The following is a 228,992-nucleotide window of genomic DNA, read 5'->3' as shown; positions in this document are numbered from 1 at the left end:
GCTCAGCTCGCCTGGACCCAGTCCGTCTCCCCGGCCCGCTGGCTCGCCGCCAAGCTGGCGGTCCCGGCCGCCCTGCTCACCGCGGGCACCATCCTCCTCACCCTCCTGCACCGCCTGGTGTGGAACGCGCACACCGGTCTGCACGCGTTGGGCTCCTGGGAGTGGCACGAGAACCGCGTCTACGTCGCGAACGGCACCCTCGCCACCGCGTACGCCCTCCTCGGCCTGGCCGTCGGCGCCCTGACGGGCCTGCTCGTACGACGGTCGCTGGCCGCCCTCGGCAGCACCTTCCTCGCCTTCCTGACCCTCCAGTACGTGATCACGTCACAGCGTCCGCGCCTGTGGCCGGCCAGGACCGTCACCAGCACCGAGGACTACCCGGACGACATCGGCATGCTCGTCGAGCAGGGCCGCATGACCTCCACCGGGCAGCGGGTCGACGTCATCGACTGCTACGCGCAGTGCGTGAACCACTACCGCGACTACCACCCCTCGTCCCACTTCTGGCCCCTCCAGCTCATGGAGACCGGCATCGTCCTCGCCCTCGTCGCCGCCGCGACGGCCGCCGCCTTCTGGCTGCTGCGCCGCCGCACGGCCTGAGGGCGCCCGGGACCTGTCCGCGTATGCCCCTTCCACCGGGGAGAAGGGGCATACGCGCACCCCGCCGGTGCGGGTGATCACCCCTGCGAGCCGCCCCCCGATATCCCGCACGTCATGTCCTCGTAACCAGTGATTCAGCCAGGCTTGCGACGCTCACCCAATGACGCCCGCCGTGCCTGAGCATTCACCGCCCGCAGAGGGCACCCACGGGACCGGAGCGGCCCAGCCGGTACCGGCCGCGCTCCCGCCCGCGCGTTCCGACGCGCCCGTCCCGGCCCAGGCACGGAACAATGGGGGCATGAGCCAGCCAAACGCCCAGTCGCAGGTACAGCACGCGCAGCCGTCCGTCGGTTCCCTGACCTCCCACCGCCCGCACACGGTGTCGGCCGTGGTCTCCGACCTGGAGCCGGACATCGACGCCGACCTCGACGAGTACGAGGAGGCGCCCTACGACGGCGAGCTGCTGCCGCAGGGCCGCTTCCTCGACCGGGAGCGCAGCTGGCTCGCGTTCAACGAGCGGGTGCTCGAACTGGCCGAGGATCCCCATACGCCCCTCCTCGAACGGGCTAATTTTCTCGCGATCTTCGCGAGCAACCTGGACGAGTTCTTCATGGTCCGGGTGGCCGGCCTCAAGCGCCGCATAGCCACCGGCGTCGCCACCCGCTCCGCCTCCGGCCTCCAGCCCCGCGAGGTCCTGGAGATGATCTGGGCCCGCTCCCGCGAGCTGATGGCCCGGCACGCCGCCTGCTACCAGGAGGACGTCGCCCCGGCGCTCGCCGAGGAGGGCGTGCACCTGGTCCGCTGGGCCGAGCTGACGGAGAAGGAGCAGGCCCGCCTGTTCACCCTCTTCCGCCACCAGATCTTCCCGGTCCTCACCCCGCTGGCCGTCGACCCCGCGCACCCCTTCCCGTACATCTCGGGTCTCTCCCTGAACCTCGCGGTCGTCGTACGGAACCCGGTGAGCGGACACCGCCACTTCGCGCGCGTCAAGGTGCCGCCGCTGCTGTCCCGCTTCCTGGAGGCCTCGCCGAGCCGGTACGTGCCCATCGAGGACGTCATCGGCGCGCACCTCGAAGAGCTGTTCCCCGGCATGGAGGTCCTGGAGCACCACGCCTTCCGCCTCACCCGCAACGAGGACCTGGAGGTCGAGGAGGACGACGCCGAGAACCTCCTCCAGGCCCTGGAGAAGGAACTGATGCGGCGCCGCTTCGGCCCGCCGGTGCGCCTGGAGGTCGAGGAGTCCATCGACCGGTATGTACTCGACCTGCTGGTACGGGAGTTGAAGATCACGGAGGCGGAGGTGTACCCGCTGCCGGGTCCCCTCGACCTCACCGGCCTCTTCGGCATCTCCTCCCTCGACCGGCCCGAGCTGAAGTACCCCAAGTTCATCGCCGGCACCCACCGCGACCTGGCCGAGGTCGAGTCGTCGTCCGCGCCCGACATCTTCGCCGCCCTGCGCGAACGGGACGTCCTGCTCCACCACCCGTACGACAGCTTCTCCACCTCCGTCCAGGCGTTCCTGGAGCAGGCGGCCGGCGACGACGACGTCCTCGCCATCAAGCAGACCCTGTACCGGACCTCGGGCGACTCCCCGATCGTCGACGCCCTGATCGAGGCCGCCGAGGCGGGCAAGCAGGTCCTCGTCCTCGTCGAGATCAAGGCCCGCTTCGACGAGCAGGCCAACATCAAGTGGGCGCGCAAGCTGGAGGAGTCCGGCTGCCACGTCGTCTACGGCCTCGTCGGCCTGAAGACCCACTGCAAGCTGTCCCTGGTGGTCCGTCAGGAGGGCGACACACTGCGCCGCTACTCCCACGTCGGCACCGGCAACTACCACCCCAAGACGGCCCGCCTGTACGAGGACCTGGGCCTCCTGACGGCGGACCAGCAGGTCGGCGCGGACCTCTCGGACCTGTTCAACCGCCTGTCCGGCTACTCCCGCCGAGAGACGTACCGACGACTCCTCGTCGCCCCCAAGTCCCTTCGCGACGGCCTGATCGCGCGGATCAACAAGGAGGTCCAGCACCATCGTGCCGGGCGTCCCGCGTATGTCCGCATCAAGGTCAACTCGATGGTGGACGAGGCGATCATCGACGCGCTGTACCGCGCCTCCCAGGCGGGCGTCCCGTGCGACATCTGGGTCCGCGGCATCTGCGCCGTACGGCCGGGGGTCCCGGGCCTCTCCGAGAACATACGGGTCCGTTCCGTCCTCGGCCGCTTCCTCGAACACTCACGGATCTTCTCCTTCGGCAACGGCGGCGAGCCCGAAGTGTGGTTCGGCAGCGCCGACATGATGCACCGCAACCTCGACCGCCGCATCGAGGCACTCGTCAGGGTCACGGACCCGGCCCACCGGGCCTCGCTCGGCCGGATGCTCGAAACCGGTATGTCCGACACCACACAGTCCTGGCACCTGGGCCCGGACGGCGAGTGGACCCGGCACGCGACGGACCCCGAGGGCCACCCCCTGCGGAACGTCCAGGAGATGCTCATAGACGCCCGGAGGCGCAGGCGTGGCACAGCAACACCTTGAACCGACCGACCCCACGACGGCCGGACCCGTGACCGCCGACGCCCTGGCGGACTACCTGAGGGCGCAGGCGACGGAGTTCCTCCGCGCCCTGCGCCTGCACAGGGAGACAGGCACGGCCTCCTCCGCCCCCTCGGCGGAGGAACCCGTGGACGCGGCCCGCGCGCTGCGCCACGCGGCCCGCCGCATCACGGGCACCCTCCACACCTTCCGCCCCCTCCTCGACCCCACCTGGTCGGAGACGATGCACCCCGAACTGGCGTGGCTGTCAGGCACGTTGGCGAGGGAGCACGCATACGCGGCCCGCTTGGAACGCCTGCTGCTGGCACTGCAGCGCCTGTCGGGGGCGGTGCCACTCCCGGCCCAGGCAGGCGTAGCTGTGGGCAGTCGTTCCGCCAGGGCGGAACGGGTGGGCACAGCGGAACCCGGCACCGCCGGCCCCCCGACCCACCCCGCAACCCCGGACCGCAGCAACCTGACAGTTGGCGCCGCAAAAGCAGGCGCCCTACTAGAACGCCAGCTAACCCTCGCCCGCACCCGAGCCCACTCGGCAGCCCTACAAGCCCTGGGCTCAAGCCGCTTCCACGCGGTAGCGGACAACGTCGCGGTACTGGCCAGCGAGGTCCCCCTCACCCCCGCCGCGACAACAACCCCCACCGATCTACGCCCCCTCGCCGCCGCAGCGGACGAACGCCTCTGCGACGCGGTCAACGCCCTCCCCCTCCTCACCGCCGGCCACCCCTACAACGCCGAGGCCCTCGTCCACGGCCTCTCCCCCGACCCGGCCCCCCACCCCCAGGACGCCCCCTGGCACCACGTACGCCTCCTCCTGCGCCTGCGCCGCTACGCCCACGAGGTCCTGGACGGCGACGAGGCCCGCGTGGACGTACGCATGCTGACGGCCGGCACGGCACTCAACCGCCACCGCGACGCCTCCGAGGCCGCCGCGGCGGCAGCAGCCGCGGCCCGCACCCCCCGCATCGCCCCGGCGACGGCGTACGCCCTCGGCGTGCTCCACGCCGACCAGCGCCACGAGGTCGAGGCGGCCCGGTTCGCGTTCCAGCAGTCCTGGGAGAAGAAGGCGATGAGCACGAGGTGACGTCCGCCGACGAACGCCCCGTATTCGCGGCGGGCTGCGTCCTGTGGCGCCGCTCGCCGGTGGACGGCGGCCTGGAGATCTGCCTCGTACACAGACCAAAATATGACGATTGGTCGCACCCGAAAGGCCGCCTGAAGCACGACGAGGAGACCCTCGCCGCCGCCCTGCGCGAGGTCGAGGAGGAGACGGGCTACGAGGCCGCCCCCGGCGCCCCCCTCACGACCACCCACTACGAGGTCAACGGCCGCCCCAAGCAGGTGAGTTACTGGGAGGCGGAGGCCGTCTCCGGCGCCTTCGCCCCGAACGACGAGGTGGACCTCATCCTCTGGCTCCCCCCGGCGGCGGCCCGCGAACGCCTGACCCAGCCCCGCGACAAGGACCTGATCGACGAGCTGCTGGCCGTCCGGCGGAGTACTGGTTAGAGCCTGTCTCCCCGGTGGCCCCTGCCGTCCGTCCGGGCCAGACTGCGGGCCCGGCGGGCCGGTCCACGCCAGCCGCAGCTGCATCTCGCGAAACAGAAAGGCCCGTGTTCCACCATGGAAACGGAGTGTTCTTCGGGGAACTGGGACGATTCGCTTCGATCCTGCTGCGCCACACCGACCACGGTACCCACAGCCGGGTAAAGGGCTGGTATCCGCGTGACAACCTCCCCCACCCCTCGTTAAGCGGAACGACAGGGGCCGTGGACCGACGGCCCGGCTTGGGGGTGGGCGGCGATGGACCGGCGGCGGCACTGGCGAGCGAACGGGGCGGTCGTGACGGCCGCCGTGACAACGGGTCTCCTGCTCTGCGCCACCGGCTGCACGGGCAACGGCGAGGCCGCCACCGGGGACGCGCGCCCCGCCACCGACGCGGTCCGCGTCCTGCACGGCGCCGCCGCGACCCTGGTCGACGCGGGCACCTCCCGGACCAGCACCTCCATGGAGATGGCCACCGGCGGCACCCGCGTCACCATCCGGGGCGAGGGCGTCTACGACTACGGCAAGCAGCTCGGCCGCCTCAAGGTGCTCCTCCCCCAGGACCCGGCGGGCGCCAGCCCGCACCGCCCGATCACCGAACTCCTCGCCCCGGGCGCCCTGTTCATGAAGAACCGGGGCGCGGGCGTCCCCGCCGACAAGTGGGTACGGGTGGACACGGCGACCCTGTCCGACGGCAACCTGGTGACAGGCGGCGCCACGGACCCGTTCGCCGCCGCCGAGGTCCTGCGCGGGACGCGCGAGGCGACCTACGTCGGCCGGACCAGGGTCGGCGGCACCGAGGTACGGCACTACAAGGGCACGGCCGACCTGGCCAAGGCCGCGAAGAGCGCCTCGCCGGGCAACAGGGGCCCGCTGGGAGCGGCGGCGAAAGGGTTCGCCACCGCCGAGGTCCCCTTCGAGGCCTACCTCGACGACGAGGGCCGTATCCGCAAGCTCCTGCACCGGTTCAGCTTCGTCAACGGGCAGCACAAGGGCACGGTCGCGGTCGCCTCGACGACGCTGCTGTACGACTTCGGGGCCCCCGTGCGCGTACGGCTGCCGCGGCCCGCGGACATCTACGCGGGCCGGATCGCCGAGCAGTGAGACTGTCGTAGCGCCGTAGTGGGACTGCCGTCCGGAAATGGGGGAAGGTGAGCCGGGCGAGCAACCCGGCCCGCCCGCGCCGCGTCCGCCGTAGCGCAAGGACTAGCCCGTCCGTGCCATGCGCGGTGTGTAGACCACTCCCTACTCTAGGAAGCGGTGACGGCAGAGAAGAGGTGATGCACGTGGCTCCGGTCGGCGGTACGGCAGTTCAGGACCACGTGGCCCTCGCCGAGATCGAGCTGTGCGGAGAGCTGATCATCGCGGCCTCGGCGGCCGAGGAGGAGCGGCTCAGTCTGGAGAGCATCGACGAGGTGCTGAAGGTGGCGGAGGAGCGCGAGGGACGCAAGGTCACGTCGCCTGGCTGAAAAGCGACGAGCGCCACAGGCGTGGACGCCCGGTGGCTCAGGTGCTCAGGTACTCAGGTACGCAGCAGACGACCGATCGCCTTGGTCGCCTCCTCCACCTTCGCGTCGATCTCCGTACCGCCCTTGAGGGCCGCGTCGGCGACACAGTGGCGCAGGTGCTCCTCCAGGAGCTGGAGGGCGAAGGACTGCAGGGCCTTGGTGGAGGCGGAGACCTGGGTGAGTATGTCGATGCAGTAGACGTCCTCGTCGACCATCCGCTGGAGCCCGCGGATCTGCCCCTCGATCCGGCGCAGCCGCTTCAGGTGCTCGTCCTTCTGCTTGTGGTACCCGTGCACGACGTCGTGCGTCTCCGCGCCGGCCTCGGTGGTCGTCATCGCGTGGTCCTCCCGTTGAACAAGCACCGTCGAACAAACATGAGACGCAAAAGCGCCCATATACCCCTGCCGGGTATATGGTAACCAACTTTGCTGGGTATAGGGCCCTTGCCCGTGCCGATCAGGCGGCCCGGACGTCGTTTCACTGAGGTGTAGACCACTGTGCAGCCCACGCTGTCCGATGGGCGACACTGGGGGACGACTCGTTAGCCGTGGCCGGATGTTGCGCCTAGCATCAGCCTGACCGAACCCGAAGGACTCCGAGGACCCCAAGTGCGATTTCGTCTGACCCCCAGGGAGACGAGCTTCTACGACATGTTCGCCGCTTCCGCGGACAACATCGTCACGGGCTCGCGACTCCTCATGGAACTGCTCGGGGCGGACGCCTCCGGCCGGGCCGAGATCGCAGAGCGTATGCGGGCCGCGGAACACGCCGGTGACGACGCCACACACGCGATCTTCCATCAGTTGAACTCCTCGTTCATCACGCCCTTCGACCGCGAGGACATCTACGCGCTCGCATCGTCCCTCGACGACATCATGGACTTCATGGAGGAGGCCGTCGACCTGGTCGTCCTCTACAACGTGGAGGAACTGCCCAAGGGCGTCGAGCAGCAGATCGAGGTCCTGGCGCGGGCGGCGGAGCTGACGGCGGAGGCCATGCCGAACCTCCGCACGATGGAGAACCTCACGGAGTACTGGATCGAGGTCAACCGCCTGGAGAACCAGGCCGACCAGATCCACAGAAAGCTTCTTGCACACCTGTTCAACGGCAAGTACGACGCGATCGAGGTGCTGAAGCTCAAGCAGATCGTGGATGTGCTGGAGGAGGCGGCAGACGCCTTCGAGCACGTGGCGAACACGGTGGAGACCATCGCGGTCAAGGAGTCCTGACCCTTACATGGACACCTTCGCTCTGATCGTGACCATCGGGGTAGCACTCGGATTCACGTACACAAACGGCTTCCACGACTCGGCGAACGCGATCGCCACCTCCGTGTCCACCCGTGCCCTCACGCCCCGGGCGGCACTGGCGATGGCCGCGGTGATGAACCTGGCCGGGGCGTTCCTGGGCAGCGGGGTCGCGAAAACGGTCAGCGAGGGCCTGATCGAGACACCCGAGGGCTCCTCGGGCATGGCGATCCTCTTCGCCGCCCTGGTAGGCGCGATCACCTGGAACCTGATCACGTGGTACTTCGGCCTCCCGTCCTCCTCCTCCCACGCCCTCTTCGGCGGCATGGTGGGAGCGGCCCTGGCGGGCGGCACGAAGGTCTACTGGTCCGGAGTCCTGGACAAGGTAGTCATCCCGATGTTCGTCTCCCCGCTGGTGGGCCTGGTAGCCGGCTACCTCGTAATGACGGCAATCATGTGGATCTTCCGCCGAGCAAACCCGTCAAAGGCGAAACGAGGCTTCCGCATCGCCCAAACCGTCTCGGCGGCGGGCATGGCCCTGGGCCACGGCCTCCAGGACGCCCAGAAGACGATGGGCATCGTGGTGATGGCCCTGGTCATCGCGGACGTCGAGGACTACGGCGACCCGATCCCGGTCTGGGTCAAGATCGCCTGCGCGGTGACCCTGTCCCTGGGCACGTACGCGGGCGGCTGGCGCATCATGCGCACCCTCGGCCGCAAGATCATCGAACTGGACCCACCCCAGGGCTTCGCAGCGGAGACAACAGGCGCGTCGATCATGTTCGTCACGGCGTACCTCTTCAAGGCCCCGGTCTCCACGACCCACGTGATCACCTCGGCGATCATGGGCGTAGGCGCGACGAAGCGCGTGAACGCGGTCCGCTGGGGCGTCGCCAAGAACATCGTCCTGGGCTGGTTCATCACGATGCCGGCAGCGGGCGTGGTGGCTGCGGCGGGCTACGGGGTCGTGTGGTTGGCGTTTCTGTAGCCGGACCTGGGGGCTGCGCCCCCAGACCCCCCTACGGCCCTGAACGGGCCTTGTCCTCAAACGCCGGACGGGCTGGAGATGCGGGCCAGCACTGAAAGGCCAAGCCCCAGCCGACGTTCGAGGACAACCCCGCCCACCCCCACCGCACTTCAGCACGGGCAGGGGCATTCCAGCCCGTCCGGCGTCTGAGGACAAGCGCGTTCAGCGCGACCTTCCCACCCACCCGCCCCCGCCCTCCCCAGCAACGGCCGGCACCACTCAGCCCGTCCGGCGCTTGAGGACGGAGGGCCCCCAGCCCGTCCGGCGCTTGAGGACGAGGCCGTTCAGCGCAACCTTCCCACCCACCCGACGGCCGCCACCCCCCAGCCCGTCCGGCGCTTAAGGACGGAAGGCCACCCCCCAGCCCGTCCGGCGCTTGAGGACAGAGGGCCACCCTCCAGCCCGTCCGGCGTTTGAGGACGAGGCCGTTCAGGCCGACAGCGGGGGTCTGGGGGCGCAGCCCCCAGGAACGGGATGGGACGGGTAGGGGCGGCGGGGGCGAGGAAAAAACACGAACGGGCCCGCCCCCGGAGGAATGCTCCAGGAGCGGGCCCTATTCGACCTCGCGGTGGCACCGCCATGCAGCACCGCGAGGGGTCTTGAAGCGAGCCGGCGAGCCGGCGGAACCGGCAAAGGCCTGCTGAACCGGCAAAGGCCTGCTCAGCCGAAGCGGCCCGAGATGTAGTCCTCGGTCGCCTGCACCGACGGGTTGGAGAAGATCCGCTCCGTGTCGTCGATCTCGATCAGCTTCCCGGGCTGCCCGACCGCCGCGAGGTTGAAGAACGCCGTCTTGTCCGACACCCGCGCCGCCTGCTGCATGTTGTGCGTCACGATGACGATCGTGAACCGTTCCTTCAGCTCACCGATCAGGTCCTCGATCGCGAGCGTGGAGATCGGGTCGAGGGCCGAGCACGGCTCGTCCATCAACAGCACCTTCGGTTCCACCGCGATCGCCCGAGCGATGCACAGCCGCTGCTGCTGACCGCCCGAAAGACCCGAACCGGGCTTGTTCAGCCGGTCCTTGACCTCGTTCCAGAGGTTCGCGCCCTTCAGCGACTTCTCCACGACATCGCTCAGCTCGGACTTCTTGTACGAGCCGTTCAGCCGCAGCCCCGCCGCCACGTTGTCGTACACCGACATCGTCGGGAAGGGGTTCGGACGCTGGAAGACCATGCCGACCTCACGCCGTACCGACACCGGGTCGACCCCGGCGCCGTACAGGTTCTCGTCGTCGAGCATGACCTTGCCGTCGACCCGCCCGCCGGGCGTGACCTCGTGCATGCGGTTCAGGGTGCGCAGGAAGGTGGACTTGCCGCAGCCGGAGGGGCCGATGAAGGCCGTCACCGAGCGCGGCTCGACCGTCATCGAGATGTCCTCGATCGCGCGGAAGGAGCCGTAGTAGGCGCTGAGGCCGCTTACGTCGATTCGCTTGGCCATGGGATATCACTGCTTCTTTCGAGGGGTCAGCCGGCATCCGGGCCGGCTACAGGTCGCTGTCGTATGGCCGCGTCAGCGACCTGTCTTCGGTGCCTTCCAGCGGGCGATACCGCGTGCGCCGAGGTTGAGGATCATCACGAAGGCGATCAGCGTCAGCGACGCCGCCCAGGCCCGGTCGTACGAAGCGTCCGTGCCACCGCTGTACTGCTGGTAGATGTACAGCGGAAGCGAGGCCTGCGCACCCTCGAAGGGGTTGTTGTTGATGAACGGGTTGCCGAACACCAGCAGCAGCACCGGCGCCGTCTCACCGGCGATACGGGCCACCGCCAGCATGATGCCGGTGGTGATACCGCCGATGGCGGTCGGCAGGACCACCTTCAGGATCGTGCGCCACTTCGGGATGCCGAGCGCCAGGGACGCCTCACGCAGCTCGTTCGGTACGAGCTTCAGCATCTCCTCGGTCGAACGGACGACCACCGGCATCATCAGGATGGCCAGGGCCAGCGAACCGGCGAAGCCGAACGGCTGCATCTCGAACTGCAGCATGATGCTGAGGATGAAGAGGCCCGCGACGATCGACGGGATGCCCGTCATGACGTCCACGAAGAACGTGACGGCCTTGGCCAGCTTGCCGCGCCCGTACTCCACCAGGTAGATCGCGGTGAGGACGCCGATCGGCGCGCCCATCAGCGTGGCCAGACCGACCTGCTCCAGGCTGCCGATGATGGCGTGGTAGATGCCACCGCCCGTCTCGGCGTCGGCGACCACGCCCATCGAGTGGGTCAGGAAGTAGACGTCGAGGACCTTCACACCGCGGGCGACGGTCGTCCAGACCAGGGAGACCAGCGGCACGACGGCGAGCAGGAAGGCGACCCAGACCAGCGAGGTCGCGATGCGGTCCTTGGCCTGACGCTTGCCCTCGACACTCGAGGCGATGACGTACGTACCGACGACGAAGAGGATCGCGGCGATCAGGCCCCACTGGATGTTGCTGTCCAGGCCTGCGGCGAAGCTGATGCCGATCCCGAGCGCGATGGACCCGGCCGCGAGGGCCCAGGAGAACCACTTGGGGAGCCGGGCGCCCTGGAGGGAGCCGGTGGGCTTGTCGGCTACGACGGTGCTCATGCGTTGGCCCCCGAGTACTCGGCGCGGCGGGCGATGATCGCGCGGGCGGCGCCGTTGACCAGCAAGGTGATGACGAACAGGACCAGACCGGAGGCGATCAGCGCGTCACGGCCGAACTCCGACGCCTCACCGAACTTGGCGGCGATGTTCTGGGCGAAGGTGCCGCCGCCCGGTTCGAGCAGGCTGGCCTGGATGATGAAGCTCGGGGAGAGGACGGTGGCGACGGCCATCGTCTCGCCCAGTGCGCGACCGAGGCCGAGCATCGACGCGGAGATCACACCGGAGCGGCCGAAGGGCAGCACCGCCATGCGGATGACCTCCCAGCGGGTGGCGCCGAGGGCCAGTGCGGCCTCCTCGTTCATCCGCGGGGTCTGCCGGAACACCTCTCGGCTGACGTTGGTGATGACCGGCAGGATCATGATGGCGAGCAGAATGCCCACGGTCATCATCGAGCGCGGCGCGCCCTCTTCCCAGGAGAAGATCCCGGTCCAGCGGAAGTAGTCGTTCAGCCAGCCGAAGAGGCCGTTCATGTTCGGTACGAGGATCAGGGCGCCCCACAGGCCGTACACGATGGACGGCACGGCGGCGAGCAGGTCGATCACGTACGAGATGGGACCGCTCAGCCTGCGCGGGGCGTAGTGCGTGAGGAACAGCGCGATCGCGACGGCGACCGGGACCGCGATGACCATGGCGATGATCGAGGAGACCACCGTGCCGAAGGCCAGGACGGCGATACCGAAGACCGGCGGGTTGAGGTTGGCGTTCCACTCGAAGGTGGTGAGGAAGTTGCCCTCGTCCTTGCTGATCGCGAGGGTCGCGCGATAGGTGAGGAAGATGGCGATCGCGGCCATGATCGTCAGCAGCAGGATGCCCGAGCCACGGGAGAGACCGAGGAAGATCCGGTCACCGGGTCGGGTGGCGCCACGGGCGGCGCGCTTCTGCTCGACCGGGGTCGGCAGGGGGGCAGGGGGCGGGGTGTCTGAGTTCTTGGTGGTTATGTCCATCGGGTTCTCCGGTCTGCGGGGCCGCACCCGGGGATGCGGCTCCTGGCGGCGGTGCACCGGACGGTGCGGTCGGGACCGGCTCGGCGGCAGGTCCCGACCGCACACTCAGGTCAGGCCAGGCTCTCGACGGTGGTACGAACCTTGGCGATGATGTCGGCCGGGATCGGGGCGTAGTCGATACCGCTCAGGATTCCCTGGCCCTCTTCGCTGGTGATGTAGCGGAGGAAGGCCTTGGTGGCGGGCAGGGTGGCTGCCTTGTTGCCCTTGTCGCAGACGATCTCGTACGTGACCAGGGTGATCGGGTACGCGCCGTCCGCCGTGGTCTTGTAGTCGAGCTTCAGCGAGTAGTCGTTGCCGGTGCCGACGACCTCGGCGGCCGCGATGGCCTTGGTGGCACCGTCGGAGGTCGCCTTGACCGGGGTGCTGGCGCCCGTGTCGATGGCCACCGTGGACAGGTCCTTGGCGTACGACTGCTCCATGTAACCGATCGCGCCCTCGGTCTGCTTGACCCCCGCCGCGATGCCGGACGAACCGGAGGCCGCCTGGCCGCCCTCGGCCTGCCAGGCCTTGCCACCCTCGTACTTCCAGTTCTCGGGCGTGGTGGCGATCAGGTACTTGGTGAGGTTGTCCGTGGTACCGGACTCCTCGGAGCGGTGGAAGGGCTGGATCTTGGTGCTGGGCAGCGTCGCGTCCGGGTTCAGCGCCTTGATGGCGGCGTCGTCCCAGGTCTTGATCTTGCTGTCGAAGATCTTGGCGAGGGTGGGCGCGTCCAGGACCAGGTTGTCGACACCCGGGAGGTTGTAGGCGAGCGCGATGGCGCCGCCGACGGCCGGGAGGTCGATGGCGGTGCCGCCGGTGCAGACCGACTTGGAGGCGGTGACCTCGTCGGGCTTCAGCGCGGAGTCGGAGCCGGCGAAGGCGACCGTGCCCTGCGTGAACGCGGTGACACCGGCGCCGGAGCCGCTGCCCTTGTAGTTGATCTGGACACCGGAGCAGGCGGCCGTGAAGGCCTTGACCCAGGCGTCGATCGCGTTCTTCTGCGCGGAGGAGCCGTCGGCGAGCAGCTGACCCTTGGCGTCGTCACACTTGATGGTGCTGTTGGCGTTGGCCGTGGCGCTGCCAGTGCTGTCCGTACCGCCGCCGGTGTCGTCGGAGCCGCACGCCGTGAGGGCCAGGGCGCCGGAGACGGCGAGAGCACCGAGGGTGAGGGCCCGCCGGTTCATGCGCTGAAGCTTCACTTTCGGGTGTTCCTTCCAGGAGCCGCCGTCCTGAAATTCCGGCGGCGTGCGAGGTAACGAAGAATGAGTGGCGCACAGGCGTCCACAGAGGCACACCCAGCACCGGGTAGGGCCGAAATTAGGCAGATCAGGTGAAGCCACCTACGGGCGCAGGTAAACGGAGGGTGAACCCCTGCGGTCGGTGCGGTGAGGTCACGGAATGCTCACGGGGAGAACACGTGTGGGTCCCGACGGGAGGAACGTCCCCGACGGGCCGACTCATGCGATAGAAGCCCCGGAAGCCGGACGGAAACCTACCGGAACCCATCCTTCCACTTCCTCCCGTGAACGCGTCCGCTGATGGAACCCACGATCCATGGAACCCGTCTCGTTCGACGGGAGCCAACGCGGGCTCAAACGGAGGAACCGAAAACCCGAGGAGCACCATGCAGCGGCGTACGTTCATGGGAGGCGGCGTGGCCGCCCTGGCGGCGATGACGACGTCGTGCACGGGCGCGAAGGGCGACACGGGCGCGAAGGCGGACACGGGAGGCGCGACCCGCACGACGACAACGCCTCTCACCTCCACGAGCGCCTCGGCCCCCGCCAACTGGACGGCCCTCGGCCGCGACCTCGACGGCCCGCTCGTCCGCCCCGGTGACGCCTCCTGGGCGGCGGCCCGGCAGCTCTACAACACCCGCTTCGACGGACTGAAACCAGCCGCGGTGGCGTACGTCTCCCACGCGGACGACATCCGTACGGCACTCTCGTACGCCCGCGCCCACTCGGTCCCCGTGGCGATCCGCAACGGCGGCCACTCGTACGCGGGTTGGTCCTCGGGCAACGGCCGCCTGATCATCGACGTATCAGAACTGAACCGTGTCCGCGCGTCCGGCGGCACAGCGGTGGTGGGCGCGGGCTCGAAACTGATCGACGTCTACCGCGCCCTGACGGCGAAGGGCGTCACGATCCCGGCGGGCTCGTGCCCGACGGTCGGGGTCTCGGGCCTGACGCTGGGCGGCGGCCACGGGGTGGTGTCGAGGGCGTACGGCCTGACCTGCGACAGCCTGACCCAGGCGACGCTGATCACGGCGGACGGCCGCGAACTGACGGCGAACGCCACGACGAACAAGGACCTCTTCTGGGCCCTGCGAGGCGCGGGCAACGGCAACTTCGGCGTGGTCACGGAACTCCACTTCCGCACGCACCCCGCACCCCAAGCCGTGTCGGCGTACATGTCCTGGCCCTGGCGCAGGGCGGCGGCGGTGATGAGGGCCTGGCAGGAGTGGGGCCCGACCCAGCCGGACGAGATCTGGTCGTCCCTGCACGTGGCCAACACGGCCGGCGGCACCCCGACGATCTCGATCACGGCGTTCTCGCTGGGCGGCTACACGGACCTGCAGAACGCGGTGGACCGCCTGGCGGACAGAATCGGTTCTCCGGCCGCGAGCGTCTCCCTGAAGCGCCGCTCGTACGAGGAGTCGATGGAGGTGTACGCGGGCTGCTCGTCCTTCGCGACGAACGCGCAGTGCCACCTCCCGGGCTCAACTCCGGGTCGCTCCCCGCAGGGCGCCCTCGGCCGGGAGACATACGCGGCCCGCTCGGACTTCTACGACCGCTCCCTCTCGACGACGGGCATCCAGACCCTCCTCGCCGAGATGACCTCGGTGCGGGGCGGCTCGGGCAGCATCGCGTTCACGGCACTGGGCGGCGCGGTGAACCGGGTCTCCCCGACGGCGACGGCATTCGTCCACCGCCGCTCCAGGATGCTGGCCCAGTACATCGTGTCCTGGCGCGCGGGCACGACAGGCAGCACGGCCCAGTCCTGGCTGACGAAGGCCCACCGGTCGATGTCCCCGTACGCCTCGGGCGCCGCCTACCAGAACTACACGGACCCCACCCTGAAGAACTGGCGCAAGGCGTACTACGGGGACGCGGCGACCCGCCTGACAAGGCTGAAGCACCAGTACGACCCGGACCGCGTGTTCACGTATCCGCAGGCGCTGTAGGGACCCTGCCGGACATGCATACCAGGGCAGGCGTCCGGCTGCTACGAGGTCGACCCGAAGTCCTGGGTCCAGTAATAACCCGGCTGCGCCAGGCCGATGCCGATCTCCTTGAAGCCGCAGTTGAGGATGTTGGCCTTGTGACCGGCGCTGTTCATCCAGCCGTCCATGACGCTCTCGGGAGACGTGTAACCGGCGGCGACGTTCTCGCCCGCCGACCTGAACGCGTACCCGACCCGGGAGAGCCGGTCGCTCATGGACGAACCGTCGGAGCCGGTGTGCGACATGTTCTGGTGATCGGCCATGTCCTGGCTGTGGTCCTGAGCGGCCTTGGTGAGTTTGGCGTTCTCGGTCAGCGGCGCACAACCCGCCTCCGCACGTTCGGCGTTGACCAGAACCAGCACACGATCCGTGGGACCGGACTCCGCACTGGCGGAGGCGGTGGGAGTACTGCTGGTGCTCGTGGCCTCCGGAGTGCTCGACGGGGAGCTGGACTCGAGCGTGCCCGCGGTGGGCGTGGCGGTCGGGCTGCCGGCCGCCGAGGGCGACGCGCTCGGGGAGGCGCCGACGGGAGAGGCGCTCGGGGTGCCGGACGGAGTGGCGGAGGCAGGGCCGGCCGAGACGGAGGCCGACGCGGAGGCAGACGCGACAGGCGACCGTGAGGGCTTCGGACGGGCCACCGGATCCGACGTGCCCCATCCCCACCAGGAGACGAGGCTCCAGCCACCCACCCCGTCGCCGCTCGCCTGGGCGGCCGAAGGAATGCCCACGGCTCCGACTGCCACCACGACAGCTACGGCACCGGCTATTTTCCGGCGCTTCGTTATCGGGCGTTTCGATTCCCGGCGTTTCGATTTCAGGCGGTGCTTGGTCATACCTGGCCTCATTCACTGGTCGCGAGCCCGGTCATTATGGGGATCGCCGAGCACACCGGGCAACGAACACCCGCGCCGCCGCCCCCAGAACACAAGGCTGTGCGAATCCGGCCGTCTTCACACTCCCTTGCACACCCGCACACACTTGTGACCAGGCCGAAGACGCTCCCCCACAGCCACGCCCGCCGGCCTGAAGGATCAGCGGAATTACCCCACCTGCGACAACAAGCGCCCGATTGGCCGTCAAAAGAACATAATTACGACCTTCGGCAATCAGCCGATCAACGCCATCACACACAATTCCGGCGTGACGCACATCACTTCAATTCGAGGTGTACGGAATTACACCGCTCTCATGAGCTCCGAATCACCGGCCTCACGGCGGCAACCTGACAGCGACGGGCGGCAACTGAAGGAGGGGAAGTCCGTCACAACGATTGACCCCGGCCTCACGCGGCTCTACGTTACCCACGCCTCCCCAGTTTGAATCGATTCAACCATTCCGTGCAAGTCGCGAGTGAGGAGTCGTAATGATCAGCAGGAGGAACATTCTCGTGGCCGCGACGGCCACGGTCGCAGCGGCAACCATGGACGCCGTACCCGCGACGGCCGCACCGGCGGCGCCCGGCACTACGACCGCACCGACGTCCGGACAGGCTCACGTTCGCGTCACCGCGCCCACCGTGGAATACATCCGCCACCCCCTCGGCCTCGACACCCAACACCCCCGACTGAGCTGGCCGTTGACTTCCAAGAAGACCGGCGTACGGCAGAGCGCGTACCAGATCCGGGTGGCTACAAGCCCCCGGCTCCTCTCCCACCCCGACGCCTGGGACAGCGGAAAGGTCACGTCCGCCGAGTCCGCCCTCGTCCCCTACGCGGGCCCCGCACTCACACCACGAACGCGCTACCACTGGTCCGTACGCGTATGGGACACCGACGGACGGGTCTCCGGCTGGAGCGCGCCCTCCTGGTGGGAGACCGGGCTCATGGACACCGGCCAGTGGACCGCCGACTGGATCTCCGCACCGGCGGACCTCACGGACGCGCCGTCCTTCGAGGGCGGTTCCTGGATCTGGTTCCCCGAGGGCGACCCGACCAACAGCGTCCCGGCGGCGACCCGTTGGTTCCGCGGTACGACCCAACTCCCCGACGGGATCACGTCGGCGACCCTCGCCATCACAGCCGACAACGTGTACGCCGTCTCCGTGAACGGCGTCGAGGTGGCCCACACGGACCTCGACACGGACCACGAGGACTGGCGCCGCCCGGCCGTGATCAACGTACTGGACCGAGTCCAGGCCGGTGACAACGTTATCGCCGTCTCCGCCACCAACGCGACCGTGGGCCCGGCCGGGCTCGTCGCGGTCCTGGTCGTCCGTACCGCCTCCGGCGAGCGGAAGGTGTTCACCGACGGCTCGTGGAAGACCACGGACCAGCAACCCCCGGACAACTGGCGCGAGTTCGGCTTCGACGACGGCGGCTGGCCGACGGCCAGGGTGGCTGCCGCGTGGGGCGGCGGCCCATGGGGAAGGGTCGTCCCGGTCTCGTACGCCGTCACCCAACTGCGGCACGAATTCCACCTCCCGCGCCGAAAGGTGGCACGCGCGCGCCTGTACGCCACGGCACTCGGCCTGTACGAGGCCCACCTCAACGGCAGCAGAGTGGGCACCGACGAACTCGCCCCCGGCTGGACGGACTACCGCACCCGCGTCCAGTACCAGACGTACGACGTCACCAAGCTCCTCCGCCCCGGCGCCAACGCCATCGGGGCCTACCTGGCACCCGGCTGGTACGCGGGCAACGTAGGCATGTTCGGCCCAGGCCAGTACGGTCAACACCCCTCCCTCCTCGCGCAATTGGAGGTGAAGTACGCGGACGGCACGACGGAGCGCATCACATCGGACACTGCCTGGCGAGCCGCCACCAGCCCGATCATCGCCGCCGACCTCCTGAACGGCGAGACATACGACGCCCGCAAGGAGACCCCCGGCTGGACCTCGCCCGGCTTCGACGACGGGAGTTGGCCAGGCGTACGCGATGCAGGGAACGTCGGCCCAGACCTGATCGTCGCGCAGCTGGACGGCCCGGTACGCGTGGAACAGGAACTGACGCCACAACAGATCACCCAACCCAGGCCCGGCGTCCACGTGTTCGACCTGGGCCAGAACATGGTCGGCTCGGTACGCCTGCGTGTGTCGGGCGACGCGGGGACGACGGTCCGCCTCAGACACGCCGAGGTGCTGAACCCCGACGGCACGATTTACACGGCGAACCTACGAAGCGCGGCGGCGACGGACACGTACACCCTGAAAGGGCAGGGACAGGAGGAGAGTTACGAACCCCGCTTCACCTTCCACGGATTCCGCTACGTGGAGGTGACCGGTTTCCCGGGCACGCCCACCACCAGGACGGTCACCGGCCGGGTCATGCACACCTCGGCCCCCCTCACCCTCGACTTCGAGACCGACGTACCGATGCTCAACCAGCTGCACCACAACATCACTTGGGGCCAGCGCGGCAACTTTCTCTCCGTCCCGACGGACACACCCGCGCGCGACGAGCGCCTGGGCTGGACGGGAGACATCAACGTCTTCGCACCCACGGCCGCGTACACGATGGAGTCGGCCCGTTTCCTGTCCAAGTGGCTCGTCGACCTCCGTGACTCCCGGACCCCGGAGGGCGCGTTCACGGACGTGGCACCGGTGGTCGGCACCCTGGGCGACGGCACGGCAGGCTGGGGCGACGCGGGCGTCACGGTCCCGTGGGCCCTCTACCAGGCATACGGCGACCGCCAGATCCTGACGGACGCCTGGCCATCGGTCCAAGCGTGGCTGACGTACCTGGAGCGGAACAGCGACCGTCTACTACGCCCGGCACAGGGATACGGCGACTGGCTGAACGTCGAAGACGAAACCCCCAAGGACGTCATCGCGACCGCGTACTTCGCGCACAGCGCCGACCTGGCGGCCCGCATAGCAAGGGAGTTGGGCGAGGACGCCACCCCGTACAGCGACCTCTTCGCACGCATACGCACGGCCTTCCAGAACGCCTACGTCACGTCCGACGCCCGCATCAAGGGCGACACACAGACGGCGTACGTCCTGGCACTGTCGATGGACCTACTGCCGGACTCGCTGCAGAAGGCGGCAGCAGACCGACTGGTCGCCCTGCTCAAGGCAAAGGACTGGCACCTGTCGACGGGCTTCCTGGGCACTCCCCGCCTCCTCCCCGTCCTCACGAACACGGGCCACACGGACATCGCCTACCGCCTGCTGGAGCAACGCTCCTTCCCCAGCTGGGGCTACCAGATCGACCGGGGCGCGACCACGATGTGGGAACGCTGGGACTCCATCCGCCCCGACGGCAGCTTCCAGACCCCGGACATGAACTCCTTCAACCACTACGCGTACGGCTCGGTGGGCGAATGGATGTACACGAACATCGCCGGCATCGCACCGGGCCGCCCGGGTTACCGCGAAATCATCGTCCGCCCCCGCCCCGGCGGAACGGTAACCACCGCCCGAGCCACGTTCACGTCGCCCTACGGCCCCGTCTCCACCCACTGGCGCCAGCGGCCCGACAGCTTCACCCTGACATGCACGGTGCCGCCCAACACGACAGCCGAGGTTTGGATCCCCACATTCCCACGCCAGGAGGAAGGCCACACGATCTACCGGGTCGGCTCGGGCACCCACCGCTTCACCTCCTGATCAGACGGGTACGCGCACTGTTTTTCAGCCCGTCCGGCGTTTGAGGACGAGCGCGTTCAGCGCGACTTCCCACCCACCCACCCGCCTGCCCCCACCCTCCAGCCCGTCCGGCGTCTGAGGACAAGCCCGTTCAGCGCGACTTCCCACCCACCCGCCTGCCCCCACCCTCCAGCCCGTCCGGCGTTTGAGGACGAGGCCGTTCAGGCCGAAAGGGGGGTCTGGGGGCGCAGCCCCCAGGGATGGGACGGGTAGGGGCGGCGGGGGCGAGAAACCCGGCGGCTACGCCGCCAAATCCCGCTCCCCCGCCTCAGCCCGAGCCCCCGGAACCACAGCCCCCCGCCCCGCACCCGCACCCGAACCAGCCGCCCCCCGAGCCCGAATCAACACCCCACCCCACCCAGACCCCTCAACAGCCCGAGTAACCGGAGTAAGCAAAGCCATAGCCACCGGCGACAGCAACAACGCAACCGCGGTCCCCAGCGCGAACCCACCCACCACATCCGTCGGGTAATGCACCCCCATGTACACCCGACAGAACCCCTCCACCAACGCGATCCCTATCCCCACCAGCCCGAACCGCCGGTTCGCCACGAACAGCCCGACCCCCATGGCCATGGCGATCGTCGCGTGATCGCTCACGAACGAGTAGTCGGTCTTCCCGGAGACCAGAACCTCAAGCCCCTGATGGTCCAGAAAAGGACGGGGCCGCTCCACGAACCCCCGTATGGGGATGTTCACGAGCACGGCGATCGCCGCGGCAAGCGGCGCCCAGATCAACGCGGCGACAGACCCAGCCGCGTCATCCCCACCCCGCCGCCGCACACCCCACCAGCACCACACCACCAGCACCACCATCGCGGCCAGCAGCCCGTACTCCCCCACGACCTCGACACCCCGGTCGAACCACCGAGGCGCGTCCTTGGCCAGGCCATTGATGTCATAGAGCAGGTCGACGTCGGGGTTCGACCCGGATTCGGCGAGTCCAGCCATGGTGCTGCGGCCCCTTCGTCGTCATCTCCAGAGCGCACTGGTTCGTGCGCCGTTCCTGCTCACCCCGTGACATAGGAACCCCCGCCCCGCCGCCACCGCCTGACACGTGACATGACACGAACAAGCAGGAGCGACCGCCGACAGCGAATCCACTACTGGACCAGGAACGCACGGTCTCCGTTAATACGTTCCACTCTCCACCGAATGATCACGCAGACGTTATCGAAGAGAGATGGATACGCGCAGCTCAGGGGATGGTTTCACGCTGCGCTCACACCGCGGTGGGCAACGCTTTCGCGCCATCTTCGGTCACCCGGGTCGCCCCGAAGTAATCGGGGGTGTCGATCGGATCGAACCGAATGACCGCACCGGTCCGCGGGGCGTCAATCATGTAACCGCCACCCACATAAATCCCGACATGCCGGATGGCCCGCGAGTTGGTGAGGTCGTCGGAGAAGAACACGAGGTCGCCAGGCAGCAGCTCGTCCCGCGAGGGATGCGGCCCGGCGTTGTACTGATCATTGGCGACCCGCGGCAGCTGGACGCCCACACTCTCGTACGCGGCCTGCGTGAGCCCGGAGCAGTCGAAGCGTCCGCCCTGCTCAGCGGTACCGGTGCCGCCCCAGAGATAGGGCGTGCCGAGCTTCCCCTGGGCGTAGGTGATCGCGGCGGCGGCCTGCTCGGAGGGGTCGACGCGCCCCACAGGAGCCGCAAAGCTGGCCTGCAGCGTGGTGATGGTCTTCACATAGTTCTGGGTCTCGGCATACGGCGGCACACCCCCGTATTTGATGACGGCGTACGCCCCCGCGTTGTAAGCGGCGAGCATGTTGTGCGTCGGGTCTCCGGGCGCGTCCTTCACGTACGAGGCGAGCTCGCAGTCGTACGAGGCGGCCGACGGAATCGCGTCATTCGGATCCCACACATCCCGGTCGCCGTCACCGTCGCCGTCGATTCCGTGCGTGGCCCAGGTGCTGGGGATGAATTGCGCTATCCCTTCCGCCTTTGCCGGACTCTTCGCATTCGGATTGAATCCGCTCTCCTGGTACAGCTGTGCGGCGAGGAGCGCGGGATTGATGGCGGGGCACAGATTGCCCCACTTCTGTACGAGTGCCGAATACGCGGCCGGCACGGCCCCCTTGGCGAGCGCGACGCTCCCGCTCCCGACCCCACCTGCGACGTTCCCGGCGACGAGGTAGACGCCCACGACGAGCAGCATCACGAAGCTGAGGGCGCCCCCGACGGCGACACTCGCCACGATCCATGCCTTACGCACCGTCAACCGCCCCTCACCGCCCGGGATTACGCCCACGTCAGTGTAGAGGCGCTACCCACTCCTGTGGGTGATCATGACGAATCGCGCCGCCGATCACGAGGAGCCACCGAACCGGGCGGCCTCCCGATAGAGAGCGGCAGCCGCATCCCCCAGCACGGCGCTGTAGGACACATCATCGGTCGAGCCCCCCTGCTCGAACCCCCCAAGCACCCCCACCACCTCCCCCTCCCGGTCCACCCAGGGACTCCCACTGGTCCCGTCGGTGAAGTCGGGACACTCGATGCGCTGCTGCGTACGACTGTGCACGGTGGGCCGGTTGGTACAGCTGACGGCCGCATCGAGCACGTTCGGATACCCGCTGACGACGACATCACTGCCCCCGGTAGCCCGCCCGAAGACAAAAACATTCGCCCCCACCACGTCCTCCAGCTCCCGCCCACCCATGGAGGCATTCGCGGCGACAACGGCAAAGGCGAAGTCACTGTCCTCGTCGGCCCGATCGCTCCAGGCCCCCGGCACAAAGGTCTTGACCACCCGCCACACCCCGTACGGCGCCCGCCCGTCCCGATACCCGGGCACGAAGACGACGTCGGTGTCCCCGCCCCCACTCAGACAGTGCGCGGCGGTAAGAATCAGATCCCGCCCCCCACTACGCACCACAGAAGCCGTACAGAAGTGCCCACCCTCCAGATCCCCGTTGAACAGGGCCCCCACCCGAGCACTACGCGGCGGAACCGCACGGGCCACGGCGGCCACACCGGGAGAACCAGAGGCGGCGCTCCCGGGAGCCGCACCGGAGACAGAGGTGACGGCAAGCAGCGCACCAACGGAAAGCAGCGCGTACCGCCGGTTGCCAGGAGTCCGAGTGATCCGCTTCATCAGGGGCAACTCTGACGCGCGAAATCAAGAACGGGTACGGCTCCTCGCTGAGAATCTCGCGTGAAGCCGTAAGCAGAACGGACTCCCCGAACTTCCCCGGCAGCACATCACGGTAGGCACCGTTGTCCGGATGGGTATGCAGAGCCCAGGTGCCCTTCCTGGGATCGATGACAAAGAGAACAGGCACACGGGCTACGGCGTACCAGTCGGCCTTGTCCCTGATGTCCCGGGACTTCTCGGACTGGGAGATGACCTCAACGACCAGGGCGGCGTCCGCGACGTCGGCCAACCAGTCGTCCGGCGTCGCGTAGTCGTCCGAATCCTCGGGCAGGGCGATCGCGGACACCTCGTACACGTCCAGTCCGTCAGGCAGACCGCCGCCTCGATCTGCCGGCGCAACTGCTTGACCACACCCGCGTGTTTTCCACGCGGAGTAAGGGACACCGGGCGACACGGACATGGCTCGCCGCCTCCGTCCCTCTGCACCATACCGCCCCCTCCATCACACTCCGCTCACCTGCAATCACCCTAGGCCACCCCACTGACACTCGGCCCAAAGCAACTTCCCACCCTTCGAGGCCCCCAACTCCCGCAGCACGGCAACACCCAACGAGTCCGCACAGGCCCGTACAAGCTGGAGCCCCCGACCGCATTCGGCGTCCGCCATGGGTACGGAGACGGTGGCACCGTCGGCGGTGAACCCGGGCGGTACCCGGGGGTCGGCGTCCCAGACGGCAACCCGGAACCGATCCGGCTCGCCCAGGTGAACGATGCGCAGGGCGTACGGCCCCTTGGTGTGCACGTGGGCGTTGGTGAGCAGCTCGGACGCGACGAGTTCGGCGGCGGGAATGGCGTCGCCGAGCCCACGGGCGCCCAGAACGGTCCGCAGGGTCGCGCGACCGATACCCGGTGAGCGCGGATCACGCGGGAGTTGAAGGGTGTAACTCCAGGGCGGGGATACGGTGGCCATCGGAAGTCTCCGATCACTGAGGGGAGTTGGACGGTTGCCCAGTGGCTTCGTCGCTCCGTCGAGCGGTGTGCTTCTGGGTGAGGGCGCCTGAGACCAAGGTAGCGAGTTTCGGATATATTCTTCACCCAAATCAGGGGATACTAAAGGCAATCACCCGTGTGGGTGACAGCAGCACTCAGGAGAGACGGGAATGCCCGTGAGGAACAGCCCGACGGGACGTCAACTCCGGCTTGGCGCCGAGCTGCGCAAACTGCGCGAGCGCGCAGGCCTGACGTCAACGCAGGCCGCCCAACTGCTCGGCATGAAGCAGGCCCAGGTCAGCAACATGGAGACCGCCCGGCTGGGCGTGAGCGCCGAACGCGTACGCTCGCTGGCCGACCACTACGCCTGCCCCGACAAGGCCCTCGTCGAGGCGATCGCCGCAATGACCGGCGAGCGGAAACACGGCTGGTGGGAAGCGCACCGCGAGACGCTCTCCCCCTCGCTCCTGGACCTGGCCGAACTGGAGCACCACGCCCGGTCGTTGCGCGACTCGACCACAGCTCGCATCCCCGGTCTGCTCCAGACGCGCGAGTACGCACTGGAGATCTTCCGTCAGGCGGTCACGGAACTCGCGCCGCCCGACATCGAGCACCGCCTGTCGTTCCGCATCAAGCGCCAGGCGATCCTCTTCCGCGAGGACGAACCGACACCGTACGAGGCGATCATCCACGAGGCCGCCCTACGTATGAGGGTCGGCGGCTCGACAATCGCCCGACAGCAGCTGCAGCACCTGCTCGACATGAGCGACCGGGACCACATCACCCTGCGCGCCATCACCTTCGACGCCGGCGCCTACCCGGGGTCCGGCCAGTCGATCCACTACGCGCACGGCCCGGTACCGGAGCTGGACACCGTCTATCTCGACCAGGCGCACGGCCTCGCCTTCGTGGACGCCGACGCGGAGTTGCGCAGATACCGCACGCTGTTCGACCGTATCGAAGCTGTGGCACTCGCCCCGGAGAAGACCCGGGACCTCATCCACAGCGTGATACGAGACCTGTGAAGGGACGGATCCCCATGACTCCGCACTGGCAGAAGTCGTCGTACTGCTCCGAGGGCGCCTCCTGCATACACATCGCCACCACCCCCACACCCCCCACAATCCACCTCACCGAATCCGCCGACCCCACCAAAGCCATACTCACCACCACCCCCGCCGCCTTCCACACCCTCCTCACCACCCTCAAGGCCGACACACCCCCGCCGAAGGCAACCACCCCCGCAATCGAGGTAACCCTCGGCGAAACCCCCGACGCCCCCGTCCACCTCCGCTCGACCGCCACCCCCGACATCGTCGTCACCACCGACCACGACAAGTGGAACGCCTTCGTCCTCGGCGTACGAGCGGGCGAGTTCGACCACTTCGTCTAGAGCCCCTCGGACCCGTCCAGCTCCTCCCACACCCGAGCCCAGGTACGACTGTCCAGACTGTCGAGCGGACCAATACGGGAGAGCTCGACGCCGTCCCGCCCGAAAGCCACGACGACGGGCCGAGACCCGCGACCGACCTGGGGCCCCTTCCAGGCAGCGACGACCCTGCGCTGCCCCGAAGCCTCGAACCGGCGGTCGCCGACGAGGATGTGGCCGACATCCCGCCCGAGGTAGACCAGAACGCAGCCGATCCATGGCGCCGTCTCGATGGAGCGCGGCGGGTCAAGACGCCGGGCAAGGCTGAGCGTGCCCCCGCCGCCGCGTATCTCGATCACGTCGACATCAGCGTCGGCAGGACCGTCCACGGAACCACTGCTGCCCCCCGGATACCGCCACTGCCCGCCGTACCACTCCAGGAACTCGATGTGTTCCCGCGCCACAGACTCCCGCGCCCCCGGCCGCCACACCATCCACACCGCCCCCACCCCGGCACCGGAGTCGACATCCGCCGACACCACCGTCAGCACCCGCCTCGGCATCCACCAGGGCTGCGCCTCACCCCCACCCAGCACCCGCCGCACCACCCCCGGCAACAAACGCACCACAACCCCCGCCTGAACCCCCGTCAAACCCCAAACCACCACACACCCCCCACCCGGAACCCTGTGAACACCCCCACCCACCCCCATCCACAACCTGTGAACCACCTGTGCCCACAGTCAAGCCACCCCCACCCCCCACCCATCACCCCGTAAGTGATCAGTAACCCCCAACCCGCCTTCAGTCACGCGGAAGTCAGGATTCCGAAACCCATCTTGTTGTCACGTACCCAACAAGCCAATGTCATCGGCGGGCCGCCAACCCGCCGCCGGGGAAACCGCACCGGCGCCAAGCACCACGCATACCCCCACCCGCACCGCCCCTGACCACCCCCTCACCAGGAGGCTGTACGTTGCGTACGACACCCCCCAACAGCCAGTCCACACAAGGCAGATACGGCAGACACGGCAGCTGGCGCCGCATAGGCACCGCCGCAGTCGCCACCGCCGCCCTCGCCCTCGCCGGACTCGGCACAGCGGCCCACGCGAATGCGGCACCCGCCCCCCAGAAGGTCACCGCCAAAACGATCGCCGCCCAGGTCGCCAAGGCCCACGTCAGCTACACCACCCAATGTGACGCGACCCCCGCCAAGGGCTTCGCCTCCTGCAACGCCCTCCGCGTCACCGGCGGCACCACCGCCTTCCAGGAGGAGCAGGCCGCGAAAAAGGGTCTGACGACCCCCGCGACCATCAAGCCCAACGCCGCCTCCGCCACCCCCACCGGCTACGGCCCCAGCGACCTCCAGGACGCCTACGGCCTGACCTCCGCCGCCTCCTCCAACGGCTCCGGCGAGACCATCGCGATCGTCGACGCGTACGACGACCCGAACGCCGAGTCCGACCTCGCCGAGTACCGCTCGTACTACGGCCTCTCGGACTGCACCACCGACAACGGCTGCTTCACCAAGGTCAGCCAGACCGGCTCGACGACATCCCTCCCCACCGCCGACAGCGGCTGGGCCGGTGAGATCTCCCTCGACCTCGACATGGCCAGCGCGATCTGCCCGAACTGCAACATCCTGCTGGTCGAGGCCAAGTCCTCCTCGATGGCCAACCTCGGTACGGCCGTGAACCGCGCGGTCACCCTCGGCGCGAAGTACGTCTCCAACAGCTACGGCGGCTCGGAGTCCTCCTCCGACACCAGCTACGACAGCTCGTACTTCAACCACCCCGGCGTCGCCATCACGGTCAGCGCGGGCGACGAGGGCTACGGCGCCGAGTACCCGGCGGCCTCCCGGTACGTCACCTCCGTCGGCGGCACCAAGCTGTCCACCTCCTCCAACAGCCGCGGCTGGACCGAGAGCGTGTGGAAGACCAGCAGCACCGAGGGCACCGGCTCCGGCTGCTCCTCGTACGACGCGAAGCCGTCCTGGCAGACCGACGCGACCTGCGCCAAGCGCATGATCTCCGACGTCTCCGCCGTGGCCGACCCCGCGACCGGCGTCTCGGTCTACGACACCTACGGCGACGGCACCGGCTGGGTCACCTACGGCGGCACCAGCGCCTCCTCGCCGATCATCGCGGGTGTCTACGCCCTCGCCGGCACCCCCGGCAGCAGCGACTACCCGGCCTCGTACCCCTACGCGGCCGCCGGCACCTCGGCCCTCAACGACGTGACCTCGGGCAACAACGGCACCTGCACCACGAGCTACTACTGCACCGCCACCTCCGGCTACGACGGCCCGACCGGCTGGGGCACCCCGGAGGGTCTGGACGCCTTCACCGGCTGACCTGAACGATCAGATCCAGGGGGAACGGGCCGCGGCTACCAGCCGCGGCCCGTCGCCATGTCCGAGGTCCGCGATAGCCTGGCCTACACCTGGAGACGGACCGTCAGAAACGGTCCGTGACCGCCCTGATGACCACCCTGGTGGCCAGGGGTGGACAACGACGGAACCACACCACAGGTTTCGCTCACACTTCATTGCCCGGCGTAACCAGCCGTGATACACAGAGTGACGATAAAGGTATTCGTACGAAACCCGCCAATCAATGACTCCAAGTCGACATACGACAGCGTCATTGTCGGCGAGAATGGGCCTGACCTCTGCGCTGCGGCAGGGGGCGCGCGGAACTACCCGACAGGGGCGGTGACTTAGGTGACTTACAAGTGGCTTGCGGCCGAAAAGGGCGACATCAACACCATCATCGGCGGGATCGCTCCGGACTGGGGTCCCTTCGGCAGCCTGGGCACCGAAGCGAAGACGATGGTCCAGGTCGTGATGGCCGTGGCCATCCTGATGTGCCTCGGCATCGCGATCTGGGGTGCGGCGAAACAGCGCATCGGCGCGACAGCCCTGCGCGACACCTTCAGCGCGGAACAGGGCAAGGGCCTCATCATCGCGGGCCTGACGGGCGTGTTCATCATCGGCTCGCTCGGCACCCTCTTCACCATCGTGTACGGCATGGCCGTGTAGCCGGCGCCACCCGCGCGCGGCGCATCTCCAGTCGGACCGCCGGGCGAACCCGGTTCTCCTCTCCCACCACCCACCCACCCGTCGTGCCCACCGACTGAGGTTGCGTCTCCCTGATGTCGAGTCACCACACCGCGCCCGCACGGGAACCAGCACGGCTACCGTCGTACTGTCACGTGTTCGTGTTCCCGTACACGTGGATTCGACACACGGTCGAGGGGACGGGTGCCGCATGAGTCTCGGTGACGGGCAGAGCCAGAGCAACGGCGATTCCGCACGCCCCGACGACGGCGGGTACGGCGGCTCCGGCCAGACCCGGACCCGCTACCACGACCAGGGAAACGGCGGCCTCTACGGCGGCGCGCGCCGCACCAAGTCGTCGCGGGGCATGGTGACGGCGGTCGGCGTGGTCGTCCTGCTGATCGCGGCGATCGCCTTCGCGAACCGTGGAGGAGACGATTCCTCTACCACCGGAACCAGCTCCACCAGCGGCAGCGGCTCCGGCAGCGCGAACCAGCCCGATACGGCGGCCACCGCGGCCTCCGGCGAGCAGCCGGTCACGAAGAAGGCGGCGGGCATCCCGTCCGGGTTCGCGCACGACCGGCAGGGCGTCCAGTCCGCGGCGGCCAACTACGCGGTGTCCCTGGGCTCGACCGGCATGTTCCGCAAGGACAGCCGCGACAAGATCGTCGACGCCCTCTTCACCACCGAGGCCGCCGCCAAACTCAAGGCATCCCTGGACAAGGCCTACTCCGCGAGCCTCCTCGCCAGACTCGGCCTCGACGCGAACGGCAACGCCCCCGAGGGCAGCACGTTCGTCTCGCGCGTGACCCCGGTCGGCACGAAGACCGTGGCGTACGGCGACACCACCGCCACGGTCGAGGTCTGGTACGTCGGCCTGAGCGGCATCGCCGGGGAGACCTCCACCAGCCCGGTCACCTCGTCCTGGAACACCTGGACCTACGACATGCGTTGGTCGGGCGACGACTGGAAGGTCGTCTCCTACACGGAGAAGGACGGCCCCACCCCGGTCCCGGGCGACGACAGGGCCGCCGCCTCCGACGAGATCAGCAAGGCCATCGACGAGTACGGAGGGTTCACCTATGCCCGGTAACACGCCAGGTAGGCCCTACCTCGTGCTCAAGCTCGCCGGCGCGCTGACAGCCGTACAGGCGGCGGCCGTACTCCTGGCGTCCCAGGCGTACGCGGCCCCGACACCGTCCCCCTCGCCGTCGGCCTCGTCCACGGCCGGCAACCCTGACTGCGCGCTGCTCCCCGACGCGGCCAAGGAGGTCTGCGAAGGCCAGCAGGGCTCCGGCTCGGGATCGGTCACGAACCCCGCCTCCACCCTCGACCCGCTGTCCTCCCTCGCCAAGGGGTGTGCCGACGCCGCCTCCTGGACGGTCGACAAGCTCAGCGAGGCCGTGAAGGACACCGCCAACGTCGACTTCACCAACACCAAGTTCCTCCAGCAGTACGCGGTCGTGTTCGCCGCGTCCACCGTCCTGACCCTGGTGCTGTGGCTGCTCGCGGTCGCCAAGCGGGCCATGCGAGGCGTCCCCCTCACCACGGCCATCTCCGAGGCGATCGGCTTCCTCTGGCTGACCGTCCTGGCCTCCGCGTTCACGCCCCTCATCCTCTACACCGTCGTCTCGGCGACCGACGGCGTCACCGAGGTCCTCGCGAGCGCGACCGGCGACCAGACCGACACGTTCTTCGGCACCTTCTCGGGTGCGCTGGCCAAGGGCGAGGACATCGGCGGCGGCCCGATCATGCTGATCGTGGTCTCCATGGTGTCGATCCTCGCGGCCGGCGTCCTCTGGCTGGAACTGGTCATCCGGGCCGCCCTGCTGTACGTCGGCGCCCTGCTCGGCACGGTCGTGTACGCGGGCCTGGTCGACAAGAACCTGTGGGGGCACGTCCGCCGCTGGGCCGGCATCATGATCGCGGTCATCCTGGTCAAACCGGTGATCGCCATCGTGCTCGGCCTCGCGGGCGCGCTGGCCACGGACGACAACGGCCCGGACGCCTTCTCGGCCGTCGTCTCCGGGCTCTCCATCATCCTCCTCGCCATCTTCGCGAGCGCGATGATCTACCGCTTCGTCCCGGGCTTCGGCGACGAGATTGCCAACTCCCGCAACAACCGCATCATGCAGGGCGCCGAGAGCAAGGCCGCCGCTGTCATCAGCTCCCCGGCGACCCTCGTCGCCCAGGGCATCAAGACCCACAGCAGCCGGGCGGACAACAACGGGGGCGGTGGAGGCGGCGGCCAGTCGTCCACCCCGCGCCCGGCCAACCCCGCGTCCGGCGGCGTGGCCGCGCACAGCTCACGGCCCTCGGGCGGCGGCGGATCTGTCCCCTCCGCCGCACCCCCGCCGCGCAGCGGCCCCGCCGGCACCAGCAACCGATCCAACCGCCCTGGAGGTGACGGGCGTTGACGACCGAGTCCCATGTGTCCCACGTGGTCTCGCCCCGCCGTACGTACCTGATCGGCCGCGCCCGGCCGAACGCGATCGTCGGCCGCAACCGCGAGTCCGGAGAGATCGCGCTCATCATCGTGGGCGCCTTCCTCGGCATGGTGTGCGGCCTGGTCGTCCCCGTGCTGGCCCTGCGCATCGTGCTGCTGACCGGCTTCCCGATGCTGGCACTCGCGGTGGTGTACGTCCCGTACAAGCGCCGCACGTTCTACAAGTGGTTCGAGATCAACCGCAGTTACAAGCGATCGCTCCGCCAGGGCACCGCGTACCGCAGCTCCGTCATGGAGGCCGGCACCCAGATCGACGGCCGCGAGGTCGAGATCGGCCCGCCCCCGGGCATCGGCCGCATCAACTGGCTCGCGGCCCCGTTCGGCCCGGACGAGATCGCCGTACTCCTGCACGCGGACCGCCGTACGGTGACGGCGGCGATCGAGATCGAGGGCCCGGGCGTCGGCCTGCGCGACAGCGAGGACCAGGAGGCCCTGGTAGACCGCTTCGGCACCCTCCTGAAGCACGTGGCGAACGGCGACGGCTTCGTCACCCGCCTCCAGATGCTCGCCCGCACCCTCCCCGCCGACCCGGACGCCCACGCCAAGGACGTGTCCGTACGCGGCGACGAGAAGTCACCGCCGTGGCTGCAGCACTCGTACGAGCAGCTCCAGTCGATGGTGTCGACGAGCAGCGAACAGCACCGCGCGTATCTGGTCGCCTGTATGCACTTCAACCGCGAACTGGCCGCCGAGGCCCACGCGATGGCCCGCGCGGCCCGCCCCCACGGCGGCAAGAAGGTCGACCGCGACGCGGGCCTGGCGGTCGTCATGGCCCGCGAGCTGACGGACATCTGCTCCCGCCTCCAGGAGGCGGACATCCGCGTCCGCCAGCCCCTGGGCCAGGGCAGGCTGGCCTCCCTCATCCACTCCATGTACGACCCGGACCACCCGATCGACCACATCCAGGCGATGACGAAACGGAACGCCTGGCCGGCCGAACTGGACGCCATGGAAGCGACGTACCTCCAGGCGAAGACCCGCGAGTCGTCGACGCGCGCCCCCTGGTGCCACTCCACGGCCTGGGTGAAGGAATGGCCGATGACCCCGGTGGGCGTCAACTTCCTGGCCCCGCTCCTCGTCCACACCCCGGACGTCATCCGCACGGTGGCGGTCACGATGGACCTGGAACCCACCGAGGTGGCCATCGAGCGCATGCTGACGGAAAAGACGAACGACGACGCGGAAGCGAGCCGAGCGGCCAAGATGAACCGCACGGTCGACCCCCGCGACGTGGCCTCCCACAACCGCATCGACCAGCGCGGCGAGGACCTCGCGAGCGGCGCGGCCGGCGTCAACCTGGTCGGCTACATCACCGTCTCCTCCCGATCGCCCGAGGCCCTGGCGCGCGACAAGCGCACGATAAGGGCGTCGGCGGGCAAGTCGTATCTGAAGCTGGAGTGGTGCGACCGAGAGCACCACCGCGCGTTCGTCAACACACTCCCGTTCGCCACCGGAATCCGAAGGTAGGGCTGATGCGCTGATGCGGGACCCGCTGACCGCCCTCACCGACACCTTCACGTCCTTCCTCTTCGGCAAGATCGAGACGACCCGCCTGCCCGTCCGCACCTCCACGGGCCAGGCCCAGGCCGTCTACCTCCCCACCGCCGCCCCCGGCCTCGGTGACTCCGGCGTCATCATCGGCCGCGAGGTGTACTCCGGAAAGGGGTACATCTACGACCCCTTCCAGCTGTACGGCCAGCAACTCCCCGCCCCGCACTGGCTGGTGCTCGGCGAGTCCGGCAACGGCAAGTCGGCGCTGGAGAAGACGTACGTCCTACGTCAACTCCGCTTCCGGGACCGCCAGGTGGTCGTCCTGGACGCGCAGGGCGAGGACGGCGTCGGCGAATGGAACCTCATCGCGGAGGAGTTGGGGATAACCCCCATCCGCCTGGACCCGATGGCCGCCCTGGACATGGGTATCCGCCTGAACCCGCTGGACCCCGCGATCACGACAACGGGCCAGCTGGCCCTGCTCCGCACGATCATCGAAGTGGCGATGGGCCACGGCCTGGACGAACGCTCCGGCTTCGCCCTGAAGGTCGCGCACGCCTACGTCAACGAGACGATCGTCGAGCGCCAGCCAGTACTGATGGACATCGTCGAGCAACTCCGCCACCCCGAGCCGGAGTCGGCGGAGGCGATGAACGTCGCCATAGACGACGTACGCGCCTGGGGCCTCGACGTGGCCCTGGTCCTGGACCGCCTGGTCGACGGTGACCTGCGAGGCATGTTCGACGGCCCGACGACGGTCGGCATCGACCTGGACGCCCCCCTGATCGTCTTCGACCTGTCCCACATCGACCGCAACTCGATCGCGATGCCGATCCTGATGGCGATCATCGGTGTCTGGCTGGAGCACACCTGGATCCGCCCCGACCGGAAGAAGCGCATCTTCCTGGTCGAGGAGGCCTGGCACATCATCAGCAGCCCCTTCGTGGCCCAACTCTTCCAGCGCTTGCTGAAGTTCGGCCGCCGCCTCGGCCTGTCCTTCGTGGCGGTCGTGCACCACTTGAGCGACGTGGTGGACGGAGCGGCGGCGAAGGAGGCAGCGGCAATCTTGAAGATGGCCTCGACACGAACGATCTACGCCCAGAAGGCCGACGAGGCGAGGGCGACGGGCAGAGTGATCGGCCTACCGCGCTGGGCGGTGGAGATCATCCCGACCCTCACCCCAGGCATCGCCGTCTGGGACGTCAACGGCAACGTCCAGGTCGTCAAACACCTGGTCACGGAGACGGAACGCGCCCTCGTCTTCACCGACCGGGCCATGACGGAGTCGTCCCGCGACCGCGACCTCCAGCTGACCGACGACGCCCTGAGAGCCGCGGAGTTGGAGGCGGAGGAACGCGCGGCAGCCTTCGTCGAACAGCACCTCAGCGACCTGGACGACTCCTCCGAGTCCACGGTGGCGTGAGAACGATGAGACCGGACGAACGCCAGAAGGGCGGACAGGCCGAACGCGGCGTCTCCGACGGCCTGTTGGTCGGCCTGATCGCCTTCCTCCTCGGCCTGACGGTACTGGTGTGGACGGCAACAGGCGTCGCGGGCTTCCTCTCCCACGCCACCTGGCCCCAGGGCGTCACCTTCACCCGCACCCCGGCGGCACTGCGCCACCTGATCACGGACCCACGCGACGTCCCGGGCGCCTGGCCGGAGACCCCGGCGGACCAGCTCTCGGGATGGGGCCTGTTCTGGGGCCTGTTCATCGGCCAGCTGATGGTCCTGTTCGTCCTCACGATCTTCGTACTGGGCACACTGGCCCGCTGGAAGGCGGTACGGGCGGCGAGAAAGGTTCCAGTACAACGTACGGAGCCGCCGGTCGAGTTGGAGAAGACGGTGGAGAAGGAGGCGGAGCCAGAGAAGGCGGCAGAGAAGGCGGCAGAGAAGGCCCCGAAAGAAACTCCGCCGACCGAGACACCCCCAACGCCTGTCGTGGCAACGGACGTTGAACCGGTGGGCGTACGGGAAACCATCTTCTACGGCGCCCAGGACACCCGCACCGCCCCCGCGACCCAAGCCATCCAGGACGCGGAGGGCCCCGCCCTCGTCCTCACCTCCAACCCCACCCTCTGGCAGGAGACGAAGGACGCCCGAGCCAAACTCGGCCCGACCCTCCTCTACGACCCCACCCACCTCTGCGACACCCCGGCCCGCCTCCACTGGCCCCCCACGACCGGCTGCGAGGACAGATCCACCGCGGCCGCAAGAGCGACCGCCCTCCTCACCCCGGTCCGCCCCACGGCGAAGATCGACCAGACAACCGCAGAGACCGCGGAAACACTCCTCCGCAGCTACCTGCACGCCGCCGCCATAGACGCCCGCACGATCCGCCACGTACACCGCTGGGCGCAGGGCACCAACGTCCAGGAAGCCGTACGCATCCTCCGCACCAACCCCAAGGCAGCCCCCGGCGCCGCCGGCGAACTCGAAGCCGCCCTCACCGCGCACCCCGAACGCCGGGACATCGCGCAGGAGTTGACGAGCCGAGCCCTCGCCGCGCTCTCCACGGTGAACATCCGCGAGGCGTGCACGGCGAACCGAAGTGACGCCCTCACGCTGGATTCCTTCATCGCCGAAGGGGGCACGCTTTATGTGGTCGGTGAACCGATCGAGGACCCCAGGACGAACCCGGGCGCGATGCCCCTCCTGACGGCACTGGCCGCAAGCGTGGTCGAGCGCGGCCGGCGCATGGCCGAACGGTCATCCTCCGGTCGCCTCGACCCACCACTGACACTCGTCCTGGACGACGTCGCGGCGGTCGCTCCCCTGCCCCAGCTCCCGGAGCTGCTCACCACCGGAGCGGACCGGGGCATGCCGACCCTGGCCCTGCTCCGGTCAAGAGAACAACTCCGAGCAAGATGGCCCCACCACGACCTACGGGTGTAGCTCGCGCTCCAGCACGAACTCGAGCTCGGAGTCGTCAGAGCCGCTCAGGGGCACGGTGACGCCACTGGGTACGAATCCCATGCGCCGATAGAACCGCTGTGCCCGCGCGTTGTCCTGATGGACGATCAACCGCACCCGCTCGACGCCCGCGGCCTCCCAGGCCCACTCCAGGGCCGCGTCGAAGAGCACATCGGTCAGCCCGCACCCCCGGTGCTCGGGCAGCATGAACACCCCGACGATGTGCCCCTGCTTCTCCTCGACGAGGAGCCCGGCCCAGTCCACAGCCCCGGGCTCCTCGACAAGCACCACAAGTCCCCCGACCCACTCCCCGTCGGGTCCCTCGGCGATGATCTGCTGAGCGCCGGTCTGCCCCTCGGCCCCGCGCTGAACCCGCTCCTGCCAGAAGGAGTCGGGCCGGCCCACGGCCTCCTCGTACGTCTCCAGGAAGGCGAGATGCGCGACGGGATCCTGCAAGGCAGCCAGCCGAAGCTCTTTGGCGGCACGCCACTCATCTGCCCGCACGGAGCGAATCACAAAGCTGCTCATGGGGATCACGGTAGTGCCCCGACGGCACCCCGGAAAAGCAGAAAAGCCCCGTACCGGTATCCCCGGTACGGGGCTTTTCGCAATATTTGTTCGGCGGTGTCCTACTCTCCCACAGGGTCCCCCCTGCAGTACCATCGGCGCTGTAAGGCTTAGCTTCCGGGTTCGGAATGTAACCGGGCGTTTCCCTCACGCTATGACCACCGAAACACGGTGAAACAAACACTTCAACCGCACCACTGCCGTGACCATGGCAATGGGGTTGTTCGTGGTTTCAGAACCAACACAGTGGACGCGAGCAACTGAGGACAAGCCCTCGGCCTATTAGTACCAGTCACCTCCACCCGTTACCGGGCTTCCAGATCTGGCCTATCAACCCAGTCGTCTACTGGGAGCCTTAACCCCTCAAAGGGGGTGGGAACACTCATCTCGAAGCAGGCTTCCCGCTTAGATGCTTTCAGCGGTTATCCCTCCCGAACGTAGCCAACCAGCCATGCCCTTGGCAGAACAACTGGCACACCAGAGGTTCGTCCGTCCCGGTCCTCTCGTACTAGGGACAGCCCTTCACAATGTTCCTGCGCGCGCAGCGGATAGGGACCGAACTGTCTCACGACGTTCTAAACCCAGCTCGCGTACCGCTTTAATGGGCGAACAGCCCAACCCTTGGGACCGACTCCAGCCCCAGGATGCGACGAGCCGACATCGAGGTGCCAAACCATCCCGTCGATATGGACTCTTGGGGAAGATCAGCCTGTTATCCCCGGGGTACCTTTTATCCGTTGAGCGACGGCGCTTCCACAAGCCACCGCCGGATCACTAGTCCCGACTTTCGTCCCTGCTCGACCCGTCGGTCTCACAGTCAAGCTCCCTTGTGCACTTACACTCAACACCTGATTGCCAACCAGGCTGAGGGAACCTTTGGGCGCCTCCGTTACTCTTTAGGAGGCAACCGCCCCAGTTAAACTACCCATCAGACACTGTCCCTGATCCGGATCACGGACCCAGGTTAGACATCCAGCACGACCAGACTGGTATTTCAACGACGACTCCACAGACACTGGCGTGCCCACTTCACAGTCTCCCAGCTATCCTACACAAGCCGAACCGAACACCAATATCAAACTATAGTAAAGGTCCCGGGGTCTTTCCGTCCTGCTGCGCGAAACGAGCATCTTTACTCGTAGTGCAATTTCACCGGGCCTATGGTTGAGACAGTCGAGAAGTCGTTACGCCATTCGTGCAGGTCGGAACTTACCCGACAAGGAATTTCGCTACCTTAGGATGGTTATAGTTACCACCGCCGTTTACTGGCGCTTAAGTTCTCAGCCTCGCCCAACCGAAGTTGGACTAACCGGTCCCCTTAACGTTCCAGCACCGGGCAGGCGTCAGTCCGTATACATCGCCTTACGGCTTCGCACGGACCTGTGTTTTTAGTAAACAGTCGCTTCTCGCTGGTCTCTGCGGCCACCCCCAGCTCATGAAGTAAATTCAATCACCGGTGATGGCCCCCCTTCTCCCGAAGTTACGGGGGCATTTTGCCGAGTTCCTTAACCATAGTTCACCCGAACGCCTCGGTATTCTCTACCTGACCACCTGAGTCGGTTTAGGGTACGGGCCGCCATGAAACTCGCTAGAGGCTTTTCTCGACAGCATAGGATCATCCACTTCACCACAATCGGCTCGGCATCAGGTCTCAGACTATGTGAACGGCGGATTTGCCTACCGTTCGTCCTACACCCTTACCCCGGGACAACCACCGCCCGGGATGGACTACCTTCCTGCGTCACCCCATCACTCACCTACTACCACCTTGGGTCAGCGGCTCCACCACTTTCCATTCCCCGAAGGGTCCGGAACGGCTTCACGGCTTTAGCATTAATGGGCTCGATGTTTGACGCTTCACAGCGGGTACCGGAATATCAACCGGTTATCCATCGACTACGCCTGTCGGCCTCGCCTTAGGTCCCGACTTACCCTGGGCAGATCAGCTTGACCCAGGAACCCTTAGTCAATCGGCGCACACGTTTCCCACGTGTGTATCGCTACTCATGCCTGCATTCTCACTCGTAAACCGTCCACGACTGGCTTCCACCGCCGCTTCACCCGGCATACGACGCTCCCCTACCCATCACAACACCCGTTGGGGCTTCTGCTGCAATGACACGACTTCGGCGGTACGCTTGAGCCCCGCTACATTGTCGGCGCGGAATCACTAGACCAGTGAGCTATTACGCACTCTTTCAAGGGTGGCTGCTTCTAAGCCAACCTCCTGGTTGTCTCTGCGACTCCACATCCTTTCCCACTTAGCGTACGCTTAGGGGCCTTAGTCGATGCTCTGGGCTGTTTCCCTCTCGACCATGGAGCTTATCCCCCACAGTCTCACTGCCGCGCTCTCACTTACCGGCATTCGGAGTTTGGCTAAGGTCAGTAACCCGGTAGGGCCCATCGCCTATCCAGTGCTCTACCTCCGGCAAGAAACACACGACGCTGCACCTAAATGCATTTCGGGGAGAACCAGCTATCACGGAGTTTGATTGGCCTTTCACCCCTAACCACAGGTCATCCCCCAGGTTTTCAACCCTGGTGGGTTCGGTCCTCCACGAAGTCTTACCTCCGCTTCAACCTGCCCATGGCTAGATCACTCCGCTTCGGGTCTTGAGCGCGCTACTAAAACGCCCTATTCGGACTCGCTTTCGCTACGGCTTCCCCACACGGGTTAACCTCGCAACACACCGCAAACTCGCAGGCTCATTCTTCAAAAGGCACGCAGTCACGACGCACTGAGTAAACTCAATGCGCGACGCTCCCACGGCTTGTAGGCACACGGTTTCAGGTACTATTTCACTCCGCTCCCGCGGTACTTTTCACCATTCCCTCACGGTACTATCCGCTATCGGTCACCAGGGAATATTTAGGCTTAACGGGTGGTCCCGCCAGATTCACACGGGATTTCTCGGGCCCCGTGCTACTTGGGTGTCTCTCAAACGAGCCGTTGACGTTTCGACTACGGGGGTCTTACCCTCTACGCCGGACCTTTCGCATGTCCTTCGCCTACATCAACGGTTTCTGACTCGTCCTGTCGCCGGCAGACGACAGAAGAGAGATCCCACAACCCCGCACACGCAACCCCTGCCGGGTCTCACACGTATACGGTTTGGCCTCATCCGGTTTCGCTCGCCACTACTCCCGGAATCACGGTTGTTTTCTCTTCCTGCGGGTACTGAGATGTTTCACTTCCCCGCGTTCCCTCCACACACCCTATGTGTTCAGATGTGGGTGACAGCCCATGACGACTGCCGGGTTTCCCCATTCGGAAACCCCCGGATCAAAGCCTGGTTGACGACTCCCCGGGGACTATCGTGGCCTCCCACGTCCTTCATCGGTTCCTGGTGCCAAGGCATCCACCGTGCGCCCTTAAAAACTTGGCCACAGATGCTCGCGTCCACTGTGCAGTTCTCAAACAACGACCAACCACCCACCACCCCACCCTTACGGGCGAGTTCACTGGGGTCGGCACTGAAGGCAGCCATACCGGCCGTACCCTCAGACACCCAACAGCGTGCCCGGCCCACTCGCCGCTTCCCTCATTCGTTCCACGCCCCGAAGGACAGTACTGGAAGGAGAAGACGATCAAGTGTGCCGAATAATCAACGTTCCACCCATGAGCAACCACCGCCGGACGTGTGCCGACGTAATGGCCCTGGACCACCAAGCGTGCTTGGCGGCCTAGATGCTCCTTAGAAAGGAGGTGATCCAGCCGCACCTTCCGGTACGGCTACCTTGTTACGACTTCGTCCCAATCGCCAGTCCCACCTTCGACAGCTCCCTCCCCGTAAGGGGTTGGGCCACCGGCTTCGGGTGTTACCGACTTTCGTGACGTGACGGGCGGTGTGTACAAGGCCCGGGAACGTATTCACCGCAGCAATGCTGATCTGCGATTACTAGCAACTCCGACTTCATGGGGTCGAGTTGCAGACCCCAATCCGAACTGAGACCGGCTTTTTGAGATTCGCTCCGCCTCACGGCATCGCAGCTCATTGTACCGGCCATTGTAGCACGTGTGCAGCCCAAGACATAAGGGGCATGATGACTTGACGTCGTCCCCACCTTCCTCCGAGTTGACCCCGGCAGTCTCCTGTGAGTCCCCACCACCCCCGAAGGAGCGTGCTGGCAACACAGAACAAGGGTTGCGCTCGTTGCGGGACTTAACCCAACATCTCACGACACGAGCTGACGACAGCCATGCACCACCTGTACACCGACCACAAGGGGGCGACCATCTCTGGCCGTTTCCGGTGTATGTCAAGCCTTGGTAAGGTTCTTCGCGTTGCGTCGAATTAAGCCACATGCTCCGCTGCTTGTGCGGGCCCCCGTCAATTCCTTTGAGTTTTAGCCTTGCGGCCGTACTCCCCAGGCGGGGAACTTAATGCGTTAGCTGCGGCACCGACGACGTGGAATGTCGCCAACACCTAGTTCCCACCGTTTACGGCGTGGACTACCAGGGTATCTAATCCTGTTCGCTCCCCACGCTTTCGCTCCTCAGCGTCAGTAATGGCCCAGAGATCCGCCTTCGCCACCGGTGTTCCTCCTGATATCTGCGCATTTCACCGCTACACCAGGAATTCCGATCTCCCCTACCACACTCTAGTCTGCCCGTATCGAATGCAGACCCGGGGTTAAGCCCCGGGCTTTCACATCCGACGCGACAGACCGCCTACGAGCTCTTTACGCCCAATAATTCCGGACAACGCTTGCGCCCTACGTATTACCGCGGCTGCTGGCACGTAGTTAGCCGGCGCTTCTTCTGCAGGTACCGTCACTTGCGCTTCTTCCCTGCTGAAAGAGGTTTACAACCCGAAGGCCGTCATCCCTCACGCGGCGTCGCTGCATCAGGCTTGCGCCCATTGTGCAATATTCCCCACTGCTGCCTCCCGTAGGAGTCTGGGCCGTGTCTCAGTCCCAGTGTGGCCGGTCGCCCTCTCAGGCCGGCTACCCGTCGTCGCCTTGGTGAGCCACTACCTCACCAACAAGCTGATAGGCCGCGGGCTCATCCTGCACCGCCGGAGCTTTCAACCCCCACCCATGCGAGCAGAAGTATCATCCGGTATTAGACCCCGTTTCCAGGGCTTGTCCCAGAGTGCAGGGCAGATTGCCCACGTGTTACTCACCCGTTCGCCACTAATCCCCACCGAAGTGGTTCATCGTTCGACTTGCATGTGTTAAGCACGCCGCCAGCGTTCGTCCTGAGCCAGGATCAAACTCTCCGTGAATGTTTACCGGATATCCGGTGCACACACACGAGAGCGGAACAGTCAGGCGGAATAAGCCCGACCATTCACAGCGTCCTCGCTGTGTTTACTGCTTCAAAGGAACCTCGACCATCACGAATGTGATGGACGGGGTATCAACATATCTGGCGTTGATTTTTGGCACGCTGTTGAGTTCTCAAGGAACGGACGCTTCCTTCGTACTCACCCTCTCGGGCTTTCCTCCGGGCAGTTTCCCTTCGGTCCTGCTATTTCTTTCTGGTCTTGCGTTTCCGACTCTATCAGACCGTTTCCGGATCCGATTTCCTCGGTGCTTTCCAGGTTTCCGCTTTCGCGTTTCCCTTTCCGGCGAGTCCGACTCTATCAGATCCTTTCGGGCCTGATTCCCAGTCAGCGGGGCTTGTCTTCCCGGCCGTTGGGCCGTTCCGACGTCTCAAACCCTAGCGGATCCTCTCGGCGATTCCCAATCGGGCCGTCGAGCTGATCGAACTCCATCACGCCCCATTCGAAATGAATTCGGGCACGCCGAAATCATCCCGGCTGGGAGATCATGCTGATGGTTTGGGTTGCCGCTGTTGCGGCGGAGGTGCTGCCGCAGAACCGTTACGGCCCCGTGGCAACCCGAAGAACTTTACGGATCGGGGAGGGGGATGTCAAGCGCCCCCATGTCATCCCCTGCCCACCCCTGTCAAGATCTTTAGTCGAGGTCGCTGAGTCGTCCGCCGGCGTCCGGCTGGGCGTGCTCCACGCGACGCAGGAGGCGGGTCAGGACGTCGCCGAGCCTCGTGCGTTCGTCCTGGGTGAGGTCCTGGAGGAGGTCCTCCTCGAAGACCGTGGCCATGCGCATCGCCTCCAGCCACTTCTCGCGGCCCTCGTCCGTCAGCTCCACGATCACGCGGACCCGGTTGGACTCGTCGCGCTCCCTGGTGACGAGCCCCTCCGTCACCATCCGGTCGATCCGGTGGGTCATCGCGGCCGGCGTCAGGCCCAGCCGCTTCGCCAGGTCGCTCGGGCCCATGCGGTAGGGAGCGCCAGCCAGCACCAGCGCCTTGAGGACCTCCCACTCGGCGTTGCTGATGCCGAGGGTGGCGGTCTGGCGGCCGTACGCCACGTTCATACGCCGGTTCAGCCGGCCCAGGGCCGAGACGATCTTCTCGACCTGGGGGTCCAGGTCCCCGAACTCGCGCTGATAGGCGGCGATCTGCTCATCGAGCGTTGGCTCGCCGACGGCGGGGGTGTCACCCATGGGAGCAGTGTCCCATCTGCGCGCTTGGTGTTGAAGTCCTTCCAGGTGTACTGTTCAATTCTTAACTTTAGCTTCGAAGTCTTCACTCCTAACTCCTTCGGCAGGCGTACGACTTCAGGATCAAGGCAGGTGAAAGTGACCAGGGCGATGGGCGCAGCGATGCGCCGGATCCATGTGGGCAACGCACTCAGCGCGTTCGGGCTCGGCTTCACCGTCCCCTATCTGTACGTCTATGTGGCGCAGGTGCGGGGACTGGGAGCCATGACGGCGGGTCTCGTACTCGCCGTCTTTGCCGTGGCCGCGCTGGTCGTGCTGCCGTTCGCCGGGCGGACCATCGTCCGGCGCGGCCCGCTGCCGGTGCTGCTCGTCGCCCTGGTCACCGCTGCCGTCGGCGCGCTGAGCCTCGGGCTCGCCGCGAACGCGACCGCCGTACTCCTCGCCGCGGTGGCGCTGGGGGCCGGGCAGGCCATGATGCAGCCGGCGCTCGCGACGATGATCGTGGACTTCTCGTCGGCGGAGACGCGGTCTCGGGCCTTCGCGACCCAGTTCTTTCTGCAGAACCTCGGGCTCGGCGTCGGTGGGCTCATCGGCGGGCATCTCGTGGACACGACGCGGGCCGGGTCGTTCACCCTGCTGTTCTCGATCGAGGCGGCGATGTTCCTGCTGCTCGCCGTGATCATGGCGACGGTACGGATGCCTCGTTCGGCGCGGATCGGCGGTGCGCCGACTCAGGCCAAGGGCAGCTGGAAGCAGTTGCTCGGGAACCGGGCCATGGTGCAGCTGTGTGTGCTGGGGTTTGTTCTTTTCTTCGCCTGTTATGGGCAGTTCGAGTCAGGGCTGAGTGCGTACGGGGTCGAGGCGGCCGGGATCTCGACGTCCACGCTCGGGTCGGCGCTGGCGGCGAACACGGCGGTCATCGTGGTCGCGCAGTTCGCGGTACTCAAGTTTGTCGAGCGGCAGAAGCGGTCCCGGGTGATCGCGGCCGTCGGGATTCTCTGGGCCGTCGCGTGGGGTGTGGCCGGGTATGCGGGGCTCGGGCACGGCAGCCAGGCCATGGCGACCGCCGCGTTCGTGTCGACGTACGCGCTGTTCGGGCTCGGGGAGGCGATGCTGTCGCCGACCGTCGCCCCGCTGGTGGCCGATCTGGCTCCGGCCGGGCTTGCCGGGCAGTACAACTCGGCGTTCGCCCTGGTGAAGCAGCTCGCGCTGGCCGTCGGTCCGGCGGTGGGCGGGCCGCTCGGGGCCTCGCTGCACGCGCCGTACATCGTGATGTTCCTGCTGTTCTCGCTGGGGATCAGCGTCCTCGCCGTACGGCTGGGGCGGCTGCTGACCCCCGTACAGAATCAGCCCTCTCTGGCGCGGCGGAGTCGGGTGGTCGCGCAGGGTGGGGCTCCGGTGGGGGCCGGTGTGCCTACTACGTAGTAGTAGGCACTGGCGGGCCTCCTCTGGTTCAGCGGGTTGTTGTGATCAGGGTTGATGTGAAAGGGAGCGTTGCCGAGCCGTCGGGGGCCGTGTGGGCCGTCAGGGTTCTGCGGATCGTTTCCGCTGCCTCGGCGAAGGCTGCCGCGCCGCCCGTGTCCTCGATCGACTGGCCCCAGGGGACGGCAGCCAGGTGGCCCGCGGCGAAGTCCGCGAGGTCGGGGAAGGCGATCGTGACGGTGACCTCGCGGGTCGTGATGTCGTGGAAGCCGGCGGTGGTCAGGGCTGCGGTGACGCGTTCCGCCGGGCAGGAGAGGGACGTGGCGAAACGTGCCTCCGCCTCCTTGGTGCCGTGTTCGGTGACCGCCTTGAGCTGGGCCGCGAAGTACGGGGAACGGTCCGCGGGCGGGGTCCAGGCCGTGGCCGTGAATCGGCCGCCCGGGCGGGTGACGCGGGCCGCTTCGGTGAGTGCGGCCTCCAGGTCGGGGAAGAACTGGATGCCCTGTTGGCAGAGGACCGCGTCGAACGAGTCGTCCGGGTACGGGAGTTTGTCGGCCGGTGCCAGGGTGAACTCGATGTCCGGGTACATCCGGGGCGCGTGGCGGGCGGCGGTCCTGAGCATGCCCTCCAGGAGGTCGGCGGCGGCCACATGGCCCGTGGGGCCGACCTGGGCGGCGGCCGCGCGGGCGACAAAACCCGTGCCGCAGGCCAGGTCGAGGACCTGGGCGCCCGGGAAGAGGTCCGCGGCCTCGACGACCGCGGTGACGAAGGGCGCCATCAGAGGGGCGCTGTAGCGCTCGTAGTGCTCCGTGGCGTCGTGTGTGGCGTTGTCTTTGAGGGGGAAACCTTTGGGATCTGCCATGCAGGAGCTACTAGCAGGTGGTCGTGGGTTCGCCTAGAAGGCTGCTGAAAATGTTGCGGGTTCTGGACCCGGCCCGGCAGGGCCGGGTCCAGTCTTGTGGGCATGCAGGGGGAATGGGCCGGGGAGATGGCCGGGCCGGATGTGTGGGAGACCTGCCGGGAGTTGATCCCGGCCGGGAGCGTGTTCGCGTTCCTGGCCGAGTACCGGGAGGCACTGTTCCCACCGTCGATGTTCGCCGACATGTATCCCTCGTCCAACGGCCGGCCGAGTCTGCCGCCGCAGGTCCTGGCCGCGACCGTGGTGCTGCAGAGCCTGCAGGGGCTGTCGGACTTCGAGACGGTCCAGGAACTGCGGTGTGACCTGCGGTGGAAGGCGGCCTGCGGGCTGGGCCTGTACGACATGGCATTCGATCCGTCGCTGCTGACGTACTTCCGGCGCCGTCTGCGTTACTCGGCCGATCCGATGCGGATCTTCACCAAGGTCAAGGACGTCGTGGCCGCGACCGGCGTCCTGAAGGGCAGGCAGCGGCGGGCGCTGGATTCCACCGTCCTCGATGACGCGGTGGCCACCCAGGACACCGTCACCCAGATCATCTCCGCCGTCCGCCGGGTGATCCGCGAGGTCCCCGGAGCCCAGGAGGTGGCCGCGGAGCACTGCCGCGCGCACGACTACACCGACCCGGGCAAACCGAAGATCGCCTGGAACGACGAGCAGGCGCGCGCCGCGCTGGTCGATGCTCTGGTCACCGACGCCCTCAACCTGCTCGGGCACCTGCCCGAGCGGGAGTTGGGCGAGAAGGCCGCGAACGCGGTGGGCCTGCTGGCCCTGGTCGCCGGGCAGGACGTCGAACCGGCCCAGGACTCCGACGGACGTGACGGGCGCTGGCGCATCGCCCAGCGCACCATGCCCGGCCGGACGGTGTCCACCGTCGATCCGGACGCCCGGCACATCCACAAAAACCGCACCCGCCACCAGGACGGCTTCAAAGGACACGTCTCCTTCGAACCGGAGAGCGGGCTGTTCACCGCCGTCGCCCTCACCGGCGGCCATGGTCCCGGCAGCCACGAAGCGGCCGTTGCCTGTGATCTGCTGGACGGGGAGGACGGCGCATTAACCGTGCTTGGCGACTCCGCCTACGGGACCGGCGACCTGCGCGAACAGTTGCAGGCCACGGGCCACACCCTCGTGATCAAGCCACCGCCGCTGCGGCAGGTGATCCCCGGCGGCTTCACCATCGACGACTTCCGCATCGACCCAGCAGCCGGCACCGCAACCTGCCCGGCCGGACGCACCGCCAACCTCGGCCAGGCCAAAGCGGACGGCGCCCGCACCGCCCAGTTCAAGCGCCTCTGCGCCGACTGCCCCCTACGCGGGCGCTGCACCACCTCCAAGACCGGACGCACCCTCAGCATCCATCCCCAGCACGAACTGCTGACCGCCGCCCGCCGAGAGGCGGCCGACCCGGTCTGGCAGGCCGAATACCGCAGATGGCGGCCCCCGGTCGAACGCGCCATCGCCTGGCTCGTCGCCAACGGCAACCGCCGCGCCCCGCACCGCGGCATCATCGCCAACAACATCTGGCTCCACCACCGCGCCGCCGCCCTCAACCTCCGCCGCCTGATCAACCTCGGACTCACCCGAACCGGCACCACCTGGCACCTCAACCCCGCCACCGCATAGCGAAAAGAGCCGCCCGGCCTCCGGCCGGACAGCCCCACAACAAGATTTTCAGCAGCCTTCTAGATGAGTCATTCCGATGTGATCAGTGGTCGTAGGCGATCAGGGATCGCAGGACCGGCTGGGCGGTCTTGTGGTTGTGCCAGATCGCGGCGGCCATCGCGAGGATGCGCTGGGCGACGCGGACGGCGACGCCCTCGAAGGTCCGGCCGCCGTGCTGTTCCAGATCGAGCTGGCCTTTGAGGGTGCCGTTGACCGACTCGATCAGCTGCCGCACCGACTTCAGCAGGGACTCGCCCCTGCGCTTCTTCTCGCGGCGGAAAGAAGGCCGCAGCAACTGCGCGCCCCGGAAGGCCAGATCGGCCTCGAACTCCCTGGAGGCGAAGCCCTTGTCCGCGATGACCAGCAGGCCCGGCCGGTCCGTTGCCAGGTGCGGTTCGCGGTCCAGCATCGCCGACAGCACCTCCCGCTCGTCCAGTTTCGGGTTCGCCAGTGCCCACAGGACAGGCATCCCGGCCGGAGTGCACACCAGGAACAGGCGCAGGCCCCAGAAGAACCGGGAGTGCGAGGCGCAGTACCCGTATCCGGCCCAGCCCGCCAGGTCCGACCGCTTCACCGTCGGACGCGAACGGCCGCACTCCACCGGCGTCGAGTCCACGATCCAGTGGTTGTCGAACCAGAAGTCCGTATCCACGGCAAGCAGCCGTATTACCTTCTTGACCAGCGGCAACGCTGCCCGCAGCCGCTTGTTCCAGCCCGGCTGCCTGGGCACGTACGGGAACATCTGGCCCAGGCGGGAGTCCACGAACCGCAGCCACCGCGACTCCGAGGTGAAGCCCAGCAGCGCCTGCGCGACAGCCAGGCAGACAAGCTCGGAATCCGTCAGCCGCGGCGGCCGGCCAAGCCACCGGGAACCCCCGATCTCGTCATCGATCTTCACGTACAGTGCGGTCAGCAGGGCGTCCAGGTTGTTCGTCACACAACGATCTTGGACGCCCCGTCTGCGTTCCCGGACGCACCGTCAACATTCGGAATGACTCGTCTAGGGGACGCGCGGGCCCTCCCTACGGCCTACTTGCTCCCCGGCAGCACGAACTCGCACCACACCGCCTTCCCGCCACCCGGTGTCCGGCGTGAGCCCCAGCTCGTGGCGATCGTCGCGACGATGGCGATGCCCCGGCCCGATTCGTCGCCGGGTTCCGCCGTGCGGCGCAGGGGGAGGTGGTCGTCGCCGTCCGTGACCTCGACGATGAGGCGGCGGTCGGTGCGGCGCAGGCGCAGGCGCATCGGGGGTGTGCCGTGCTGGAGGGAGTTCGCGACCAGTTCGCTGGCCGCCAGGACGCCCACGTCGTGCAACTCCGTCGGGAAGCGCCAGCTCGTCAGGACGCCGGAGGCGAACGCACGCGCGCGTGGGGCCGCTTCGATGCCGCCGAGGAGTTCCAGGGCCGCGTTGCGGAACAGGTCACTGTCGGGGCCGGTGCGGGCCGGGTGCTGGAGGACCAGGACGGCCACGTCGTCGTCGTGGTCCGCGGTGACGCCCGCCGAGCGGACCAGGCGGTCGCAGACGACCTGGGGGCTGCCCGTCGCGCCCGACAGGGCACGCTCCAGGGCGGCGATGCCCTCGTCCAGGTCCTCGTTACGGCGTTCCACCAGGCCGTCGGTGTAGAGCACCGCCGTGGAGCCGGGGGTGAGTGGGATCGAGCCCGAGGCGTGCATCCAGCCGCCGGTGCCCAGGGGCGGGCCCGTGGGCTCGTCGGCGCGCTGGACGGCGCCGCTCTCGTCGCGGACCAGGATCGGGAGGTGGCCCGCGGAGGCGTACACCAGCTTGCCCTCGTTCGGGTCGTGGACGGCGTACGCGCAGGTGGCGATCTGGTTGGCGTCGATCTCCGTGGCGAGGCCGTCGAGGAGCTGGAGGACCTCGTGCGGGGGGAGGTCCAGGCGGGCGTACGCGCGGACCGCCGTACGGAGCTGGCCCATGATCGCTGCCGCGCGGACGCCTCGGCCCATGACGTCGCCGATGACGAGGGCGGTGCGGCCGCCGCCGAGGGTGATGACGTCGTACCAGTCGCCGCCCACCGCTGCCTCCGTGCCGCCGGGCTGGTAGACGGCGGCGACGCGGAGGTCGTCCGGTTCCTCCAGTTCCTGGGGGAGGAGGGAGCGCTGGAGGGTCACCGCGGTCTGGCGTTGGCTGCGTTCGCTGGCGCGCAGGCGTTCGGCGGCCTCGGCGTGGTCGGTGACGTCGGCGGCGAAGATGAGGACGCCGCCACTCCCTTCGGGAGTGGCCGTCACGTCGACCGGGGTGCACGTGATCGTGTACGAGCGCCCGCTGTGGGCCTTGCGGGACTTGACCGTGCGGGGCTTGGAGCTGCGCAGGACCTGGTCCAGGAGGGGCAGCAGGCCCAGTTCGTCGAGTTCGGGGGCCGCCTCGCGCGCGGGGGCGCCCTCGGGGCGTACGCCGAAGGCCGCCACGTAGGCGTCGTTGACGTACGCGACGCGGTGGTCGGGGCCGTGGACCAGGGCCACCAGGGCCGGGATGCGGTCGAGGACCTCGCGCGTGGGCAGGTCGTCGACGGCGGGGAGGCAGGGCGCCTCGTCGGTGAGCTGCTCGGCGCGGGCGGCGGGGACGGAGCCGGAGCCCTCGCCGAGCCGGTCCGGCAGCCGGTCCGGAGTGATCGTGTGATCGGTCCGCGCTGCGGCGCGGCGCTGCGTTCCGGGAAGGCGGGCGCTCCAGCGCGTGAAGTTCACGAATCCTTGCCTCGGGTTCGTCGGCACAGGCCGGCAGCGGGTCGGCCGGAGGTACGGGGGGCGTCCCCCGGGAGATACAGCACTTACGGAAAGCCTCGTGGAGAGAAGGAGGGTGGAGAAGGGGCGAGACGGGATGTGCGGCGAGGTGTGGAGCCAGTCTGGCAGTGGGGCCGACCCGGGCCGACATCCTTCAGACGCCGGCCGGGTCCGTGGAGTTCCTGGATCCGGTCAGGACGACCCCTTCGGGTCCTGGTTCGGGTTCTGGTTCGGGTTCTGAGAAGACTTCCCACCGGCCGCGAGTTCGAACTCCGCGCGGGGATGTTCGAGCGAACCGAGGGAGACGATCTCCCTCTTGAAGAGCCCCGACAGGGTCCATTCGGCGAGTACCCGGGCCTTGCGGTTGAAGGTGGGGACCCTGCTCAGGTGGTAGACGCGGTGCATGAACCAGGCAGGGTAGCCCTTCAGCTTGCGCCCGTAGACGTGTGCCACGCCCTTGTGGAGTCCCAGGGAGGCTACTGAACCGACGTACTTGTGGGAGTACGTTTCGAGCGGTTCGCCCCGCAGGGAGTGGGCGATGTTGTCGCCGAGGACCTTGGCCTGGCGCACCGCGTGCTGGGCGTTGGGGGCCGTCTCCTTGCCGGGTTCCGTGGCGGTGACGTCGGGGACGGCGGCCGCGTCTCCCGCGGCCCACGCGTGCGTGGTGCCCTCGATGCTCAGCTCGGCGGTGCACTTCAGGCGTCCGCGCTCGTTCAGGGGGAGGTCGGTGGCGGCGAGGAGCGGGTGGGGTTTGACGCCGGCTGTCCACACGACCGTACGGGTGGGGAAGCGGGCGCCGTCGCTGAGGACGGCGGTCCGGTCCGCGCAGGAGTCGAGGCGGGTCTCCAGGCGTACGTCGATGTTGCGGCGGCGCAGCTGGGTGACGGTGTACTTGCCCATCTCCTCGCCGACCTCGGGCAGGATGCGGCCCGATGCCTCGACGAGGATCCACTTCATGTCCTCGGGCTGGACGTTGTGGTAGTAGCGGGCGGCGTAGCGGGCCATGTCCTCCAGCTCGCCGAGCGCCTCGACGCCGGCGTAGCCACCGCCGACGAAGACGAAGGTCAGGGCCGCGTCGCGGATCGCGAGGTCGCGGGTGGAGGAGGCGATGTCCATCTGTTCGATGACGTGGTTGCGCAGGCCGATGGCCTCCTCGACCGTCTTGAAGCCGATGGCGTGTTCGGCGAGGCCGGGGATCGGCAGGGTGCGGGAGACCGAGCCGGGCGCGAGGACGAGTTCGTCGTACGTCAATTGCTCGGCGCCCGTTCCCTCTTCCGTGGTGGCGAGGGTGGTCACGGTCGCGGTGCGTTTGGCGTGGTCGATCGCGGTGACCTCGCCGACGACGATCCGGCACCGGTCGAGCACCCGGCGCAGCGGTACGACGACATGGCGCGGTGAGATGGAGCCCGCGGCCGCCTCCGGGAGGAACGGCTGATAGGTCATGTACGGGTCTGGCGTGACGACGGTGATGTCGACCTGGCCCCGTTTCAGCTCCTGCTGGAGCTTCCGCTGGAGGCGCAGGGCCGTGTACATCCCGACGTAGCCGCCGCCGACAACGAGAATGCGCGCACGTTCCTTCACCATCCCATGACGCACCCAGCGCTGGCGTTTGTCCACAGGCCCGACAATTTGTGTGACCGGCGGGCAGTCGATCGCAACCTTGCCCGAATCGCCGGCGTGCGGGGCAGGACCGCAGGTCAGCGAGTGTGAGCCGGGTGGCAGGAAGGGGCGCAACCGGGACGTATCCGACCCGTACTCCGATCGGGCGCCACCCCGTGCGGAACGTGCCCCTTCTGAATTGACCCTCGCTCAACTATGTTCGTAGGTCGACGGGGTGTAGGGGGATGCGCTCTTTCGGGCCCGTTCTGCGACGGGCGGGCCCGTGGTTCAGTGCTTGTTCCGCACGCTCCGGCTGCCAATGGCGGGGAGTCTCCGGGGGGAGACGTCATTACCGGGGGAACAATATGCACATTCAGGATTCTCGTTGGACGACCGCGTCCGCCATCGCACCAGGCGGACCGATCAGCGCGGCGGCGGGCAACGGACGCGGTGAGGGATCGCGTTCGGCGCCGCTGCGCGTGGACGCACAGCGCAATCTGGAGCACGTGCTGCGCGCGGCACGTGAGGTCTTCGGCGAGCTGGGATACGGCGCGCCGATGGAGGACGTGGCGCGGCGCGCGCGCGTGGGTGTCGGCACGGTGTACCGGCGGTTCCCGAGCAAGGACGTCCTGGTCCGGCGGATAGCCGAGGAGGAGACCTCTCGGCTGACCGACCAGGCCCGTGCGGCGCTCGGGCAGGAGGACGAGCCGTGGTCGGCGCTGTCGCGCTTCCTGCGGACGTCGGTGGCCTCCGGCGCCGGGCGGCTGCTGCCGCCGCAGATACTGCGGGTGGGCGTCGCGGACGACGACGGATCCGGCTCCGGCTCCGGTGACATCGGCTTCGACGAGGCTCGGGTGCCGCAGCAGCGGTCCCAGCACATGGGTTCCGGTTCCGGGGAGCTGCGGCTGGTGTCCGAGGACGCCGCGGCTGCCGCTCTGGCGGACGACGCGGGTGCGACGGCGCTGCTCGACGTGGTGGGCCGGCTCGTGGAGCGGGCGCGCGAGGCGGGCGAGCTGCGGCCGGACGTGTCGGTGTCGGACGTACTGCTGGTGATCGCGACGGCCGCGCCCTCGCTGCCGGACGCCGCGCAGCAGGCGGCGGCCTCTTCGCGGCTGCTGGACATCCTGCTGGAGGGGTTGCGGTCGCGGCCCCTGTGACGTCCAGGCATGTGTCGGCCGAGCGGCTCCCGTTCGGGTGAACGCTAGTACCTCATTGCGGGAAGTCCCCACGGACGAGTGGTTGGTCCGTCCCAGGGGGTCCTGAACAAAAGCCAATATGGCACTCTGGCCCGGTGTTCGGGACTCGATGCACAGGCAGCTGTGCAGGCGGCGGGGGCTTTCCGCGATGAGCGTTGACGGGCGGGACGAGTCATTCGGTGACGGTGACCCGGAGACCGGCGGCGAGCTGACCTCGCACCAGGTGCCGAGCCAGGGCGGACCCGCCTCCGGGTACCCGGAGTACCTGGACGACCCGACGGAGAACAGCGTCCCCGCGCAGCGCGAGGGCAGCGTGCTGCCGCCCCGCGCGGACAGTGTGCTGCCGCCGCCCATCGAACTGCCGCCGTCCGACACCGACCTGATCGGGCGGATGCGCTCGGGCGACGACACGGCGTACGAGGAGCTGTACCGGCGTCACGCCGACGCCGTACGCCGGTACGCGCGCACCTGCTGCCGCGACGGCCACACCGCCGACGACCTCACCGCCGAGGTCTTCGCCCGCATGCTCCAGGCGGTGCGCGGCGGCTCGGGGCCCGAGTACGCCGTACGCGCCTATCTGCTCACCAGCGTCCGCCGGGTCGCCGCGAACTGGACGACGTCGGCGAAGCGCGAGCAACTGGTCGACGACTTCGCGGTGTTCGCGGCGCAGGCCTCGCGCGGCTCCGAGCTGTCCACGATGTCCGACAACACTGCGTCCATTGGCTCCTTCGGAGCGGGGCTGGACCTGGGCGCGGACGTCCGCGCGATGCACGAGGCCGAGCAGTCCATGGCCATGCAGGCGTTCCGGTCGCTGCCCGAGCGGTGGCAGGCCGTGCTGTGGCACACCGAGGTCGAGGACGAGTCGCCGAGCGAGGTCGCCACCCTCTTCGGGCTGGACGCCAACGGCACGCGCGTGCTCGCCAGCCGGGCCCGCGAAGGGCTCAAGCAGGCCTACCTCCAGGCCCATGTCAGCGCCACCCTCGCCACCGACGAGGAGTGCTCCCGCTACGCCGACCGGCTCGGCGCCTACGCGCGCGGGGGCCTGCGCACCCGTGCCGAACGGGGGCTGCGCAAGCACCTGGAGGAGTGCGCCAAGTGCCGGCTGGCCGCGGGCCAGATCAAGGAGGTCGCGAGCGGCATCCCCGCCGTCGTACCGATCGCGGTCATCGGCTGGTTCGGCGCCGCCGGGTACGCCAAGGTGGCCGCGCTGGTCGCCGGGGGCGCCGGAGCGGGTGCGGTGGGCGTCGGCGGCGCGGCGGCCGCGGCGAGCGGTTCGTCGTCCGGCGGGACCGGTGGTGGCGCGGCGGCCTCGGAAGGGCTGGGCGCGCCGGTGAAGGCGGGGATCGTGGCGGGGGTCGTCGCCGTGGGGATCGCGGCGGTGGTGTTCGCGCTGGCCGGCGACGAGGTTCCCAAGAAGTCGGTCGCCCAGCCGTCCTCGTCCCCGTCCGTGCCGGCGGTCCCGCCGGAGGCGCCGACACCGACACCGAGCCCGAGTCCTACCCCCACGACGCCCGATCCCGCGCCCCCGGCCCTGGTACCGGCCGCGGCGCCCAAGCCCACCCCGACCCCCACACCGACTCCGTCCCCGACGCCCACTCCGAGTCCCACACCCACACCCACACAGACTCCGACGCCCAGCCCGACACCGACTCCCACGCCCACTCCCACCCCGACGCCGCCCGCTCCCCCGCCACCGCCCGCCCCGGCGGACTACCAGTGGAACGAGCTGGAGTACGGCGTCTTCGGGGACGGCACCAAGCCCGAGATGCGGCTCGGCGAGAGCAGTTGGGTGTGGCAGCGGTGGGGGGTGTCGATCGCGGACAAGCAGTACGAGCACGGGGTGACCGTCCACGGGGAGTCCTCGGTCACCATCGATCTCAACCGCGACTGTGCCTCGTACGACGCCCTGGTCGGTGTCGACGACATGACGCTGGGCCTCGGCCAGGTCCGCTTCTCGGTCTTCGCCGACGGGGAGCGGATGTGGCGGTCCGAGCTGATCCAGGGCGGCCAGAAGGCCGTGCCCGTCCATGTCGACCTCACCGGGCGCAAGACGATCCGCCTGGTCGTGGAGCCCCACTCGGCGCTCGACTCGGTGGCGCTCGCGGACTGGGCGGAGTCCAAGTTCATGTGCCGGTGACGGCGGTGGCGGGCGCTCAGGTGGCCGGGGTGTCCAGCTGGGCGAGTTCGTGGAGGACGTCGTCCACGGTGAGTGCCGATCCGGTCGTACGTTCGGACTCGTACCGTTCCGCTCCCAAGGTGGTGCGGGCCCTGCTCTGCGTCTCCTCCGCCCGTGCGCGCTCCGGCATCGGGCGCGGGCGGCCGCACCGCCAGCTGTCGGAGGCGGCGAGCAGGCGGACCGCGCGCGGCAGGTCGTCGAGGCGGGCCAGCAGTCCCGCCATGGCGTCCACGATCGCCGCCGTGACCACCTCGGCGCAGCCCCGCGCCACGGCCTCGCGCAGAGTGGCGGTCAGTTTCGCCACTCCCCGCTCCGGACCGTGCTCCTCGGCCATGACGAGGGCGTCCATCGCGTTCAGCCCCGCCATGAACTGCGGCGGGGGCGTGCCCCGGGCGATCTCCGCGCGGGACCGCTCGCACATCGCCCGCGCGCCGGCGACATCCTGGTCGTCCAGCGCCAGCTGCGCCCGCAGCAGCAGGACGAACGCCCGGGAGTCCGCCACCCCGGAACGGTCGGCCGCCGCACTCGCCTCGTCCAGCGCGGCCAGCGCCCTGACGCGGTCGCCCTCGCGGTAGGCGATCTCGGCGAGGCGCGCGATCAGAAAAGGTGCCTCGGCGTGGGCGCCCACCTCGCGGGCGAGCCGCAGTGCCTCCTCGTACTCCCCCTCGGCCTCCTCGAAGACGCCACGCGCCATGGCGGCCTCGCCGGCCGCGCTGCACACCTGGGCCCGCAGCCAGCGGTCGCCGACACGGCGGCTGAGCACGCGCAGCTCCGCGAGGTCGTCGTCCACGCCCCGGCCCAGCAGGCCGCCGGGCGAGTCGACGACCATGTGCGTACGGAACATCAGGCTCGCGGCGACCTCCCAGTCGCCGCCGTGCGTACGGCAGTTGGCGATCACCGTGTCCAGGGCGGCGGCTACGTCCGGGAGCCTGGGGCGGGGTGTGCCGGTGCCGTCGGGGGGCGGGGAGCCGGGTCCGTCGGCGTCGGCGAGGATCGTGAGCGGCCAGGCGAGGCCCGGGAGCCGGGCCGCTTCCGGGCCGCCACCCTCGAAGTGGGCGCGGACCTCGGCGACGCGCTGGTGCCAGTGCTCGCCTCGGGGTGTGGCGATGGGGTCCGCGTCGATGGCCAGGAAGATGTAGTACATGCGGACGTTCATCCGGAGGCTCACACGGGGGTTCACGCGGGGGTTCGTGTGTCGGGGCTGGGGGTCTGCCGCCGTCTCCGGTTCCGTCTCCGGTTCCGTCTCCGGGGGAGTCTCCAGGTTCACTATCCGCGTCAGCCATTCCATGGCCTCCCGGCGGAAGTTGCGCAGCCACCAGAACCAGCCCATCGCGAGGGCCAGGGCGGCGGCCTCCTCCTCGTCGCCGTCCCTGATCGAGCGGTCGAGGGCCGCCCGGATGTTGTCCAGCTCCGTCTCCAGGCGGGCGATCCATGGAAGTTGTTCGGTGGAGCGGAGCAGTGGTTCGGCCTCCTCCACCAGCGCGCGCACCCACGCGCGGTGCCGTCGCTCGACGGCGGCACGCTGCTCGGGGGCCTCGGCGGCGCGCTCGGTGGCGTACTCGTGGATGGTCTCCAGGAGGCGGTAGCGCATGCCGGGTGGCTCGGTGCCGGGCGCGTCGCCTTCATGGGGTTCGCGTGCATCGGGTCCGTGCGGGGTCGCGACTATCAGGGACTTGTCCACGAGGGCGCCCATGAGGTCGGCCGCCTGGCCGCCGCACACCGCCTCAGCGGCGGTGAGGTCCCAGCCGCCCGCGAAGACGGAGACCTCGCGCAGGACCGTACGCTCCCGCTCGTCGAGCAGGTCCCAGGACCAGTCGACGACCGCGCGCAGGGTCTGCTGGCGGGGCAGTACCGTGCGGCTTCCGGAGGTGAGGAGGCGGAAGCGGTCGTCCAGGCGGTCGGCGATCTGACGAGGGGTGAGCAGGCGCAGCCGGGCGGCGGCCAGCTCGATGGCCAGGGGCAGTCCGTCGAGCCGGCGGCAGATCTCCGCCACCGCCTCGGTGTCGCGGAGGGCGGTGTCCGCGTCGGGGCGTACGGCGGCGGCGCGCTCCTCGAAGAGGCGGCGGGCCGGGTCGGGAAGCAGGGGCTCGACCGGGCGCACCGACTCGCCGGGGACGCCCAGGGGTTCACGGCTGGTGGCGAGGATCGTGAGCCCGGGGCAGTGGGTGAGCAGGGTTTCGGCGAGTTCGGCCGCCGCGTCGATGACGTGTTCGCAGTTGTCAAGGATCAGGAGTTGGCTGCGCGGGGCGCAGTACTCGATGAGCAGGGCGAGCGGGTCGTCCTGCGGGGTCGTCAGCTCGGTGGTCATGAGCACGGTCTCGCGCAGACCGAGCGCGCTGACCACCGCGCCTGGCACCGCCTCCGGCCGGTCGAGCGGGGCCAGCTCGACGAGCCACGCCTGGGGGAGGCCGGCGGCGGCCTCCTCGGCGAGACGGGTCTTTCCGGAACCGCCCGGTCCGATGAGGGTGACGAGACGGGTCCTGTGCACATCCGAACGGATGGCCTCGATCTCGGGTTCCCGGCCGACGAAAGATGTCAGACGGGGGCGGATGTTGCTGTGGGGGTGTTGGGTGGGGGCGGGGGCGGCCCTCTGGGGTGGTTGGGGTGGTTGGGTCAGCAACTCCTTGTGCAGGGTCCGTAGTTCCGGGCCCGGGTCCGTGCCCAGGCCGTCCGCCAGGGTTCGGCGGGCCGTCTCGTACGCGGCGAGGGCGTCCGCGCTGCGGCCCGTGTCGCGCAGGGCGCGGATGAGGAGGGCGTGCAGGGGTTCGTCGTACGGGTGGGCCTGCGTCAGTTCCTGCAGCTCCGGTACGGCGTCGGCTGCTCGGCCGAGTCTCAGGTTCGCCTCCACGCGCGCGTGTGTCGCCTCGCGGCGCAGGGCCTCCGGGCGGGTTGCCGCGGTGCGGTCGGGGAGGTCGGCCAGGGCTGGGCCGCGCCACAGGGCGAGGGCCTCGGAGAGGGTGCGCGCGGCGGTCGTGGGGTCGGCGTGGTCCAGGGCCGCCTTGCCCTGCCGTACGAGGTGTTCGAAGACGTGGAGGTCGATGTCGTCTCGGGTCGCTGCGAGGCGGTAGCCGCCGGGGTCCGAGGTGATGGTGTCTTTGCCGAGGGTGCGGCGTAGGCGGCCGATGAGGGCCTGGAGGGCGGCGGGGGCGTCCTTGGGCGGGGTGTCCGCCCAGACCTCGTCTATCAGGGTTTCGGGGGTGGTGGTGTGGTTGGGGCGGAGGGCGAGGGCGGTGAGGAGGGCTCGTACTCGGGGGCCGCCTATGGGTATGGCGGTGCCGTGGTCGTCCTGGGCCTGGGTGACACCCAGGATTCTGTACCGCACGGGCCTATTCTCGCCCCCGCCGCCCTTACCCGTTCCCATCCCTGGGGGGCTGCGCCCCCAGACCCCCCTGTCGCGCTGAACGCGCTCGTCCTCAAACGCCGGACGGGCTGAAAGATCAAGCCCCGGCCGGCATGATCCAGCCCCTCCGGCGTTTAGGGGCTCACCCCCTGTGGGCTCCCGCGCCCGCTCCCAACGCCCCCCTTTGGGGGGTGATTCCCGCTGGTACGGCTCGTTGGCGGGCCGGGGTGCCGGTCCAGCAGGTGCCTCGGCGGGAGAGGAGGCGGCGTAGCCAGACCTCCAGGGAGACCAGGTCAGCGAGGCCGTCCAGGGGGAGGGGCTCGCCCTCTGCGGCGGCGCGCAGGGCCTTGCGGACCACCCTTGCCTCCACCAGGCCCGCCTCCGCCAGCAGAGGTGTGTCGAACAGGGTCATCAGATGGTCCACTGATACTCGTAGGCCCGTTCGCGACGCCGCTGCCGTCGAGGCGTGCGACGGTGCGCCCCAGCCGGGGGGTAGGTCCGCCACGCCGGCGCCTTCCAGGACCGTACGGAGGATGGATGCTCTGGCGCCTGGCTGGACCCGTAGGGCCTCCGGGAGGGCTCGGCAGGCCCTCACCACCTGGTTGTCCAGGAACGGCGTGTGCAGGCGCTGGAAGCGGATCTCCGCCGCCTGTTCCAGGACCCGTACGTCCGCCGCCTGGCGGGCCAGTGCCGCCCGCGCGCGGAAGTCTCCCGGGCGTTGGCCGGGGCCGACGCCGGCGCCCGCCCGGTCCGTCGCCCAGTTCAGGCGAACCGATACTTCAGCCAGCGCCTCACCGGTCAGCCAGCGCGCGGCAGGACCCGGTCTGGCCCAGGTAAGGGCTGCCAGTGAGGCCCCGACCGCGCCCCCGGGCTCCTCGAAACGGCGCTGCATCAGACGGTCGGCGAGGTTCTCTATCCCCGCCTTGTAGGGCGTACGGGCGAGCTTGCGGGCGGCGCCGTACACGCGCGCGGGGACCATCACCGAGCCGTCGGCCTTCGCGAGCGCCGCCACCGGGCGGACCAGGTGGCGTCGTTTGCGGTCCATGAGGAGGTCGGCGAGGCGGGCGGGGTGGGCGTCCAGGACCTGGCGGGCGCCGTAGCCCGTGAAGTGGTCCGCGCTGCCTGACGCCAATCTCGCCCTGTGCCTGGCCGCCGTCACCAGGCTCGGGCCCGGCTCGTCCGTCAGAGGGCCCTCCAGGTCGGCGTACGGCAGGACGTCCTCCTCGCCTGTCACCACTACGTGGTGCAGGCGCGGGTTCGCCGCCAGCGTCCCCGCCCGCTCCAGCTCCGCCTCGCGCCCGCCCACCGCCAGGTCGTTGAAGGTCACCGCCAGCAGCCGCTCCCCCGCGCCCGTGCCGTGTCCGAGGACCGTCCCCGGCATGCCCGGGAGGCCCGCCGCGAGGAGGGCCAGAGTTCCTGAGGCCGGGCCGCCGGAGAGGTCAGCCCCTATCCCCGGTACGGGCATTCCGCGCGCGGCACGCCGTTCCGCCGGGCCCATTCCGGGCACCGGACCGGGGTCCATGTTGGCGTCGGGCACATGGCGAGGGGCGGACAGCCGGGCGCGTACCGCCTCGACCAGCGCGTCCCGTACCCCGTCCACCGCGCTGTCGGGGTCCACGGAGGCCGCCGCGACCGCGAGGGAGGCCACCGGCTCGTACCCGGCGATCTCACGCGCCCCGGCGCGCAGGATCAGCGCATGCCCCGGCGGAATGCGCCGCACGCCGTCGTAAGGCGTCGAGTCGTGCAACGCGGCCGGTACGTCGGGGGCCGCGAGAAGCGCGGCGAGGTGACCGAAGTCGAGGTTGGCCTCGATGAGGTCGGCGAGAGGGAGGGCCGCCGTCGCGTAGGCCGTGCCGCCCGCCCAGGGGGTGTAGAACACCGGGCGCGCGCCCGCCAGGTCGCCGCAGACCATGAGCCGGCGGCCCACCTGGACGATGGCCGTGTAGCTGCCCGGCCAGGCCGTCAGATGGCGAAGTGCCCCTCCGCGGGCGGCGAACAGGGCGACCCGCAGCTGCTCGTCGGTGGCGCCGCAGGTGCCGAGCACCGCTATGCGCGTCTGTTCGTCGGCCCGCACGACGCGGACCTCGTCGGGGCGCCAGTCGCCGACCGCCCAGAGCGGATCGGGGTCTCCCCACAGGAGTTGAGAGCCGACCGGGTGGACCGTCTCACCGTCGTAGCCGGTCGCGCCCGCCGCGTATCCGGCCCCGACTCCGGTGCCGTTCCCGACTCCGTCGGCCGCGTAGCCCGCAGGCCCGGTCGCGTATTTGGCGGCCACAGCTGCGGTGCTGCTCCATCCCACCAACCACCGCATCGACGCCTCCACAGGCTGTGGACAACCAGTGCACCGTACGAACTCGGCACCATGCTGCCATGAAGGAAGCGCCTGGGAGGGACGGCAGAGCCGCTCGCGCTCCCCGAAGTGCGCCCCTGCGAACTCCTGTGCACCCCCTGGAACATGCCCGCGCGGCCACGAACGCACGCGTGGTTCAAGGGACTTCAAGGTTTGGATCAAGGAATTCCGATGAGGGGGCGATGAGGGGATCGGGAGGCTTCGGCGCGGGGATATTGGTACAGGGACATCGGCAATCGCCGGACCCCGACGGGAAGTTCACAACCCGTCGACACCCGCCGACACCCGTCGCCCAGGGAGTTCGCCCCCGACACCGCGACCTGAATGCGCCCCCGTTACGCTCCCCCAAGACGCCCCACGCGCCCTCAATTTCCATGGTGGGAGGGGTAATCGCCCTGGGAGGACGGGGTCTGTTTTCGGCCAAGTTGGCGAAGCCGGGACAGGTTCGCACACGCTCCGTACAGGCTCTGCGGAGCGCAGAGCACACGCACAGTCCGGGAGGCGGATGTCGCCTCCCGGACCGGTCCGCCGCCCGCGGGGATGTAGGCGGCGGTGTCCCCCAGCCCACTGGATCCAGTACAGCGGGCCGACCCACGCAGGATCCATGGAAGCGCTCCCGCCGTGGCCGGAGAAGAGCGCACGCACGGGCGCACGGCCACACAGCGGGGGCACGTCGCAACGGTGCGTACATCCCCAGAACTTCCGTACGGACCACAATCCCGCCATCCGGAACAATGCCTCTTAACGCTTGGGATGCGGCGAACTACGCTGGGTTTACGAATGCCGCGTGGTTATGCCAGCGCGGCAGCCGTCTGTGTCGAGGGGTGGCGCATGTCCAGGGAGCAACGCGGGCCGAACGACAAACTCGGCGCCGTTCTCGCCCTCGCGGGAATCAGCAACGCAGGACTCGCGCGTCGCGTCAACGACCTTGGCGCTCAACGCGGGTTGACTCTTCGCTACGACAAGACGTCGGTGGCGCGCTGGGTGTCGAAGGGCATGGTGCCGCAGGGCGCCGCGCCGCACCTCATCGCGGCCGCCATCGGCCAGAAGCTCGGCCGTCCGGTGCCGCTCCACGAGATCGGCCTGGCGGACGCGGATCCCGCACCCGAGGTGGGCCTCGCCTTCCCCCGGGACGTCGGACAGGCGGTCCGCTCCGCCACCGACCTCTACCGTCTCGACCTCGCCGGCCGCCGCGCCGGCTCCGGCGGCATCTGGCAGTCGCTCGCCGGATCGTTCGCAGTGAGCGCATACGCAACGCCTGCCTCACGGTGGCTGATAACCCCGGCCGACAGTTCGGTGGCACGCGACGCAAGCCCCTCCGAGGGCTCCGGGGCACCGCTGAAAGTCGGCCACAGCGATGTGCAGAAACTGCGGGAGGCCGCGGAGGACGCCCGGCGCTGGGACTCCAAGTACGGGGGCGGCGACTGGCGTTCGTCCATGGTGCCCGAGTGCCTGCGGGTGGAGGCGGCGCCTCTGCTGCTGGGCTCGTACTCGGACGAGGTGGGACGCGCCCTGTTCGGGGCGTCCGCCGAACTCACGCGCCTCGCCGGGTGGATGGCCTTCGACACGGGTCAACAGGAGGCCGCCCAGCGGTACTACATCCAGGCGCTGCGGCTGGCGCGGGCCGCGGCGGACGTACCCCTTGGGGGCTATGTCCTGGCTTCCATGTCTCTCCAGGCGACCTACCGGGGCTTCGGCGACGAGGGCGTCGACCTCGCCCAGGCCGCCCTGGAGCGCAACAGGGGCCTCGCGACGGCCCGCACGATGAGTTTCTTCCGGCTGGTCGAGGCACGGGCCCACGCGCGCGCGAGTGACGCCCACGCGGCCGGCGCGGCGCTGCGCTCCGCGGAGGGGTGGCTGGAGCGGGCCCGCGACGGCGACAACGACCCGTCCTGGCTCGGCTTCTACTCGTACGACCGTTTCGCCGCCGACGCCGCCGAGTGCTACCGCGATCTGAAGGCACCGCGTCAGGTCCGCCGTTTCACGGAGCAGGCACTGTCGAAGCCGACGGAGGAGTTCGTGCGCTCGCACGGGTTGCGGCTCGTCGTCTCGGCGGTCGCCGAGCTCGAGTCGGGCAATCTCGATGCGGCGTGCGAGCAGGGGGTGCGGGCGGTGGAGGTTGCGGGGCGCATTTCCTCGGCGCGCACCACCGAGTACGTGAAGGATCTTCTGCATCGGTTGGAGCCGTATGGGGATGAACCCCGGGTGGTGGAGTTGCGGGAGCGGGCTCGACCGTTGCTGATGACTCCGGCGTAGATCTAGTAGATGTAAGAGATGTAAGAGATTCCTTCCCGTCTGCCTGGTTTCGGTGATCTTGGGGCTGCGGGTTGTGTGTGGCTTGTCGCGCAGTTCCCCGCGCCCCTTAGGCCCGTCATTGTTCCCGGTGTTTGAAGTGGCTGTCAGTGGTGCAGTGCACTATCGGGGTGGGAGGTGGTGCCGGTGGTGGCGTACGACTGTGATGTGCTCGTGGTCGGTGGGGGGATCGTCGGGCTGTCGACGGCGTATGCGATCACGCGTGCCGCGCCGGGTACGCGGGTGACGGTGCTGGAGAAGGAGTCGGGGCCGGCCAGGCACCAGACGGGGCGCAACAGCGGCGTGATCCACAGCGGGATCTACTACCGGCCGGGGTCGCTCAAGGCGCGGTACGCGGTGCGGGGCGCCGCCGAGATGGTCAAGTTCTGCGCGGAGTACGGCATCCCGCACGCCGTCACCGGCAAGCTGATCGTCGCCACGGAGCGGGACGAACTGCCCCGGCTGCACGCCCTCGTCCAGCGCGGCCGGGAGAACGGCATTCCGGTACGGGAACTGGGGCCTGCCCAGATCGGGGAGTACGAGCCGGAGGTGCGGGGCCTCGCCGGCATACACGTGGGGACGACGGGGATCTGCGACTACGTGGCGGTCGCCCGGCAGCTGGCCGAGTCCTCGGGGGCGGAGATCCGGTACGGCGCCCGGGTCGTCCGCGTCGACCGGCGGCCGGACCTCGGGGTGGCCGTGCGGACGGCGGGGCCCTGGGGCGGCGAGGTCGTGCGGGGGCGGGTGCTCGTCAACTGCGCCGGGCTGTACTGCGACGAGGTGGCTCGGCTGACCGGTGACGATCCCGGGATGCGGATCGTGCCGTTCAGGGGCGAGTACTTCACGCTGGCGCGGCCCGAGCTGGTGCGGGGGCTGGTGTATCCGGTGCCGGATCCGGCGTTCCCGTTCCTCGGGGTGCATCTGACGCGGGGGATCGACGGGGGCGTCCACATCGGGCCCAATGCCGTGCCGGCGCTGGCGCGGGAGGGGTACGGGTGGGGGACCGTGCGGGTGCGGGAGCTGGGGGCGACGGTGGCGTGGCCCGGGACGTGGCGGATCGCTGCGCGGCACTGGCGGTACGGGGGTGGAGAGCTGCGGCGGTCGGTGTCGAAGAGGGCGTTCGCGCGGGCGGTGCGGAGGTTGTTGCCGGTGGTGTCGGAGGGGGATCTGGTGCCTGCGGCGGCGGGGGTTCGGGCGCAGGCGGTGCTGCGGGACGGGACGCTGGTGGATGACTTTCTGATTCGGGAGGGTGCTCGGGCGGTGCATGTGCTGAACGCGCCGTCGCCTGCGGCTACGGCTTCGCTGCCGATCGGGCGGGAGGTGGCTCGGCGGGCGTTGGCTGTGCTGGGCGGGTGAGACGGGACTTTTCTTCGCCCCCGCCGCCCCTACCCGTCCCATCCTCGGGGGCGCTGCCCCCGAACCCCCTTTGTCCTCAAACGCCGGACGGGCTGACAAACCAGCCCGTCCGGCGTTTGAGGACGACCCCAGGGGATGGGAATGGGTAGGGGCGGCGGGGGCGAGTAAATTGGGGCCACTGTGTCTGACTCTTCTCGCCCCAAGGGCACCCCCAGGTTTCCCGGTGGGCCGCAGGCCGATCCCGCCGGGTCGCATTTCGAGCGGCGGATCAGAAGCTTCCAGCCCCGGCGCAGCCGCGTCACCGCCGGGCAGGGTGACGCCCTGCGGCGGCTGTGGCCCAAGTGGGGCCTCGACATCGACGGCCACGCCCTCCAGCTCGGCGAGCTGTTCGGGAACGACCTGCCCGTCGTACTCGAGATCGGGTTCGGGATGGGCGAGGCCACCGCGCAGATGGCCGCCGCCGACCCCGGCACCAACATCCTCGCCGTCGACGTGCACACCCCGGGCCAGGGCAACCTGCTCAACCTCGCCGACCAGCAGGGCCTGACCAACATCCGCGTCGCCAACGGGGACGCCATCATCCTGCTCCGCGAGATGCTCGCCCCCGACTCCCTCGATGGCCTGCGCGTCTACTTCCCCGACCCCTGGCCCAAGAAGCGCCACCACAAACGGCGGCTGATTCAGGCCGAGTTCCTCGATCTCGTCGCCCGCAGACTGCGGCCCGGCGCGCTCGTGCACTGCGCCACCGACTGGGAGCCGTACGCCGAGCAGATGCTCGAAGTGCTCGACGCGCACCCGGAGTTCGAGAACACCCTGCCCGGGGGCGGTTACGCGCCACGTCCGGAGTTCCGGCCACTGACCCGTTTCGAGGGCCAGGGACTGGAGAAGGGACATGTCGTGAACGACCTGCTGTTCCGCCGCGTAGAGCAGGCGTAGAGCAGGCGTAGAGCACGAGCTACAGCAACTCGTAGAACCACGAGCCTCAGCGCTCGTGACGCACCGGCCGTTAGGGTCAATGCCGTGGCCACCTTTCCCCCGTACCCGACGCACCCCAGCGGCCCCACCGAAGGCCCCGCCGGCGGGGCGCTGCGGCACGCGCATTGGTGGCAGCGATGGGGGTCCCCCCGGGGCCGAGCGCAGCCGAGGGCTTGGGGGAAGGTGCGGTACGGCGCGCTGAGCAGCCTGCTCGCGCTCTCCGGGCTCGTCATCCTCGCCCTTGTCCGCGAACAGACCGGCACCGAGGGGTTCCTGGTCGGGCTCGGGCTCGCCGTGTTCCCCGTGCCGTTGCTCGTGGCCGCGTTCCGGTGGCTGGACCGGGTCGAGCCGGGGCCCTGGCGGAACCTGGTCTTCTCGTTCGCCTGGGGCGCCTGCGCGGCGGCCCTGATAGCGATCGTCGCCAACAGCTTCGCGACCAGATGGATAGCGACCGCCACCGCCGACCCGTCCAGTGCGGACACCCTCGGCGCGACCGTCATAGCGCCCATCGTCGAGGAGTCGGCCAAGGCAGCCGCCGTACTGCTCATCTTTCTCTTCCGGCGGCGTGACTTCACCGGGATCGTCGACGGGGTCGTCATCGCCGGGGTCACCGCGACCGGCTTCGCCTTCACCGAGAACATCCTCTATCTCGGCACCGCCTTCGGCACCGACCAGCTGACCGGGGACAGCGGTATCGCCTCGGTCACCGCGGCGACCTTCTTCGTACGCATCGTCATGTCGCCGTTCGCGCACCCCCTGTTCACGGTCCTCACCGGCATCGGTTTCGGGATCTCCGCGCTGTCGGGCGAGCGCCAGCACGTCCGCCGGGTGCTGCTGCCGCTGTCCGGGCTGCTGCTCGCGATGAGCATGCACGCCCTCTGGAACGGCTCGTCGTCCTTAGGGGAGTACGGGTTCTTCGCGGTGTACGCCGCGTTCATGGTGCCCGCGTTCGGGCTGCTGACCTGGCTGGTCATCTGGACCCGGCAGCGCGAACTGCGTACCGTGCGCGCCGAGTTGCCGGCGTACGCGCAGGCCGGCTGGCTGGCCCCGGCCGAGCCGTACGCCCTCGGCTCGATGCGCGCCCGCCGCCTCGCCCGCGAGTACGCCCGCCGCCATCTGGGCCGGCCCGCGGCGCGTGCGGTGGCGCAGTACGAGGCGTACGCCACCTCGCTGGCGTTCCTGCGCCACCGGGGGCGCCTCGGCCGGGCGCGCGCCGACTTCGTCGTCCGGGAACAGGAGTTGCTGGGCGCGCTGTGGGAGCGCAGGGCGGTGGCCCGCCCGGCCCTGGACCACGCGGCCCGCACGATCGCCCCGGCGCCGGTACTGGTGGCCCCGCCGGTCATCTGGCCGACGTACGGGCAACAGCCGTACGCCCAGCAGCCGTACACGCATCAGCCGTACGGCCAGCAGGGGTACGGACCGACGACCCCGTACCCGGCGACGTACAACCCGTACCGCTCCTAGCCCCTGCCGTCCGAATCACACCCGGGCCGCGGGGCGGGGCGACACCGACGCCGTCCCCTCCGTGCGGCCGGCCGCAGGCACCACACCCCCGACCGACGGACGAGGGGCCGTCGCGGCTGGAGCGACAGACCACGCTCCGCCGCAGAGCGGGGCCCCGACCCTCTCCCCTACCGTGCACCCAGCCGCCGAATACACAGCACCCCAAGCCGCCCCACCCCACCGCGCACCCAGCCGCACGCACCAGCCGAGTAGGAGTCGGCGGTGTCGAGGAAGTTGCCGCCGAGGGCGAGCGGGAAGACCTCCAGGTCCGATGATCCGAGCTTGCGAAGAGCCGTAGCAGTCATGCTCAACGTCAACGCCCGCCCCGGACGCACTGATTCCGGCCGTTCACGAAAGTTGTGTGAACGGCCGGAGCCAGGGAACACGCGTGTTACGGGATTACGGGTTGAGGCCCATGCTCCGCAGCCACGCCATCGGGTCGATCCCCGCGGTGTCGGAGCTGCTGGTGTGGACCTCCATGTGGAGGTGGGCCCCGGTGACGTTGCCGGTGGCGCCGACGCGGCCGATCACGTCACCCGTGTTGACCTTCTGGCCGACGCTGACGTTGATCGAGGACTGGTGGGCGTACCAGATCTCGGTGCCGTCCTCGAGGGTGAGGATCGTGCGGTAGCCGTACGAGCCGCTCCAGCCCGCCTCGGTGATCGTGCCGGTGTGGACCGCCTTGATCGGGGTACCGGTGGGAGCGGCGAAGTCGAGGCCGGTGTGGTAGCCGGAGGACCACAGCGAGCCGGCCTGGCCGAACGTCGAGGTGATCGTGTACGAGGAGGTGGGCAGCGTGTACTGCTTGGCAAGCTCGGCGAGCCGTGCTGCCTCCAGCTTCGCCGCGGCTTCCTCGGCGGCCTTCTTCTTCGCGGCGGCGGCCTTCGCGGCGGCCTCGCGCTTCACCTTGGCGGCCTCGGCGGCGGCCTTCTTCGCGGCGGCGTCCTGGGCGGCCTGCTGGATCTTGGCCTCGGCCTGGTCCTTCTGCTGCTCGGCCTGGAGGATGATGCGGGCGCGCAGGGCCTCACCCGCGTCGCTGGTGCCCTGCTCGGTCTCCTCGGAGGTGACCCCGACGCTGCTGAGCGCGTTGGGGGAGCCCTGGGGCTCGGCGTCCGCCTCGTCTTCGCCCGCGAAGGGCGAGCCGACGGAGGCCAGGTCGGGCATGGAGATGGAGACCGGCGGCTTGCCGGTCTGCGCGGTGGCCATACCGGCCCCGCCGACAGCGGCTATGACGCCGACGCCGAGAACGGTGGAGCTGCGGGCGAGTCCTCCGCCGCCGCGCTGCTTGCCGACGCGGTGCCGACCGCGAACCGGACGAGTGGTGTCCGCGCTGGGATTCCACTCCTCCCAGGGGCCCTCGTCGGTGCGACGGCTGCCGAAGCCGAAGGTCGGGATCTTCCCGTCCTCGGTCTCGCTGCCACGCTGACTCGGTACGAACGGGGCCTCTGGGGCGGCCGGGTTTGACGCCACGTGGGCGTGCTCCTTTCCTTCCTTCTCGCCTACCGGGTTAGCTGACGGGTTCGGAGCAGGAAGGTCTCCTACGCGCGTATACCTGCCGTGTCGCCACGGCGGCGGACGAGCGATTCACCCCAAGTTGGTGGTTCCCCGGTTCCCTCGCGGGATTCGGCGCGTGCGCGCGGAGCCGACTCTTGTGACGGCTGGGACGACCGCGCTGCGTTATCGAACGTTAATAGACCAGGGCCCCGTATTCCAAGCCGTTCCCCTTGATCGTTAACGCTTTTCCCGAGGACGTTCCGGGTCACCACCGGCGAAAATCGGGCGAGTTGGCCGTGTTCTAAGTGACTGCTGAGTTTTGACTGTGTGTCAGACGTTATGCGGAGCGGGACCGTTCACTCACCCTTGGTGACAACCGATGAGAACTCGAGAAGCTTGAGCACCTCAAGAGCTGATGGGACGGCGTACGGCGAGCAGCGCCATGTCGTCCGTCGTGCCGCCGCCCGAGTGCCGGCGCACCTCGTCGGCGAGCGCGGCGAGGAGAGCGGCCGGGGCGTGGAAGACCCGGCCCGCGAGCCGGTCGGCCGGGTCGAAGAAGACGCCGTGTCCGTCACGGGCCTCGGACAGCCCGTCGGTGTGCAGGAGCAGGATCGCGCCGCCCGGAAAGGGCGTCGTCTCGGCACGGTCGGGCCCGCCGCCGAGGTCGCCCATACCGAGCGGCAGCGCGGGTTCGGCCGGGGCGAGGACGCGCAGGGTGCCGTCGGTGTCGAGGAGCAGGGGCGGGGGGTGGCCGCGGTTGACGATGCGTACGATCCCGTCGCCGTGCGGGAGTTCGGCGAGTACGGCGGTGGCGAAGCCCTCACTGGCCTCCAGACCGCCGCGCCGGGCGCCCTCACGGGCGAGGGCCCGCTCCAGCCGCTGGGCGACCGCCTCCAGGGTCGCCTCCTGCTCGGCGGCCTCCCGGAACGCCCCGATGACGACGGCGACGGCCGCCACGGCCCCCATCCCCTTGCCCCGCACGTCCCCGAGGACGAGCCGCAGGCCGTACGGGGTGTCCTGCACGGCATACAGGTCGCCGCCGATGAAGGCACCCGCCTGGGCGGCCTCGTACCGGGCGGCGATCTCGAAACCGCCGATGCGCGCGGCCGGTTCGGGCAGTACGGCGCGTTGCGCGGCCTCGGCGATCTCGTGGGCCGTGGCAAGGCGGCGGTCGCCCCGGCGTACGACCCGGTTGATGACGACGGCCAGGACGGCGACCGTGGCCACGGTGATCGTCTCGGTGATCGTGTCGGCGTCCAGGGAGAACCCGAAGCGGAGGTGGACCAGGTACTCGGCGAGGAGCGCGGCGGCGCCGGTGACGGTCGTGGTGCGCAGCGAGGAGAGCGGGGCCGCGATGAGGGGGGCGGCCGTGAAGAAGGGGACCGCGGTGAAGGCGCGCGGGGTGGCGTAGTCGTAGACGATCCCGGCGACGATCAGGAGCGCGGGCAGGACGCGGACGAGGGTCCGCACCCGGGAGACCACCACCGCCTCGTCCGGCGATCCCGGCTCTCCCGACCGCGCCACTCGTCTCGTCTCCCGCTTCCCGCCGATCGCCCGTCCCGTCGGTCCAGGTTTTCGGGAGCGGCCGGGGAGAGCGAGTGGGGTGGACCGACCGGGCTAAGAAGAAGAGTGGGGGCGGACGAAGGAAGAAAGAGGATGGCCCCGGAAACGACTCAGGGCCGGAAACCAATTTCTTGGTTTCCGGCCCTGAGCCTTCAGTAGCGGGGACAGGATTTGAACCTGCGACCTCTGGGTTATGAGCCCAGCGAGCTACCGAGCTGCTCCACCCCGCGCCGCTGAACACAACTATACGCCATCTGCGGGACCCTCATCACCACGTTTGATCACCACGTTTGATCCCACGTTTGATCACCACGCTTGTTCGTCAGTCGGGCAGGTGGGCGTTGGGGGCCTTGGCTCGCTCCTCGTACTCGGGGAGGACGACGACCTCGACGCCCTCGCCCGCGAGCAGGGCGTTTCCGTCGGCCGCGACCACGAAGGTGTCCGGCTCGCGCCAGGCGGTCACCACCCGGCGGACGCCCGCGTCGAGGATCAGCCGGGCACAGGGGGCGGGGCGGGAGGCGCGGCGGGCGCAGGGTTCGAGGCTGCTGTAGACGGTGGCCGTGGGGAGCCGGGGGTCGGCCGGGTCGAGCTTGGCGAGGGCGGCCTCCTCGGCGTGCACGACGGGGTCGCCGCCTTCCCGGGAGTGCCCGCGCGCCAGCTCCGTACCGTCGGCGGCCACGATCACCGCGCCGACGCTGAACGCCGTGCGCGAGGGCGGACACAGCTCGGCCAGCTCGCACGCCAGTGCCAGCCAGTGCCGGTCGGCGGCGACGGGGAGCGGGCCGGCGCCGGGGGCGGTGGGCTCGTACCGCATGAGGACGACGTCCTCGATCCGCCGCGTCCCCATGAGCCGGAGCCGGCCGCCCTGGTAGGCGCCGGGGCCGAAGAGGCGGGGGGCGTCGGGGTCGCCGACGAAGAGGGGCGCGAGGACGAGCTGGAGTTCGTCGGCGAGGCCCTGCTGGAGGAGCTGGGTGTGGACGGTGCCGCCGCCCTCGACCATGAGGCGCCGCACACCTCGCACGTCGTGCAGGTGTTCGAGCAGGGCCCGCCAGTCGAGGGGTCCCGGCCCCAGGGAGACGACGTCCACACTGACGGGGAGGCCCGCTCCCCCGGCCCGCTCGGCACCCTTCTCCGTCGTATAGACGACCTTCCCGCCGCCCGTGTGCCAGAAGTTGGCGGCCGGGTCCAGCTCCCCCGAGCCGCTGACGGTCACCTTGAGCGGATACTCCGGCTTCCCGGCCGCCACCCGCGCGGCCCGCCGCTCGGGCGAGTTGACCAGCAGGCGGGGGTTGTCGGCGCGGATGGTGCCGGCGCCGATGAGGATCGCGTCGCTGGACGCCCGTACCTCGTCGACCCGGTCGAAGTCGGCGGGGCTGGAGAGCAGCAGCCGATCGGGGCCGGTGTCGTCCAGGTGGCCGTCGAGGGAGACGGCGGCGGACAACAGGACGTAGGGGAGGGGCATGGGGCGCACTTTCTTCGAGTAGTGCTTCGAGCGGTTCTTCGGGAACTTCTTCTGGAACTTCTTCCAGTACTTCTTCCAGTACTTCTTCCCGTACTTCTTCCAGTACCGGTTGGTTCAAGTTTTAAACAAACCTACACTGGTCACATGACGACCCGCTGGCTCACCCCCGAGGAGCAGCGCGCGTGGCGCGCGTACGTCGGGGCCTCCCTGCTCCTGGAGGACACGCTCGACCGGCAGCTCCAGCAGGACGCCGGGATGCCGCACCTCTATTACACGATCCTGGCCTACCTCTCCGAGGCGCCCGAGCGACGGCTGCGGATGACCGATCTCGCCGAGAAGCTGAAGATCACGCGCAGCCGGCTGACGTATGCGGTGGCACGGCTGGAGAAGGACGGCCATGTACGGCGTGAGGCCTGCGAGTGGGACAAGCGGGGAACCGTCGCCGCGCTGACCGACGAGGGCATGGCGGTGCTGGAGCGCACCGCCCCGGGCCATGTCGCCACGGTCCGCGCGTCCCTCTTCGACCATCTGACCCCCGAGCAGGTGGGCCAGCTGGAGGAGATCTGCGCGGGCGTGGAGCGGGCGCTGCAGGGGGACGGGGTGGAGTCGGCCCCCTGGCTTCGCCGGTCGTCTCCGTCGTGCGGCTCGGGCGAGTGAGCCGCTCCAGAAACCCATTGCTTTAACTTTGAAACATGAGGTAGGGTCACCGTTCTAGTGAGGATCTGCTTCAAAACTGAAGCAGATGTGAGCACCCCGCACCCGCCCCGGAGACCCGCATGCCCGACTTCCCCGCCGCCACCCAGCGCTCCCGCGTCCGGGTGCCGCTGCGCTTCCACGACGGCTACAGCGTCGACACCGAACTGGTCACCTTCCACGGCCTGGCCGACGGCCTGGAGCACGTGGCGATGGTCCTCGGCGAACCGGCGCCCGGCACCACCCCGCTGGTCCGGCTGCACTCCGAGTGCCTCACGGGCGACGTCTTCGGCTCGGCCCGCTGCGACTGCGGCCCGCAGCTGCGCGAGGCGGTCGAGCGCATAGCCGAGCACGGCGGCGTGCTGCTCTACCTCCGCCAGGAGGGCCGGGGCATCGGCCTCTACAACAAGCTCGACGCGTACGCCCTCCAGGACGAGGGCCTCGACACCTACGCAGCGAACGCCGCGCTGGGCCTCCCCGAGGACGCCCGCGACTACACGGCGGCGGCCCAGATGCTCCAGGCCCTGGACATCACGTCGCTGGACCTCCTCTCCAACAACCCGGACAAGGCGAACCAGCTCCGCACCCTGGGCATGGACGTCCAAGACCGCGTCCCCACAGGCGTGTTCACCACTCCGGCGAACGTCCGCTACCTCCGCGCGAAGGTCCTGCAGACCCAACACACGCTGCCGCTGGGCGAGTTGGGCGGGATCGCCGAGCTGAGCGTGGGCTGACAGCCGCTGGCGACGGGTATGACTGCCGCTCGGGTATGACTGCCGCTCAGCCGGATATCCGTACGGAATGCCACGGATGCTGAAGCAGCACGGACACGGCGGACACGGCGGGCACGACGGGACACCCGAGGCCGGGCCGGACACAGTCGCAGCCCCGCCGCCCAGGCCCTCCTGGTGGACGGTACTGAAGGGCACCGCGAAGGAGTTCGGCAAGGACGAACTGGCCGACCGGGCCGCGGCGTTGACCTACTACGGCATCCTGGCCCTGTTCCCGGCGCTGATGCTGCTGGTCTCCGTGCTCGGGCTCATGGGCCGGTCGGCGTCGCAACGCGTGCTGGACAACATCCAGAGCCTGGCCCCGGGTTCGGCCAGGGAGGTCCTGCACGACGCGGTGTCGCAGATGGAGGGCACCACGGGAATCGGCTCGGTCATGGCGGCCTTGAGCCTGTTCGTCGCGGTGTGGTCGGCCTCGGGCTATGTCGCCGCGTTCATCAGGAGCGCCGACACGATCTACGACGTCCCGAAGGGCCGTCCGGTGTGGAAGGTGCTGCCGGTCCGCGTCGGCGTGACGCTGGCCCTGATGGTCCTGGCCGTGGTCAGCGCGGTGACCGTCGTGTTCACCGGCGACCTGGCCCAACAGGTCGGCACCGCACTGGGGTTCGGCGACACGGCGCTCGCGGTGTGGTCGATCGCGAAGTGGCCGGGGCTCGCGGTGGTGGTCACGGTCATGATCGCGATCCTGTACTGGGCGGCCCCTCACCCGAAGGGCCGCGGCTTCCGCTGGATCACACCGGGCAGCTTCCTGGCGCTGGCGATCTGGATGGCCGCCTCCGGAGGCTTCGCGGTGTACCTGGCGAACTTCGCCTCGTACAACAGGACTTACGGCACCTTCGCCGGCGTGATCATCTTCCTGATCTGGCTCTGGATCACCAATCTGGCGATCCTGCTGGGCCTGGAGTGCGACGCGGAACTGACCCGCCAACGCGGCGGGGTGAGGCGGGGATACGGGGGTACTCGCACACCCGATCCGCTGAACGCACCGGTGTCCTGACGGCCGTCACCGCGCCGATGGCGGCGCTCGGCGCTCGGCGCTCGGCAGGAGCGGTTCGGCCAGGCACTCCCCCGACGGCGTCCGAGCGAACCATGGACATGGACATGGACAGCGTCAGGGCGGATGCGACCGCGACCAAGGAGAGGGCACAGCGATGACCGAGGACAAGTCACAGCCGGACGACGGGACGGCGACGCCTTCCCCGGAGGAACTGCGCATACGGGTGGAGGCGACCCCCGAGAACCTCGGCGACACCGCCGAGGCACCCGAGGAGAAGGCCCGGGCCCAGGAGGAGAAGCCGGCGACCGTCAGGCAACAGGCCGCCGAGAAGACCACCCAGGTCACGACCCAACTCCGGGACAAGGCCACACAGGCGGCCCACGCAGTGCAGGACAGGACCCCCGAGCCGGTACGCGCCAAGGCGGCGACAGCGACCGAGCAGGTCCGCGAGAAGGCGGCAGCAGCCACCGAACAGGTCCGCGACAAGGCCGCGCACGTCGCCGAACTGGCCCGGGAGAAGGCCCCGGAACCGGTACGCGAGAAGGCGGACCAGGGGATGCGGGCGGCCCGCGCAAACCGCGCCCAGCTGATCGCCGCCGGCGCGGCCGTGGCGCTGCTGATCATCCGGCGGTTGAGGAAGCACCGCTGAAGATCGGCCGGGTGGCCAGGTGGCCAGGTAGCCAGGTAGCTAGCTGTTCAGGTGCCGTAGACCGTGGACCGGTGCCCGACGTGAACGACCCACACAACAAGTTCCCCGTTGTCGATCGTGTAGATGACGCGGTAGTCGCCGACGCGCAGTCGGCGTCTCTCCGGCTGGGAGACGAGCGCCGTGGTGCTGAAGCCGAGCGGATCTGTCTCCAGCTCCGTCAGCTTGGCGAGGATGCGGAGCGCCGCGTCACGGGGGATCTTGCGGAGCTCGGCCTGGGCCTCGGGCCGGAAAACAGTGCGGTACTCACTCACGCCATGCTCATTCGCCCTGTGCTCATTGTGCTCATTCACCGCGCGCCAGCGTCTCCCGCATGACGTCCTCGATCGGGACACCGGCGACCCGATTCGCCATGCGCTCGTCGATGATCCGGTTGATCTCGCGCTCTTCCCACTCCTGGTACCTGCGCAGAACCTCGATCGACACGACGGCGGCCACTTCCTTGCCCCGCCGGGTGATGACCGTCGGCATGTCGTCCCGATCGGCCCGCTCGACCACCTCGGCCAGGTGAGCACGGACAGCGCGGATGGACTCTATGGGCATCTGCGTCATAGAGGCGAGAGTACCAAGTGTCCCATGTGTACACAATGGCGCTGCCTTGCGGCCTGCTTTGCCCCTGCCAACGACCACTCATCCGCCGTAACGCACCTCGGCCCCACAACCAATGGTTCAAAAGTCCTGGCCAAAGCTTGCCGGGTGGTTCCGGACGGTTCTTCGGCGTCCGGAACCACCTGGTCAGGGCGGGTTCCACTCCGTACTCAGTCCACGCCGCGATGACCCCTGCTACATCATCCACTCACGCATTGCTCACGCACGGCGGGCCGCCGAGCAGCAGCTTTTCGGTCTACACGAGAACGACACAGCCTCGCCGCTCCAGTTCGGTCAGCAGTGACGGCGAGGGCTCGCAGGCGTTCCAGCGCACTTCCAGCTTCTCCAGCGCGGGCATGTCGACGACCCAGTCCGGCAGCCACGTGAGGCGGTTGCTTCGCACGTCGAACTGGCGCAGTCGGGGCAGGCCAATCCCTTCTTCGGTCCACTCAGTGCCCGTAGGGAGGCTCGAAGCAGCCTGTCTCCAGGTACGGGCCGTTGGTCTGCACGCCGTAGTTGGACTTCTGCACGAACGCGGTGACGCAGGCGTCGGGGTGGACGCGCAGGCCGACCATGGCCCCCTCGGGGGTGTAGTACTCGTTGTTCTTGAAACGCCGGAACATCTCCTGGACGGTCAGCGCGTCGTCCCCCTCCTCGTACCCGAGCTCGAGCAGCGCCGCGCGCACGGTCGCGGGGTCCCACTTCCCCTGCTCCCACAGCCGCTTGAGCACCGGCTCGATACGGGCAGCATCCCGCTCGGCATCCCGCTCGTGGGCGGGGGACATCTCGCCCGTTCGCCGGTAGGCGTTGTTCTCGTTGTAGTGCGGAGCCCCGTCACCGGCCCCCGGCTCCACGTACGGAGAGGCTCCCGGGGCACTGGGCGAGGCGCTGGAGCCGGCCCCGGCCGCAGAGTCCGAGGCCCTCTGCTGACCGCAGGCTCCGAGCGTCAGAACGAGGACCGCACCGACAAGTACCGTGCGCTGGACGGACGTTGAAGTGGGCATGGAGCAACTCTGCCATCCAGGCGGACGGCGGCGGCTGAGTACGCGTACTCAATCCGACAGGTCACGGCGTCTGCGGACCCTCCGGAATCCACTGCCCGGCATCCAGGTCACCGTCCCGGACAAAAGCTTCGCCGTCGGCCGGTATCCGCCCCACAGCAGGAGCAGAAGATCTTCAGCGCGCCCCGCGAGCGTGTGACCACCGGCAGGCGACAACGAGCTCGGGACTCAAGATCAGCTACATCACGAAGGCCACCGAGCCTGCTGGGCGCGCGAATGATCGAGGCTAGGGGTGCCGACGTACCTCTCGGCACCCAGCAGGGCCCGGCACGGAGCCAGGAAGGCCACCGTGAACAGTACGGCCCTGTCGGCGACGACACGGTCACCTTCGACGTGACGGCGTCCACCGACACCCCGGGACGGACGACATGGCCGGCATCGGCCGAAGTTCGTCGACGTCGTCAATGTCTCCCCGGACTTCCAGGTGACCATCGCGACCCGAACCTGCTCCTACGTGGAACGGATCATGCCCAACGCGTAGCTGCTGCCCGCCCCTTCGCCCCGCGCCGCCCGGTTGGGGCTTTTCTCATGGCTAGAGGCCACTGGCCTGTTATCCCGGCGCCACCCGGATGGCACGGCGGCCGGGGTCGGACGCGCAGGCGGCCATCCGGCCGACGCAGTCCATCGTGCCCTCGCTGGCCACGCCATGGGCGTCGAAGCGCGCCTTCGAGCACTGACGCAGTCGCACTTCGGGCTCGACTACGAGGGCGGCCTCGCCCAGTTCATCGACCCTAGGCCCGCACCGACGAGAACCGGCACGTCGGCGGGACGAACTCCGTGCCTATCGAGACCGACAAGCAGGTCGAGCAGGCTCTTCGCTTCCACCTATTACTCGTGAGCAGAGAAGAATAGGAGTATCTTTTGGTACCAGAGAGGGTGTGAGCATGAGGATCACAGAGGAAGCCCGTAGTCGGACAACTCGGACGACAGCACCGTTGAAAGTCGATGCGGCCATAGACGAGCTGATCGCCGACGGCGCCCACTTTCTGGGGATGACGAAGAAGGACCTGGTCGCGGAGGCCGTCCGGACCTACTTGGAGATCCGCCGTGAGGAGGTTCGGGCCAGCATGCTGGAGAAGATGCGCAAGCTTGACGGATCCGTGGAATCGAGCGTCTCACTGCTCACCGGACTTTCACCGGAACGGATCAAGGAACTCGGCGGAGTAGGCGAGGACGCCTGATCCGTGCAGCCCGCTCGCCCCACCCTCCGCGCACTCCGCGAGGACCTGAAACTACCGCTTCCGTCAGCCCGGGAACCGCTGGATGAGCTGGATCATCCGATCCTGGCCAAGGCCAGGGAACACTTCGCCGACGACGAGGCCGGACATGAGCGAATCCGCTCGGTCGATGATGAGGTGCACTTCAAAGTCAAGGTCCGACGCTGGCGCGGAGCGGTCTGGACCGACGAGGATCTGCCCTGGCTCATCGCTGCCGGGCAACGCGAGGACGGGTCACCAGACGACTTCTACTCAGCCATGGAGACGACCGCGAGGGCTGCACGAGCCCGCTACAACGCCGATAACCGCCAGCCCCTGAGCACCACAACGTACGTCGGGCATCTCCTCCCTGACCAGAACGACCGTGACCGCTACCAACTCGAAGCCGGTGCCCGGCTTGTCCGCCATCTCGCTGCGGCTGTTCGGGAGCTGGCTCGTGGATCACTGCAGGACGGGCATGAACACGCCGCCGACTTTCCCACCTTCCGCCTCGGCATCGTCGTACGCGCCGACGACGGCCATGAGACCTATGCCGCGGTGCGCATCACCGGCTCCGTCCCCGACGATCTCATCGCTGTCATCCTGCGCCATGTCCCCGGCTGCGATCCCACCATCTGGTACCCCGAGTACGCCCTCCCCAGCCGCCCCCTCCTTCCCGCCGAGCAAGCCTGGTCGACCCTCATGGATCCGAAGGCCGCGGCTGAACTCCTGAACGAGGAATGAGTTGGGCCCCCACCCCACGCCCCCCGCCCCCCGCCCCCCGCCCCCCGCCCCGAGTAATTGTCAATACCTGTGGATCACGTCAGCGCCCTCCAAGCCGAAGTTCTCGGAGACTTCGTGAGCGAGCAGAGGGGCATCGGTGACTCCCTCCTTTTCCTTCGCACAGACGGCTAGGGCCGCGAAGAGCGCGTCCTTCTCCGTCATGCCAGCTGGCCAGTCAAGGTCACGTACCGCCGCCAGGTAGGCACTCTGCTCGGCGGAATATGTGTGCCCGGCTTCCGACGAGATGGGACCGGGATATGCCGGCTCATCCTCCAGCAAGCACCCCGATAGGGCGGCGATGAAGGAAACGGCGATCAGCGATGGGGAGGCGAGGCGCACGGGCGGTCCTCCAGGCGGGGCAGGCTCATGCCTACAGCGTGGTAGATGTGAGATGCCTGTGAAGTCCGCGGGGTTGCACAGGGGGACCGCTTTCGGGCATCCAGAGGTACTCGCGAGATGAGTACCCTCAGTCGTCGGGCTGCTCGATGCCGATCTCGTAGGCGATCTCCCAGCGCACGTCGGCGACGACGATGTCCGCGGTCTCGACCGGCCTGCCGTCGACGTCGTAGTAGGTGCGCTCGATCTCCGTGACCAGGTCGCCGACGCTAATGCCCAACAGGTTGGCCTGCTCCTGGCTCGCCCTCGCGGGGCGCGGCACCTCCACGGACGTCTCGATGACGACACCGATGGACCGCATCCGCTCGACGACACCGGCGCCCGCGTGCGGCCCCATCTCCGGCAGCACGATCGGCGTGCCGTCCGTGACGGCCATCGGCTCCCAGGATTCGGAGAGTTGTACGGGCAGGCCGTCCGCGAGGAACTCGTAGTGCGTCACCACGCACAGGTCGCCGGGCTGGATCGCCAGGCGTTCCGCGATGTGTTCGGGCGCCGGGGTGCGGGCGGTGGTTCGGGACTCCCAGGTGCCGGCGCGGCCCTGCTCCTTCATGTCCGCACGGAACGGAGATCCGCCGCGGCGTTCGCGATGGCGGGAGCGGACCATGCGCAGGCGTTCGCGCGGTCGGCGCACGTAGGTGCCTGATCCGGCGCGGCCTTCGAGGAGGCCTTCGATGATGAGGCGTTCCATGGCGCGCTGGGCGACGCTCTGCCCGACGCCGTACTCCTCGGCGAACCGGGCCCGGGACGGCAGCTTGTCACCCACTGCCCATTCGCCCGCTTGGATGCGGGCGCGCAGGGCGTCGGCGACCTGCAAGTAGGGAGTGTCTCGTGGCATTTGGGCCGCTCCGGGGGTCGAGCTTCGACATTGACAAAGCTAACCCATCAGGTCGAAGCTGAATACTCAGCATCACGAGGCGTGATCAAACGCTTACCAGGGGAGAGCTGTGCGCACTTCGAAAGCGCAGGCTGCCGCACTCGCCGGCATGCTCACCGCGGCCACCGGCAACGAGCCGCGGACCGAGTACACCGACACCGGCGCACTGCGCATCGAAGCGGACCTCCCCGACGAACTCACCCCCACCACACGCACGGCGATCCTCACCGCCCTCGCGATAGCCGACCGGTACGGACACGCCCGCACGGACACGACCGACACCATCTGGGCCGAGCTTGACGGAGAGGCACGACAGTGAGCCAGAACCCACAGACCACCGACACCCCCGCGCAGCCCACCGCCTACGGCTGGTGCGCGTGGCACGACGGGCACGCACGGGGCGTCCGACTGATCCAGGTGCACGAGCAGGGCTCCGGTCCCGGCGTCGGCGCGTTCGCCTGCCACTCCTGCCGCGTCGCCTACGACCTGGTCCCGTTCGCCGACCGGCCGGTGACCGACGCGAGCTGACCGTGCATCCCGACTTCGCCGACGCCACCCAGATGCTGCCCGTACCCCACGCGGGCTGCCTGTCCCGCAAGAGGGTCGAGGGCAAGGTGTGCGTGTGGTGCCGCCAGACCCTCGACGACCACATCGACCTCGAGCCGCGACTGAGCGTCGTCGCCGGGCAGCTGGAGCGCTGGTGGCCGCGCGCCTGCCGCCCCTGCGCCGGCCGCAAGGCGGCTCACACCTACCAGGCACACATCCGTGCATGCGCGAGCTGCACCCACCGCGACTACTGCCTCGACAGTCACGCCCTCCACGGGCTCGCTCTGGAGTGCGGATAGCACCGCCGGACTCCCACCCGCCCCGCCCGCAGGCAAGGATTTCGGGCCAGCAGCGGGCCAGATAATGATCTCCAAGCGCCAAAAAACGACCGAGCCCCCACGTCGAAATGCCTCTGACGTGGGGGCTCTTGGGTAGACCCTGTGGGACTCGAACCCACAACCAATGGATTAAAAGTCCTGGCCAAAGCTTGCTGGGTGGTTCCGGACGCTGACTCGGTGTCCGGAACGACCAGGTCAGGGCAGGTGCTGCTCCGCGCTCAGTCCACGCCGTGATGGTCTCTGCCACATCATCCGCTCACGCATCGCTCACGCACGGCGGGCCGCTGAGCAGCAGCTTTTCGGTCTACAAGAGAACGACACAGCCTCGCCGCTCCAGCTGGTTCAGCAGCGACGGCGAGGGCTCGCAGGGGTTCCAGCGCGGGTCCAGCTTCTCCAGCGCGGGCATTTCGACGACCCAGTCCGGCAGCCGCGTGAGGCGGTTGCTTCGCACGTCGAGCTGGCGCAGTCGGGGCAGGCCCGGAGCGATCTCGTGGGATGACGATGTCCCCAGTGCATTCGAACCCCTTGAAGTATCCCCGTGGGCCAGCGCTGAAGATGTGCCCTCTGCCCTTGATGGTCTTCGAGACGGGTGAGAGACCCGACCGTCGCCCTTTACCGGTACTGGCTGGCCTACTCTGGGCGCTCAGGAGGTTACGGGGGTGAGGGATGCGCTGCTCAGGGAACTGGCCGACAGAGTCAGGGACTTCGGTAATGGCGGGGCGCCGGATGTCGTACTCGACGGAGCGGGGGTCAAGGCCGCCGCAGAACTGATGGCGGTCGCGGGCGAAGCCCTGGACGAGCGGGGGGCGGTGGACACCGACATCCTGCACACGGTCGCCGCGTACCACTGGGCACGGTCTCTCGCCCACGATGACGTTGCGCTGTCGACCGCCGACCACAAGACGGCGATGCATGTCTTCGGCCTGCTGTATCTGGTCGATCACCGGCGCGTGCCCCGCGAGTTGTGGTCCGAACTCACCGAGGAGACCGGCCACGACCCGTGGCAGGACCCTGTGGACCACGCAAGTGACCTCGTATTGGATGCCGAGGAAGGCGGCGATCCGTCCGCACTCGACGAGGCGATGGCCCTGCTCCACGGCTCCCCTGCTGGTCCCTACCGCGACACCACCTTGGGCCTCGCCTTCCGCCACCGGGCGGCGGTCGCCGATCGTCCGCTCGCCGACCGGCTGGCCGACGCCGACTCCGCCGTCGAACTGCTCGCCAGCGTGGCCGCGCTCCCCGAAGAGTCGCCCGCCCGGCGGGCCCGACGCCGGGTGACCCTCGCGGGCGCGCACATCCAGAGATTCGGGCTCTCCGCCGCCCATGCCGACCTCACTGCGGCGGAGTCCGCCGCGCGTACGGCGTTCACCGAGGCCGCGGAAGACTCCGCCGGGCAAGCGGACGCGGCGGCAAGCATCGGCGTGTCCCTCGGCCGTCGTGCCGAGGAGAAGCCCCTTCCGGAAGCCGTCGCCCTGCTGCGGGAAGCCGTCTCCTGGCTGCGCCTGGCGGTCGATCTCGAGACGGCCCCGGGACGGGAGTCGGACCACCGCACGAACCTCCGCAAGGCAATGCGGCTTCTCCTCGACCGTACGATTGTGGGCCCTGAGGAGGAGCGGGAAGGTGAGGTGGCAAGAGCCGCCCCGCCGCTCGCGTCAGACAGCGCGCGCCAAGCCCGGGCCCTCGCCGAGCTGGGCTCGAAGATCGTCGCGCGGATCATTCCGGAGGCCGAAGCGGTCCACCGTGCCGTGGACCCCGCCTTCGCGATCTCGCGGGAGGCCGTCGACGCGGTGGTGGCCGGTGCCATGGGCCTCGTCGGCTCCGGTGCGCCTCAGGACGCGGTGCCCGCGCTCACCCTCGCTCTGGAGGCCGCCTCCGCGCGGTGGGGAACGGTGCCCGAGAGCCCTTGGTGGAGGGCTGCCGACGCCTATGTCGAGGCCGCGCGTCTGAGCCTGGTCGGACGTCCCGACGGGATGCTGTTCCGCCGCGCCCACGACGCCGTGCGGGCCCAGATCGCAGTACTGCACGAACGCGACGAGACCGACGAGCTCGCCGAGACCCTCTTCGCCGCCGGACTGCTGCACCTCAGCCCGTATTCCGGAGAAATGCCGGGGATGGCCTTCGACAGCGCGCTCAACGTCTGGCGGGACCGTCAGGACCGTTATCGGTCCCTCTACCCGGACGACCCCGCCCACGCCGCGGGACCGGACATGCCGTCCCCCGCGGAAGCGGCTGCGGCCGCAGTCAAGTACCTCCGAGATGCCGCGGATCTGTCGTCGGGGCATGCGCTCGGGCGAGTCCTCAAGTCCCTGGCCGAGGCATTGTCCTTCCTCGCCGGGATACGGGAGGAGTCGTACGACCGGGAGATCCTGCTAACCGTCCGGAAGGCGTTCGACGTCCTGGACCCACGGCGCGATCCACTGGGCCGTCTGTACACACTCCGCATCCTGCACCTGTTCGGCGAAGTGGCCCTCCCGGACGCACTGCCCGGCCTACTCCCCGTCCCCCTCTCGGTCGTCCGAGCGCGACAGGGAGAGCACGAAGCCTCATGTGTCTTCGCCGAGGCACTCACCCTCGCCGACGAGGCCCACCGGCTCGACCTGCAGGCCCAACTGCTCGACGCGGCCGACCGCGAACTGCCGGATCTCTCGCTGGACTCCCACCGCCGACTGCGTTGGGCGCGCGAGGTGCACTGCCTCGCCGACGACCGGCTGGCTTGTTTCCCGGAGTCGGCGCCGGTGGACGCGGTCGCCGCCGAGGTACGGTCCCGCGCAGTAGCCGAGGGATGGTCCGCCGCCGAACTTGCTGCGACATTCATTCATCTCGCGGCCCATGCCGATCCGGCTGAGACAGGTGACGCCGCCCGCGATCTCATTGAAGAAGCACGACGGTTGGAGCCGGAACTCTTCCTGCGGCACGCCGACGCGCTGCACTACCTCGACGCCGTACTCGCTCACGACCTGGGCGTGCGTGCCGAGAGGGAACAGCAACCGGAAGCCGCCGCCCGTGATTTCGCATCCGCCGCCTTCCACTTCGGCCTGTGCGGTCAGATCGATCTCGCCCTCGCCTCCCTCGATGCCGGGCTGGAGTGTGCCCACGCCTGCGACGGAAGGTCAGCTGACCGAGCTGCCCACGCGCTGATCCCGGCGTCCGTGTTCCTACGTCACGGGACGGACGAGACGGTGGACTGGAAACTGCGGGACCTCTACCAATCGCTGACCTTCAAACTGACCGGCACCACGGTCAACTTCTCCGTGATGTCCGCAGTGCACCAAGCCGCGAAAGGCATGGACTTCACCATCACCGCAGGGCACCCGGGCCCGCTGGAGTTCACGACCGCTCTGGAGCGGATCCTCGACCGCGCACAACTCAGCGAGGCGGCGCTGCCCGGCCCGCTCCCCGACTTCGAACTGCCCGGCGGGACCGAGACAGCCATGCTGTTCTACCTGGGTTCCGGAGAGGCTGAACCGGACAGCGATGCCGAGGCTGAAGTGCGCAACCTACAGCGTGCTGCCGATCGCAGAATCAGTCGGGAACTGCGTACGTCCCGGCAGCCCGCACACCTCCCACTACTGAACGTCGACGAAATCCAAGCCCTGCTGCCCGATGAGACGGTGCTGCTCTCGCTCTTCCTCAGCCAGGTGCACCACCAGGGCTCGGCCAACCCCGTCATGGCCCTGCAAGGGCTGGCGGTGACCCGCGAGGGACTCTCCTGCCGCACGACGGTGTTCCCGGACATCGAGGGCGGGCTGTACCGGGTGTTCAAGGCCGGCCACACCCTCAACGTGTCGCACGCAGCCCCACAGATCGCGGAACTGCGCCGTGAGATCACCGCCGACCCACTGCACCGCCAAGTGACCCGCACCGCCCAGCGGGTCCTCGCCCACGACTCCCGCACCTACCTGGCCGGGTTCACCGATGCCCTGCCCTCCTGGCTCACCGAGGGCAAGACCCATCTGTGCATTTGGCCGAACGGCCCGCTCCACTACCTCCCCTTCCACTTGCTCTCTACCGACGGCCGCCCGGTGGCCGACGACTGGACTGTCACGCAGGTGGCCAGCCTGTCCTTCCTCAGCCGCCCGGCCCGACCCACCCCGCCCTCACTACGTCAGGAATTGGCCGCCTTCGCGTTCGACAGCGGCGGCACGGACTCCTTGGAAGCCCACACTGCACGGATCGCCGCCTCGATGGGCGAGGCCGATCCGGTTCTAGGGACGGCCGCCACGCCCCGCCGTTTCCTCGAAGCACTCCCTGGAGCCCGCTACGTCCACGTGGCGGCCCACGGGTCGCACAACGAGTGGGCACCCTGGCACCAGTGCCTGTATTTGGCACCGGATCCGGACAACGACGACGACGGCCGAGTCTTCGCCCACGACATCCTCAGAACCGACCTGCGCGGCGTCGAACTCGTCACCATGAGCGCCTGCGAGTCGGCCCTTGGCCGCTTCGACATCAACGACAACCTGCACGGCCTGCCTGCCGCCTTCCTCTCGGCCGGTGCCGCCGCCATCGTCGGCTGCCTCTGGCCGGTCGCCCCCGACGTGGCCACCAGATTCTTCGGCACGCTCTACGAACAACTCGCCGCCAATCCGGACCGGCGCACCGCCTTCCGTACCGCCCAGTCCGCGACCCGCGCTCGCCACCCCGCCTACCGGGACTGGGGCGCCTTCTCCTTCATCGGCGACTGGCGCACCACCACCGATCCCTCCCACGGAGCCACCGAATGACCCCTCTCGACGAGCCGACTGAAGCGGCAGCCCCGACCTACGACATCGACCTCGTGCCGACCCTCCTCCTGGGAACGCCCACCCCCCAGCCCCCTCTGAGAGGGCGGATCTCGCTGGGCACCCCGGTCGTACGTCCCCTCACCGCCGCGCAGGCCGCCGAGGGCGACGGGGACTGGCAGGATTTCCTGGAGTCGCAGGCTGGCCAGTACGACTACTTTCTCCTCAGCTTGGTCTGCTCGTTCCGCCCTGCTCCCGACGGAGCTCCCTTCGTGGATGCGGGCATTGGTATCCGGCTTGAGGCTCCCGACGAGCCGACCGATCGGCAGCCGATCGCATGGTCCATCTCGCCGAAGAAGCGAGCCGTCCCTGTGACGCCCTCCACCCAGCTGAAGTTGACCGCCAAGCTCATGCTCGTCGAGGCCGGTTGGGAGTACACACCAGAACAGGGCAGTCGTGAGGAGTTGTTCGTCGTCGGCATGGGCGAACGCGACAGCGACCCGGAGTGGCGGTTCAGCGCCACCGCCAACACACCCCTGGTCGGCGACGAGTCACTCACCCTCATCATCAGGGTCCCCGCCGGTGTGCCGGCACGGGCCCACATCACCTTGGCTGCGACCGTCAAACAGCGCCGTCTTGGCCTGATCCCATACCGGGCCGTACTACCCCCTGGTCTGCGAACCATCGACTTCGGGTGATCGCAGCAGAGGAGGTCGGTACAAGAAAGCAGCGTCTGACTATGAGGCAGCGGGCACCGACACGAAGGAGCGCGTCCTGCACCCGGATCGGGAGAACACCCACGTAGTAGTCAAGGCCCATCGCATCCCTATAGAGACGGGGGCGTTCGTCTCCGATCTCTCGATCTATTCCTTATAGCTGCGCGCTTCCGTCGATGCTCCCACCAAGCTACCCACCACATGTAGCGATATTTGGATTCCTTTGGCAGCAGTAGCCGCGCCAAGGCCAGCGGGAGAAAGAAGAGAAATGCCCACCAGGGCATCCCTCCGGGGATATTTTGAGGGATCTCAATCATGATTCGGCGGCTCTCCACTCGGGAAGGTTGATCGACTCGGTCACCCGGTTTAGATCAACGTCGAATCTTGAGTACTGATCCGCCCAGGGACACCTCGTATCCGCGTCGTCCTGTAAAGAGCTCCGCACCGCGCACCCCGACCTCAGGGTCAGTTAGTGCAAGCGCAACGTCCTGCGCGTAGGGATATCCCGTCCATTGCGCCTCCCAATCATCACCCTCCCCCCAGAGTCGCCGCTGGGGGTCGTCGTATCCCTCAACCTCCGTATGGCCCATACGCTGCAGTGGGTCCCAGTACCAGTTACCAGTGGCCCAGCGCCGGCCTGGGTCAGCCATGGACATCCTCACGACAACGCCCGCCAGCAGGGTTTGCGCGTCAGCGGCCATGACGGGAAGTGCCTCATAGAGGCGCTTCTCCTCCGGCAGCAATGGGGTGTCGAGCGACAGCATTTGAAGATCGGTGGCGGCCAACCGTCCAACCACTTTACCGTTTGGATCGTCAGTGACTACCAGCTCCCCACCTGTCGGAACATGCTCCAAAACATAGCCGCAACCGAACACTCCGCCTCTAAGACGCATACCTGGAACCCGCAGGTATGCGTCGCTGTCCGGGACAAGATATTTCGCAACATTCATCGGCGCATTCGCGATAAACACCAAACGGTTCCAACGCGACGAAACCTTGATTGTGTACCACGTCAGAGTGCTGATCATCCATCGCTTCGGAGGCGCACCCTCGTCACCTCGATTGAACAGGCCAAGGGCAAGTACTGCATTCAACTGACGCTGTTGTGGTGCGAAAGAATCCAAACCGTGCGAACGATCGTTGGGGATTCCCGCAAGCGCCGCTTTATACAACTCACCCGAGTACTTCATGCGGGAGCGCGCGGCCTGCTTTTTCGCTGAATTCGACATGCAAAAGCCTCACTCGCCCCCGGTAGCGTTTGAGTCGCACGCCAAAATAGATGCTTCCTGCACCGCTTCTACAGAGTGAGTGCACTAACACCCGTGAGACGGCGATTGCAGTACCGGGCCCGCACGCCGGAGCTCCTGAGCCTCTGCGCCCAGTCGACAAGGTCGATGGCGGGCAGGTTACCTCAGCCGGAGCCCTCCCGTGCAACTCCCCTTCCGTTACAACGAGATGAGGTCGACCGTGACGGTCAGTTACGCGTCTCGCGTGGCATCTACTCAAGCCGTCGGCCTGGAGCGGCAAACTGACCACGACCGCACAGCGGACCAACCGCGCCTCGACGTCACCGCTGAGAACGCGCTGTCGCTGGGCCCGAGAGCCAGACCACAGCTGGCGGCTCCGCTAAATCAGTTCAGCTTCCAGGTCTGCGATACGCCCACAGCCTCCCTGAACAGCCTCTATCGTCCGTCATGTGACTGATGCGACCTCGGCAAGCAAGGCCGATATTCCGGAGAGCGTCCTTGTAGAACTGGCCAGTGCTTTTGAGGTCGGTGAGATCCGAGAGCGCCGGTACCTTGCCGACGGGCTGATGAACGCGAACTGGAAGGTGGACACTCCGGCCGGGGCGTTCGCACTGAAGCGGGTGACCGATGCGTCGCTCGATCGGTTGGGGCGCAACCTCGGAGTGCTCGCTTCGCTGGCTGCTGACGGGCTGCCCGTCACTCCCCCCGTGGCTACTGCTCCCGGTTCTCTGGTGGCCGAGGTCGGTGGCGGGGCCTGGTGCCTGTTTCCGTGGGTGGTCGGCGCCCACGTCCGCGGTGTTGACCTCACGCTGGGCCAGGCTGCCGATCTGGGTGTTCACCTGGGCCGCCTGCACGAAGGGCTCGGCCGAGCCTGCGCGCAGGGGCTGCTGCCCGTGGTGCCCGAGGAGGTGACCGCCGACGTTTCGAGTCCGGAACGGGCGGTTGAGAAGTCGGAGCGGCTGTCCGGAGCGGTGCGGGAGAAAGGCACCAGTAGTGCCTTCGATGTCGCGGTCACGGCTGCCCTGGAACAGCGGCGTGAGCTGATCGGTAAGCATGCAGACCGCCGGCCGAAGGGCACGGTCCCTGCCGGCAGGCACGGGTGGACGCACGGCGATGTCCAGTACCGGAATCTGCTGTGGGAGGGCAGGGAGTTGGTCGCTGTTCTCGACTGGGATCGGGTCGGTGTCCGTCCTTACGCGGAGGAGGTCGTGCGGACGGCCCAGGTGCAGTTCGGGGTGGGTGGGGTGTTCGACCTCGAACGGGTGTCGATGTTCGTCCGTGGTTACCGGTCCGTGGTGCCTCTGGAGGCGGAGGCCCTGGCGGACGGTGTACGTCGGCTGTGGTGGAAGCGGATGACGGACTACTGGCAGTTGGAGTTTCGCTACGATCGCGGTGATCACTCCTTCGAGGAGCTGTTCATCGCGGACGAGGCGCTGCTGCACTGGTGGACCGACCGGCTCGGTCAGGTCGAGGACGCCTTCACCGAGGGGTAGATCCCCAAGGTCCCGAGGGGCAGATTCCCAGGGCTTCGAGGTCGGGCAGGCGTGGCTGCACGAACTGGGCCGCGTGCTGCCGAGCCGCCTCTCCGAGAACCTCGTGGCGGGCGGTGCGGATGGCACTCACCCAGTCATGCGTTCCGGCACTGCGCGGCATGACGATCCCGCCGGCTCCGACAGCCTCCGGAATGCCGCCCCGGTCGGAACCGATGGTCGGTGTCCCGTGCAGGGCGGCCTCGACGATCACGCGTGGGAACGCGTCCTCCGCCGTGGACGGCACCAGCAGAAGGCGGTGTGTGCGGTAGAGCGGGTCCATGTCGTAGACCCGTGGGACGTAGGTGACGTTGGGGTACTCAACGAAGTGGTCGGCGGTGTTCCACCACCCTTCGATCAGGGTGAAGTGTTGCTCGGGCATGTCGCGGATGAGCTGGTGGAGCAGGCCGGAGCCCTTCGCGGGAATCGGGTTGACCATCAGTACGGACGTGCTTCGTGGGGCCGGTGGGGCGTGCCGGAGGGGTGTGAAGGGCGGGTAGACAACGCTGAGGCGGGTGCCGCCGAGCTCCAGGGCTCGCCGACGGACGAACTCCGAGACGGCCAGTCCGTACTGTGGGCGGCCGGCCAGGACTCCGAGGCCCGTCTTCGATACCGAGTGCAGGATGCCGGCGACGAGCGTAGTCGGCCTGGCCAGTTCGGCGATGCCGTCGGCGCCCTCCTGCGAGGTGATCACGATGTCGGGCCGGGCCTGAGCGAGCAGGTTGTGCAGGGTGGACGCGATCCGGTCCTGCGGTGCGGCGATGCAGTCCACACCGTTCCACTGGTAGCGCAGGACGCTCCGTGTCTCCTCGTACAGGGAGCCGTGGGAGTCGAGGAAGGCGCGGATCTGGGGCAGCTGTGTGGTCTGGTCCCAGGGTGCCTGGTGGGAGCCGAGGTAGATGGTCTGAGGTTCCCCCGCTGTGCGGGAGTGGCTGACTAGCAGGTCAGGGCGGGTTGACGTGGTTTCAGGTTCACTGGTTCGGCCGTTGCCTGGTCGGCGTAGTGCTTCTCCTCGAACTCGACGGGGCTGAGGTAGCCGAGACGCTTCTGGATGCGGCGGGGGTTGTAGAAGCCGTCGATGTACTCGAAGAGCGCGAGGTTCGCCTCGGCCCTGGTCGCGAAGACGCGGCCGCGGATGCACTCGGTCTTGACCAGCATCCACAGGTTCTCGGCCAGGGCATTGTCGAAGGAGTCGCCGACCGAGCCCATGGACGCCTGGATCCCTGCTCTGACCAGGCGTGTTGTGAGCTTGATGGATGTGTATTGCGTGCCGTGGTCGGCATGGTGGACGAGTTTGCCGGGGGCGACCTCTCGGCTGGCCAGCGCGTACTCGAGCGAGGTGAGGACCAGGTCGGCGTCCGCGTGGGCGGAGGTCTCCCAGGCCACGACTCTGCGGGAGAAGGCATCGCGGATCGCCGACAGCCACAGTGGCCCCTCCAGGGTGGGGATCATGGTCAGGTCGGTGACCCACAGCCGGTTCGGTGCGGGTGCCGTGAAGTCGCGTTGCACCAGGTCAGGGGCGAGATCGGCGTCCGGGTCGCGGCGGGTGAAGCCCTTGCTCCTGCGGGGGCTGATCCCGGCCAGGCCGGCCTGGCGCATGAGCCGCTCGACCCGCTTGCGGCCGACGTGGACGCCCTCGCGCTTCAGGACGGCATGGATCCTGGGCGATCCGTAGATCCCGCCGGAATCCTGGTGGATCTGCCGGATCTGCCCGGTCAGCTCGGTGTCCTGGCGGATTCGCTCGCAGGGGTCCTTCTCGGCCTGGCGCCAGCGGTAGTAGGTGGAGGAGGGGATGTGCAGTTCCCGCAGTACGGGCTCGACCCCCAGGTGCGGGTGCTCGTCGAGGAGCGCTCTCACCTGGGCCGGGTCGGGTCGAGCTGCGCGGCGAAAAAAGCCGAGGCCGTCCGCAGGACCTCATTGGCACGGCGCAGGTCCCGCACCTCGCGCCGCAGCTGGGCGAGCTCGTTCTTCTCTTCGGTGGTGAGCAGGTCATCCCGCTCGCCGGTATCGGCCTCGGCCTGCCGGATCCAGTTCCGCAGGGCTTCGTGATGCACGCCGAGTTCCTCGGCCATGCGGCGGATCACGGGCTTCGGCTCGGCAGTCCGGTACATCCGCACCGCACGCTCACGCAACTCCAGGGGGTACTTCCTCGGGGCAGGCATCGTCTGGGCTCCTCTCATGAGACCCATCTGACCTGCTGTCACCTTTCCTCGCATCTCGGGGGAACCTCAGTCCGCCAGCCGGATCTGGCCAGCTCCTCGGCGAGGAGCTGCTGGGTGACCTCTGCCCCGCCGATGAGGAGCGGGGGCGGTGTGCGCCGCCAGGCGAAGAGGACGGTGGGCATCCGTCAATCACCGCTTCCATGACGTGATGAGGGCTTCCACCCTGTGTGCGACCTCCGGCGGGGTGGCGTCGGCGGAGAGCACGGTCACCTCGCGGGAGACCAGTTGGTGGGTCTCGGAGACGAAGTAGTCGCGGGTCTGGTCGAGGAACCCGGGCTCGTGGAGGAAGTAATCGGGTTCCGTCGCCGTGTGCCCGGCGGCCTTGCGGCGCAGGCTCAGTAATTCGGCAGGCACGTCGAGGTAGAGGGTGTGATCGGGGCGGAGGAACGGAAGCTGTTGGAGCCGGTCGCGCAGCTGGTGGTGGACGTCGAAGCCGAAGAGGGCGTCGAGGGCGTGGGCATGGGCGAGCAGGGTGTCCACGGAACGGTCGAGGAGCACCACGGGCTTGGCGCCGGCCAGCGCTCGGCGGACGCGGAGGCCCTCGATGGACATGAACGTCTCGAACGCGGCGAGTTGTGCGGCTGCGGACGCCGTACGGACCGGAGGAATGTCTTGGCGGTGGCCGATGTGGTCGACGTAGCAGTCCGAGACGAATACACGGTCCTCGATGCCCTGTTGGCGCAGGTGAGCGATGGCGGTGGACTTTCCGGCGTAGGAGGGCCCTTCGAGGGCGATGACCTTCACAGGGACTCCGTCCGGTAGAAGCGCTCGGCGTAGGTCCCGGTGCCGGCCAGGAGATCAGCGGCAGTGGTCCACGCATGACGGAACGGTCGGTACGCCTTCCGCGCCGGGTGCATCTGCGAGCCGTGCATGCGGAGAACCGTGACCTTGTCGAGGATGACGTCGGTGACGTCGACCAGTGACGGGCTGAGAGCCGGTCGGTCTGATCGCATACGGAAGAGGTTCTGGTCGCAGCCGCTGAGCGCGTACGTGGACCAGAAAGCGAGATCCTCCCAGAACCACCGGCATCCGAGACGGACCGCGGCTTCGTGCACGAGCAGGTGGTCGGGGTGGCGCGTGACGGCGGCGGGGGCCAGGAGTTCGGTGCCGGGGTGCTGGGCGATGATCTCGCGGAGTTCATCCGTGATGCGCTCCAGCCGGCGCTTGTCATAGGGCTGGTAGGGCGGGTCGGCGTCCTTGTGGTCGAGGAGCGTCCTGGTGGCGGAGAACGGGGTGAGTGCGGCGGCGCCTTCCTGGTCGCGCAGGGCGGATACCGCCGCCTCGGTGGAGTAGGCGCCTTCCAGCGCCGGGTGGATGCTGCGCGACCGGGTGAACACCGTGACCACGGTGAGCGGGCGGGGGTGGGTCAGAAAGGTTCCGGAGGCCGACAGGGCGAAGTCGTCGTGGTGCGGTTCGATGACGAGGACGGGCCGGCCCTCCGGGCGACGCGCCTCGATGTAGTACGAACGTCGGCTGTGGGGTGCCTTCAGCTCGATGACTTGGTCGTCGTCCGCACGGTGCCGTTCGGCAAGTTGGTCGGTCCACTGCTGGTGTGCGCGGACGAGGTCGTCGGGGAACGTGTAAATACCCTCGGCGTCCGGTACGGGCAGATCCACTGGCGTGGCGGCCTGGTGGCTCATCGGACGGTGCTCTCGTACCAGTGGCGCCACATGCGCGGGGAGTTCAGCCGCAGGCGGGCGGTGACGGGGTTCTGCCACCACAGCATGCGCAGGCTGGACCACTGGTCATAGCGGCGTGTGGACGGCCGTACGCGCAGTTCTTCCAGAATCTCGACCGGGGCGGCGGTGGCACCGCCTGGGCGGTCAGCCGGGCGAAGAAGTCGACGTCCTCGCTCATGTACAGGTCGTCGCGGTAGCCGCCGATCGCCTTGAACGCCGTGGCGGTGGAGAACTGGGCGACGCCCTGCGCCCCTCCGTGGGCGGTGCGGTAGTGGTCCCAGTACGCGCACAGCAGGCGGGCGCCCAAGCGTTCGGGGGTGTACAGCGGCGGGATGGCGCCGCCGACGGCCCCCGAGTCCATCGCGGCTGCCGCAGCGGTGATCGCCTCCGTGGGCAGGGCGACGTCGGCGTCGGTGAAGAAGAGCAGCTCCCCATGGGCGGCAGCAGCGCCGCTGTTGCGGACCCGGCCGATGTTGCGCACGGTCTCGCTGATCACACGGACTCCGAAGGACGCGGCCATGTCGGCGGTCGCATCGGTGGAGGCGTTGTCGACCACAACCACTTCGCCCTGCTCCCCGCTTGTGTCCTGCCACCGTGCGAGGGAGGCCAGGACCGTGGGGAGGTAGCGGGGTAGGTAGGCCGCTTCGTTGTGGGCGGGGATGACGACCGTAAGTCCGGGGTGGGTCATCGGAGGGTTCCCTTCTTCGGTACGGGTCGGAAGAGGTGGGGCGTCTGGCGACCGAGGTCGGCCAGGCGGCTCGACCACAGGGCGTGGTCCGTGCCGGGGGCGGCGTGCACCAGAGAGCTGACCGTGTGGATGACGGCCCAGGCCGCGAGGCGGGTGTCGTTCCAGGCGAGGGAGTAGGCCCCGGTGAGCGCGCTTCGGTCCCAGGGCGAGTGGGCGGCCGTCATGACGACGGCGTGGGCGAGATCCGATTCCCGGCGTCCGGGGGCAGCATCGGTGAAGTCGACCAGGTGGGGGGTGCGTGCCGGCCCTGAGAGAACGACGTTGTCGAAGTGAAGGTCGCCGTGGCACCACACGGTCGGCGCAAAGTCCGGGACGTCAGCGAGGACAGCGAGGGCGGGGGCGATCTCACCGAGCAGGTCGGGCGGGCAGTGGCGGGTCAGTGCCGCAACGGTGTCGAAGAACGGTCGTCGGGGGATCGACGGTGCGACCGTTGCTCGGTGAAGCCGGGCGAGAAGACCGCCGAGATCCCTCAGCGCCCGGGCGCGCGGGATGTGGCCGGCCTGTACGGCCGCGCCGAGGGTGAGCGTTCCCAGGTCCGACATGATGAGCGCCGTCGCCCCCTCGTCGGACATGGTGCCGCGGCCGAGGACTTCGGGAACGGGTACCGCTGTCGCGGCGGCCCTGATCGCCCTCGCCTCGGTGAACGCGTTGCGGCGGGCCGTCGGCGCGTACAGCTTCACGACCACGTTCCGGCCGTCGTGCAGAGCGGTGCGGTAGACGGCGATGCGGGAGCCGGCCTTCAGTCGGTCCGCGGATCGGGCGGGCGTCCCGAGGAGAGTGACGCAGGCCCGGGAGACCATCGGCGGTGGCCTGGTCATCGCATCCCCGCCGGCTCGGGATGGGCCGCGCCCAGCGCGCGGACGTGCCGCATCGTGTACCGCAGGAGATCCCGGTACTCGCGAACGTCCTCCGTCGGGGGACATGCCGCCTGCCACGGCTTCTCAGGGCCGACGAAATGGACCACCACGGCGTTCGGATCGGAACGTAGAGGCCGGGCGACGACGCGGCGGACCCAGTTTCCGCGTTCGAGGTACCGGCCGACCTCGAACCGGTTGAACTTCGGGTCGGCCTCGCGCACTCTCCCGTGGTGCAGAAGCCACAGGTTCAGCGCGTCCTGGTCGTTGTGCAGGATATGCCTGCGCTGCTGGGACAGGACGCCTTGGACGCCCGCCCGGATACCCGAAAGCTCGGAGGTACGGGTCCACAGCAGGCCGGCGTTGTAGTAGGGGCGGCCTTTGAGGTGAGGCCATCGCTCCGCCGCGCCGGGAAGCGCGGGGGATGCGCCGACCACCGGGTTGAACTCGTCGCGCACCGCGCCGACTTCCCCCGGGAGGAGGTCGTGGAGGGGAACGGTCAGATCTCCGCGCACGAGCGTGTCGGCGTCCACGTAGACCAGGTAGGGGCGGCGGACGAACGCGGGCGTGAACTCGAACCGCAGGTACGTCGTGAGGGAGATGTACGAGGCGTCGGCCATCCGCGAGGCGCGCAGCGGTGAGCGACGGGCGATGTCGACGGCTCCGAAGCCGACGCGCTTGGCAAAGTCGGCGAGCAGCACCATGTGCGCGGGAGCAAGGTCGAGGGTGAGAATGCGCAGAGCCGCGCTTCGACGTGCGCTGTGGGTGAGGCTGTCCGCCAGAGCAGCGATCGTCACGAGACCGGGCGAGAGGTAGTTCTGGTCGATGCACAGGCCGAACGCGTACATGTGGGTGCCTCCTTCCAGGCAGTGACGGAGCCGTAGGCAGTGACGTGCATCGGGTGGTGGCTGGCGGGTGCCGTCGTCACCTGGCCGCCGAGCTGGTTGACGAGCCGGCTGCTGAAGCGCACCCGAACGCTCCGTTCAACGCGCCCTGCGCGGACGCTGCGGCGGCCCCTCACCAGGCGTCCTCTCCGCTGCTGAAGCGGGAAGCGCGGGTTTCCACGACGGTGAGCGAGTCGGGCTCGGCGGTCTCCCACTGAGCTGTCGTGGGACCCCACCGAGGTCGCAGGACCCAGGTCCCGCTGGACCCGCTGCGTCTGATGTCGGTCACGATCGCCTGCTGGCCCGCAGCGTCCTGGACGACGTCGCCGACTTCAGCCCGTGCCCGGCTCACCACGACGCCTCAGGGGCGAGGTGCCCGTACGGAAACCATCCAGCCGCTCCTTCGAGGAGGGCTCGGCGGCGAACCTGCTGGCCGGGAGCGCGGCGCGGTGGCCCGGGCGTCGCTTCCGCAAGGAACCCACCTCGGTCGCGGATCAGGACACCCAGCGCGGCGAACTGCGCTGCGTCGAGAACTACATGGGAGGCGCCTACGACGACGATGCCACGGATCAGACCGGACGACAGAGCGCCTGTCATGGCCGCCCAACCGGGCCGGGTGTCCAAGGGCACGGTCGGGTCGGTGTCGAACCACGCGCCGGCCACGTGCCAATGCCGGGCGTCGGCGTATTGGCGCGTACGGCGCTCGGCCTCGCGTACGAGAGCCGCTGTCGCGGCACAGGAGTAGACGGCGACCGGGACGTGTCCGAGGCCGCCGGGGAGGGAGTTCGGCATGTCCCCAGCGTGCTGCCGGAGGTGTGTGCGGGACAGGCACGTTCCGTGGCTGTGGAAGAGGTTCGCAGAGTCAGTACTGCCATGCCGCGTGCGGGTTCCGGCAGTTGGTGGTGAGGTGTGGCGTCATGGAGCGTGGCAGCTACCGCACAGGCTCGTCGTCCAGCTGCCACGAGTCGTGGCAGTCAGCGGACGCCCAGGGGCACTCTTGCGGCGTGGGCCAGTCCGCGCAGGCGATTGACCGGGAGACCGGCGAGGCGGGAGATGATCACTCCGGGCAGCATCTGATGCTGCACCCACCCGGGGGCCATGGCACAGACCGCTTCGAGGGTGTCTGCGGCCCGTTCCCACCGCTGGCATTCCACATGGGTCAGGGCGACGTCGAGGCCGTAGCGGGCTCGCGTGGCCAAGGGAACGGTGTCGTCCAGCCTGACCGTGTCCATCAGCCGCAAGGCTCCTGGGATGTCGCCGAGGGCGACGGCGATACTCATGGCCTGCGTGGCGGCGTACAGCGGCCCGTAGGGCTGGGCATGTTCTCCACGAGCGTGCTCGGTACCGAGGCGGGCGCCGACGGCATGGGCCTGGGAGAGGTACTCGCGGGCCGTCTCCGGAGAGGAACCGCCACGGGAAGCGGCCACGGCCGCATTGGTGACGAGCTGCCCGTACACCGAGAGCCGATCCGGGTCGTGCTCCGACATCTTCGGCTCGATCCGGTCAGCCTGGGCAGCGGCCAGCGAGAAGCCCTGCGCCGTCCGCCCATCGCGAAGGTTGACCCACGACGTGGTGGCGGCTAGATGCGCGTCGCGCAGATCGTCACCTGCCTGTACGGCGATCTGGCGGCCGTAGGTGAGCGCCGCGTAGGCAAGATCTCGTGATCCCCAGACGTTCGCGGCCATCCCGGCAGTCTGGAAGGTGTCGGCCAGAACGCCGGCCGCAGCTGCCCTCTCGTGCGCGTTCGAGGCGTCGTACCGCGCGCGGGCCTCGGGTAACAGAGCGCCGAGCAAGGCCCCCAACTCTGTGTATCGCCCCTGCCAGTAGGCCGCGTCGGCGTGCTGGACAACGGCCCGGAGTTCGTCGACCGTTCCCGGCTCCGCGTCGGAGGAGAAGCCGATGGCGGCGTCATGTGTCGCGGCGGACAGGGTGCGCAGAGCCGCCCGTTCGTCACGGTCCATCGAGCGACGGGGCTCCTGCTGCCCGAAGAGGACGGCGATGTCGGTACCGAGGGCGGAAGCGATGGACAGCAGGGAGGGGAGTGAAGCCGTGCCGCCGCGCTCCAGCTTTCGAACAACGCCGACGGAGACCTCAGCGATCTCGGCCAACTGCTCCTGCGTCATGCCGTTGCGGAGCGCTTTGAGTCTTTCGGCGGTGGTGTACTCCGACCATTGCATGACAGCCACTTCCTCCTCCGCTCCGCCAGGAGTGGACCGTACCGACTTCTGGCGCGCGGCCGACACCCCGCGTCCGCGCCGGGTCCGGCCCGGCGGCTGAAATCAGCCCTGCACGGGTACCTCGGCGGTCACGCCGAGCAGGCTCTCCAACTCGGATACCGCCTTGTCCTCGTTCGTTGCGAGGACGGTGGTGATCCCGAGAGCTTCAGCGGGAGGAAGATTCACCGGGTGGTCGTCGACGAACACGCACGCTGTCCCAGGAAGGCCGAGACGGTCCAGGGTCAGTTGGTAGATCGCCGGGTCCGGTTTCGCCATGCCGATCACTTCGGAGATGACGTGTACATCGAAAAGGTCCCAGATACCGACGTGCTCGTACGGGTTGAAGGGATCCAGGCCGAAGCTGTTCGACAAGAGGGCGAGCCGGTAACCCGCCTCCTTGGCCGCACGGGCGAGTGCGGCCATGCGCTGGGCCGCGGGCACCTTTGACCAGACGCGGCCCATCAGGTTCGTCGGGTCGATGTGCGTGCCGAGCAGAGCGGCCGTCTGGGCGTTCCACTCGACCTGGCCGAGCTGCCCGATTTCCAGTGCCGCGTACAAGCGCCGCCCGTCGGCAGTGTCGTTGAGGGTGGCGCGCCACGCCTCCGCGTGGAGTCCCTCGGATTCGGCCCACAGGCGGTGGGTCGGCCGAGGATCGGCGGTCAGCACTCCGGCGAAGTCCAGGATGAGCCCGCGCAGGGCTTCGGGCTCGTCGGTACCGGCAGGCATCGGCATGGCTGCGAACGTCCTCTCCATCGACCTCATGGAAACGCTACCCCGTGCGAGGGCACCGCGAGATCCCTGAGCATCCGAGCCGAGGGGCCAACGGCGCTGGCAAATTCGGGCAGTTGATCACAGCAGAGCAGCAGTCGAACTGGGACGTGTGGTCACTGCCACTCCAAAGGGACTCGGCTCCGCCGACACCGTGGCGATCGAGGCGCAGACCGGCTCTCCGATCCGTTTTGTTGTGGACCGGTCACTCTCGGAACGGCGCCTTTCCGCCGCCGGGCCTCGCGCGAAGGTGTTCGTTCTCCTTCTCCAGTTCCTTGACCCGTCGCTCGAGCTCGGCTCGGGTTGGCTTCTTCGGAGGCGGTGGTGCCGGTGCCGATGTGGGCTCGGGTGGCTCTGCGAGCAGTCCAATGGGTTCGTATGCCACGACCGTCGACCGCTCTTCCCCGCACTCAGGCATCGCTTGCTGTATGCGCCGGCGTCGATGGGGTTGGTGTACGTGTAATGCGCCGCTGTCTCGATGATGTGGCCGCAGTAGAGCCGGACCCGCCACCGCATGATCTCGTGGTCCTGTTTCTTGAAGGATTCCATCAGTTTGGCGACCTCCGCGAACGCCTGCCGACGTCGCTCCGCCATCGCTGGGTCTGCCCGACATTTGGCGTTGTCCTCATCAACCTGCTGCCGAACCCACCGACTGCTCTCCTCACTCTCCTTCTGCCGACGGTGATCATGGCGAGTGAGCGGGTAGTTCTCCAGAGGAACGCCGCTGCTTCGGTATTCGACGTCGCGCATGATGGGCAGCGTAGGGAAGTTGTGCCAAGGGGCCATACAGAACGACGCTCGCGGGCAATCATCGTGCGGTTCTGAGCCGAAGTGACGGAAGAAGCCCATGCGTGATCGCCGGAAGGCGTTTACGTCACGCCTTCGAGAAGCCGGGTCTGGTCTCCTCACGACTGTCGTCGGTTGATTGGCTTTGCGGGCAGCGGAATCGTGGCGGTCCGTGCCACGTGCGGCCCGACGCCAGTCATGGGCGGGTTCATGGTGGTGCGTCGGCGGGCCGCCTCGGCTCGGCGGTTGGGGGCGGGGTTGCGGCCGGTGTGCTGGATGCGTGTGATCAGGACGCGAGCGGGTTGGCAGACCGGGTCGGCGAGGATTCGCTCGGCGTGGTCGGGGACGGCTGCTCGCACGTCGCGGACCAGAACGCGGCGGGCTTCCTCCGTGGGTGGGCGGTTTGTGAGTTCGGCGAGTGTCGGGGCGAGGGCGCGGTCGGCGGCTGTCTGGAGGTCGTGGACGGCCTGGTGGCGGCGTCGGCCTGGTGGGCGTGGTTCTTCGCTTCGTGCCAGCGCCCGGCGACGATGGCGGCCCAGACGAAGGCTGCGATCAGGGCTGCGAACGCGCTGTCATCGGGGCCTGTGGCAGTGTGACCCATTCGGCCCGCTACGGCGCATGGTCTCGTTCGGGAAGTGCGGACCATAATCGGGCGACGTTGCAGCGATCTGTGGCGCCTGGACGTCAGGGGACGGCAGGAGCCGTGAATGCGGTGAGGAGCGCCCGGGCGCGGCTTCGGAAAGCTTCGTCCTCGCGGATGATGCGGTCTACTACTCCCGAGCGGATGACCCGGGCGTCGCCGTCGGCGAGGGTGGTCAGCCGACACAGGTGGTCGGCGGTCAGAGCTCGGACACCGAGGGCTTCCAGGGCGTCGCAGGCCCCCGAAGGATCGGCTTCCTGTTCGGCTGAGCGCAGGACGGCTGCGGCGAGTGTGGTGCGGTCAAGTGAGGCGGGTTCCGCCACGCTGGTGAGGGCCAGCACCGCGGCCGGTGTCTGGGTCGGGTGGTCGAGAAGGGCTTCCAGGCGAGAGGTGAGCGGCCGCCCCGCCGCCCCGAGGAGTGCCGTCGTTCGGGCGGCCCGTATGAGGGGCCACTGGGACCAGGAGTTGTGTGCGGCGCGGGCGAAGACCGAGTCCAGGGCAGCGACCGCTGTGGCGGCGTCCCCCGTGATGCGCCACAGCGCTTCGGCGAGGGCTACGTCCGCGTCCAGCGCGGGCGTGGTGGTGTCGCCGTCCGGGCCGCTGAGCGCCTCGCGCAGGGCGGACGCCAGGGCTGCCGCCCGGGGGCCGAGCGTGCCGGCCGTCGCCGCGGCTTCCGTGAGCCGACGGCCACCGTGGCGAAACTCCCGATCGAGGCAGTCCGCCAGGAGCGTGTGCTCGCCGACGAGTTCGTACAGGGCCTTCGCCGCGGAGAGTGAGCCGTTTTCCGCCTCGGTCCGCAACGACGTGACCGCCTGGGCACGTTCGCCGGGAGTTCCGTCGGAGGCGATGGCGACGATGGCCCGGGCTGCCTGGGCCGGGAAGTGGGGGAGCACCATGTGTAGTTCGGCCAGCGCCGCCCCTGCCCGGGGGCCCCAACCTGCCAGAAGGCCCGTCAGCTGCCCTGGTTCGTTGCCGCTCAGGGCCTCGCGCTGGGAGAGGCGGTGCCTGAGCGCGTCGAGGAGCTCACCGTCGTACGGGAAGGCGCTGTCCGTCGGCCTCCGGAACCCGGCAGCCGCATCGAGCGCCCGCGGGCGTCGCCCGAGCCCGGCAGACAGCAGCGGTGCGGCCTGAGCGGGCGCGACCAGCACGAGCGCGGCCAGCGCCCGGTCCGCATGGTCGTCGTCCTGCTCCGGGTTCCGGCCGGCGAGCGGAACCAGGACGTCTGTGGCCGATGCGGCGGCGGTGCCCAGACGGCCCAGGAGGGATGACACGGCGACCACGGCGTTCTCGTCGACAGCCGCCGCGCGCAGACCTGCCAGCAGCCGCCGCGGTGCGCTGCGGGAGAGCATGCAGGCACGGTCGGCCGCCCACAGAGCCTCAGCCCGCACATCGGCCCGGCCATCGCGCAGGGCGGCGTCGAGGAGCGCGAACGCCGCCTCCCTGTCAGCGTCCCGGCCTCGTCTCAGCAGCTTCTCCACTACGGCTGCCAGAGGTTCGTTGCGTTCGAAAGCGAGGTCGGACCCAAGTGCGTCGGCGGGAAGAAGGGACAGCATGGTCGTGTGGTGGGACTCGGTCCAGGACCCATCCGCGTCGAGGCAGGCGAAGACGGCAGCCATGCGTAGCTCGGCAGGCTGGGACGGGTCCAGGACAGTGGCGGCTCCCGCCGCGCCGGCCGACGGGTCGAGCCGGGAAATCCCTGCCAACACCTCCGCGCGCACCGAGGGCTCCGGCTCCTCGTTCCAACGCGTACGGAGGGCGGGAAGCACGCGTGCGGTCGCGCGGGTGTGGGACACTGCCCAGGCTGCGGTCCGGCGGGTTTCCCGCTCGGTGGCAGCCAACAGAGGCAGGATCAGCGGGAGTTGCTCAACCACGGCCGCCCGGACCGTGCCGGGTACCACGCCGTGCTCGTCATCGCTCTCGGCCATTCCCCCGAGCAGCATCAGCACATCTGCCGTCCGGTGGCCGACCGCGGCGATCCTGGCCAGAAACGGAACCGCCTCCGCGCTGGCGGCGTAGACGGTCCCCTGGTGCAGCACGCATCCGTACAACTCCGACAACGCTTCGTCCCCCGCACCCTGGTCGGTGCCGGCCAGGGCCCTCAGGAGATCGGGGAGATCTTCCGCGCTGCCGTAGGCGTGGGAGAAGGAAGACCAGGGATGGTCGTCCAGGCCGTCGAGCGGGTGTACGAGTTCCATGCCGGGAATCGTGCCATCCAGGTCCGACATCGGGTCCAGCCGGTCACTTCAAGCGCTCAACATCGAATTTCAGCAGGTTTGACGCGGGCAGGACCGACGCCTTAGACCCACCTGTCTGTTGCCACTGCCCTTCCGTAGGGGCTCAGTCGTAGCCGACCCGCAGACCACTGGCACATCCGCTCACGCATCCCTCACGCAGTGGCTTGAAAACCAAGCAGCGCCCGACCCGACCGAAGTCGAATCAGGCGCTGCACAGCAGGTCAGAGGCCATATCCCCCACCCACTACCCGTAGACCCTGTGGGACTCGAACCCACAACCAATGGATTAAAAGTCCACTGCTCTGCCAATTGAGCTAAGGGTCCCAGCGATGTTGCACCCCCGAGCATAGCCGGACCCGGCCAGGACTCCGATCGGGTATCGGGGACACGGCCGGGTCGCTCCACCACAGGGTGGCGGCCCATGCGGAGAAATGGGTGCCCTCGCTACAGATCGACCGGTTCGGCCGCCCCCTTGCGAGCCGCCTCCCGCGCCCGGGTCCGCTCATGTTCCGGATTCAGGAACCACTCCCGCGCCGAGGCCACCCACCACACCGCCGCGAAGCCCAGCACCGCCAGGACGGCGATCGGGGCGTAGTTGAAGGTCTCCCAGGTCACCGGTGCGACCTGGGGCAGCATGAACAGCACGGTGATCACGGCCACCCACGCCACCGACACCACGCCGATCACGCGCGACCAACGGCCCAGATGCCACGGCCCCCGCTCGAACGCCTCGCCCTTGCGCAGCCGCAGCAGCGTCGGGATGACGTAGGCGATGTAGAGACCGATCACGGCGATCGACGTCACGGCCGCGTACGCCGTCACGTTGATCAGGTAGGGGAGTCCGAGGACCAGTGCGCCGAACGCCGCCAGCCAGACCGCCGCGACGGGGGTACGGGTGCGGGGGCTGACCGTGTGCCATATGTGCGAGTAGGGAAGGGCGCCGTCGCGGGAGAAGGCGTAGATCATGCGGGAGTTCGCCGTGACCGACGCCATGCCGCAGAACAGCTGCGCCCCGATCACCACCAGCAGGAACAGCTTGCCGGCGGTCGCGCCGAGCGCGTCGAGGAGGATCTGGGCGGGCGGTACGCCGGTCGGGGACGCGAGCGTGTCGTCGTACGACTGGATGGCGAAGGTGAAGCCCAACAACAGCACGAAGCCCGCTATCCACGACGTCCAGATCGAGCGGACGATGCCTTTCGGGCCCGCCGTGGAGGCGTCGTGGGTCTCCTCGGTCATGTGTGCGGAGGCGTCGTAGCCGGTGAAGGTGTACTGGGCCATCAGGAGGCCCAGGGCTACCACGTACACACCGCTCCCCCAGCCCGTGTTGTTCACGAACTCGGTGAAGACGAAGGATGCGGACTGGTGTTCGTCCGGTACGAAGGTCAGGGCGCCGACGATGACGATCACGCCCACCACGTGCCACCACACACTGACGCTGTTCAGTAGACCCACGATGCGGACGCCGAAGGTGTTGAGGAGGCCGTGCAGGACGAGGATGCCGGCGAAGAGCAGGATCGTGCTGCCCGGTGTGACCTCGAAGTCGAATTGCAGGTTCAGGTAGGCGCCCAGGAAGGACGCCGCCCCGAAGTCGATGCCGGCGGTAACCGCGACCTGCCCGAGCACGTTGAACCAGCCCGTGAACCAGGCCCAGGCGGCAGCCGTGCGGGGCGGGGCGAGCCGGTGGGCCCAGAAGTAGAGGCCCGCGGAGGTCGGATAGGCCGAACAGATCTCGGCCATCGCCAGACCCACGAAGAGGGTCATGAGCCCTACTGCGACCCAGCCCCACGTGATCACGGCCGGGCCGCCCGTGTTCATGCCGAAGAGGTAGAGGGTCAGGCAGCCCGACAGGACCGAGATGATCGTGAAGGAGACCGCGTAGTTGGAGAACGCCGACATACGGCGGGCGAGGACCTGGGTGTAACCGAGCTGGGCAAGCCGTTCCTCGTCCGACAGCCCAGTCGTTATGGCGTCATCTGTCATGCCCCCAGCAATTCCCTTGCCGGGGGTATGACATGCGCCACAGGCCGACCGAAAATCGTCCGCCCGTGGCCAGAACAGGCCTCCAGACCTCCAGGCTTCCAGACCTCTAGTACAGGCCCTTGTATCCCTGCCAGCCGCTCCCGATCTTCACCCGCGGCCCGAACGTCCCGTTCCCGAGGCCCGGGTTGCGGAACAGGTTCCCCGCCGTGTCGCGCACGACCAGGTCGCTCCGACCGTCGCCGGTGATGTCACCGACGCCGACGATCGCGTTGTAGCCGGCGCCCCAGTTGGAGAGGACCTTGGCCCGGGCGGTGAAGGTGCCCTTCCCGGTGCCGTAGTAGCGGTACAGGGTGTTGGCCTTGTCCTGGGCCAACAGGTCGCCGATACCGTCGCCGTTCAGGTCGCCGGCGCCGACAACCTTCTTGTACGTCTTCCAGTTGGCGTACAGCTTCACGCGTGCGGAGAGCTTGCCCGCGCTCGTGCCCTGGTAGAGGTACACGGTGCCGGTGGCGGAGTTACGGGCGATCAGGTCGGGCCGGCCGTCCTTCGTCACGTCGCCGGGCGAGGTCAGCACGTCGTACTGGTTCCAGCCACTGGTCCCGAGCGTGATGTACCGCGCCGACGGCGTGAGCGCGGTGTGGCAGGCCGGCTTGTACAGGCGCAGGGCCCCGCTGCTCAGCCGTACGAGGACGTCGTTGCAGCGGTCCCAGTTCAGGTCACCGAAGGGCACCGCCGTGATCCCGGCCGGCCAGCCGCTTCCGCCGACCTTGCCGGAGAACGTGCCCTTGCCCGTGCCCGGATGGAACGCCAGCGTGCCCGACGGGGTGAGGGAGAGCAGGTCGCCGGTGGCGTCCGGGGACTGCCAGCCGGGGCCGCCCACGTAGTCGTGGCGCACCGCGCTGCCGCGCGACAGCCCCACGGTGCCCCGCACCTCCGCCGGCGCTCCGACGCCGTCCGCCGGAGTGACGCTCAGCGTCCAGTCGTACGAGCCGTTCGGGTGGAACCCGGAGCCCCCGTAATTCCCCAGCAGGCCGCCCCAACCCACCGTCAGCTCACCGCGCGCGGCGCCGCCGTCGACGGTGTCGACGACCTTCCCCGTGGCCCGGTTCCGTACCGTCAGCCGCCAGGACCCGGACGGCTTCGACAGCAGCACGGTGACCAGTGGATCCGGCGTCACGCCGTACCCCCGCACCTTGGCGAACGGGAAACGCACGGCAGGCGCCAGCAGGCGCAGCGGCTGCTGCGGCACTCCGGACGGTACGAGGTGCACGCGCTCCTCTCCGTCCACGTATGCGGCGTTGGCCCCGGACTCGTCCACGGTCCAGCGCACGTCCCGCTGCGAGACCCCGGTGTCGGGCAGCTCGCCGATGATCCGGCTCGCGGGCGTGCCGTCGGCGACCGTGGTGAGGGTCAGCTTCCCGGCCTGCCGGTCGTGTGTGACGACGTATCCGTCCCCGAGCTTGGCCTCGCCGACGGGCACGGGCACGGACGTCCGCGCGGTGCGGTCGTAAACGCCCGCCCTGCCGTCGCAGGTCCAGTACAACCAGCGGCCGAGCGCCTGGAGTTCGGTGGGGGCGCAGCCGGCGTCGGTGGTGAGGGTCTCGGTGGTCTTCTTCGCGGTCAGGTCGTACGCCGTGACGCTGCCCGGGGTCGCGCCGGTCGACCACAGGACGTCGCCGGAGAGGGCGGCGGGGCCAGGGGTGCGGGTGACGGCCGGAGCGCCGTCGTCACCGATCCGGTAGACGTCCTGCCGAGTGGGCGCTGTGTAGAGCAGGTACCGGCCCGAGACATCGGTGATCTGTCCGCCCTGGGGCAGCCCGGTGCGCTCCCAGAGGCCGTTCGCACCCGGTCTGTCGACCCTGATCCGGTCGGTGGTCTCGTCGTGTGCGAGCCAGGCGATACGGCCGTCGGCCATCCCCTGGACCTGGGCGCAGGCGACGTCGGTGGCGGCACAGGTGGCGATGGGGACATGACCGCCGAACCCGGTGCGCTCGCCGAACTCGGGGGTGCCGGACGGGGAGACCGTCCTCACCATGGCGGCGCGTATGACGGTGTTGTACCGCTCCAGAACGACGAGCCGCCCCTGCTCCAGGGACAGTCCCTGGATCTGCATCGGCGGATTGGGCAGGGCCTTGACCAGCGTGACGACGGGCGGGCCGCCGTCCGCGTCCGGGGTGATGCGCTGGATGCCCCGGGCGCCGGTGCCGGTACCGATCTTCACAGCGGTGCCGCCGGGGCCTGCTGCGGTCGCGTTCCCCGACGACCGCAGCAGGGTCACCTGTTCGCCGCCCGAAATGGGCTGCGCGGTCGTCGAGTAGGCCCCGTTGATCAGCCAGTCGCCGACGACGGCCAGGGAGAAAGTGGCGTTCGACCCGTCGCTGACGCCCTGGAGCCTGACCTCGGCGGGCGCCGCCGACAGGTCGCGGGGGAACACCAGGACCGTGGCCTTGTCGGTGGCGGAGACGACGACCCTGCCACCGCCCAGGTTCACCTTGTAGTACTCAACGGGGAGCGGGCCGCTCCAGCCCCGCACCTCACCGGTCGCGCGGTCCACGGCGGCCAGGCCCGTCTGCCCGTCCACGGACGCACGGAAGTACAGCGTCTCGGCATCGGCGCCGGCCGCCGCCCCGAGGAGTAGGCCGGTCGGACCGCCCGCGACCGTCACGTTCCCAGTGGTCCCGTCCGGCCCCGGCGTCAGCAGATGCATGACTCGGGTGGCCGTGCCGTCCTCGCCGGTCACCATCTCGTAGGCGATCGTCAGGTTGTCGTAGGACGTGAGGTTGGCGAGGCCGGCCGGGATCTGAAGGCTGCGGCTGGTGCCGTCGGTCGCGTCCCAGAAGTCGACCCGTCCGTCGGCGTGCCTGTACGCCAGGACATCCGTGCCGGTCGTCAACGGCACCGTCCCCGCGGGCGCCGTCGGAACACTCACCGACTCGCCGTCCGCGTAACGCGTCCACAGCAGGCCGGTCGCACCCTCCAGGGTGTGGAACACGCCCTGTGCCCCGGCGGCGTCGTGGCCATTGTGGGTCGACGACGCCCGGAACGTCGCTTCCAGGCCGTAGCTCCTGAACGCCGTCGGCACCACCGTCTCCTGCGCCGACTGCGGCTCGTCCGCCACCGCCGAATCCGACGGCAGCAAGGGGCTCAACCCGGCCCCGAGAACAACGGACGCGGCGACGGCGACACCCGCACGTCTCCCCGTACGCCCCATACGCCCCATACGACCACGCGCCGAAATACCGCGCACGAAACCACGGCCCTTCACGGAACCCCCCGGCCCCTCGACCCTCGACAGCCCTCGACCTGTGCACCAGGTGGGCTTGAGATGTGCATGCCCTGAGCAGAGCAACGGGAGCCTATCAGTGGGCACTTGTGAGGTCGGAGGGATTTTCGGAACGACGAAGGGCCCGTACGACCGGAGTCGTACGGGCCCTTCACCAATCAGTCAGCGATCACTCAGTGACCGGCCGACGACCGGGTGATGATCAGCCGTTGCGCTTCCAGCGCGGCTTCTCGTCGCGGCGGCCGAAGGAGGAACCGGTGCCGGTGCCCGAGCCGGAGCCCGAACCCGTGCCACGGTGGTCGTCGCGGCGGCCGTACGGGCGGTCGTGGCCGCCGGAGCGGAAGCCGCCGCCGGTGGGGCGGTCGCCCTGGCGGTCGCGGTTGAAGGGGCGGTCGCTGCCACGGTGACCGGTGGCCGGGCGGTCGTCGCGGCGGAAGCCACCACGGTCACCACTGGCCGGACGGTCGTTGTCGCGGCGGAAACCGCCACCGGCGGGACGCTCGTCACGGCGGTCGAACGAACGGCCGCCACGGTCGCCGTCACGGTCACGGTTGAAGCCACCCGACGGACGGTCGTCGCGGCGGAAGCCACCCGAGGGGCGGTCGTCGCGGCGGAAACCGCCACGGTCACCGCCGGTGGGACGGTCGTTGTCGCGGCGGAAGCCACCGCCCGCGGGACGCTCGTCACGGCGGTCGAACGAACGGCCGCCACGGTCGCCGTCACGGTCACGGTTGAAGCCACCCGACGGGCGGTCGTCGCGGCGGAAGCCACCACGGTCGCCGCCACCGTCACGACGGTCGTCGCGGCGGAAGCCGCCCGAGGAACGCTCGTCACGGCGCTCGAAGGAACGGCCACCACGGTCGTTGTCACGGTTGTCGCGGTTGAAGCCACCCGACGGACGCTCGCGACGCTCGTAGTTGCCCCGCTCGTCACGCTGCTGACGCGGCTCCTCGCGCACCGGAGCCTCCGCAGCGGCGGCGGCCTCGACAGCGGCGGCCTCGGCCACAGCCGCGACCGCGGCGACAGCCGCCTCCGGGTCCTCGCCCCGCTCGCGGGCCGCACGCGCCGTCAGGCGGTCGGCCTCCTCGCGGAGTTCGGAGGCGCGCCGCGTGGCACGCTCCAGCTCCTTGGTGAGCTGCGAGACCTCACGCTCGGCCTGCTGGGCGGCGTTGCCCGCGGACTCCGCCTGGACCTCGGTCATCGAACGGGCACCGGTGATCTCGGCCACGTCCGGCTCGAAGGCCGCGCCGCCCTGGATGATGTGACGCCCGGCGTCGACGCCCGCGTCCTCCATGAGGCGGAAGATCTGGCGCCGCTGGTGCGGGAGGGAGAGGGATACGACCGTGCCCGTGCGGCCGGCACGCGCCGTGCGGCCCGCGCGGTGCAGGTAGTCCTTGTGGTCGCCGGCCGGGTCCACGTTCAGGACCAGGTCGATGCCGTCGACGTGGATACCGCGAGCGGCGACGTCGGTGGCGACGAGGACGTTGACGTAACCGTCCTTGAAGTCGGCCAGGGTCCGGGTGCGGGCGCCCTGGGTCATACCGCCGTGCAGGGCGTCGGCCTTGACGCCCGACTCGATGAGCTGCTCGGCGACACGGTCGGCGCCGAGCTGCGTGCGGACGAAGATGATCGTGCGGCCCTTGCGGGAGGCGATCGCGGCCGTGACCGGCGCCTTGTCCTTGGGCTTCACGATGAGGATGTGGTGGGACATCGTCGTGACGTTGCCCTGCGCGCTGTCGACCTCGTGCGTGACCGGGTTGGTCAGGTAGCGCTTGACCAGCGTGGAGATCTCGTTCTCCATCGTGGCCGAGAACAGCATGCGCTGGCCGCCGCCGGGGATCTGGTCGAGCAGCTCGGTGACCTCGGGCAGGAAGCCCAGGTCGGACATCTGGTCGGCCTCGTCGAGGACTGCGACCTCGACGTTCTGCAGGGAGCAGGCGCCGCGGTTGATGATGTCGCGGAGGCGACCCGGCGTGGCGACGAGGATGTCGACGCCGCGCTCCAGGGCGTAGATCTGGTTGCCCATCGACGTACCGCCGCAGACGACCTTCATCTTCAGGCCGACGACGTCGCCGTAGGGCTGGAGCGCGTCCGCAACCTGCATCGCGAGTTCACGGGTCGGCGTGAGGATGATCGCGCGGGGCTTCTTCTTCTCGGTCTGGCCGCCGGCGAGACGCGCCAGCACGGGCAGACCGAACGAGAGGGTCTTGCCGGAGCCGGTACGGCCCCGACCGAGGATGTCCTTGCCGGCCAGGGCGTCCGGGATGGTCGCCGCCTGGATCGGGAAGGGGCTGGTCACACCGTTCTGCGCGAGCTTGCGCACGACGTTCTCGGGGAGACCGAGGTCACTGAAGGTGACCTGCGGCTCGCCGGCCTCGGCGTCGGTGACGTCGGCGGTGGTGTCGGTGTCGGTCGTCTCGACGGCGTCGAGGTCGATGACCTCGTCGTTCTCGGGCACGACGATGTGATCAGTACTGGAAATGGACATGCGAATGCGAAACCTTCCGGAGTCTCGTCGGCACGCGCCCGTCAACTCCGTGATTTCGCAATTCGACCGCCTCAATGCGGTCAGCCACGGCAAGGGAGAGTACGCGCCACACGCGGCGCGTCTATTCAAGGCGCCAGGCAATGGGATCAAACGATCTACCACCATACGCACCCACCACCCCCTTAGGCAAACTGGGTACCGTCCTCGCAGGTCAGCGCCCTCCCGGACCTTCCTGTCTAGACAGGTGAGCCGGCCTCCGGTGCAGGCTCCCGAGTCAGCAGTTGCGGCTGGGCCTGTTGTGGTGGTTCGTGCGCCGAGGACGACGGTTCCGCGACCGGGGAGGACGGCGGGGGCGGCGGCGGTGTGGGCGATTCCACAGGCGGCTCCGGTTCCGGCTCGGCGGTCTTCGTCGGCGTCGGCTGCGCCTTCGTCGGCGTGGGCTCCCCGGGGACGACGGGCCCGGCGCTGCCACCGCCCGGCTTGGCGGGCGCCGACGCCGGCACGCTGTGCCCGGCGGAGGGCGAGGCACCGGGAGAGACGGGCGCCCCACTGGCCCCCTTCGAGTCCCCCTTGCCCTTCCCGTGCCCGCGCTTGCCGCCGCCGTCGGACCCGCCGGCCCACCCGGAACCACCACCACCGGTCACCGCAGCGCCCCCGTCGGGCGCCTCGCCGCCCTTCTGCCCCGCGGAGTGGGAGGGCTTGACCCGGCCGCCGTCGTCGTCACCCACGCTCATACAGCCGGCTGCGGCTGCGACGGCCACGACGGTGGCGGCCAGTCGGACAGGTACATGCAAGGGGCGCACGGGCAGCCACCTCCGGTGGAGAGTCGAGGAGTCAACGTGCTCAACTCCCGTCGCCCACAAGAAGACACGCGCCCCACAAGAGCCTCTGCACGCCCCGGCCCGTCACGGCCGCCGGGCGAACACGGCATCCCGGCACCCCGGCATCAGCCGACGCCCCGCCCGGCCGCGATGAGCAGCCGAGCAACGCCCCCTGGAACGGGCCGCATCCAACGCCCCGGCCCACCGACCGTGCCCCCGGAGGTGAACCCTCCACCCCTGCCACCCGACGAACGTGACGCCCGGGCACCAGACACCGACCGGCCGCGATGATCAGGATGACCAGGCGGCCAGCGCCAACCCGGACCGGCTACAGCTGACGTCCCCGGGCAAATGAGGCGGGCGGTGCTGGCCGAGCAGCGGGGCGCCCGGCCCACCGACCTCCCCGGCCTCAGCCCCTCAGCCCCTCAGCCGTACCCCAGAGCATGCAGCCGCTCGTCGTCGATCCCGAAGTGGTGGGCGATCTCGTGCACGACGGTCACCTCGGTCTCCGCGACCACGTCGTCCCGGGTCTCGCACATCCGCAGGGTCGGCCCCCGGTAGATCGTGATCCGGTCGGGCAGCACCCCCGCGTACCACTCCCCTCGATCGGTCAACGGCGTCCCCTCGTAGAGCCCGAGCAGCTCGGGATCGTCCGTCGGCGGCTCGTCCTCGACGAACACCGCGACGTTGTCCATCAGCCGCGTCAGCTCAGGCGGAATGCGGTCCAGCGCCTGGGCGACCAGTTCCTCGAACTCCTCGCGCGTCATCTCCAGCACACGCCCATTGTCCGGTATTAGTCGGCCGTACGGGGGCTACGGACCGGGCCGTACGAGAGTCACCGCCCCGGCCGTACGGACGACACCGCCCCGCATAGCCGCGCCGCCCCTTGGGCATACGGGACCAATGGCACGCGTACCCGCCAACACCCCGCACCCCCGAAGCACCCGCCCCACCAACCCCCGCTCCCTCACCCGCCCCTTGACCGCCCTCACCGGCCGCTACCGCGCCCGCCGCGCGCATCCGGCCGCCGAGCTGGTCCATCAGCCGCACCCCTGGACCCGCGTGCTGGGCCTGGTCGCGGTGGTCCTTCTGGGTGCCTGGCTGGGGCTGCTGATCGTCGGCAACGTACGCGCGCCGGTCGGCCCGATGAACACGACGATGACCCTTCGTCCCTCCCTCACCGGTGGCACGAAGATCAACGTCTCCCCGCTGGGGGCCCTCGAACTGAGCAGCCACACCGCGCCCGTCCGCCTCGACGTCAACGTCGACCAGCTGGACCCGGTCCGCGCCCAGGCCCTCGTCGACCACCCCGAACGCCTGTCCGGCCTTCAGGACGAGGTGGCCCAGGACGTCGGCCACGGCACCCTCGACCTGGCCGTACGCTCCTGCGTGGCCGTCGTCTCCGGAGCCACCGCCCTCGGCCTCGTGGTCTACCGCCGCCCCCGCCGGGCCCTGGCGGCCGGCGGCCTCGCCCTCACCCTCCTGATGGCGTCGGGAGCGACGGCGTACGCGACCTGGAACCCCAAATCGGTCCTCGAACCGAAGTTCTCCGGGCTCCTCTCCTCCGCCCCCTCCCTGGTCGGCAACGCGCGCAGCATCGTCACCGAATTCGACATCTACCAGAAGGAGTTGGCGCGCCTGGTGACGAACATGACGAAGCTGTACGACGTCACCTCCACGCTCCCGACCTACCAGCCGGACCCCGCCACGATCCGGGTCCTGCATGTCTCGGACATCCATCTCAACCCGGCGAGCTGGAAGATCATCGCGTCGCTGGTGGAGCAGTACAAGATCAACGTCATCGTCGACACCGGCGACACCATGGACCACGGCACGGCGGCCGAGAACGGCTTCCTGGACCCGATCAAGGACCTCGGGGCCCCGTACGTCTGGGTCCGGGGCAACCACGACTCGCAGCTCACCCAGCGCTATCTGCAGCGCATGAAGAACGTGCAGGTCCTGGACGAGGGCCGCTCGGTCACCGTCGGAGGGCTGCGCTTCGCGGGCATCGGCGACCCGGCGTTCACCCCGGACCGCTCGGCGGGCGAGGAGGACGGCGGCCAGGACCAGGAGGTGGCGGGCGACCGGCTGGCCTCGGCCATCCGCGACCAGCGGACCCTGGGCACACCGGTCGACATCGCGATGGTCCACGAGCCGGACGCGGCCCGGCGGACCGACGGCGTGGTCCCGCTCGTCCTGGCCGGACACCTCCACCACGCGGAGATGGAGGTCATGCAGAAGGGCACGAGGCTGCGTATCGAGGGCTCGACGGGCGGCAGCGGGCTGCGCGCGCTGGAGAAGCGGAACCCGGACCAGATCGAGACGTCCGTCCTCTACTTCGACCGCGACACGCGTCGCCTCCAGGCCTGGGACGAGATCAAACTGGGCGGCCTCGGACTGACGACGGCGGAGGTGAGCCGCCATCTCCCGAAGGAGAACCAGCCGGGCGCGACACCGGTCCCCTCGCCCTCGCCGTCCTCCTCACCCGCGTCCACCCCACCCCCGTAAACCGTTTTGGCGAACCTCCCCGCCATCACCTATGCTTCTCGCGGCCCCGCCCTCATCGTCTAGCGGCCTAGGACGCCGCCCTTTCAAGGCGGTAGCACGGGTTCGAATCCCGTTGGGGGCACTGTAAGTACGGTTGGCGGCATCCCGAGTTCGTGGGGTGGCCGCCATTTCGTGCTTCTGGGGGACTTCCCAGGACTGTCAGGGCAGGACTGTCAGGCGGACGGCTCGTCGGGTACGGGGTGCTCTGGGCGCCCGCTGCCGGAGTGCGGGGCGCCGCGCTTGCCCGTACCGGCCTCGTCCGTGTCGGGGACCTCCGGGTCGGGCCGCTCGTTCGCCGCCGGGTCCTCGTCGGCCGGCTCCCAGGGGTCGGGGTCGCCGTCGGCGCCGGCCTGCTGATCGGGCAGATCCCTAGGGACAGGCTTAGGCCGCGCCTTGTCCCCATCCTCCCCCGGGGTTTCCGTGCGGTAGTCGCTCACAGCGCTGTCCCTTCGTCGCAAGGCCTGATCAGGCCGGGTCGGGGACGCGGGTACCCAGGGGGACCAGCTCAACGCGTCACGCGTCGTCCTCGGAGCTTCGCGCGTGCGGGGCCGTCGACTGCAGCTCGCGCTGTCCCTCGGCGCGTCCGGCGTCGTGCCGGGCGAGCAGGGACAGCAGCCGTGCCACGGTCAGCCCCTCGTCGGCGGGGTGCCGCAGGATCGTCCCGTCCTCGATGCGGTACGCGTTGGAGCGCCCCTGACGGGTGTGGGTGAGATAACCGGCCGACTCCAGATCCGAGACGATCTTCTGCACGGCCCGCTCCGTGAGCCTGCAACGTGCGGCCATGTCGCGGATGCGGATGGTGGGATCCTCCGCGATCGCGGCCAGCACGCGGGAGTGGTTGGTGAGGAACGTCCAGCCGGTGTGGGATTCGGGTACTCCAGGCATGCCGCCAGGATAGGCCGATCGATTCACGTATTCAAAAGGCTGAACTTCATTTCATGTTTCTCTTGACGTATGAGACCCTCCGGACCGAACCTGAACGGGAGCAGGCACGGACCGATGCCTACGGAGTGGCCGCAATGTCAGAACGTGCAGTTACTACGCAGCTCACAGGGCCGGACGAAGTGCCCCTGGCACCACCCGTCCGTCCCCCGGGCGATGGCGGGACGCCGCCGCTGAAGCTCGAGACACACCCCTCGGACCACGGAACGCTCGTCGTGGTGTCCGGAGCGATCGACCTCGTCACGGAACAGGCACTGCACAACGGCCTGCGCCAGGCCCTCGCCCACTCCGACCGCGGCATCGGCCTCGATCTGACGGGCGTCGACTTCTGCGACTGCTCCGGCCTGAACGTCCTGCTGCGCCTCCGGAGGCACGCCCTCGACGAGAGCAAGATCATCACCATACGGGCGGCCGGCACGGCGGTCCTCCGGCTGCTGTCGCTCACCGGCACGCTGCCGCTGTTCACCGCCACCGGCGAGACCGAGGAAGCCGGGGCGGAAGCCGGGGCGGAAGCCGGGGCGGAGCCCGTCTCGCTCGGCGAGGCGGACCTGGACCAGGATCTGCGTATCGAAGTGGTTCAGCTCCGGCGGGCCATGCAGACGCGACCGGTCATCGACCTGGCCCGTGGCGTCCTGATGGCGTCCTTCGGTCTGAGCGCCGACGACGCCTGGCAGGTGCTGGTCTCGGTCTCCCAGAACACCAACACCAAGCTGCACGAGGTGGCCGACAGTCTGGTCGGCGCCGTCACGGGCGACGACCTCCCCGAGTCGTTCCAGGACCAGATCGCCGAGACGGTCACCAGGCTCCGGGCTGCGCCGGAAGACCGGTGACCGTGTCGTCCTCGTCACTCTTCACTCTTCACTCTTCGTCAGCCCTCTTAGTCCTCGCCCCGGATGATGTGGCTCTCCTGGTCGGGACTCTCCGACTCACGCTCGCCGGCACGCTGGGAGTGCCGGGCGCCGGGCAGCACGACCGGTTCGTTGTCCCCGGTCGTCGGCCGGGTGTCCGTACTGGTGCCGGGTTCCATGAGGGAGGCACCTCCTAAGTTCTCGGATGGGCCTTCCGAGTACCTGGCACGCCTCGCGCAAACGGACCGCGCGGCGATCCCAGCGGATTCGGCAGAGTCATTGGGGCAGCGGACTCAGCCGCGGTCCCGCCTCGCCGAGCGCGTGTCCCTCTCGACCTGCTCCTGGGCCTTGCCCCTGATCTTCTTGGCCTCGCCGCGAGCCTGCTCGAGCTTGCCTTCCAGCTCCTGCTCGCGGTCGCCGGTGGCCTTGCCGGTCATTTCCTTGGCCTTGCCCTTGACCTTGTCGGTCCGACCCTTGTCGACCATGACTCCTCCTGGGGATGAGGGTGGGGGCGGACGGGACGGTGAACGTCCTGATGCCCGTCGACTTCATCGCCGGGTGCCCCACCCCTGCTCCGGCCAAACGCGGCAGCGCGCGAGGCTCCGGGACACCCGGCAATCCGGACGGCATGCCCTTCCACCTGCGCTGTCGCACGGTTATCGCGTGGGCGGAGCACGGCCCGTGGTCTGATACGCTTTTCCAGCGACTTCAGCCCGTCAGCCAGCCGGGAAACCCGTTGGGAGCACACGACACGGTGTGCGAGACTTACGTCGCACACAACAGCAAGGTCCTGTGGAGCAGTTTGGAGTGCTCGCCACCCTGTCAAGGTGGAGGCCGCGGGTTCAAATCCCGTCAGGACCGCCGAGGTTACATGTTTCACGTGAAACCTCGTGGCTGGGTAGCTCAGTTGGTACGAGCGATCGCCTGAAAAGCGATAGGTCGCCGGTTCGACCCCGGCCCCAGCCACAAGCCGAAGGCCCCGTCCGTTACGGACGGGGCCTTTGTCGTGTCCACGGTTGGCAGGGGGTTGTGGGCGGCGCTAGGTTCTGGCCGGTCGGGATCGTGCGGTGAGTGGCGGGCGGAGCGGGGACGATGGGGCAGGGCGGGGCAAGGGTCAAGCAGGATCATGACGCGCTGGAGAGGAGCCGGGCGCTGTATGGGCTGCTGGCTGTGATCATCAGCAACGTCGCGATAGCCGGGGTCGCGATCGCCGGTGTGTGGCGTCTGCACGGGGACTCGGCGGTGGTCGTCGGCATCCTGACTGCGGCGTTCACGGCTGTCAGCACGATGACGACCGCGTATCTGAGCATCAAGGCGGTGTCCAACACCGCGAAGACGATTGCGTTGGGGGATACGGGGCGGCGGGGTACGGAGACGGTGGAGACGGTTACTGGGTCGTCCGGGGTGTGAGCGGGGCGGGTCGGGCCTGGTTTTTTCGCCCCCGCCGCCCCTACCCGTCCCATCCTTCTGGGGGCTCCGCCCCCAGACCCCCCTTTCGGCCTGAACGGCCTCGTCCTCAAACGCCGGACGGGCTGGAGGGTGGTGGCAGGCGGGTGGGTGGGAAAGTCGCGCTGAACGCGCTCGTCCTGAAACGCCGGATGGGCTGGATGGTGCCGGCCGGCGCTTGCGTATTCAGCCCGTCCGGCGTTTGAGGACAAGGCCCGTTCAGGGCCGGGGTGGGGGTTCGGGGGCGGCAGCCCCCGAGGATGGGGACGGGTAGGGGCGGCGGGGGCGAGGCAAAAGGGTTCGCCAGGAATTTGGCCGAGGTGAGATCCTGGATCGCGTATGTCTACGCATCCCGCCTCCGCCCCCGGCCCCGCCGCTTCCGCCCTCGGCGATCTCGCCCCCCGCCTGACCGAGCTGTCCCTGCGCGACGCGCACCGGCTCGGGCGCAGGCTCGAAGGTGCGCGCAAGATCCGTAAGCCGGAAGCCCGTGCCGCCGTCGTCGCCGAGATCGAGGCGGAGGTCGCCAAGGGCGAGTTGCGCATGGCCGAGCGGCGCAGCCGTGTGCCCTCCGTCAGCTATCCCGAGCAACTCCCCGTCAGCCAGAAGAAGGACGTCATCGCGGACGCCATCCGCGATCACCAGGTCGTCATCGTGGCCGGTGAGACCGGGTCCGGCAAGACCACCCAGATTCCGAAGATCTGCGTCGAGCTGGGGCGTGGCGTGCGCGGCATGATCGGGCACACCCAGCCCCGTCGTATCGCCGCCCGTACCGTCGCCGAGCGCGTCGCCGACGAGCTGGACACGCCTCTCGGTGAAGCCGTTGGCTGGAAAGTGCGGTTCACCGACCAGGTGAACCCGGACGCCACCTTCATCAAGCTGATGACCGACGGCATCCTGCTCGCCGAGATCCAGACCGACCGCGAGCTGCGCGCCTACGACACGATCATCATCGACGAGGCCCACGAGCGGTCCCTCAACATCGACTTCCTGCTCGGGTATCTCGCCCAGCTGCTGCCCAAGCGGCCGGACCTCAAAGTCGTCATCACCTCCGCCACCATCGATCCCGAGCGTTTCTCCCGGCATTTCGGGGATGCGCCCATCGTCGAGGTCTCCGGGCGTACCTATCCCGTCGAGGTCCGTTACCGGCCTCTTCTCGAAGAGGACTCCGACGACTCCGACCGTGATCAGATCACCGCGATCTGCGACGCCGTCGAGGAGCTTCAGGGCGAGGGCAAGGGCGACATCCTCGTCTTCCTCTCCGGCGAGCGCGAGATCCGCGACACCGCCGACGCGCTCACGAAAAAGAACTACCGGTTCACCGAAGTCCTGCCGCTCTACGCTCGGCTCTCCCACGCCGAGCAGCACCGCGTCTTCCAGCAACACACCGGGCGCAGGATCGTTCTGGCGACCAACGTCGCCGAGACCTCGCTCACCGTCCCCGGCATCAAGTACGTCATCGACCCCGGCTTCGCCCGTATCTCCCGCTACAGCCACCGCACCAAGGTCCAGCGACTGCCCATCGAGGCGATCTCCCAGGCCAGCGCCAACCAGCGCAAGGGCCGCTGCGGACGGACCAGCGACGGCATCTGTATCCGGCTGTACTCCGAGGACGACTTCCTCGCCCGCCCGGAGTTCACGGACGCCGAGATCCTCCGTACGAATCTCGCCTCCGTCATTCTCCAGATGACCGCGGCCGGTCTCGGCGAGATCGAGAAGTTCCCCTTCATCGACCCGCCGGACCACCGCAACATCCGCGACGGCGTCCAACTGCTCCAGGAGCTGAACGCCCTCGACCCGGCCCAGAAGGACCCGAGGAAACGCCTCACGGACACCGGGCGCAAGCTCGCCCAACTGCCCGTCGACCCTCGCCTCGCCCGGATGGTCCTGGAGGCCGACAAGAACGGCTGTGTGCGCGAGGTCATGGTGATCGCCGCCGCGCTCTCCATCCAGGACCCGCGCGAACGCCCCGCCGAGAAACAGACGCAGGCCGACCAGCAGCACGCCCGCTTCCGCGACGAGACGTCCGACTTCCTCGCGTTCCTCAATCTCTGGCGGTACGTCCGTGAGCAGCAGGCGGAACGCGGCTCGTCCTCGTTCCGGCGGATGTGCAAGCAGGAGTACCTGAACTTCCTGCGCATCCGCGAGTGGCAGGACATCTACAGCCAACTCCGTACCGTGGCCCGCCAGATGGGCATCCACCTCAACGAGGACGACGCCCCCGAGCAGAGCGTCCACGTCTCCCTCCTGGCCGGCCTCCTCTCCCACATCGGGATGAAGGACACGACAGCGACGACGAAGGCCACCGGAGCTTCCTCCGCGACCGGCGACAGTCCCCGCGCCACCGCCTCCGGCAAGAACGAGTACGTCGGTGCCCGCAACGCCAAGTTCGCGATCTTCCCCGGATCCGCCCTGTTCAAGAAGCCCCCGCGCTTCGTGATGTCGGCGGAGCTCGTGGAGACCTCGCGGCTGTGGGCCCGCGTCAACGCGCGCATCGAACCCGAGTGGGTCGAGCCCCTCGCCGAGCACCTCCTCAAGCGCACCTACAGCGAGCCGCACTGGGAGAAGGACCAGGCGGCGGTGATGGCGTACGAGAAGGTGACGCTGTACGGCGTACCGATCGTCGCCCAGCGGAAAGTGAACTACGGGCGCATTGACGCCGAAGTCTCCCGCGAGCTGTTCATCCGGAACGCGCTGGTCGAGGGCGACTGGCGGACCCACCACAAGTTCTTCGCCGACAACCGCCGGCTCCTCACCGAGGTCGAGGAGTTGGAGCACCGGGCGCGGCGCCGGGACATCCTGGTCGACGACGAGACGCTGTACGACTTCTACGACCAGCGGGTTCCCGAACACGTGGTCTCCGGGGCCCACTTCGACTCCTGGTGGAAGCACAAGCGGCACGAGGAGCCCGAACTCCTCGACTTCGAGCGGGCGATGCTCATCAACGAGCGTGCCGGTGACGTCAGCAAGGACGACTATCCGGACACCTGGCTCCAGGGCCCGCTCAAGTTCCGGGTGACGTATCAATTCGAGCCAGGTGCGGACGCCGACGGTGTGACCGTCCACATCCCGCTCCAGGTGCTGAACCAGGTCACGGACGAGGGCTTCGACTGGCAGATCCCGGGCCTGCGGGAGGAGTTGGTGACGGAGCTGATCCGCTCCCTCCCCAAGCCGATCCGGCGCCACTACGTCCCGGCGCCCAACTTCGCCAAGCGCTTCCTGGACACCGCGACGCCCCTCCAGGAGCCGCTGACCACCACCATGGCCCGCGAGTTGAGGCTCATGGTCGGAGTCCCGTTCTCCGCCGACGACTTCGACCAGGACCGGGTCCCCGACCATCTCCGCATCACCTTCCGGATCGTCGACGAACGGCGCCGCAAGCTGGCCGAGGACAAGGACCTGGAGGTACTGCGCTTCCAGCTCAAGCCGAAGGCCCGCCAGGCCATCTCCCAGGCCGCCGCTGCCACCGCGGAGCGCGCCGGCGGCGAGTCCCTCGAACGCACAGGCCTGACCGACTGGTCGATCGGGACCCTCACCCCCCTCTTCGAGACGCGCCGGGCCGGCCAGCCCGTGAAGGCGTACCCGGCGCTGGTCGACAACGGCGACACCGTCTCCGTACGCCTCTTCGACACCGAGGCGGAGCAGCAGCAGGCGATGTGGAAGGGCACCCGGCGGCTCATTCTGCGCAACATCCCGGTCAACCCTGCGAAGTTCGCTTCCGAGAAGTTGACGAATGTTCAGAAGCTCGCGCTGTCGGCCAATCCGCACGGTTCGATCCAGGCCCTCTTCGACGACTGCGCGATGGCCGCGGCCGACAAGCTGATCGCCGATTTCGGGGGCCCGGCATGGGACGAGGAGTCCCACCGGAAGCTGTACGACAAGGTCCGCGCGGAGATCGTCGACACGACCGTCCGCGCGGTCAGCCAGGTGCAGCAGGTGCTGGCCGCCTGGCAGGCCTGTGAGCGCCGTCTGAAGGGCGTACGGAGCGCTGTGCTGCTCCCGAACCTGACGGACGTACGCAAGCAGCTGGACGCCCTCGTACGGCCCGGCTTCGTGACGGCGGCCGGTCTGCGCCGGCTGCCCGACCTGATGCGCTACCTCGTCGCCGTGGACCGGCGCCTGCAGCAGATGCCCACCAACGTCCAGCGGGACACCACCCGCATGGAGAAGGTGCACGAGATGCAGGACGAGTACGCGTGGCTCCTCGAACAGCTGCCGCAGGGGCGCCCGGTGCCCTCCGCCGTGCTGGACATCCGCTGGATGATCGAGGAGCTCCGCGTCAGCTACTTCGCCCACGCGCTGGGCACGGCGTACCCGGTGTCGGACAAGCGGATCGTGAAGGCGATCGACGCCCAGGCGCCGTAACGCCCCCGGCACGTTGGGTGAGTTCGACCCTGGGCTCACCCTCCTGTACAGTCTCTTTTCGCAGCACAGCGCAGCAACAAGTGCCGCGAAACCTGGTCCTGTGGAGCAGTTTGGAGTGCTCGCCACCCTGTCAAGGTGGAGGCCGCGGGTTCAAATCCCGTCAGGACCGCAGTGAAGTACGAGGAGGCCCGAGTCTCACGACTCGGGCCTCCTCGCGTTGTCGCCTTATTGACGGCGCCGCCCTCCCCAGGTACCCAGAGAGCAGGGCCTTCGTTGCCCTGTCCCCCTTCTGGAGGTGGCGTATGGCGGCGTCCACGCGGCGGCATGAGACGCGTGCTCTGCTTCGGGCACATCTGTCGGCCGCCAGCGGGTACCGCCATCTCACGCGGCACTGTCCGATCTGCCACCGGTTACTGAGGCTCGCCCTGGAGCACTCGGACACGGAGACGAACACCGAGGCGGACGAGGCACCCGGTGCCAACAGCACGTCCCACTAGCACTCTTGCCGCTTCGTCAACAAGATGCAGGGCATGTGACGGGTGTCACCGCATGAGTTTTCAAAAGGTGGGTTCTTACCCACCACCTACAACCGGTCAATTTAATATGTGCAATTGCACCAGCCTCCTCAGACTCCAACAAGCCCGCTCACAGGACCACGTGCCACCACGTGCCACCACCCACGATGGGCACAAAAAAGATCGCGCTGGACTCGGCGGAGTCCAGCGCGATCTCTACGACGCACGCTTGAAGCCATGGAACTGACGGAACTGCCTTGAGCGTCAGGCCTGTTGGGGCAGACCCACGTCGTTGAAGCTGTTGGTGCTGTTGCTACTGCTGTTCTTGCTGGTGTTGCCGCCGGACGGCTCGGCCGATAGTTGGGGGACCTGCCGAAACGTCCGACTATTCAGTTGGTCAGGCCTCGCTGCGCTGCTGCGGAATGCCCGCAAGCAGAGCGCGAACCTCGGCCTCGCGGTAACGGCGGTGTCCGCCGAGCGTGCGAATGGATGTGAGCTTGCCGGCCTTCGCCCACCGCGTGACCGTCTTGGGGTCGACGCGGAACATGGTGGCGACCTCAGCCGGGGTCAGCAGCGGCTCGGCATCAGGGGTGCGAGCGGTCATGAGCGGCCTCCTCGGGAGAACCGAACCTTCTCGGTTCATTCCTCTAAATTCTGCACCTTGACCCGCGTTGCCCGAAATGGCGGACGCGGGTCGAGTCGGTTATAGGACGAACGGCTTGTCCTCGGCACTACAACTACACCATCTGTCCAACCGCGTAGGCCAAACCGATGGAATTGCCCTCCCAGGTGCCCATCGGCGACGGAAGCCAATGGACCATGTCATAGCGGACAGTCACGCCAGTGTGACGATCAGTCACACTGGCGATCAGGAGTCACGAGACCCCCCATAGCGTGCAATGCTGAGATTCCACCCAAAGATGGGCAGATAGAGCCTCCCCCGGACTCCTTGTCCTATTTTGGCACGAGGAGGGGCAAGGGACGCAAGCCACCTGTACGTGCGGTCCGTCACGCTTGACACAAACGCCCGGATCGGGACCTACGTCCCACGGCAGCCCCAAGAGCGTCCCACAAAAATGGAACTCACGTTCCAGGGAGTCCTTTTTTGACGAACTGTCAGTTCTGAACGGGATCGACGGTCAGTTCGCCGACCGCCGGTCCCGCACCGCCCGCCACCGGTCCACGAGCCGCCCGTACGCCTCCCCGGCCGCCTCGCCGTCCCCGTCGCGCAGCGCCTCGATGCCCTCGGCCACGTCCGCCGCCGAGTGGTCGCCGGCCAGCTCACCGGCCGGGAGTACGTGCACGAGCCCGCCGTAGTCCAGCTCGACCAGCGACCGCGGATGGAACTCCTCCAGCCACCGCCCGACGTCCAGCAGCTCGTCGATCAGCGGCCCCTCGTCGAGGGTGTCCCGCAGGGTCCGCAGACCCCGCGCCACGCGCCGCCGCGCCTGGACCATCGGCGTCCGGTAGCGCAGTACGGGCGGCGCCGCGCCCTCGTCGGCCCCCGAACCCTTGTCGTACTCGCGCTCCTCGTCGGAGACCAGCACGAACCAGTCCAGCGGCACCTCCCAGGTCGCCGTGCGGATCCATGGGCGGGCGTCCGGGTTGCGGGTCAGCCAGCGCTCGTAGTCCTGGGTGGCCTGATGGCGTACGAGAGGCGGCAGAACGGCGTCCAGGACCGGCGCGGGCAGTTCCCCGGCCAGCTCGCCCAGCGCCTGCCAGCCGCGCAGCCTGGTGCGCCAGGGGCAGACGCAGACCACCCCGTCGACCTCGGTCACGAACGCGTCGGCGCTCTCGTGCACCGGCACCGCGACCGGCGGGGTGGGCAGCAGGTCGGCCAGGGAACGGCGCAGTTCGTCCTGGTACGAGGGCCGGTCGGGCCGCCGGGCGTAGCGCGCCCAGTGGCCGCGCTCCGGCTCCGGAAAGGCCGCCAGCGGCTCGTAGACGCGCAAGTAGGACGCGTACGGAACGATCACCGAGGACACCTTGGGCACGCCTGCTCCCTCCCCCCTGGACAGCCAGGAAAACCCAGATAAACAGCAGAACCAGCACACAGCAGCACGGGAAAATTATGCAAACCGTCGTACGGTCTCACGTCACCCGTGGGTGATCCTTGGCACTGCGGGGACGGTTGGCGTACGGAGGCCGGGGAGGGGCTTTACTCTCATGCCCACGGAGGCCCGCCACCCGTACGGGCTCCAGCCCCAACCGCCGCTACTTACCCTGGAGTCACCACAGTGACCGACGTAACCGGCGCGCCTGCTGATGTACTGCACACCCTGTTCCACTCGGACCAGGGGGGTCATGAGCAAGTCGTGCTCTGCCAGGACCGGCCCTCCGGCCTCAAGGCCGTCATCGCCATCCACTCCACCGCCCTGGGCCCCGCGCTCGGCGGTACCCGCTTCTACCCGTACGCGACCGAGGCGGAGGCCGTCGCCGACGCGCTGAACCTCGCGCGCGGGATGTCGTACAAGAACGCCATGGCCGGCCTCGACCACGGCGGCGGCAAAGCCGTGATCATCGGCGATCCGGACACCATCAAGAGCGAGGAACTGCTTCTCGCGTACGGGCGGTTCGTGGCCTCGCTCGGCGGGCGGTACGTCACCGCGTGTGACGTCGGTACGTATGTGGCCGACATGGACGTGGTCGCGCGCGAGTGCCGCTGGACGACCGGGCGGTCCCCGGAGAACGGCGGTGCGGGTGATTCGTCCGTGCTGACCGCCTTCGGCGTGTATCAGGGGATGCGGGCCTCCGCCCAGCATCTGTGGGGCGATCCGTCGCTGCGCGGGCGCCTCATTGGTGTCGCGGGGGTCGGCAAGGTCGGGCACCACCTGGTGCGGCATCTGCGCGAGGAAGGCGCCGAGGTCGTGATCACGGACGTACGGGAGGACGCCGTACGTCGGATTCTGGCCACGCACGCGGACGGCGGGGTCACGGCCGTCGCCGACACCGCCGCGCTGATCCGGACCGAGGGGCTGGACATCTACGCGCCCTGCGCGCTGGGCGGGGCGTTGAGCGACGACACGGTCCCGGTGCTGACCGCCAGGATCGTGTGCGGCGCCGCCAACAACCAGCTCGCGCACCCGGGCGTCGAGAAGGACCTCGCGGACCGCGGGATCCTCTACGCGCCCGACTACGTCGTGAACGCCGGTGGCGTGATCCAGGTGGCCGACGAACTGCACGGGTTCGACTTCGAGCGGTGCAAGGCGAAGGCGGCCCGGATCTACGACACCACGCTGGCCATATTCGCACGTGCGAAGACGGACGGGATTCCGCCGGCCGCGGCGGCCGACCGGATCGCCGAGCAGCGGATGGCGGAGGCCCGGCGGAACCGGTAGGTCCGCGGAGCGCGGAGGTACCTGCCGACGGGGTGTTGGAGAGAACTCTCACTCCCGTCGGCGGGTCGGCCGCGAAGAAGTGGTTAAAATCGCGGTTGACCAGCGGGGACAGGGCACCTCGCGGGTGCTGGGCATCGGCACGTGCTGCGGGCGACGTACCGTATGGGCGTGGGCTCAGGTACCGTGGAAGCCCTACGGACCGGTCTCTCTGCGGAGAGCCCGTTCCAGAACATGAACGCGTGTCAAGACTCTGGGGCCACCGAGCCCCGTATCCGAGGGGGTCGAGCCATGGGGCGCGGCCGGGCAAAGGCCAAGCAGACGAAGGTCGCCCGCCAGCTGAAGTACAGCAGCGGCGGGACTGACCTCTCGCGTCTGGCCAATGAGCTGGGCGCTTCGACTTCGAGCCAGCCGCCGAATGGCGAGCCGTTCGAGGACGACGACGAGGAAGAAGACGACCCGTACGCTCAGTACGCGGATCTGTACAACGACGACGATGAGGATGAGGACGACCAGTCCTCAGGCCCCTCGTCGCAACAACGTCGCGGTGCTTGACGTTTTACGTCTGCCTGCGGCGCGCTGAACATGTCGACACAGATCCTGTACCTGTAGGCATCAGCTGCACCTCTCCCGGTCCGGGCGATCCAAGCGCCGGACCGGGTTTTGTGCGTTGCCGCTCCGCTTGGGTTGGGCGGGGGCGCCTATTGGGTCGGGGGCTGGTGTTGTCGGGCGAGTGCGCGTGCGTTGTGGTTGCTCGCGCAGTTCCCCGCGCCCCTAGGGTCGGCGGCTGCGCCGCCTGGCCCTCCCCTAGTTGGTCGCGTAGTCGGCTACCAGTTCTGCGCCCGTCTTGTGGTCGCCTCGGTCGGTGATTTCGCCTGCCACCCAGGCCTCCACGCCCCTGTCCGCCAGGGTTGTCAGGGCTGCGTCTGCTGAGTCCTCGGGGACGATGGCGATCATGCCTACGCCCATGTTCAGGGTCTTTTCGAGTTCCAGGCGTTCTACCGCGCCTGTCTTGCCTACCAGGTCGAAGATCGGGGCCGGGGTCCAGGTGGAGCGGTCGACGATCGCGTGGAGGGTGTCCGGGATCACACGGGCCAGGTTGGCGGCCAGGCCGCCGCCGGTGATGTGGGAGTAGGCGTGGACGTCCGTGGTGCGGGTGAGGGCCAGGCAGTCCAGGGAGTAGATCTTGGTGGGGACCAGGAGCTCCTCGCCGAGGGTGTGGCCGAGGTCGTCGATGTGCGCGTCCAGGGACAGGCCCGCCTGGTTCAGGAGGACATGCCGGACGAGTGAGTACCCGTTCGAGTGAAGCCCCGAGGCCGCCATGGCGATGACCGCGTCACCCGTACGGATACGATCCGCGCCGAGCAGGCGGTCGGCCTCCACGACGCCCGTACCGGCGCCGGCGACGTCGAAGTCGTCCGGACCGAGCAGGCCCGGGTGTTCGGCCGTCTCGCCGCCGACCAGAGCGCATCCGGCCAGTACGCAGCCCTCGGCGATGCCCTTGACGATCGCGGCGACGCGCTCGGGGTGCACCTTGCCGACGCAGATGTAGTCGGTCATGAACAGCGGCTCGGCGCCGCACACCACGATGTCGTCCATCACCATGGCGACCAGGTCGTGGCCGATGGTGTCGTACACGCCGAGCTGGCGGGCGATGTCGACCTTCGTGCCGACGCCGTCGGTCGCGGAGGCGAGCAGCGGGCGCTCGTAGCGCTTGAGGGCGGAGGCGTCGAAGAGGCCGGCGAAGCCGCCGAGGCCGCCGAGGACCTCGGGGCGCTGCGTCTTCTTCACCCACTCCTTCATCAGCTCGACGGCGCGGTCGCCCGCCTCGATGTCGACGCCGGCGGCTGCGTAGCTGGCACCAGCGGTCCCAGGGGTCTCAGGCATGACTTGTGAGAACTTTCGTGTCGTACTGCTCGTAGTGCAGGTTTATGGCTGCTTACGGGCTTACGGGCGACGGATCGCGTCGGCCGCGGCCGTGGCGGCGGGCCCTGCGGCCAGCTCGGTCTCCAGGAGCTGCTTGCCGAGCAGTTCGGGGTCCGGGAGGTCCATCGGGTACTCGCCGTCGAAGCAGGCGCGGCACAGGTTCGGCTTGGCGATGGTGGTCGCCTCGATCATGCCGTCGAGGGAGATGTACGAGAGGGAGTCGGCGCCGAGCGAGGTGCCGATCTCGTCGATGGTCATGCCGTTGGCGATCAGCTCGGCGCGAGTGGCGAAGTCGATGCCGAAGAAGCAGGGCCACTTGACTGGCGGGGACGAGATCCGGATGTGGACCTCGGCCGCCCCGGCCTCGCGGAGCATACGAACCAGCGCGCGCTGGGTGTTGCCGCGCACGATCGAGTCGTCGACGACGACCAGGCGCTTGCCCTTGATGACTTCCTTCAGCGGGTTCAGCTTCAGCCGGATACCGAGCTGGCGGATCGTCTGGGAGGGCTGGATGAACGTACGTCCGACATAGGCGTTCTTGACGAGGCCGGCGCCGAAGGGGATTCCGGAGGCCTCCGCGTAGCCGATGGCGGCCGGGGTGCCGGATTCCGGGGTCGCTATCACCAGGTCGGCCTCGACAGGGGCTTCCTTGGCGAGTTTCCGACCCATCTCCACGCGGGAGAGGTACACGTTCCGGCCGGCGATGTCGGTGTCCGGGCGGGCGAGATAGACGTACTCGAAGACACAGCCCTTGGGCTTCGCTTCCGCGAATCGGGAGGTTCGCAGGCCGTTCTCGTCGATGGCGACGAACTCGCCCGGCTCGATCTCGCGCACATAGGCGGCGCCGCAGATGTCGAGGGCGGCGGACTCGGAGGCGACGACCCAGCCGCGCTCGAGCCGGCCGAGGACCAGCGGGCGGATGCCCTGCGGGTCGCGGGCGGCGTAGAGCGTGTTCTCGTCCATGAAGACGAGCGAGAAGGCGCCCTTGACCAGCGGGAGTATCCGCGCGGAGGCCTCTTCGATGGTGAGGGGCTTGCCGTCGTCGTCGTTCTGGGCGGCCAGGAGGGCCGTCAGCAGATCGGTGTCGTTGGTCGCCGCGACGCGCGGGGTGCGGCCGTCGTGCTGCTTGGGCAGGTCGGCGACCATCTCGGCGAGCTGCGCCGTGTTGACGAGGTTGCCGTTGTGGCCGAGGGCGATGGAGCCGTGGCCGGTCGCGCGGAAGGTGGGCTGGGCGTTCTCCCAGGTGGAGGCGCCGGTGGTCGAGTAGCGGGCGTGACCGACCGCGATATGCCCCTGGAGGGCGCCGAGAGAGGTCTCGTCGAAGACCTGGGAGACGAGGCCCATGTCCTTGAAGACAAGGATCTTGGAGCCGTTACTGACCGCGATTCCCGCGGATTCCTGGCCTCGATGCTGTAGGGCGTAGAGCCCGAAGTAAGTGAGCTTGGCGACCTCTTCGCCGGGGGCCCAGACCCCGAAGACGCCGCAAGCGTCCTGGGGGCCCTTCTCGCCGGGGAGCAGATCATGACTGAGTCGACCGTCACCACGTGGCACGCCACCGAGTGTAGGCGAGATCGACCACTGGTCCGAATTAGGGAATGCGACTGTGACACAGGGGTGCTGCGCGGCCGTGGACTGCGGTAGGGGCTCAATCGGCGGCCGTCGCGCTGACCGTGGCGCCGTCTGCGCTGGTCAGCGTCATGCTCCGGTGATCGATCTTGTACGTCGCCTTGCCGTCGAAGAGACCCAGCAGTGTCTTCTCGGCCTCCATGAGTGAGCCGTCGCACATCCTTCGGGTGGTCGACGGGCTGCCGAAAGTGATAGTGCCGTCGCTTACCGTCGCATCAGCAGAAACGTTGTTGCACCCAGCCTTGCCGCTGACGGTCCCCTTCTTCTGGTCGAGGACGAGGTAGGCGTCGGCGCCGGAGGGGAGGGGGGAGACGGCCGCGCTGTCGCTGTTCCCGTCACTGGTGGCACCGAGTGTCGTGATCGTCCACTTGGTGCCGTAGAGGGCGGCTGCCTTCTCCTCGGTGAGGTGGATGGTGTCGCCGGTCTTGGTGGTGAGGGTGAGCTGCTGGGCGTCCTTGGCGGTTTCGGTGCCCTTGGCGGTGAGGGTGCCGTCCTTGAGGGCCTTGGTGAGGGTGTTCTCGAAGCCCATCGACTCGCAGGCCATGTCGGTCGACAGGAACTGTCCGAGGGCGATCTCGTCGCCGTCGACGGTGGCCTTGGCGCCGAAGCCGTTGCAGCCGAGGTTGCCGCTGACCTCGCCGTTCTTGGCGATCTTCAGCCAGGCGCTGGCCGGTGCGTCGCTCTTCTTCCCGTCGACGGTGAGGTCGTCGACGGTCCAGTGGACGCCGGTGACGTCCGCGGTCCCGGACCCCGTCCCGACGGTCTGGCTGCCGCCGCTGTCCTTCTCGCTGCCACAGGCCGCGGCGAGGGGCAGCACGGTGAGGGTCAGGAGGCCGAGGCTGAGGCTCGTCAGTCGCTGCGTTTTCATGCCGGTGGGACGGAAGGGGCGGGTGGGCGGTTCCCGTCCGGCCGCTTTTTGGCGGGGGGTGCGGATTCTCCGTACGAAGGGTGCGGATTCTCCGTACGAGGGCTGCGGACTCCCCGTACGAAGGATGCGGACTCCCCGTACGAAGGATGCGGACTCCCCGTACGAAGGATGCGGACTCCCCGTACGAAGGATGCGGATTCTCCGTACGGCGGCTGGCGTCAGGACATGAGGGGGAGCAGGTCTCCGAGGTCGGCGCGTTCGCCGCTCGCGCTGGCCTGGGCCTTGTCGAGGGCGTCGGTCCAGGTGACCCGGCCGGTGGCCAGGCGGATCCAGGTCAGCGGGTCGGTCTCGACGACGTTGGGCGGGGTGCCACGGGTGTGCCTCGGGCCCTCGACGCACTGCACCACGGCGTACGGCGGGATCCGGACCTCCGTGGAGCCGCCGGGGGCCTTGGCGGCGAGGGTGTCGGCGAGGAGACGGGTACAGGTGGCGAGGGCCTGACGGTCGTACGGGATGTCGAGGCCCGGGACCGCGTCGTTCAGGTCGTCGGTGTGGACGATCAGTTCGACGGTGCGGGTTACCAGGTAGTCGGCGAGGGTCATGGCGCCGGTGCGGGTGGCGAGCCGGCGAGTGCCGGGGGCCGTGGCCAGGCGTTGGGTGAGGCGATGTTCGGTGAGGGAGTAGAGGGCGTTGAGGGAATCGCGGTCGGGGTGGCCGGCAGCCAGCTCGTGGGTGCCCCCGGCGATGTCGGCGGCGCGGGCAGCGGTGGCGAACGGCCAGTCGAGAAGGGCGAGTTCGGCTTTCGCCGGCTCGTCCCGGTCAAGGTTGCGGCTGACGGTCTCCACGGCCATGGTGACGTGCGCGACCAGGTCACGGACGGTCCAGTCCCCGAGGCGGGTGGGGAGGGTGAGTTGGTCGGGGGTGAGGGTGCGGACGGCGGTGCGGATGTTGGCGTACTGGGTGAGGACTGCGGTGCGGGTCTTGGCGGGGTCGTACGTTCGGGTGCGGGGCTTCGCCTTTTTGGCCGGGGGCATGCGGGGGTCAACTCCGGAGGTGGTCTAGCAGCGCGGCGAAGGCTTGTGGGGGGAGGAGGAGGGTGGGGCCTTGGGGGTGCTTGGAGTCGCGGACGCCTATGCGGGGGTGGGGGTGAGGTGGGCGACTTCTACGCAGGTGCCGCCTGTTTCGTCACTGTAGGACGACTTGAACCAGGTTCCATTCATCGATCTGTTCCCTTCATGTAAGCGGTCAGAGCAGCAAACGCAGTCAGGGGCAGCATCAGCACGGGTCCGGATGGGACTTTGGAATCACGGACGGCGACATGAGCTGAGGCGAGGGGCGCTATCTCGACGCAGCTGCCACCCGCGTCGCTGCTGTACGAGGACTTGAACCAGGCTGCTTCCAGGGCAGGTTCACGGGCATCTCGGCGGGTGCTCATCTCGGTTCCATCTCTCGTGCTAGTTGCTCCAGAAACCCAGGGGTCTCCCTTGGCGCGGACGCCCCGGCTGCCATGGCCTCGAACCTGCGGGCATACCGCCAGAGTTCCGTGTCCTTGCCCGTCAAGCTCACGGTGTCCAGGGTGTCGATACTGACCACACGGGGCAGCGGCGGATCGAACTCCATGAGGATGAAGTTGTCCGCGGACCGGTAGACAGGCTGGGACATCGGCAGGATCTGCACGGTCACGTGATCCAACCCGACAAGTTCCGCAAGGTGCGCGTACTGCTCACGCATGACCTCCGAGCTGCCGTAGACGCGCCGCACCGCCGCCTCTTCGAGGACCGCGTGTACTTCGACGGGACGGTCGCTGCGCAGGATGGCCTCCTTGCGCCGCATGCGAATCTCAACGTTCCGCTCGACGAACTCGGTTGTCCGCTCATCGATGGGCTTGGCGATCTCGAACTGGGCCCGCGCATACGCTTCGGTCTGGAAGAGCCCGAACATCCTGTCCGGCTGGTAGGCACGCAAGATCTTGGCATCCCCCTCCAGCCCCACGCTCATACCGAACCCCGAAGGCATGAGGCTCCGGTACGGCGACCACCAGCCCCGGTGCAGCGAACTCTTGTGGACCTCCAACAGGAAATCCACGTCATCCGGATCTGTCACCCCGTACCGGTCGAGGAGTTCCTTGAGGTCCTGGACCTTGGGGAGGCCCGTCAGACCGTTCTCGACGCGGTACAGCTTCGACTCCGTGAAGCCGAGCCCCTTCACGGCCTGCGCCAACGTCATGCCGTTGCCTTCACCGTCATCCCGAAGGGCGTTCTGGCGCAGCCTCCGCAGCTCCTGACCGAGTTGCATCCGTCGGATCGTCGGCCCCGTCTTCGTTGCCACCGTGCCCGCCCCTTCTGCGGTCATGCCCGCCAACACTACGACTATGCCTGTCACTTGACGCCTTGTGCCCATCAAGTCACGGCCTGTGAACTAAGTGTGGCAGCCCTTGCCCTCCTTGCGCAGCCACATACCAACTTTCTGGCATTTGCCAGTTCTCGTGGAATTTCTACGTTCGATTGCCTAGCTACTGGAACGGCGGAACCGTTGTCCCCATGACCACCCCTGAGCCTCACCGCCGAAACCGTGCCCTCACCGACGTCCCCTTCATCCTGGGTGACCGAGTCCAGGGCACCGCCTTCGTCCCGCCCTTCCTCCGTGAGCGTGAGGCGCCCGAGCCCGTCGAGGGCGTCGTCGTGCAGGTCGGGTCCGGTTACCCGGAGGCCGATGGCGCGGACGACCTCGTCTGGGTACGGCTCGCCGACTCCACCGAGCGCCAGTGCCACGTGAACGATGTCGTCGTCAGCGTCGAGAACGAGCCACTCTGTGACGTGTGCAAGGTCGGCCGCGCCCCGTTCCTGCGCTATGGGACCCTCGAAAACACCGGCCGTATGTGTTCCGCGTGCCTCCGCAGGACCCACATCTGCGCCCTCTGCCAACAGCCCGGCAACGCCCCGCTGGTCGCCCTGGGCACGGCTGACCAGGGCACCGGGCCTGGTCGGACCACGTACGCGTGCGCGGCCTGCGCCGCATCAACCAGCCATTCTTCGCCGGGCCCCGACGGCAATCGCGTTGCTGGCGGCGACGTAGATCCGAAACCATGAGGCATGCGATCGGATGGCTGGTACCTCACCGAAGACGTGCACGAGTTCTCTGCCCTCGCCGGGGATTTCCTGCGCTCAAGGCCCGCTCTGCATACCACCGCACTGACGACCATCGAGCAGGTGCGTACGGACGGGCCGGGCGCGAGCACCGCCCAGGACCCCGTCTTCGGCCGGCTGGAGCAGGACGGCGAGGTCACCGCCGCCTTCCTCCGGCTCACCCCGCAGAAGCGCCTGAGCGTCACCTCCCTCACCCCCGAGCAGGCCGACGGTCTCGCCGCCCATCTGGTCGGCTTCGGTCACCGGCTTCCGGGCGTCAGCGGGGACATCGACACCGCGACCGTCTTCGCCGAGGCCTGGCAGCGGCACACGGGCGCGACGCCGACGTTCAGTACCCGGATCCACCTGTACCGCCTCGGCACGCTCACCCCGCCGGAGCCGGTGCCGGCGGGGCGGGGCCGACTCGTGGGCGAGGCGGACCATGAGCACCTGATGCAGTGGTGCCGTGAGGCCGCGGAGTTCTTCGGGGAAGACATCACCATCAACGCCGACACCTGGGCCGGCACCCGCTTCGGCGAGAAGACCTACACCTACTGGGAGACACCGGACGGCACACCCGTCTCCATGGCGGGCGTGAACCCCCTGGTCGGCGGCCAGGTCCGGGTGGACCCCGTCTACACCCCGGCCCACCTCCGCGGTCGCGGTTACGCGGCTGCCGTGACGGTCGAGGTGACCCGGGCGGCGCTGGAGGCGGGCGCGACGGACATCGTGCTGTACACGGACCCGAACAACCCCACGAGCAACGCCCTCTACAAGCGAATCGGCTACCGCCTGCTCACGGACTGGGGCGCGTACGACTTCGCGTATGCCGATACCGAACTGCAGTAGGCGCAACAGGTGCGTCGTCACTGGGACTTCATGACATGCCCCAGCGCGACCAGGCCGACGCCGACGGCGAGCAGTGACAGTGACTCGGCGTTCCAGCTGACCACCATCAGCAGGGCGCCCGCTCCCCAGAGCCTGGGCTGCCTCACGTGCCGCTGGAGCCAGTTGCCCGGCATTCGGCCGAGAAGCAGGGCGTGCACCCCGAGGACGACCCAGGCAAAGGCGAGCGCGAGCAGCAGCAAGGCCAGCGCGCCGAGCGAGAACATCCCGTAACCCATAACCCCCCTGACCAGCTAGCGAGAAGGTCCCGCCCGAACCCGGACGGGACCTCAACCTCGTACAGCCAAAGGCGACTACGCCAGCAGCGCCGGAATCGTCCCCTCGTGCGCCTCGCGCAGTTCGGCCAGCGTGAGCGTGAACTCGCCCTGCAGCTCGATGGAGTCGCCGTCGACGACACCGATCCGCGTCACCGGCAGCCCCCGCGCCCCGCACATGTCGTTGAAGCGGAGTTCCTCCGAGCGGGGAACCGCGACCACCGCACGGCCCGCCGACTCCGAGAACAGGAGGGTGAAGGCGTCGAGCCCGTCCGGTACGACCAGACGCGCGCCCTTCTCGCCGAGCAGCGCCGACTCCACGACCGCCTGGATCAGACCGCCGTCCGACAGGTCGTGGGCCGAGTCGATCATGCCGTCGCGGGACGCGGAGATCAGGATCTCGGCGAGGAGGCGTTCACGCTCCAGGTCGACCTTCGGGGGCAGGCCACCCAGGTGGTCGTGCACGACCTGCGACCACGCCGAGCCGCCGAACTCCTCGCGCGTGTCCCCGAGGAGGTACAGCAGCTGCCCCTCCTCCTGGAACGCGACCGGAGTGCGTCGTGCCACGTCGTCGATCACGCCCAGGACCGCGACCACCGGGGTCGGGTGGATGGCGACCTCGCCCGTCTGGTTGTAGAGGGAGACGTTGCCGCCCGTCACCGGCGTGCCCAACTGCTGGCAGGCGTCCGCGAGTCCACGTACCGCCTCCGCGAACTGCCACATCACCGCCGGGTCTTCGGGCGAACCGAAGTTCAGGCAGTCGGAGACGGCGAGGGGCTTCGCGCCTGTCGTCGCCACATTTCGGTACGCCTCCGACAGCGCCAACTGGGCGCCCGCGTACGGGTCCAGCTTGGCGTAGCGGCCGTTGCCGTCCGTCGCGATGGCGACACCGAGGCCGGTCGACTCGTCGACGCGGATCATCCCGGAGTCCTCGGGCTGCGCCAACACCGTGTTGCCCTGCACGAAGTGGTCGTACTGGGAGGTGATCCAGGACTTCGACGCCTGGTTGGGGGACGACACCAACTGGACGACCTGTGCCTTCAGCTCATCCGAACTCGTCGGCCGCGCAAGCTTGTTGGCGTCGTCCGCCTGGAGGGCGTCCTGCCAGTCCGGGCGGGCGTACGGGCGCTCGTACACCGGGCCGTCGTGCGCGACCGTACGCGGGTCGACGTCGACGATCTTGCCGCCGTGCCAGAAGATTTCGAGCCGGTCGCCGTCGGTGACCTCACCGATCACCGTGGCGATCACGTCCCACTTGTCGCAGATCTCCAGGAACCGGTCGACTTTCTCCGGCTCCACGACCGCGCACATGCGTTCCTGCGACTCGCTCATGAGGATTTCCTCAGGAGAGAGCGTCGAGTCGCGGAGGGGTACGTCGTCCAGGGTCACGCGCATGCCGCCGGAGCCGTTGGACGCCAGCTCGGACGTGGCGCAGGAGAGGCCCGCCGCGCCCAGGTCCTGGATGCCGACTACCAGCTTCTCTTTGAAGGCCTCCAGGGTGCACTCGATGAGCAGCTTCTCCTGGAAGGGGTCGCCGACCTGCACGGCGGGGCGCTTGCTCGGCTTGGCGTCGTCGAAGGTCTCGCTCGCCAGGATCGACGCGCCGCCGATGCCGTCACCGCCCGTACGAGCCCCGTACAGGATGACCTTGTTGCCCGCGCCCGACGCCTTCGCCAGGTGGATGTCCTCGTGCCGCATGACACCGATCGCACCGGCGTTGACCAGCGGGTTCCCCTGGTAGCAGGCGTCGAAGACGACCTCGCCGCCGATGTTCGGGAGGCCCAGGCAGTTGCCGTAGCCGCCGATGCCCGCCACCACGCCCGGGAGCACGCGCTTGGTGTCCGGGTGGTCGGCCGCACCGAAGCGCAGGGGGTCCACCACAGCTACCGGCCTGGCACCCATCGCGATGATGTCGCGCACGATGCCGCCGACGCCCGTGGCCGCGCCCTGGTAGGGCTCCACGTACGACGGGTGGTTGTGCGACTCGACCTTGAAGGTGACCGCGTAGCCCTGGCCGACGTCGACCACGCCCGCGTTCTCGCCGATGCCGACGAGCAGCGCGTCGCTCTGCGGAGCCTTCTCGCCGAACTGGCGCAGGTGCACCTTCGACGACTTGTAGGAGCAGTGCTCGGACCACATGACCGAGTACATGGCGAGTTCGGCGCCGGTCGGGCGGCGGCCGAGGATCTCCACCACCCGCTCGTACTCGTCCTTCTTCAGGCCGAGTTCGGCCCAGGGCAGCTCGACGTCGGGGGTCTCGGCCGCGTGCTCGACCGTGTCCAGAGGCGTCCGGCTCATGCGTTGACCAGCTTCTTGAGGATCGAGGTGAAGAAGGGGAGGCCGTCCGTGCGGCCGCTGCCGATCAGCGGCTCGACCGCGTGCTCCGGGTGCGGCATGAGGCCTACGACGTTCCCGGCGGCGTTCGTGATGCCGGCGATGTCGCGGAGCGAGCCGTTGGGGTTGAAGTCGAGGTACCGGAAGACCACCCGGCCCTCCGCCTCCAGCTCGTCGAGCGTGTACTCGTCGGCGACGTACCGGCCGTCCATGTTCTTCAGCGGGATGTGGATCTCCTGGCCGGCGTCGTAGTCGACGGTCCAGGCCGTGTCCGCGTTCTCCACCCGCAGCTTCTGGTCGCGGCAGATGAAGTGCAGGTGGTTGTTGCCGAGCATCGCGCCCGGGAGGAGATGCGCCTCGGTGAGGATCTGGAAGCCGTTGCAGATGCCGAGGACCGGCATGCCCGACTTCGCCTGCTCGATGACCGACTCCATCACCGGGGAGAAACGGGAGATGGCACCCGCGCGCAGATAGTCGCCGTACGAGAATCCGCCCGGCAGAACCACCGCGTCGACCTGCTTGAGATCCTTGTCCTTGTGCCAGAGAGCCACCGGCTCCGCACCCGCGAGCCGGATCGCGCGCTGAGTGTCCCGGTCGTCCAGCGAACCCGGAAAGGTGACGACTCCAATACGAGCAGTCACTTCTCTTCCCCCACCATCTCCTCCACCTTCACGGTGAAGTCCTCGATCACGGTGTTGGCGAGGAAGGATTCCGCAAGATCATGGATGCGGGCGAGCGCGGCGTCGTCCACCGGTCCGTCAACTTCCAGTTCGAATCGCTTTCCCTGACGTACGTCGGAGACACCGTCGAAACCGAGACGCGGCAGTGCACGCTGCACCGCCTGGCCCTGGGGGTCGAGGATCTCCGGCTTGAGCATGACGTCGACTACGACGCGTGCCACTGGCACTCCCGGTGTGTGGTGCTGAGCAGGTCGCTTCAGACTACCCGTACAAAATTTCTACGCGGGTAGATTCGTAGGAATCTACGGGAACCGACGAGAACGGCATCACGATCCGGTATCGGACCGGCGCCAACACGAAAAGTTCTGGGAAAGATCCGGGTTCGCATCCAGGATGTCTATTGCGCGGGAGACACACGGACAGATTTAGTCGGGCTTCCCATTGCAATGCCGGGCACTGTACAAAGGAAAAGGCATTAGCCGATACTTTGCCCAATAACAGTCGGACAGCCGACATCTCCCGACGTCTTCGCACGTCGTAGCAGAGGTGTCGCACGAAGGGACCGATATTCGTGGCTCAGCGTGTCGTGGTCACACTCTCCGACGACATCGACGGCTCGGAAGCGGCGGAAACGATCGCCTTCGGACTTGACGGCAAGTCGTACGAGATCGACCTGAATCAAACCAATGCCAAGAAACTGCGTAAGGCCCTGGAGCCGTACGTGGAGGCCGGCCGCAAGCGGTCGCGCTCCGGCAAGGCGTACAAGCAGACGGAGGTCGCCCCCGACCCGGCGGCGGTGCGGGCCTGGGCCCTCGCCAACAAGTTCGACGTGCCGGCCCGCGGGCGCATCCCGAAGAAGGTGTACGAGGCCTTCACGGCTGCTCAGTAGTACCCCCAGCAGTACCCCTGCGGAGCCTCAGGAGCCCCTCGGCGCAACCGACTTGCGTTGCCCCCCTGCTGATCAGCTAGAGTCTGGAGCACGCCGAGGGGCAAGGCCGAAAGGCCCGGCTCACGGAGGCTTGCGGGTGTAGTTCAGTAGTAGAACATCCCCCTTCCAGGGGGAAGGCGCAGTGTGCAATTCCTGTCACCCGCTCTGCATCGCCGGTCCGACCACACTTGTGGATCAGGTAGGCTGGTGCTCGCGCCAGTCGGTGAAAGCCGACTGGAGGCAATGCGGACGTAGCTCAGTTGGTAGAGCGCAACCTTGCCAAGGTTGAGGTCGCCAGTTCGAACCTGGTCGTCCGCTCAGCAGTCGAAGGCCCTAGTCCAATGGACCGGGGCCTTCGTCGTGTTCCCAGACACCACTTCCATCGGCTCCAGCTCCAGCTCCATCGACGTCTGACATTTGTCATGCGCGCTGATGACACCGCGCACTGCCCTCCCCTCCTTCCGGCCCGGATGCTGAAGGCATGGAAACCAACGAACGCGAACACGTGATTGAGGTCACTGACCTGCGGCGTGTGTACGGGGGCGGGTTCGAGGCGGTGCGCGGGGTGTCCTTCTCCGTGGGCCGCGGGGAGATCTTCGCCCTGCTCGGCACGAACGGCGCGGGCAAGACATCGACGGTCGAGCTGCTGGAGGGGCTCGCGCCACCGGCCGGGGGGCGGGTGCGGGTGCTCGGCCATGATCCGTACGCCGAGCGGGCCGCCGTACGGCCGCGCACCGGCGTGATGCTCCAGGAGGGCGGCTTTCCGTCCGACCTGACCGTCGGCGAGACCGCGCGGATGTGGGCAGGGTGTACGAGCGGCGCGCGGCCCGAGGCGGAGGCGCTCGCGCTCGTCGGACTGGAGCGGCGGACCGGCGTACGCGTGAAGCAGTTGTCCGGGGGTGAACGGCGGCGGCTCGACCTCGCGCTCGCCCTCCTCGGCGACCCCGAGGTGCTGTTCCTCGACGAACCGACGACCGGCCTCGACGCCGAAGGGCGCCGCGACACCTGGGAGTTGGTACGGGAACTGCGCGCCAGCGGTACGACCGTACTGCTCACCACGCACTACCTGGAGGAGGCCGAGGATCTCGCCGACCGGCTCGCCATCCTCCACGAGGGGCGCATCGCCGCCGCCGGTACGCCCGCCGAGGTGACCGCCTCGCAGCCGTCCCGGATCTCCTTCGAGCTGCCCACCGGGTACTTCGTGGGGGACCTGCCGCCGCTCGACTCGTTCGGCGTGAGCGGGTACGAGGAGGAGGGGCGCGTCGTGCGACTGCGCACCCATCAACTCCAGCGCGCGGCAACGCGGTTGCTGATGTGGGCCGAGGGGGCCGGGGTCGAGCTGCGGGGGCTGGACGTGCGGTCGGCCTCGCTGGAGGAGGCGTTCCTGCGGATCGCGCGGGAGGCGTCCGCGGGCGTGAAGAGTACGGGTTCCGTCGTGGCTGAGGAGCGTGTCGCGTGAGCGCGGTTGTCGATCGCGTCGGTACGGACGGGAGTACGACCACTCCCGCCGGGCGGATGCGGGCCCTGGCCCGGGCCGAGGCGGCGCTGTTCCTGCGGAACAAGGGGACGCTCGTCGCGGCCCTGTTCGTGCCGCTGGTGCTGCCGTTCAGTGCGTGGTCCGCCGCCGACGGGATGGACCTGAAGGAGGCCGGGCTCAGTACGGGGACGGTCATTCTGCCCGCCTCGGTCGGCTTCTCGCTGCTGTTCGCCGTGTACGCGGCCCTCGTCGGCGTCTACACCGCCCGGCGCGAGGAACTCGTACTCAAGCGGCTGCGCACCGGTGAGCTGCGCGACGTCGAGATACTCACCGGATCGGCGCTCCCGGCGGTCGCGACAGGCTTCGTACAGAGTGTGCTGCTGGCCGTCGGCTGTGCCGTCCTGCTCGACCTCGACGCGCCACCGGCGCCCCAACTCGCCTTCATCGGGCTGCTGTTGGGCCTGGTGCTGTGTACGGCGCTGGCCGCGCTCACCGCGAGCCTCAGCCGGACCACCGAGAGCGCGCAGGTCACCTCGCTGCCGCTGATGCTCGTCTCGTTCCTCGGCTCCGGGATCACCGTCCCGCTGGAGGTGCTGCCCGACCGGCTGGCCTCCTTCTGCGAACTCCTGCCGCTGACGCCCGTGATCACCCTCGTACGCGGCGCCTGGACCGGTGACCTGTCGGCGTACGAGGCCCTGGGCGCCGTCGTGACCGGCCTGGCCTGGACCGTGCTGTCGGTGTTTGCTGTACGACGGTGGTTCCGCTGGGAACCTCGGCACTGACGGGACGGGGAGCACAGGACATGCGCAGGCCCGGGAGCTGGTGGCGGCGCAAGAGCGCGCCGGCGAAGGTGGAGACGTACACCCGCTGGACGTTCCACATGATCGCCTTCGTCGAGGTCACCGCGATCGGGCTGCCCGTGCTGGGGCTGCTGGACGGGTGGCCCGCGCTCTGGCTGTCGCTGGTGGTGTGCGTGCACGCCGTGCTGTGTGCGGTGACCGCCTCCCGGGCACTGGACTGGATCTGCGGGACCCGGGAGCAGCCCGTACGGCTGCTGGCCGTGCTCGGCGCCGTCACCGCGCTGATCGGCGTCGGCGCCCTCTTCCTGGGCAGGCACGGGACGGGCGGCGACGACCTGGAGACCGGCGCGGCCTCGCTGTTCATCGGGGTGGTGTGCTTCGGCGCGGGCAGCATCGCCCTCGGGATACGCGGCCGGACGCGGATGCTGGCGATAGTCACCGGCCTGGCCGTGGGCTCGGTCGCCATGTCCCTCCTGGTGGGTTTCCCGGCGAACGAAGCCGTCTTCACGGGCGTCGTGGTGCTGCTCACCGCCGGGTTCATCACGTTCACCAGCGCCCTCTCCGTCTGGCTGCTCAAGGTCGTGTACGAACTCGACGAGGCCCGCGAGACCCGGACCCGGCTCGCCGTCGCCGAGGAACGGCTGCGGTTCGGACGCGATCTGCACGACGTGATGGGCCGCAACCTCGCGGTGATCGCCCTCAAGAGCGAACTGGCGGTGCAACTCGCCCGACGCGAACGGCCCGAGGCCGTCGACCAGATGATCGAGGTGCAGCGCATCGCCCGCGAGTCGCAGCGGGAGGTACGGGATGTCGTACGGGGGTATCGGGAGGCTGATCTGGGGGCTGAACTCTTGGGCGCGCAGGGTGTGTTGACTGCCGCGGGGATCTCCTGCGAGGTGACTGGGGAGGCGGCGGTCGGGCTGCCGGGGGAGGTGCAGTCGGCGCTCGGGTGGGTGGTCCGGGAGGCGACCACCAATGTGCTGCGGCACGGGGATGCGGGCTGGTGCGGGGTTCGGGTGCGGGTGGGGGACGGGTGTGTGGTGCTGACCGTGGAGAACGACGGGGTCGCGGGCGGGGGCGCGTCCGAGGTGGGGGCCGGGTCCGGGCTTGTCGGGCTGCGGGAGCGGTTGGCCGCTGTGGATGGGCGGCTGGAGGCGGGGGTTGTGGGCACGGGTGCTGGTGAGGGGTGGTTTCGGGTGGTCGCCACTGTGCCGCTGCCTGCGTCGCTGCCTGCGGATTCGGGTTCGGGAGCTGGGTCCGGCTCCGGTGCCGGGTTCGTTGTGAGTGAGGTCACCTCATGAGTGGTGTGCGGCTGCTGCTCGCCGACGACGAGCACCTCATCCGGGGTGCGCTGGCCGCGCTGCTCGCTCTGGAGGACGATCTCGTGGTCGTCGCCGAGGCCGCCACCGGGCCCGAGGCGCTGGCCATGGCCCGGGCGCACCGGCCCGACGTGGCCGTGCTCGATCTTGAGATGCCGGGCGCGGACGGTGTGAAGGTCGCCACAACGCTGCGGGCCGAACTGCCGGAGTGCCGGGTGCTGATCGTGACCAGTCACGGCCGACCGGGGCATCTCAAGCGGGCGCTGGCTGCCGGTGTGCGGGGGTTTGTCCCCAAGACGGTCAGCGCGCAGCGGCTCGCCGAGATCATCCGTACCGTGCACGCCGGAAACCGTTACGTCGACCCCGAGTTGGCCGCCGACGCGATCTCCGCCGGGGACTCCCCGCTGACCGCGCGCGAGGCCGAGGTGCTCGAACTCGCCGCCGACGGGGCTCCGGTCGCGGAGATCGCGGAACGGGCCGCGCTGTCTCAGGGGACCGTACGGAACTATCTGTCGTCGGCCGTTTCCAAACTCGGGGCCGAGAACCGGCATGCCGCGGTGCGGCTCGCCCGGCGTCGGGGTTGGGTATAGTTGGTCTCGCGCCACGGCACGTACGGCAGGTTCGTACGACAGTGTGCGGGACGCGATGCGGACGTAGCTCAGTTGGTAGAGCGCAACCTTGCCAAGGTTGAGGTCGCCAGTTCGAACCTGGTCGTCCGCTCAGCAGTCGAAGGCCCCGGTCCAGTGGACCGGGGCCTTCGTCGTGCTCCGGGCGGGCTCAGCTCCAGCTGAGTCCCGTCAGGCGTTCGTACGCCTCGATGTACTTCGCGCGGGTCGCGTCCGTGACGAGCTGCGGGAGCGGCGGCGGGGGCTGCTCGCTGGCGCGGACCCAGCCGGATGCGGCGGACGTGAGCCAGTCCCGTACGAACTGCTTGTCGAACGACGGCTGTGCGTGGCCGGGCTCCCACTGGTCGGCCGGCCAGAAGCGGGACGAGTCCGGGGTGAGGACCTCGTCGGCCAGGATCAGGGTCTCCCCGGCCGCCGTGCTCTCGTACCCGAACTCGAACTTCGTGTCGGCCAGGATGATGCCCCGGTCGCGGGCGATGTCGCGGGCGCGGGAGTAGACGGCGAGGGTCGCCTGGCGGAGCTCGGCGGCGGGCTCGGCGCCGACCTGGCGGGCGACCTCCTCGTACGACACGTTCTCGTCGTGCTCGCCGACCGCGGCCTTGGTGGCCGGGGTGAAGATCGGGGCGGGGAGTTCCGAGCCGTCGGTGAGCCCCTCGGGGAGGGCCAGGCCGCAGACCGTACGGGTCGCGTTGTACTCGGTGAGGCCGGAGCCGGTGAGGTAGCCGCGGGCCACGCACTCCACCGGCATCATGCGCAGGGACTTGCAGATCAGGGTGCGGCCCGCCCAGTCGGCGGGGGCGCCCGGCGGGAGTTCGGTGCTCAGGACGTGGTTGGGGGCCAGGTCGGCGAGCTGGTCGAACCACCAGAGCGAGAGCTGGGTGAGGACGCGGCCCTTGTCGGGGATCTCCGTCTGCAGCACCCAGTCGAAGGCGGAGATACGGTCGCTGGCGACCATCACGAGGTCGCCCGCCTCGTTCTGGTACAGGTCGCGCACCTTGCCGGTGTGCAGATGCACCAGGCCCGGAACCTGGAGGGGCTCGGGCTTTTCTACGAATCCGGACACGGTTCCTCCCCGTGGTGATGTCCAAGTGGGTCGATTCTCCCGTATGCGGAGACTCGATCGACGCCAGGGGTTGGGCGGCCGGGTTTCAGTCTCGTTTGCAGATGCGGTCCAGGAGGTTCGCGGTGGCCCGTTGGACACGGGCGTCCACGTGGCCGGGGCGGTCCAGGGAGGGGGACCACGCGAACGTTCCGGACGCGAAGACCAGGGCGCCCGAGGGGGCCCGATAGAGGGAGGTCTCCTGGTGACGGAGGGCTCCTTCGCTGTCCGCGTACGGGGAGTGGGCGAGGAGGATGCGGTCCTCGTGCTCGGGGAGCTGGGTGCGCGGGAAGTAGCGGTCGGCCTCGCCGGCCACCATCCCGTCGATCTCGTCGCCGTCGTGGGCGCCGGTCGCCTCCCACATCCAGTGGTCGGCGTTGCGCACGACCATGGGGGTGGGCTCGGGGACCCGGCCCGCGTACTGGATACCGATCAGCTGCTGCTCGGGCCGGTCGATCTCGCGCCAGAGGGCGGGCTTCCCGGGCCCGCGACGCTTGCGGCAGGTGAGGAGGCGGTCGGCGACACCGGACGGGGACGGGCCCAGCTCGACCTGCCAGTACATGGTGTTGGCGGAGAGGAAGACGAGGGACGTGCCGTTCTCCCGGGCGAGTTCGGTGGTGCGGCGCATCGCCGAGGACCAGTACTCGTCGTGGCCAGGGAAGACCAGGCCCCGGTAGCGGGTGGGGTCCACGCGGCCGGCGTGCAGGTCGCGGGCGTCGGCGTAGGCGAGGTCGTAGCCGTAGCGCTCGGCGAAGCGGATGAAGTCGTAGGCGTGGCCCACGTGGAGGGGGAGGCCGGCGCCGGCGTACGGGCGGTCGAAGGAGACCGTCGTCGCGGCGTCGGCCTCGCCGAGGAGCCGGCCTTCGTCGTCCCAGGCGTGGTAGAGGCTCGCACCGGTGCGGCCGTCCTCCGGGTAGAGGTTGTACGCCTGCCAGGTGATGTCGGGCAGGAGGAGCAGCAGGTCCGCCGGGTGGTTGTCGCGGACGGTGAAGGGGATGTGGGAGCGGTAGCCGTCGGCGGTCGTGAGGACGGCGACGTACGCCCCGATGTTCCAGTACGACGGGATCTGGAGCCGCCAGGAGAGCCACCAGTGGTGGCAGGAGACCGTGCGGTCGGCGGTGAGGGGTGGGGGCTGAACGATGCCGGAGAGGCGGGGGCTGGTGGTGATCTTGGCTGCGCCGTCGCCGCCGTAGTGGCCGATGCGGTAGATGTCCACGGCGAACTCTTGCGGCGGGTCGACGGTGATGTGGAAGTCGATGGCTTCGCCGGGGGCGGCGGGGCCGGTGGAGGCGAAGCCCTTGATCTGCCGGTGTACGTCGTCGGCGGCTCGGGGGCCGCCGGTGGGGCGGGGGGCGGTGCGGGGGGTACGGGAGGTACGGGGGTTGGGGATTCTGGCGGTGGCTGTGCCGTATGGGGTGGGGGCGGGGTCTAAGGGGTCCACGTACCAAGGGACTACGTGGCCCGTGTCGTCGAAGTAGGTCTCGCTGCCTCGGAGCCAGGGGACGGGGCCCAGGCCGAAGGGGTCCGTGACGGCGTGCGCGAGTGCTCCCGACTCCCAGCGGCGGATCGGCTGCGACCCCATGACTGCTCCCCTCCCTGGCTCCCCCGTCAGCTGTGTGCGTGCGGTGTTGCGTTTCGCGGTGTTGCGTCTCGTGGTCTTGCGTTTCGCGGTCTTGCGCTTCGCGGTCTTGCGCTTCGCGGGCTGGTGTCCCGCTGTCTTATGTCCCGAGCGATTGCCATGTGCGCTATCGGTCCCAGCACATCACATTACGCACGCAGTCCGTCACCGTTCGTCGCTAATTGACCAGAAGCGGAAGGGAGTCCTCCGACCTGTTTCTTCGCCCCCGCCGCCCCTACCCGTTCCCATCCCTGGGGGCTGCGCCCCCAGACCCCCCTTTTCGGCCTGAACGGCCTCGTCCTCAAACGCCGGACGGGCTAGATGTGGTGCCGGCCGGTGCTTGATCTTTCAGCCCAGGCCCAGGCATTTCAGCCCGTCCGGCGTTTGAGGACGAGCGCGTTCAGCGCGATACGGGGGTTCGGGGGCAGCGCCCCCGAGGATGGGACGGGTAGGGGCGGCGGGGGCGAAAGAACCCTCTGGTCACACCAGGCGTACCGGCTTCTCCGGGCGTACTCCTGTTGTGCGGAGCCATGCCTCCAGGGGGGCCGGGTCGCCTTTTTCTATCAGGGTCAGGACCCTTGGGCCCAGGTCCGCCGCTCGTTCGCCGTTGAGGAGGAGCGACGGGCCGTCCAGCCAGTCCAGGCCCGGTGTCGCCCCCGCCGTGTCCATCGCCGCGCAGCACACCATCGCGGTGACGTGATCGGCGAGCAGCTCGCGCCCCGTGCGCGGCGGCTGCAGAGGGAAGAGTGGCAGCCCGCCGTCGTCCCAGACGGACGTCTCCGGGCCCTGGCCGGCCAGGCCTGCCGGCGCCGCCGCCTCCTCGCGGGCGACCTCCGCACTGATCCCGGCGGCAAGAGCCTCGCTGCGTTCGCTTCCCACCCGTTCCTCGTCGCCGTCACCGTACTCGTACTCGTACTCCTCCTCGTCCGCCGTCTCCCTCGCGGACGGTTGAGGCGTCTGCGGCGTCGCCAAGTGGTTCATCACGCGGGAGAGGGTCGGGGCGTCGGGGTCCCGGCGTGTGGGTGTCGCCGTGCGGTGGACGCCCAACGTGTCCAGGACCCGGTGCAGGCGTGCCGCGTCCGTACGCCACTTGCGGTCGACCACCTCCTCCGGGTACTCCTGCCAGTCCACCGGCGCCCAGTCAGGACCGGGCTCGGCCGGACCCCCGTGGAAGAGGCGGGCGGCGAGGAGCGAGGCCGCCTCGTCGATCGCGCCGGGCTCTTCGAGCAGGTCGCAGGCCGGGCGCTCGCCCAGCCGGGACGTGAAGCCCTCGGCCAGCCGGTCGCGGCGCGACAGTTCCGTGAGCGCCGCGACGACGCCCGCGTCCAGCCGGGCCGGCCAGCGGCCCATCCGCCAGGCGGGGAGCGCGACCCGGGTCAGCAGCCGGTCCCAGCCCGCGTACGCCAGCCCGACCTGTTCCTGTGCGACGATCCGCAGCCCGTAATCCACAGCCTGTGCACGCTCGGCGGCGGCCACCGCGACCCCGCGCTCCATCTCGGCCGCGTGCACCCGACAGCCGCGCAGCAGCAGCCTCGCGACCCAGCCGACGCCCGCGAGCGCCGTACGGGACACGGGTCCGCGCTGCGGCGCAGCCGCCACGGCCACCGCCGCGTCCAGGCCCCGTACGAAGCGCCGCGCCGCCGCGATGTCCGGGTGGGCAGAAGGGCCCGTACCCGCGACGACCGGGGCGAGGACCGCGCGCAGTTCGCCGACGCGCATCCACCACAGGAACGGCGAGCCGATCACGAGGACGGGCGCCGCCGTCGCCGCCGCACGCCGGTGCTGCCCCTGGAGGGCGGGACGCAGGCCTCGTACGCCCGATATCTCGTCCCGGTCCTCCGCCGGGGGCGGGGTGTGGGCGCGGTGGGTGCGGTCCTCCAGCCAGCTGTCGCAGTCCGGGGTGAGCGCTATCGCGGAGGGTGCGGGGACGCCCAGGCGGTCGGCCAGGTCGCGCACCAGGTGGTAGAGGTCCGGGGCCGATTCCTCGGCTATCGGGACCGTGGGGCTCATGGCCGGGCGGGCGCGGGCGACGACCAGGGCGATGACGGCTGCCGCGAGGAGTACGACGATCGCGGCGCCGCTCGTGATCCAGCGGGCGAGGTGCCAGCCGCCGCCCACGAGGTGGCCGGTGGAGACACCGGCCCACAGCACGACGGCGACGGCCGCGGGCAGCAGGGCGACGGCCAGGGCCCTGCTGCGGATGCGCAGCACGGCCAGAGCCCGGGAACGCGCGACCTGCGCGCCCGCCTCCACACCCATACCGGTCACGACCGGATGCCACCCCCTGCCTTCTCACCGTTTCCGCACACGCTGACGTTGCTCACTCCCCCACTGTGGCACCCACCACTGACATCGCAATGCCGGTGGGCCAAGTGCCGGAACGCTTGCGCCGCACCATAGTTGGGGGCCCGGTCCTCGTCAGCCGGATGGGGGATCGGTCACTCGATGGAATGGCTTTGGGGAGAGGTGGGTGACGCACGGCGACGACGGAGTGGCAGGGAAGCGGCAGCTGGGAGGCCCTTGAACGACTCTCGGGCCCCGCATCCTTAGACGGATTCGGGGCCCGAGGGGTTCATCGGTGACTGTACGGTTACTCGCCCGCCGCCGCCTTCGCCGCGATGTCCGTGCGGTGCTGGGAGCCGTCCAGGTGGATGCGGCCGAGGGCCGTGTACGCGCGGTCGCGGGCCTGGTTCAGGTTCTTGCCGGTCGCCGTCACGGAGAGCACCCGGCCGCCCGCGCTCACGACCGCGTCGCCGTCGCGCTTCGTGCCCGCGTGCAGGACGTACGCGTGCGGGGCGTCCTCGGCGGCCACGTCGGCGAGGCCGGTGATCGGGTCGCCGGTGCGCGGGGTGCCGGGGTAGTTGTGCGAGGCGATGACCACGGTGACCGCCGCGTCGTCGCTCCAGCGCAGGGGCTCCAGGTCGGCGAGGGTGCCGTTGGCGGCGGCGAGGAGGATGCCCGCCAGCGGGGTCTTCAGGCGGGCCAGGACCACCTGGGTCTCCGGGTCGCCGAAGCGGGCGTTGAACTCGATCACGCGGACGCCGCGCGAGGTGATCGCGAGGCCGGCGTAGAGGAGGCCGGAGAAGGGGGTACCGCGGCGGCGCAGTTCGTCGACCGTCGGCTGCAGGACCGTCTGGAGGACTTCCTCGACCAGCTTCGGGTCGGCCCAGGGGAGCGGCGAGTAGGCGCCCATGCCGCCCGTGTTCGGGCCCTCGTCGCCGTCCAGCGCGCGCTTGAAGTCCTGGGCGGGCTGGAGCGGGAGGACCGTCTCGCCGTCGGTGATGGCGAAGAGGGAGACCTCGGGGCCGTCGAGGAACTCCTCGATGACGACGCGGTCGCAGGAGTTCGCGTGGGCGGCGGCGGCTGCGAGGTCGTCGGTGACGACCACGCCCTTGCCGGCGGCGAGTCCGTCGTCCTTCACGACGTACGGGGCACCGAAGGCGTCGAGGGCTTCATCCACCTCGTCGGGAGTCGTACAGACGTATGAGCGTGCCGTGGGGACGCCGGCTCCCGCCATGACGTCCTTCGCGAAGGCCTTGGAGCCCTCCAGCTGCGCGGCCTCCCCGGAGGGGCCGAAGACCGGGATGCCCGCGCCTCGTACGGCGTCGGCGACCCCGGCGACGAGCGGCGCCTCCGGTCCTACGACGACCAGGTCGGCGCCGAGCTCCACGGCCAGCGCGGCCACGGCCGTGCCATCGAGGGGGTCGACCTGACGCAGCTCGGCGACCTCGGCGATGCCGGCGTTGCCGGGGGCGCAGTAGAGCGCGGTGACGTCGGGGTCGAGGGACAGGGAGCGGCACAGGGCGTGTTCGCGGGCGCCATTACCGATGAGGAGGACGTTCACGCGGGTCAGTTTAGTGGTCCGGGGTGGGATGGTTCCCGGCGCTGGTGCGGGCGTCGCTGGGGGCTGCCGCCCCCAGGCCCCCGCTGTCGGCCTGAACGGCCTCGTCCTCAAACGCCGGACGGGCTGGGTAGTCAGCCGTCCGGCGTTTGAGGACGAGCGCGTTCAGCGCGATACGGGGGTTCGGGGGCGGAGCCCCCGAGGATGGGACGGGTAGGGGCGGCGGGGGCGAGAAACCCCGCCCAGCACACCCACCCGCCTACTCGTTCGAGAACTCCTCCAGCACCGTCGCCCCCAACTCCCGCACGATCATCTCGTGCCCGGAAAGCGCGGACTCGTCGAGGTCGGGATCGTCGTCCTCGGGGACATCGTCCTCCGGGGCGATCGGCGGGGGTTCCGGAGCCGAGGCCCGCGGTGCCGGTGCCGGTGCCGGCGCGGAGGCCTGGGGCCGGGGTGCCGGGGCCTGCGTGGACGCCGGAGACGGGGGCGCGGGCTGCTGCTGCTGGGGGGCGGCGGACGTCGACGCGGCGCCGCCGTAACCACCTCCACCGCCGCCTCCCCCGCCGTAGCCACCTCCGCCGTAACCGCCGGGCGCACCCCCTCCGCCGTAACCACCGGTCGCCGGAGCGACCTGACCACCACCCCCACCGCCGCCACCCGTCGGGTCGACGACCGCCTCGATCCGCCACTGGACGTTGAACTGTTCCAACAGCGCCTGCTTCAGCACTTCCTCGCTGCCGCTGCTGGAGAAGTTGTCCCGCGCGCCCGCGTTCATGAAGCCCAGCTGGAGTGTGGTGCCGTCGAAGCCGCTGACCTGGGCGTTCTGGCTGAGCAGGATCCAGGTGAACCGGCGGCGGTTCTTCACCGACTCCAGGATGTTCGGCCAGAGCATGCGGGGGTCAAGGCCGCCGGGCACGGGGGCGCCGGTCGGCGCGGCGGGCGTCTGAGCCTGGGGGGGCTGGGACTGGGGCTGGGCGTAGGCCGGTGTCGATGGCGGCGCGGCTGCGGCGGGCGCCGGGGGCTGTCCGGTGCCCGCGGGCGTGGCTGTGGGCCAGCCACCGGGGCGCCGCCCACTGCCCGCGCTCGTCGCGGTGGGCCAGGCACCGGGAGCGGCTGGAGCCGGGGCGGGTGCAGCCGGGGCCGGGGCCTGGGGATGGGACTGGGGCTGGGGCTGAGGGGGCGGAGCAGGCGCGGCGACCGTGTCCGCCGTACCGGACACGCCACCGCCACCGGGCACACCCGGCACACCCGGCACACCAGGTGCACCCGATCCGGCAGGAGGCATGACCGGCGCGCCCACAGCACCACCGCCAGTGCCACCAGCGCCGCCGGGCACCGCCCCCTCGTACGCGGCGGGCACGCCGTGCGCGCCCGGTCCCGGCACGTACCCCATGGGGATGCCTGCCCCGCCCGTGCCAGCGGCCGGACCGCCGGAGAAGTTGATGCCCCGCTCCAGCTTGTCGAGGCGGGCCATGACCGAGCGTTCGTCGCCGTACGCGGCCGGCAGCAGCACGCGCGCGCAGATCAGTTCCAGCTGGAGTCGGGGCGAGGTCGCGCCGCGCATCTCCGTGAGGCCGTCGTTGACGAGGTCGGCGGCGCGGCTGAGTTCGGCGGCGCCGAAGACGCCGGCCTGGGCCTGCATACGCTCGACCACGTCCACGGGGGCGTCGATGAGCCCCTTCTCCGCCGCGTCGGGCACGGCGGCGAGGATCACCAGGTCGCGCAGGCGTTCGAGCAGGTCGGCGACGAAGCGGCGGGGGTCGTTGCCGCCCTCGATGATGCGGTCGACGACCTCGAAGGCCGCCGCGCCGTCCCCGGAGGCGAACGCCTCGACCACGGAGTCGAGCAGCGAGCCGTCCGTGTAGCCGAGCAGGGAGGTGGCCATGGCGTAGGTCACGCCCTCGGCACCGGCGCCGGCCAGCAGCTGGTCCATGACGGACATGGAGTCTCGTACGGACCCCGCTCCGGAGCGGACGACCAGGGGGAGTACGCCGTCGGCGACCGGGATGTTCTCCTGGCCGCAGACCTCGCCGAGGTAGTCGCGGAGCGTGCCCGGCGGGACCAGCCGGAAGGGGTAGTGGTGGGTCCGGGAACGGATCGTCCCGATGACCTTCTCGGGTTCCGTGGTCGCGAAGATGAACTTGAGGTGCTCCGGCGGCTCCTCGACGACCTTGAGCAGCGCGTTGAAACCGGCCGACGTGACCATGTGGGCCTCGTCGATGATGTAGATCTTGTAGCGGCTGCTCGCAGGGCCGAAGAATGCCTTTTCTCGCAGGTCACGGGCGTCGTCCACACCACCGTGCGACGCGGCGTCGATCTCGATGACGTCGATCGACCCCGGGCCGTTGCGCGCCAGGTCCTGGCAGGACTGGCACTCGCCGCAGGGCGTGGGCGTGGGCCCCTGCGCGCAGTTCAGGCAGCGCGCCAGGATGCGCGCGCTGGTCGTCTTGCCACAGCCGCGCGGCCCGCTGAACAGGTACGCGTGATTGACCCGGTTGTTCCGCAGCGCCTGCTGCAGCGGGTCGGTTACATGCTCCTGCCCGATGACCTCGGCGAACGACTCCGGGCGATAGCGGCGGTACAGCGCAAGGGACGACACGCATACGACGATATCGGCCCCCACTGACAGTCGGCCCCGCCCGTCCCCTCACCGACCTCGGCACCAACCAGGCCGAACAGGCGGCCGAGCGGGTTGCCAGGCTGGTCGCGGCCGGCGTACACATCGACGAAGTGCACATGTCCGCGCTCCAGCGCGCCCGCGAGACCGCCTGGATGATCATCGACCGCCTCCCCGAACCACCGGCCCGGATCACGACCGAGGCGGCGCTCGTGGAACGCGACTTCGCAGCTACAGCGGGGGCGCAACAAGAGCCTGGTGAAGGTGAAGAAGAAGTCGCTCGGTTTCGCCGGGTACACCGAGGCGTTCCACTCCCCCGACCGGTACACCGCCCGGCGGCGAGAGCTGGACCTGTTTATCACCCAGAACACACCGAACGTGTTCCTGCGGCACCGGTCAAACAGAAGACCCCCCACGCACCCGCCAGAGCCAACCTACCCTTGCTGCCTTCCGGCCCTGGGGGAGTTCAGTCAGATAGCGCCGCGTGAGGGGCTGAGGCCCAGCGTACCTGATCGCAGGGGGCCCGAACGAGTTCGCAAGCACCCCCTCAGGTCATGTAATGTTCCCGGCGGAGGATTCGCCTAGTGGCCTAGGGCGCACGCTTGGAAAGCGTGTTGGGGGCAACCCCTCACGAGTTCGAATCTCGTATCCTCCGCCAGTGCCTCACCGGGCACGATGTCGAAGGGCCCCACCGTTCGCGGTGGGGCCCTTCGTCGTTGTCCGTCTCACTTTCCGTCTCAGTTCGTCCTGATCGCGTCGACCACGACATCCGGGACGCCGAGGATCAGGAGGACGGTCGCGGCGGTGTGGCGGGCGTCATGCAGACGGACGTCCCGTACTCGCGCTACTCCCGCGTCCTTCAGGAGCCGCTTCCAGATGTGGAAGTCGGTGTTCGGGCTCAGAGGGCCGCCGGTCGGGGAGGCGAAGATGGATCCCTTGGCCTCCCAGTCGGTGCCGGCCTCGATCCGCTCCTTCCCCTGCTGCTCCTGGTGCTGACGGAGAAGCTTGATCAGCGGATCGGGCAGACCGATCGTGCGGCGCCCAGCACGGGACTCGGTGGACTTGTGCTCGCGGCGGGTCTGCTGCTTCTGAGGGCGATAGCCGGCCTTCCGGCCGCACGGGTTGTCTCCACATCCGTGGGCGTACCTGGGCCGGAGCCAGTTCTGAGGAGGACGGCACCGGCCGGCGAGCCGTCGATGAGGAGGGTGACGCGGCCCTCGTCCTCAGAACAGCACCGGCCCTCCGAGCCATTGCGCGGCCAGGAGTGCGGTGCGGACGTTGTAGTCGTCCTCAAGGCTCTCTGCCGCTTCCGGCAGCAGCGCGGTCGCGTGCTGTACCCGGTACTGGATCGAGTTGCGGTGCAGGTTCATCACCTCCGCCGTGGCCGCGTAACTGCGGTGGTGCGTGAGGAAAGCCTGCAGCGTCTCGCGCAACATGGCGTTGCGGGTGTTGGATTGCGCCAGGTCTCCCAGCGTCACCGTCACGAATTCGCGGACGGCTTCCAGGTCACCGGCCATCAGGGCGATGGGGGCCACGTCGTCGTACGGCACCCACCGCGGTCCCACGGGCCGGTGGATCGCGTGGTCTTTGTCCCCGGGCCGGCCGAGCCGGGCAGCGACGATCTCCTTGACCCGGCCGGCCTGGCGTGCCGAGGTGCGGAAGCCGGCCAGGTCGGCCCCCGGCCGCCCGATGGCCGCGTGCAGGAAGACCCCGTCCGGAGGCGCGAGGGCTTGGAGTCCGTCGTCGGCCCTGGCGGGCAGTGCGAACCACAACCGTGATTCCAGCTCGTCGGTCGGTACGACGAGGCAGGCGCGGGCCCGTAGCACCGACACCGCGCGTGCACGGACCTCCTCCACGGCAGAGACCAGGTCGAAGGAGCTCATCTGCCCGACCGGCCACAGCGTGCAGGCGACATGGACCGCGTCCAGCGGATAGCGCAGCGCCCGCTCGGCGGCGGCCCGGTCGACCGGGCCGCCGCCGAGGAGTTCGTTGACCCACTGCTGGCGGACACCGCTCTGGCTGGCCACCCACCGTTCGCGTTCGAGCTCGTAGGTGCGGCCGACCTGTTCGCAGACCAGGTCGATGAACTGCGCGGACCGGCGGACCAGCGCGACGACCAGCGAGAGCCGGTCCTCGGCGGGCAGGTCGTCGAGGACCGTGAAGGCCGTATCGAGAAACGTGGAGTGGCCGATGCGGTAGGCCCTGATGAGCGCCGAGAGGGGCACGTCGCGCTGCGCCAGCATCCTGGCGTAGGCGAGGGCCGCGGTCGGGGCTTCGAGATGCTGCGCGTCGATTCCCTGCTGGAGGAAGTTCATCGCGGCCACGATGTTCTCGGTGATACTCGCCTCAAGAAGGGAGCGCGAGGCGGCGTCGTGGTCGAGTGCGCTGATCTGGGCGCGTGTCACCCGCACGAGGCTCGCGATGAGGCGCTCGCGTTCTTCCAAGAGACGGCCCGCCGCACGGGCGACCAGGACCTGCTCCGTCGGCATGACACGCATCCTACGGCGCGATCCCTCTGTCATGTTTATGCGTGGAGCACAAACAGCTCTCCCCGTCTTGTGGTGCGCGTCCGTGGCCGCTGTCGTATGCCGGGACCTACCTTCACCTGGATACGTCCCCCCTTGACCACTTTCGAGGTGCACGCTTCCATGAACCTGAGCCGCCTGCCCGCTGTGCGCCGCGAACAAGATCCGGACGCGCCGGCCGTCACCGACGACGTGTCCGGTCAGCTCTCGAACGCCGCTTTCGACGACCTGATCGAGGGATACGCCCGCCACTTCGCCGACCGGGGTGTCGGCCGTGGAGACGTCGTCGCGGTCAGACTCGCCAACAGGGCGGAACTCGTGGTGGTGATGTTCGCCGCCTGGCGCCTGGGAGCGGCGATCACACCGGTCAATCCGGCGCTGACCGGTGTGGAGACGAGCTACCAGCTCGTGGACTCCCGCGCGAAGATCGTCGTCGTCGAGGCGCGGTCGGCCGAGCTGCCAGGGACCGTCACCGCTCTCACGCTTCAGGAACTGGCCGGACCGGCTCCTGACGCCGGGCTGCCGGTGCTGCCCGCGGACCCCGGGTCCGGACTGGACGACCTGGCCCTGGTCATCTACACCAGCGGCACCACCGGGCGCCCCAAGGGCGTCGAACTCCTGCACCGCAACATCGACGCGATGACCGCGGCGATGGTCGACGGGATGAAGCTGACCGAGGCGGATCACAGCCTCCTCGTCCTGCCGCTGTTCCACGTCAACGGCATCGTGATCAGCATCCTGTCGCCGCTGCGGGCCGGCGGACAGGCCACGATCGTGGGACGCTTCAGCGCCAAGGAGTTCTTCGCCGCGGTGGAGAAAGCCCGGCCCACCTTCTTCTCCGGCGTCCCGGCGATCTACGCGATGCTGGCGAATCTGCCGCCCGAGGTGCGGCCGGACACCTCTTCGCTCCGCTTCGTCGTATGCGGCGCGGCGCCCATGCCTCCCCAGCTCATCGGCCTGGTGGAGCGGCGTTTCGGGGTCCGGCTCATTGAGGGCTACGGCCTGTCCGAGGCGACCTGCGCCTCTACCACCAACCCGCTCGACGGCGTCCGCAAGCCCGGCACGGTCGGGCTGCCGCTGGCGGACCAGACGGTGGCGATCATGGATGAGGACGGCCGCCTGGTCACCGACGGCAGCGCCGGCGAGGTGGTCGTCTCCGGCCCGACCGTGATGCGCGGCTACCTCAACCGGCCCGAGGAGACCGCCAGGACCATCCGGGACGGCTGGCTGCACACCGGTGATGTGGGCCGGCTCGACGAGGACGGCTACCTGGTCCTCGTCGACCGCGTGAAGGACATGATCATCCGAGGTGGGGAGAACATCTACCCCAAGGAGATCGAGACCGTCCTGCACGACCACCCCGCCGTTCTTGAGGCGGCCGTCGTGGGCCGCTCCGACCAGGTGATGGGCGAGGTCCCGGTCGCCTTCGTCTCCCTGCGCGACGGCGCGGAGCTGTCCCCGGCCGAGATCCCCGAGTTCCTCGGCTCCCGCCTTGCCGCCTACAAGATCCCGGCCGACGTCGTTGTCGTGCCCGAGGTCCCCAAGAACTCCGTCGGCAAGATCGACAAGCCCGCGCTGCGCCGCCGGCTGCTCGCATCCGTCCGCTGAGCCGCGCCACCCCGAGAACAACGAGGTTCCCATGGGATTCATGAAACCCCAGCTGCCCCCGGTCGACGCCGGCACCTTCGGTGCCCTCCCGCGCGGTGAGCGCCTGCGGACGCTCACCCGGCACTGGGTCGAGCACGGCTTCGGCAGCCCGTACGCGGTGTATCTCTTCTACGTCGTGAAGTGCCTGTTCTACGTCGGCGGGGCGGCCTTCGTCATCGCGCTGACCCCGGGCATCGGATCGCTCACCGACTTCTCCTCCTGGTGGTCCGAGCCGATCGTCTACCAGAAGCTCATCGTCTTCACGCTCCTGTACGAAGTGATCGGACTGGGATGCGGTTCCGGCCCGCTGACGTCCCGCTTCAGCCCGCCGATCGGCGCCGTCCTGTACTGGCTCCGGCCGGGAACCATCCGCCTCCCGCCCTGGCCCGAGCGGGTGCCGCTGACCCGGGGCGATCGCCGTAGCGGCGTCGATGTCCTCCTCTACGCCGCCGTGCTCGCCTCCGGCGGGTGGCTGCTCAGCAGGCCCGGCACCGGCGGCACGATCCCCGGCGTAAGTGACATCGGCCTGCTCAGCCCGTTCGCCGTCGTCCCGCTCCTCGTCTTCCTGGGAGTGCTGGGACTGCGTGACAAGACCATCTTCCTGGCGGCCCGCGGCGAGCAGTACTGGCTGTCGCTGCTGTTGTTCTTCTTCCCCTACACCGACATGTTCATCGGCTTCACGTTCGTCATGCTGGCCCTGTGGTGGGGAGCCGCGACCTCGAAGCTCAACCACCACTTCCCCTTCGTGGTGGCGACGATGATGAGCAACGCGCCGCTGATTCCCTCCGGCCTCAAGCGGATCTTCTACCGCGACCACCCCCGTGACCTGCGCCCCTCACGCCTGTCGTTCCTGCTGGCCCACGTCGGCACCGCCACGGAGTACGCCGTCCCGCTCTACCTGGTCTTTCTCGGCGAAGGCGGCTTCTGGACCTGGGCGGCCCTCGTCTTCATGGCCGTCTTCCACCTCCACATCTTCTCGACGGTGCCCATGGGCGTGCCGCTGGAGTGGAACATCTTCTTCGTCTTCTCGCTGTTCCACCTCTTCGGTGCCCACGGTGACGTGTCGGTCCGGGATCTGCAGTCGCCCTGGTTGCTCGTGGTGATCCTGCCGAGCCTGCTGCTCGTGCCTGTCCTCGGCAACGTGCGTCCCGACCTGGTGTCGTTCCTGCCGGCCATGCGCTACTACGCGGGGAACTGGGCCACGAGCGTCTGGCTGTTCACCGGTGATGCCCTGGAGCGTCTGGAGGCCGGTCTCACCACGGCGTGCCGGCTTCCGACCCATCAGCTGGAAAGCCTCTACGACGCGGACACCGCCATGATCATGGGCCAGAAGGTGCAGAGCTGGAGGTCGATGCACTCGCACGGCCGCGCGCACAACGGCCTGATCGACCGCGTCACCGACGGCCAGGACGACGTCGTCGTGATGGACGGCGAACTCGTCGCCGGCTTCGCGATCGGCTGGAACTTCGGCGAGGGCCACCTCCACGACGACCAGCTGCTGCGCGCCGTACAGGCCCGGTGCGGCTTCGCACCCGGCGAGCTCCGGGTGATCTGCCTGGAGGGCCAGCCGATCCACCGCCAGACCCAGGACTACGAGGTGCACGACGCCGCCCTCGGCCTGCTGGAGCGCGGCCGCGTCACAGTCCAGGACATGCTCGCCCGCCAGCCCTGGCCCACCGACGGCCCTGACTACCCCGTCTACGACGTGCGGTCCTTCGGCCCGCTGCGGCCGGGGCCCGGCGCGGGCACGCCGCCCCTGGACACGGTGTCATGACGTCGGCTGTCGTTGTCGGTGGCGGCCCGAACGGGCTCGCCGCCGCCGCCCTGCTCGCCAAGGCCGGGCTCCAGGTCACCCTTCTGGAGGCCGCGGACGAGGTCGGTGGCGGCACCCGCAGCTACGAGGCGCTGCTGCCCGGGCTGCTGCACGACCACTGCTCCGCCGTCCACCCGATGGCGGTCGCCTCCCCGGCGCTTCGGTCACTGGAACTCGAGCGGTACGGGCTGCGGTGGCGGCTGCCGGAGGTCGACTGCGCGCATCCGCTGGACGACGGCTCGGCCGGGGTGCTTCTTCGCTCCGTCGAGGACACCGCCCGCATGCTCGGAGCCGACGGGAACCGCTACCGGGCACTCATGGGAGCTCCGGTGCGTGACTGGGACGCACTCGCGCAGGACGTGATGGGGCCGCTACTCAAGGTCCCGGCGCATCCGCTGCTGCTCGCCCGGTTCGGTCTTCCGACCGTGCTGCCCGCCACGCTCCTCGCCCGCCTGTTCCGGACCCCGCAGGCCCGGGCGCTGTGGGCCGGCATCGCGGCGCACGCCTTCCGCCCGCTCTCCCGCCCGCTCGGTTCGGCGGTCGGTCTCGGCATCCTCACCGCCGGCCACAGCGCCGGGTGGGCCGTCGCCGAAGGCGGCTCGCAAGCCATCGCCCGCAGCATGGAAAAGGTGCTGACCGAGCACGGCGGCGAGGTCCGCACCGGTGTCCGCGTCACCCACGCCTCCCAGCTCCCACCCGCAGACGTGACACTGCTCGACCTCGACCCCGGCCAGGTCGCCCGCATCTACGGCGACCGGCTCCCCACCCGAACGCGGGCCGCCTACCAGCGGTTCCGCCGAGGTCCCGGCGCCTTCAAGCTCGACCTGGCCGTCGAGGAAGGGGTGCCGTGGAGGAACCCGCACGCGCGCCGCGCCGGCACCGTGCACCTCGGCGGCCCCATCGCCGAGATCGCGCGGGCGGAGAAGGACGTGACGGCCGGGCGGATGCCCGAGCGCCCCTTCGTTCTCGTCGGCCAGCAATACCTGGCAGACCCCTCACGGTCGGTCGCGGACGTGCACCCGGTCTGGGCCTATGCCCACGTCCCGCACGGCTACGACGGCGACGCCACCGAAGCGATCCTCGGCCAGTTGGAGAGATTCGCCCCCGGCGCCCGCGAACGGATCGTGGGCCTGCGCACCACACGGCCCGCCGACTTCGCCACCGCCAACCCCAACTTCGCCGGCGGTGACATCCTCACCGGCGCCGAGACGATCCCCCGCCTCATCCTCGGCGCCCGCCCTGCCCTCAACCCCTACTCCACCGGCCTCGCAGGTGTCTTCCTCTGCTCGGCCGCCACCCCACCAGGCCCCGGAGCACACGGAATGTGCGGCGCCGGCGCCGCAACATCCGCACTGCGCCACCTGGGTATCCGAGGTAGTGCTTGCACTGGATGATCACCGTGCGGCCGTCAGGGACGCGTCCGGTCACGTCGGACCCGTTGCCCCCAGCCCCTCCGACGCGACGGACGTCGGTGCAGCCGTCGCGTCGGCACAGCGCGGTGACCGGCTCCTCGATTCGGTGCCGGACATCCTGTCCACCTCGGCGAGGGTCCGGTGGCCGGCCAGAAGATCGTGATCACCACCAACAGCAGCCCGCCCCAACGCGGCGGCGGGGTAGGCCGTCTCCTGGCCAGTGGCTTTCGTCGAGCGGGTAGCCAGATCTTCCACTGCCGTCGGCTCGTCTCGTCGGGCTGGGCCCGCGGCGGGGAGGTGCCCCGGACACCATCTTCGTACGGCATCCGTGGATCATGGAATTGCGCCATCCTTGACCTTGGCCCCGAAGCGGCTTCGGCCCGCCTGTACGTTCCCTGTCTGTCGAGGTGCACCTCATGAAGTCCCGATCGACTCTTGCGACTTGGCTGAGCGAACTCGACGGTTCCCGCCTGGCACGCGTACTCGCCATGCGGAAGGACGCAGCCTCCTCTCCGGAACCACGCTCGGTGGGGGAACTGGCGGACCGTCTCCAACGTCCGGGGTCCGTGGCACTCGTCCTGCCGCAACTCACGCTGCCGTGCTTGCAGGCCGCCGAGGCGCTGGCCGCCCTGGGAGCAGGAGCGACCCGGGACAGCCTCGCGGAGCTGCTCGGCTCGACATCCCCTGCGGCGGTACACGCGCTGGACGCGACCCTGGAGGCGCTGTCGGATCGGGCGCTCGTGTGGCAGGACGGCAACGAGGCACTCCGCATGCCTACGCCCTTGCGGGAGGCGTGGAGCACGCCCCTGGGACTTGACGCTCCGCTGGAAGAGCTGCTGGCCGGCACCACCTCGGAGGAACTGCGCGGCATGCTGGCGGTCCTGGGTATCAAGCCACCCGGCACCAAGCAGCAGCGACTCGCGGCTCTGGTGGAGCATCACAGTGACGCGAAACGGGTCGCCGCGTTGGTGGCTGGGGCACCGGCGGCCACACGGAAGTTGCTTGAGCAGAGCGCCAGGTCCACGCCGCGTCAGTCACTGTTCGTCGTGTTCGGGGCTCCTGGCCCGGACCTCCGACCAGGCGCCCGATGGGCACTCGACCGCGGGCTTCTGCTCCAGGACCGTCACCGGTACGGGCCCGTCCGGATGCCGGCCGAGGTGGCCTTGGCTCTGCGGGGCCCCGATTGGCACGCTCCGTTCGAACCTCTGCCGCCCGTCCCACAGTTGGTGCCCATCACCTCCTCGGAGGTGGAGCGGGAGGCCGCGGTGGCAGCCACCGCGTTCGCGGCCCATGCCGCCTCCGTCCTTTCGGCGTGCGCGACCGCTCCGCCGACCCGGCTGAAGTCGGGCGGGATCGGCGCGCGTGAACTGGCCCGGCTCGGCAAGGCCGCCCAAGCGGACGACGCCGTCGTACGCATCGCCCTGGAGACCGCGTACGCCGCCGGACTGCTGGCCCGCGACGGCGATCGCGTACCTCCCACCGAGGCGTACGACGCCTGGGCCGAGCAGGAGCCCGCAGAACAACTCGCCGTACTGCTCCGGGCATGGCGGGACCTGCCGCTCACCCCCACCCGGGCGCGCGACGAAGACAACAAGGCGCTTCCCGCGCTCGCCGGTGCGCCTGACTGCGGCGGCTGTCTGCAGGCCCGCCACGGGCTGCTCACAGCGGCAGCGGGGCTCCCGGCAGGACAGGGGGTGAAGCTCGCTTCGGAGCTGGGGCCGCTCGTGGCCTGGCACCGTCCGCTCGCCGACGACGCCTCCCCCGAGGACACGGCACCGTTCAGCACCGTGATCCGCGAAGGCGAACTGCTGGGCGTGCTGGCACGGGGTGCGCTGTCCCCGCTCGGTGCCCACCTGGCGGCCCACGCCGACGAAGAGCTCGACATCACGGCCCGGCGGCTGCTGCCCCCCGCGACCACGACCGCCCGGATCGGCGCCGACCTCACCGCCGTCGTCACCGGCACCCCGTCCGCGCGACTCGCGGCGCTGCTGGATTCGACGGCCGACCGGGAGACCAGTGGCACGGCGTCGGTATGGCGCTTCAGCGCCGGCAGTATCCGCCGGGCCCTGGACGCCGGCCGCACCCCGGACGACATCACAGCCGACCTGGCAGGTAGCTCCGCCACGGCCCTGCCACAGCCGCTGACCTATCTCATCGCCGACACCGCGCGAGGTCACGGACGGGTGCGCATCGCCCCTGCGGCCTGTGTCATCCACGGCGACGAACCCGCGCTCCTGGCCGAACTCGCCGCCCACCGCGCACTGTCCAAGCTCGCCCTGCGGCAGCTCGCCCCGACGGTCCTGGTCAGCGGCAGCCCACCCGCGACGGCTCTCGCCGCGCTCCGTGCCGCGGGCTACGCCCCGGTCGCCGAGACCGCCGGGGGAACGGTACGCGTCGAAAAGCGCCTGCCGCAGAGGGCCGCCGCTGCCGTCCCGCCCCCGCGAAGGAACGTCGGGCGGCGCGGCCCCCGGACCACCGCAACCCGCGCCGCGGACATGCCCACCGACGCCGGCATGGACGTCCTGGCCGACCGGCTGCTCAAGGCCCCGCCGACGGCACCGGAACCCGACCCGTTCGGCAGCGGGGTGCCTTTCGCGACGGACACCGAGGAGATCGTCTCCGGATACGCGAAGCACCTGTCGTACAGCGACGTCCGCCAGGTCGCCCATGCCATCGACACCGGTGCGGCCATCACGGTCGAGTACATCGCCACCTCGGGCAACCGGACCGTACGCACCCTCAGCGACCTGGAACTCGACCCGCCCTACCTCGACGCCTGGTGCCACCTGCGCGAAGCGGAACGTGTCTTCACTCTCTCCCGCATCCATGGCGTGATGCCCGCGTAGGACTCGGCGGCCAGGCCGGGTGCCCGGATGCCCGGATGCCCGGGTGCCCGGGTGTGCCACCTCGCGGGGCACCTCGTGAGATATAATCAATCCCACATTTGATATCAGGGAGGCACTCGTGAGTCGGACGGTTATCGACCTGGACGACGACCTGGTCGCGGATGTCGCGAAAGCCCTCGGGACGAGCACCAAGAAGGAGACGGTCAACACCGCTCTTCGCGAGGTGCTGGAGAGCAGGCGTCGCGCCCTGGCTCTCGCCCGGCTGCGGGCCGCGGCCGGGGACGGCGCATTCGATCTGGAGCTGTTCGAGAACAAGGGGAACTACCGCCGGTGAACGCGGCCCAGTTCCTGATCGACACCAGCGCGCTCGCTCGGTTCATGCGCGAGGACGCGGAGCAGTACGGCTGGGACCAGGCGGCAGCCGCCGGGCTCATCGCCACCTGCCCGATCACCGAGCTTGAGTTCTTCTACAGCGCCCGGTCGGCCGCCGACAGGGCGTGCGGCATCGAGGACATGCGACTGATCTTCGGTTGGGTTCCCGTCGACGACCGCGCCTACGACCGCGCCTGGCAGGTCCAGGAAGCTCTCACCAAACAGGGAAAGCATCGCAGTGCGGGTGCGGTGGATCTCGTCGTCGCCGCGACGGCCGAGCTGCAAGGGCTCACCCTCCTGCACCGCGACCACGACTTCGTCCGCATCGCGGCAGTGACCGGCCAGGCTCTCCAGTGGTACGGCCCGGAGAGCGGCAAATAGGCGGGCGATGGTTGCAGTTCTGGTTGCATTCACCTCCGTACAGCACCGTTCAGTAGCCCCACTCGCCACAGCCGCACCGCAGGTCAGAACTCGAATCTCGTATCCTCCGCCAGTGCCTCACCGGGCACTACGAAGTGGCCCTGATCTGCGGAAACGTGGATCAGGGCCAGCAGACATGGCATGTAGCGTTCAGCCGCCTGATGCGAGAGAAGGGGTACGTCGCAGCCATTTTGGCGTGAGCGCCGCCATCGCCGGTGCCCTTGGCGAGATGTCCTACGAGCCGTTCCACCGGCCACTGACCATCCTCGGCATCACCTGATCAGCGCTGATCCAAGATCAAGAATCTTGGCACAGCCCTGCGCGACACCGCGGACGGGTCGACGTACCTTTGAAGTGTTGGTTGAGGGCCGGGGTGCTCTGGGCCCGGGACGGGACGGGAGTGTCCCGATGGGTGAGAACGATGTCATGCGTGCGGGCGGAGACGACGGACATCAGAGCACGGCGCCGGATGAGGCCGCTGTGCTGGTGGTCGACGCGCGGGGCACCATCACCGCGTGGAGCAGCAAGGCCCGTCGCCTTCTCGGCCGCGATGACGATGACGTCATCGGGAGGCCGGCCGCCCGGCTGCTCGCGGCGGAGCTGCCCGAGACCGCCAGGGCCGGTTTCGCCGAGCGAAGAGCCTGGAGCGCGCCGCTGGCGCTCCGGCAGGCGGACGGGCATGTCGTCCGTGTGACCGCTCAGGCTCTGCCGCTACTCGGCGTGGCCCGACAGCTCGAGTGGTACGTCACCGTGACCGTGACCGTCCCCGGATCGCAGCCTTCCCCGGGCGAGGGGCCAGCGCCTTCCCCCGATGACGACGGGGATCCCAGGACGGCGCTGGTCCGCATATGGGGTCTTGATCAGCTTCCGATCCCGGTGGCACTGTTCGACAACCGGGCCCTGCTCGTCGCCGTCAACGAGGCCATGGAACAACTGACAGGCCGAACGGAGCAGCAACTGTTCGGTCTGCCCGCCGGTGAGGTGGAGCACGGCCGGGTGCTGCCCGGGCTGGAAGAGCTACGCGGTATCACCGATCGGGTGCTCATGACCGGGGAGTCGGTCACGCGTGACTGGTACCTGAGCTTTCCCGGCGACCTCCGCGAGCACGCGTGGACCGGGGTGTACTCCCCGCTGAAGGACCGAACGGGCCGGATGCACGGCTTCTCCGCGGTTGTCCTCGACACCACCGAGCAGTATCAGGCACGTCGGCGGCTGGAGCTGGTGAACGAGGCGAGCGTGCATATCGGGACCGCGCTGGATGTGGCCCGCACCGCCGAGGAACTGGCGGAGACGGCCGTCGGCGGGTTCGCCGATTTCGTCACCGTCGACCTGCTCGACGCCGTGTTGTCCGGTGAGGATCCGGATTTCGGCGTGGCCGCGGAGTCCCAGTTCTTCCGCCGGGTCGCCCAGCGGTCAGTACTGGAGGGATGTCCCGAGTCGGTGGTCCCGGTGGGCAAGAGGCACATGTACGACGAGCAGTCACCACCGGGCCGGGCTCTGGCCCTCGGCCAGGCTGTGTCGCACCCGGTCGATGAGAAAACCCTGCGATGGTGGGCGGTCGGCAGCCCTGAGCGTGAACGCAGCATGCGCGCCTACGGGATCCACTCGACGATCGTGGTGCCGCTGCGAGCTCGCGGCACCACGCTGGGTGTCGCGGTCCTCGCCAGGCACCGTACTGCGTTTCCCTACGACGCCAGCGATCTGCTGCTGGCGGAGGAACTGGCCGCACGAGCTGCGGTGTGCGTTGACAACGCCCGCCGATACGCCCATGAACGAAGCATCGCACTGGCCCTTCGGCGCAGCCTGCTTCCCCGGGCAGCGCCCCGGCAAACAGCCGTGGAGATCGCCTCCCGCTATCTGCCTGCCGTACCGGGTACGGGGGTGGGCGGGGACTGGTTCGATGTGATCCCGTTGTCCGGGGCACGGGTGGCACTGGTGGTGGGCGACGTGGTCGGCCACGGCATCCAAGCCTCCGCGACGATGGGGCAGCTGCGGATGGCGGTACGGACCCTGGCCGATGTCGACCTCCCACCGGACGAGTTGCTCACCCAGCTCGACGACATCGTCCTGCGGCTGGACCGTGACGAGCAGCAGAGCGGCGGAGTCCCGGACAGGGACAGCGCCGGCGAGATGAGCGCAAGCTGTCTGTACGTGGTTTATGACCCGGTGTCCGGCCGCTGCTCGATGGCCCGGGCCGGACATCCTTTCCCTGCCATGGTCGCCCCCGACGGCACCGTCGACTTCCTCGACCTGCCCGCCGGGCCTCCACTGGGGCTGGGCGGCATCCCCTTCGAAACCGCTGAGTTCGATGTTCCCGAGGGGAGCGTACTCGCCCTGTACACCGACGGCCTTATCCATTCGGCCGAGCGCGACATCGACGTGGGACTCGACCTTCTCCGGGCAACCCTGGCCCGCCCGTCACTCACACTGGAGGAGCGCTGCGACGCTGTCTTGCGGACTCTGCTCCACGACCGGCCCTCCGACGACGTTGCGCTTCTTCTGGCCCGCACGCACATCCTGGATGACGCCCACCACGCCTCCTGGAGCTTGCCCGCCGACCCCGCCGTGGTCTCCGAGGCGCGAAAATACGCCGCAGACCAGCTCGCCGCGTGGGGACTGGATGAAGTGGCGTTCACGACCGAGCTGGTGGTCAGCGAACTGGTCACCAACGCCATCCGCTACGGCGCCGACCCCATCCAAATGCGCCTGATACGGGAAGACGGCTGCCTGACCTGTGAAGTCTCCGACGGCAGCAGTACCGCCCCGCATCTTCGTCGTGCCCGTGCCTTCGACGAAGGCGGCCGCGGCCTGATGCTGGTCGCCCAGTTCACCGACCGCTGGGGCGCCCGCCACACCCCTGAGGGAAAGATCATCTGGGCGGAACAAGATCTCAACGACCAGGAATGATCCGGCGTGCACTCGCGGGCGGCGCCGGGGCCATCGCTCTCGCGTTCGGGCTGTTGGGCGCGGGCGCGGGGCCGGTGTCCGCGGCCGAGAGCGACTGCCCCGTCGGGACCGTGTGCATCTACCCGCAGGGTCAGAGCGCGGACACCAGCAGTCCGACGAACGTCTACTACGCCCGCGGAGTCCACAAGCTCTACAACCAGGAGGGATACCACTGGGTCTACAACAACCAGACCGACGGCTGGACCGTGAAGCTGTGCACGGGCAGCAACGGCACGGGGTGCGGGACCGCCCTCCAGCCGGACTACCTCCGGTGGGCTAACCTCACGCCGATCAACTCGATCCTCATCGAGCCGTAGTACACGCCTCGTAGTACACGGAGCACGAACGCCTCACCGTGAGGGGCCGGGATTCCGGCCCCTCACGAGATCGGACGGTTACGGTTTATGGAAACTTCGCGCAGACGTGTTCTCCTCGCCGCTGCCACCGCGGGGGCCTCCGGGGCCGTGGCGATCGCCGCCGCCGGTGGTGCCTCGGCGGCTGCCACGACGCCCACTGACTGGATCGACGTAACCGCCGCGCCCTACGGGGCGACCGGCGACGGCAGTACCGATGACGCGGCCGCCATCAACTCGGCACTGGCCGCGTGTCCGAGTGGCGGGGTGGTCTATCTGCCCGCGGGGACGTACTCGGTCGGGCAGCCCTTGGAGGTGCCGTCCGGGGTGACCCTTCAGGGGACCCACGGGAACCATCTCCAGCCGAGTCTGTCCTCGATCCAGCCTCGTGTGGACTTCTCTACGGAGGGGGAGGGTGTCCATCCCACTCCTGACGACCCCGGGCTGAATCCCGCCGTCATCCGGTTCCTGGACGAACAGACCTGGGACCACAACGTCCTGCCGGACGGCCACAGTTCCGAGCAGCGGGTCTTCGGCGTCAGCATCGACGGGTCCCAGCTTCCGGGGGGCCGGATGTTCAACGGCGACCTCGGGCCGAACGCCGGGAGCAACACGGTGGACGGGATCCAGGCGTACGGGCTCGTGCACAGCGTGGTGCTCCAGGACGTCTCGATCACGGGCGTCGGGGGCCGTGGCATCGCCGCCCCGCGCCACACCTCGTCGACGATCAGCCCCAACGGTGCCTACAGCTGGCGGGGGACCCGGATCGTCGCCAGTCAGTGCGGTGGGCACGGGTTCAGTCTGTCCATGACGGACTGCACCTGGATCGACCTGGAGGCGATCGGCTGCAAGGGGAGTGGGTTCTACGTCGCCAACGCCAGCAACTCGCAGTTCATCGGCTGCCGGGCCGAGTTCAACAAGGCCCACGGTCTGCAGGTGACCGGCACCTGGAGCAGCGGCACGGGCGCCGGCGGCTGCAGTTTCGCCAACTTCAGTACCGACCGCAACAACTTCAACGGTGTGTACGTGGACGCGCAGGGCACCAGCCCGGTCCTCTTCACCGGGCTCATGCTCCGCCGCGACGGCGGCAACACCCTCGCGGGCGGCGGGGGCTTCGCGGGCCTGAAGGTCCAGGGCGCGACCGTCCCGGTGGTCGTCACCGGCGTGACCGTCTTCCCGGGCGTCGAGGACACCGGGGGCGGCGTCAACTCCCCGCAGTACGGCATCGCCGCCACGAGCGCCGCCTTCGTCTCGGTCACCGGCGGCTACGTCCAGGCCGCGCAGGCCCCGGTGCGGGACGGCGGATCCAACACGGTCTTCCACGTCGATCCCGCGATCGGCCGGATGTACGGGACCACTTCCGCCCCTCAGGCAGCGCCCAGCACTCCATGAGGGCGGTCCGTCCGAACGAGGACTCCGGCGGGCTCAGGGGAGCAGCGTGATCGCCCTCGCCTCGCCCAGTGCCCCCTCCGTCGGGATCGTGCGCACCCGCGTCGCGCGGTCGCCGATCAGGCGGGACAGGGCGGCCGGGCCCGGCTGCAGGCGGCCGTGGTCGAAGAGGAGCAGGGTGACCCGGGTTTTCGGGGGTGGGGGCGTACGGGCGTACTGGGCGTATGTGACCGCGTCGCAGCCCGAGTACCAGCCCGCCTCCGGTTCGTAGCCGGTGACCAGGAGGCAGGGGGAGTTCGAGGTCAGGTCTTCGGCGACCGGGACCGTCGAGCGGGCCAGGTTGGTCGGGCCCGGCATCGCTCCGTGGGCCACGACCTGGGTCGTACCGGCGGTGGTCAGGGCCGCCAGGGCCGCTACAGCGGTCAGCGCGCCCTTTCTCCAGGGTCCTGTCCGCTCCGCCACGGCCTCCACGCCCAGGATCGTGAGCAGGATGACCGAGAGGTAGACGAAGCGCGGTTCGCCGTCCGTCGCGAGACCCAGGACGACGAGGATCAGGACCGCCGTCGAGGCCAGGAAGACCCGGCGGGCGCTGCGCGCGGAGTCCCCTCGCGTACGCAGCGCGCTTGCCGCCAGGAGCAGGCCCGCCGTCATCACCACCGCTCCCAGGTCTCCGGCCAGGCGGTACGGGAAGATCGCCAGGTAGTAGACGAGGCCGTCGCCGACGTAGACGCGGTTGGCCTGGGTGCCCGCCCACAGGATCAGGCCGAACGGTGATCCTGTGACCTGTGTGGCGTGGACGAAGTGGGGCAGCAGGCCGAGGGCGAGGACGGCCAGCGCGGCTGCCAGGCGGCGGCCCTGTGCAAGCCAGGCGCGCGGGCCGTACGCGAACAGCGCGGCCAGCGCGATCGCCAGGAGGTTGCCCGTGCTGCCGTAGCGGAGGTAGAAGGCGGCCACCGCCACGGCCGCCGCGAGGGGCAGGGCGCGGGAGCGGCGTACCTCCTGGGCGCGGGTCAGGAGGAAGACGACGATCAGCAACAGGCCTGTGGCGCCTATGTCGTTGAGGAACTGCGGTACCCGGCGCAGGAATCCGAGGCCCGAGAGCAGGAGGAGGGTCACGACCACCGCTCGGCGGGGTGTCGTCCAGCGGGCCGCGGTCAGGTAGGTCGCCGTCAGGGTGAAGAGGGTGAGCAGGAGCGCCGTCGTACGCAGGCTGCCCACGTCGTTGTGGAGAGCGAGGGCGAGGCGGCCGAGGGCCGGGAGTCCGGGCGGACGGTACTCGCCCCAGCCCGCGTCGGGGGTGCCGTCGGTCCAGGCGCGGGCCTTGTTGGCGTACACCGCCTCCTCGTGGCCGAGGTACGGCTCGTGCTGCTGGAGGACCGCCCAGGCCGCGGTCGCCAGTGCCAGGACGGTCGCCAGGTATACCGGGGGTGGTATGCGGTGCAGTGCGCGTATCGCCCGTGCGGTGGGGCGAGGGAGGTCCGCGTGGGCCCACAGTGGGCGTGCCAGCCACCAGGCGGGGGCCGCTGCCAGCAGGAAGGGCCAGGGCTGCCAGCCGGGGAGCAGGGCGCCCAGGCCCGCGACCAGCAGTAACTGCTGGGCGACGGCGGCCAGGGTCAGCGCGACGGCCGTGGCCAGGGACGCGCGCGCGGTGGTGGTTCCAATTGACATCAGGTTGACATCCCTGCCGTACCTCCAGCATGCTTCCATTAATGAATTAATACAAGCATGGATGGTGACGTGGTCGAGTACCGGATCGACCGTGGCAGCGGTGTCCCGGCCTATGTGCAGATCGTCGAGCAGACCGAACGGGCGCTGCGGATGGGCACATTGAAGGTCGGGGACAAGTTGCCCACGGCCAGGGAGGTGGTGGCGGCGACCGCCATCAACCCCAACACCGTGCTCCGCGCCTATCGCGACATGGAGCAGGCCGGCCTGGTCGAACTGCGGCGCGGGCTGGGGACGTTCGTGACGCGGTCGCTCGCCCGGCCCGGTGCGGAGGACGATTCGCCGCTCCGTGCCGACCTGGCCGAGTGGACCTCACGGGCGCGGGCCGCTGGGCTCGAACGCGCCGACGTCCTGGCCATGGTCACCGCCGCCCTGGACGCCCATGACAGGCAGAAGATCGAGGAGGACGTATGACCAGGGGCACCGGGGGCGACTCTCCCGCCGCGCTGCGTGCCACGGGGCTCGGGTTCCGGTATCGGGCGCGGGGTGAATGGGCCCTGCGGGACTGCGAGTTCACCGTTCCCGGCGGGCGGATCACCGCCCTCGTCGGGCGCAACGGCGCCGGGAAGAGCACCCTGTTGCAGCTGGCCGGTGGGCTGTTGCGGGCCGGGGACGGGGAGATACGGGTGCTGGACGCCGTACCGGGTACGCCCGAGGCGCGGGCCAAGGTCGCGCTGCTCACCCAGGAGAAGGCGCTCTACCCGCGTTTCACCGTGGCGGACACCCTGCGGATGGGCGAGAAGCTGAACGTCGAGTGGGACATGGGCGCCGCCGAGCGGACCGTCCAGGAGGGCGGCATCCCGCTCACCGTCCGCGTCGGTGAACTGTCCCCCGGGCAGCGGACCCGGGTCGCCCTTGCCCTCGCGCTCGGCAAACGGCCCCAACTGCTGCTGCTCGACGAGCCGATGGCCGACCTCGACCCCGTGGCGCGCGGCGAGATCATGGCGGCGCTGATGACCGAGGCCGCCGAGTACGGCACCAGCATCGTGCTCGCGTCGCACGTCCTGCCCGAGCTGGAGCAGACCTGCGACTGGGTGCTGCTGCTGCGGGGCGGCCGGGTCGAGCTGAGCGAGGACGCGAACGCGCTGCGCGAGAGCCATGTCCTGATCACCGGGCACGCCGACCAGGCCGACACCCTGGCCGCCGACGGGCACACCGTCGTACAACTCTGGGTCACAGGGCGGCAGATGACCGCGCTGATCCGGCGGCGCGGTCCGCTGAGCGGCGACTGGCATGTGGAGCGGCCCAAGTTGGAGGACATCCTGGTCGGGCGGCTCCGGGCGAACGACGACGACACTTCGCGCTCCGAGGCGGCTGCGGCATGAACAACTCCCTCCGGAGCAACCTTCCTTGGGGCAACTCCCTTCGAAGCAGCTCCCTTTGGAACGGCTCCCTCTGGCTCGCCTGGCGTCAGCAGCGCGTGCTCGTCGGTGTCGGTGCGGTCGTCCTGGTCGTCGTCGGTGCGGTTGCCGCGTACTCCCGTGCGGGCATCCTGGGCGACCTGCGCAGCGGGCTGTTCGACCACTGCGACCCCGGGCCGCTGTCCTGCGCGGGCTCCGGTACCGGGCTGCCCCTGCTGCTGGACATCGAGCCGCTGCGCTACCTCGGCGTGCTGAACCTCGCGCTGCCCATCCTGATCGGCGTCTTCTGGGGTGCCCCGTTGCTGGGCCGCGACCGGGAACTGGGCACGCATCGCACGGTTCTCGTCCAGGGGGTGAGCCGTGGCCAGTGGTTCACCTCGCGGTTCGCCCTCGCCGCGGTGAGCACGGTGGTGCTCTCCGGGCTGCTCGCGGGAGTGTTCGCGTGGTGGTGGCGACCGGCCGCCGACCACAGCTACGGCCTCTTCTGGTACGAGAACACGGCACTCGGCGGCTCGGGCCCGCGCGTCGTCGCCGCCGCCCTGTTCGGCCTGGCGGCCGGGACCCTGCTGGGGCTGCTGGCCCGCCGTGTCCTGGCGGCGATGAGCCTGACCCTCCTGGTGACCGGAGGGATGACGCTTCTGCTGGAGTGGGCGCACCGGACCCGTCTGCTGGTCCCGCCGCGCACCTACATCAGCGCCGGAAGTGCCCCCAAGGAGTCCATGGCCGACAAGTGGTCGGTCGGCCACTACGGCCTGATCACCGCCTCCGGGCGCCGCGACGACGTCCTGACCTGCCCCTACCCGTCCGGCGCCGAGCTGAGACGGTGCATGGCCGAGGGCGGGTACGTCTCCCGCTTCTACGAGGCGAATCCCGCCGGCGACTACTGGGCCTTCCAGTGGACCGACACCGCCGTCCTCGGCGGCCTCGCGCTCCTGCTCACGGCGGCCACGGCGCTGCTGCTGCGCCGACGCGTCTGACCGCGTCGGCGGCCCTGCCACCAGGCCATGGCGGCCCTGCCACCAGGCCATATCCCGGGGCTACCACCCCACCCCCCGGTTGTCATCCCCACACCCCGGGCCGACCCTTGTACGAAGGCCCTCGGTACGAAGCTCCTTGTACGACGGAGGTCGCATCACCATGCCCGCCGACACCAAGTCGCCGAAGAAGATCCGCAGCAACCGTGCCGCCCTCACCCACAAGGTCGGCTACGCCCTGCGCAACCCCGGCCGGGTCGCCCCGTACCTGCGCCGCGCGGGCCGGGACGCCTGGCTGCGGATGAAGCACCCCGACCACGTCGGCTACTACCGGGCCGTGATGGCCGCCGACACGGCCCGCAGTCCGGAGGCCGCGGTCGGCAGCCGGACCCATGACCGCTGGCTGGCACTCGGGCAGATGCAGTTCGACTACCTCGTCGAGCACGGGCTGCGCCCCGAGCACCGCATGCTCGACATCGGCTGCGGCAACCTGCGCGGCGGCTGGCGCTTCATCGAGCACCTCGACACCGGGCACTACTACGGCATCGACATCTCGCCCGACATCCTGGTCGCCGCCAAGAAGACGCTCACGGAGCGCGGCCTCCAGGACAAGCTGCCGCACCTCACCATCACCGGCGACCTCACCCTGGACTTCCTGCCCAGCGACCACTTCGACGTCGTCCACGCGCACAGCGTCTTCTCGCACTCACCGCCGGAGGTCATCGAGGAGTGCCTGAGCCATGTCGGCCGGATACTGACCGACACCGGCTTCTTCGACTTCACCTTCGACCGCACCGAGGGCACCGAACACCAGGTCCTGCGCGAGGACTTCTACTACCGCACGGAGACCCTCCTGGCCCTGGCCCGCCGCCACGGCCTGGAGGCCCGCTTCATGCAGGACTGGGAGGAACGCCCGCACGGGCAGTCGAAGATACGGGTCAGCCGGGCGCCGCTGGCTCCTCCGGCAGGTTCGTGAACGTCGTCATCCACGCATAAAGGGGAGTGAACCGGCCGATTACGGCCGCACGCAGGGCGCCGGGCTCCTCCGGCCGGTGACGATGGGTCGGCACGCGACACCTTCGACCGGACAGGTGAGGGCTCATGGGCAAGCAGGTCAGGTGCGGGTCGACGAACACCACGACCGGCAAGCGGTGCCGGAATCCGGCGATGATCGGCTACTCCCGCTGCCAACTGCACCGGGGCGAATGGACCCCGGTGCAGCAGCGGAAGACGAAGAAGAAACGCTGATCCTCGGCTCGGCCGTCGCGCGGTCTCCACCGGCTCCGCCCACTGCACCCGGGCTGCACCCGGCCGCACCGCGAACCCCACGGTTCCCACCGGCAACTTCTCCTCAGGCCAGCCTCGCCGTGAACCCCGGCAGATCCGGCGTCGTCCGGATCCCCTGGGAGTCGCGGCGGGACAGGTCGGCGTACTCGTGGATGTCCTGGTCGTCATTCGACGCGCTGACCGGCGCCGGCCTGCGCGGCCGCGCCTGCACCTGGACCGCCAGCAGCTACCTCTTCCTCGCCGAGGCCCACGAGTCGCGGCTCGGTAAGTCCGCCGAGGCCTGAGGAGCAGGCCCCCGTTGTCCAGAACCCGGCGTCGGGGAGCGCCGGCGCCGTCGGTCCCGTACCGGCCAGAGCAGGACGTACGACGTGGAGACGACGACGAAGCCCAGGCGGACCAGGCCGCGGGCCGCGTCGTCGGGGACGGCGAAGACGCTGCCGTACAGGGTGAGCAGGGCGATCCAGCTCCACCAGGGGACCAGGCGGCGCTGTCCGATCACGTCCCAGAGCAAGGTGCCCAGCAGGACCGAGGCCGTGTAGTACGTGTAGACGCTGGGGTCCAGGACTATGCGGGCGTTGGCGCCGAGCAGGACGACCGCCGGCCAGCGTCCGCGCCACACCGCGACGCAGCCCAAGGCCAGACCGGCGGCCGCCTGGGTGGGGCGGACCCAGGGCGGGGTCACCGGGTCGCCGACGCCGAGGCGGCGCAGGGCGGACGCGGGCTGGTTGGGGATGACGAACTCGGCGGCGGCGAACGAGTGCGGGGCGCCGAGGAAGAACGGCAGCCAGACGACCGCGATCAGGGCAGCGCAGCAGAGGCTGGCGCGGGGCCACTTCGCCTTCGGCAGGGCCAGGAGGAGGGGGAGGAAGGCTATCGCTGTCGGTTTCGCGTCCACGGCGAGGGCTAGGAGGATGCCCGTCGCGGTCGCGTCTCCGCGGGTGAGGGACCGTACGGCCAAGGCCGTGAAGAAGAGGGCAAGGACGTCGTCCAGGTGGCCGAAGCGGACCGCTACCTCTATCCACATCGGGATGAACGCCAAGCCCGCGATCAGGACTCGCTGGCGCAGGCGCTGGTGGTTGGTGCCGGTGCCCAGGAAGTACTGGGCGGCGCTGCGTCCGGCCACCACCAGGATGACCAGGCCGAGGAACGACATCACGGCGGCTGCCAGGAACTGGCCCACGTGCTCGGGGAAGGGGTTCAGTAGGCCCGCCGCGAGGAAGCTGACGGGGCCCATCTGGAGTTCGGGGTGGTGGGCGTAGAGGTTCAGGCCGCCGTCGGGGCTGCCGGGGCGCTCGTAGATCAGCTCGCCGCCGGTGCGGAGGTAGTGCCAGGAGAAGCCGCCGTGCGGCTCGACCAGGACGAACCACAGGATCGTCCAGGCGGTGAGCAGCACGAGGTGCCCACGCTGGCCCATGACCCGCACCTGACTCCTTGCCCCCTCGTCCCGCTCGGCGCCTCCTGTACATCAACCCCCTTCTATAGAGGGGCGAACGGCGACAAGGGTTCGCTCCGGAGCACAACCTCCGCCCCGGGTCCGCTGTCTAACGGGTAATCAGAAACCACACCACGACACCCGCGAAGGGGCTGCTCCCGCATGCCTGCGAACAGGACTAACAGAACGAACAGCACGAGCAGAAGGATCGCCACCGCCACTACCACCGCTCTCACCCTCACCCTCGCCCTGGGCGCCGCCGCGCTCACGGCCCCGGCCGCCCAGGCGGCCACCCCGAGCGCCGGATCGCTGCGCCACACCGGCGGTGAGCTCTGGTACAAGGCCACCACGGGCCAGTCGAACCGGCTGACGGTCTCGGTGAAGATCGAGGTACGCGACAACGACTTCGACGCCTACTACATCCTCACCTTCCGCGACCGCGCGCCCATCACCATCGACCAGAGCGCGGCGGACGAGGACGAGTGCGTGTACCTCTCGGAGACCGACCGCACGGTCGCCCGCTGCGCGGTCCACATCCCGGTGGGCTCCGACGACTCCGACATCTACGACGTCGACCTGGGCGACGGCAACGACACAGCGACGATCCACGCCAACAGCACCGCGTACTCCGCGATCTACGGCGGCAAGGGCAACGACGTTCTGACAGGCACCGGTTGGGACGTGCTCTACGGCCAGGACGGCAACGACCGCCTCGTCGGCGGAGGCGGAGTCTGGGGCCTCGGAGCACTCGGCGGCGCCGGTAACGACATCCTCACCGGGTGCTCGAACGCGTGCTACGGCGGCGCCGGCAACGACTCACTCACCGGCGAGGACAACGAGGACGGGGACCGGAACATCCTGAACGGCGGGGACGGCAACGACGTCGCGTACGGAAGGTCGGGCGACGACCTCATCTACGGCGGCAGGGGCAACGACCGCCTGTACGGCGAAAAGGGCAACGACAGGATCTTCGGCAACAGCGGCAACGACGTCATACACGGCGGCCCGGGCAAGGACACCCTCTCGGGCGGCCCCGGCAAGGACAGGGTCTACCAGAACTAGCCGGTCTTTGGTCTCTGGTCTTTGCTCTTTCAGGGGCGCGGGGAACTGCGCGACCAGCCCCCACCGGGCCGCGGCAAACACACGACCCGTCCAGGTCAGTTCAGATCCCCGAGCCCTCTCAACTCCGGAAAGTCATCAAACTCCCCAGGGTTCAAGAACATCAACTCCAGCGCGTCATCCGAAACCTCCCCCTTCCGGCCCTCCACCGGCGGCTGCAACGCCTGCTCCGTCCAGATGCACTTCCCGTTGGGCGTGTAACGCGTCCCCCACCGCTGCGACAGCGCGGTGATCAACTGCAGCCCCCGACCCCCCTCGTCCGTCTCCGTCGCCCGACGGATACGCGGCATCGTCAGACTGCCGTCGAACACCTCACAGATCAGCTCCGCACCATGCAGCAACCGGAGTTGGAGCGGCCCCTTGGCATGCCGTACGACGTTGCCGACCAGCTCGCTCGCCAGCAGTTCCGTGGTGGCCGTGAGGTCGTCCAGGCCCCAGACGGAGAGCTGTTCGCGGACATGGCGACGGGCCTGTCCGGCCGCCCTCGGGTCCTCCGGGAGCGGCCAGGAGGCGACCCGGTCGCCGGTCAGGGCGTGCAGCCGGGCGATGAGCAGGGCCGCGTCGTCCGCGCTCGGGTGCTCGGCGGGGAGCAGTCCCGCCGTGAGTGTGTCGCAGAGCTGTCCGAGGTCGTCCTGCTCGCCCGCCTCGTACGCACCTCTTAACAGCCGGGCCAGTTGACCCATGCCCTCGTCGATCTCCCGCTTCGACGACTCGACCAGACCGTCCGTGTACAGCACCAGCAGGCTGCCCTCGGGGACCTTCAACTCGACGGTCTCAAAAGGGGGTTCGGCGGCGCCGAGGGGCGGGTCGGCGGTGAGGTCGGGGAAGTAGACCGTGCCGTCGGGGTGGACGATCGCGGGCGGGGGATGTCCGGCGCGGGCGATGGAGCAGGTCTGGGTGATGGAGTCGTAGAGGGCGTACAGACAGGTGACGTACGACTCCTCGCCCATGTTGCCGACGATGTCGTTGAGATGGCTCATGATCTCGTCGGGGGGCAGTTCGAGGTCGGCGAGGGTGTGTACGGCGGTGCGCAGCCGGCCCATGGTGGCCGCCTGGGGCAGACCGTGGCCCATGACGTCGCCGACGACGAACGCGACCTGGCCGCCGGAGAGCGGGATGACGTCGTACCAGTCGCCGCCGACGTCCATGCCCTGGGCGGCGGGGAGGTAGCGGGCGGCGGACGTACAGGCGGGCAGGTCGGGCAACTCGCTCGGCAGCAGGGCGCGTTGGAGTTCGCGGGAGCGGCTGCGCTCGTCGTCGTAGAGGCGGGCCCGCGCGAGGGCCTGGGCGACGAGGGCGCTGATCGTGGTGAGGAGGGTGCGTTCCTCCTCGGTGAAACCACGCGGGCGGTCGAAGCTGACCGAGCAGACGCCGAAGGTGTTGCCGGACGCGGTCAGCGGCAGGAACGCCCAGGCCTGCTTGCCGCTGCGCCCGGGCAGGTCGGCCAGCGCGGGATAGCAGGCGGCGAAGTCCGCCGAGGTCGAGTAGAACGCGGGGGTCCCGGTGCTGATCACGTCCCAGCTGGGCCAGCCGGGTGTCACCGGGGCGTCGCTGACGATGTCGAGGAAGTCGTCCTCGTAGCCGATGGCTCCGACGGTGCGCAGCCGGCCGTCCTCGATGGTCTGGACGATGAGTCCGGAGGCGGCGAACGGCGGCAGTACGCGCCGGGCGACCGCGTCGACGACGTCCCGCGCTGTGGTCGCCTTGGCGAGGGCGGCGGTCAACTCCGCTATCCGGGCGGCGCGTTCGGACGCAGCACGCTCGTCGGCCTGCCGTTCCTCCGCGAGCCGCCGCTTCTCGGTGACGTCCTGGAGGTAGAGGGTGCGGCCGTCGGGGCCCGGGACCAGTCGCAGGTGGTAGCGGCGGCCGGTGCCGGGCACGCGTATGTCGAAGCCGACCGGCTTGTCCTCGGCGGCGGCCTTGCGGCAGCGGCGCTCCAGGCCGGGCAGCTCGCGCGCGGTGGGCAGGTCCCAGAGGATGCGCCCGAACAGCTCGTCCTCGGAGAGGCCGAGGGTGCGTTCGGCCTCCAGGTTGGCGAAGGTGATCCGCCAGGTGTCGTCGACCGCGAGGAACCCGTCGCTCATGTGCCGCAGGGCGCGGCTGAGCGCGTCCCGGGCGGTCCGCGACTCGTTGCTGTCCCAGCCCATGCCGATCATCCGCAGGGGCTCGCCGTTCTCGTCGTACGTGGCCCGGCCGCGCGCCTGGTGCCAGCCGTACGTCCCGTCCAGGCCCCGTACGCGGTACTCGGCCTCGAACACCGAGTGGCCGCGGATCGCCTGGTCGACGAGAGCGAGGGTCGGCCCCAGATCATCGGGGTGGACACAGCGCATCCAGTTCTCGACGCGGGCGGTGTACTCCTCGGGCCGGGTGCCGTACAGCTCCATCGCGGCTTCGTCCCAGATGAGTTCGCCGTTGGTGATGTGCCAGTCCCAGGAGCCGACCCGGACCTCCTTGAGGGCCTGACGCAGCCGGTCGCCGCTCAGCTCGGAGTGGACGGGGCCGGCCGGCGGGGGCGCCTGGACCATGCGTTCCTCGGTCCAGGCGACGACGGCCCGCAGGAACTGCCACTGGGCGGGCGTCGGTTCACCCCGGTCGCCGGTGATGACCGTAAGGGCGCCGATGCTGCGGTCACCGCGGATGACGGGCACGGCGGCGAGTCCGCTGCCGGGTATGGGCGCGCTCGACGGGCTGATCGGGACCGTGGGGTCGGTGCGCTCGGCCGCCACCCCCGGGATCCACACCCCGTGCCCCTCCCGGTACTCCTCCTGCAGGGCGCGGGCGGGGGCCAGCGGGCCCTCCTGGTCGATGATCTCCCAGGGGCCGGTGAGGGCCGTGGGCAGCCCGGTGGCCGACACCAGGCGCAGGGCCGACATGGGACCTCGGAGGTGAATCGTTCCCCCGAGCGCGCCCAGCTCGGCCACGGCGTGCTGGAGAGCCAGCCGGAAGACCTCGCTCTCCGCGACCCCGGGATCCACCGAGCTGAGCAGTGCCAGCCGTGCGTTCATGCTCGAAGTTTTACCGTTTCCATCCCACCTGATGCGCGACTTTGCAGGAATCTCACCGACACCTGCGGCCACCTTCACCAGCCCTGGAGGCAGACCCTACGGGAGCCGCGTGGACACCAACAACCGTACGCTCAGGGCAAGTTGTGTGACATATCACCGTCATAGCGACGATGTAGCGTCCCATTGACGGACAGTTGAGATTTGAACGTAACTGACTGTCAAGAACTTCAATTTGTCCACGGAAGGTCCGTAGAAGGTCCGTAGAAGGTCCGTAGAAGGTCCGTGGAACGTCTGAGGAGTGGCATGGACATCGGTGTTTTCATCCCCATCGGCAACAACGGCTGGCTGATCTCGAAGAGTTCACCCCAGTACATGCCGAGCTTCGAGCTGAACAAGGCGATCGTGCAGAAGGCGGAGGCGCACGGCCTGGACTTCGCCCTGTCGATGATCAAACTGAAGGGCTTCGGCGGCGAGACCGAGTTCTGGGATCACAACCTGGAGTCGTTCACGCTGATGGCGGGCCTGGCGGCGGTGACGGACCGCATCAAGCTCTACGCCTCGACCCCGATCCTGGCCCTGCCGCCCGCGATCGTCGCGCGCATGGCGGTCACGGTCGACTCGATCGCCCCCGGCCGCTTCGGCATCAACATCGTGACCGGCTGGGCCCCCGGCGAGTACGCGCAGATGGGCCTGTGGCCCGGCGACGACCACTTCGGCAACCGCTACGCGCGAGCCGTCGAGTACGTCACCGTCATGAAGGACCTGTGGCGCGACGGCGTCACCAACTTCAAGGGCGACTTCTACGAGATGGACGACTGCGTCCTCTCCCCGCGCCCGGCGAACGGCCACATCGACATCGTCGCGGCCGGCCAGAGCGGCACCGGCATGAAGTTCGCCGCGGAGCACGCGGAGTACAACTTCATCCTGGGCAGCGGCGTGAACACCCCGACGGCCCTGTCGGGCAGCACGGCGACGCTGGTGGAGGAGGCGGAACGAACGGGCAGGGACGTGGGAGCCCTGTCGCTGTTCATGATCATCTCGGCGGAGACGGACGAGGAAGCCCAGGCCAAGTGGCAGGACTACCACGACAACGCGGACCGCGCGGCGCTGGCGTACATGGCCGGCGAGACGGACGCGGACACGACGTCCACGGGAACGTCGACAGCCCGGACGATCGCCCTGCCCGAGGGCGCGGTCAACTTCAACATGGGCACGCTGGTCGGCTCGTACGAGAGCGTGGCGAGGATGCTCGACGAGGTGGCCGGGGTGTCGGGCACTAAGGGCATCATGCTGGTCTTCGACGACTTCCTGGAGGGCCTGGAGAACTTCGGCACCCGCATCCAGCCGCTGATGAAGTGCCGGGCGGGGAGGGGGAGTTCGGCATGAGTACAACGGGTCCTCGGGAGAAGGAGCCTCGGGAGGCGGGTCCTCAGGGGGCGGAGTCCCAGGAGGCGGAGTCCCAGGAGGCGGACTACGAACGGGCGGGACTGGCAGGCCAGTTGACGCCGGGCACCTCCCCCGCCCTCCTCCTCGTGGACCCGGCCCGGGCGTACGTCGATCCGGCCTGCCCCCTCTACGCGGGGGCGGGCGCGGAGGCCGCGGCGAAGGCGATGCGAGAGCTGCTGTCCATAGCCCGCCGGGCCGGAATCCCGGTGATCGTGACGCGAGTCGTACTCCGCCCCGACGGCAGCGACGGAGGAGTCTTCTACCGCAAGGTGCCGAGCCTGCGGGCGTTCGTGGAGGGAAGCGAGTTCGGCGAGTTCATAGAGGGCCTGGAACCGGCGGAGTCAGAGTTGACGGTGACGAAGCAGTACCCGAGCGCCTTCTTCGGCACGGCCCTCTCCACGTACCTCACCTCCCACGGCATCGACACCCTCCTCATCGCGGGCCTGACGACCAGCGGCTGCGTACGGGCGACGGCGCTCGACGCCATGCAGCACGGGTTCGTTCCGGTGGTGGTGGAGGAGGCGGTGGGGGACCGGGATACGAAGGTGCACGCAGCAAACCTGTTCGACATCCGGCACAAGATCGGTGAGGTTTGGGGGATGGGGCGGGTGGAGGGGTATCTGGCCCGGAAGGGGATCTAGCGCGGGAGAGGACGAGTCGTGGGCGGGGTCGGGCGGCGGAGTTCGGTGTTCCTCACCTCGGGACAGCGGACCAGTACGACGGTGCTGCTCGCGGAGGCGGCGGCCGGGCGGGGGATGGCGGTGCGGTCGCTCGCTGATGCGGGGGCCCTGACGGCGTCGGCCGAAGCGGCGGTGCACTGGTGCGGGGGCCCGCTCGCCGCCGACATCGCCGACGCCCTCGCCCTCGGACTGCTGGAACCGCCGGACGACTGGCTGGCGGAGCTGCCGGAGGAGTTCACGGGACGGCGCGTGGAGCTGACGACGCTCGCGGAGGCGTGGCAGGCCCGGCACCCGGTGTTCGCGAAACCGCCGAGCGACAAGTCGTTCCCGGCCGCGGTGTACGCGGACGGCGCGCGGCACCCCCGTACGGGCGAGGGAGTCTCCCCGGACACGGCGGTACTGGTGTCGGACATCGTGACGTTCGCGGTCGAGTACCGCCTGTTCGTGCTCGACGGGCGGGTGGCGGCCGGCAGCCGGTACGCGGTGTACGGGCGCCTCGATCCCGATGTCGTCCTGCAGGCAGCGGGGCCCTCGGGGGCGGGTCACTCCGGGGGACGAGAGGTTCCTGAGAGCGGCGCCAGGGGTGTTCGGTTGAGGGGCGAGGCGTTCATGAGGTCGTGTCGAGGCGAACCCAGCAACCGTGGCTCGGGTTCCGCCTGATTGGCACACCGACCGCAGACACTCCGGCAGACCTCCGGGGCGAGCGTGTGCTCAGGCGGACCCGGCGCTCCTCCAAGTCTCATAGGGCGTGGTGCAGCCAGCGCTGGAGGGTGTTGTTGACGTCTGCCGGCAGGGCGCTCAGCTGGTCGATGACGGCACGATCTTCGGGCATCGGGGGGATGCCGGCGACGGTGAGTGCCGCGTGCAGGGCGAGGCGTTGGTGGTCGTGCGGGGTGAGGGGGTAGTCGAGGCGGTGGGCAGGGTTGGGCGGCGGCAGGAAGTAGTCGATGTCGTCGCAGGGCTGGACGGCAGTCGGCCAGGCATCGTCACTTGGGTGTGCGGCGTACGGGTCGACGACGGCACACGAACCGAGGCTCTCGTTGCTCCAGGAGGTCACGGGGGTCAAGGGGGTCAAGGGGGTCATCTCTGTCTCCTCACCGGCGAATTGCGGATCACAGGTCCAGAGCGCTGCAAGGGCCGCTTCGGTTGCGGTCGCGGCCGTACGTCACGCTGATGGCGCCATCGACTGCTGATCACCTGGTGTGACGAGGGCCCTTGAGGATCGGGCGGCCCGTTCAGCAGTACGGGTGACCTTGCGAGTTCGGGCGTGGCGGCGCGGGGAGGCTATGCGGTGGCTCCCGCCAGGCCTGCGCCGCGCCCTCCGACTCACAGCCGAAGGTGTACACCCATGTCCCAGACCGCGCCCTCATCGTCAGCAGACCACTGCCCGCCTCCGCAGAGCCCCGTCGACATCCGCCCGCAGGACACCGACTGCTCGGCCCTGCCGCCGCTGCGGCTCCACCATCCGACGAGGCTGGACATGGAACTGCACCACGAGGGTCCGGATCCGCACTGTCGCGGCTGTACCCGGGACAACGAGGGCGCCGTGAAGGCTGTTCCGGCGCGCGGAGAGAAGTGTCTGCTCAGTGTGGGTGAGGACACCTACCGGCTGGTCGACGTGCACTGGCACACGCCGTCCGAGCACACCGTCGGTGGGGTGGCCTTCCCCCTGGAGCAGCACATGAAGTACAAGCGCGAGGTCGCGAAAGGGAAGTTCGCGTACACGGTCATCGCCGTCTTCGTACATCCCGGGCAGGCCAACGACTCCCTGGACCAGCTGCTGTCCTCGGCCCGGCAAGCCGAAGGCCCCGAGAGCTCCTGGACGGTACCCGACGTACAACTCGACACCCTCCTGCCGACCTGCACCGAGTCCTACCGCTACCTCGGTTCCACCACAGTCTGTCCCTACACCCCGGGCGTGCGCTGGAACGTCCTGACCCACCCCGTACAGGCGTCCGCCGCCGCCCTGGAGCACTACCGCGAGGTCTTCCCCAAAGGCAACGCCCTGGACACGCAGCCGCTCGGTGACCGACGGATCGTCAGTGACCGCCATCGGTGGTGGTAGTGGCGGCGGGCATGGAAGGCAGGGAGGGCAGGGAGTCGAGCCAGTCCGTCAGGAGGGCGTTGGTCTCCGCCGGGCGTTCCTGCTGGAGCCAGTGGCCGCAGCCTTCGAGAATGCGGGAGCCGGTGAGGGCGGGGAGGGTGACCGGGTAGGCCTTGATCGCGTCGGCCAGCCAGGTGGTGGAGGCGTCCAGGGAGCCACCGATGAACAGTGACGGCTGGGTGACGGGGGCGCCGGTGTGGCCGCCGTTCGTCAGGTCCTCCCAGTCGCGGTCCATGTTGCGGTAGCGGGCCAGCGCGCCCGTCATGCCTGTGCGCTCGAACTCCCCGGCGTAGACGTCGAGTTCGTGGTCGGTGAGCCAGGACGGGCGGCGGTCGCGGGGAAAGCGTTCGCGCAGGGTGCCGCCTCCTGTTCCACCTCCCATTCCGCCGCGCGTCACGAAGTGCGGGTCCGGGGCGCCGGGTTCGGGCATGGTGTCGGCGGAGAGGGCGGCGTAGAAGCCCGCCAGCCAGCCGCGTACGTCGGATTCGATCTCGGCCTCGGCGCGGCCGGGTTCCTGGAAGTAGGAGACGTAGAACTCCTCGTCCTCGCCGCCGATGTGCACGAAGACCTCGCTGGGGCGGGGTCCGCCGGGCGGGGTGTACGGCACGCTCAGCAGGGCGACCGCGCGGAACACGTCCGGGCGGACCAGGGCGGAGGTCGCGGCGATCGTCGCGCCCCAGTCGTGGCCGACCAGCACGGCGGAACATTCCCCGAGGGCGTGCACGACAGCGACGTTGTCCTCGACCAGGTCGAGCATCCGGTACGCGCTCGTCGCCTCGGGGCGCGAGGAACGGCCGTAGCCGCGGACGTCGATGGCGACTGCACGGTATCCGGCGGCGGCCAGCGCCGGGAGCTGGTGCCGCCAGGAGTACCAGAACTCCGGGAACCCGTGCAGCAACAGGACCAGGGGTCCGCTGCCCTGTTCGACCAGGTGGATCCGGCCGGCGGGGGAGGGGACGAGGCGGTGGGTGAGGGGGTGCGGGTGGGGCGGCACGGGGCCTCCGTACATCGGCGATGAGCAACCGTTGGCGGTTACTGGCAATCGTGCGGTGGGGGTCCGGCGTACGCGAGATCTGTTGCCGGTTCGGCAAACCGGCTCCCGAGGCCCTTCACTCCTCAGGGTGAACATCGCCAACTTTGCCGCTGCCAGGCCGTGTTGAACTCCTACGCTCACAGCGGGACTCACTTCTGCATGTGCCATAGGCAATGTCCATCTGCAGGGCGAGCCCGAGGACATCGCCGACCCGATCATCGAATTCACCGCACAAGGCCTGGGCGACCGCTCGGCAAGGCAGTACTGGAGGAAACTGGTGGCCGTGGACCTCTCCTTCTACAAGTCCTACATCGCGGAAGAAATCCGCGACGAAGGCCGAGCGCAGGGCCGCGACGAAGGTCGCAGCGAGGGCCGTGACGAAGGCATCGCCCAAGGTCAGGCCAGCGCCATACTGCTCGTCCTGGAGCAACGCGGCATCCGCGTGCCCGACGAGGCCCGCGAGCGGATCACCAGCTGCGGCGACCTCGGCCTCCTGCGCACCTGGCTCACCCGTGCCCTCACCGTCGCGTCCGCGGCGGAGCTCTTCGAAGCCGAGTAGCTCTCGGCGTGCACGATGCCAGGCGCGCGCTCAGCCGATCGCCTTCATGGCCAGCCAGGTGACGAGCACGGCGATCACGACCACCGCCGATGCGATGGCGGCGAGCCGGACGACCCGCTGCCTCGCCGGCCTCCGGGCGACTTTGAGTCCACCGCCGGTCTCCGGGCGTTCGGGGAACGCGAAGTACACCCAATCCGGGTCCCCTTCGACCGTGACGCGGGCGACCGGCAGAAAGCGGAGGGTCGCCTGGCGTGCCACTTCCCGCTCCGCCAGGGCCAGTTGGGGTTCGACCTGAGTACGGAGGGTGTCCGGCAGGTCGGCCGGGAGCTTGTCGGTGGCGCTGGTCAGGACCTCCCGGCGCCAGTCTGCCCGCCGGGCCGGCCACCAGAGGTGGGCCGGGGTCGGAACCCGTTCCTGGTCCGACTTCACGGGGTGGGTGATCACCGCCTCGATGAAGGTGGTGAAGAACCCTGTTCCCGCGCATGGCTTGTGCTGGACGCGTTTCGAGCCCCCGCACGCGTCGCAGGGGCGGTGTCCCTTCCCGTCGCAGACCCGGCAGGTCATCGTCTGCCGGCCGAAGCACTTGGGGCAGGCCACGTCGTGCTCGCCGCAGCGCCTGCACCAGTCGGTTCTCGTCTGACTCCGAGCGCTCACCGGCGGCTTCCTGCTGCCCCTGTTGCGGGTGCCGCCGCACGACCAGCACGAGTCAACGCCACCGCCGCAGCCTGCGCACTTCACCCTCTTCGGGCAGTCCTGCGTACCGCTCCCTCCGCACGCGTCACAGTCCCGCTTGCCGGCGGCGCAGTCCGGACACGGCTCCTCGGCGACCGAGCCCGCGAGTACCAGTTTCACCGGCGGCGACGGGGCAAAGCCGGCAGGCACGTCGACGGGATGGGTGGCAAGGTCGATGTAGGTCGGTCGCTTGGAGATCTGCTTCAGCTTCTTTCCCGGCACCCGCCTCTCCAGTCCGCCACGCCGCTCTTCGAACCGGCGGTCGATACGGAAGTCGAGCAACGGACGCCTGGTCAGCCCCGCCGTGCCGGGAACGATGAGACGCACCCCACGACCCCGCCCGGACAGGTAACGCTCAACAGCCTGGAGCATCTCTTCGTCGGACGGTTCGGACAGTGCCGTAGCCAACCCAGCTCCCCTGGTCGACGATCCAGGGGAGCAGAGTACGAGCCACCTGATACCTCATCAAGAGGGCGTACATGGTCCTATTGACGCCCGCGAGGCTCCCGTACGACCGCCACTCCGCCCGCCGGAACCCGCACCGACGAACCACCCACCACCCGTTCCCCGGTGAGCAGTTCGGTCGCGCCCTCCGCCACCTCGACCTCGGCGCCGCCGCCCGCATGGTCGATCAGGAAGAGGAAGTCGGCATCCGGTCCCCGCCGCACCACCGCCTCCACGCCCACCGGAGTCACCCGCCCCGCCGCGACCCCCGCCTCGGCGCACATACGCCCGAGCAGCGCCCCCAGCGTCGACGCGTCCGGCCGGGTCGCCACGTACCAACCCACGCCCGCGCCAACCGAGTTGCGCGTCACCGCCGGGACACCGGCCAGCGGACCGTCCTCGTACGACAGCACCGCCTCCGCCCCCGCCCCCTCCAGCCGCAACCGCTCCGACCACAGCGAACCGGTACGGCCCTCCCCCAGCCCCACCGACTCACCCGGCAGCAACGGGAACAGCTCGTCCGCGCGCACCCCCAACACCTCTCGGAACGCTCCCGGGTAACCACCCAGCCGCACATGGCAGTTGGCGTCCACGGCCCCGCTGTGGAACCCGACTGCCAGCGTGCCGCCACCCTCCGCGAAGGCGGTGAGGTTGGCCGCGCCGGACTCGTCCACCAGGTACAGGCTGGGCGCGAGCACCAGCCGGTATCCCTCCAACTCGTCCCCCGGGCGTACGAAGTCCACCGCCACGCCCGCCCGCCACAGCGGCTCGTACCAGTCCCGTACGAGGTCCTGGAAGCGGAGTTCGCCGTTCGGCTGGGAGGGGAGTTCCAGGGCCCAACGGGCGTCCCAGTCCCAGACGATGGCCACCGAGGCCGTGCCCGTGCTGCCACGCACCTCGGCCAACGCCCTTAGATCCGCGCCCAGTTCGACCACGTCACGCCAGATCTGGCTGTCCGTGCCGGCGTGTGGAAGCATCGCCGAGTGCCACTGTTCCGCGCCCGCCTTCGCGGCCCGCCACTGGAAGTACGCGATGCCGTCGGCGCCGTGGGCGACATGGGCGAGGGCGTTGCGGCGCAACTCCCCCGCCGTCTTGGCCCTGTTGACCGGCTGCCAGTTCACCGCGCCCGTGGAGTGCTCCATCAGCAGCCAGGGGCCACCTGCCAGCGAGCGCATCAAGTCGCCGCTCAGCGCTATGTCGATCTCCGACTCCGGGTCCGTCGAGCGGAGGTAGTGGTCGTTCGACACCACGTCCAGCTCGGGGGCCCAGCGCCAGTAGTCCAGCGCGTCGAAGTTGTACATCACCATGAAGTTGGTGGTCGCCGGAGTCTCCGGCGCCGCCGCCCTCAGCACGTCCCGCTCCGCCTTGTACAGCGACAGCAGCTCGTCGCTGCAGAAGCGGCGCCAGTCCAGCTGGTGCGTCGGATTCGGGACCGCACCCGTCGCGCGTGGCGGGATCACCTCGGCCCAGTCGTAGTACCACTGGCTCCAGAAGGTCGTCCCCCAGGCCTCGTTGAGCGCGTCCAGGTCCTCGTACTTGTCCCGCAGCCAGCGGCGGAACGACTCCGCGCTCTCGTCGCAGTAGCAGGCGGGGTTGTGGCAGCCGTACTCGTTGTGGACGTGCCACATCGCGACCGCCGGGTGGTCGGCGTAGCGCTTCGCCAGCGCGTCCGCGATCCGCAGGGCCGCTTCCCGGTAGGCAGGGCTCGAAGGGCAGAACGTCTGGCGGCTGCCGTACGACAGTCGGCCGCCGTCCTTGTCGACCGGCAGCGCCTCCGGGTGGGCCTTGAAGAACCAGGCCGGAGGAGCCGCCGTCGGAGTCGCCAGGTCGGCCGCGATGCCGTTCTCCTGGAGCAGGTCCAGGAGTCGGTCCATCCGGCCGAAGTCGTAGACGCCCTCGGCCGGTTCGAGCAGCGCCCAGGAGAAGATGCCGACGCTGACCATGGTGACCCCGGCCTCGCGCATCAGCCGCATGTCCTCGGCCCAGACCTCCTCGGGCCACTGCTCGGGGTTGTAGTCACCCCCGTACGCGATACCGGGGAGGGCGAGTTCGCGCTTCATCGGTCAACTCCAGTCAGGAGGCGGCGCGTTGTCTCCACGCCCCACTCGTCCAGGGACAACAGGCGGTCGCTCGACGCCATCAGGCCGCCGGTCGCCTCGACGTGCGCCGCCCAGCGCTCCCGGGTCTCCACGGCCGGGCGGGCCATCAGACAGTCGGGGTCGTTGACCCAGAGCCGGCCGTGCTGCCACTGGCGTCCTACGCCGGTGAACTCGGCGGCGTCCTGGCCGGGTTGGGAGTAGTCGCCGGCCTCGGGACGGCGGTGCGGGGCGGTGTCCGCGCTGACCCGCATCGCGTCGAACAGGCCGAGGGAGGGGAGGATCGGGGCACCGCAGCCCAGGAGGTATGCGTCCGCGCCTATCGCCTCCCGGATCAGGGCAACTCCCGCGCGGTACGCGGCCAACGCTCCCTCTTCGCCGCCGTCCTCACCACCGTGCCGTACGCCCTCCAGCGCGCCCGCGTACAGGAAGTCGACCTTGAAGTAGTCGTAGCCCTCGGCGCGCAGGGTCGTGAACACCTCGGTCAGATACGCCGCAGCGGCCGGGTGGGTCGTGTCCAGCACGTACAGGTCGTGCCCCCAGTTGCGGCCCGCGTGCAGCGGCGCGCCCGCCGCGTCCCGTACCAGCCAGTCCGGGTGATCGGCGGCCAACTCACTGCTCGGGTCGACCAGGAAGGGGGCCGTCCAGATGCCCGCCCGGCGGCCACCCGCGCGGATGCGGTCGGCTATGCCGGCCCGGGAGCGGAAGCGGCCCGAGAGCGTGAGCCAGTCGCCGAGGGCCTTCTGGTAGCCGTCGTCTATCTGGACGACGTCGATGGGCAGGTCGAGGACGTCCATCGCGCGCAGGTTCTCGTGGATGTCGTCCTCGGTGACCCCGGTGAAGTACTCGTACCAGGAGCACCAGACCGTCGGTGCCGGGCGGGGTGCCGGGAGCCCGCGTCCCTCGGCCCAACTCGCCAGTGCCGCCTGGATGTCACCCTCACCCGTCACCGATGTCACCGGGCCGTTCGCGCTCACCTCCGCCCGGCCGCCCTCCTTGAACTCCAGGCGTATGGAGGGGACTTGGCGCGTCGGGTCCGGTGCCGCCCACAGGCGTACCGGGGATCCGTCGCCCGGGTCCAGGGCGAGCAGGCCCTCGCCCTGGAAGACGCCTTCGGGGACGGGGTGTCCGGGGCGGTAGCAGACCGTCGCCCAGTTGTCGTTCGTCGGGCGGTACGGCTTGTCGCCCGGGGCGTAGGCGCCGCTGGGGCTCCAGGACTGCCAGCCCTCCTCGTGGACGCGGGCGCGACGGACGTCCACGGGCACGGAGGCAACGGGTATGAAGGGGAGGGACACGTGTCGTTCTCTTTCGACTAGCCGGGCAACCTACATGGCGTCAGCCCTTGTTGGCGCCCAAGGTAAGACCACTGACGAACTGCCGCTGCAGCGCGAAGTAAACGATCAGTGTCGGGATCGCTGTCAGCAACGCACCCGCCGCCACCAGGTTGGGGTCCGTGAAGTACTGCCCGGAGAGGTTGTTGAGCGCCGAGGTGATCGGCATGTTCTCGCCGGTCGAGATGAGCACGATGGCCCAGAAGAAGTCGTTGTAGATCCAGATGGAGAGCAGGGTCGCCAGGGCGGCCATCGCGGGGCGGCACAGCGGCAGCACGATCTGCCAGTACATCCGCCACACCGACGCGCCGTCGACCAGCGCGGCCTCGGTCAGCTCGTGCGGGAGCATCCGCATGTAGTTGGCCAGCACGAACGCGCAGAAGCCCGACTGGAACGCGATGTGGATGAGGACGAGGCCCAGCGCGGAGTCGTACAGCTTGCCGGAGTCGGTGATGCCCGGCAGGTCCACCAGCAGGTAGAGGCGGTACAGCGGGGTGATGATGACCTGCTGCGGGAGCAGGTTGCCCGCCGTGAAGACCAGGAGCAGGAACAGGTTGACGCGGAAGTCGAAGCGGCTGACGTAGAAGGCGACCATCGACGACAGGAACAGCGTCAGCAGCACCGCCGGCACGGCGATGATCAGCGTGTTGACGAAGTAGTGCGTCATGTCCGACTGCGTGAACGCGTTCGTGAAGTTCGAGAAGCTCAGCTTGTCGGGCCAGGAGACATAGCCCTTGTCGCTGGTCTCGGAGTACGGGCGCAGCGCCGCGTACATCGCCCACAGCAGCGGCGCGAGCCAGGCCAGCGACATGACGACGAGGAAGACGTGCAGGAGCACGCGGCCGGGGCGGACCGGGGCGCGCCCCTTCACGGCCAGGGTGGAGGCGCTCATGCTCGCCGCTCCTTCCGGAAGGTGCTGACCAGGTACGGAATGATCACGACGAGCGAGATCAGCAGCAGCACGACGGCGATCGCGGACCCGTAACCGATCCGGCTGGACTCGCCGATGATGTTGTTCGTGACCAGGATCGACAGCAACTCGGTGCCCTCGGCACCGCCGTTGAAGACGTACACGAGGTCGAACGCGCGCAGCGACTCGATGATCGTGACGACCAGGACGATCGTGTTGGTGGGACGCAGGGTCGGGAAGATGACGTTCTTGAACGTCTGCCACTCGTTGGCGCCGTCGAGCGAGGACGCCTCGCGCAGCGACGGGTCGACGCCCTTCAGACCGGCCAGGTACAGGATCATCATGTAGCCGGTGTGCCGCCAGGCGGCGGCGACGAGGATGGCCCAGAGGTTGAGGTCCGGGTCGCCGATCCAGTCGATGTAGTGGCCGGGCTTGTTGGCGCCGATCAGGCTGTTGATCAGGCCCGTGTCCGGGTTGTAGACCAGCTGCCAGACGAAGCCGATGACCGCCATGGAGACCACGACCGGCAGGAAGAACGCCGTCTGGTAGACCCGGCTGAACCGGATGTTCTTGTCCAGCTGCACGGCCAGGAACAGACCGAGCGGGGTCGGGATCAGGATCAGTGCGACGAACCAGATCACGTTGTGCTGGACGGCCGGCCAGAACTGCGGGTTGCTGTCGAACAGTTCACGGAAGTTCTGCAGCCCGACCCACTCGATGGAGCCGAAGCCGATGCCGTCCCAGGTGGTGAAGGCCAGCGCGACCGAGGCGAAGGCCGTCACCCACACGAGGGCGATGTGCAGGAACGTCGGCACCCCGGCCATGAAGCCGAGGGCGACCCTGTCCTTGCGGGTGAGGAGCCGCTTGTGCCCCTGGGGCGGCTTGAGTCGCTGCGGGGACGAGGGGGTGACGGTACCGCCCGGGGGCGGCGCGTCGGCCGCCCCCGGGATCACGGGATTCGAATCGAAGGTGCTCATGAGGAGGCGAAGATCGTCTTCTTCTGGCGCTCGATGGACGAGAGCAGGCTGTCGATGCCCTTGGGATCGCGGATGAACTTCTGCAGCGCGGGCTGCATCACCGTGGAGGTGAAGTCCGGCCGGCTGTCGCGGTCCATGAACTGGGTGAGGCTCTTCGCGCCGCTGATCATCTCGTACGCCTTCTTCTGGAGGGCGCTGTACGAGGAGGTGTCGGCGGTGGTGGAGGCGGCGACGACGTTCGGGTCGGACTTGAGGTAGATCTGCTCGGCCTCCGGAGTGCCCAGGTACTCCAGGAGCTGGACCGAACCGGCCTTGTTCTTCGGCGACTTGCTGAGCATGAAGCCGTCGGTGGGCGCCTCGACCGTGTCCTGCCCGAAGGAGGGGTCGATCTCCGGGAAGGCGAAGAAGTCGAGGTCCTCACGATCGGTCGCGTTCGTGAACTGCTGGCCCACGAAGGTGCCCAGCAGATACATGCCGGCCTTCTTCGAGACGAGCGTCTGGGCCGCGTCCTGCCAGGTTCGGCCCGTCGAGCCCTCCTGGTGATAGGGGAGAATTTCGGCCCAGTTGTCGAACGTGGCGCGAACCTTCGCGTCGGTCCAGGATGCCTTTCCGGCCATCAGCTCGGTGTGGAAGTCGTACCCGTTGGTACGGAAGTTGATCTGGTCGAAGGTGCCGAGCGCGGGCCAGGCGTCCTTGTCGCCGAAGGCGATCGGGACCAGGCCGTCCGCCTTCATCTGCTTGCACAGCGCGATGAACTGCGCCCAGGTGGTGGGCACTTCGTAGCCGTGCTCCTTGAAGACGCTCTTCCGGTAGAACATCGCCCAGGGGTACGTGTACAGCGGCACGAAGTAGTACTTGCCGTCCGCGCCCTTGCTGAGCTGCTTCATCGCGTCGGGGAAGTTGCTCCCGATCTTCGTCCACACGTCGTCGATCGGGCTGGCCAGGCCCTTGCCCGCGAAGAACTGCATGCGGTAACCGGCGAACCAGGTGAACACGTCGTCCGGGGTGCCCTGGAGGTAGGAGTTGATCTGCTCCTGGAACGTGTTGTGGTCCTTCGTGTTCACGTCGACCTTGATGCCGGTCTTCTTCGTGAACGCCGCGTAGATCTCGGCGAAGGCCTTCTTCGGCACGGCGTCCGACGAGTTCGAGCCGAGGGTGACGGTCTTCGTGTCGGAACCCGAGTCGCTGTCGCCGCCACAGGCGCTCAGCAGCGGGACGGCAGCGCCGAGCGCCGCCGCGCCGCCGATCCCGCGCAGCAGGGTGCGGCGGCTGGGACCGGGGACGGACAGACCGGAGGGGGTGTGGTGCATGACGGCTCCTGAGGACAGACTCCCCTAAACGGGGAGCAAGGTCACGACTACGCTGGGTCCATGCTGATCTAAAACGACCAGAAATCAACTTGACCAAACATCGTGGCGGCAATAAGAGCCCCATGTCCTGTCATGCGTCAAGAGCTGACGCCCTCCGTTCCTGAAACGTGATGGACATCAAAACGAGAAGGTTTGCTAACAGATAGACGGCAAACAGCTCACGCACATCTCTCCGCTCACTCCCTCGGCCGATCGGTCGAGCAGCGCATCTCGCCGGTCACGAACAGTGACCTTTCGGCGAGGTGGGCGGGCCGGTCCGGAAGGGACATTGGTGGTGATCACCCCAGGCGATCACCTCACCCGTCAGCCGGAGCCGGCAGGAGCCCACCCATGCCCAGCACGACCACCGCCACGGCACCCGCCACGACCACCGCCACGGCACCCGTCCCGGCGGCCCCAGCGGCCGGAAAAACCCTCGCCGCGCCCCGGTCCGCTGGGACGTCGTCCACCTCCTGGCCTGCGCCGCCTTCGCCCTCGGCCTGGCGCTGGTCACATCCCTGACCCCGCACCGCGTGTGGGGCGTCTGCGCGGCCCTCGGCTACGGCACGGCGGCGATCCTGGCGGCCCGTGCCCCGCGCCCCTGGACGGGCCGGGCGCTGCGCACGGCCACCGTCGGCGCGGTACTGCTCCCCCTGGCCCTGCTGATCGTGCTCGGCGGGGCCCAGTCCGAGGTCGGGGTCGTCGAGCACTCGGGCGCCCTGCTCCTGCACACGGGCAGCCCGTACCCGCCCCACCCGACCACCCTGGACGACTACAACCCGTACCTGCCCGGCATGGCCCTCTTCGGCCTCCCCCACGCCCCTCCTGGGCGACGCCCCTGGCCCCGCTCACGGACGCCCGCCTGTGGTTCTGCGCGGCCTTCGTGGCCTGCATCTACGCGACGACCAGATCCCGTACGGGGCGGACGGCCGGCGCGGCCCGTACGGCGCTGCTGGTCTCCTTCCCGGCAGTGGCCCTGCCCCTGGGGCCTGTCCGGCGGATCAGTACGGGTGCTCTCCTCCGACCTGATCCGCCGGACAGGCCCTGGCCGTCGGCGGGGTCGACCTGCCGGTGATCGGGCTGATGTGCCTGGGGCTGGCGCTGGCGGGCCAGGCCGATTCCGGACCCGGACCCGGACCCGGTGCCGGTGCCGGACCCGGTGCCGGTGCCGGTGCCGGGGTCGGGGCCGGGGTCGCGGCCGGGGTCGCGGTCGGGGCCGGGGTCGCGGCCGGGGTCGCGGTCGGGGCCGGGGTCGCGGCCGGGGTCGCGGTCGGGGCCGGGGTCGCGGCCGGGGTCGCGGTCGGGGCCGGGGTCGCGGCCGGGGTCGCGGCCGGGCTGGCGATAGGCGCCGCGGCATCCCTGAAGTGGGCCGCCTGGCCCCTCCTCCCCGTCGCCCTGATCCTGATCGCCGTCACGGCGGGCCGCAGCACGGCCGTACGGGCTACGGCGACCGCCCTCCTGACAGCGGCGGCGGCTGTCATACCGGTCGCGCCGGCCGGCCCCCACGCCTTCGTCGAGCACGTGGTGCTGTTCCCGCTGGGCAAGGGCAGCGTCCAGTCCCCGGCGACGAGCCCGCTGCCCGGGCATCTGCTCGCGGAGTACGTGCCCGGCGGCTTCGTCCTCGCGGTCGCGCTGCTGGTCGCGAGCGCCGTCGCGGTGGCCGCGTCACTCGTGGTCCGGCCGCCGCACACGGTCCGGGCGGCGGCGGACCGCCTGGCCGTCGGCCTGGGCCTGGCGATGTGCCTGATACCGGCCACCCGCTTCGGCTACCTGGTCTATCCGATCGTCCTGGCGGTGTGGTTCCGGGGCGGCGCCTACGATGAGCGGCGCGAGAGCCGGGGCGAACTGGGGGACATCGGACGTGATCGAGCAGCGTGGGCCACGAACGGGCGTACACGGCACGACAGTTGAAGGGGCTCCTGTCGTCGGTGCGGCCCGGCGCGTCTTCCGGGGCGGGCTGCTCGACGGCCGCTCCGCCTTCGTCCCGGGGCTGACCATCTGGACGTACGACACGGCGACCGACCTGCGGCGCAGGTTCGTCGACCAGCCGGACGAGTCCTCAGACACCTTCCTCGTGAAGCTCGAACGGCAACTGGCCGGCGCTCCTCACGCGACGATCGTCCTCGCCGCGGAACTCCTCTACGTCAACCTCGTACCGCTGAAGCCGGAACAGATAGGCGTGCCGAGGAAACGGGAGATCCTGAACGAGGTGCTCTCCTGGGCCCATCGGGACATCGCCATCCCGGCCGAACTCGGCGCCCCGCTCAACGGGTTCATCAACGGTGGCCAGGCCTTCCTCAACTACCGCTGGGCGCAGTTCCAGTTCCTGGTGCTGCTGGTGGAGGAGCTGACGGCACTCCCTCCCCACGCGAGGCGCGAACTACTCGAAGACCCCTGGCTCTTCCGCGACACATGCCGCGCCGTCCTCACCTCCATGGGCCACAACAAGGCCCGCGCCCAGGTCCACGTCCTCCAGGCACTCCTGTTCCCCGAGACCTTCCTCCCCATCGCCAGTACCCAGAGCAAGCGGCGCATCCTGACCGGCTACCGCGACCGCCTCCCGGACCCCACCGGCGACGACGACCGCGACCTCCTCGTCCTGCGCGGCCTGTTGCAGGAGGAGTCGGCGGAACCGGTGAACTTCTTCGCCGATCCCTGGCTGGACCACTGGCGCCCCGGGGCGACCCAGGTCGGCCAACAGGGCTGGCTGGTAAGGGGGTTCAATGTCGACGGGCAGAACCACATCCCGGACTGGCTGGCGCACGGATACTGCTCGACCTCGTTCATGGAACTGCCGGAGATCCCCGCCGGCTCACCCAAGTACGCGATCCAGCAAGCCGTTTCCCGTGCCATGCCGGAGGCCTCCGCACAGGCCCGGGGCCAGACTACGAGCCAACTCCACCTGTTCCTCTCGCAGATGAAGCAGGGGGACGTCGTCGTCACCGTCACCCCCGACGACGTGCACGTCGGCACGGTCGAGGGCCCGGCCCGGTACGACCTCTCCGACGGCCCCGACCGGGCCCGCCGCCGCTCGGTCAAGTGGGCCACCGTCACCCGCCCCCTGCACCGCGCCGACCTTCCCGAGCAGGTGCAGAGCCAGCTCCAACGCCCGCCCACCGTCTACGACATCAGCACGGTCGCCGCCGAACTCGCCGAGGCCGCCGACCTGACCGACGCCGTCGAGGAGGAGCTGCTCAAGGTCGACGCGACCCGCCCGATCGAGCTGCCGCCGGTCGGCGAGGACCTCGCGGGCGAACTGCTCATGCCCGTCGGCTGGTTGCGGGACACCGCACGCCAACTGGAGCGGATGCAGCAGATCATCCTGTACGGCCCGCCCGGCACCGGGAAGACCTTCCTGGCCCGGCGCCTCGCCCAGCACGTGGCCGGGCCGGACCGGACGAGGCTGGTGCAGTTCCACCCCTCCTACACCTACGAGGACTTCTTCGAGGGGTTCCGCCCGGTCAGGAGCGACGGCGGCACGGTGGTCTTCGAGGTGGTGCCGGGCCCGTTCAAGCTGCTGGTGGACCGGGCCCGGCAGGACCCGGCCAACCCGTACGTCCTGGTCATCGACGAGATCAACCGGGCCCACCTCGCCAAGGTCTTCGGCGAGCTGTACTTCCTGCTGGAGTACCGGGAGGAGCCGATCATCACCCAGTACTCGCCCGAGCAGCAGTTCGACCTGCCCAAGAACGTCTACATCATCGGCACGATGAACACCGCCGACCGTTCCATCGCCCTGGTGGACGCGGCCATGCGCCGCCGGTTCGCCTTCCGCAGGCTCTCCCCGGACCGCCCGCCCGTCGCCGGTCTGCTGCGCCGCTGGCTGGACCGCCACAGCCTGCCCGAGCGCCCGGCCGACCTCCTCGACGCCCTCAACTCCCGCCTGGGCGACCCGGATCGGGCGATCGGACCGTCGTACCTGATGAACCGCCAGGCAGCCGACCCCGACGGCCTGGAGCTGATCTGGAGCACCCAGATCCTGCCCCTCCTGGAGGACCAGCTGTACGGCACGGGCGTCGACGTCGAGGAGGAGTACGGGCTCGACGCCCTCGACGCCGCCCTGCCCACCTTGCCCACCCCACCCTCCGCGTCGGAGTGACCCGGTGGCCGTCACGACCGACCACATCTCCCTCACCGAGACCGGCCGGGGTGTCCTGGTCGCCCTGCGCCCCGCCCAGGTCGCCACCCTCGCCCATCGCACGGACCTCGTCCGGCTCACCCCGGCACCCGGCCCCGGCGGACGCTGGCGTGTCTCCGGCCGGCAGCGAGTCGGCCTGATCCGGCTCGGACGCGGCGACGGCACCGTCGAACTCCGTATCCGCCCCAAACTCCCCGTCTCCCAGCTGCTGTTCCTCCTCACCCACGCCCCGGGCACCCCCTGGCAGGACCAGCCGGTCACCGCGTCGGCGTCCGACGACGCCCTGCTCCCCGCCCTGGCCGACGCCTACGCCCGCGCCGCCCGCCGCGCCCTCGACCCCGGCGTCCTGCACGGCTACCGCGTCACCGACGACGAACTCCCCGTCGTACGCGGCCGGATCCGCACCGCCGACCAGTTGCGCCGGACGGGACTGCCGCTCCCCGTGGCCGTCCGCTACGACGACTTCACGGCCGACATCGCGGAGAACCGCGTCCTGCTGGCCGCGCTGCACCGCCTGGAACGCCTCCCCGGAGTCACGCAGACGGCCCGCCGCACCCTGCGCCACCTGGCCGGACGCCTCCCCGAGGTCACGCCCCTGCGCCCCGGCACCCCGCTCCCCACCTGGACGCCGACCCGCCTCAACTCCCGTTACGCGCCCGCCCTGCGCCTGGCGGAGCTGATCCTCACCGACCGCGGCATCTCCCCGCACGAAGGCCCCACCCCCGTGACGACCGACGGCTTCGTCCTCGACCTGGCCCGGGTCTTCGAGCGGTTCCTCACGGACACCCTGACTGCCGCCCTGGTCCCGCACCGGATACGGGTCCGACCTCAGGACCGGCGCCACCACTTGGACGTGAGCTCCCGCGTCCGGATCCGCCCCGACCTGGTCCTCTACCGCGCCGGACGCCCCCTGACCGTCGTGGACGCCAAGTACATCGACCTCGGCGCCGCACCGCCGCCCCACGACCACATGTACCAACTGCTCAGCTACTGCACGGCGTTGGCCCTCCCGCACGGCCACCTCGTGTACGCGGCCCAGCGGGGCGACGCCCCCGTCCCCCACCCGATCCGCAACGTCGGCATCACCGTCACCACCCACGCGGTCGACCTGGCCCGGCCACCGGCCGAGATCCTCACGTCGGTCACCGCCCTCGCCGACCTCCTCGCCCAGGTCAGGGACTGATCTTCACCTTCCGGGACACGCTCACCTGGTCGACGTCCGAGGTCCGGATCGTCACCTTCATGGTCCAGGTTCCGGCGATCGGCAGCTGAAGGGTGTTGGTGCCCCAGTAGCCGCCCAGGTCGGTGACCTCGGCGTTGAGCGGGCCGATGTCCTTGCTGGGGAGGGAGAAGGAGATCCGGAGTTCGGGGACGATCGCGAAACCGTCGTCGGGCCCGAACACCACGGCCTGCACGCTGTTCTCCCCGACCCGGGCCGGTTCGAGGGTGACCTGCACCTTGCCGTGTCCGCCCGGCGTACCGACGTCGAAGGGGATCGTCGTCGTGGACGCGTTGATCACCCCGGGCGCGGGCGCGTCCTGGGCGGCCTCCGCAGCCTCGGCGGCGGCCCGCCCCGGCAGGGTGGCCGTGAGAATCGTCGTGATCACCAACACCGCGATCCCGACAGCCACTTCGGCCAGCACGGAACGCCGGAGCCGACGACGGTAGGGGTCGGAGGGGGCGGAGGGGCTCTCCGCGCTTACGCCATCGGTTGCGTCGTTGCCGCCTCCGTCGCCGCCGGACGAAGTCACCCGAGCACCGACCGTCTCAGGCACCCGTTCCACGACCTTCGCCTCGGCGACCTCGGCGACCTCCGCCGCCTCCGTCGCCACCGGCACCAGCAACTGCCCTGTCCAGCGGCGCGAGAACCCGGCCGCCACCAGCAGGAACACCACCGCGCACAGCTTGGCGATCAGGATGCGCCCGTACGACGTGTCGGTGAACGCGTCCCAGGAGCCGAGGCCGCGCCAGGACTGGTAGACGCCGGTGACGGTCAGGACGGTCACGGAGACGAAGGCCAGCTTGGAGAAGCGGGCGACGGTGGACGTGGGGAGCGGCTCCGCCGCCTGGAGGCTGGTGAGCAGGGCCGCGAGGCCGCCCAACCAGGCTGCCATGGCGAGCAGATGCAGCACCGAGGACGTCATCGCGACCGGCACCTGGATACCGGCCGACGCGTGTTCGGCGGCGGCCCAGGTCAGCGTGAGCCCGACGGCGAGCACGCCACCGGCGGCGAGGAGGACCGGCTTGCCACTGTCCCCGTCACGCTCCCCGTCACGCTGCCGCCGACGTACAACCACCGTCAGCAGTACCGCCGTTGCCGCCAGCAGAACGATCCGGGCGAGGAGTGCCAGGCCCGGCCTGCTGCTCGCGGTGCGTTCCAGGGTCGACAGGTCGAAGGCGGTGGCCGGGGCGGTGCCCGCCTCGTACGGGCCGCGCAGCAGGAGCAGGGCGACGCTGGACACGAGGAGGGTCCACCAGCCCGTCAGGACCAGCTTGCGCAGAGGGTCCGTGCCGGCCGGCCGGCAGAACAGAACGAACACGACCGTGCCGACGAGCAGTGCCAGAGCCGCGTACGCCAGATAGCGGACGATGTCGTAGAGGGCGCTGGTGGCCGCGTTCTCGACGGGACCGGTGTCGATCGTGGCCGAGGTCGCGGAGGGTTCACCGATGGAGAAGGTGAAGGCGCCCGAGATGGGGTGACTGTCCGCCGAGACGACCCGCCAGGCCACGGTGAACGTGCCCTCGCCGAGACCCTCGGGCAGGCTCACGCGCACCGCGTCGGAACTCCCCTTCACATGCTCGGCCTCGCCGGTGCTGACGCGCCGGCTGTCAGGGTCGAAGACACGGAAGGAGTCGTCGAGCAGACCGACGGCCTCGGTGAAGGTCAGGGTGACCTGTCGGGGCGCGGACTCGAGGACGCTTCCGTCACGGGGGTCGCTGTCTCGGAGAGCGGCGTGCGCGGACGCGGTACCCGCCCCGCCGACGAGGACGAACAGGACCAGCATGGTGCCCAGCAGCACCACCCTTTGAAGTCCCCGGGCGCCCCGGATCCCCCGGCTTCCGCCTCTGTTGAACCCGTTGAACCCGTTGAACCCGTCGATCCCTGGATGTTCGCCTCCTGCGGCTCGTCGGTCATCGCGCCCTTCGTTCCGTAGTCGGCCCACGTACCTTCTCCGTCTCCGGGACAATCCGGCTCTCGTATACGTACGGACGATCCTGACGCCCCGCTCACCGGGCCGACACGGGATTCACCGTGGCCTTCACCACGTGGGACGCGCGGACATCCCTCCGTCCACGACCAGGTCGTGCCCGCTGACCCAGGACGCCAGCCGCGACGCGAGGAACACACACGCGTCACCGACGTCCTCAGCCCGCCCCAACCTCCCTACGGGCACCGCCTGTTGCCAGCGCCGCACCCCCTCCGGCCAGTCGTCCGCCAGCCCTTCCCGGTCGACGAGCCCGGGCGAGACGCTGTTGACGCGGATCCCGTACGGCCCGTACTCGAGCGCCGCCGACCGGGCGTGCATCACCACGGCCGCCTTGGAAGCGCAGTAATGCGCATGCCCGGCCGCCGGATGCGCTGCCTCGATGGACGCGATGTGCGTAACACTCCCGCCACCGCTCCCCCCACCGTCGTTCCCGCGCATGATGTCCGCCGCGGCCTGCGTACAGGCGAAGACACTCAGAACGTTCGTGTCGACGACCGCCCGCCAGTCCGCGACCGTCATCCCGGCCAGCTCCTGTACCGGCTGCACACCCGCGTTGTTGACCAGCGCGTCCAGCCGCCCGTCACCCCACTCGGCGGCCTCCCGCACGACCCGCCGGCACTCGTCCTCGTCGCCGAGATCCCCCCGCAGTACGACGGCCCGCCCGCCCGACGCCCCGATCCGCGCGACCACGTCCCGCGCACCCTCGTCCGACGTCCGGCAGTGCACGGCGACGGCGGCCCCCTCCGCCGCGAACCGCAACGCGATCCCGCGCCCGATCCCGCCACCGCCCCCGGTGACAAGGGCGACCTGGCCTGCCAGAAGGTTCATGTCTCTCATGGCCGACACAGTGCCCGGACACGAGCCGCCTCGGCCGGATAACGCGCGGCCAGCTCGCCCGCGTCGCCGTGCTCGTACCCCTCGAACGTGAACCCGGGCGCCATCGTGCACCCGAAGAAGGTCCACGCCCCGCCCTCGACGACCCGAGCGCCCATCCAGGTGCCGCCGGGCACAGTCACCTGGATCTCCTGCCCGCGCAGGACACCGGGCCCGAGCACCACCACCCGTGAAGTCCCGTCCGCCGCCAGAAGCAGCATCTCCAGCGGATCGCCGAGGTAGAAGTGCCAGACCTCGTCCGACGGCAGCCGGTGCAGCGCGGAGAAGTCGTCGGGCGCGGAGGTCAGCAGCGCGACGATCGCCGAGCCCTCCGGCCGCCCGTCGGCCCGCTCGGGCCCCGCCCAGGTACGCCGGAACAGCCCGCCCTCACGCGGGATCGGCTCCAGGCCGTAGTGGGCGATCAGGTCGTCGGGGTTCACCGGGTTCTCTGGAGTCACCGGGTTCTCTGCAGTCACCCGGGAAAAGCTACCTCCCAGGGAAGAAACGCCAGTTGGGCGCGCTTCTCCGGCAGATACACGTCCGGCAGGTCGATCTCGGGCAGCACGACAACCGGCCCGGCGACAAACCCCTGTCGCAGGAAGCGGGCGACGGCCTTCTCGTTCCGCACATCGGGGTCGACCACGATCCGCCGCCGCCCGAGCCCGACCAGCACGTACTCCGCCAGCACCCCCATCAACGCGGCCGACCACCCGGCCCGCCGGCCCTCCGCCCCGGCGGGCGCGAGCAGCAGATGGATGCCGATGTCGCCGGGCTCGACGGTGTAGCACTCGCTCACCCGGTCGGCCTCGGGCTCATAGGTCTGGAGCAGCCCGACCGCCGTACCGTCCTTCACCAGCAGATAGGCGTGATGGGTGTCGAGGGTGTCCAAGTGACCGTAGATCTCGGCGACTTGCTCCTCACTCAGCCCGCTCATCCCCCAGAATCCGGCCCGCGGCTCACTCACCCAGCCGTGCACGACCCCGGCATCGGCGAGGGGGTCAAGCCGCACCACGCGCACGGTGCCGAACCCGTCGACCACCTGCTCATGAACGGCCACGCGATCCCCGTACGAAGAAACCGGCGGGTACTCCCGCGTGAGCCGCGCCCAGTCGGTGACGACCGGGACGAGGTCCCCCCTTGCCCACAGGGGCAGTTGATCGCGGTGATGGTCGGAGCCCGGAACCCCGGAGGCCCCGAAGGGCACGACCCACAGACTGTCCTCACGCCGGGCCAGATCCCAGACGTACCTCGCGGCGGGCCCACGCGCGCTGAGATCGGTGAGCCCGGGAACGGCGGAGGTGCAGAGCACGCAGTCGTGGTCGCCGGAGAGCCCCGGTTCGTCGTACGAGGTGCTGCCGAGCGCCCGCCAGGGCACCAGCCGGTGCCGCTCGCCCCAGGTCACGGAGCCGGATCCCGGGTCGACGACCACCTCGGCGACGGCTTCTCTCACCAGGGCGGCGCGATCGATCCCGTACAACTCCCGTGCGCTCAGGAGCCCTTCGAGCGCGAAGCCGATCCGGGGAAGCAGGGCGAGCCAGGGAAGGAAGACCTCGGGGTACGCGGGCGGGACGGCCAGTGCGGCGAAGGCGGGGTGGGCGGCGAGGCGGCGTACGACGGCGGAGCGCAGGGCCGCGTAGGTCGCCGCCTCCATGCTGTCGGCGTCCATCCGACGGTCCCAGCGCAGGAGTTGGCCGCGAAGAGCCTCCTCGTGCGGGGTCAGGCCGTCCAGTCCGGCAAGAAGATCGAGGAGAGGCGCGGCTGAGGCGAGGTGCGTGTCCAGGTGGAGGACGGGCAGATCGCCCGCCGACCACTGGTCCTTCTCCTCCAACAGAGCGCGGATACGGTCCGCCCGGTGCGGCGGCGCGAACTCGACGCCGAGGGGAGTCGCGGGGCCGCGCTGGTTGGCCATGACGGCGAGACCGTCGTCGACGGTGCCGTACGGCGTCTCGTGCCGACCGTGCCACTCGTTCCCGGGCTCCCAGGCCCGCACGAGCCGGGTCCGGTTGGCCTCGGCGCGTACGGGGACGTGCCCGGCGACCCGGTGCAGCAGCCCGCCCTCGGTGTCGGCGGCCTGGACGACGTTGACGGGCTCCGCCCAGAGATCGAGGGCACGGTCGATGTCGGCGACGCGACGGGAGCGGAGGAGAGGGAGGAGAGCGGAGAAGCCGAGGTCGCCGGTGACGCGGGGCGGATAGCGCAGACTAATCGTTTCTGCATCATCATCTTCGGGCCTACCGATCACGACCGGCCCCCGCCCGGTCTCGATCACCTCCACCTCGACGGACTCCCCACCCGCGACCTCCACGACCTCTACCCGCACATCGACGGCCCGCCACTCCCCATCCGGATCAAGGGCCTCAACTCCCTCCCCCACACGGCGAATTCGCTCCACATACAGATCCTGATAGTCGGCCATGGCGTTGGTGATGGCCCAGGCGACCGTGCCCGTGTGCCCGAAGTGGGCGATGCCGGGGACGCCCGGGACGGCCAGCCCGACGACGTCGAACTCCGGGCAGGACAGGCGGACTTGCTGATAGCCCCCGGGATCCTCGATGTACCGGTGCGGATCGCCCGCGAGCAACGGCAGCCCGGTGACCGACCGTTCACCGCTGACCAGCCAGCCGTTGCTGCCGGAGGTGCCGGGACCGTCGATGGCGAACAGGCCGATGGCGTCGGCGCCGAGGTGCCGCACGACCTGCTCCCGCCAGAGCTTGGCCGGAAACCCGGAGAACAGGATGTGCGTGGCGAGCCAGATACCGAGCGGGGTCCAGGGCTCCCAGCGGCCGGGGGCGAGTCCGGTCGCGGCGAACTCGGGCGCGGCGGCGCCCCCTTCCCCCAACCCCTCATTCACGCCATCCGCGTACGCCCGTACCCAGGCGGCGGTTTCGGGGTCCCGGCTCTCCAGGGCGGCGTAGCAGCGTCTCGCGGTGTCGTCGAGGCGGGCGCGTCTGGCGAACACGTCCCAGCCGACGGCCTCGGCGCCGAGGAACGCGGCCGAGGTGCCCTGCGCACGGTGGCGCTCGACCTCCAGCTGCCAGGCTCGATCGAGGGCGGTGACGCGGCCCTGGCCACGGGCGAGTTCATATGCGTCGCCCGCACGCAGGTGCGGGATCCCCCAGGCGTCGCGGTAGATCTCGGTGGCCATATTCGTATCCTCACTGGCGTCTGAAATTGCACTTTAGGTTAGGTTTACCTAAGTAAGTTGTGGTGGAATCGTACGCGAGGGGTGAAAAAGGCATGGCGCAGGGGCAGGGGCAGCGAAACCGGCAGGAGCCGGGCACGTGCGCGCGCCCCGAACGGTCTTGGGCGCCGCAAGCCCAGAAGTCGGCCATCACACGATCGAGCTGATTCGGCCGCTACTGGTGACCGTCCTAATTGCCGCGCGGCCGGGCGCCCATGGTCCGATCGGGGCATGATCGGACCATGGACGTCACTCTCCACCTCGCCCAGGACCCCGAGGCCGACGCGCTCCTCGGCCGCAGCCCGCTCGCCGCGCTGACCGGCATGCTGCTGGATCAGCAAGTGCCGATGGAGTGGGCGTTCAAAGGGCCGGCGACAATCGCCCAGCGCCTCGGCGCCGACGACCTCGACGCGCACGAGATCGCCGCGTACGACCCCGAGGCCTTCGCCGCGCTCCTCTCCGACAAGCCGGCCGTGCACCGCTACCCCGGCTCGATGGCCAAGCGCATCCAGCAGCTCTGCCAGTACCTCGTCGAGCACTACGACGGTGACGCCGAGGGCGTCTGGCGGGACGCGGCGACCGGGCCGGAGCTGCTGGGGCGCCTCACCGACCTGCCCGGCTTCGGCAAGCAGAAGGCCCAGATCTTCCTGGCCCTCCTCGGCAAGCAGCTCGGCGTGCAGCCCAAGGGCTGGCGCGAGGCGGCCGGCGCCTACGGCGAACCGAAGTCCTTCCGCTCCGTCGCCGACATCACCGGCCCCGAGTCCCTGACCAAGGTGCGCGCCCACAAACAGGAGATGAAGGCGGCGGCCAAGGCGGCGAAAGCCGCCGGCAAGTAGGCCGAGCGGGCGGTTCTCCCCGCCGGTGTGATGAACGACGTACTCCGCACGGGACACAAACCCCGTGAGCACCGTCGTATCGCAAGCCCGTCGGCGTGCCTGGCTGCGGGCGTTCGTCCTGCTGCTCGCCCTGTCCATGCCGGGCGGGCACGCGGGCGCGCAGACGATGCCCGCCTCCATGGCGGCGGCCGAGAGCGGCTCGGCGGTCTTCGAGTACGACGTCCTGGACACCGTGCTGCGGCCGGTGACGCGGGGCACCGGCCGTTGTGTCGTACCGCTGCGGCCCGTACCCGTCCCGATCGCGGGTCCCACCGCCCGGCCCCTGCCGATCCACACGCCGCCCGCCGCCCCTTCCCCGCGTGCCCCGCGCTCGGTGGTCCTGCGCTGCTGACAGGCCCGGCCCCCCGGTCCATCAGTCAGTCACTCCGTACGACACACGGGACAGGAACACCGTCATGGCGATCGACCCCTACGCGGTCCTGCGCGCCCTGCTGCGCGCCGAGGCCGTACGCAACGCACCGAAACCACAGGTCAAGGAGGCCAAGCCGGAGCAGCCCGCGAAGGAGCCGGGCCGCTGACCGGGCGGCGGGGGCGGGACCCTGGTGGCTACCGCCTCCGCCGTGCCGTACCGAAGAGGGAGCGGGTGATCTCCCGCCCGATCTGGGTGCCCACGGAACGCGCGAGCGACTTGAACATGCCGCTGCCCACCACCTGTTGGACGACGGAGGGGTCCTCCTTGGGTGCCTTGGCCTGCTTGGGCGCGGCCCGCATCTCATCGGGGCCCTTCGCTCCTGCCCGTGCGGTCAGTTTCTCGTACGCCGACTCTCTGTCCACAGCCTGTGCGTAACGTGCGTACAGCTGCGAGGACCTGACCGCCTCGTCGAGAACGGTGGCCTCGACCGGGCCCATCAGGGACTCGGGGGCGCGCAGCCGGGTCGCGGCGACGGGTGTCGGGGCCCCCTTCTCGCTGAGCACCGTGACCACCGCCTCGCCCGTGCCGAGGCCGGTGAGCAGTTCCTCCAGGTCGTACGGCGAGTTCGGGAACGTCTTCACCGTGGCCTTGAGGGCCTTCTGGTCGTCCGGGGTGAAGGCGCGCAGCGCGTGCTGGACGCGGTTGCCGAGCTGGGCGAGGACGTCGGAGGGGACGTCTCGCGGCGTCTGCGTCACGAAGAAGATGCCCACCCCCTTCGAGCGAATGAGCCGGACGGTCTGTGTGATCGCGTCCAGGAATGCCTTCGACGCGTCGTTGAAGAGCAGATGCGCCTCGTCGAAGAAGAAGACGAGCTTCGGCTTGTCGGCGTCGCCGACCTCCGGGAGGTCGTGGAAGAGGTCGGCCAGCAGCCACATCAGGAACGTCGAGAACAGCTGCGGCCGGTCCTGTACGGCGGGCAGTTCGAGGAGCGAGACCATGCCCCGGCCGTCCGGCGCCATGCGCAGCAGCTCGGCCGTGTCGAACTCCGGCTCGCCGAAGAAGTCCGCCATGCCCTGCGCCTCGAAGGCGGTGAGGGAACGGAGGATGACCCCGGCCGTGGCCGTCGACAGGCCGCCGATGTTCTTCAGCTCGGCCTTGCCCTCGTCCGAGGTGAGGAAGGCGACGACCGCTCTCAGGTCCTTGAGGTCGAGCAGCTCAAGGCCCTTCTGGTCGGCGTAGTGGAAGATCAGGCCGAGCGACTGCTCCTGGGTCTGGTTGAGCTGGAGGACCTTGGAGAGCAGTACCGGGCCGAAGCTGGTGATGGTGGCGCGGACCGGGATGCCGTGGCCGATGCCGCCGAGGGCGTAGAACTCGGCGGGGAATCCGGTCGCCGTCCACCGCTGGTGCACCTCGGCGGAACGGGACCGGACCCTGTCGTTCATCTCCCCCGGCGCCGCGATCCCGGAGACGTCACCCTTCACATCGGCCAGGAAAACGGGCACACCTTGGGCGCTGAGCTGTTCCGCGATCAGCTGGAGCGTCTTGGTCTTGCCGGTTCCGGTGGCCCCCGCGACCAGACCGTGCCGGTTGAGCATCGGGAGGGGGATGCGGATCTGGGCGTCCGGGAGGCAGGTCCCGTCCCAGATCAGGGCGCCCAGATCGAGTGCCGGGCCGGTGAAGGTGTATCCGGAAGCAATCTCCAGGGCCTGCTGGGGGAGTGCGGGAGCGCTCCCCGGCGCGCGGGGTGGTGATCCGGGCGCGTTTGCCGGTGGCAAAGACTCCGCGGTGGTCCCTGCGGTGGCCGATGGCGCGGTCTCGCGGTCGCTCATGTCAGACCCCTGTTCCGGTTTGCCCCGCTTTACGGCATCTTTTCCAGCGTCGCACTCCGTCTCCATGGCTGCGCCCGGAACGTCTGGACCGGTAGGCTTTCCGTGTGATCTTCAAGCGCATCGGAAACGGCCGGCCGTACCCCGACCACGGCCGGGAAAGCACCCGGCAGTGGGCGGACGTCGCGCCGCGCCCGGTCCGCCTCGATCAGCTCGTGACGACCAAGGGCCAGCTCGACCTGGAAACCCTGCTCGCCGAGGACTCCACGTTCTACGGCGACCTCTTCGCGCATGTCGTGAAGTGGCAGGGCGACCTGTATCTGGAAGACGGTCTGCACCGCGCGGTCCGGGCGGCCCTCCAGCAACGCCAGGTGCTGCACGCACGCGTGCTGGAACTGGACTGACGGCCGTTCCCACCTTCTTTCACAGGCCTTATTGGCCCTTTCGGGTACTACCCGGGCCAGGTCAATGATCATTTAGTAGGCATCACCGCCAGGGCGCACTACGCTGCGCCCATGAGCATGCTGACTCCCCCCGGAATGGGCGGCCAGTACCGCATCACGGGCGACAAGTACCCGCGGATGCGCCGACCCCGGGGACGCCGCAGACTCGTGCTCGGACTCGTGGCCTCCGTCGCCGCCCTCGGCCTGATCGGCTGGGGCACCTTGCAGCTCATCGACGTCTTCACGGGCGGCGGCAGCAAGGCCACGGCGGCGGGCCCCAAGTCGGACTGCGCCTCCAAGGCGAGCCCCTCGCCCTCGGCGACGACGGCCGCCAAAGCGCTGCCCAAGCCCGGCCAGATCACCGTCAACGTCCTGAACGCCACGCCCCGCAGCGGCCTCGCCAAGCAGGCCGCGGACGAGCTACGGAAGCGCGGCTTCCGCATCGGCGACATCGGCAACGCGACCAAGGCCTACGACAAGAAGATCGCCGGCGCCGGAATGGTGCTCGGCGCGAAGTCGGCCGCCCAGGCCGCGCTGCCTGTGCTGGGCACGCAGCTTGCCGGGGCACAGGTGAAGACCGACGCGCGGGCGTCGGCCACCGAGGTTGACCTGCTTATCGGTACGAAGTTCACGGCGCTGACCAATAAGCAGGAGGCTGACCAGGCGCTGGCCGCGCTGGCCAACCCGTCGCCGACGCCGTCCAGCTCCCCGAAGGATTGCTGAACGATTCGGCGATGTGCGCGTCGTTCGGCTGCCGCGCCGTCGTGGCTGGTCGCGCAGTTCCCCGCGCGCCCCTAAAGGCGACCGCCTACTCTGCTGCGCCGTAGAGGCGGTCTCCCGCGTCTCCCAGGCCCGGGACGATGTAGCCGTGCTCGTTGAGGCGCTCGTCGACCGAGGCCGTCACGACCGTCACCGGGGTGCCTGCCAGCTCGCGTTCCATGATCTCGACGCCCTCCGGGGCGGCCAGCAGGACCACGGCCGTCACGTCGTCGGCGCCGCGCTTGATCAGCTCCTGGATCGCCGCGACCAGGGTGCCGCCGGTGGCGAGCATCGGGTCGAGGACGTACACCTGGCGGCCCGAGAGGTCCTCCGGCATCCGGGTCGCGTACGTGGACGCCTGGAGCGTCTCCTCGTCGCGCACCATGCCCATGAAGCCCACCTCGGCGGTCGGCAGCAGCCGGACCATGCCGTCCAGCATGCCGAGACCGGCCCGCAGGATCGGCACGACCAGCGGGCGCGGGTGGGACAGCTTGACGCCCGTGGTCGAGGCGACCGGCGTCGTGATGTCGACCTGTTCGGTCCGCACGTCGCGCGTGGCCTCGTAGGCGAGGAGGGTGACCAGCTCGTCGGCGAGACGGCGGAAGGTCGCGGAGTCGGTGCGCTGGTCGCGCAGCGTGGTGAGCTTGTGAGCGACCAGAGGGTGGTCGACGACGTGAAGACGCATGGCCCTAACAGTAGCCGTGGTCCTGTGCGGGGGCTCAGCTCCCCGATCACCCTTCCGCTGGCATCAAACCGCCCGACGGAGGGAAAGTGGGAGGGATGGACCAGGGGGGACGGACTGGGGGTGTCTGCCTGTGCCTGACCGTGAACCGAACCGGGAACCCGCCCGGGAAGACCGGGAACAGAAATCGTCGGAGACCGAGGCCGAGCGGCGTCGGCGCCGGGCCGTCTTCCTGCGCGAGCTGACCGAGGCGCGCGAGTTGCGCGACCGTGTCCAGCCCCGCCGCGCCAAGACCGCCCGCCTCCGCCACGCCATGCGCATGCGTACATTCCGCTGGTAGCACGCGCGTTGAGGGGGTGGCCGTGCGGGGGCGGCCAGGGAAGCCGGTTACGATCCGCTGGTGGCGGCAACGAGAGCGCTGGTGAAGGGCTCGGCCGACAAGCGATCAAAAGAGCCGGACACAGGGTGCCGAAGACGTCCCCTGAACGCTCCGTTTCTGCCACGATTCCGAGTGGGTGGGGCTCGGCGCACAGCACTCCCCACCCAAAGCCTCCGCCGGGGGGACCCCCAACCGGCACGCCTAGGACCAGTGGGAGAGTCACGGTGTACTTCGCCGCACTGCTCGCGCGCACCGAAGACGGGTGGGAAGCGAGCGACACAGAACTCGATGATGTGGAAACGCTGTCGGACCTGGCCGAACTGGCCCGTGAAGCCTCCCCCGAGGACGACACGGTGCTGGTGCTGATCGAGCAGGAGGACGCCTGGTTCGGCGTCGTCCGCGTCGACGGCGAGGACGACCCCCGGATCTACGTCTCGGACGCCGCCGCCGCTGCCCGTAGCTCGTACGGCGAGATCCTGCTCACGGCCGAGCTGCTCGGCCGCGATCCGGACGACCTCGATACAGATCTGGACGCCCTCGACCTCGACGGCACCGAGGACGGTGAGTCGGACAGCGATCCGGACGCCGACTCCGACGATGACGACGAGGCCGGCACCTCCGCCGAGGCGGTGCCGCACGGCCCCGTCGGCGACACCGAGATCCTGGACGACCTCGGCGTCGGCGAGAAGGAACTGCGCGCCCTGGACGCCGACGACGCGCTGAGCGCGATCGCCGACGCCCTCGGAGCGTCGGAGGTCCTGGAGACGGTGCGCTGAACGAACAGGGCCTGACCGTCGAGGGGGCGCCCGACCCCGTACGTGATCCATGGCGGGCCGCGATGCGGCTCGCCATGGCCGAGGCCGGGCGGGCTGTCCTCGGCGGTGACGTCCCCGTCGGTGCCGTCGTCCTGGCCGCCGACGGTACGACCGTCCTCGCGACCGGGCACAACGAGCGCGAGGCGACGGGCGATCCGACCGCGCACGCCGAGGTTCTCGCGATCCGGCGGGCCGCGGCCGACCTCGGGGAGTGGCGGCTGTCCGGCTGCACGCTCGTCGTGACGCTTGAGCCCTGCACGATGTGCGCGGGCGCCCTCGTGCAGTCCCGGGTCGACCGGGTCGTCTACGGCGCCCGCGACGAGAAGGCGGGCGCGGCCGGCTCCCTCTGGGACGTCGTCCGCGACCGCCGCCTCAACCACCGCCCCGAGGTGATCGGCGGCGTCCTCGCGGACGACTGCGCACACCTCCTGACCAAGTTCTTCCGGAACTAAAAACGGATTTCGGAGCACACCGCACCGTGCTGTAAGGTCTGTCTCGGTAGCGTGTCCGAGCGGCCGAAGGAGCTCGCCTCGAAAGCGAGTGTGGCGCAAGTCACCGAGGGTTCAAATCCCTCCGCTACCGCTGGAGAAGGGCCTCGCCGGACGGCGGGGCCCTTCGTGCGACATCAGTCGGGTGTGGTCTGGTCTGGTCTGAGGGGAGGCCGCGGTGGCGGTGAATTCGAAGAAGATCGCCGTCTATGTGCTCGTGGTCTTCGTGCTGTACGTGATCATCACGGACCCGCAGAAAGCGGCCGAATACGTCGAGATAGCGTTCGAGGGAGTCTCGAACGCGGCCAGTGCCATAGGGGACTTCATGACCTGGATCGCCGACGGCGCCAAGTAGAGGAGTACATGTGATCCGCCATCTGGTCCTCTTCAAACTCAACGAGGGCGTCCAGCGCGACGAACCGCGGGTCGTGGCGGGTGCCGACGCCTTCCGCGCCCTGTCCGGGCAGATCGACGAACTCCGCTTCTGGGAGTGCGCCTGGAACATCACCGACCGCCCCATCGCCTACGACTTCGCGATCAACTCGGCGGTCGACGACACGGACGCGCTCAAGCGGTACGTGGAGCACCCGGCCCATCAGGCGGCCGCGGCACAGTGGCGCGAGTTCGCCACGTGGGTGATCGCCGACTACGAGTTCTAGGCCGAGCACGCAACTGGCCCCGCACCGGAACGGTGTGGGGCCTTTTCATGCCTTATGCCACCAAACCTCACTCAACACGGCGTTATGGGGTGCTTGCACACAGTGCACATGTCTTGTGATGCTATGACCGCTTTTGACGGATGAGTTGACCGATGAAGAGTTGACCGATGAAGAGGTGGCGTTGACCGTGTCGGCCAGTACTGCGCCACCCCAGGAAGCCGCACCACAGCAGACCGCGCCGCAGGAGGCCACTCCCCTGGAGGCCGCTCCCCAGGAGCCCGCCCCACCGCGGAGCCGCGGCGCGGACACCCGGGCGCTCACCCAGGTGCTCTTCGGCCAGCTCAAGGTGCTGGACCCGGGCACGCCGGAGCACAACCGCGTGCGAGGGGCGCTCATCGAGGCGAACCTCCCGCTCGTGCGCTACGCGGCCGCCCGCTTCCGCTCCCGCAACGAGCCGATGGAGGACGTCGTCCAGGTCGGCACCATCGGGCTGATCAACGCCATCGACCGGTTCGACCCGGACCGGGGTGTGCAGTTTCCGACGTTCGCGATGCCGACGGTCATCGGCGAGATCAAGCGGTACTTCCGGGACAACGTCCGCACGGTCCACGTACCGCGCCGGCTGCACGAGTTGTGGGTGCAGGTCAACGGCGCGACCGAGGATCTGACGACCGCGTTCGGGCGTACCCCGACGACCGCCGAGATCGCCGAGCGGCTGCGGATCAGCGAGGACGACGTGCTCTCCTGCATCGAGGCGGGCCGTTCGTACCACGCGACCTCACTGGAGGCGGCCCAGGAGGGCGACGGCCTGCCCGGTCTGGTCGACCGGCTCGGCTACGAGGACCCGGCACTGGACGGCGTGGAGCACCGCGATCTCGTCCGCCATCTCCTGGTCCAGCTCCCCGAGCGCGAGCAGCGGATCCTTTTGCTGCGTTACTACAGCAACCTCACCCAGTCGCAGATCAGCGCGGAACTGGGCGTCTCCCAGATGCACGTGTCCCGGCTGCTGGCCCGCAGCTTCGCGCGACTGCGTTCGGCGAACCGCATCGAGGCGTAGTCGCGGGAGTGGCCGCGGGCGTCGCCGCAGGAGTCACACGAGTCACCACGGGGGCGGTCCAGGGGCGGTCCGGGGATAACCGGACACAGAATCGAGACGTCACCTGGGAGAGCGAATCGCCCAGTGGCGTACTTCCTCCCATTTCTGGGGTGAAAAACCGTCAGACCCCCTCTTTACAGGGCTGATTCGTGTCTTACATGTCGACATGTCACTACAGCGTGTTGCCGACATGTGACATTCTGCCGGAAGAGCGTTTGCCGTGGCTTCGGCTCCGGTATTCAGGTGAAGGCTGCGTTCCTCAGACGGGAGCGTCCGCCGCGACCGTCCGCGACCCAAAGGGGGTGGCATGTCCGCAGACCAGGGCAGCTCGAAGGTGCTCACGCTCACGAAGAGCGAGTCGGCGCCCGCCGAGCTTCACGACGTCCCGGCCCTCGTAGTGGAGGTCGAGGCAGAGGCAGCCCCGGCCGTCCCGGCCCTCCCGCCGGCTCCGCCGGCCACGGGAGCCATCGACACCCGCACCCTGTCCCGTTCCCTGTTCCTGCGGCTCGCCGCCCTCGACGAGAACAGCCCCGAGCGTGCGTACGTCCGGGACACCCTCATCGAGCTGAACCTCCCCCTCGTGCGGTACGCGGCGGCCCGCTTCCGCTCCCGCAACGAGCCGATGGAGGACATCGTCCAGGTCGGCACGATCGGCCTGATCAAGGCGATCGACCGCTTCGACTGCGAACGCGGCGTCGAGTTCCCGACGTTCGCGATGCCGACGGTCGTGGGCGAGATCAAGCGGTTCTTCCGCGACACCTCGTGGTCGGTGCGCGTCCCGCGCCGCCTCCAGGAACTGCGCCTGGCCCTCACGAAGGCCAGCGACGAACTCGCCCAGAAGCTGGACCGCTCGCCGACGGTCACCGAACTCGCCGCGGTCCTGGGCGTGTCCGAGGAGGACGTCGTCGACGGCCTCGCGGTCGGCAACGCGTACACGGCCTCGTCCCTGGACTCCCCGGCCCCGGAGGACGACGGCGGCGAGGGCTCCCTGGCGGACCGCCTCGGCTACGAGGACACGGCGCTGGAGGGCGTGGAGTACCGCGAGTCCCTCAAGCCGCTGCTGGCCAAACTCCCGCCGCGCGAGCGCCGGATCATCATGCTGCGCTTCTTCGCCAACATGACCCAGTCGCAGATCGGCGAGGAGGTCGGCATCTCCCAGATGCACGTGTCCCGCCTGCTGACCCGGACCCTGTCCCAGCTGCGCGAGGGCCTGATCTCGGACTGAGGCTCCGATGAGGCCCCACTGAGGGGCCTCCTGAGGGTTCACTTCTGACGGAGCATCAGCGACGATGTCGCGATGCTTCGCCCGACCCGTACGACGCATGACCGCCGGGGCACCATCGCCCTGACCACCTCGGCGGCCATCGCGACCTGCACCCTGGCAGGGCTGTTGGTGGCGTGCGGGGGCGGTGACGGACAGGGCGAGGGGTACGCCGCGGTCGAGCACCCGGCGAGCGGCGGTACGGCGGTCGCTCCCACCGGGGAGGTGACGTTCGTACCGTTGGAGGGACGGGAGCGGGAATCCGCGCCGGCCAAGTCCCCCTCGGCGCAGGAGAGTCGGCCGCACCCATCGGCAACAGGCCCAACAGGCCCCGGATCGCCGACTCCTGGAGAAGCGAGCAGCAACTCCACCGGTACGAGCACGAGTTCCCCGTCGGCCATGCCCGCGCCCTCCGAACCGGCGCAGACACCAACACCACTCCCGGTACCAACACCGGAATCGCCGCCGCCCGTCGGTCCCGCCCGTCTGACCACGAGCGCGCCCGTACTCACGCCCACGGACAAACGCTGGTGCGAGAAGGTGACGCTCACCTTCCACAACACCGGTGGCACGCCGGTCCGTTCGGGCACGGTCACCTTCGGCACGCACATCATCGACCTGCTCGGCATCGACTGGGCGACGATCGAGTCGAGGGTGGCGCTGCCTGTGCCGATCGGGGCGGGGGAGACGAGGGAACAGTCCTGGACCGTGTGCGTCGACGCGTGGCGGGTGCCTTGGGGGATGCGGGTGGAGACGCGGGTGGTCGGGGTGGAGTGGGCGTAGGGGGCGACACTGGCCAGCTCGCGCATGCAACTGTCGTGCGTCGCCCTGCCTGGCGCCGGAATTGCAACTGAGCCTGACGTCTGGCAAAGGGACGGGTGATGTCAGAGGCGTCCGGTTGGATGAGCCCGTGACTGTCTATGACGTAGCCCGCCGGCTTCCTGCCATCGCCGACCTGCGGGACCTGTGCCGCTCGCTTGCGATGCTCGATGCGCAACGGGTCGGGAGACGAGTACTCCATCGTGTTCTCGGCGGCCGGAGCCTACGTACGGGGCTTCGGCCACGAATCGCCGATGAGCCCGTATGGCCACGACGGCGAACCTTGGCCAGGAGTGATCGACGATGTCCCGGGGGTCTGTCAAGCCCTTCGCCGAGGAAGCAGCGTTCACCGACGAGGACGGCGTGCCAGCCGTGGCGGAACTTGTGTCGTCGTTGAACGTAAGGGTCACCCAGGCGGACCTGGCCCCGGACATCTCCAAAATCGGCTATCCGCAGGCCCGCTGAGAGTGAAGGGTCTGACCGGCATCGATGCTCGGCGGGCTGAGTCCAGGACGCCTACGGGGTCACTGCTTCAGGCCTGGGGAGAGGCGGCCAGGGGGAGCTGCTCACCGAAACTGTCGACTGCATAGGGTCGCTTCCATGACGAGGACCACACCGCCGCGCCCGCTCGACATCGAGGCGCTCTTCCCCGAGCTGGCCGCGTACCGGGGCACGACGACACGGCTGCACCCGCGGCCGGGAAGTCCGGACGTCTCGGCCAGTTCCGTCGGCGGACCGATGCTGTGGCCGACGGACGAGCCGTGGCCGCTGTGCAGCGAGGTACACGGCCGAGGGCACGGCCGACGCCGTGCGGACATCCACCGGGAACGAGAGGTCCTGGCCGCAGCGTGGGCTCGCGGACCGTCTCAGGGACTCACGGACGAGGAACGGCAGCTCGTTGATGAGCTGCGCCGCAAGCACCGGATTCCGGGTGCCTCCGAGACCGACCCACTGCCGCTGATCGGCCTCGCACAGCTGTTCCGGAGGGACATCCCCGACCTGCCGGCCGGGCCGGGCGGCTGCGACCTGCTCCAGGTGTTCTGGTGCCCTTTCGACGCGCACGGCGCGGGCCGGCACGGCATGCTGCTTCACCTGGTCTGGCGCCGTTCTGCCGACGTCGGCGAGGTACTTGCCTCGCCGCCGCAGCCACAGGTCCTCGGCTACGACGGGTACGTCCCCGAGCCCTGTGTGCTGTACCCGGAGCAGGTGGTCACCTACCCCTTCGCCAGTCTCCTTCCGGAGGAACTGTGCGCCAGGCTCGACACCTGGGAGGAGTCGCTGGAGAAAGAGGCCGAGCAGTCGGAGGACGAAGAAGGTGCCGAGTCGGTCGGCTACCAGTACGACCTGTCCATCCCACCAGGCTGGCGTGTCGGCGGGTACGCGTCCTGGCATGCCACCGACCCGTACCCGATGGACTGCTGGACCTGCGCGACTCCGATGGAACTCCTGCTGACCATTGACAGCTCCGAGTGGGACGGCGGCAGCGGCAGCTGGAAACCGGTTGAAGACCGCGATCTCGATCCACATCCGTACGCCATCCCGACCGAGGTCGTCGTGGGCCGCGCAGGCGAGTTCAACCTCTTCGCCTGCCCCAACGATCCCGGACACTCCCACCGCTGGAGCCTTCAGTAGGTCATGGTCCACAGGTGCTGTCGCTTCTCGTGACGGTCACCTTGCCGGAGGCTCAACAGTGTCGGTCAGTCACCCCCGCACCATGAATCGAGCAGCTTATTCGCAGCTCCTCCAGTCAGGAGAGCGAGGTGAACTCGTACTCCAGCTCGTACAGATGCCCCGCCTTGACCATCACAGTCACCTCGACCGGGCGTTCGTCGGCGCTGTGGACGACGCGCAGGGTGCGCAGGACAGGCAGGTTTCCGGGTAGGCGTAGGGCCGTGGCCTGTTCCTGGGTGGGGACCCGTGCGGAGACTCGGTCGATGCTGCGGTGCGGTGGGTGGCCGAGTTCGGCGAGCAGGGTCGGCGTACCGCCGCGGATTTTGCGGGGTTCGGCGAGTGCGGTGCCTCGGGCCAGGTCGGTGGGGTAGTAGGAGGCGACGAGTTCAACGGGTTCGTCGTCGATGGTGAGGAGTTGGCGGCGCAGGACGGCCGTCGCGCCAGGTGCGAGTTCGAGGGCAGCCGCGACATCGGCCGGTGGAACCTTCTCCGTCACCTCCAGGAGGGTGCTGTGCGCCCGGGAACCGTGCTTCGCGATCTCGGTGAGCCACGGATACTGTTGCCCGGCCTCGGCCCTTGTCATGGAGGCGGCTGCCGGGCGCAGCGTGCGCTGGCGGTGTTCGCGTACGGTCACGGCCGCCCCGGCCCTGCCGACGACCAACTGTTCGTCCTTGAGCAGTTGCAGGGCTTTCTGCACCGTCGCGCTCGACGCGTCGAACCTGTCCTTGAGCTGCGTCGTGGACGGGAGTTTGGCGCCGGGCGCCAGTTCCCCGCTCATGATCTCGTCGCGCAGGTCCGCAGCGATCCGCTCGTGCAGGGAGCGCCGGTCGTCGGCGCCGGTCTCGGTACGGGGCACGGCTATCCGATCCGCAGTTCGTAGCGCAGGCGTTGGCGGTCGGCGGGCATCGTCATCAGGTCGGCCTGGAGGGGGCGGTCCTCGGCGTCCAGGGTGAGCCGGGTCAGCCGTAGGACGGGTTCGTCCGGGCCGACGCGCAGCGCCTGTTGTTCCGCCGCGCTCGGCAGTCCGGCCGTCACGTCCTCACGTACCCGTACGCCCACGTACCCGAGTCGCGCGAGCAAGGTGACGGCTCCACCCGGGATCTTGGCGACGCCGGCGAGCCCGGTGCCTCCGGCGATGTGCACGGGGTAGTACGTGTCCGTCAACTCACAGGGCTCGCCGTCGAGTTCGATCACCCGACGCCGTACGACCACTGCCTCGCCCTCGGCGACACCGAGCAGGCCGGAGACCTCGTCCGAGGCCGGAACCTCCCCCGCGTGGACGATGCGCTGGGTTCCCCTGCGCCCTTTCGCAGCGGCTTCCTCGCTCCAGGCGTCGCCCTGCCCGTTCGCCCGTGGCGCCAGATACGGCATCGAGGTGCTCACCCAGTCGCTTCCACTACCCACGACGTACTCCCCTCGTCGGCGGCCTTCTCGTGCAGCTGCTCCTTCGTACCGTAAGCGACTCGCACAAGACAGCTACCACAGGCCCATCTTGGCACTATTCGCGAATAGCAGTGAGGTTCACGGGGCCGTGCAAGCCTCTCGCCCAAGGCGGTGGTTCTCTGTGCCCTCTTCGCAGCAACGACGATCCTCTGAACTCCGGTCACACACCGCACCGCCCGCACCCCGGTTACTGCCATGGTCGAACACAGAAGGGAATCCGTGCTTCCTGTCCAGCGACGGAACCGGCTACCTGTGGCGCGTCGCGGACGACATCGAGGCGGTACAGCTCGGTATGGCGGGAGAACTCCTCGACCGTGCCGCCGATCTGCTCGACGACGACAGGGTCACCGCAGACCAACTCCGGTTCACGCTGGCCCGGATGAGCGAGTCCCTGCGGGACGTGAAACGCGTCGCGGACAGCCGGGGCGCCCGGTTGCCCGAGGCTGGCGCCACCGAACTCGACCTCGACCCGGACGATGCGATCGGCGCATACGACAGCCCGGAGGAGCGATGACCGGCCGGGGCCACACCTCGCGTCAGCTACAGCCGCCCTGCGAGGTGGCCACACTCCACGCCGAGCACGCGGACCTGCACGGGCAGTGCTCCGGAACGGTCGAACACCGTCTGCCCTGGCAGTCCCCCACCGGGCCGCCCCTGTTCAGCGACCGTTGGGACTGCTCGTGCCACCGAGCCGACAGACCAGCCGGCCGATCGCGTACCGCCCCCGTCCTGGCGGACTGAAGGAACCGACCGACCCGCAGACACGACAAAGCGCGGGACGTCGCTGTCCCGCGCGGGCAAGTCGCCCCGCCCTTCCTTACTTCAGCGCCAGCCAAGCCACCGCCGCGACGACCGCCACGGCGACGACCACGCCGACGATCAGGCCGATGCGGGGGCCCGCCGGGGCCGGGGCCTGGCGGCTGCCGCCCTGGGGGGTCTCGTCGACGAACGCTCGGAACATCTGGGTGCTGCCCGCGGGGTCGTAGTTGCCCTCGGGGCCCTGGGTGTTGGCCATGGTGGGAGACCCTAGCGAACCTGGCGGGGCTCACCCAAGTGGGGCCCCCCTCACCGCTCCCACCTGCGCGTTTACGTTCGCCAATACTTGCCTTTGCCAAGTTTTTAGTCCATCTTCCCCCCTTTTCATTTGCCTGTAGCAACCAATCGTTCTTATGGTTGCCCCAAGCAACAAATAAAGAGGCAGACTTCAGGGGGTGTGATGGCCGAGCAGGCGCAGTACGAGGAGTTGGTGCGTCAGTTCAGTGCCTTCGGGGCCGTGAAGCGGGAGTTGGGGCGGATCATGCCGCCCGAGTGTCCCGGCGGCTCCGCCGCCGTGCTGACGCTGCTCGACCGGCACGGGGACATGCGGATGAGCCGGCTCGCCGAGCTGCTCGCCGTCGACATGTCGGTCACCAGCCGCCATGTCGCCCACGTCGCCGGACGCGGCTGGATCGAACGGCTCCCCGACCCCGCCGACAAGCGCTCCCGCATTCTGCGGCTGACCCCTTCGGGGCACGCGCAGATCGGCGAGCTGTCGCGGCGGACCACCGAACTGCTCGCCCACCGGCTCGCCGACTGGAGCGACGAGGAGATCGGACAGCTCGTCCGGCTCATGGCGCGGCTCCGGGACAGCTTCGGCGCCCACGCCCACTCCCACGCCCACCAGACGACGCAGCACACGTAGATGACGTACACGCAGAAGACGTACACGCGCGGAAACAGACAAGGAAGCTCAATGGCAACGACCACACCGGCCGGTGTGCGGGCTCACGCCAAGCACGGGGGAGGCTCCCACGGCTCCGCCGACGGCCCGCCGATGTCGCACCGGCAGATCATGGAAGCGCTGACCGGGCTGCTGCTCGGCATGTTCGTCGCGATCCTGTCGTCGACGATCGTCTCCAACGCCCTGCCCGACATCATCAAGGACCTCGGCGGCGGCCAGAACGCCTACACCTGGGTCGTGACCGCGTCGCTGCTCGCGATGACCGCGTCCACCCCGCTGTGGGGCAAGCTCGCCGACCTCTTCTCCAAGAAACTGCTGATCCAGCTCGCGCTCGTCATCTTCGTGCTCGGGTCGGCCGCAGCCGGTCTCTCCCAGAACGCCGCCATGCTCATCGGCTTCCGTGCCGTGCAGGGCATCGGCATGGGCGGTCTGTCCGCCCTCGCGCAGATCATCCTCGCCGCGATGATCTCCCCGCGTGAGCGCGGACGCTACAACGGCTACCTCGGCGCCACGTTCGCGACCGCGATGGTCGGCGGCCCGCTGATCGGCGGTGTCATCACCGACACCAGCTGGCTCGGCTGGCGCTGGTGCTTCTACGTCGGCGTCCCCTTCGCCGTCATAGCCCTCATCGTGCTCCAGCGGACCCTGCACCTGCCCGTCGTCAAGCGTCAGGCCAAGGTCGACTGGTTCGGCGCCTTCTTCATCACCTCGGCCGTCTGCCTGCTGCTGGTCTGGGTGACCTTCGCCGGCGACAAGTACGACTGGGTGTCCTGGCAGACGTACGCGATGGTCGGTGGCACGGTCGCGCTGCTCGGGATCTTCGTCCTCGTCGAGTCGAAGGCCAGCGAGCCGATCATCCCGCTGCGTCTCTTCCGCAACCGCACGATCACCCTCGCCTCGCTCGCCTCGCTCTTCGTCGGCATCGCGATGTTCGCGGGCACCATCTTCTTCAGCCAGTACTTCCAGCTGGCCCGCGACAAGTCGCCGACCATGTCCGGCGTCATGACGATCCCGATGATCGCCGGCCTGTTCGTCGCCTCGACCATCTCCGGCCAGGTCATCACCCGTACCGGACGCTGGAAGGCCTGGCTGCTCGCGGGTGGTGTGCTGGTCACGGCCGGACTGGGCCTGCTGGGCACCCTGCGCTACGACACCCCCTACTGGCACGTCGCCATCTACATGGCCCTGCTCGGGCTCGGCGTCGGCATGATGATGCAGAACCTGGTGCTGTGCACGCAGAACCAGGTCGACCCCTCCGACCTGGGCGTCGCCAGCTCCGTCGTCACCTTCTTCCGCTCCCTCGGCGGCGCGATCGGCGTCTCGGCGCTCGGCGCGGTCCTCAGTCACCGGATCGCCGACCACCTCAAGGACGGTCTGGCCACCCTCGACCCGAAGTACGCCTCGGCGCTCTCCGGTTCCACCTCCAACACGATCCCCGACCTCGACGGCCTGCCCGCGCCGCTGCGCACGGTCATCGAGGGCGCGTACGGCCACGGCATCGGCGACGTCTTCCTCTACGCCGCCCCGGCCGCCCTCCTCGCGCTCGTCTTCTCCGTCTTCATCAAGGAGGTCCCGTTGCGGACGAAGGGCGCGTTGGCGCAGGCGGCGGAGGAGAACGGTTCGGTTCCCACTCCGGTTGCGGAGACCGCTGCGGCGATGGAGAAGGTGCCCGCCGCCGTCGCCACGGTTGCCGACGACTCACCCGCCTCGGGCGGGATTCCGGTACGCGGTCACGTGCGCGGTGCCGAGAGCGCGCCCGTTCCACAGGCCGCCGTCACGCTGATCTCCCTCTCCGGACGTCAGCTGGGCCGCGCGGTCGCACAGGGCGACGGCGGCTACGCGCTGGACGCGCCGGGCACGGGCTCGTACGTCCTGATCGCCTCGGCGGACGGGTTCCAGCCGCAGGCCTCGACCATCGTCGTGAACGGCGAGCCGGTCTCGTACGACATCCTGCTCAGCGGCACGAGCGGGCTCAGCGGGCTGGTGCGGGCCACCGAGTCCGGGTCGCCCGTCAAGGACGCGATGGTCGTCGTGACCGATGTGCGCGGGGACGTGCTGGCCACCGGGACCACCGGTGAGCAGGGCGAGTTCACGTTCGCCGAGCTGGTGCCGGGTGTCGTGACGATCGCCGTGAACGCCACCGGGTACCGGCCGCGGGCGCTGCCCGTCGAGGTCGGCGGCGCCGGGGTCACCCGGGTCGAGGTGGAACTCGCCTCCGGGGCGCACGTCCAGGGTGTCGTACGGGCGCCGCACGGGCCGCTCGGGGACGCGCGGGTCACGCTCGTCGACGCGGCGGGCAACGTGGTCGGCACGTCGACGACCGGAGCGGACGGGGCGTACGCCTTCACCGATCTGGACAGCGGCGAGTACACGGTCATCGCGACCGGCTACCCGCCGGCGGCCACCGCCCTGACCGTCACCGGCAACGGAACCGACGGCCACGACATCGAACTCGCCCACCCGGGCGGGGAGTAGCGCGACATGGGCCTCAACGCACGGGTTCTGACGCGCGACGGGTGGGCCGTCTCGCACGCCGTCGTCACCGTGACCGACATGACCGGGCAGCAGGTGCTGCGGGCCGGGGCCGACGCGGACGGGGTCGTGCGCGACGCGACCCCGCTCGCGCCCGGCGCGTACACCGTGATCGTGACGGCCGTCGGGTACGCGCCCACCGCGTCCAGCGCGATCGTGACGGCGAGCGGGCGGACCGAGGTCGGGACGGTCACCCTGGCCCGCCTCGGCGGCGGCGCCGAACTGCCGCCGCCGGGGCCGTGGACCGTCGACCCGGCCCACTCGTCCGTCGGGGCGGTCGCCCAGCACCTGGGCATCTCCAGCGTGCACGGACGGTTCACCGAGTTCACGGCGACGATCGAGATCGTGCCCGACGAGGTGGCCAAGTCCCGGGTGGAGGCGGTCATTTCGGCCGCCTCGATCGACACGGGGAACGCGATGCGGGACGATCACCTGCGGTCCGCCGACTTCCTGGACGTGGAACGCCACCCGGAGATCACGTTCCACTCGACGGGGCTCACCCCGGCCGCCGGGACCGACCGCTGGACCGTCCACGGCGAGCTGAGCATGCGCGGTGTCGTACGGCCCGTCGACCTCGACCTCGCCTACCTCGGCACCGGCGCCGACCCATGGGGCGGCACGCGAGCCGCCTTCCGGGCGACGACCAAGCTGCGGCGCGAGGACTTCGCCATGAACTACAACCAGGTGGTACGGGCGGGGATCGCGGCGATCGGGACGACGTTGCGGGTGGAGATCGACGTTCAGGCGGTGCAGGGGGACGCGCTGCCGACGGCGTGACTGACTGAGACCCGGGCTACAGGAGGCGGAGCAGGCGGGGCGGAACGAAGAGGTGCCGGGCTCGGTGTTCCTCGGCGTTCATCACGGCGGCGGGCATCCAGTCGGGCCGTCCGTCCGCCTTCACCAGGGCCTCCTGGCGTTCGGCGCAGGTCGCGCAGGCGGGATCCCACGGGGGCAGCAACTCGGCGTGCGCGTCGGCGAGATGACGGCCGAGCCTGATCTGCGTCCCCAGGACGCTGTCGGTGAAGTCCCAGTCGACGGAGGAGTCCTCGGCCGTCAACCCGGCCACTTCGGCCTGGACGTGGCGCATCTCCTCGTAGAGCCGGACGCAGTCGGCGCAGTCCCACATCCAGTCGGGGAGTAGGGGCCACTGGTCCGCGCTGCCGTCGTTCTCACCGTTGTCCATACTGTGCTCCCCGCCCCCAGGCTTGCGTTGTCCGTTGTCCGTTGTCCGTCCGCTCGGATCCTTCTCCAGAACCGGCCGGTCCCACTCACCCTCCCACCTCGAACCACAGCAACTTCCCGGCACCGCGGTCCAACAGGCCGTCCCCCAGGGGCCAGAGGAGGGGATACGCGGGTAACTGTCCCAGAGTCCGACGCGGAGACGTCCGTCAGCTCTACGGCGTCGAGGATTTCGGGCCTGCCGTGGCTGTCCAGCACGGACCGTACGGTCATACATGCGACCCGTGCCGCGCGCGGGTCGTGGGTGCGCGCCCTGCGTACCTCAACTCCTTGGGCTGCGAGGCCGGCGACGACCCGTAGCCACGGCCGGCACTCCGGGTCGCTCTCGTCGTGAACCTGTGCTCGGACGCGTTCGAGGCCGTCTGGGCACTGGCTGTGCCACATGCGGATTACGAACTCGCCTGATCTCAGCTTCGATGTCGACGCGGGCACACGTGGGCAGCGACGGGATGTGGACGACTGCGTCGAGACAGCCACGGCCCCCGCCGCCCTGTCGACCCCCCGGTAGCCGGCCCGCTCCAGGTCACCCCGAGGCCAGCTGCTCCGCTATCTCCGCGATCCAACCGGAGGTCTTCGCCGGGTCGTTGAGGGTCTCGGCCCAGGCGTCCGGCTCCAGCTTGTGCTTGGCGGGGCCGGATTTGAGGGCGATGAGCAGGGACCTGGCGGACTCCCGCATCTCGGCCGTGGTGTTCCCGGAGATGGCGGGACCCGCCGCCAGGGCGTAGATCTCGCGCGCCATTGCCTGACGTTCGCCCTTCGACACCTTCTTCCAGAACTTCATCGCGTGCTGCAGCGACTCCTTGCGGGAGGCGGCCTCCGCCGGGGTCTCGCCCTGCGGCGCCCAGCGCTCGGGGTGGTGGACCTCTTCGTAGCGCTTCGTGGCGGCGCGGAGCGCCTTGTACATGGTGACGCCGAGGACGAGACCGGCCCCGGCCCCGGCGAGGCCCCATCCGACCGGGTTGCTCGCCAGCCCGACTGTTCCCGCCGCGACCGCCGTCACGACCCCGGCCGCGGCCTTGACGGACTCGCCCCCGCCGCCGGCCGCCTCCTTGCCGATCTTGGTGAGCTGCTTCTTCTTCGCGTACTCCTGCACCTTGCTCAGCTGTTCCACGTCGTTCTCGGCGTGCTGGAGGTTCTCGGCGGCGTCACGGGCCTCATCCATCGCCTCCAAGGCGGCGTCGATGCCCTCGGAAAGGAGCTCCAGCCGTCCCGGGCCCTCATGCTCCCAGTAGGCGTCCAGCGCGACGTAAGCCTCCGCTGCGGCCCAGTTGGCCTGCATGCGCGACTCGTTCAGCCGTGCCAGTGACTCCGCCTGGACGAGGCGGGGATCTCCCAGGTTTTTGATCTGCTTGTACTTGCCGGCTGCTCCCCCGATGCGGAAGGCGGACCGCGTGGCCTTGATCACGCCGATGGAAGCGCTGGCGATACCGCTCGCCTCGGATGACACCGCGGCGTCCGCCGCCTTCTGGACCTTGGTCACCTCCTTGGCGATGGCGGCGCTGTAGCTTCCCGAAGCGGCGGCGCCGACGACCGTGTCAGCGCCCTTGGTCTTGGCTTTCTTCTTCGCCTTGTGGTGGTCGGCCCCGGTCTCGTGCTTCTGGGCGTCCTTCATGTTCTTGTACGCGTCCATGCCGTTGACCACGGTGCCGGCGGCCTCCGTGAGGAGGTTGCCCGACGCTGCGGAGGTCCCCGAGGCGGCGGCGGAGTGCTTGAGGCCCTCGTTGGCCGCGACGGCGGCCTGCTGGGTGAGAGCCGCGTTGGTGGGGGTCTGGAAGCCCTTGATGAAGGTGTCGATGGGTTCGAGATTCTTCTTGAACCTGTCGAGGAGCGCGGCGATCCGGTCGCGATAGTCCTTCTTCTTCGCTCCGGGGGACGCGTCGCCGTTCGCCGCCGCATCCCCTCTCTCGGTGTCCCGGACGCGCTGCACCACCGCGGTCGTGGCCCGGTTGCCGGCGCGGGACTGCATCTCCAGGAGGGCGCGCTCCAGCGGGCGTGCGGACGTACTCCCGGTCCGGCTCCCTCCCTCACGGTGCCGGGCCGACGTCAGGACGGCTGCGGACTGCCGTGTCGAGGTGCGGTGGATCGGCGTACTCATCGATGTACCTCTCCTGTGCCGGACCGGGCGAGGCGAGGGTAGCCAGACCTGGCCAACAGGAGGGGTACGGCGGAGAAATTCCCCACGGACGCTGTGGGGCGCGTGTGGTGGATGCCGCCCGGTATGCACTCGCTCAGCAAGTAGGACGTGCCCCCGCAACACCTCGTCGCGGTCTTTGGCCTGCTGTATCCATGGGCAGGCGGGCCACCACGGTCATCTTCCGGTATCCACCCGTGCCGGGTCTGGTTCCTTCGCTGCCCGTGAAGGCGTGCGGCGGTCCCTGCACCGAGGGGTGCGTGACGCCGGCCCGGATCGGTGAGGACACGTGGGCCCTCGGTGACAGCAAACGGCCTGACGCGCAGCCGCTGCGGTTCACCACCGCGGAGTTGGACGCGGCCCCGCATCCCGAGCCGCCCCCGGCCAGGAGCAGGCCGGAACTGGTCCAGCGCCACCGGGAAGTGTCGGCGGAGTTCCCCACCGTCGATCTGCCGCCGCTGGAAACCGCGTACTGGCTGATCAAACCGCCTTCACTGGTGCGCGGCACCTGGGACGAGGCGAAGGAAGCGGCGTCCTGGCTCGGAGGGGCACTGGCTGAGCACGCGCACCGGTTCGCCCGCGCGTACGACCGGTACGCCACCCGGCTGGCCACGCTGGTCGACTCGGCGGCCGAGCGCCTGGAGTCCGGCAGAGATGTGTCGTACGGCTTCCACCTCGAACATCCCTCGTACCTTTCCCTGGCGGTGGTGACCTGTTCGCCGAACCACTCGAAGCCCGGGCTGGCCTGTCCGGCCAGCCCTGCATCCCCTCTGCGCCTAGGCTGGCCGTATGGCACCGAACATCGCTACGAACACCTCTGTGTCCCTGGACGAGCTGCTCGACTTCGTGCGGCCCCGCCACCGGGCGATCCTCCTCACCCGGCGTGCGGACGGGTCCCCGCAGGCCTCGCCGCTGACCTGCGGGGTCGACGACTCGGGGCGGGTCGTCGTGTCGACGTACCCCGAGCGCGCCAAGACGCGCAACGCCAAGCGGGACGAGCACGTCAGCCTGCTCGTCCTGAGCGACGACTGGAACGGGCCGTGGGTCCAGATCGACGGGACGGCGGAGGTCATCGACTCTCCGGAGGCTGTCGAGCCGCTTGTGGAGTACTACCGGAACATCGCGGGGGAGCATCCGGACTGGGACGAGTATCGCGCCGCGATGGTGAAGCAGGGTAAATCGATTATTCGGGTTACTCCGGTGAAGTGGGGGCCCGTTGCCACGGGTGGGTTCCCGGCGCGGCTTGCTCCGCAGGAGTAGGGGGCGCCTATTGGGGTGGGGGTTCTGTTCGGATTCGGCTGCGGCGTCGTCGTGGTTGATCGCGCAGTTCCTCGCGCCCCTTACGGGGTCTCCTTCAAGTTGGTTTTCACCATCGCCTCGATCCCTGCCACCAGCAGCTCCAGGGCGAAGTCGAAGTCCCGTTCTCGCATCTCCTCCACCGTGCCGCCGCCCCGCGCCGCCATCATGTCCGCCGACTCCTGGATGAACTCGGCGGTCTCCGGGGCGGCACCGACAGCGCTCATGGCGTGCCGGAAATAGGCGTCCTGGGTCATGCCGGCGTCCACGCAGCGGGCGATGAAGTGGCCCTCGACCGTGCCGAAGCCGTACACGAACTGGAAGACGGCGGCGATGGCGCCCGTCAGCCCTCGCGGGGGCAGGCCGGTGCGGCGGAGCACGCGCTGGACGACACGCGAGAAGGCCTGCGAGTGCGGGCCGATGTTGAGGTAGGTACCGGCCAGCGGCGACACCCAGGGGTGGCGGACCAGCAGGGAGCGGTACTCGCCGGCCAGCACGCGCAACTGGTCGCGCCAGTCCTCGCCCTCAGCCTCCGGGTCGGGCAGGCGCAGTTCGGCGGAGGCCGCGTCGAGGGCGAGTTCGAGCAGGTCGTCCTTGGTGTCGACGTACCAGTACACGGACATCGCCGTCACGTTCAGCTCGGCGGCGAGACGGCGCATGGAGAACTTCGCCAGCCCCTCCGCGTCCAGCAGACGGACGGTCACCTCGGTGATCCGGTCGCGGTCCAGCCCCGAGGGCTGCCCACCCCGGCCACTGTTACTCCGACGCGTCTTCCCTTCGAGCCACACACTGGTCCGCGCAGGCCGTTCAACTGCCTTCGCCATGGCGCGCCTTCCGATACGTACGTTCACTTGCAAAGATGCTAGGCCGCAGCCGACCTTAAGGGGCGCGGGGAACTGCGCGACCAGCCACGACGAACCCGCACCCGCAATCGAACAGAACCCCCGAGCTATTAGGCGACCACACCCACCTCGGACTCTGCCCGTTCCGCCCTGCGCAACAACACCGCCGCAACAACCCCACCCAGCAACACAGCCACCGCCCCCACCAACTGACTGGTCTCCAGCCCAGAAGCAAACGCCTCCGTAATCCGAACCCTCTCCGCCGCCGACCCCGCCTCCGCCAACGCCCCCGGCAGGGAAACCGCCGCCACCGAAACCAGCGCCGCGAACCGCGAGTTCAGCACCGCGCCCAGCACCGCGACCCCCAGCCCCTGCCCGAACTCCGCCACCGTGCCGTTGATCCCCGCCCCGACGCCCGCCTTCTCCGGCGGGATCGAGCTCATGATCGCGTGTGCCATCGCCGGGCTCGCCACCGCGGCGCCCGTTCCGATCAGCAGCAGGCCCAGCAACGTACCCGCGTAACCGCCGGAGGCAACCGTCGCGATGGAGACCAGGCCCGCCGCCATCGCCGTCATGCCCAGCCCGATGGCGAGCGGGGTGCCGAGCCTGGCCGACCATTTCGCCGCCACGCCGGTGAAGTTGAGGGCGACGATCGCGAGGGCGAGCGGCGCCGTGCGCAGCCCGGCCTCCAGAGGGCCGTACCCGAGCACGAACTGCATGTGCTGGGTGAGGAGGAAGAGGGAGCCGCCCATCCCGAAGGTGATGAGCACCGCGCCCGCGACCGCGCCCGTGAACCGGCGGTTCCGGAAGAAGTGCATGTCGAGCATGGGGTACGGGATCCGGCTCTCCCAGTACGCGAAGGCGCCCAGGACGACGATCGCGACCGTCGCCGGAGCCAGTACGCGGCCGGACGTCCAGCCGTGCTCGGGGCCGGAGATGATCGCGAAGACCAGCGAGGACATGCCGATCGTCGAGAGCACCGCACCTATCAGGTCAGGGCGGTCGCCTGTCGGGTTCTTCGACTCGGGGACCAGCGCCACGACCGCCACCAAACCCAGCGCCGCCACCGGGATGTTGATCAGGAAGATCGCGCCCCACCAGAAGTGGTTCAGCATGAAGCCGCCGATGAGCGGGCCCGTGGCGAAGCCGAGGGAGTTGACCGCGGCCCAGATGCCGATGGCCTTCGGCTGTTCCTCGGGCGTGAAGATCTGCATCGCCACGGCGAGGGTGGTCGTCATCAGCAGTGCGCCGCCGACGCCCATCCCGGCGCGCGCCGCGATCAACTGGCCGGTGCTGTCGGCAAGGCCGGCGACCAGTGAGCCCACGCCGAACAGGACCAGGCCCGCGACCAGCATCCTCTTGCGGCCGTAGCGGTCGGCCGCGCTGCCGGCGGTGAGCAGCAGGCCCGACTGGACCAGCGAGTACGCGTTGATCATCCACTGGATGTCGGAGGTGGAGGCGCCCAGCTCCCGGGTGAGGGAGGGGATCGCGACGTTCAGGACGGTGTTGTCGAGCAGCACGGTGAGCTGCGCGAGACAGATGACACCGAGGATCAGCCAGCGCTGGGGGTGGCCCTGAGCCTGGTCCGGGAGGGTGCCCTGGGGGGACGTAGACATGCTGTACACCGTAGAACAGTTCCTGTACGGCGTACAACAAAAACAAAGTGGTGGCCCGGAGCGAGATCGCTCCGGGCCACCACCAGGGAAAAACGGTCAGCTGCTGGTCGTCGGCTGCGTCAGGTCGTAGAAGGTGGCCGAACCCACCGTCACTTCCTTGAAGTTGCTCTCGACCCACGAGCTGATCTGCGACGACGTGCTCGTCGTGCTGCTGCTGCCGCCCGTGCCGCCGCCGGAGCCGCTGGAGATGAAGTAGTGGATCTTGCCGTCCTCCACGTACTTCTTGAACTCGGCCAGCGTCGGGGACGGGTCGGTGCCGTTGAAGCCGCCGATCGCCATCACCGGGTCACCGGTGGCCAGCTGGTAGCTCGCCGCGTTCTGCGCGCCGATGGCCGCCGCCGCCCAGGTGTATTGACTGGCGTTCTTCTCCAGCAGGGCCTTGGCCTCGCTGGTGACGCTGGCGCCGTTGAGCAGACCGCCCACGCCACCGCCGCCGCCCATGCCGCCACCCTCGCCGGTCGTACCGCCGGGCATGCCGCCCTGCTGGTTGCCCTGGCTCTGGGTGTTGCCGTTGCCCTGGCTCTGGCCGTTGCCGCCGCCGGGGAAGCCGCCGCCGTTGCTGTTGCCGTTGCCGCCGGTCGGGGGCTGGCCCATGCCGCCACCGCCCTGCTGGTTGCCCTGGGTGTTGCCGTTGCCGTTCTGCTGGCCGCCCATGCCGCCACCGCCGCCACCGCCGCCAGGACCGCCGCCCATACCGCCACCACGACCGCCCGACACGGACGGACCGGCCGTGACGATCGAGCCGGTGTGGCCCTCGTTGAGGGTGGTGAGGGAGTACGCCGTCGGTCCTGCCAGCGCCGTGACGAAGCTCAACCCGACGACCGCGAGGGCCAGTTGACGCCCGAGCTTGTTGATGAAGATCAGGCCCAGCGCGGCCACCAGACCGCCCACCAGCACGAGCCACTTCAGCCAGGGCAGGTAGTCGGAGGAGCGGTTGAGGAGAACGTAACCCCAGACCGCGGTCGCCGTCATGGCACCCGCGAGCGTCAGCGACGCCCACATCTTGTCCCGTTCCCGCCAGAGCAGGGCCGCGCCGATACCGATCAGCGGCGCGATGTACGGGGCGAGGGCGACCGTGTAGTACTCGTGGAAGATGCCCTGCATGAAGCTGAAGACCACCATGGTGATCAGCAGCGAGCCGCCCCACAGGAGGAGCGCGGCGCGGACGCCGTCCGTGCGCGTGGCCTTGCGGCCGGCCCAGATGCCCGCGACGAGCAGGATCAGCGCGGCCGGGATCAGCCAGGAGATCTGGCCGCCGATGCTGGAGCTGAACATCCGGTCCCAGCCGGTCTCGCCCCACTGGCCGCTGCTGCCACCACCGCCACCGCCGCCGACGCTGCCGGTCTCCTCGCCGTTGATACGGCCAAGTCCGTTGTAGCCGAAGGTCAGTTCAAGGAACGAGTTGTTCTGCGAGCCGCCGATGTAGGGGCGCGAGGACGCCGGCCACAGTTCGACGATCGCGACCCACCAACCGCCCGCGACGACCATCGCGAGACCGGCGGCCAGCACCTGTCCGATACGCCTGCGCACACTGGTCGGCGCGAAGATCACATAGACCAGGGCGAGGACCGGCAGGATCAGGAAGGCCTGGAGCGTCTTGACCAGGAAGGCGAAACCGATCGCCGTACCCGCCCAGAGCAGCCACTTCGTCTCGGCCTTCTCCATGGCGCGCTGGGTCGCGTAGACCGCGGCGGCCATGAGGAGCGCGAGGAGCGCGTCCGGGTTGTTGAAGCGGAACATCAGCGCGGCGACGGGCGTCAGCGCGAAGACCGCCATCGTGAGGAAACCGGCCGTGGCGCTGAACCGGCGCCGCACGGACGCGTACAGCACACCCGCCGTGGCGACGGCCATCAGGACCTGCGGGAACAGGATCGCGAAGGAGTTGAGGCCGAAGACCTTGACCGACAGCGACATCGGCCAGAGGGAGGCCGGGGGCTTGTCGACGGTGATGGCGTTGGCCGAGTCGAGGGAGCCGAAGAAGAAGGCCTTCCAGGACTGGCTGCCGGCCTGAACCGCCGCCGAGTAGAAGGAGTTGGCGTATCCGGAAGCGGTCAGGTTCCAGCAGTACAGCGCGCCGATCACCAGCAGCGTGGCGAGGAACGCGGGCCGTACCCACCGGTTGTCCTCGGGCCGCCCGCGCCACAGTCTGTGCACGAAGGGCTGCTTGGGCTCACCGGAGGAGGGAGCCGGCACTGCGGTGTCCGTAACAACCGTCTGCTGTACGGCTGTTGAGTCCGGTGAGTCCGGCGGCGGATAGGTGGTCTGATCGAAGTGAGCGGTGGTCATCGCGAGTTCCTCGGATCCTGGCTGTCGTGCGGGCGCACCGGCCGGAGCCGCGTGGTCGGGTCCCCCCAGATGCTCTCCGCGACATCACCGGCGCGGAACTGGTCAGTGGGGTAAGGGGAGTTGCCGTACGAGGCGTGGTCGTACGAGCCATTGCCGTACTGCGAGTTGTTGTACGAAGTGTTGGTGTACTGGCCCGTGTTGTAGGCCTGGTACGTGGGCGAACTCGGTGTGTGCGAGGCCACGACGGTCGAGGCCGCCGGCTCGTCGCGCTGGTCCGGGAACACCCAGGCCCTGAAGAGCAGGAACCGCAGCACCGTCGCCGCGAGGTTGGCGGCGATGAGCACCGCCAGTTCCGTGGAGTGACCGGGGTCGCTGGTCGCCGCGTTGAGGGCGGCGAGCGAGCCGCTGGTCAGGGCGAGTCCGATGCCGAAGACGACCAGGCCCTGCGCCTGGTGGCGGACGGCACCGCCCTTGCCGCGCACCCCGAAGGTCAGCCGCCGGTTGGCCGCGGTGTTCGCGACGGCGGAGACCAGCAGCGCGAGCGCGTTGGCGATCTGCGAGTCGGCGAAACCCCGGAAGGCGCTGTAGAGCAGCAGGTAGAAGAGGGTCGACATCCCGCCGACCACACAGAACCCGACGAGCTGGCGGGCCAGCCCCTTGGGTACGTCCTTGATGTCGCGGTCGCGCGGGTCGTCGCCGAAGGGCCGGGCGAGCCGGTCCAGCGGAAGCGAACCGGAGGCCAGGGCCTTGCCCACCCGCACCACCCCCTTCAGGTCG

197 protein-coding genes, 11 tRNA genes, 3 rRNA genes, 1 other RNA gene, 9 pseudogenes and 1 riboswitch (2 of these 222 only partly in view) are annotated in these 228,992 nt (G+C 69.2%); of the genes and pseudogenes, 109 read left to right on the top strand and 112 right to left on the bottom strand.

The genetic code is table 11. From position 1 onward, the window contains the following. The 6 genes from LUX31_RS24410 to LUX31_RS24385 form a co-directional block, all read left to right on the top strand. A protein-coding gene (locus LUX31_RS24410; protein WP_235477089.1) for an ABC transporter permease crosses the window boundary here: on the top strand, positions 1-600 show its 3' portion. It extends 357 nt beyond the left edge of the window; the window shows 600 of its 957 coding nt (coding positions 358-957); its start codon lies beyond the left edge, outside the window; the stop codon is at positions 598-600. A gap of 298 nt (positions 601-898) precedes the next feature. Then, on the top strand, positions 899-3,130 hold the full coding sequence (locus LUX31_RS24405) for an RNA degradosome polyphosphate kinase (RefSeq protein ID WP_235477088.1): 2,232 nt from the start codon (positions 899-901) through the stop codon (positions 3,128-3,130). Further along, the gene (locus tag LUX31_RS24400) at positions 3,111-4,226 is read left to right on the top strand and encodes a CHAD domain-containing protein (RefSeq protein ID WP_235477087.1); all 1,116 of its coding nucleotides are present in this window, start codon (positions 3,111-3,113) and stop codon (positions 4,224-4,226) included. Before LUX31_RS24405 ends, LUX31_RS24400 begins: the two co-directional genes overlap by 20 nt. Beyond that, a complete protein-coding gene (locus tag LUX31_RS24395) occupies positions 4,223-4,648 on the top strand; it encodes an NUDIX hydrolase (RefSeq protein ID WP_235477086.1) in 426 nt (141 codons plus the stop codon). The genes LUX31_RS24400 and LUX31_RS24395 overlap by 4 nt, the downstream gene beginning before the upstream one ends. A 294-nt stretch (positions 4,649-4,942) precedes the next feature. Continuing rightward, positions 4,943-5,788, top strand: coding sequence for a hypothetical protein (locus LUX31_RS24390; protein ID WP_235477085.1), 846 nt, complete (start codon positions 4,943-4,945; stop codon positions 5,786-5,788). A gap of 176 nt (positions 5,789-5,964) precedes the next feature. After that, positions 5,965-6,153: a hypothetical protein gene (locus LUX31_RS24385; protein ID WP_235477084.1), complete on the top strand. Its 189-nt coding sequence runs from the start codon at positions 5,965-5,967 to the stop codon at positions 6,151-6,153. A 53-nt stretch (positions 6,154-6,206) separates the two neighbouring features. Here LUX31_RS24385 and LUX31_RS24380 read toward each other — a convergent pair whose 3' ends face one another. Further along, entirely contained in the window at positions 6,207-6,527 is a 321-nt protein-coding gene (locus LUX31_RS24380; protein WP_235477083.1) for a metal-sensitive transcriptional regulator, read from the bottom strand. A 273-nt stretch (positions 6,528-6,800) separates the two neighbouring features. Between LUX31_RS24380 and LUX31_RS24375 the strand changes: the two genes are divergently transcribed. Beyond that, the gene (locus LUX31_RS24375; protein WP_235477082.1) at positions 6,801-7,421 is read left to right on the top strand and encodes a DUF47 domain-containing protein; all 621 of its coding nucleotides are present in this window, start codon (positions 6,801-6,803) and stop codon (positions 7,419-7,421) included. Positions 7,422-7,428: 7 nt separating this feature from the next. Further along, positions 7,429-8,427, top strand: a complete 999-nt coding sequence (locus LUX31_RS24370; protein ID WP_235477081.1) for an inorganic phosphate transporter — start codon at positions 7,429-7,431, stop codon at positions 8,425-8,427. Between the two features lie 699 nt (positions 8,428-9,126). On the opposite strand, the gene pstB is transcribed toward LUX31_RS24370, so the two are convergent. The 4 genes from pstB to pstS form a co-directional block, all read right to left on the bottom strand. Continuing rightward, positions 9,127-9,903, bottom strand: coding sequence for a phosphate ABC transporter ATP-binding protein PstB (gene pstB, locus LUX31_RS24365; protein ID WP_235477080.1), 777 nt, complete (start codon positions 9,901-9,903; stop codon positions 9,127-9,129). 72 nt (positions 9,904-9,975) lie between these two features. Then, on the bottom strand, positions 9,976-11,028 hold the full coding sequence (pstA, locus tag LUX31_RS24360; protein ID WP_235477079.1) for a phosphate ABC transporter permease PstA: 1,053 nt from the start codon (positions 11,026-11,028) through the stop codon (positions 9,976-9,978). After that, positions 11,025-12,032: a phosphate ABC transporter permease subunit PstC gene (pstC, locus tag LUX31_RS24355; RefSeq protein ID WP_235477078.1), complete on the bottom strand. Its 1,008-nt coding sequence runs from the start codon at positions 12,030-12,032 to the stop codon at positions 11,025-11,027. Before pstC ends, pstA begins: the two co-directional genes overlap by 4 nt. A gap of 110 nt (positions 12,033-12,142) precedes the next feature. Further along, positions 12,143-13,270, bottom strand: coding sequence for a phosphate ABC transporter substrate-binding protein PstS (gene pstS / locus LUX31_RS24350; RefSeq protein ID WP_235477077.1), 1,128 nt, complete (start codon positions 13,268-13,270; stop codon positions 12,143-12,145). A gap of 425 nt (positions 13,271-13,695) precedes the next feature. On the opposite strand from pstS, the gene LUX31_RS24345 reads away from it, so the two are divergent. After that, positions 13,696-15,258, top strand: a complete 1,563-nt coding sequence (locus tag LUX31_RS24345; RefSeq protein WP_235477076.1) for an FAD-binding oxidoreductase — start codon at positions 13,696-13,698, stop codon at positions 15,256-15,258. A 41-nt stretch (positions 15,259-15,299) separates the two neighbouring features. On the opposite strand, the gene LUX31_RS24340 is transcribed toward LUX31_RS24345, so the two are convergent. Continuing rightward, positions 15,300-16,043, bottom strand: a complete 744-nt coding sequence (locus LUX31_RS24340) for a CAP domain-containing protein (protein WP_328285689.1) — start codon at positions 16,041-16,043, stop codon at positions 15,300-15,302. A 617-nt stretch (positions 16,044-16,660) separates the two neighbouring features. Here LUX31_RS24340 and LUX31_RS24335 point away from each other — a divergent pair. Continuing rightward, complete coding sequence (locus tag LUX31_RS24335) at positions 16,661-19,843, top strand: alpha-L-rhamnosidase (RefSeq protein ID WP_235477074.1); 3,183 nt, start codon at positions 16,661-16,663, stop codon at positions 19,841-19,843. A gap of 279 nt (positions 19,844-20,122) precedes the next feature. On the opposite strand, the gene LUX31_RS24330 is transcribed toward LUX31_RS24335, so the two are convergent. From LUX31_RS24330 to LUX31_RS24310, 5 genes are all read right to left on the bottom strand, one after another. Further along, entirely contained in the window at positions 20,123-20,833 is a 711-nt protein-coding gene (locus LUX31_RS24330) for a phosphatase PAP2 family protein (protein WP_235477073.1), read from the bottom strand. Between the two features lie 271 nt (positions 20,834-21,104). Then, complete coding sequence (locus LUX31_RS24325) at positions 21,105-22,112, bottom strand: C40 family peptidase (protein ID WP_235477072.1); 1,008 nt, start codon at positions 22,110-22,112, stop codon at positions 21,105-21,107. Between the two features lie 87 nt (positions 22,113-22,199). After that, the gene (locus LUX31_RS24320; RefSeq protein WP_443045994.1) at positions 22,200-22,820 is read right to left on the bottom strand and encodes a trypsin-like serine peptidase; all 621 of its coding nucleotides are present in this window, start codon (positions 22,818-22,820) and stop codon (positions 22,200-22,202) included. Positions 22,821-22,827: 7 nt separating this feature from the next. Continuing rightward, positions 22,828-23,340, bottom strand: coding sequence for a Uma2 family endonuclease (locus LUX31_RS24315; RefSeq protein ID WP_235477071.1), 513 nt, complete (start codon positions 23,338-23,340; stop codon positions 22,828-22,830). 168 nt (positions 23,341-23,508) lie between these two features. Next, positions 23,509-23,955, bottom strand: coding sequence for an ATP-binding protein (locus LUX31_RS24310; protein WP_235477070.1), 447 nt, complete (start codon positions 23,953-23,955; stop codon positions 23,509-23,511). Between the two features lie 190 nt (positions 23,956-24,145). Here LUX31_RS24310 and LUX31_RS24305 point away from each other — a divergent pair, with 190 nt between their 5' ends. Next, positions 24,146-25,000 (top strand): helix-turn-helix domain-containing protein, encoded by an 855-nt coding sequence (locus tag LUX31_RS24305; protein WP_235477069.1) that lies wholly within the window; start codon positions 24,146-24,148, stop codon positions 24,998-25,000. Positions 25,001-25,014: 14 nt separating this feature from the next. Then, positions 25,015-25,368 (top strand): DUF397 domain-containing protein, encoded by a 354-nt coding sequence (locus LUX31_RS24300; protein WP_235477068.1) that lies wholly within the window; start codon positions 25,015-25,017, stop codon positions 25,366-25,368. Here LUX31_RS24300 and LUX31_RS24295 read toward each other — a convergent pair. Next, complete coding sequence (locus LUX31_RS24295; RefSeq protein WP_235477067.1) at positions 25,365-25,970, bottom strand: hypothetical protein; 606 nt, start codon at positions 25,968-25,970, stop codon at positions 25,365-25,367. The two genes, LUX31_RS24300 and LUX31_RS24295, sit on opposite strands and share 4 nt — an antisense overlap. Positions 25,971-26,320: 350 nt before the next feature. Here LUX31_RS24295 and LUX31_RS24290 point away from each other — a divergent pair, with 350 nt between their 5' ends. From LUX31_RS24290 to LUX31_RS24260, 7 genes are all read left to right on the top strand, one after another. After that, entirely contained in the window at positions 26,321-27,697 is a 1,377-nt protein-coding gene (locus LUX31_RS24290; RefSeq protein WP_235477066.1) for a S53 family peptidase, read from the top strand. Between the two features lie 369 nt (positions 27,698-28,066). Next, positions 28,067-28,384 (top strand): hypothetical protein, encoded by a 318-nt coding sequence (locus LUX31_RS24285; RefSeq protein WP_235477065.1) that lies wholly within the window; start codon positions 28,067-28,069, stop codon positions 28,382-28,384. A 229-nt stretch (positions 28,385-28,613) separates the two neighbouring features. After that, entirely contained in the window at positions 28,614-29,495 is an 882-nt protein-coding gene (locus tag LUX31_RS24280) for a hypothetical protein (protein ID WP_235477064.1), read from the top strand. Further along, positions 29,485-30,819, top strand: coding sequence for a hypothetical protein (locus tag LUX31_RS24275; protein ID WP_235477063.1), 1,335 nt, complete (start codon positions 29,485-29,487; stop codon positions 30,817-30,819). Before LUX31_RS24280 ends, LUX31_RS24275 begins: the two co-directional genes overlap by 11 nt. Next, positions 30,816-32,375 carry an SCO6880 family protein gene (locus LUX31_RS24270; protein ID WP_235477062.1) on the top strand — a complete coding sequence of 520 codons (1,560 nt, stop codon included), beginning with the start codon at positions 30,816-30,818 and terminating at the stop codon, positions 32,373-32,375. The genes LUX31_RS24275 and LUX31_RS24270 overlap by 4 nt, the downstream gene beginning before the upstream one ends. A gap of 13 nt (positions 32,376-32,388) precedes the next feature. Continuing rightward, positions 32,389-33,822, top strand: a complete 1,434-nt coding sequence (locus LUX31_RS24265; protein ID WP_235477061.1) for an ATP-binding protein — start codon at positions 32,389-32,391, stop codon at positions 33,820-33,822. Between the two features lie 5 nt (positions 33,823-33,827). Further along, the gene (locus tag LUX31_RS24260) at positions 33,828-35,294 is read left to right on the top strand and encodes a type IV secretory system conjugative DNA transfer family protein (RefSeq protein WP_235480036.1); all 1,467 of its coding nucleotides are present in this window, start codon (positions 33,828-33,830) and stop codon (positions 35,292-35,294) included. Here the strand turns inward: LUX31_RS24260 and LUX31_RS24255 are convergent. The 5 genes from LUX31_RS24255 to LUX31_RS24235 all read right to left on the bottom strand — a co-directional run bounded on the left by LUX31_RS24255 (position 35,283) and on the right by LUX31_RS24235 (position 42,350). Further along, positions 35,283-35,840: a GNAT family N-acetyltransferase gene (locus tag LUX31_RS24255; RefSeq protein ID WP_235477060.1), complete on the bottom strand. Its 558-nt coding sequence runs from the start codon at positions 35,838-35,840 to the stop codon at positions 35,283-35,285. The two genes, LUX31_RS24260 and LUX31_RS24255, sit on opposite strands and share 12 nt — an antisense overlap. Before the next feature lie 88 nt (positions 35,841-35,928). Then, a 5S ribosomal RNA gene (gene rrf / locus LUX31_RS24250) occupies positions 35,929-36,045 on the bottom strand. A 96-nt stretch (positions 36,046-36,141) separates the two neighbouring features. Continuing rightward, positions 36,142-39,265 (bottom strand): 23S ribosomal RNA (locus LUX31_RS24245). Positions 39,266-39,578: 313 nt separating this feature from the next. Next, positions 39,579-41,107: ribosomal RNA gene (locus LUX31_RS24240) — 16S ribosomal RNA — on the bottom strand. Together the 16S, 23S and 5S rRNA genes form the textbook arrangement of a ribosomal RNA operon. A 694-nt stretch (positions 41,108-41,801) precedes the next feature. Further along, on the bottom strand, positions 41,802-42,350 hold the full coding sequence (locus tag LUX31_RS24235) for a MarR family winged helix-turn-helix transcriptional regulator (RefSeq protein WP_235477059.1): 549 nt from the start codon (positions 42,348-42,350) through the stop codon (positions 41,802-41,804). Between the two features lie 147 nt (positions 42,351-42,497). Between LUX31_RS24235 and LUX31_RS24230 the strand changes: the two genes are divergently transcribed. Then, positions 42,498-43,772, top strand: a complete 1,275-nt coding sequence (locus LUX31_RS24230) for an MFS transporter (RefSeq protein ID WP_235480035.1) — start codon at positions 42,498-42,500, stop codon at positions 43,770-43,772. 28 nt (positions 43,773-43,800) lie between these two features. Here LUX31_RS24230 and LUX31_RS24225 read toward each other — a convergent pair whose 3' ends face one another. Continuing rightward, positions 43,801-44,631 carry a class I SAM-dependent methyltransferase gene (locus LUX31_RS24225; RefSeq protein WP_235477058.1) on the bottom strand — a complete coding sequence of 277 codons (831 nt, stop codon included), beginning with the start codon at positions 44,629-44,631 and terminating at the stop codon, positions 43,801-43,803. Between the two features lie 102 nt (positions 44,632-44,733). Between LUX31_RS24225 and LUX31_RS24220 the strand changes: the two genes are divergently transcribed. After that, on the top strand, positions 44,734-46,311 hold the full coding sequence (locus LUX31_RS24220; protein ID WP_235477057.1) for an IS1182 family transposase: 1,578 nt from the start codon (positions 44,734-44,736) through the stop codon (positions 46,309-46,311). Positions 46,312-46,393: 82 nt separating this feature from the next. Here LUX31_RS24220 and LUX31_RS24215 read toward each other — a convergent pair whose 3' ends face one another. The 3 genes from LUX31_RS24215 to LUX31_RS24205 form a co-directional block, all read right to left on the bottom strand. Then, positions 46,394-47,287 carry an IS982 family transposase gene (locus LUX31_RS24215; RefSeq protein ID WP_235477056.1) on the bottom strand — a complete coding sequence of 298 codons (894 nt, stop codon included), beginning with the start codon at positions 47,285-47,287 and terminating at the stop codon, positions 46,394-46,396. Positions 47,288-47,379: 92 nt separating this feature from the next. Next, a complete protein-coding gene (locus LUX31_RS24210) occupies positions 47,380-49,053 on the bottom strand; it encodes a SpoIIE family protein phosphatase (RefSeq protein WP_235477055.1) in 1,674 nt (557 codons plus the stop codon). A 228-nt stretch (positions 49,054-49,281) separates the two neighbouring features. Beyond that, positions 49,282-50,673: an NAD(P)/FAD-dependent oxidoreductase gene (locus LUX31_RS24205; RefSeq protein ID WP_235477054.1), complete on the bottom strand. Its 1,392-nt coding sequence runs from the start codon at positions 50,671-50,673 to the stop codon at positions 49,282-49,284. 380 nt (positions 50,674-51,053) lie between these two features. Here LUX31_RS24205 and LUX31_RS24200 point away from each other — a divergent pair, with 380 nt between their 5' ends. Further along, a complete protein-coding gene (locus tag LUX31_RS24200; RefSeq protein ID WP_235477053.1) occupies positions 51,054-51,845 on the top strand; it encodes a TetR/AcrR family transcriptional regulator in 792 nt (263 codons plus the stop codon). Positions 51,846-52,032: 187 nt separating this feature from the next. Further along, complete coding sequence (locus LUX31_RS24195; RefSeq protein ID WP_235477052.1) at positions 52,033-54,021, top strand: sigma-70 family RNA polymerase sigma factor; 1,989 nt, start codon at positions 52,033-52,035, stop codon at positions 54,019-54,021. A gap of 16 nt (positions 54,022-54,037) precedes the next feature. Here LUX31_RS24195 and LUX31_RS24190 read toward each other — a convergent pair whose 3' ends face one another. Next, complete coding sequence (locus tag LUX31_RS24190; protein WP_235477051.1) at positions 54,038-57,382, bottom strand: BTAD domain-containing putative transcriptional regulator; 3,345 nt, start codon at positions 57,380-57,382, stop codon at positions 54,038-54,040. Between the two features lie 160 nt (positions 57,383-57,542). Further along, a complete protein-coding gene (locus LUX31_RS24185; protein ID WP_235477050.1) occupies positions 57,543-59,711 on the bottom strand; it encodes an asparagine synthase-related protein in 2,169 nt (722 codons plus the stop codon). An 870-nt stretch (positions 59,712-60,581) separates the two neighbouring features. Between LUX31_RS24185 and LUX31_RS24180 the strand changes: the two genes are divergently transcribed. The 4 genes from LUX31_RS24180 to LUX31_RS24165 all read left to right on the top strand — a co-directional run bounded on the left by LUX31_RS24180 (position 60,582) and on the right by LUX31_RS24165 (position 65,837). Continuing rightward, positions 60,582-62,006, top strand: coding sequence for an MFS transporter (locus LUX31_RS24180; RefSeq protein WP_235477049.1), 1,425 nt, complete (start codon positions 60,582-60,584; stop codon positions 62,004-62,006). Between the two features lie 177 nt (positions 62,007-62,183). Further along, complete coding sequence (lhgO, locus tag LUX31_RS24175; RefSeq protein ID WP_443045993.1) at positions 62,184-63,398, top strand: L-2-hydroxyglutarate oxidase; 1,215 nt, start codon at positions 62,184-62,186, stop codon at positions 63,396-63,398. A 180-nt stretch (positions 63,399-63,578) separates the two neighbouring features. Next, a complete protein-coding gene (trmB, locus tag LUX31_RS24170; RefSeq protein WP_235477047.1) occupies positions 63,579-64,334 on the top strand; it encodes a tRNA (guanosine(46)-N7)-methyltransferase TrmB in 756 nt (251 codons plus the stop codon). 84 nt (positions 64,335-64,418) lie between these two features. Then, the gene (locus LUX31_RS24165; RefSeq protein ID WP_235477046.1) at positions 64,419-65,837 is read left to right on the top strand and encodes a PrsW family glutamic-type intramembrane protease; all 1,419 of its coding nucleotides are present in this window, start codon (positions 64,419-64,421) and stop codon (positions 65,835-65,837) included. 163 nt (positions 65,838-66,000) lie between these two features. Here LUX31_RS24165 and LUX31_RS24160 read toward each other — a convergent pair. The 5 genes and pseudogenes from LUX31_RS24160 to LUX31_RS24140 all read right to left on the bottom strand — a co-directional run. Further along, a pseudogene (locus tag LUX31_RS24160) lies at positions 66,001-66,181 on the bottom strand (aldo/keto reductase); the annotation flags it as partial. Positions 66,182-66,275: 94 nt separating this feature from the next. Next, a complete protein-coding gene (locus tag LUX31_RS24155) occupies positions 66,276-67,346 on the bottom strand; it encodes a M23 family metallopeptidase (protein ID WP_235477044.1) in 1,071 nt (356 codons plus the stop codon). A 12-nt stretch (positions 67,347-67,358) separates the two neighbouring features. Continuing rightward, positions 67,359-67,515, bottom strand: a riboswitch (cyclic di-AMP (ydaO/yuaA leader). A 260-nt stretch (positions 67,516-67,775) separates the two neighbouring features. Beyond that, positions 67,776-68,894 (bottom strand): PP2C family protein-serine/threonine phosphatase, encoded by a 1,119-nt coding sequence (locus tag LUX31_RS24150; protein WP_235477043.1) that lies wholly within the window; start codon positions 68,892-68,894, stop codon positions 67,776-67,778. Between the two features lie 195 nt (positions 68,895-69,089). Then, positions 69,090-69,163, bottom strand: a tRNA-Met gene (locus LUX31_RS24145). A 92-nt stretch (positions 69,164-69,255) separates the two neighbouring features. After that, positions 69,256-70,395, bottom strand: a complete 1,140-nt coding sequence (locus LUX31_RS24140; protein ID WP_235477042.1) for a dihydrofolate reductase family protein — start codon at positions 70,393-70,395, stop codon at positions 69,256-69,258. Between the two features lie 144 nt (positions 70,396-70,539). Here LUX31_RS24140 and LUX31_RS24135 point away from each other — a divergent pair, with 144 nt between their 5' ends. The 4 genes from LUX31_RS24135 to LUX31_RS24120 all read left to right on the top strand — a co-directional run bounded on the left by LUX31_RS24135 (position 70,540) and on the right by LUX31_RS24120 (position 73,522). Continuing rightward, positions 70,540-71,052, top strand: coding sequence for a MarR family winged helix-turn-helix transcriptional regulator (locus LUX31_RS24135; RefSeq protein WP_235477041.1), 513 nt, complete (start codon positions 70,540-70,542; stop codon positions 71,050-71,052). A 119-nt stretch (positions 71,053-71,171) separates the two neighbouring features. Continuing rightward, a complete protein-coding gene (locus tag LUX31_RS24130; protein ID WP_235477040.1) occupies positions 71,172-71,822 on the top strand; it encodes a GTP cyclohydrolase II in 651 nt (216 codons plus the stop codon). A 67-nt stretch (positions 71,823-71,889) separates the two neighbouring features. Further along, positions 71,890-72,873, top strand: coding sequence for a YihY/virulence factor BrkB family protein (locus LUX31_RS24125; protein WP_235477039.1), 984 nt, complete (start codon positions 71,890-71,892; stop codon positions 72,871-72,873). Positions 72,874-73,027: 154 nt separating this feature from the next. Further along, positions 73,028-73,522, top strand: a complete 495-nt coding sequence (locus LUX31_RS24120; protein ID WP_235477038.1) for a hypothetical protein — start codon at positions 73,028-73,030, stop codon at positions 73,520-73,522. Positions 73,523-73,569: 47 nt separating this feature from the next. On the opposite strand, the gene LUX31_RS24115 is transcribed toward LUX31_RS24120, so the two are convergent. The 5 genes from LUX31_RS24115 to LUX31_RS24095 form a co-directional block, all read right to left on the bottom strand. Then, entirely contained in the window at positions 73,570-73,833 is a 264-nt protein-coding gene (locus LUX31_RS24115; protein WP_235477037.1) for a type II toxin-antitoxin system RelE family toxin, read from the bottom strand. Positions 73,834-73,864: 31 nt separating this feature from the next. Beyond that, positions 73,865-74,131 carry a type II toxin-antitoxin system Phd/YefM family antitoxin gene (locus LUX31_RS24110; RefSeq protein ID WP_235477036.1) on the bottom strand — a complete coding sequence of 89 codons (267 nt, stop codon included), beginning with the start codon at positions 74,129-74,131 and terminating at the stop codon, positions 73,865-73,867. A gap of 292 nt (positions 74,132-74,423) precedes the next feature. Continuing rightward, a complete protein-coding gene (locus tag LUX31_RS24105; RefSeq protein ID WP_328285688.1) occupies positions 74,424-74,570 on the bottom strand; it encodes a hypothetical protein in 147 nt (48 codons plus the stop codon). 46 nt (positions 74,571-74,616) lie between these two features. After that, positions 74,617-75,171, bottom strand: a complete 555-nt coding sequence (locus tag LUX31_RS24100; RefSeq protein ID WP_235477035.1) for a hypothetical protein — start codon at positions 75,169-75,171, stop codon at positions 74,617-74,619. Between the two features lie 607 nt (positions 75,172-75,778). After that, positions 75,779-75,916, bottom strand: coding sequence for a hypothetical protein (locus LUX31_RS24095; RefSeq protein ID WP_235477034.1), 138 nt, complete (start codon positions 75,914-75,916; stop codon positions 75,779-75,781). Between the two features lie 247 nt (positions 75,917-76,163). On the opposite strand from LUX31_RS24095, the gene LUX31_RS24090 reads away from it, so the two are divergent. Further along, a complete protein-coding gene (locus LUX31_RS24090) occupies positions 76,164-76,409 on the top strand; it encodes a hypothetical protein (protein WP_235477033.1) in 246 nt (81 codons plus the stop codon). A gap of 3 nt (positions 76,410-76,412) precedes the next feature. Continuing rightward, positions 76,413-77,168, top strand: a complete 756-nt coding sequence (locus tag LUX31_RS24085) for a hypothetical protein (protein WP_235477032.1) — start codon at positions 76,413-76,415, stop codon at positions 77,166-77,168. Between the two features lie 60 nt (positions 77,169-77,228). Here LUX31_RS24085 and LUX31_RS24080 read toward each other — a convergent pair whose 3' ends face one another. Together LUX31_RS24080 and LUX31_RS24075 are read right to left on the bottom strand one after the other, a co-directional pair. Continuing rightward, on the bottom strand, positions 77,229-77,546 hold the full coding sequence (locus tag LUX31_RS24080) for a hypothetical protein (protein WP_235477031.1): 318 nt from the start codon (positions 77,544-77,546) through the stop codon (positions 77,229-77,231). A 127-nt stretch (positions 77,547-77,673) separates the two neighbouring features. Then, positions 77,674-78,438 carry a GntR family transcriptional regulator gene (locus LUX31_RS24075; protein WP_235477030.1) on the bottom strand — a complete coding sequence of 255 codons (765 nt, stop codon included), beginning with the start codon at positions 78,436-78,438 and terminating at the stop codon, positions 77,674-77,676. Between the two features lie 109 nt (positions 78,439-78,547). On the opposite strand from LUX31_RS24075, the gene LUX31_RS24070 reads away from it, so the two are divergent. From LUX31_RS24070 to LUX31_RS24060, 3 genes are read left to right on the top strand one after another with little or no spacing between them, the layout of a single operon-like run. Further along, entirely contained in the window at positions 78,548-78,796 is a 249-nt protein-coding gene (locus tag LUX31_RS24070; RefSeq protein WP_235477029.1) for a hypothetical protein, read from the top strand. After that, positions 78,793-79,005, top strand: a complete 213-nt coding sequence (locus LUX31_RS24065; RefSeq protein ID WP_235477028.1) for a hypothetical protein — start codon at positions 78,793-78,795, stop codon at positions 79,003-79,005. The genes LUX31_RS24070 and LUX31_RS24065 overlap by 4 nt, the downstream gene beginning before the upstream one ends. Positions 79,006-79,007: 2 nt before the next feature. After that, positions 79,008-79,322 carry a hypothetical protein gene (locus LUX31_RS24060; RefSeq protein WP_235477027.1) on the top strand — a complete coding sequence of 105 codons (315 nt, stop codon included), beginning with the start codon at positions 79,008-79,010 and terminating at the stop codon, positions 79,320-79,322. Positions 79,323-79,665: 343 nt separating this feature from the next. On the opposite strand, the gene LUX31_RS24055 is transcribed toward LUX31_RS24060, so the two are convergent. Beyond that, positions 79,666-79,812 (bottom strand): hypothetical protein, encoded by a 147-nt coding sequence (locus tag LUX31_RS24055; protein ID WP_443045992.1) that lies wholly within the window; start codon positions 79,810-79,812, stop codon positions 79,666-79,668. A 208-nt stretch (positions 79,813-80,020) separates the two neighbouring features. On the opposite strand from LUX31_RS24055, the gene LUX31_RS24050 reads away from it, so the two are divergent. Together LUX31_RS24050 and LUX31_RS24045 are read left to right on the top strand one after the other, a co-directional pair. Beyond that, entirely contained in the window at positions 80,021-84,085 is a 4,065-nt protein-coding gene (locus LUX31_RS24050; RefSeq protein WP_235477026.1) for a CHAT domain-containing protein, read from the top strand. Further along, positions 84,082-84,780 (top strand): hypothetical protein, encoded by a 699-nt coding sequence (locus LUX31_RS24045; RefSeq protein ID WP_235477025.1) that lies wholly within the window; start codon positions 84,082-84,084, stop codon positions 84,778-84,780. Before LUX31_RS24050 ends, LUX31_RS24045 begins: the two co-directional genes overlap by 4 nt. A 389-nt stretch (positions 84,781-85,169) precedes the next feature. Here the strand turns inward: LUX31_RS24045 and LUX31_RS24040 are convergent, their stop codons facing one another. Next, on the bottom strand, positions 85,170-86,027 hold the full coding sequence (locus LUX31_RS24040) for a hypothetical protein (RefSeq protein ID WP_235477024.1): 858 nt from the start codon (positions 86,025-86,027) through the stop codon (positions 85,170-85,172). Positions 86,028-86,494: 467 nt separating this feature from the next. Here LUX31_RS24040 and LUX31_RS24035 point away from each other — a divergent pair, with 467 nt between their 5' ends. After that, positions 86,495-87,538 carry a phosphotransferase gene (locus tag LUX31_RS24035; protein ID WP_235477023.1) on the top strand — a complete coding sequence of 348 codons (1,044 nt, stop codon included), beginning with the start codon at positions 86,495-86,497 and terminating at the stop codon, positions 87,536-87,538. Here the strand turns inward: LUX31_RS24035 and LUX31_RS24030 are convergent. The 21 genes and pseudogenes from LUX31_RS24030 to LUX31_RS23930 form a co-directional block, all read right to left on the bottom strand. After that, on the bottom strand, positions 87,525-88,346 hold the full coding sequence (locus LUX31_RS24030) for a glycosyltransferase family 4 protein (protein WP_235477022.1): 822 nt from the start codon (positions 88,344-88,346) through the stop codon (positions 87,525-87,527). The genes LUX31_RS24035 and LUX31_RS24030 overlap by 14 nt on opposite strands. Positions 88,347-88,510: 164 nt before the next feature. Continuing rightward, positions 88,511-89,431 (bottom strand): IS3 family transposase, encoded by a 921-nt coding sequence (locus LUX31_RS24025; protein ID WP_235475767.1) that lies wholly within the window; start codon positions 89,429-89,431, stop codon positions 88,511-88,513. Continuing rightward, positions 89,428-89,736 (bottom strand): transposase, encoded by a 309-nt coding sequence (locus tag LUX31_RS24020; RefSeq protein ID WP_235475766.1) that lies wholly within the window; start codon positions 89,734-89,736, stop codon positions 89,428-89,430. The genes LUX31_RS24025 and LUX31_RS24020 overlap by 4 nt, the downstream gene beginning before the upstream one ends. A gap of 38 nt (positions 89,737-89,774) precedes the next feature. Beyond that, on the bottom strand, positions 89,775-89,918 hold the full coding sequence (locus LUX31_RS24015) for a hypothetical protein (protein ID WP_235477021.1): 144 nt from the start codon (positions 89,916-89,918) through the stop codon (positions 89,775-89,777). A 7-nt stretch (positions 89,919-89,925) separates the two neighbouring features. Beyond that, positions 89,926-90,540 (bottom strand): dTMP kinase, encoded by a 615-nt coding sequence (locus LUX31_RS24010; protein ID WP_235477020.1) that lies wholly within the window; start codon positions 90,538-90,540, stop codon positions 89,926-89,928. Beyond that, positions 90,537-91,436: a PIG-L deacetylase family protein gene (locus LUX31_RS24005; protein WP_235477019.1), complete on the bottom strand. Its 900-nt coding sequence runs from the start codon at positions 91,434-91,436 to the stop codon at positions 90,537-90,539. Before LUX31_RS24005 ends, LUX31_RS24010 begins: the two co-directional genes overlap by 4 nt. Before the next feature lie 43 nt (positions 91,437-91,479). Next, a complete protein-coding gene (locus LUX31_RS24000) occupies positions 91,480-92,163 on the bottom strand; it encodes a glycosyltransferase (RefSeq protein ID WP_235477018.1) in 684 nt (227 codons plus the stop codon). Continuing rightward, positions 92,160-93,041 carry an aminoglycoside phosphotransferase family protein gene (locus LUX31_RS23995; protein ID WP_235477017.1) on the bottom strand — a complete coding sequence of 294 codons (882 nt, stop codon included), beginning with the start codon at positions 93,039-93,041 and terminating at the stop codon, positions 92,160-92,162. Before LUX31_RS23995 ends, LUX31_RS24000 begins: the two co-directional genes overlap by 4 nt. Beyond that, a complete protein-coding gene (locus LUX31_RS23990) occupies positions 93,038-93,925 on the bottom strand; it encodes a glycosyltransferase family 8 protein (RefSeq protein WP_235477016.1) in 888 nt (295 codons plus the stop codon). Before LUX31_RS23990 ends, LUX31_RS23995 begins: the two co-directional genes overlap by 4 nt. Before the next feature lie 169 nt (positions 93,926-94,094). Then, positions 94,095-94,313 carry a hypothetical protein gene (locus LUX31_RS23985; RefSeq protein WP_235477015.1) on the bottom strand — a complete coding sequence of 73 codons (219 nt, stop codon included), beginning with the start codon at positions 94,311-94,313 and terminating at the stop codon, positions 94,095-94,097. Continuing rightward, positions 94,310-94,753: a hypothetical protein gene (locus tag LUX31_RS23980; RefSeq protein ID WP_235477014.1), complete on the bottom strand. Its 444-nt coding sequence runs from the start codon at positions 94,751-94,753 to the stop codon at positions 94,310-94,312. Before LUX31_RS23980 ends, LUX31_RS23985 begins: the two co-directional genes overlap by 4 nt. 182 nt (positions 94,754-94,935) lie before the next feature. Then, entirely contained in the window at positions 94,936-96,138 is a 1,203-nt protein-coding gene (locus tag LUX31_RS23975) for a helix-turn-helix domain-containing protein (protein WP_235480034.1), read from the bottom strand. 102 nt (positions 96,139-96,240) lie between these two features. Further along, entirely contained in the window at positions 96,241-96,903 is a 663-nt protein-coding gene (locus tag LUX31_RS23970; protein WP_235480033.1) for an HAD-IA family hydrolase, read from the bottom strand. Positions 96,904-97,850: 947 nt separating this feature from the next. After that, a pseudogene (locus LUX31_RS23965) lies at positions 97,851-98,413 on the bottom strand (mobilization protein); the annotation flags it as partial. A gap of 2 nt (positions 98,414-98,415) precedes the next feature. Beyond that, the gene (locus tag LUX31_RS23960; RefSeq protein WP_235477013.1) at positions 98,416-100,566 is read right to left on the bottom strand and encodes a hypothetical protein; all 2,151 of its coding nucleotides are present in this window, start codon (positions 100,564-100,566) and stop codon (positions 98,416-98,418) included. 290 nt (positions 100,567-100,856) lie between these two features. Then, positions 100,857-100,929, bottom strand: a tRNA-Lys gene (locus LUX31_RS23955). A gap of 120 nt (positions 100,930-101,049) precedes the next feature. Further along, positions 101,050-102,585 carry an amino acid permease gene (locus tag LUX31_RS23950; RefSeq protein ID WP_235477012.1) on the bottom strand — a complete coding sequence of 512 codons (1,536 nt, stop codon included), beginning with the start codon at positions 102,583-102,585 and terminating at the stop codon, positions 101,050-101,052. Between the two features lie 106 nt (positions 102,586-102,691). After that, positions 102,692-105,796: an FG-GAP repeat domain-containing protein gene (locus tag LUX31_RS23945; RefSeq protein ID WP_235477011.1), complete on the bottom strand. Its 3,105-nt coding sequence runs from the start codon at positions 105,794-105,796 to the stop codon at positions 102,692-102,694. A gap of 274 nt (positions 105,797-106,070) precedes the next feature. After that, positions 106,071-108,356, bottom strand: coding sequence for a DEAD/DEAH box helicase (locus LUX31_RS23940; RefSeq protein WP_235477010.1), 2,286 nt, complete (start codon positions 108,354-108,356; stop codon positions 106,071-106,073). Between the two features lie 236 nt (positions 108,357-108,592). Next, the gene (locus LUX31_RS23935; protein ID WP_235477009.1) at positions 108,593-109,159 is read right to left on the bottom strand and encodes a hypothetical protein; all 567 of its coding nucleotides are present in this window, start codon (positions 109,157-109,159) and stop codon (positions 108,593-108,595) included. Between the two features lie 443 nt (positions 109,160-109,602). Then, positions 109,603-109,953: a metallopeptidase family protein gene (locus LUX31_RS23930; RefSeq protein WP_235477008.1), complete on the bottom strand. Its 351-nt coding sequence runs from the start codon at positions 109,951-109,953 to the stop codon at positions 109,603-109,605. A 127-nt stretch (positions 109,954-110,080) separates the two neighbouring features. Between LUX31_RS23930 and LUX31_RS23925 the strand changes: the two genes are divergently transcribed. Together LUX31_RS23925 and LUX31_RS23920 are read left to right on the top strand one after the other, a co-directional pair. Next, complete coding sequence (locus tag LUX31_RS23925; protein ID WP_235477007.1) at positions 110,081-111,685, top strand: metallophosphoesterase family protein; 1,605 nt, start codon at positions 110,081-110,083, stop codon at positions 111,683-111,685. Positions 111,686-111,733: 48 nt separating this feature from the next. Then, positions 111,734-111,806: transfer RNA gene (locus tag LUX31_RS23920), tRNA-Glu, on the top strand. A gap of 91 nt (positions 111,807-111,897) precedes the next feature. On the opposite strand, the gene LUX31_RS23915 is transcribed toward LUX31_RS23920, so the two are convergent. Both LUX31_RS23915 and LUX31_RS23910 read right to left on the bottom strand, forming a co-directional pair. Then, positions 111,898-112,161: a hypothetical protein gene (locus tag LUX31_RS23915; protein WP_235477006.1), complete on the bottom strand. Its 264-nt coding sequence runs from the start codon at positions 112,159-112,161 to the stop codon at positions 111,898-111,900. A gap of 76 nt (positions 112,162-112,237) precedes the next feature. Beyond that, positions 112,238-112,609, bottom strand: a complete 372-nt coding sequence (locus tag LUX31_RS23910; RefSeq protein ID WP_235477005.1) for a helix-turn-helix transcriptional regulator — start codon at positions 112,607-112,609, stop codon at positions 112,238-112,240. Between the two features lie 179 nt (positions 112,610-112,788). On the opposite strand from LUX31_RS23910, the gene LUX31_RS23905 reads away from it, so the two are divergent. Next, positions 112,789-113,496 (top strand): ANTAR domain-containing protein, encoded by a 708-nt coding sequence (locus LUX31_RS23905; RefSeq protein ID WP_328285735.1) that lies wholly within the window; start codon positions 112,789-112,791, stop codon positions 113,494-113,496. Positions 113,497-113,543: 47 nt separating this feature from the next. Here the strand turns inward: LUX31_RS23905 and LUX31_RS23900 are convergent, their stop codons facing one another. Both LUX31_RS23900 and LUX31_RS23895 read right to left on the bottom strand, forming a co-directional pair. Further along, positions 113,544-113,693, bottom strand: a complete 150-nt coding sequence (locus LUX31_RS23900; RefSeq protein WP_235477003.1) for a hypothetical protein — start codon at positions 113,691-113,693, stop codon at positions 113,544-113,546. A 114-nt stretch (positions 113,694-113,807) separates the two neighbouring features. Continuing rightward, entirely contained in the window at positions 113,808-113,999 is a 192-nt protein-coding gene (locus LUX31_RS23895; protein ID WP_235477002.1) for a CsbD family protein, read from the bottom strand. A 301-nt stretch (positions 114,000-114,300) separates the two neighbouring features. Here LUX31_RS23895 and LUX31_RS23885 point away from each other — a divergent pair. The 6 genes and pseudogenes from LUX31_RS23885 to LUX31_RS23860 form a co-directional block, all read left to right on the top strand. Beyond that, positions 114,301-114,375, top strand: a tRNA-Asp gene (locus LUX31_RS23885). A 31-nt stretch (positions 114,376-114,406) separates the two neighbouring features. After that, a tRNA-Phe gene (locus tag LUX31_RS23880) sits at positions 114,407-114,480 on the top strand. A gap of 126 nt (positions 114,481-114,606) precedes the next feature. Then, positions 114,607-114,924: a hypothetical protein gene (locus LUX31_RS23875; RefSeq protein WP_235480032.1), complete on the top strand. Its 318-nt coding sequence runs from the start codon at positions 114,607-114,609 to the stop codon at positions 114,922-114,924. A gap of 375 nt (positions 114,925-115,299) precedes the next feature. Continuing rightward, entirely contained in the window at positions 115,300-119,322 is a 4,023-nt protein-coding gene (gene hrpA, locus LUX31_RS23870; protein ID WP_235477001.1) for an ATP-dependent RNA helicase HrpA, read from the top strand. A gap of 94 nt (positions 119,323-119,416) precedes the next feature. Continuing rightward, a tRNA-Asp gene (locus tag LUX31_RS23865) sits at positions 119,417-119,491 on the top strand. 133 nt (positions 119,492-119,624) lie between these two features. Continuing rightward, positions 119,625-119,765: pseudogene (locus tag LUX31_RS23860) on the top strand (DUF6274 family protein); the annotation flags it as partial. A gap of 469 nt (positions 119,766-120,234) precedes the next feature. Here the strand turns inward: LUX31_RS23860 and bldC are convergent. Then, complete coding sequence (gene bldC / locus LUX31_RS23855; RefSeq protein WP_003949541.1) at positions 120,235-120,441, bottom strand: developmental transcriptional regulator BldC; 207 nt, start codon at positions 120,439-120,441, stop codon at positions 120,235-120,237. A gap of 535 nt (positions 120,442-120,976) precedes the next feature. Continuing rightward, a complete protein-coding gene (locus LUX31_RS23850; RefSeq protein WP_235476999.1) occupies positions 120,977-121,831 on the bottom strand; it encodes a hypothetical protein in 855 nt (284 codons plus the stop codon). 243 nt (positions 121,832-122,074) lie between these two features. Here LUX31_RS23850 and LUX31_RS23845 point away from each other — a divergent pair, with 243 nt between their 5' ends. Both LUX31_RS23845 and LUX31_RS23840 read left to right on the top strand, forming a co-directional pair. Beyond that, positions 122,075-123,175 (top strand): Leu/Phe/Val dehydrogenase, encoded by a 1,101-nt coding sequence (locus LUX31_RS23845; RefSeq protein ID WP_235476998.1) that lies wholly within the window; start codon positions 122,075-122,077, stop codon positions 123,173-123,175. A 288-nt stretch (positions 123,176-123,463) separates the two neighbouring features. After that, complete coding sequence (locus LUX31_RS23840) at positions 123,464-123,727, top strand: DUF3073 domain-containing protein (protein WP_105975228.1); 264 nt, start codon at positions 123,464-123,466, stop codon at positions 123,725-123,727. A 252-nt stretch (positions 123,728-123,979) separates the two neighbouring features. On the opposite strand, the gene purM is transcribed toward LUX31_RS23840, so the two are convergent. The 8 genes from purM to LUX31_RS23805 all read right to left on the bottom strand — a co-directional run bounded on the left by purM (position 123,980) and on the right by LUX31_RS23805 (position 129,944). Then, complete coding sequence (gene purM / locus LUX31_RS23835; RefSeq protein ID WP_235476997.1) at positions 123,980-125,059, bottom strand: phosphoribosylformylglycinamidine cyclo-ligase; 1,080 nt, start codon at positions 125,057-125,059, stop codon at positions 123,980-123,982. Positions 125,060-125,119: 60 nt separating this feature from the next. Further along, positions 125,120-126,649 carry an amidophosphoribosyltransferase gene (gene purF, locus LUX31_RS23830; protein ID WP_235476996.1) on the bottom strand — a complete coding sequence of 510 codons (1,530 nt, stop codon included), beginning with the start codon at positions 126,647-126,649 and terminating at the stop codon, positions 125,120-125,122. Between the two features lie 94 nt (positions 126,650-126,743). Continuing rightward, entirely contained in the window at positions 126,744-127,592 is an 849-nt protein-coding gene (locus LUX31_RS23825) for an META domain-containing protein (protein WP_235476995.1), read from the bottom strand. A gap of 218 nt (positions 127,593-127,810) precedes the next feature. Next, on the bottom strand, positions 127,811-128,626 hold the full coding sequence (locus tag LUX31_RS23820) for a maleylpyruvate isomerase family mycothiol-dependent enzyme (protein WP_235476994.1): 816 nt from the start codon (positions 128,624-128,626) through the stop codon (positions 127,811-127,813). Between the two features lie 7 nt (positions 128,627-128,633). Beyond that, on the bottom strand, positions 128,634-128,726 hold the full coding sequence (locus LUX31_RS37950) for a DUF397 domain-containing protein (RefSeq protein WP_443046069.1): 93 nt from the start codon (positions 128,724-128,726) through the stop codon (positions 128,634-128,636). Continuing rightward, positions 128,723-128,812, bottom strand: coding sequence for a DUF397 domain-containing protein (locus LUX31_RS37945; RefSeq protein WP_443045991.1), 90 nt, complete (start codon positions 128,810-128,812; stop codon positions 128,723-128,725). Before LUX31_RS37945 ends, LUX31_RS37950 begins: the two co-directional genes overlap by 4 nt. Then, entirely contained in the window at positions 128,809-129,027 is a 219-nt protein-coding gene (locus LUX31_RS23810) for a DUF397 domain-containing protein (protein WP_235476993.1), read from the bottom strand. The genes LUX31_RS37945 and LUX31_RS23810 overlap by 4 nt, the downstream gene beginning before the upstream one ends. Beyond that, complete coding sequence (locus LUX31_RS23805) at positions 129,024-129,944, bottom strand: helix-turn-helix domain-containing protein (protein ID WP_235476992.1); 921 nt, start codon at positions 129,942-129,944, stop codon at positions 129,024-129,026. Before LUX31_RS23805 ends, LUX31_RS23810 begins: the two co-directional genes overlap by 4 nt. Positions 129,945-130,132: 188 nt before the next feature. Here LUX31_RS23805 and LUX31_RS23800 point away from each other — a divergent pair, with 188 nt between their 5' ends. Together LUX31_RS23800 and LUX31_RS23795 are read left to right on the top strand one after the other, a co-directional pair. Beyond that, positions 130,133-130,681 carry a hypothetical protein gene (locus tag LUX31_RS23800; protein WP_235476991.1) on the top strand — a complete coding sequence of 183 codons (549 nt, stop codon included), beginning with the start codon at positions 130,133-130,135 and terminating at the stop codon, positions 130,679-130,681. Between the two features lie 3 nt (positions 130,682-130,684). Next, positions 130,685-131,566 (top strand): GNAT family N-acetyltransferase, encoded by an 882-nt coding sequence (locus LUX31_RS23795; RefSeq protein WP_235476990.1) that lies wholly within the window; start codon positions 130,685-130,687, stop codon positions 131,564-131,566. Positions 131,567-131,583: 17 nt separating this feature from the next. Here LUX31_RS23795 and LUX31_RS23790 read toward each other — a convergent pair whose 3' ends face one another. The 4 genes from LUX31_RS23790 to purS all read right to left on the bottom strand — a co-directional run bounded on the left by LUX31_RS23790 (position 131,584) and on the right by purS (position 135,112). Continuing rightward, positions 131,584-131,829: a hypothetical protein gene (locus LUX31_RS23790; protein WP_235476989.1), complete on the bottom strand. Its 246-nt coding sequence runs from the start codon at positions 131,827-131,829 to the stop codon at positions 131,584-131,586. Between the two features lie 87 nt (positions 131,830-131,916). Beyond that, positions 131,917-134,175, bottom strand: coding sequence for a phosphoribosylformylglycinamidine synthase subunit PurL (purL, locus tag LUX31_RS23785; protein WP_235476988.1), 2,259 nt, complete (start codon positions 134,173-134,175; stop codon positions 131,917-131,919). After that, a complete protein-coding gene (gene purQ, locus LUX31_RS23780; RefSeq protein ID WP_235476987.1) occupies positions 134,172-134,852 on the bottom strand; it encodes a phosphoribosylformylglycinamidine synthase subunit PurQ in 681 nt (226 codons plus the stop codon). Before purQ ends, purL begins: the two co-directional genes overlap by 4 nt. Then, complete coding sequence (purS, locus tag LUX31_RS23775) at positions 134,849-135,112, bottom strand: phosphoribosylformylglycinamidine synthase subunit PurS (protein WP_235476986.1); 264 nt, start codon at positions 135,110-135,112, stop codon at positions 134,849-134,851. The genes purQ and purS overlap by 4 nt, the downstream gene beginning before the upstream one ends. Before the next feature lie 350 nt (positions 135,113-135,462). On the opposite strand from purS, the gene LUX31_RS23770 reads away from it, so the two are divergent. The 8 genes from LUX31_RS23770 (at position 135,463) to LUX31_RS23735 (ending at position 140,135) form a co-directional block, all read left to right on the top strand. Continuing rightward, positions 135,463-135,780, top strand: coding sequence for a histone-like nucleoid-structuring protein Lsr2 (locus tag LUX31_RS23770; protein ID WP_235476985.1), 318 nt, complete (start codon positions 135,463-135,465; stop codon positions 135,778-135,780). 132 nt (positions 135,781-135,912) lie between these two features. Continuing rightward, positions 135,913-135,984: transfer RNA gene (locus LUX31_RS23765), tRNA-Gly, on the top strand. Between the two features lie 80 nt (positions 135,985-136,064). Continuing rightward, positions 136,065-136,137, top strand: a tRNA-Gly gene (locus LUX31_RS23760). 163 nt (positions 136,138-136,300) lie between these two features. Further along, positions 136,301-137,278, top strand: a complete 978-nt coding sequence (locus tag LUX31_RS23755) for an ABC transporter ATP-binding protein (RefSeq protein WP_235476984.1) — start codon at positions 136,301-136,303, stop codon at positions 137,276-137,278. A 56-nt stretch (positions 137,279-137,334) separates the two neighbouring features. After that, a complete protein-coding gene (locus tag LUX31_RS23750) occupies positions 137,335-138,078 on the top strand; it encodes an ABC transporter permease (protein WP_235480031.1) in 744 nt (247 codons plus the stop codon). Positions 138,079-138,098: 20 nt separating this feature from the next. Next, the gene (locus LUX31_RS23745; protein ID WP_235476983.1) at positions 138,099-139,397 is read left to right on the top strand and encodes a histidine kinase; all 1,299 of its coding nucleotides are present in this window, start codon (positions 138,099-138,101) and stop codon (positions 139,395-139,397) included. Continuing rightward, positions 139,394-140,005: a response regulator transcription factor gene (locus LUX31_RS23740; RefSeq protein WP_235476982.1), complete on the top strand. Its 612-nt coding sequence runs from the start codon at positions 139,394-139,396 to the stop codon at positions 140,003-140,005. The genes LUX31_RS23745 and LUX31_RS23740 overlap by 4 nt, the downstream gene beginning before the upstream one ends. 57 nt (positions 140,006-140,062) lie before the next feature. Continuing rightward, positions 140,063-140,135, top strand: a tRNA-Gly gene (locus LUX31_RS23735). 57 nt (positions 140,136-140,192) lie between these two features. On the opposite strand, the gene LUX31_RS23730 is transcribed toward LUX31_RS23735, so the two are convergent. The 5 genes from LUX31_RS23730 to LUX31_RS23710 all read right to left on the bottom strand — a co-directional run bounded on the left by LUX31_RS23730 (position 140,193) and on the right by LUX31_RS23710 (position 149,198). Then, a complete protein-coding gene (locus LUX31_RS23730) occupies positions 140,193-141,104 on the bottom strand; it encodes a phosphoribosylaminoimidazolesuccinocarboxamide synthase (protein WP_235476981.1) in 912 nt (303 codons plus the stop codon). Between the two features lie 85 nt (positions 141,105-141,189). Then, on the bottom strand, positions 141,190-142,722 hold the full coding sequence (locus LUX31_RS23725; RefSeq protein WP_235476980.1) for a N,N-dimethylformamidase beta subunit family domain-containing protein: 1,533 nt from the start codon (positions 142,720-142,722) through the stop codon (positions 141,190-141,192). A 516-nt stretch (positions 142,723-143,238) separates the two neighbouring features. Continuing rightward, positions 143,239-145,017, bottom strand: coding sequence for a hypothetical protein (locus LUX31_RS23720; RefSeq protein WP_235480030.1), 1,779 nt, complete (start codon positions 145,015-145,017; stop codon positions 143,239-143,241). Between the two features lie 331 nt (positions 145,018-145,348). Next, positions 145,349-146,602, bottom strand: coding sequence for a phosphoribosylamine--glycine ligase (gene purD / locus LUX31_RS23715; RefSeq protein ID WP_235476979.1), 1,254 nt, complete (start codon positions 146,600-146,602; stop codon positions 145,349-145,351). A 256-nt stretch (positions 146,603-146,858) separates the two neighbouring features. Beyond that, the gene (locus LUX31_RS23710) at positions 146,859-149,198 is read right to left on the bottom strand and encodes a DNA polymerase III subunit gamma and tau (RefSeq protein WP_235476978.1); all 2,340 of its coding nucleotides are present in this window, start codon (positions 149,196-149,198) and stop codon (positions 146,859-146,861) included. Positions 149,199-149,200: 2 nt separating this feature from the next. Here LUX31_RS23710 and LUX31_RS37940 point away from each other — a divergent pair. Further along, positions 149,201-149,518, top strand: a pseudogene (locus tag LUX31_RS37940) (phosphoglycerate mutase family protein); the annotation flags it as partial. 98 nt (positions 149,519-149,616) lie between these two features. On the opposite strand, the gene ffs reads toward LUX31_RS37940, so the two are convergent. Beyond that, an RNA gene (ffs, locus tag LUX31_RS23705) (signal recognition particle sRNA small type) lies at positions 149,617-149,713 on the bottom strand. Positions 149,714-149,786: 73 nt separating this feature from the next. On the opposite strand from ffs, the gene LUX31_RS23700 reads away from it, so the two are divergent. Then, positions 149,787-149,874: transfer RNA gene (locus LUX31_RS23700), tRNA-Ser, on the top strand. 91 nt (positions 149,875-149,965) lie between these two features. On the opposite strand, the pseudogene LUX31_RS23695 reads toward LUX31_RS23700, so the two are convergent. Both LUX31_RS23695 and LUX31_RS23690 read right to left on the bottom strand, forming a co-directional pair. Further along, positions 149,966-150,376 (bottom strand): annotated as a pseudogene (locus LUX31_RS23695) (tyrosine-type recombinase/integrase); the annotation flags it as partial. 63 nt (positions 150,377-150,439) lie between these two features. After that, entirely contained in the window at positions 150,440-151,705 is a 1,266-nt protein-coding gene (locus LUX31_RS23690) for a PucR family transcriptional regulator (RefSeq protein WP_235476977.1), read from the bottom strand. Positions 151,706-151,864: 159 nt separating this feature from the next. Here LUX31_RS23690 and LUX31_RS23685 point away from each other — a divergent pair, with 159 nt between their 5' ends. The 3 genes from LUX31_RS23685 to LUX31_RS23675 are packed head-to-tail and all read left to right on the top strand — an operon-like array spanning position 151,865 to position 156,595. Continuing rightward, positions 151,865-153,349, top strand: coding sequence for a class I adenylate-forming enzyme family protein (locus tag LUX31_RS23685; RefSeq protein WP_235476976.1), 1,485 nt, complete (start codon positions 151,865-151,867; stop codon positions 153,347-153,349). Between the two features lie 31 nt (positions 153,350-153,380). After that, on the top strand, positions 153,381-155,162 hold the full coding sequence (locus tag LUX31_RS23680) for a DUF3556 domain-containing protein (protein ID WP_235476975.1): 1,782 nt from the start codon (positions 153,381-153,383) through the stop codon (positions 155,160-155,162). Continuing rightward, positions 155,159-156,595 (top strand): phytoene desaturase family protein, encoded by a 1,437-nt coding sequence (locus tag LUX31_RS23675; RefSeq protein ID WP_235476974.1) that lies wholly within the window; start codon positions 155,159-155,161, stop codon positions 156,593-156,595. Before LUX31_RS23680 ends, LUX31_RS23675 begins: the two co-directional genes overlap by 4 nt. Positions 156,596-156,629: 34 nt before the next feature. On the opposite strand, the pseudogene LUX31_RS37935 reads toward LUX31_RS23675, so the two are convergent. Next, positions 156,630-156,695 (bottom strand): annotated as a pseudogene (locus LUX31_RS37935) (restriction endonuclease); the annotation flags it as partial. A 334-nt stretch (positions 156,696-157,029) separates the two neighbouring features. On the opposite strand from LUX31_RS37935, the gene LUX31_RS23665 reads away from it, so the two are divergent. The 6 genes from LUX31_RS23665 (at position 157,030) to LUX31_RS23640 (ending at position 164,942) form a co-directional block, all read left to right on the top strand. Beyond that, the gene (locus LUX31_RS23665) at positions 157,030-159,459 is read left to right on the top strand and encodes a helicase-associated domain-containing protein (protein WP_235476973.1); all 2,430 of its coding nucleotides are present in this window, start codon (positions 157,030-157,032) and stop codon (positions 159,457-159,459) included. Between the two features lie 118 nt (positions 159,460-159,577). Beyond that, positions 159,578-159,793 (top strand): type II toxin-antitoxin system VapB family antitoxin, encoded by a 216-nt coding sequence (locus LUX31_RS23660; RefSeq protein WP_053752751.1) that lies wholly within the window; start codon positions 159,578-159,580, stop codon positions 159,791-159,793. Beyond that, positions 159,790-160,212 (top strand): PIN domain nuclease, encoded by a 423-nt coding sequence (locus tag LUX31_RS23655; RefSeq protein ID WP_235476972.1) that lies wholly within the window; start codon positions 159,790-159,792, stop codon positions 160,210-160,212. Before LUX31_RS23660 ends, LUX31_RS23655 begins: the two co-directional genes overlap by 4 nt. A 447-nt stretch (positions 160,213-160,659) precedes the next feature. After that, on the top strand, positions 160,660-163,158 hold the full coding sequence (locus LUX31_RS23650) for an ATP-binding SpoIIE family protein phosphatase (RefSeq protein ID WP_235476971.1): 2,499 nt from the start codon (positions 160,660-160,662) through the stop codon (positions 163,156-163,158). After that, positions 163,155-163,514 carry a hypothetical protein gene (locus LUX31_RS23645; protein WP_235476970.1) on the top strand — a complete coding sequence of 120 codons (360 nt, stop codon included), beginning with the start codon at positions 163,155-163,157 and terminating at the stop codon, positions 163,512-163,514. Before LUX31_RS23650 ends, LUX31_RS23645 begins: the two co-directional genes overlap by 4 nt. 87 nt (positions 163,515-163,601) lie before the next feature. Continuing rightward, positions 163,602-164,942 (top strand): right-handed parallel beta-helix repeat-containing protein, encoded by a 1,341-nt coding sequence (locus LUX31_RS23640; protein WP_235476969.1) that lies wholly within the window; start codon positions 163,602-163,604, stop codon positions 164,940-164,942. Between the two features lie 33 nt (positions 164,943-164,975). Here LUX31_RS23640 and LUX31_RS23635 read toward each other — a convergent pair whose 3' ends face one another. Then, positions 164,976-166,607 carry a glycosyltransferase family 39 protein gene (locus tag LUX31_RS23635; protein ID WP_235476968.1) on the bottom strand — a complete coding sequence of 544 codons (1,632 nt, stop codon included), beginning with the start codon at positions 166,605-166,607 and terminating at the stop codon, positions 164,976-164,978. A 57-nt stretch (positions 166,608-166,664) separates the two neighbouring features. Between LUX31_RS23635 and LUX31_RS23630 the strand changes: the two genes are divergently transcribed. From LUX31_RS23630 to LUX31_RS23605, 6 genes are all read left to right on the top strand, one after another. Beyond that, positions 166,665-167,078, top strand: a complete 414-nt coding sequence (locus tag LUX31_RS23630) for a GntR family transcriptional regulator (protein ID WP_235476967.1) — start codon at positions 166,665-166,667, stop codon at positions 167,076-167,078. After that, positions 167,075-167,989 carry an ATP-binding cassette domain-containing protein gene (locus LUX31_RS23625; protein ID WP_235476966.1) on the top strand — a complete coding sequence of 305 codons (915 nt, stop codon included), beginning with the start codon at positions 167,075-167,077 and terminating at the stop codon, positions 167,987-167,989. The genes LUX31_RS23630 and LUX31_RS23625 overlap by 4 nt, the downstream gene beginning before the upstream one ends. Beyond that, positions 167,986-169,002 (top strand): transporter, encoded by a 1,017-nt coding sequence (locus LUX31_RS23620; protein WP_235476965.1) that lies wholly within the window; start codon positions 167,986-167,988, stop codon positions 169,000-169,002. The genes LUX31_RS23625 and LUX31_RS23620 overlap by 4 nt, the downstream gene beginning before the upstream one ends. 160 nt (positions 169,003-169,162) lie before the next feature. Then, on the top strand, positions 169,163-169,975 hold the full coding sequence (locus LUX31_RS23615; protein ID WP_235476964.1) for a class I SAM-dependent methyltransferase: 813 nt from the start codon (positions 169,163-169,165) through the stop codon (positions 169,973-169,975). A gap of 125 nt (positions 169,976-170,100) precedes the next feature. After that, on the top strand, positions 170,101-170,247 hold the full coding sequence (locus LUX31_RS23610) for a hypothetical protein (protein WP_235476963.1): 147 nt from the start codon (positions 170,101-170,103) through the stop codon (positions 170,245-170,247). 119 nt (positions 170,248-170,366) lie between these two features. Continuing rightward, entirely contained in the window at positions 170,367-170,570 is a 204-nt protein-coding gene (locus LUX31_RS23605) for a hypothetical protein (RefSeq protein ID WP_235480204.1), read from the top strand. Here the strand turns inward: LUX31_RS23605 and LUX31_RS23600 are convergent. Then, positions 170,513-171,700 (bottom strand): hypothetical protein, encoded by a 1,188-nt coding sequence (locus tag LUX31_RS23600; RefSeq protein WP_235476962.1) that lies wholly within the window; start codon positions 171,698-171,700, stop codon positions 170,513-170,515. The genes LUX31_RS23605 and LUX31_RS23600 overlap by 58 nt on opposite strands. 180 nt (positions 171,701-171,880) lie before the next feature. On the opposite strand from LUX31_RS23600, the gene LUX31_RS23595 reads away from it, so the two are divergent. Continuing rightward, positions 171,881-172,780 carry a calcium-binding protein gene (locus tag LUX31_RS23595; RefSeq protein WP_235476961.1) on the top strand — a complete coding sequence of 300 codons (900 nt, stop codon included), beginning with the start codon at positions 171,881-171,883 and terminating at the stop codon, positions 172,778-172,780. Positions 172,781-172,875: 95 nt separating this feature from the next. On the opposite strand, the gene LUX31_RS23590 is transcribed toward LUX31_RS23595, so the two are convergent. Then, positions 172,876-175,842 (bottom strand): SpoIIE family protein phosphatase, encoded by a 2,967-nt coding sequence (locus tag LUX31_RS23590; protein WP_235476960.1) that lies wholly within the window; start codon positions 175,840-175,842, stop codon positions 172,876-172,878. 303 nt (positions 175,843-176,145) lie between these two features. Here LUX31_RS23590 and rutA point away from each other — a divergent pair, with 303 nt between their 5' ends. The 3 genes from rutA to LUX31_RS23575 are packed head-to-tail and all read left to right on the top strand — an operon-like array spanning position 176,146 to position 178,628. After that, positions 176,146-177,228: a pyrimidine utilization protein A gene (gene rutA / locus LUX31_RS23585; protein ID WP_235476959.1), complete on the top strand. Its 1,083-nt coding sequence runs from the start codon at positions 176,146-176,148 to the stop codon at positions 177,226-177,228. Next, positions 177,225-177,929 carry an isochorismatase family protein gene (locus tag LUX31_RS23580; RefSeq protein WP_268828186.1) on the top strand — a complete coding sequence of 235 codons (705 nt, stop codon included), beginning with the start codon at positions 177,225-177,227 and terminating at the stop codon, positions 177,927-177,929. The genes rutA and LUX31_RS23580 overlap by 4 nt, the downstream gene beginning before the upstream one ends. 18 nt (positions 177,930-177,947) lie before the next feature. Continuing rightward, positions 177,948-178,628: an ATP-grasp domain-containing protein gene (locus tag LUX31_RS23575; protein ID WP_235476958.1), complete on the top strand. Its 681-nt coding sequence runs from the start codon at positions 177,948-177,950 to the stop codon at positions 178,626-178,628. Positions 178,629-178,707: 79 nt separating this feature from the next. Here LUX31_RS23575 and LUX31_RS23570 read toward each other — a convergent pair whose 3' ends face one another. Then, complete coding sequence (locus LUX31_RS23570; RefSeq protein WP_235476957.1) at positions 178,708-179,052, bottom strand: hypothetical protein; 345 nt, start codon at positions 179,050-179,052, stop codon at positions 178,708-178,710. A gap of 264 nt (positions 179,053-179,316) precedes the next feature. Between LUX31_RS23570 and LUX31_RS23565 the strand changes: the two genes are divergently transcribed. Continuing rightward, the gene (locus LUX31_RS23565) at positions 179,317-180,033 is read left to right on the top strand and encodes a carbonic anhydrase family protein (protein WP_235476956.1); all 717 of its coding nucleotides are present in this window, start codon (positions 179,317-179,319) and stop codon (positions 180,031-180,033) included. On the opposite strand, the gene LUX31_RS23560 is transcribed toward LUX31_RS23565, so the two are convergent. Continuing rightward, positions 180,008-181,081 (bottom strand): alpha/beta fold hydrolase, encoded by a 1,074-nt coding sequence (locus tag LUX31_RS23560; protein ID WP_443045990.1) that lies wholly within the window; start codon positions 181,079-181,081, stop codon positions 180,008-180,010. The two genes, LUX31_RS23565 and LUX31_RS23560, sit on opposite strands and share 26 nt — an antisense overlap. Positions 181,082-181,382: 301 nt before the next feature. On the opposite strand from LUX31_RS23560, the gene LUX31_RS23555 reads away from it, so the two are divergent. Beyond that, entirely contained in the window at positions 181,383-181,664 is a 282-nt protein-coding gene (locus tag LUX31_RS23555; protein ID WP_235476954.1) for a hypothetical protein, read from the top strand. A gap of 30 nt (positions 181,665-181,694) precedes the next feature. Here the strand turns inward: LUX31_RS23555 and LUX31_RS23550 are convergent, their stop codons facing one another. The 7 genes from LUX31_RS23550 to LUX31_RS23520 form a co-directional block, all read right to left on the bottom strand. Beyond that, complete coding sequence (locus tag LUX31_RS23550) at positions 181,695-182,804, bottom strand: hypothetical protein (protein WP_235476953.1); 1,110 nt, start codon at positions 182,802-182,804, stop codon at positions 181,695-181,697. 77 nt (positions 182,805-182,881) lie between these two features. Then, the gene (locus tag LUX31_RS23545; RefSeq protein ID WP_235476952.1) at positions 182,882-184,900 is read right to left on the bottom strand and encodes a beta-galactosidase; all 2,019 of its coding nucleotides are present in this window, start codon (positions 184,898-184,900) and stop codon (positions 182,882-182,884) included. Next, positions 184,897-186,231: a glycoside hydrolase family 36 protein gene (locus LUX31_RS23540; protein ID WP_235476951.1), complete on the bottom strand. Its 1,335-nt coding sequence runs from the start codon at positions 186,229-186,231 to the stop codon at positions 184,897-184,899. Before LUX31_RS23540 ends, LUX31_RS23545 begins: the two co-directional genes overlap by 4 nt. Positions 186,232-186,271: 40 nt before the next feature. After that, positions 186,272-187,159 (bottom strand): carbohydrate ABC transporter permease, encoded by an 888-nt coding sequence (locus LUX31_RS23535; RefSeq protein WP_235476950.1) that lies wholly within the window; start codon positions 187,157-187,159, stop codon positions 186,272-186,274. Continuing rightward, positions 187,156-188,154, bottom strand: a complete 999-nt coding sequence (locus LUX31_RS23530; protein WP_235476949.1) for a carbohydrate ABC transporter permease — start codon at positions 188,152-188,154, stop codon at positions 187,156-187,158. Before LUX31_RS23530 ends, LUX31_RS23535 begins: the two co-directional genes overlap by 4 nt. Further along, positions 188,151-189,464, bottom strand: coding sequence for an ABC transporter substrate-binding protein (locus tag LUX31_RS23525; protein WP_235476948.1), 1,314 nt, complete (start codon positions 189,462-189,464; stop codon positions 188,151-188,153). The genes LUX31_RS23530 and LUX31_RS23525 overlap by 4 nt, the downstream gene beginning before the upstream one ends. A gap of 356 nt (positions 189,465-189,820) precedes the next feature. Continuing rightward, positions 189,821-190,321: a hypothetical protein gene (locus tag LUX31_RS23520; protein ID WP_235476947.1), complete on the bottom strand. Its 501-nt coding sequence runs from the start codon at positions 190,319-190,321 to the stop codon at positions 189,821-189,823. Positions 190,322-190,574: 253 nt separating this feature from the next. Here LUX31_RS23520 and LUX31_RS23515 point away from each other — a divergent pair, with 253 nt between their 5' ends. Genes LUX31_RS23515 through LUX31_RS23505 form a run of 3 tightly spaced genes read left to right on the top strand, consistent with a single transcriptional unit; the run spans position 190,575 to position 194,824 of the window. Further along, positions 190,575-191,414, top strand: coding sequence for a hypothetical protein (locus LUX31_RS23515; RefSeq protein WP_328285687.1), 840 nt, complete (start codon positions 190,575-190,577; stop codon positions 191,412-191,414). After that, positions 191,365-193,602: an AAA family ATPase gene (locus tag LUX31_RS23510; RefSeq protein WP_235476946.1), complete on the top strand. Its 2,238-nt coding sequence runs from the start codon at positions 191,365-191,367 to the stop codon at positions 193,600-193,602. Before LUX31_RS23515 ends, LUX31_RS23510 begins: the two co-directional genes overlap by 50 nt. A 4-nt stretch (positions 193,603-193,606) precedes the next feature. Beyond that, positions 193,607-194,824, top strand: a complete 1,218-nt coding sequence (locus LUX31_RS23505; RefSeq protein WP_235476945.1) for an McrC family protein — start codon at positions 193,607-193,609, stop codon at positions 194,822-194,824. Here LUX31_RS23505 and LUX31_RS23500 read toward each other — a convergent pair. From LUX31_RS23500 to LUX31_RS23485, 4 genes are all read right to left on the bottom strand, one after another. After that, positions 194,814-196,661 carry a copper resistance CopC/CopD family protein gene (locus LUX31_RS23500; RefSeq protein WP_235480028.1) on the bottom strand — a complete coding sequence of 616 codons (1,848 nt, stop codon included), beginning with the start codon at positions 196,659-196,661 and terminating at the stop codon, positions 194,814-194,816. The genes LUX31_RS23505 and LUX31_RS23500 overlap by 11 nt on opposite strands. 240 nt (positions 196,662-196,901) lie before the next feature. Next, complete coding sequence (locus LUX31_RS23495) at positions 196,902-197,678, bottom strand: SDR family NAD(P)-dependent oxidoreductase (RefSeq protein ID WP_235480027.1); 777 nt, start codon at positions 197,676-197,678, stop codon at positions 196,902-196,904. 5 nt (positions 197,679-197,683) lie between these two features. Next, a complete protein-coding gene (locus LUX31_RS23490) occupies positions 197,684-198,163 on the bottom strand; it encodes a cupin domain-containing protein (protein WP_235480026.1) in 480 nt (159 codons plus the stop codon). 32 nt (positions 198,164-198,195) lie between these two features. Beyond that, a complete protein-coding gene (locus tag LUX31_RS23485; protein ID WP_235476944.1) occupies positions 198,196-200,868 on the bottom strand; it encodes a GNAT family N-acetyltransferase in 2,673 nt (890 codons plus the stop codon). A gap of 278 nt (positions 200,869-201,146) precedes the next feature. Here LUX31_RS23485 and LUX31_RS23480 point away from each other — a divergent pair, with 278 nt between their 5' ends. From LUX31_RS23480 to LUX31_RS37515, 3 genes are all read left to right on the top strand, one after another. Continuing rightward, positions 201,147-201,740 carry an HhH-GPD-type base excision DNA repair protein gene (locus LUX31_RS23480; protein WP_235476943.1) on the top strand — a complete coding sequence of 198 codons (594 nt, stop codon included), beginning with the start codon at positions 201,147-201,149 and terminating at the stop codon, positions 201,738-201,740. A gap of 64 nt (positions 201,741-201,804) precedes the next feature. Continuing rightward, positions 201,805-202,131, top strand: coding sequence for a hypothetical protein (locus LUX31_RS23475; RefSeq protein WP_235476942.1), 327 nt, complete (start codon positions 201,805-201,807; stop codon positions 202,129-202,131). 64 nt (positions 202,132-202,195) lie between these two features. Next, entirely contained in the window at positions 202,196-202,318 is a 123-nt protein-coding gene (locus LUX31_RS37515) for a hypothetical protein (RefSeq protein WP_268828185.1), read from the top strand. Positions 202,319-202,346: 28 nt separating this feature from the next. Here LUX31_RS37515 and LUX31_RS23470 read toward each other — a convergent pair whose 3' ends face one another. Further along, on the bottom strand, positions 202,347-203,981 hold the full coding sequence (locus LUX31_RS23470) for a helicase HerA-like domain-containing protein (protein WP_235476941.1): 1,635 nt from the start codon (positions 203,979-203,981) through the stop codon (positions 202,347-202,349). Positions 203,982-204,085: 104 nt separating this feature from the next. On the opposite strand from LUX31_RS23470, the gene LUX31_RS23465 reads away from it, so the two are divergent. Next, on the top strand, positions 204,086-204,382 hold the full coding sequence (locus tag LUX31_RS23465) for a type II toxin-antitoxin system VapB family antitoxin (RefSeq protein WP_003999914.1): 297 nt from the start codon (positions 204,086-204,088) through the stop codon (positions 204,380-204,382). Between the two features lie 111 nt (positions 204,383-204,493). Continuing rightward, a complete protein-coding gene (locus LUX31_RS23460) occupies positions 204,494-205,144 on the top strand; it encodes a LytR C-terminal domain-containing protein (RefSeq protein WP_235476940.1) in 651 nt (216 codons plus the stop codon). Positions 205,145-205,229: 85 nt separating this feature from the next. On the opposite strand, the gene upp is transcribed toward LUX31_RS23460, so the two are convergent. Continuing rightward, entirely contained in the window at positions 205,230-205,865 is a 636-nt protein-coding gene (upp, locus tag LUX31_RS23455) for a uracil phosphoribosyltransferase (protein WP_235476939.1), read from the bottom strand. Positions 205,866-205,995: 130 nt separating this feature from the next. On the opposite strand from upp, the gene LUX31_RS23450 reads away from it, so the two are divergent. The 11 genes and pseudogenes from LUX31_RS23450 (at position 205,996) to LUX31_RS23400 (ending at position 213,011) form a co-directional block, all read left to right on the top strand. Continuing rightward, on the top strand, positions 205,996-206,202 hold the full coding sequence (locus tag LUX31_RS23450) for a hypothetical protein (protein ID WP_235476938.1): 207 nt from the start codon (positions 205,996-205,998) through the stop codon (positions 206,200-206,202). 263 nt (positions 206,203-206,465) lie between these two features. Next, positions 206,466-207,017 carry a tRNA adenosine deaminase-associated protein gene (locus LUX31_RS23445; protein ID WP_235476937.1) on the top strand — a complete coding sequence of 184 codons (552 nt, stop codon included), beginning with the start codon at positions 206,466-206,468 and terminating at the stop codon, positions 207,015-207,017. A 62-nt stretch (positions 207,018-207,079) separates the two neighbouring features. Continuing rightward, positions 207,080-207,508, top strand: coding sequence for a tRNA adenosine(34) deaminase TadA (gene tadA / locus LUX31_RS23440; protein WP_235476936.1), 429 nt, complete (start codon positions 207,080-207,082; stop codon positions 207,506-207,508). Between the two features lie 45 nt (positions 207,509-207,553). Next, positions 207,554-207,638, top strand: a tRNA-Ser gene (locus LUX31_RS23435). Between the two features lie 84 nt (positions 207,639-207,722). Next, on the top strand, positions 207,723-207,899 hold the full coding sequence (locus LUX31_RS23430; protein WP_235476935.1) for a hypothetical protein: 177 nt from the start codon (positions 207,723-207,725) through the stop codon (positions 207,897-207,899). Positions 207,900-207,909: 10 nt separating this feature from the next. Then, complete coding sequence (locus LUX31_RS23425) at positions 207,910-208,203, top strand: Dabb family protein (protein WP_235476934.1); 294 nt, start codon at positions 207,910-207,912, stop codon at positions 208,201-208,203. Positions 208,204-208,378: 175 nt separating this feature from the next. Continuing rightward, entirely contained in the window at positions 208,379-209,260 is an 882-nt protein-coding gene (locus LUX31_RS23420; RefSeq protein WP_235480025.1) for an RNA polymerase sigma factor SigF, read from the top strand. A gap of 346 nt (positions 209,261-209,606) precedes the next feature. Then, on the top strand, positions 209,607-210,524 hold the full coding sequence (locus LUX31_RS23415; protein ID WP_235476933.1) for an RNA polymerase sigma factor SigF: 918 nt from the start codon (positions 209,607-209,609) through the stop codon (positions 210,522-210,524). Between the two features lie 72 nt (positions 210,525-210,596). Beyond that, positions 210,597-211,343: a hypothetical protein gene (locus LUX31_RS23410; RefSeq protein ID WP_235476932.1), complete on the top strand. Its 747-nt coding sequence runs from the start codon at positions 210,597-210,599 to the stop codon at positions 211,341-211,343. 127 nt (positions 211,344-211,470) lie between these two features. Continuing rightward, a pseudogene (locus LUX31_RS23405) lies at positions 211,471-211,754 on the top strand (hypothetical protein); the annotation flags it as partial. A gap of 225 nt (positions 211,755-211,979) precedes the next feature. Beyond that, entirely contained in the window at positions 211,980-213,011 is a 1,032-nt protein-coding gene (locus LUX31_RS23400) for a hypothetical protein (RefSeq protein ID WP_235476931.1), read from the top strand. Between the two features lie 115 nt (positions 213,012-213,126). Here the strand turns inward: LUX31_RS23400 and LUX31_RS23395 are convergent, their stop codons facing one another. Together LUX31_RS23395 and LUX31_RS23390 are read right to left on the bottom strand one after the other, a co-directional pair. Then, positions 213,127-213,912, bottom strand: coding sequence for a GntR family transcriptional regulator (locus tag LUX31_RS23395; RefSeq protein WP_235480024.1), 786 nt, complete (start codon positions 213,910-213,912; stop codon positions 213,127-213,129). Beyond that, positions 213,909-214,421, bottom strand: a complete 513-nt coding sequence (locus tag LUX31_RS23390) for a GntR family transcriptional regulator (protein ID WP_235480023.1) — start codon at positions 214,419-214,421, stop codon at positions 213,909-213,911. Before LUX31_RS23390 ends, LUX31_RS23395 begins: the two co-directional genes overlap by 4 nt. Before the next feature lie 364 nt (positions 214,422-214,785). Here LUX31_RS23390 and LUX31_RS23385 point away from each other — a divergent pair, with 364 nt between their 5' ends. Beyond that, positions 214,786-215,007 (top strand): hypothetical protein, encoded by a 222-nt coding sequence (locus LUX31_RS23385; RefSeq protein WP_443045989.1) that lies wholly within the window; start codon positions 214,786-214,788, stop codon positions 215,005-215,007. A 303-nt stretch (positions 215,008-215,310) separates the two neighbouring features. Here the strand turns inward: LUX31_RS23385 and LUX31_RS23380 are convergent, their stop codons facing one another. Continuing rightward, entirely contained in the window at positions 215,311-215,508 is a 198-nt protein-coding gene (locus LUX31_RS23380) for a hypothetical protein (protein ID WP_235476930.1), read from the bottom strand. 201 nt (positions 215,509-215,709) lie between these two features. Here LUX31_RS23380 and LUX31_RS23375 point away from each other — a divergent pair, with 201 nt between their 5' ends. Genes LUX31_RS23375 through LUX31_RS23365 form a run of 3 tightly spaced genes read left to right on the top strand, consistent with a single transcriptional unit; the run spans position 215,710 to position 219,522 of the window. After that, on the top strand, positions 215,710-216,174 hold the full coding sequence (locus LUX31_RS23375) for a MarR family winged helix-turn-helix transcriptional regulator (RefSeq protein WP_235476929.1): 465 nt from the start codon (positions 215,710-215,712) through the stop codon (positions 216,172-216,174). A gap of 51 nt (positions 216,175-216,225) precedes the next feature. Next, entirely contained in the window at positions 216,226-218,688 is a 2,463-nt protein-coding gene (locus LUX31_RS23370) for an MFS transporter (protein WP_235476928.1), read from the top strand. A gap of 6 nt (positions 218,689-218,694) precedes the next feature. Beyond that, the gene (locus tag LUX31_RS23365; RefSeq protein ID WP_235476927.1) at positions 218,695-219,522 is read left to right on the top strand and encodes a YceI family protein; all 828 of its coding nucleotides are present in this window, start codon (positions 218,695-218,697) and stop codon (positions 219,520-219,522) included. Between the two features lie 16 nt (positions 219,523-219,538). Here LUX31_RS23365 and LUX31_RS23360 read toward each other — a convergent pair whose 3' ends face one another. Together LUX31_RS23360 and LUX31_RS23355 are read right to left on the bottom strand one after the other, a co-directional pair. Beyond that, complete coding sequence (locus LUX31_RS23360) at positions 219,539-219,928, bottom strand: hypothetical protein (RefSeq protein ID WP_235476926.1); 390 nt, start codon at positions 219,926-219,928, stop codon at positions 219,539-219,541. A 579-nt stretch (positions 219,929-220,507) separates the two neighbouring features. After that, positions 220,508-222,079, bottom strand: a complete 1,572-nt coding sequence (locus LUX31_RS23355) for a hypothetical protein (RefSeq protein ID WP_235476925.1) — start codon at positions 222,077-222,079, stop codon at positions 220,508-220,510. Between the two features lie 215 nt (positions 222,080-222,294). Between LUX31_RS23355 and LUX31_RS23350 the strand changes: the two are divergent. The 3 genes and pseudogenes from LUX31_RS23350 to LUX31_RS23340 all read left to right on the top strand — a co-directional run. After that, positions 222,295-222,477: pseudogene (locus LUX31_RS23350) on the top strand (hypothetical protein); the annotation flags it as partial. Then, positions 222,466-222,873, top strand: a pseudogene (locus LUX31_RS23345) (hypothetical protein); the annotation flags it as partial. The pseudogenes LUX31_RS23350 and LUX31_RS23345, both read left to right, overlap by 12 nt. A gap of 31 nt (positions 222,874-222,904) precedes the next feature. Next, positions 222,905-223,375 carry a PPOX class F420-dependent oxidoreductase gene (locus LUX31_RS23340; protein WP_235476924.1) on the top strand — a complete coding sequence of 157 codons (471 nt, stop codon included), beginning with the start codon at positions 222,905-222,907 and terminating at the stop codon, positions 223,373-223,375. Positions 223,376-223,455: 80 nt separating this feature from the next. On the opposite strand, the gene LUX31_RS23335 is transcribed toward LUX31_RS23340, so the two are convergent. The 4 genes from LUX31_RS23335 to LUX31_RS23320 all read right to left on the bottom strand — a co-directional run. After that, positions 223,456-224,235 carry a TetR/AcrR family transcriptional regulator gene (locus LUX31_RS23335; RefSeq protein WP_235476923.1) on the bottom strand — a complete coding sequence of 260 codons (780 nt, stop codon included), beginning with the start codon at positions 224,233-224,235 and terminating at the stop codon, positions 223,456-223,458. Between the two features lie 128 nt (positions 224,236-224,363). Further along, positions 224,364-225,869 carry an MFS transporter gene (locus tag LUX31_RS23330; RefSeq protein ID WP_235476922.1) on the bottom strand — a complete coding sequence of 502 codons (1,506 nt, stop codon included), beginning with the start codon at positions 225,867-225,869 and terminating at the stop codon, positions 224,364-224,366. A gap of 96 nt (positions 225,870-225,965) precedes the next feature. Then, the gene (locus LUX31_RS23325; RefSeq protein WP_235476921.1) at positions 225,966-228,215 is read right to left on the bottom strand and encodes an ArnT family glycosyltransferase; all 2,250 of its coding nucleotides are present in this window, start codon (positions 228,213-228,215) and stop codon (positions 225,966-225,968) included. Then, positions 228,212-228,992: the 3' portion of a bifunctional glycosyltransferase family 2/GtrA family protein gene (locus tag LUX31_RS23320; RefSeq protein WP_235476920.1), read on the bottom strand. Its footprint extends 728 nt past the window's final position; only the last 781 of its 1,509 coding nucleotides appear in the window; the start codon falls outside the window, past its right edge; it ends in the stop codon at positions 228,212-228,214. Before LUX31_RS23320 ends, LUX31_RS23325 begins: the two co-directional genes overlap by 4 nt.

It is taken from the genome of Streptomyces sp. GQFP (genome assembly GCF_021545335.1).
In the GTDB taxonomy this organism is placed as follows: Bacteria; Actinomycetota; Actinomycetes; order Streptomycetales; family Streptomycetaceae; genus Streptomyces.
This window is presented reverse-complemented; position numbering and strand designations above follow the sequence as displayed.

Excerpts from the sequence above, each read along its gene's own strand:
- LUX31_RS24405 (WP_235477088.1), top strand. The coding sequence starts at position 899 with ATGAGCCAGCCAAACGCCCAGTCGCAGGTACAGCACGCGCAGCCGTCC.
- LUX31_RS24390 (WP_235477085.1), top strand. The coding sequence starts at position 4,943 with ATGGACCGGCGGCGGCACTGGCGAGCGAACGGGGCGGTCGTGACGGCC.
- LUX31_RS24385 (WP_235477084.1), top strand. The coding sequence starts at position 5,965 with ATGCACGTGGCTCCGGTCGGCGGTACGGCAGTTCAGGACCACGTGGCC.
- LUX31_RS24380 (WP_235477083.1), bottom strand. The coding sequence starts at position 6,527 with ATGACGACCACCGAGGCCGGCGCGGAGACGCACGACGTCGTGCACGGG.
- LUX31_RS24370 (WP_235477081.1), top strand. The coding sequence starts at position 7,429 with ATGGACACCTTCGCTCTGATCGTGACCATCGGGGTAGCACTCGGATTC.
- pstB (WP_235477080.1), bottom strand. The coding sequence starts at position 9,903 with ATGGCCAAGCGAATCGACGTAAGCGGCCTCAGCGCCTACTACGGCTCC.
- pstA (WP_235477079.1), bottom strand. The coding sequence starts at position 11,028 with ATGAGCACCGTCGTAGCCGACAAGCCCACCGGCTCCCTCCAGGGCGCC.
- pstC (WP_235477078.1), bottom strand. The coding sequence starts at position 12,032 with ATGGACATAACCACCAAGAACTCAGACACCCCGCCCCCTGCCCCCCTG.
- LUX31_RS24345 (WP_235477076.1), top strand. The coding sequence starts at position 13,696 with ATGCAGCGGCGTACGTTCATGGGAGGCGGCGTGGCCGCCCTGGCGGCG.
- LUX31_RS24335 (WP_235477074.1), top strand. The coding sequence starts at position 16,661 with ATGATCAGCAGGAGGAACATTCTCGTGGCCGCGACGGCCACGGTCGCA.
- LUX31_RS24330 (WP_235477073.1), bottom strand. The coding sequence starts at position 20,833 with ATGGCTGGACTCGCCGAATCCGGGTCGAACCCCGACGTCGACCTGCTC.
- LUX31_RS24310 (WP_235477070.1), bottom strand. The coding sequence starts at position 23,955 with ATGGCCACCGTATCCCCGCCCTGGAGTTACACCCTTCAACTCCCGCGT.
- LUX31_RS24305 (WP_235477069.1), top strand. The coding sequence starts at position 24,146 with ATGCCCGTGAGGAACAGCCCGACGGGACGTCAACTCCGGCTTGGCGCC.
- LUX31_RS24300 (WP_235477068.1), top strand. The coding sequence starts at position 25,015 with ATGACTCCGCACTGGCAGAAGTCGTCGTACTGCTCCGAGGGCGCCTCC.
- LUX31_RS24280 (WP_235477064.1), top strand. The coding sequence starts at position 28,614 with ATGAGTCTCGGTGACGGGCAGAGCCAGAGCAACGGCGATTCCGCACGC.
- LUX31_RS24275 (WP_235477063.1), top strand. The coding sequence starts at position 29,485 with ATGCCCGGTAACACGCCAGGTAGGCCCTACCTCGTGCTCAAGCTCGCC.
- LUX31_RS24265 (WP_235477061.1), top strand. The coding sequence starts at position 32,389 with ATGCGGGACCCGCTGACCGCCCTCACCGACACCTTCACGTCCTTCCTC.
- LUX31_RS24260 (WP_235480036.1), top strand. The coding sequence starts at position 33,828 with ATGAGACCGGACGAACGCCAGAAGGGCGGACAGGCCGAACGCGGCGTC.
- LUX31_RS24255 (WP_235477060.1), bottom strand. The coding sequence starts at position 35,840 with ATGAGCAGCTTTGTGATTCGCTCCGTGCGGGCAGATGAGTGGCGTGCC.
- LUX31_RS24235 (WP_235477059.1), bottom strand. The coding sequence starts at position 42,350 with ATGGGTGACACCCCCGCCGTCGGCGAGCCAACGCTCGATGAGCAGATC.
- LUX31_RS24230 (WP_235480035.1), top strand. The coding sequence starts at position 42,498 with ATGGGCGCAGCGATGCGCCGGATCCATGTGGGCAACGCACTCAGCGCG.
- LUX31_RS24225 (WP_235477058.1), bottom strand. The coding sequence starts at position 44,631 with ATGGCAGATCCCAAAGGTTTCCCCCTCAAAGACAACGCCACACACGAC.
- LUX31_RS24220 (WP_235477057.1), top strand. The coding sequence starts at position 44,734 with ATGCAGGGGGAATGGGCCGGGGAGATGGCCGGGCCGGATGTGTGGGAG.
- LUX31_RS24205 (WP_235477054.1), bottom strand. The coding sequence starts at position 50,673 with ATGGTGAAGGAACGTGCGCGCATTCTCGTTGTCGGCGGCGGCTACGTC.
- LUX31_RS24200 (WP_235477053.1), top strand. The coding sequence starts at position 51,054 with ATGCACATTCAGGATTCTCGTTGGACGACCGCGTCCGCCATCGCACCA.
- LUX31_RS24195 (WP_235477052.1), top strand. The coding sequence starts at position 52,033 with ATGAGCGTTGACGGGCGGGACGAGTCATTCGGTGACGGTGACCCGGAG.
- LUX31_RS24185 (WP_235477050.1), bottom strand. The coding sequence starts at position 59,711 with ATGCGGTGGTTGGTGGGATGGAGCAGCACCGCAGCTGTGGCCGCCAAA.
- LUX31_RS24180 (WP_235477049.1), top strand. The coding sequence starts at position 60,582 with ATGTCCAGGGAGCAACGCGGGCCGAACGACAAACTCGGCGCCGTTCTC.
- LUX31_RS24140 (WP_235477042.1), bottom strand. The coding sequence starts at position 70,395 with ATGCCCCTCCCCTACGTCCTGTTGTCCGCCGCCGTCTCCCTCGACGGC.
- LUX31_RS24135 (WP_235477041.1), top strand. The coding sequence starts at position 70,540 with ATGACGACCCGCTGGCTCACCCCCGAGGAGCAGCGCGCGTGGCGCGCG.
- LUX31_RS24130 (WP_235477040.1), top strand. The coding sequence starts at position 71,172 with ATGCCCGACTTCCCCGCCGCCACCCAGCGCTCCCGCGTCCGGGTGCCG.
- LUX31_RS24125 (WP_235477039.1), top strand. The coding sequence starts at position 71,890 with ATGCCACGGATGCTGAAGCAGCACGGACACGGCGGACACGGCGGGCAC.
- LUX31_RS24120 (WP_235477038.1), top strand. The coding sequence starts at position 73,028 with ATGACCGAGGACAAGTCACAGCCGGACGACGGGACGGCGACGCCTTCC.
- LUX31_RS24110 (WP_235477036.1), bottom strand. The coding sequence starts at position 74,131 with ATGACGCAGATGCCCATAGAGTCCATCCGCGCTGTCCGTGCTCACCTG.
- LUX31_RS24100 (WP_235477035.1), bottom strand. The coding sequence starts at position 75,171 with ATGCCCACTTCAACGTCCGTCCAGCGCACGGTACTTGTCGGTGCGGTC.
- LUX31_RS24075 (WP_235477030.1), bottom strand. The coding sequence starts at position 78,438 with ATGCCACGAGACACTCCCTACTTGCAGGTCGCCGACGCCCTGCGCGCC.
- LUX31_RS24045 (WP_235477025.1), top strand. The coding sequence starts at position 84,082 with ATGACCCCTCTCGACGAGCCGACTGAAGCGGCAGCCCCGACCTACGAC.
- LUX31_RS24040 (WP_235477024.1), bottom strand. The coding sequence starts at position 86,027 with ATGTCGAATTCAGCGAAAAAGCAGGCCGCGCGCTCCCGCATGAAGTAC.
- LUX31_RS24020 (WP_235475766.1), bottom strand. The coding sequence starts at position 89,736 with ATGCCTGCCCCGAGGAAGTACCCCCTGGAGTTGCGTGAGCGTGCGGTG.
- LUX31_RS24015 (WP_235477021.1), bottom strand. The coding sequence starts at position 89,918 with ATGCCCACCGTCCTCTTCGCCTGGCGGCGCACACCGCCCCCGCTCCTC.
- LUX31_RS24005 (WP_235477019.1), bottom strand. The coding sequence starts at position 91,436 with ATGAGCCACCAGGCCGCCACGCCAGTGGATCTGCCCGTACCGGACGCC.
- LUX31_RS24000 (WP_235477018.1), bottom strand. The coding sequence starts at position 92,163 with ATGACCCACCCCGGACTTACGGTCGTCATCCCCGCCCACAACGAAGCG.
- LUX31_RS23995 (WP_235477017.1), bottom strand. The coding sequence starts at position 93,041 with ATGACCAGGCCACCGCCGATGGTCTCCCGGGCCTGCGTCACTCTCCTC.
- LUX31_RS23990 (WP_235477016.1), bottom strand. The coding sequence starts at position 93,925 with ATGTACGCGTTCGGCCTGTGCATCGACCAGAACTACCTCTCGCCCGGT.
- LUX31_RS23980 (WP_235477014.1), bottom strand. The coding sequence starts at position 94,753 with ATGCCGAACTCCCTCCCCGGCGGCCTCGGACACGTCCCGGTCGCCGTC.
- LUX31_RS23975 (WP_235480034.1), bottom strand. The coding sequence starts at position 96,138 with ATGCAATGGTCGGAGTACACCACCGCCGAAAGACTCAAAGCGCTCCGC.
- LUX31_RS23970 (WP_235480033.1), bottom strand. The coding sequence starts at position 96,903 with ATGCCTGCCGGTACCGACGAGCCCGAAGCCCTGCGCGGGCTCATCCTG.
- LUX31_RS23960 (WP_235477013.1), bottom strand. The coding sequence starts at position 100,566 with ATGGAACTCGTACACCCGCTCGACGGCCTGGACGACCATCCCTGGTCT.
- LUX31_RS23950 (WP_235477012.1), bottom strand. The coding sequence starts at position 102,585 with ATGACAGATGACGCCATAACGACTGGGCTGTCGGACGAGGAACGGCTT.
- LUX31_RS23945 (WP_235477011.1), bottom strand. The coding sequence starts at position 105,796 with ATGGGGCGTACGGGGAGACGTGCGGGTGTCGCCGTCGCCGCGTCCGTT.
- LUX31_RS23940 (WP_235477010.1), bottom strand. The coding sequence starts at position 108,356 with ATGTCCATTTCCAGTACTGATCACATCGTCGTGCCCGAGAACGACGAG.
- LUX31_RS23925 (WP_235477007.1), top strand. The coding sequence starts at position 110,081 with ATGGCACGCGTACCCGCCAACACCCCGCACCCCCGAAGCACCCGCCCC.
- LUX31_RS23910 (WP_235477005.1), bottom strand. The coding sequence starts at position 112,609 with ATGCCTGGAGTACCCGAATCCCACACCGGCTGGACGTTCCTCACCAAC.
- LUX31_RS23900 (WP_235477003.1), bottom strand. The coding sequence starts at position 113,693 with ATGGAACCCGGCACCAGTACGGACACCCGGCCGACGACCGGGGACAAC.
- LUX31_RS23895 (WP_235477002.1), bottom strand. The coding sequence starts at position 113,999 with ATGGTCGACAAGGGTCGGACCGACAAGGTCAAGGGCAAGGCCAAGGAA.
- LUX31_RS23875 (WP_235480032.1), top strand. The coding sequence starts at position 114,607 with ATGGGGCAGGGCGGGGCAAGGGTCAAGCAGGATCATGACGCGCTGGAG.
- hrpA (WP_235477001.1), top strand. The coding sequence starts at position 115,300 with ATGTCTACGCATCCCGCCTCCGCCCCCGGCCCCGCCGCTTCCGCCCTC.
- bldC (WP_003949541.1), bottom strand. The coding sequence starts at position 120,441 with ATGACCGCTCGCACCCCTGATGCCGAGCCGCTGCTGACCCCGGCTGAG.
- LUX31_RS23840 (WP_105975228.1), top strand. The coding sequence starts at position 123,464 with ATGGGGCGCGGCCGGGCAAAGGCCAAGCAGACGAAGGTCGCCCGCCAG.
- purM (WP_235476997.1), bottom strand. The coding sequence starts at position 125,059 with ATGCCTGAGACCCCTGGGACCGCTGGTGCCAGCTACGCAGCCGCCGGC.
- LUX31_RS23825 (WP_235476995.1), bottom strand. The coding sequence starts at position 127,592 with ATGAAAACGCAGCGACTGACGAGCCTCAGCCTCGGCCTCCTGACCCTC.
- LUX31_RS23820 (WP_235476994.1), bottom strand. The coding sequence starts at position 128,626 with ATGCCCCCGGCCAAAAAGGCGAAGCCCCGCACCCGAACGTACGACCCC.
- LUX31_RS37945 (WP_443045991.1), bottom strand. The coding sequence starts at position 128,812 with ATGAATGGAACCTGGTTCAAGTCGTCCTACAGTGACGAAACAGGCGGC.
- LUX31_RS23810 (WP_235476993.1), bottom strand. The coding sequence starts at position 129,027 with ATGAGCACCCGCCGAGATGCCCGTGAACCTGCCCTGGAAGCAGCCTGG.
- LUX31_RS23805 (WP_235476992.1), bottom strand. The coding sequence starts at position 129,944 with ATGACCGCAGAAGGGGCGGGCACGGTGGCAACGAAGACGGGGCCGACG.
- LUX31_RS23800 (WP_235476991.1), top strand. The coding sequence starts at position 130,133 with ATGACCACCCCTGAGCCTCACCGCCGAAACCGTGCCCTCACCGACGTC.
- LUX31_RS23795 (WP_235476990.1), top strand. The coding sequence starts at position 130,685 with ATGCGATCGGATGGCTGGTACCTCACCGAAGACGTGCACGAGTTCTCT.
- LUX31_RS23790 (WP_235476989.1), bottom strand. The coding sequence starts at position 131,829 with ATGTTCTCGCTCGGCGCGCTGGCCTTGCTGCTGCTCGCGCTCGCCTTT.
- purL (WP_235476988.1), bottom strand. The coding sequence starts at position 134,175 with ATGAGCCGGACGCCTCTGGACACGGTCGAGCACGCGGCCGAGACCCCC.
- LUX31_RS23755 (WP_235476984.1), top strand. The coding sequence starts at position 136,301 with ATGGAAACCAACGAACGCGAACACGTGATTGAGGTCACTGACCTGCGG.
- LUX31_RS23750 (WP_235480031.1), top strand. The coding sequence starts at position 137,335 with ATGCGGGCCCTGGCCCGGGCCGAGGCGGCGCTGTTCCTGCGGAACAAG.
- LUX31_RS23745 (WP_235476983.1), top strand. The coding sequence starts at position 138,099 with ATGCGCAGGCCCGGGAGCTGGTGGCGGCGCAAGAGCGCGCCGGCGAAG.
- LUX31_RS23740 (WP_235476982.1), top strand. The coding sequence starts at position 139,394 with ATGAGTGGTGTGCGGCTGCTGCTCGCCGACGACGAGCACCTCATCCGG.
- LUX31_RS23725 (WP_235476980.1), bottom strand. The coding sequence starts at position 142,722 with ATGGGGTCGCAGCCGATCCGCCGCTGGGAGTCGGGAGCACTCGCGCAC.
- LUX31_RS23720 (WP_235480030.1), bottom strand. The coding sequence starts at position 145,017 with ATGGGTGTGGAGGCGGGCGCGCAGGTCGCGCGTTCCCGGGCTCTGGCC.
- LUX31_RS23690 (WP_235476977.1), bottom strand. The coding sequence starts at position 151,705 with ATGCCGACGGAGCAGGTCCTGGTCGCCCGTGCGGCGGGCCGTCTCTTG.
- LUX31_RS23685 (WP_235476976.1), top strand. The coding sequence starts at position 151,865 with ATGAACCTGAGCCGCCTGCCCGCTGTGCGCCGCGAACAAGATCCGGAC.
- LUX31_RS23680 (WP_235476975.1), top strand. The coding sequence starts at position 153,381 with ATGGGATTCATGAAACCCCAGCTGCCCCCGGTCGACGCCGGCACCTTC.
- LUX31_RS23675 (WP_235476974.1), top strand. The coding sequence starts at position 155,159 with ATGACGTCGGCTGTCGTTGTCGGTGGCGGCCCGAACGGGCTCGCCGCC.
- LUX31_RS23665 (WP_235476973.1), top strand. The coding sequence starts at position 157,030 with ATGAAGTCCCGATCGACTCTTGCGACTTGGCTGAGCGAACTCGACGGT.
- LUX31_RS23650 (WP_235476971.1), top strand. The coding sequence starts at position 160,660 with ATGGGTGAGAACGATGTCATGCGTGCGGGCGGAGACGACGGACATCAG.
- LUX31_RS23645 (WP_235476970.1), top strand. The coding sequence starts at position 163,155 with ATGATCCGGCGTGCACTCGCGGGCGGCGCCGGGGCCATCGCTCTCGCG.
- LUX31_RS23640 (WP_235476969.1), top strand. The coding sequence starts at position 163,602 with ATGGAAACTTCGCGCAGACGTGTTCTCCTCGCCGCTGCCACCGCGGGG.
- LUX31_RS23635 (WP_235476968.1), bottom strand. The coding sequence starts at position 166,607 with ATGTCAATTGGAACCACCACCGCGCGCGCGTCCCTGGCCACGGCCGTC.
- LUX31_RS23630 (WP_235476967.1), top strand. The coding sequence starts at position 166,665 with ATGGATGGTGACGTGGTCGAGTACCGGATCGACCGTGGCAGCGGTGTC.
- LUX31_RS23625 (WP_235476966.1), top strand. The coding sequence starts at position 167,075 with ATGACCAGGGGCACCGGGGGCGACTCTCCCGCCGCGCTGCGTGCCACG.
- LUX31_RS23620 (WP_235476965.1), top strand. The coding sequence starts at position 167,986 with ATGAACAACTCCCTCCGGAGCAACCTTCCTTGGGGCAACTCCCTTCGA.
- LUX31_RS23615 (WP_235476964.1), top strand. The coding sequence starts at position 169,163 with ATGCCCGCCGACACCAAGTCGCCGAAGAAGATCCGCAGCAACCGTGCC.
- LUX31_RS23610 (WP_235476963.1), top strand. The coding sequence starts at position 170,101 with ATGGGCAAGCAGGTCAGGTGCGGGTCGACGAACACCACGACCGGCAAG.
- LUX31_RS23600 (WP_235476962.1), bottom strand. The coding sequence starts at position 171,700 with ATGGGCCAGCGTGGGCACCTCGTGCTGCTCACCGCCTGGACGATCCTG.
- LUX31_RS23595 (WP_235476961.1), top strand. The coding sequence starts at position 171,881 with ATGCCTGCGAACAGGACTAACAGAACGAACAGCACGAGCAGAAGGATC.
- LUX31_RS23590 (WP_235476960.1), bottom strand. The coding sequence starts at position 175,842 with ATGAACGCACGGCTGGCACTGCTCAGCTCGGTGGATCCCGGGGTCGCG.
- rutA (WP_235476959.1), top strand. The coding sequence starts at position 176,146 with ATGGACATCGGTGTTTTCATCCCCATCGGCAACAACGGCTGGCTGATC.
- LUX31_RS23580 (WP_268828186.1), top strand. The coding sequence starts at position 177,225 with ATGAGTACAACGGGTCCTCGGGAGAAGGAGCCTCGGGAGGCGGGTCCT.
- LUX31_RS23570 (WP_235476957.1), bottom strand. The coding sequence starts at position 179,052 with ATGACCCCCTTGACCCCCTTGACCCCCGTGACCTCCTGGAGCAACGAG.
- LUX31_RS23565 (WP_235476956.1), top strand. The coding sequence starts at position 179,317 with ATGTCCCAGACCGCGCCCTCATCGTCAGCAGACCACTGCCCGCCTCCG.
- LUX31_RS23560 (WP_443045990.1), bottom strand. The coding sequence starts at position 181,081 with ATGTACGGAGGCCCCGTGCCGCCCCACCCGCACCCCCTCACCCACCGC.
- LUX31_RS23545 (WP_235476952.1), bottom strand. The coding sequence starts at position 184,900 with ATGAAGCGCGAACTCGCCCTCCCCGGTATCGCGTACGGGGGTGACTAC.
- LUX31_RS23535 (WP_235476950.1), bottom strand. The coding sequence starts at position 187,159 with ATGAGCGCCTCCACCCTGGCCGTGAAGGGGCGCGCCCCGGTCCGCCCC.
- LUX31_RS23530 (WP_235476949.1), bottom strand. The coding sequence starts at position 188,154 with ATGAGCACCTTCGATTCGAATCCCGTGATCCCGGGGGCGGCCGACGCG.
- LUX31_RS23525 (WP_235476948.1), bottom strand. The coding sequence starts at position 189,464 with ATGCACCACACCCCCTCCGGTCTGTCCGTCCCCGGTCCCAGCCGCCGC.
- LUX31_RS23495 (WP_235480027.1), bottom strand. The coding sequence starts at position 197,678 with ATGAACCTTCTGGCAGGCCAGGTCGCCCTTGTCACCGGGGGCGGTGGC.
- LUX31_RS23485 (WP_235476944.1), bottom strand. The coding sequence starts at position 200,868 with ATGGCCACCGAGATCTACCGCGACGCCTGGGGGATCCCGCACCTGCGT.
- LUX31_RS23480 (WP_235476943.1), top strand. The coding sequence starts at position 201,147 with ATGGACGTCACTCTCCACCTCGCCCAGGACCCCGAGGCCGACGCGCTC.
- LUX31_RS37515 (WP_268828185.1), top strand. The coding sequence starts at position 202,196 with ATGGCGATCGACCCCTACGCGGTCCTGCGCGCCCTGCTGCGCGCCGAG.
- LUX31_RS23470 (WP_235476941.1), bottom strand. The coding sequence starts at position 203,981 with ATGAGCGACCGCGAGACCGCGCCATCGGCCACCGCAGGGACCACCGCG.
- LUX31_RS23460 (WP_235476940.1), top strand. The coding sequence starts at position 204,494 with ATGAGCATGCTGACTCCCCCCGGAATGGGCGGCCAGTACCGCATCACG.
- upp (WP_235476939.1), bottom strand. The coding sequence starts at position 205,865 with ATGCGTCTTCACGTCGTCGACCACCCTCTGGTCGCTCACAAGCTCACC.
- tadA (WP_235476936.1), top strand. The coding sequence starts at position 207,080 with ATGCGGCTCGCCATGGCCGAGGCCGGGCGGGCTGTCCTCGGCGGTGAC.
- LUX31_RS23415 (WP_235476933.1), top strand. The coding sequence starts at position 209,607 with ATGTCCGCAGACCAGGGCAGCTCGAAGGTGCTCACGCTCACGAAGAGC.
- LUX31_RS23410 (WP_235476932.1), top strand. The coding sequence starts at position 210,597 with ATGCTTCGCCCGACCCGTACGACGCATGACCGCCGGGGCACCATCGCC.
- LUX31_RS23400 (WP_235476931.1), top strand. The coding sequence starts at position 211,980 with ATGACGAGGACCACACCGCCGCGCCCGCTCGACATCGAGGCGCTCTTC.
- LUX31_RS23390 (WP_235480023.1), bottom strand. The coding sequence starts at position 214,421 with ATGCCGTATCTGGCGCCACGGGCGAACGGGCAGGGCGACGCCTGGAGC.
- LUX31_RS23385 (WP_443045989.1), top strand. The coding sequence starts at position 214,786 with ATGGCGGGAGAACTCCTCGACCGTGCCGCCGATCTGCTCGACGACGAC.
- LUX31_RS23380 (WP_235476930.1), bottom strand. The coding sequence starts at position 215,508 with ATGGCCAACACCCAGGGCCCCGAGGGCAACTACGACCCCGCGGGCAGC.
- LUX31_RS23375 (WP_235476929.1), top strand. The coding sequence starts at position 215,710 with ATGGCCGAGCAGGCGCAGTACGAGGAGTTGGTGCGTCAGTTCAGTGCC.
- LUX31_RS23370 (WP_235476928.1), top strand. The coding sequence starts at position 216,226 with ATGGCAACGACCACACCGGCCGGTGTGCGGGCTCACGCCAAGCACGGG.
- LUX31_RS23365 (WP_235476927.1), top strand. The coding sequence starts at position 218,695 with ATGGGCCTCAACGCACGGGTTCTGACGCGCGACGGGTGGGCCGTCTCG.
- LUX31_RS23360 (WP_235476926.1), bottom strand. The coding sequence starts at position 219,928 with ATGGACAACGGTGAGAACGACGGCAGCGCGGACCAGTGGCCCCTACTC.
- LUX31_RS23355 (WP_235476925.1), bottom strand. The coding sequence starts at position 222,079 with ATGAGTACGCCGATCCACCGCACCTCGACACGGCAGTCCGCAGCCGTC.
- LUX31_RS23340 (WP_235476924.1), top strand. The coding sequence starts at position 222,905 with ATGGCACCGAACATCGCTACGAACACCTCTGTGTCCCTGGACGAGCTG.
- LUX31_RS23335 (WP_235476923.1), bottom strand. The coding sequence starts at position 224,235 with ATGGCGAAGGCAGTTGAACGGCCTGCGCGGACCAGTGTGTGGCTCGAA.
- LUX31_RS23330 (WP_235476922.1), bottom strand. The coding sequence starts at position 225,869 with ATGTCTACGTCCCCCCAGGGCACCCTCCCGGACCAGGCTCAGGGCCAC.
- LUX31_RS23325 (WP_235476921.1), bottom strand. The coding sequence starts at position 228,215 with ATGACCACCGCTCACTTCGATCAGACCACCTATCCGCCGCCGGACTCA.